Source organism: Natrinema longum, assembly GCF_017352095.1.
Taxonomy (GTDB): domain Archaea; phylum Halobacteriota; class Halobacteria; order Halobacteriales; family Natrialbaceae; genus Natrinema; species Natrinema longum.
In genome coordinates this window covers 1,407,484-1,632,864 of record NZ_CP071463.1, presented here as the reverse complement: position 1 = coordinate 1,632,864, position 225,381 = coordinate 1,407,484, and the positions used below count along the sequence as shown (strand labels likewise).

The 225,381-nt window shown below is 64.8% G+C and carries 214 protein-coding genes, 3 tRNA genes, 4 rRNA genes and 2 pseudogenes (2 of these 223 cut by a window edge); 123 read left to right on the top strand and 100 right to left on the bottom strand.

Translation table 11 applies throughout. From position 1 onward, the window contains the following. On the top strand, positions 1 to 290 hold the 3' portion of the coding sequence (locus J0X27_RS08115) for a hypothetical protein (protein WP_207271853.1). 151 nt of this gene lie to the left of the window's left edge; only the last 290 of its 441 coding nucleotides appear in the window; its start codon lies beyond the left edge, outside the window; the stop codon is at positions 288 to 290. An 87-nt stretch (positions 291 to 377) separates the two neighbouring features. Here J0X27_RS08115 and J0X27_RS08110 read toward each other — a convergent pair. Beyond that, positions 378 to 1,012: pseudogene (locus J0X27_RS08110) on the bottom strand (IS6 family transposase). Positions 1,013 to 1,389: 377 nt separating this feature from the next. Then, positions 1,390 to 2,274 carry an IS1595 family transposase gene (locus J0X27_RS08105; RefSeq protein WP_207271075.1) on the bottom strand — a complete coding sequence of 295 codons (885 nt, stop codon included), beginning with the start codon at positions 2,272 to 2,274 and terminating at the stop codon, positions 1,390 to 1,392. An 83-nt stretch (positions 2,275 to 2,357) separates the two neighbouring features. Here J0X27_RS08105 and J0X27_RS08100 point away from each other — a divergent pair, with 83 nt between their 5' ends. After that, positions 2,358 to 3,146: a hypothetical protein gene (locus J0X27_RS08100; protein WP_207271852.1), complete on the top strand. Its 789-nt coding sequence runs from the start codon at positions 2,358 to 2,360 to the stop codon at positions 3,144 to 3,146. A 47-nt stretch (positions 3,147 to 3,193) separates the two neighbouring features. Here the strand turns inward: J0X27_RS08100 and J0X27_RS08095 are convergent, their stop codons facing one another. Further along, a complete protein-coding gene (locus tag J0X27_RS08095) occupies positions 3,194 to 4,276 on the bottom strand; it encodes an anthranilate phosphoribosyltransferase (protein WP_207271851.1) in 1,083 nt (360 codons plus the stop codon). Positions 4,277 to 4,444: 168 nt separating this feature from the next. On the opposite strand from J0X27_RS08095, the gene ahbB (J0X27_RS08090) reads away from it, so the two are divergent. From ahbB (J0X27_RS08090) to J0X27_RS08080, 3 genes are all read left to right on the top strand, one after another. Next, a complete protein-coding gene (ahbB, locus tag J0X27_RS08090; RefSeq protein ID WP_207271850.1) occupies positions 4,445 to 5,485 on the top strand; it encodes a siroheme decarboxylase subunit beta in 1,041 nt (346 codons plus the stop codon). A 56-nt stretch (positions 5,486 to 5,541) separates the two neighbouring features. Then, positions 5,542 to 6,141 carry a metal-dependent hydrolase gene (locus J0X27_RS08085; protein ID WP_207271849.1) on the top strand — a complete coding sequence of 200 codons (600 nt, stop codon included), beginning with the start codon at positions 5,542 to 5,544 and terminating at the stop codon, positions 6,139 to 6,141. Between the two features lie 125 nt (positions 6,142 to 6,266). Further along, positions 6,267 to 6,830, top strand: a complete 564-nt coding sequence (locus tag J0X27_RS08080; RefSeq protein ID WP_207271848.1) for a DUF2238 domain-containing protein — start codon at positions 6,267 to 6,269, stop codon at positions 6,828 to 6,830. A 45-nt stretch (positions 6,831 to 6,875) separates the two neighbouring features. Here the strand turns inward: J0X27_RS08080 and J0X27_RS08075 are convergent, their stop codons facing one another. Together J0X27_RS08075 and J0X27_RS08070 are read right to left on the bottom strand one after the other, a co-directional pair. Continuing rightward, positions 6,876 to 9,950 (bottom strand): FAD-binding and (Fe-S)-binding domain-containing protein, encoded by a 3,075-nt coding sequence (locus J0X27_RS08075; RefSeq protein ID WP_207271847.1) that lies wholly within the window; start codon positions 9,948 to 9,950, stop codon positions 6,876 to 6,878. Between the two features lie 288 nt (positions 9,951 to 10,238). Continuing rightward, complete coding sequence (locus tag J0X27_RS08070) at positions 10,239 to 11,126, bottom strand: 3-hydroxyacyl-CoA dehydrogenase family protein (RefSeq protein WP_207271846.1); 888 nt, start codon at positions 11,124 to 11,126, stop codon at positions 10,239 to 10,241. 672 nt (positions 11,127 to 11,798) lie between these two features. Here J0X27_RS08070 and J0X27_RS08065 point away from each other — a divergent pair. Beyond that, positions 11,799 to 12,941, top strand: coding sequence for a thiolase family protein (locus J0X27_RS08065; protein ID WP_207271845.1), 1,143 nt, complete (start codon positions 11,799 to 11,801; stop codon positions 12,939 to 12,941). A gap of 219 nt (positions 12,942 to 13,160) precedes the next feature. On the opposite strand, the gene J0X27_RS08060 is transcribed toward J0X27_RS08065, so the two are convergent. The 4 genes from J0X27_RS08060 to J0X27_RS08045 all read right to left on the bottom strand — a co-directional run bounded on the left by J0X27_RS08060 (position 13,161) and on the right by J0X27_RS08045 (position 19,393). Further along, entirely contained in the window at positions 13,161 to 14,300 is a 1,140-nt protein-coding gene (locus J0X27_RS08060) for an acyl-CoA dehydrogenase family protein (protein ID WP_207271844.1), read from the bottom strand. 145 nt (positions 14,301 to 14,445) lie between these two features. Continuing rightward, entirely contained in the window at positions 14,446 to 16,008 is a 1,563-nt protein-coding gene (locus tag J0X27_RS08055; RefSeq protein ID WP_207271843.1) for a long-chain-fatty-acid--CoA ligase, read from the bottom strand. 107 nt (positions 16,009 to 16,115) lie between these two features. Continuing rightward, complete coding sequence (locus J0X27_RS08050) at positions 16,116 to 18,296, bottom strand: TRAP transporter permease (RefSeq protein ID WP_207271842.1); 2,181 nt, start codon at positions 18,294 to 18,296, stop codon at positions 16,116 to 16,118. Positions 18,297 to 18,304: 8 nt separating this feature from the next. After that, complete coding sequence (locus J0X27_RS08045) at positions 18,305 to 19,393, bottom strand: TAXI family TRAP transporter solute-binding subunit (RefSeq protein ID WP_207271841.1); 1,089 nt, start codon at positions 19,391 to 19,393, stop codon at positions 18,305 to 18,307. 264 nt (positions 19,394 to 19,657) lie between these two features. Here J0X27_RS08045 and J0X27_RS08040 point away from each other — a divergent pair, with 264 nt between their 5' ends. The 10 genes from J0X27_RS08040 to J0X27_RS07995 all read left to right on the top strand — a co-directional run bounded on the left by J0X27_RS08040 (position 19,658) and on the right by J0X27_RS07995 (position 29,775). Next, the gene (locus J0X27_RS08040; protein WP_207271840.1) at positions 19,658 to 20,821 is read left to right on the top strand and encodes an acyl-CoA dehydrogenase family protein; all 1,164 of its coding nucleotides are present in this window, start codon (positions 19,658 to 19,660) and stop codon (positions 20,819 to 20,821) included. Between the two features lie 129 nt (positions 20,822 to 20,950). Then, positions 20,951 to 21,721: an IclR family transcriptional regulator gene (locus J0X27_RS08035; protein WP_207271839.1), complete on the top strand. Its 771-nt coding sequence runs from the start codon at positions 20,951 to 20,953 to the stop codon at positions 21,719 to 21,721. A gap of 687 nt (positions 21,722 to 22,408) precedes the next feature. Further along, positions 22,409 to 22,822: a hypothetical protein gene (locus tag J0X27_RS08030; protein ID WP_207271838.1), complete on the top strand. Its 414-nt coding sequence runs from the start codon at positions 22,409 to 22,411 to the stop codon at positions 22,820 to 22,822. 184 nt (positions 22,823 to 23,006) lie between these two features. Beyond that, positions 23,007 to 23,366, top strand: coding sequence for a hypothetical protein (locus J0X27_RS08025; protein ID WP_207271837.1), 360 nt, complete (start codon positions 23,007 to 23,009; stop codon positions 23,364 to 23,366). A gap of 158 nt (positions 23,367 to 23,524) precedes the next feature. Continuing rightward, entirely contained in the window at positions 23,525 to 23,752 is a 228-nt protein-coding gene (locus tag J0X27_RS08020) for a hypothetical protein (protein ID WP_207271836.1), read from the top strand. A 1,217-nt stretch (positions 23,753 to 24,969) separates the two neighbouring features. Then, entirely contained in the window at positions 24,970 to 25,950 is a 981-nt protein-coding gene (locus J0X27_RS08015) for a substrate-binding domain-containing protein (protein WP_224214614.1), read from the top strand. Between the two features lie 27 nt (positions 25,951 to 25,977). Next, complete coding sequence (locus tag J0X27_RS08010; RefSeq protein WP_207271834.1) at positions 25,978 to 26,778, top strand: phosphonate ABC transporter ATP-binding protein; 801 nt, start codon at positions 25,978 to 25,980, stop codon at positions 26,776 to 26,778. Then, the gene (phnE, locus tag J0X27_RS08005) at positions 26,778 to 27,815 is read left to right on the top strand and encodes a phosphonate ABC transporter, permease protein PhnE (RefSeq protein WP_207271833.1); all 1,038 of its coding nucleotides are present in this window, start codon (positions 26,778 to 26,780) and stop codon (positions 27,813 to 27,815) included. Before J0X27_RS08010 ends, phnE begins: the two co-directional genes overlap by 1 nt. Before the next feature lie 104 nt (positions 27,816 to 27,919). Continuing rightward, a complete protein-coding gene (locus tag J0X27_RS08000; RefSeq protein WP_207271832.1) occupies positions 27,920 to 28,420 on the top strand; it encodes a P-loop nucleotide/nucleoside kinase family protein in 501 nt (166 codons plus the stop codon). 179 nt (positions 28,421 to 28,599) lie between these two features. Further along, positions 28,600 to 29,775 carry an HD domain-containing protein gene (locus J0X27_RS07995; protein ID WP_207271831.1) on the top strand — a complete coding sequence of 392 codons (1,176 nt, stop codon included), beginning with the start codon at positions 28,600 to 28,602 and terminating at the stop codon, positions 29,773 to 29,775. A 31-nt stretch (positions 29,776 to 29,806) separates the two neighbouring features. On the opposite strand, the gene J0X27_RS07990 is transcribed toward J0X27_RS07995, so the two are convergent. After that, on the bottom strand, positions 29,807 to 30,112 hold the full coding sequence (locus J0X27_RS07990; protein WP_207271830.1) for a MazG-like family protein: 306 nt from the start codon (positions 30,110 to 30,112) through the stop codon (positions 29,807 to 29,809). Positions 30,113 to 30,271: 159 nt separating this feature from the next. Here J0X27_RS07990 and J0X27_RS07985 point away from each other — a divergent pair, with 159 nt between their 5' ends. Next, positions 30,272 to 31,048, top strand: a complete 777-nt coding sequence (locus J0X27_RS07985; protein ID WP_207271829.1) for an inositol monophosphatase family protein — start codon at positions 30,272 to 30,274, stop codon at positions 31,046 to 31,048. Positions 31,049 to 31,121: 73 nt separating this feature from the next. Here J0X27_RS07985 and J0X27_RS07980 read toward each other — a convergent pair whose 3' ends face one another. The 6 genes from J0X27_RS07980 to J0X27_RS07955 form a co-directional block, all read right to left on the bottom strand. Continuing rightward, the gene (locus J0X27_RS07980) at positions 31,122 to 31,844 is read right to left on the bottom strand and encodes a hypothetical protein (protein WP_207271828.1); all 723 of its coding nucleotides are present in this window, start codon (positions 31,842 to 31,844) and stop codon (positions 31,122 to 31,124) included. A 164-nt stretch (positions 31,845 to 32,008) separates the two neighbouring features. Continuing rightward, a complete protein-coding gene (locus J0X27_RS07975) occupies positions 32,009 to 33,160 on the bottom strand; it encodes a helix-turn-helix transcriptional regulator (protein ID WP_207271827.1) in 1,152 nt (383 codons plus the stop codon). Between the two features lie 111 nt (positions 33,161 to 33,271). Next, positions 33,272 to 33,484: a hypothetical protein gene (locus tag J0X27_RS07970; RefSeq protein WP_224214615.1), complete on the bottom strand. Its 213-nt coding sequence runs from the start codon at positions 33,482 to 33,484 to the stop codon at positions 33,272 to 33,274. A gap of 140 nt (positions 33,485 to 33,624) precedes the next feature. Further along, a complete protein-coding gene (locus tag J0X27_RS07965) occupies positions 33,625 to 33,975 on the bottom strand; it encodes a hypothetical protein (protein ID WP_207271826.1) in 351 nt (116 codons plus the stop codon). A gap of 189 nt (positions 33,976 to 34,164) precedes the next feature. Next, a complete protein-coding gene (locus J0X27_RS07960) occupies positions 34,165 to 34,533 on the bottom strand; it encodes a hypothetical protein (RefSeq protein WP_207271825.1) in 369 nt (122 codons plus the stop codon). A gap of 20 nt (positions 34,534 to 34,553) precedes the next feature. Then, positions 34,554 to 35,111 carry a hypothetical protein gene (locus J0X27_RS07955; RefSeq protein WP_207271824.1) on the bottom strand — a complete coding sequence of 186 codons (558 nt, stop codon included), beginning with the start codon at positions 35,109 to 35,111 and terminating at the stop codon, positions 34,554 to 34,556. A 431-nt stretch (positions 35,112 to 35,542) separates the two neighbouring features. Here J0X27_RS07955 and J0X27_RS07950 point away from each other — a divergent pair, with 431 nt between their 5' ends. Further along, positions 35,543 to 36,139 (top strand): DJ-1/PfpI family protein, encoded by a 597-nt coding sequence (locus tag J0X27_RS07950; protein WP_207271823.1) that lies wholly within the window; start codon positions 35,543 to 35,545, stop codon positions 36,137 to 36,139. A gap of 62 nt (positions 36,140 to 36,201) precedes the next feature. Then, entirely contained in the window at positions 36,202 to 36,855 is a 654-nt protein-coding gene (locus tag J0X27_RS07945) for an HAD family hydrolase (RefSeq protein ID WP_207271822.1), read from the top strand. A 108-nt stretch (positions 36,856 to 36,963) separates the two neighbouring features. Here J0X27_RS07945 and J0X27_RS07940 read toward each other — a convergent pair whose 3' ends face one another. The 3 genes from J0X27_RS07940 to J0X27_RS07930 all read right to left on the bottom strand — a co-directional run bounded on the left by J0X27_RS07940 (position 36,964) and on the right by J0X27_RS07930 (position 40,581). Further along, positions 36,964 to 39,345: a DEAD/DEAH box helicase gene (locus J0X27_RS07940; RefSeq protein ID WP_207271821.1), complete on the bottom strand. Its 2,382-nt coding sequence runs from the start codon at positions 39,343 to 39,345 to the stop codon at positions 36,964 to 36,966. A 51-nt stretch (positions 39,346 to 39,396) separates the two neighbouring features. Continuing rightward, a complete protein-coding gene (locus J0X27_RS07935) occupies positions 39,397 to 39,999 on the bottom strand; it encodes a DUF7978 family protein (RefSeq protein WP_207271820.1) in 603 nt (200 codons plus the stop codon). Between the two features lie 66 nt (positions 40,000 to 40,065). Beyond that, positions 40,066 to 40,581, bottom strand: coding sequence for a PH domain-containing protein (locus J0X27_RS07930; protein WP_207271819.1), 516 nt, complete (start codon positions 40,579 to 40,581; stop codon positions 40,066 to 40,068). Positions 40,582 to 40,741: 160 nt separating this feature from the next. On the opposite strand from J0X27_RS07930, the gene lipA reads away from it, so the two are divergent. From lipA to J0X27_RS07910, 4 genes are all read left to right on the top strand, one after another. Beyond that, a complete protein-coding gene (lipA, locus tag J0X27_RS07925; RefSeq protein WP_207271818.1) occupies positions 40,742 to 41,713 on the top strand; it encodes a lipoyl synthase in 972 nt (323 codons plus the stop codon). A 291-nt stretch (positions 41,714 to 42,004) separates the two neighbouring features. Continuing rightward, entirely contained in the window at positions 42,005 to 43,111 is a 1,107-nt protein-coding gene (pdhA, locus tag J0X27_RS07920) for a pyruvate dehydrogenase (acetyl-transferring) E1 component subunit alpha (RefSeq protein WP_207271817.1), read from the top strand. Between the two features lie 4 nt (positions 43,112 to 43,115). After that, positions 43,116 to 44,105: an alpha-ketoacid dehydrogenase subunit beta gene (locus J0X27_RS07915; protein WP_207271816.1), complete on the top strand. Its 990-nt coding sequence runs from the start codon at positions 43,116 to 43,118 to the stop codon at positions 44,103 to 44,105. A 1-nt stretch (position 44,106) separates the two neighbouring features. Further along, positions 44,107 to 45,798, top strand: a complete 1,692-nt coding sequence (locus J0X27_RS07910) for a 2-oxo acid dehydrogenase subunit E2 (RefSeq protein WP_207271815.1) — start codon at positions 44,107 to 44,109, stop codon at positions 45,796 to 45,798. Between the two features lie 117 nt (positions 45,799 to 45,915). Here J0X27_RS07910 and cis13 read toward each other — a convergent pair whose 3' ends face one another. Beyond that, entirely contained in the window at positions 45,916 to 47,163 is a 1,248-nt protein-coding gene (gene cis13 / locus J0X27_RS07905) for a CIS13 family contractile injection system protein (protein WP_207271814.1), read from the bottom strand. Between the two features lie 322 nt (positions 47,164 to 47,485). Here cis13 and J0X27_RS07900 point away from each other — a divergent pair, with 322 nt between their 5' ends. The 7 genes from J0X27_RS07900 (at position 47,486) to J0X27_RS07870 (ending at position 52,520) form a co-directional block, all read left to right on the top strand. Beyond that, on the top strand, positions 47,486 to 49,225 hold the full coding sequence (locus J0X27_RS07900; protein WP_207271813.1) for a phage tail sheath family protein: 1,740 nt from the start codon (positions 47,486 to 47,488) through the stop codon (positions 49,223 to 49,225). A gap of 46 nt (positions 49,226 to 49,271) precedes the next feature. Next, positions 49,272 to 49,730 carry a phage tail protein gene (locus J0X27_RS07895; protein WP_207271812.1) on the top strand — a complete coding sequence of 153 codons (459 nt, stop codon included), beginning with the start codon at positions 49,272 to 49,274 and terminating at the stop codon, positions 49,728 to 49,730. Next, positions 49,727 to 49,891, top strand: coding sequence for a hypothetical protein (locus J0X27_RS07890; protein WP_207271811.1), 165 nt, complete (start codon positions 49,727 to 49,729; stop codon positions 49,889 to 49,891). Before J0X27_RS07895 ends, J0X27_RS07890 begins: the two co-directional genes overlap by 4 nt. Then, positions 49,888 to 50,439: a hypothetical protein gene (locus J0X27_RS07885; protein ID WP_207271810.1), complete on the top strand. Its 552-nt coding sequence runs from the start codon at positions 49,888 to 49,890 to the stop codon at positions 50,437 to 50,439. The genes J0X27_RS07890 and J0X27_RS07885 overlap by 4 nt, the downstream gene beginning before the upstream one ends. A gap of 44 nt (positions 50,440 to 50,483) precedes the next feature. After that, positions 50,484 to 50,693, top strand: a complete 210-nt coding sequence (locus J0X27_RS07880) for a DUF6760 family protein (protein ID WP_207271809.1) — start codon at positions 50,484 to 50,486, stop codon at positions 50,691 to 50,693. Between the two features lie 48 nt (positions 50,694 to 50,741). Further along, positions 50,742 to 51,197 (top strand): CIS5 family contractile injection system inner tube adaptor, encoded by a 456-nt coding sequence (gene cis5 / locus J0X27_RS07875; protein WP_207272055.1) that lies wholly within the window; start codon positions 50,742 to 50,744, stop codon positions 51,195 to 51,197. 195 nt (positions 51,198 to 51,392) lie between these two features. Beyond that, positions 51,393 to 52,520, top strand: coding sequence for a lamin tail domain-containing protein (locus tag J0X27_RS07870; RefSeq protein WP_224214616.1), 1,128 nt, complete (start codon positions 51,393 to 51,395; stop codon positions 52,518 to 52,520). 1,780 nt (positions 52,521 to 54,300) lie between these two features. Here J0X27_RS07870 and J0X27_RS07865 read toward each other — a convergent pair. Then, complete coding sequence (locus J0X27_RS07865; RefSeq protein WP_207271808.1) at positions 54,301 to 55,314, bottom strand: hypothetical protein; 1,014 nt, start codon at positions 55,312 to 55,314, stop codon at positions 54,301 to 54,303. A gap of 2,971 nt (positions 55,315 to 58,285) precedes the next feature. Between J0X27_RS07865 and J0X27_RS07860 the strand changes: the two genes are divergently transcribed. From J0X27_RS07860 to J0X27_RS07810, 11 genes are all read left to right on the top strand, one after another. Next, the gene (locus tag J0X27_RS07860; RefSeq protein WP_207271807.1) at positions 58,286 to 58,963 is read left to right on the top strand and encodes a CIS tube protein; all 678 of its coding nucleotides are present in this window, start codon (positions 58,286 to 58,288) and stop codon (positions 58,961 to 58,963) included. Continuing rightward, positions 58,960 to 59,988 (top strand): phage late control D family protein, encoded by a 1,029-nt coding sequence (locus tag J0X27_RS07855; RefSeq protein ID WP_207271806.1) that lies wholly within the window; start codon positions 58,960 to 58,962, stop codon positions 59,986 to 59,988. The genes J0X27_RS07860 and J0X27_RS07855 overlap by 4 nt, the downstream gene beginning before the upstream one ends. Continuing rightward, positions 59,985 to 60,719, top strand: coding sequence for a phage baseplate assembly protein V (locus J0X27_RS07850; protein ID WP_207271805.1), 735 nt, complete (start codon positions 59,985 to 59,987; stop codon positions 60,717 to 60,719). Before J0X27_RS07855 ends, J0X27_RS07850 begins: the two co-directional genes overlap by 4 nt. An 11-nt stretch (positions 60,720 to 60,730) precedes the next feature. Then, on the top strand, positions 60,731 to 61,021 hold the full coding sequence (locus J0X27_RS07845; protein WP_097381168.1) for a PAAR domain-containing protein: 291 nt from the start codon (positions 60,731 to 60,733) through the stop codon (positions 61,019 to 61,021). Between the two features lie 3 nt (positions 61,022 to 61,024). Continuing rightward, complete coding sequence (locus J0X27_RS07840) at positions 61,025 to 61,423, top strand: GPW/gp25 family protein (protein ID WP_097381169.1); 399 nt, start codon at positions 61,025 to 61,027, stop codon at positions 61,421 to 61,423. Next, positions 61,420 to 64,608 carry a putative baseplate assembly protein gene (locus tag J0X27_RS07835; RefSeq protein ID WP_207271804.1) on the top strand — a complete coding sequence of 1,063 codons (3,189 nt, stop codon included), beginning with the start codon at positions 61,420 to 61,422 and terminating at the stop codon, positions 64,606 to 64,608. Before J0X27_RS07840 ends, J0X27_RS07835 begins: the two co-directional genes overlap by 4 nt. A gap of 75 nt (positions 64,609 to 64,683) precedes the next feature. Continuing rightward, positions 64,684 to 66,648 carry a putative baseplate assembly protein gene (locus J0X27_RS07830; protein ID WP_345778247.1) on the top strand — a complete coding sequence of 655 codons (1,965 nt, stop codon included), beginning with the start codon at positions 64,684 to 64,686 and terminating at the stop codon, positions 66,646 to 66,648. Between the two features lie 3 nt (positions 66,649 to 66,651). Next, positions 66,652 to 68,856 (top strand): CIS12 family contractile injection system protein, encoded by a 2,205-nt coding sequence (gene cis12, locus J0X27_RS07825; RefSeq protein WP_207271803.1) that lies wholly within the window; start codon positions 66,652 to 66,654, stop codon positions 68,854 to 68,856. Positions 68,857 to 68,989: 133 nt separating this feature from the next. After that, on the top strand, positions 68,990 to 70,456 hold the full coding sequence (lpdA, locus tag J0X27_RS07820; protein WP_207271802.1) for a dihydrolipoyl dehydrogenase: 1,467 nt from the start codon (positions 68,990 to 68,992) through the stop codon (positions 70,454 to 70,456). A gap of 99 nt (positions 70,457 to 70,555) precedes the next feature. Continuing rightward, positions 70,556 to 71,185, top strand: a complete 630-nt coding sequence (locus J0X27_RS07815) for a protein-L-isoaspartate(D-aspartate) O-methyltransferase (protein WP_207271801.1) — start codon at positions 70,556 to 70,558, stop codon at positions 71,183 to 71,185. Between the two features lie 77 nt (positions 71,186 to 71,262). Continuing rightward, a complete protein-coding gene (locus J0X27_RS07810) occupies positions 71,263 to 72,033 on the top strand; it encodes a protein-L-isoaspartate O-methyltransferase family protein (RefSeq protein WP_207271800.1) in 771 nt (256 codons plus the stop codon). A gap of 557 nt (positions 72,034 to 72,590) precedes the next feature. Here J0X27_RS07810 and J0X27_RS07805 read toward each other — a convergent pair. Next, on the bottom strand, positions 72,591 to 74,699 hold the full coding sequence (locus tag J0X27_RS07805) for a bacterio-opsin activator domain-containing protein (RefSeq protein ID WP_207271799.1): 2,109 nt from the start codon (positions 74,697 to 74,699) through the stop codon (positions 72,591 to 72,593). A gap of 119 nt (positions 74,700 to 74,818) precedes the next feature. Here J0X27_RS07805 and J0X27_RS07800 point away from each other — a divergent pair, with 119 nt between their 5' ends. Both J0X27_RS07800 and hjc read left to right on the top strand, forming a co-directional pair. Continuing rightward, positions 74,819 to 75,631 carry a CPBP family intramembrane glutamic endopeptidase gene (locus tag J0X27_RS07800; RefSeq protein WP_207271798.1) on the top strand — a complete coding sequence of 271 codons (813 nt, stop codon included), beginning with the start codon at positions 74,819 to 74,821 and terminating at the stop codon, positions 75,629 to 75,631. Between the two features lie 66 nt (positions 75,632 to 75,697). Continuing rightward, positions 75,698 to 76,219, top strand: a complete 522-nt coding sequence (gene hjc, locus J0X27_RS07795; RefSeq protein ID WP_207271797.1) for a Holliday junction resolvase Hjc — start codon at positions 75,698 to 75,700, stop codon at positions 76,217 to 76,219. Between the two features lie 54 nt (positions 76,220 to 76,273). Here the strand turns inward: hjc and J0X27_RS07790 are convergent, their stop codons facing one another. Together J0X27_RS07790 and J0X27_RS07785 are read right to left on the bottom strand one after the other, a co-directional pair. Then, positions 76,274 to 78,112 carry an acyl-CoA dehydrogenase family protein gene (locus J0X27_RS07790; protein ID WP_207271796.1) on the bottom strand — a complete coding sequence of 613 codons (1,839 nt, stop codon included), beginning with the start codon at positions 78,110 to 78,112 and terminating at the stop codon, positions 76,274 to 76,276. A gap of 108 nt (positions 78,113 to 78,220) precedes the next feature. Beyond that, entirely contained in the window at positions 78,221 to 78,841 is a 621-nt protein-coding gene (locus J0X27_RS07785; RefSeq protein WP_207271795.1) for an SWIM zinc finger family protein, read from the bottom strand. A gap of 183 nt (positions 78,842 to 79,024) precedes the next feature. Here J0X27_RS07785 and J0X27_RS07780 point away from each other — a divergent pair, with 183 nt between their 5' ends. Together J0X27_RS07780 and J0X27_RS07775 are read left to right on the top strand one after the other, a co-directional pair. Then, the gene (locus tag J0X27_RS07780) at positions 79,025 to 79,297 is read left to right on the top strand and encodes a DUF7472 family protein (protein ID WP_207271794.1); all 273 of its coding nucleotides are present in this window, start codon (positions 79,025 to 79,027) and stop codon (positions 79,295 to 79,297) included. A gap of 41 nt (positions 79,298 to 79,338) precedes the next feature. Next, entirely contained in the window at positions 79,339 to 79,728 is a 390-nt protein-coding gene (locus tag J0X27_RS07775; RefSeq protein ID WP_207271793.1) for a hypothetical protein, read from the top strand. Between the two features lie 47 nt (positions 79,729 to 79,775). Here the strand turns inward: J0X27_RS07775 and priL are convergent, their stop codons facing one another. After that, a complete protein-coding gene (priL, locus tag J0X27_RS07770) occupies positions 79,776 to 80,867 on the bottom strand; it encodes a DNA primase regulatory subunit PriL (protein WP_207271792.1) in 1,092 nt (363 codons plus the stop codon). Between the two features lie 249 nt (positions 80,868 to 81,116). Here priL and J0X27_RS07765 point away from each other — a divergent pair, with 249 nt between their 5' ends. Then, positions 81,117 to 81,986: an alpha/beta fold hydrolase gene (locus J0X27_RS07765; protein ID WP_207271791.1), complete on the top strand. Its 870-nt coding sequence runs from the start codon at positions 81,117 to 81,119 to the stop codon at positions 81,984 to 81,986. Positions 81,987 to 82,100: 114 nt separating this feature from the next. Here the strand turns inward: J0X27_RS07765 and J0X27_RS07760 are convergent, their stop codons facing one another. After that, complete coding sequence (locus J0X27_RS07760) at positions 82,101 to 82,418, bottom strand: HalOD1 output domain-containing protein (RefSeq protein WP_207271790.1); 318 nt, start codon at positions 82,416 to 82,418, stop codon at positions 82,101 to 82,103. 226 nt (positions 82,419 to 82,644) lie between these two features. Here J0X27_RS07760 and J0X27_RS07755 point away from each other — a divergent pair, with 226 nt between their 5' ends. Beyond that, positions 82,645 to 84,165: an alpha/beta hydrolase family protein gene (locus tag J0X27_RS07755; protein ID WP_207271789.1), complete on the top strand. Its 1,521-nt coding sequence runs from the start codon at positions 82,645 to 82,647 to the stop codon at positions 84,163 to 84,165. A gap of 118 nt (positions 84,166 to 84,283) precedes the next feature. On the opposite strand, the gene J0X27_RS07750 is transcribed toward J0X27_RS07755, so the two are convergent. The 3 genes from J0X27_RS07750 to J0X27_RS07740 all read right to left on the bottom strand — a co-directional run bounded on the left by J0X27_RS07750 (position 84,284) and on the right by J0X27_RS07740 (position 86,634). Beyond that, complete coding sequence (locus tag J0X27_RS07750; RefSeq protein ID WP_097381707.1) at positions 84,284 to 85,027, bottom strand: DNA polymerase sliding clamp; 744 nt, start codon at positions 85,025 to 85,027, stop codon at positions 84,284 to 84,286. Further along, on the bottom strand, positions 85,009 to 85,302 hold the full coding sequence (locus tag J0X27_RS07745) for a hypothetical protein (RefSeq protein WP_207271788.1): 294 nt from the start codon (positions 85,300 to 85,302) through the stop codon (positions 85,009 to 85,011). The genes J0X27_RS07750 and J0X27_RS07745 overlap by 19 nt, the downstream gene beginning before the upstream one ends. A 201-nt stretch (positions 85,303 to 85,503) precedes the next feature. Beyond that, positions 85,504 to 86,634 (bottom strand): hypothetical protein, encoded by a 1,131-nt coding sequence (locus J0X27_RS07740; protein WP_207271787.1) that lies wholly within the window; start codon positions 86,632 to 86,634, stop codon positions 85,504 to 85,506. A gap of 299 nt (positions 86,635 to 86,933) precedes the next feature. On the opposite strand from J0X27_RS07740, the gene J0X27_RS07735 reads away from it, so the two are divergent. Next, positions 86,934 to 87,710, top strand: coding sequence for a 23S rRNA (uridine(2552)-2'-O)-methyltransferase (locus J0X27_RS07735; protein WP_207271786.1), 777 nt, complete (start codon positions 86,934 to 86,936; stop codon positions 87,708 to 87,710). A 72-nt stretch (positions 87,711 to 87,782) separates the two neighbouring features. On the opposite strand, the gene J0X27_RS07730 is transcribed toward J0X27_RS07735, so the two are convergent. Then, positions 87,783 to 87,971, bottom strand: a complete 189-nt coding sequence (locus J0X27_RS07730) for a CopG family transcriptional regulator (RefSeq protein WP_097381188.1) — start codon at positions 87,969 to 87,971, stop codon at positions 87,783 to 87,785. Between the two features lie 60 nt (positions 87,972 to 88,031). Next, positions 88,032 to 90,380 carry a twin-arginine translocase subunit TatC gene (locus J0X27_RS07725; protein ID WP_207271785.1) on the bottom strand — a complete coding sequence of 783 codons (2,349 nt, stop codon included), beginning with the start codon at positions 90,378 to 90,380 and terminating at the stop codon, positions 88,032 to 88,034. A gap of 141 nt (positions 90,381 to 90,521) precedes the next feature. On the opposite strand from J0X27_RS07725, the gene tatC reads away from it, so the two are divergent. From tatC to J0X27_RS07710, 3 genes are all read left to right on the top strand, one after another. Continuing rightward, positions 90,522 to 91,442, top strand: a complete 921-nt coding sequence (tatC, locus tag J0X27_RS07720; protein ID WP_207271784.1) for a twin-arginine translocase subunit TatC — start codon at positions 90,522 to 90,524, stop codon at positions 91,440 to 91,442. A gap of 340 nt (positions 91,443 to 91,782) precedes the next feature. Beyond that, positions 91,783 to 93,900, top strand: coding sequence for an assimilatory nitrate reductase NasA (gene nasA, locus J0X27_RS07715; protein ID WP_242634241.1), 2,118 nt, complete (start codon positions 91,783 to 91,785; stop codon positions 93,898 to 93,900). Positions 93,901 to 94,509: 609 nt separating this feature from the next. Beyond that, complete coding sequence (locus J0X27_RS07710; RefSeq protein ID WP_207271782.1) at positions 94,510 to 96,321, top strand: nitrite/sulfite reductase; 1,812 nt, start codon at positions 94,510 to 94,512, stop codon at positions 96,319 to 96,321. 3 nt (positions 96,322 to 96,324) lie between these two features. Here J0X27_RS07710 and J0X27_RS07705 read toward each other — a convergent pair whose 3' ends face one another. The 4 genes from J0X27_RS07705 to J0X27_RS07690 all read right to left on the bottom strand — a co-directional run bounded on the left by J0X27_RS07705 (position 96,325) and on the right by J0X27_RS07690 (position 99,078). Next, on the bottom strand, positions 96,325 to 96,978 hold the full coding sequence (locus J0X27_RS07705) for an alpha/beta hydrolase (RefSeq protein ID WP_207271781.1): 654 nt from the start codon (positions 96,976 to 96,978) through the stop codon (positions 96,325 to 96,327). Further along, on the bottom strand, positions 96,975 to 97,598 hold the full coding sequence (locus J0X27_RS07700) for a VOC family protein (RefSeq protein WP_207271780.1): 624 nt from the start codon (positions 97,596 to 97,598) through the stop codon (positions 96,975 to 96,977). The genes J0X27_RS07705 and J0X27_RS07700 overlap by 4 nt, the downstream gene beginning before the upstream one ends. A gap of 68 nt (positions 97,599 to 97,666) precedes the next feature. Next, complete coding sequence (locus tag J0X27_RS07695) at positions 97,667 to 98,275, bottom strand: NAD(P)/FAD-dependent oxidoreductase (RefSeq protein WP_207271779.1); 609 nt, start codon at positions 98,273 to 98,275, stop codon at positions 97,667 to 97,669. 728 nt (positions 98,276 to 99,003) lie between these two features. After that, positions 99,004 to 99,078: transfer RNA gene (locus J0X27_RS07690), tRNA-Arg, on the bottom strand. A gap of 156 nt (positions 99,079 to 99,234) precedes the next feature. On the opposite strand from J0X27_RS07690, the gene J0X27_RS07685 reads away from it, so the two are divergent. The 3 genes from J0X27_RS07685 to J0X27_RS07675 all read left to right on the top strand — a co-directional run bounded on the left by J0X27_RS07685 (position 99,235) and on the right by J0X27_RS07675 (position 101,352). After that, the gene (locus J0X27_RS07685; RefSeq protein WP_207271778.1) at positions 99,235 to 99,816 is read left to right on the top strand and encodes an AAA family ATPase; all 582 of its coding nucleotides are present in this window, start codon (positions 99,235 to 99,237) and stop codon (positions 99,814 to 99,816) included. Continuing rightward, entirely contained in the window at positions 99,813 to 100,226 is a 414-nt protein-coding gene (locus J0X27_RS07680; protein WP_207271777.1) for an RNA-binding domain-containing protein, read from the top strand. Before J0X27_RS07685 ends, J0X27_RS07680 begins: the two co-directional genes overlap by 4 nt. 145 nt (positions 100,227 to 100,371) lie before the next feature. Further along, a complete protein-coding gene (locus tag J0X27_RS07675) occupies positions 100,372 to 101,352 on the top strand; it encodes a CBS domain-containing protein (RefSeq protein ID WP_207271776.1) in 981 nt (326 codons plus the stop codon). Positions 101,353 to 101,362: 10 nt separating this feature from the next. Here J0X27_RS07675 and J0X27_RS07670 read toward each other — a convergent pair whose 3' ends face one another. From J0X27_RS07670 to J0X27_RS07660, 3 genes are all read right to left on the bottom strand, one after another. Then, a complete protein-coding gene (locus J0X27_RS07670; protein ID WP_207271775.1) occupies positions 101,363 to 102,394 on the bottom strand; it encodes a hypothetical protein in 1,032 nt (343 codons plus the stop codon). Between the two features lie 130 nt (positions 102,395 to 102,524). Continuing rightward, positions 102,525 to 103,919: a signal recognition particle protein Srp54 gene (locus J0X27_RS07665; RefSeq protein WP_207271774.1), complete on the bottom strand. Its 1,395-nt coding sequence runs from the start codon at positions 103,917 to 103,919 to the stop codon at positions 102,525 to 102,527. 291 nt (positions 103,920 to 104,210) lie between these two features. Next, positions 104,211 to 105,176, bottom strand: a complete 966-nt coding sequence (locus tag J0X27_RS07660; protein WP_207271773.1) for a DUF8108 domain-containing protein — start codon at positions 105,174 to 105,176, stop codon at positions 104,211 to 104,213. A gap of 108 nt (positions 105,177 to 105,284) precedes the next feature. On the opposite strand from J0X27_RS07660, the gene J0X27_RS07655 reads away from it, so the two are divergent. The 6 genes from J0X27_RS07655 (at position 105,285) to J0X27_RS07630 (ending at position 112,502) form a co-directional block, all read left to right on the top strand. Continuing rightward, positions 105,285 to 106,082 carry a hypothetical protein gene (locus J0X27_RS07655; protein WP_207271772.1) on the top strand — a complete coding sequence of 266 codons (798 nt, stop codon included), beginning with the start codon at positions 105,285 to 105,287 and terminating at the stop codon, positions 106,080 to 106,082. A gap of 63 nt (positions 106,083 to 106,145) precedes the next feature. Beyond that, positions 106,146 to 107,942, top strand: coding sequence for a spermidine synthase (locus J0X27_RS07650; RefSeq protein WP_207271771.1), 1,797 nt, complete (start codon positions 106,146 to 106,148; stop codon positions 107,940 to 107,942). A 2-nt stretch (positions 107,943 to 107,944) separates the two neighbouring features. After that, on the top strand, positions 107,945 to 108,529 hold the full coding sequence (locus tag J0X27_RS07645) for a DUF2617 family protein (RefSeq protein WP_207271770.1): 585 nt from the start codon (positions 107,945 to 107,947) through the stop codon (positions 108,527 to 108,529). Beyond that, positions 108,522 to 110,702: a pentapeptide repeat-containing protein gene (locus J0X27_RS07640; protein ID WP_207271769.1), complete on the top strand. Its 2,181-nt coding sequence runs from the start codon at positions 108,522 to 108,524 to the stop codon at positions 110,700 to 110,702. Before J0X27_RS07645 ends, J0X27_RS07640 begins: the two co-directional genes overlap by 8 nt. A gap of 59 nt (positions 110,703 to 110,761) precedes the next feature. Continuing rightward, positions 110,762 to 110,983 (top strand): type II toxin-antitoxin system HicB family antitoxin, encoded by a 222-nt coding sequence (locus J0X27_RS07635; protein WP_097381206.1) that lies wholly within the window; start codon positions 110,762 to 110,764, stop codon positions 110,981 to 110,983. Positions 110,984 to 111,068: 85 nt separating this feature from the next. Continuing rightward, a complete protein-coding gene (locus tag J0X27_RS07630; RefSeq protein ID WP_207271768.1) occupies positions 111,069 to 112,502 on the top strand; it encodes a dihydrolipoyl dehydrogenase in 1,434 nt (477 codons plus the stop codon). A gap of 93 nt (positions 112,503 to 112,595) precedes the next feature. Here the strand turns inward: J0X27_RS07630 and J0X27_RS07625 are convergent, their stop codons facing one another. Continuing rightward, positions 112,596 to 113,303, bottom strand: a complete 708-nt coding sequence (locus tag J0X27_RS07625) for a ferritin-like domain-containing protein (protein ID WP_207271767.1) — start codon at positions 113,301 to 113,303, stop codon at positions 112,596 to 112,598. Between the two features lie 217 nt (positions 113,304 to 113,520). Next, positions 113,521 to 114,333 (bottom strand): sulfurtransferase, encoded by an 813-nt coding sequence (locus J0X27_RS07620; protein ID WP_207271766.1) that lies wholly within the window; start codon positions 114,331 to 114,333, stop codon positions 113,521 to 113,523. A gap of 278 nt (positions 114,334 to 114,611) precedes the next feature. Between J0X27_RS07620 and J0X27_RS07615 the strand changes: the two genes are divergently transcribed. After that, positions 114,612 to 115,475 carry a sulfurtransferase gene (locus J0X27_RS07615; RefSeq protein ID WP_207271765.1) on the top strand — a complete coding sequence of 288 codons (864 nt, stop codon included), beginning with the start codon at positions 114,612 to 114,614 and terminating at the stop codon, positions 115,473 to 115,475. Between the two features lie 165 nt (positions 115,476 to 115,640). Here J0X27_RS07615 and J0X27_RS07610 read toward each other — a convergent pair whose 3' ends face one another. Beyond that, positions 115,641 to 116,858: a polysaccharide deacetylase family protein gene (locus J0X27_RS07610; protein ID WP_207271764.1), complete on the bottom strand. Its 1,218-nt coding sequence runs from the start codon at positions 116,856 to 116,858 to the stop codon at positions 115,641 to 115,643. Positions 116,859 to 117,020: 162 nt separating this feature from the next. Between J0X27_RS07610 and J0X27_RS07605 the strand changes: the two genes are divergently transcribed. Further along, a complete protein-coding gene (locus tag J0X27_RS07605) occupies positions 117,021 to 117,653 on the top strand; it encodes a rubrerythrin family protein (protein ID WP_207271763.1) in 633 nt (210 codons plus the stop codon). A 259-nt stretch (positions 117,654 to 117,912) separates the two neighbouring features. Here the strand turns inward: J0X27_RS07605 and J0X27_RS07600 are convergent, their stop codons facing one another. The 3 genes from J0X27_RS07600 to thiE form a co-directional block, all read right to left on the bottom strand. Then, entirely contained in the window at positions 117,913 to 118,185 is a 273-nt protein-coding gene (locus tag J0X27_RS07600) for a DUF7553 family protein (protein WP_207271762.1), read from the bottom strand. A 177-nt stretch (positions 118,186 to 118,362) separates the two neighbouring features. Next, positions 118,363 to 119,193: a hydroxyethylthiazole kinase gene (gene thiM / locus J0X27_RS07595; RefSeq protein WP_207271761.1), complete on the bottom strand. Its 831-nt coding sequence runs from the start codon at positions 119,191 to 119,193 to the stop codon at positions 118,363 to 118,365. Next, positions 119,190 to 119,855, bottom strand: a complete 666-nt coding sequence (gene thiE / locus J0X27_RS07590) for a thiamine phosphate synthase (protein ID WP_207271760.1) — start codon at positions 119,853 to 119,855, stop codon at positions 119,190 to 119,192. The genes thiM and thiE overlap by 4 nt, the downstream gene beginning before the upstream one ends. Before the next feature lie 447 nt (positions 119,856 to 120,302). On the opposite strand from thiE, the gene J0X27_RS07585 reads away from it, so the two are divergent. From J0X27_RS07585 to J0X27_RS07570, 4 genes are all read left to right on the top strand, one after another. Continuing rightward, positions 120,303 to 120,536 carry a helix-turn-helix domain-containing protein gene (locus J0X27_RS07585; protein ID WP_207271759.1) on the top strand — a complete coding sequence of 78 codons (234 nt, stop codon included), beginning with the start codon at positions 120,303 to 120,305 and terminating at the stop codon, positions 120,534 to 120,536. An 83-nt stretch (positions 120,537 to 120,619) separates the two neighbouring features. Continuing rightward, entirely contained in the window at positions 120,620 to 121,150 is a 531-nt protein-coding gene (locus J0X27_RS07580; RefSeq protein ID WP_006182876.1) for a 50S ribosomal protein L16, read from the top strand. A gap of 379 nt (positions 121,151 to 121,529) precedes the next feature. Beyond that, positions 121,530 to 122,132: a hypothetical protein gene (locus J0X27_RS07575; protein ID WP_207271758.1), complete on the top strand. Its 603-nt coding sequence runs from the start codon at positions 121,530 to 121,532 to the stop codon at positions 122,130 to 122,132. A 91-nt stretch (positions 122,133 to 122,223) separates the two neighbouring features. Continuing rightward, positions 122,224 to 123,090, top strand: a complete 867-nt coding sequence (locus J0X27_RS07570) for an ATP-grasp domain-containing protein (protein ID WP_207271757.1) — start codon at positions 122,224 to 122,226, stop codon at positions 123,088 to 123,090. 122 nt (positions 123,091 to 123,212) lie between these two features. Here the strand turns inward: J0X27_RS07570 and J0X27_RS07565 are convergent, their stop codons facing one another. After that, positions 123,213 to 123,614, bottom strand: a complete 402-nt coding sequence (locus J0X27_RS07565; protein WP_097381218.1) for an Hsp20/alpha crystallin family protein — start codon at positions 123,612 to 123,614, stop codon at positions 123,213 to 123,215. A 140-nt stretch (positions 123,615 to 123,754) separates the two neighbouring features. Continuing rightward, the gene (locus J0X27_RS07560) at positions 123,755 to 124,768 is read right to left on the bottom strand and encodes a type II glyceraldehyde-3-phosphate dehydrogenase (RefSeq protein WP_207271756.1); all 1,014 of its coding nucleotides are present in this window, start codon (positions 124,766 to 124,768) and stop codon (positions 123,755 to 123,757) included. A gap of 210 nt (positions 124,769 to 124,978) precedes the next feature. On the opposite strand from J0X27_RS07560, the gene J0X27_RS07555 reads away from it, so the two are divergent. The 3 genes from J0X27_RS07555 to J0X27_RS07545 all read left to right on the top strand — a co-directional run bounded on the left by J0X27_RS07555 (position 124,979) and on the right by J0X27_RS07545 (position 127,474). Continuing rightward, positions 124,979 to 125,935, top strand: coding sequence for an aminopeptidase (locus tag J0X27_RS07555; protein ID WP_207271755.1), 957 nt, complete (start codon positions 124,979 to 124,981; stop codon positions 125,933 to 125,935). Between the two features lie 139 nt (positions 125,936 to 126,074). Then, positions 126,075 to 126,656: an LURP-one-related/scramblase family protein gene (locus J0X27_RS07550; RefSeq protein ID WP_097381221.1), complete on the top strand. Its 582-nt coding sequence runs from the start codon at positions 126,075 to 126,077 to the stop codon at positions 126,654 to 126,656. A gap of 164 nt (positions 126,657 to 126,820) precedes the next feature. Continuing rightward, positions 126,821 to 127,474 carry an HVO_0476 family zinc finger protein gene (locus J0X27_RS07545; protein ID WP_207271754.1) on the top strand — a complete coding sequence of 218 codons (654 nt, stop codon included), beginning with the start codon at positions 126,821 to 126,823 and terminating at the stop codon, positions 127,472 to 127,474. A 159-nt stretch (positions 127,475 to 127,633) separates the two neighbouring features. Here the strand turns inward: J0X27_RS07545 and J0X27_RS07540 are convergent, their stop codons facing one another. Next, positions 127,634 to 127,930, bottom strand: coding sequence for a DUF7521 family protein (locus J0X27_RS07540; protein ID WP_207271753.1), 297 nt, complete (start codon positions 127,928 to 127,930; stop codon positions 127,634 to 127,636). Continuing rightward, a complete protein-coding gene (locus tag J0X27_RS07535; protein ID WP_097381224.1) occupies positions 127,927 to 128,304 on the bottom strand; it encodes a winged helix-turn-helix domain-containing protein in 378 nt (125 codons plus the stop codon). The genes J0X27_RS07540 and J0X27_RS07535 overlap by 4 nt, the downstream gene beginning before the upstream one ends. Positions 128,305 to 129,213: 909 nt before the next feature. On the opposite strand from J0X27_RS07535, the gene J0X27_RS07530 reads away from it, so the two are divergent. The 5 genes from J0X27_RS07530 (at position 129,214) to rrf (J0X27_RS07510) (ending at position 134,482) form a co-directional block, all read left to right on the top strand. Then, positions 129,214 to 130,685, top strand: a 16S ribosomal RNA gene (locus J0X27_RS07530). Between the two features lie 134 nt (positions 130,686 to 130,819). Next, positions 130,820 to 130,891: transfer RNA gene (locus J0X27_RS07525), tRNA-Ala, on the top strand. 228 nt (positions 130,892 to 131,119) lie between these two features. After that, positions 131,120 to 134,040: ribosomal RNA gene (locus J0X27_RS07520) — 23S ribosomal RNA — on the top strand. A 129-nt stretch (positions 134,041 to 134,169) separates the two neighbouring features. Continuing rightward, positions 134,170 to 134,291 (top strand): 5S ribosomal RNA (gene rrf / locus J0X27_RS07515). A gap of 69 nt (positions 134,292 to 134,360) precedes the next feature. Next, positions 134,361 to 134,482: ribosomal RNA gene (gene rrf, locus J0X27_RS07510) — 5S ribosomal RNA — on the top strand. The 16S, 23S and 5S rRNA genes sit together here with 1 tRNA gene alongside, the layout of an rRNA operon. Positions 134,483 to 134,602: 120 nt before the next feature. On the opposite strand, the gene J0X27_RS07505 is transcribed toward rrf (J0X27_RS07510), so the two are convergent. From J0X27_RS07505 to J0X27_RS07490, 4 genes are all read right to left on the bottom strand, one after another. Next, a complete protein-coding gene (locus J0X27_RS07505; protein ID WP_207271752.1) occupies positions 134,603 to 135,949 on the bottom strand; it encodes a ribonuclease J in 1,347 nt (448 codons plus the stop codon). A 374-nt stretch (positions 135,950 to 136,323) separates the two neighbouring features. Further along, positions 136,324 to 138,252, bottom strand: coding sequence for an aldehyde ferredoxin oxidoreductase family protein (locus J0X27_RS07500; RefSeq protein ID WP_207271751.1), 1,929 nt, complete (start codon positions 138,250 to 138,252; stop codon positions 136,324 to 136,326). Positions 138,253 to 138,521: 269 nt separating this feature from the next. Beyond that, positions 138,522 to 138,707, bottom strand: a complete 186-nt coding sequence (locus J0X27_RS07495; protein WP_207271750.1) for a DUF1328 family protein — start codon at positions 138,705 to 138,707, stop codon at positions 138,522 to 138,524. Between the two features lie 110 nt (positions 138,708 to 138,817). Next, the gene (locus J0X27_RS07490) at positions 138,818 to 140,704 is read right to left on the bottom strand and encodes a bacterio-opsin activator domain-containing protein (protein WP_207271749.1); all 1,887 of its coding nucleotides are present in this window, start codon (positions 140,702 to 140,704) and stop codon (positions 138,818 to 138,820) included. Positions 140,705 to 140,810: 106 nt separating this feature from the next. Here J0X27_RS07490 and J0X27_RS07485 point away from each other — a divergent pair, with 106 nt between their 5' ends. Together J0X27_RS07485 and J0X27_RS07480 are read left to right on the top strand one after the other, a co-directional pair. Next, the gene (locus J0X27_RS07485) at positions 140,811 to 141,002 is read left to right on the top strand and encodes an HVO_0649 family zinc finger protein (RefSeq protein WP_207271748.1); all 192 of its coding nucleotides are present in this window, start codon (positions 140,811 to 140,813) and stop codon (positions 141,000 to 141,002) included. 193 nt (positions 141,003 to 141,195) lie between these two features. Further along, positions 141,196 to 142,290, top strand: a complete 1,095-nt coding sequence (locus J0X27_RS07480; protein WP_207271747.1) for a hypothetical protein — start codon at positions 141,196 to 141,198, stop codon at positions 142,288 to 142,290. Between the two features lie 116 nt (positions 142,291 to 142,406). Here the strand turns inward: J0X27_RS07480 and J0X27_RS07475 are convergent, their stop codons facing one another. Further along, a complete protein-coding gene (locus J0X27_RS07475) occupies positions 142,407 to 142,985 on the bottom strand; it encodes an NUDIX hydrolase (protein WP_207271746.1) in 579 nt (192 codons plus the stop codon). Between the two features lie 227 nt (positions 142,986 to 143,212). On the opposite strand from J0X27_RS07475, the gene J0X27_RS07470 reads away from it, so the two are divergent. Then, positions 143,213 to 143,488: a PadR family transcriptional regulator gene (locus J0X27_RS07470; protein WP_207271745.1), complete on the top strand. Its 276-nt coding sequence runs from the start codon at positions 143,213 to 143,215 to the stop codon at positions 143,486 to 143,488. 86 nt (positions 143,489 to 143,574) lie between these two features. On the opposite strand, the gene J0X27_RS07465 is transcribed toward J0X27_RS07470, so the two are convergent. The 3 genes from J0X27_RS07465 to J0X27_RS07455 all read right to left on the bottom strand — a co-directional run bounded on the left by J0X27_RS07465 (position 143,575) and on the right by J0X27_RS07455 (position 146,158). Next, the gene (locus J0X27_RS07465; protein WP_207271744.1) at positions 143,575 to 143,805 is read right to left on the bottom strand and encodes a DUF7511 domain-containing protein; all 231 of its coding nucleotides are present in this window, start codon (positions 143,803 to 143,805) and stop codon (positions 143,575 to 143,577) included. 273 nt (positions 143,806 to 144,078) lie between these two features. Beyond that, a complete protein-coding gene (locus J0X27_RS07460; protein ID WP_207271743.1) occupies positions 144,079 to 144,804 on the bottom strand; it encodes a profilin-fold protein in 726 nt (241 codons plus the stop codon). A 70-nt stretch (positions 144,805 to 144,874) separates the two neighbouring features. After that, complete coding sequence (locus J0X27_RS07455; RefSeq protein ID WP_207271742.1) at positions 144,875 to 146,158, bottom strand: sulfatase-like hydrolase/transferase; 1,284 nt, start codon at positions 146,156 to 146,158, stop codon at positions 144,875 to 144,877. A 179-nt stretch (positions 146,159 to 146,337) separates the two neighbouring features. Here J0X27_RS07455 and J0X27_RS07450 point away from each other — a divergent pair, with 179 nt between their 5' ends. Continuing rightward, the gene (locus tag J0X27_RS07450) at positions 146,338 to 146,589 is read left to right on the top strand and encodes a hypothetical protein (RefSeq protein ID WP_207271741.1); all 252 of its coding nucleotides are present in this window, start codon (positions 146,338 to 146,340) and stop codon (positions 146,587 to 146,589) included. Positions 146,590 to 146,953: 364 nt separating this feature from the next. On the opposite strand, the gene J0X27_RS07445 is transcribed toward J0X27_RS07450, so the two are convergent. Continuing rightward, positions 146,954 to 147,211 (bottom strand): hypothetical protein, encoded by a 258-nt coding sequence (locus tag J0X27_RS07445; protein WP_207271740.1) that lies wholly within the window; start codon positions 147,209 to 147,211, stop codon positions 146,954 to 146,956. 185 nt (positions 147,212 to 147,396) lie between these two features. Here J0X27_RS07445 and J0X27_RS07440 point away from each other — a divergent pair, with 185 nt between their 5' ends. The 3 genes from J0X27_RS07440 (at position 147,397) to J0X27_RS07430 (ending at position 151,960) form a co-directional block, all read left to right on the top strand. Beyond that, positions 147,397 to 147,786: a PPOX class F420-dependent oxidoreductase gene (locus tag J0X27_RS07440; protein WP_207271739.1), complete on the top strand. Its 390-nt coding sequence runs from the start codon at positions 147,397 to 147,399 to the stop codon at positions 147,784 to 147,786. 96 nt (positions 147,787 to 147,882) lie between these two features. Beyond that, entirely contained in the window at positions 147,883 to 149,463 is a 1,581-nt protein-coding gene (locus J0X27_RS07435; protein WP_207271738.1) for an acetolactate synthase large subunit, read from the top strand. 337 nt (positions 149,464 to 149,800) lie between these two features. Beyond that, entirely contained in the window at positions 149,801 to 151,960 is a 2,160-nt protein-coding gene (locus tag J0X27_RS07430) for a hypothetical protein (protein ID WP_207271737.1), read from the top strand. Positions 151,961 to 152,048: 88 nt separating this feature from the next. Here the strand turns inward: J0X27_RS07430 and J0X27_RS07425 are convergent, their stop codons facing one another. From J0X27_RS07425 to J0X27_RS07410, 4 genes are all read right to left on the bottom strand, one after another. Next, a complete protein-coding gene (locus J0X27_RS07425) occupies positions 152,049 to 152,324 on the bottom strand; it encodes a hypothetical protein (RefSeq protein WP_224214620.1) in 276 nt (91 codons plus the stop codon). A 416-nt stretch (positions 152,325 to 152,740) separates the two neighbouring features. Next, a tRNA-Pro gene (locus J0X27_RS07420) sits at positions 152,741 to 152,813 on the bottom strand. Positions 152,814 to 152,917: 104 nt separating this feature from the next. Next, positions 152,918 to 153,520, bottom strand: a complete 603-nt coding sequence (gene trmY / locus J0X27_RS07415; RefSeq protein ID WP_207271735.1) for a tRNA (pseudouridine(54)-N(1))-methyltransferase TrmY — start codon at positions 153,518 to 153,520, stop codon at positions 152,918 to 152,920. A gap of 170 nt (positions 153,521 to 153,690) precedes the next feature. Next, entirely contained in the window at positions 153,691 to 154,242 is a 552-nt protein-coding gene (locus J0X27_RS07410; protein WP_207271734.1) for a metal-dependent hydrolase, read from the bottom strand. 108 nt (positions 154,243 to 154,350) lie between these two features. Between J0X27_RS07410 and J0X27_RS07405 the strand changes: the two genes are divergently transcribed. After that, positions 154,351 to 154,536, top strand: a complete 186-nt coding sequence (locus J0X27_RS07405) for an HVO_A0556 family zinc finger protein (RefSeq protein WP_207271733.1) — start codon at positions 154,351 to 154,353, stop codon at positions 154,534 to 154,536. On the opposite strand, the gene J0X27_RS07400 is transcribed toward J0X27_RS07405, so the two are convergent. The 4 genes from J0X27_RS07400 to J0X27_RS07385 form a co-directional block, all read right to left on the bottom strand. Beyond that, on the bottom strand, positions 154,533 to 154,691 hold the full coding sequence (locus J0X27_RS07400) for a hypothetical protein (protein ID WP_207271732.1): 159 nt from the start codon (positions 154,689 to 154,691) through the stop codon (positions 154,533 to 154,535). The two genes, J0X27_RS07405 and J0X27_RS07400, sit on opposite strands and share 4 nt — an antisense overlap. Before the next feature lie 77 nt (positions 154,692 to 154,768). Then, positions 154,769 to 154,957: a DUF8028 family protein gene (locus J0X27_RS07395; RefSeq protein ID WP_207271731.1), complete on the bottom strand. Its 189-nt coding sequence runs from the start codon at positions 154,955 to 154,957 to the stop codon at positions 154,769 to 154,771. 8 nt (positions 154,958 to 154,965) lie between these two features. Further along, entirely contained in the window at positions 154,966 to 155,157 is a 192-nt protein-coding gene (locus tag J0X27_RS07390; RefSeq protein ID WP_207271730.1) for a DUF7511 domain-containing protein, read from the bottom strand. A 233-nt stretch (positions 155,158 to 155,390) separates the two neighbouring features. Then, a complete protein-coding gene (locus J0X27_RS07385; protein ID WP_207271729.1) occupies positions 155,391 to 156,506 on the bottom strand; it encodes a S1C family serine protease in 1,116 nt (371 codons plus the stop codon). Positions 156,507 to 156,735: 229 nt separating this feature from the next. On the opposite strand from J0X27_RS07385, the gene J0X27_RS07380 reads away from it, so the two are divergent. Further along, positions 156,736 to 158,109 carry a tRNA pseudouridine(54/55) synthase Pus10 gene (locus J0X27_RS07380; RefSeq protein WP_207271728.1) on the top strand — a complete coding sequence of 458 codons (1,374 nt, stop codon included), beginning with the start codon at positions 156,736 to 156,738 and terminating at the stop codon, positions 158,107 to 158,109. A 205-nt stretch (positions 158,110 to 158,314) separates the two neighbouring features. Here J0X27_RS07380 and J0X27_RS07375 read toward each other — a convergent pair whose 3' ends face one another. Next, entirely contained in the window at positions 158,315 to 158,614 is a 300-nt protein-coding gene (locus J0X27_RS07375; RefSeq protein ID WP_207271727.1) for a hypothetical protein, read from the bottom strand. 93 nt (positions 158,615 to 158,707) lie between these two features. Here J0X27_RS07375 and rnhB point away from each other — a divergent pair, with 93 nt between their 5' ends. Both rnhB and J0X27_RS07365 read left to right on the top strand, forming a co-directional pair. Beyond that, positions 158,708 to 159,382, top strand: coding sequence for a ribonuclease HII (rnhB, locus tag J0X27_RS07370; RefSeq protein WP_207271726.1), 675 nt, complete (start codon positions 158,708 to 158,710; stop codon positions 159,380 to 159,382). Positions 159,383 to 159,469: 87 nt separating this feature from the next. Further along, entirely contained in the window at positions 159,470 to 160,123 is a 654-nt protein-coding gene (locus tag J0X27_RS07365; protein WP_207271725.1) for a trimeric intracellular cation channel family protein, read from the top strand. Between the two features lie 25 nt (positions 160,124 to 160,148). Here the strand turns inward: J0X27_RS07365 and J0X27_RS07360 are convergent, their stop codons facing one another. Genes J0X27_RS07360 through lonB form a run of 3 tightly spaced genes read right to left on the bottom strand, consistent with a single transcriptional unit; the run spans position 160,149 to position 163,743 of the window. Next, on the bottom strand, positions 160,149 to 160,493 hold the full coding sequence (locus tag J0X27_RS07360; RefSeq protein ID WP_207271724.1) for a hypothetical protein: 345 nt from the start codon (positions 160,491 to 160,493) through the stop codon (positions 160,149 to 160,151). Between the two features lie 25 nt (positions 160,494 to 160,518). Beyond that, complete coding sequence (locus J0X27_RS07355) at positions 160,519 to 161,556, bottom strand: CPBP family intramembrane glutamic endopeptidase (protein ID WP_207271723.1); 1,038 nt, start codon at positions 161,554 to 161,556, stop codon at positions 160,519 to 160,521. Further along, positions 161,557 to 163,743, bottom strand: a complete 2,187-nt coding sequence (lonB, locus tag J0X27_RS07350; RefSeq protein WP_207271722.1) for an ATP-dependent protease LonB — start codon at positions 163,741 to 163,743, stop codon at positions 161,557 to 161,559. Positions 163,744 to 164,043: 300 nt separating this feature from the next. On the opposite strand from lonB, the gene J0X27_RS07345 reads away from it, so the two are divergent. Together J0X27_RS07345 and J0X27_RS07340 are read left to right on the top strand one after the other, a co-directional pair. Further along, positions 164,044 to 164,562: a nicotinamide-nucleotide adenylyltransferase gene (locus J0X27_RS07345; RefSeq protein WP_097381250.1), complete on the top strand. Its 519-nt coding sequence runs from the start codon at positions 164,044 to 164,046 to the stop codon at positions 164,560 to 164,562. 61 nt (positions 164,563 to 164,623) lie between these two features. Continuing rightward, positions 164,624 to 165,463, top strand: coding sequence for an SAM hydrolase/SAM-dependent halogenase family protein (locus J0X27_RS07340; RefSeq protein WP_207271721.1), 840 nt, complete (start codon positions 164,624 to 164,626; stop codon positions 165,461 to 165,463). Positions 165,464 to 165,482: 19 nt separating this feature from the next. On the opposite strand, the gene J0X27_RS07335 is transcribed toward J0X27_RS07340, so the two are convergent. Then, positions 165,483 to 165,854: a HalOD1 output domain-containing protein gene (locus J0X27_RS07335; protein WP_207271720.1), complete on the bottom strand. Its 372-nt coding sequence runs from the start codon at positions 165,852 to 165,854 to the stop codon at positions 165,483 to 165,485. A gap of 126 nt (positions 165,855 to 165,980) precedes the next feature. Continuing rightward, positions 165,981 to 167,525, bottom strand: coding sequence for a thermosome subunit alpha (gene thsA, locus J0X27_RS07330; protein WP_207272052.1), 1,545 nt, complete (start codon positions 167,523 to 167,525; stop codon positions 165,981 to 165,983). A gap of 187 nt (positions 167,526 to 167,712) precedes the next feature. Between thsA and J0X27_RS07325 the strand changes: the two genes are divergently transcribed. Further along, complete coding sequence (locus J0X27_RS07325; RefSeq protein WP_207271719.1) at positions 167,713 to 168,540, top strand: amidohydrolase family protein; 828 nt, start codon at positions 167,713 to 167,715, stop codon at positions 168,538 to 168,540. A 44-nt stretch (positions 168,541 to 168,584) separates the two neighbouring features. Here the strand turns inward: J0X27_RS07325 and J0X27_RS07320 are convergent, their stop codons facing one another. After that, positions 168,585 to 169,910, bottom strand: a complete 1,326-nt coding sequence (locus tag J0X27_RS07320; RefSeq protein WP_207271718.1) for a glycerate kinase type-2 family protein — start codon at positions 169,908 to 169,910, stop codon at positions 168,585 to 168,587. 172 nt (positions 169,911 to 170,082) lie between these two features. Here J0X27_RS07320 and J0X27_RS07315 point away from each other — a divergent pair, with 172 nt between their 5' ends. From J0X27_RS07315 to J0X27_RS07300, 4 genes are all read left to right on the top strand, one after another. Continuing rightward, positions 170,083 to 170,478, top strand: coding sequence for a 30S ribosomal protein S6e (locus J0X27_RS07315; protein ID WP_097381255.1), 396 nt, complete (start codon positions 170,083 to 170,085; stop codon positions 170,476 to 170,478). 31 nt (positions 170,479 to 170,509) lie between these two features. Beyond that, entirely contained in the window at positions 170,510 to 170,947 is a 438-nt protein-coding gene (locus tag J0X27_RS07310) for a DUF7112 family protein (protein WP_207271717.1), read from the top strand. A gap of 142 nt (positions 170,948 to 171,089) precedes the next feature. Next, the gene (locus J0X27_RS07305) at positions 171,090 to 171,527 is read left to right on the top strand and encodes a DUF5807 family protein (protein WP_207271716.1); all 438 of its coding nucleotides are present in this window, start codon (positions 171,090 to 171,092) and stop codon (positions 171,525 to 171,527) included. Between the two features lie 120 nt (positions 171,528 to 171,647). Further along, complete coding sequence (locus J0X27_RS07300; RefSeq protein WP_207271715.1) at positions 171,648 to 172,343, top strand: hypothetical protein; 696 nt, start codon at positions 171,648 to 171,650, stop codon at positions 172,341 to 172,343. A 361-nt stretch (positions 172,344 to 172,704) separates the two neighbouring features. Here J0X27_RS07300 and J0X27_RS07295 read toward each other — a convergent pair whose 3' ends face one another. Then, positions 172,705 to 173,895 carry a DHH family phosphoesterase gene (locus J0X27_RS07295; protein ID WP_207271714.1) on the bottom strand — a complete coding sequence of 397 codons (1,191 nt, stop codon included), beginning with the start codon at positions 173,893 to 173,895 and terminating at the stop codon, positions 172,705 to 172,707. Between the two features lie 157 nt (positions 173,896 to 174,052). Beyond that, the gene (locus tag J0X27_RS07290; RefSeq protein ID WP_207271713.1) at positions 174,053 to 174,514 is read right to left on the bottom strand and encodes a universal stress protein; all 462 of its coding nucleotides are present in this window, start codon (positions 174,512 to 174,514) and stop codon (positions 174,053 to 174,055) included. Between the two features lie 116 nt (positions 174,515 to 174,630). Between J0X27_RS07290 and J0X27_RS07285 the strand changes: the two genes are divergently transcribed. Beyond that, a complete protein-coding gene (locus tag J0X27_RS07285) occupies positions 174,631 to 175,089 on the top strand; it encodes a universal stress protein (RefSeq protein WP_207271712.1) in 459 nt (152 codons plus the stop codon). A 22-nt stretch (positions 175,090 to 175,111) separates the two neighbouring features. On the opposite strand, the gene J0X27_RS07280 is transcribed toward J0X27_RS07285, so the two are convergent. Then, positions 175,112 to 175,684 (bottom strand): GNAT family N-acetyltransferase, encoded by a 573-nt coding sequence (locus J0X27_RS07280; RefSeq protein WP_207271711.1) that lies wholly within the window; start codon positions 175,682 to 175,684, stop codon positions 175,112 to 175,114. 2 nt (positions 175,685 to 175,686) lie between these two features. Further along, positions 175,687 to 176,058 (bottom strand): universal stress protein, encoded by a 372-nt coding sequence (locus J0X27_RS07275; RefSeq protein WP_207271710.1) that lies wholly within the window; start codon positions 176,056 to 176,058, stop codon positions 175,687 to 175,689. A gap of 144 nt (positions 176,059 to 176,202) precedes the next feature. Here J0X27_RS07275 and J0X27_RS07270 point away from each other — a divergent pair, with 144 nt between their 5' ends. The 4 genes from J0X27_RS07270 to J0X27_RS07255 all read left to right on the top strand — a co-directional run bounded on the left by J0X27_RS07270 (position 176,203) and on the right by J0X27_RS07255 (position 179,463). Next, positions 176,203 to 177,621: an ATP-binding protein gene (locus J0X27_RS07270; protein WP_207271709.1), complete on the top strand. Its 1,419-nt coding sequence runs from the start codon at positions 176,203 to 176,205 to the stop codon at positions 177,619 to 177,621. A gap of 154 nt (positions 177,622 to 177,775) precedes the next feature. Beyond that, complete coding sequence (locus J0X27_RS07265) at positions 177,776 to 178,171, top strand: DUF2237 family protein (protein ID WP_207271708.1); 396 nt, start codon at positions 177,776 to 177,778, stop codon at positions 178,169 to 178,171. Between the two features lie 56 nt (positions 178,172 to 178,227). Then, the gene (locus J0X27_RS07260; RefSeq protein WP_097381266.1) at positions 178,228 to 178,557 is read left to right on the top strand and encodes a hypothetical protein; all 330 of its coding nucleotides are present in this window, start codon (positions 178,228 to 178,230) and stop codon (positions 178,555 to 178,557) included. 81 nt (positions 178,558 to 178,638) lie between these two features. Continuing rightward, complete coding sequence (locus J0X27_RS07255; RefSeq protein ID WP_207271707.1) at positions 178,639 to 179,463, top strand: MBL fold metallo-hydrolase; 825 nt, start codon at positions 178,639 to 178,641, stop codon at positions 179,461 to 179,463. 122 nt (positions 179,464 to 179,585) lie between these two features. Here the strand turns inward: J0X27_RS07255 and J0X27_RS07250 are convergent, their stop codons facing one another. Further along, positions 179,586 to 180,590, bottom strand: coding sequence for a DUF5787 family protein (locus tag J0X27_RS07250; RefSeq protein WP_207271706.1), 1,005 nt, complete (start codon positions 180,588 to 180,590; stop codon positions 179,586 to 179,588). Positions 180,591 to 180,749: 159 nt separating this feature from the next. Here J0X27_RS07250 and J0X27_RS07245 point away from each other — a divergent pair, with 159 nt between their 5' ends. The 7 genes from J0X27_RS07245 (at position 180,750) to J0X27_RS07215 (ending at position 185,999) form a co-directional block, all read left to right on the top strand. Further along, positions 180,750 to 181,661 (top strand): winged helix-turn-helix domain-containing protein, encoded by a 912-nt coding sequence (locus tag J0X27_RS07245; RefSeq protein ID WP_207271705.1) that lies wholly within the window; start codon positions 180,750 to 180,752, stop codon positions 181,659 to 181,661. A gap of 114 nt (positions 181,662 to 181,775) precedes the next feature. Continuing rightward, positions 181,776 to 183,008, top strand: a complete 1,233-nt coding sequence (locus J0X27_RS07240; RefSeq protein ID WP_207271704.1) for a translation initiation factor IF-2 subunit gamma — start codon at positions 181,776 to 181,778, stop codon at positions 183,006 to 183,008. A gap of 4 nt (positions 183,009 to 183,012) precedes the next feature. Continuing rightward, positions 183,013 to 183,405: a type II toxin-antitoxin system VapC family toxin gene (locus J0X27_RS07235; protein WP_207271703.1), complete on the top strand. Its 393-nt coding sequence runs from the start codon at positions 183,013 to 183,015 to the stop codon at positions 183,403 to 183,405. After that, positions 183,406 to 183,975, top strand: coding sequence for a DNA-directed RNA polymerase (locus J0X27_RS07230; RefSeq protein ID WP_097381270.1), 570 nt, complete (start codon positions 183,406 to 183,408; stop codon positions 183,973 to 183,975). 2 nt (positions 183,976 to 183,977) lie between these two features. Continuing rightward, positions 183,978 to 184,175, top strand: coding sequence for a transcription elongation factor subunit Spt4 (spt4, locus tag J0X27_RS07225; RefSeq protein WP_076143095.1), 198 nt, complete (start codon positions 183,978 to 183,980; stop codon positions 184,173 to 184,175). Positions 184,176 to 184,180: 5 nt separating this feature from the next. After that, entirely contained in the window at positions 184,181 to 184,756 is a 576-nt protein-coding gene (locus J0X27_RS07220) for a GTP-dependent dephospho-CoA kinase family protein (protein WP_207271702.1), read from the top strand. Positions 184,757 to 185,345: 589 nt separating this feature from the next. Next, a complete protein-coding gene (locus tag J0X27_RS07215) occupies positions 185,346 to 185,999 on the top strand; it encodes a helix-turn-helix domain-containing protein (RefSeq protein ID WP_207271701.1) in 654 nt (217 codons plus the stop codon). Here the strand turns inward: J0X27_RS07215 and J0X27_RS07210 are convergent. From J0X27_RS07210 to J0X27_RS07190, 5 genes are all read right to left on the bottom strand, one after another. Continuing rightward, entirely contained in the window at positions 185,991 to 186,431 is a 441-nt protein-coding gene (locus J0X27_RS07210) for a DUF6114 domain-containing protein (RefSeq protein ID WP_207271700.1), read from the bottom strand. The genes J0X27_RS07215 and J0X27_RS07210 overlap by 9 nt on opposite strands. A 6-nt stretch (positions 186,432 to 186,437) precedes the next feature. Continuing rightward, positions 186,438 to 187,037, bottom strand: coding sequence for a hypothetical protein (locus J0X27_RS07205; protein WP_207271699.1), 600 nt, complete (start codon positions 187,035 to 187,037; stop codon positions 186,438 to 186,440). A gap of 213 nt (positions 187,038 to 187,250) precedes the next feature. Next, entirely contained in the window at positions 187,251 to 188,150 is a 900-nt protein-coding gene (locus tag J0X27_RS07200; RefSeq protein WP_207271698.1) for a hypothetical protein, read from the bottom strand. Between the two features lie 396 nt (positions 188,151 to 188,546). Further along, complete coding sequence (locus J0X27_RS07195) at positions 188,547 to 189,542, bottom strand: fumarylacetoacetate hydrolase family protein (RefSeq protein ID WP_207271697.1); 996 nt, start codon at positions 189,540 to 189,542, stop codon at positions 188,547 to 188,549. Continuing rightward, positions 189,539 to 190,366 (bottom strand): cyclase family protein, encoded by an 828-nt coding sequence (locus tag J0X27_RS07190; protein WP_207271696.1) that lies wholly within the window; start codon positions 190,364 to 190,366, stop codon positions 189,539 to 189,541. Before J0X27_RS07190 ends, J0X27_RS07195 begins: the two co-directional genes overlap by 4 nt. A 123-nt stretch (positions 190,367 to 190,489) precedes the next feature. Here J0X27_RS07190 and J0X27_RS07185 point away from each other — a divergent pair, with 123 nt between their 5' ends. Continuing rightward, a complete protein-coding gene (locus tag J0X27_RS07185) occupies positions 190,490 to 191,575 on the top strand; it encodes a geranylgeranyl reductase family protein (protein ID WP_207271695.1) in 1,086 nt (361 codons plus the stop codon). Positions 191,576 to 191,674: 99 nt separating this feature from the next. Here the strand turns inward: J0X27_RS07185 and J0X27_RS07180 are convergent. After that, positions 191,675 to 191,935 (bottom strand): annotated as a pseudogene (locus J0X27_RS07180) (zinc ribbon domain-containing protein); the annotation flags it as partial. Next, on the bottom strand, positions 191,931 to 192,506 hold the full coding sequence (locus tag J0X27_RS07175; protein WP_224214622.1) for a DUF8173 domain-containing protein: 576 nt from the start codon (positions 192,504 to 192,506) through the stop codon (positions 191,931 to 191,933). The pseudogene J0X27_RS07180 and the gene J0X27_RS07175, both read right to left, overlap by 5 nt. Positions 192,507 to 192,620: 114 nt before the next feature. Here J0X27_RS07175 and J0X27_RS07170 point away from each other — a divergent pair, with 114 nt between their 5' ends. After that, positions 192,621 to 194,057, top strand: coding sequence for an MATE family efflux transporter (locus J0X27_RS07170; protein ID WP_207271694.1), 1,437 nt, complete (start codon positions 192,621 to 192,623; stop codon positions 194,055 to 194,057). 54 nt (positions 194,058 to 194,111) lie between these two features. Here the strand turns inward: J0X27_RS07170 and J0X27_RS07165 are convergent, their stop codons facing one another. After that, on the bottom strand, positions 194,112 to 195,473 hold the full coding sequence (locus J0X27_RS07165) for a TIGR00341 family protein (RefSeq protein ID WP_207271693.1): 1,362 nt from the start codon (positions 195,471 to 195,473) through the stop codon (positions 194,112 to 194,114). Positions 195,474 to 195,552: 79 nt separating this feature from the next. After that, entirely contained in the window at positions 195,553 to 195,960 is a 408-nt protein-coding gene (locus tag J0X27_RS07160) for a hypothetical protein (RefSeq protein WP_207271692.1), read from the bottom strand. A 165-nt stretch (positions 195,961 to 196,125) separates the two neighbouring features. Between J0X27_RS07160 and J0X27_RS07155 the strand changes: the two genes are divergently transcribed. The 7 genes from J0X27_RS07155 to J0X27_RS07125 all read left to right on the top strand — a co-directional run bounded on the left by J0X27_RS07155 (position 196,126) and on the right by J0X27_RS07125 (position 199,832). Then, a complete protein-coding gene (locus J0X27_RS07155) occupies positions 196,126 to 196,803 on the top strand; it encodes a helix-turn-helix domain-containing protein (RefSeq protein ID WP_207271691.1) in 678 nt (225 codons plus the stop codon). A gap of 64 nt (positions 196,804 to 196,867) precedes the next feature. Next, entirely contained in the window at positions 196,868 to 197,149 is a 282-nt protein-coding gene (locus J0X27_RS07150; protein WP_207271690.1) for a 4a-hydroxytetrahydrobiopterin dehydratase, read from the top strand. A 25-nt stretch (positions 197,150 to 197,174) separates the two neighbouring features. Next, positions 197,175 to 197,564 carry an LWR-salt protein gene (gene lwrS, locus J0X27_RS07145; RefSeq protein WP_207271689.1) on the top strand — a complete coding sequence of 130 codons (390 nt, stop codon included), beginning with the start codon at positions 197,175 to 197,177 and terminating at the stop codon, positions 197,562 to 197,564. A gap of 243 nt (positions 197,565 to 197,807) precedes the next feature. Then, positions 197,808 to 198,020 (top strand): MarR family transcriptional regulator, encoded by a 213-nt coding sequence (locus J0X27_RS07140; protein WP_207271688.1) that lies wholly within the window; start codon positions 197,808 to 197,810, stop codon positions 198,018 to 198,020. Continuing rightward, complete coding sequence (locus tag J0X27_RS07135; protein ID WP_207271687.1) at positions 198,007 to 198,570, top strand: HTH domain-containing protein; 564 nt, start codon at positions 198,007 to 198,009, stop codon at positions 198,568 to 198,570. The genes J0X27_RS07140 and J0X27_RS07135 overlap by 14 nt, the downstream gene beginning before the upstream one ends. A 297-nt stretch (positions 198,571 to 198,867) precedes the next feature. Next, positions 198,868 to 199,521, top strand: coding sequence for an HAD family hydrolase (locus J0X27_RS07130; protein WP_207271686.1), 654 nt, complete (start codon positions 198,868 to 198,870; stop codon positions 199,519 to 199,521). Between the two features lie 113 nt (positions 199,522 to 199,634). Continuing rightward, on the top strand, positions 199,635 to 199,832 hold the full coding sequence (locus tag J0X27_RS07125) for a hypothetical protein (protein WP_207271685.1): 198 nt from the start codon (positions 199,635 to 199,637) through the stop codon (positions 199,830 to 199,832). Between the two features lie 41 nt (positions 199,833 to 199,873). Here the strand turns inward: J0X27_RS07125 and J0X27_RS07120 are convergent, their stop codons facing one another. Continuing rightward, positions 199,874 to 200,137, bottom strand: coding sequence for a glutathione S-transferase N-terminal domain-containing protein (locus J0X27_RS07120; protein ID WP_207271684.1), 264 nt, complete (start codon positions 200,135 to 200,137; stop codon positions 199,874 to 199,876). A 146-nt stretch (positions 200,138 to 200,283) separates the two neighbouring features. On the opposite strand from J0X27_RS07120, the gene J0X27_RS07115 reads away from it, so the two are divergent. After that, positions 200,284 to 200,616, top strand: coding sequence for a hypothetical protein (locus tag J0X27_RS07115; protein WP_207271683.1), 333 nt, complete (start codon positions 200,284 to 200,286; stop codon positions 200,614 to 200,616). Between the two features lie 138 nt (positions 200,617 to 200,754). Here J0X27_RS07115 and hemA read toward each other — a convergent pair whose 3' ends face one another. The 4 genes from hemA to carB form a co-directional block, all read right to left on the bottom strand. Further along, complete coding sequence (hemA, locus tag J0X27_RS07110) at positions 200,755 to 202,095, bottom strand: glutamyl-tRNA reductase (RefSeq protein WP_207271682.1); 1,341 nt, start codon at positions 202,093 to 202,095, stop codon at positions 200,755 to 200,757. Then, positions 202,095 to 202,751, bottom strand: a complete 657-nt coding sequence (locus J0X27_RS07105; RefSeq protein WP_207271681.1) for a precorrin-2 dehydrogenase/sirohydrochlorin ferrochelatase family protein — start codon at positions 202,749 to 202,751, stop codon at positions 202,095 to 202,097. The genes hemA and J0X27_RS07105 overlap by 1 nt, the downstream gene beginning before the upstream one ends. A gap of 28 nt (positions 202,752 to 202,779) precedes the next feature. Continuing rightward, complete coding sequence (gene ahbB, locus J0X27_RS07100; RefSeq protein WP_207271680.1) at positions 202,780 to 203,862, bottom strand: siroheme decarboxylase subunit beta; 1,083 nt, start codon at positions 203,860 to 203,862, stop codon at positions 202,780 to 202,782. Positions 203,863 to 204,019: 157 nt separating this feature from the next. Beyond that, positions 204,020 to 207,196, bottom strand: coding sequence for a carbamoyl-phosphate synthase large subunit (carB, locus tag J0X27_RS07095; protein ID WP_207271679.1), 3,177 nt, complete (start codon positions 207,194 to 207,196; stop codon positions 204,020 to 204,022). Between the two features lie 282 nt (positions 207,197 to 207,478). On the opposite strand from carB, the gene J0X27_RS07090 reads away from it, so the two are divergent. Then, entirely contained in the window at positions 207,479 to 207,766 is a 288-nt protein-coding gene (locus J0X27_RS07090; protein WP_207271678.1) for an amphi-Trp domain-containing protein, read from the top strand. Continuing rightward, the gene (locus J0X27_RS07085; RefSeq protein WP_207271677.1) at positions 207,709 to 208,017 is read left to right on the top strand and encodes a sensor histidine kinase; all 309 of its coding nucleotides are present in this window, start codon (positions 207,709 to 207,711) and stop codon (positions 208,015 to 208,017) included. The genes J0X27_RS07090 and J0X27_RS07085 overlap by 58 nt, the downstream gene beginning before the upstream one ends. Before the next feature lie 24 nt (positions 208,018 to 208,041). On the opposite strand, the gene J0X27_RS07080 is transcribed toward J0X27_RS07085, so the two are convergent. Further along, positions 208,042 to 208,209 (bottom strand): hypothetical protein, encoded by a 168-nt coding sequence (locus tag J0X27_RS07080; RefSeq protein WP_207271676.1) that lies wholly within the window; start codon positions 208,207 to 208,209, stop codon positions 208,042 to 208,044. Between the two features lie 518 nt (positions 208,210 to 208,727). Between J0X27_RS07080 and J0X27_RS07075 the strand changes: the two genes are divergently transcribed. Further along, a complete protein-coding gene (locus J0X27_RS07075) occupies positions 208,728 to 209,558 on the top strand; it encodes an IS5 family transposase (RefSeq protein WP_207268959.1) in 831 nt (276 codons plus the stop codon). Then, positions 209,555 to 210,727, top strand: a complete 1,173-nt coding sequence (locus J0X27_RS07070; RefSeq protein ID WP_224214623.1) for a hypothetical protein — start codon at positions 209,555 to 209,557, stop codon at positions 210,725 to 210,727. The genes J0X27_RS07075 and J0X27_RS07070 overlap by 4 nt, the downstream gene beginning before the upstream one ends. A 38-nt stretch (positions 210,728 to 210,765) precedes the next feature. On the opposite strand, the gene J0X27_RS07065 is transcribed toward J0X27_RS07070, so the two are convergent. From J0X27_RS07065 to J0X27_RS07035, 7 genes are all read right to left on the bottom strand, one after another. Next, entirely contained in the window at positions 210,766 to 211,209 is a 444-nt protein-coding gene (locus J0X27_RS07065) for a hypothetical protein (RefSeq protein WP_207271675.1), read from the bottom strand. A 139-nt stretch (positions 211,210 to 211,348) separates the two neighbouring features. Further along, entirely contained in the window at positions 211,349 to 211,882 is a 534-nt protein-coding gene (locus tag J0X27_RS07060) for a DUF5815 family protein (protein WP_207271674.1), read from the bottom strand. A 91-nt stretch (positions 211,883 to 211,973) separates the two neighbouring features. Then, complete coding sequence (locus tag J0X27_RS07055) at positions 211,974 to 212,846, bottom strand: ABC transporter permease (protein ID WP_207271673.1); 873 nt, start codon at positions 212,844 to 212,846, stop codon at positions 211,974 to 211,976. After that, positions 212,843 to 213,760, bottom strand: a complete 918-nt coding sequence (locus J0X27_RS07050) for an ABC transporter ATP-binding protein (RefSeq protein ID WP_207271672.1) — start codon at positions 213,758 to 213,760, stop codon at positions 212,843 to 212,845. Before J0X27_RS07050 ends, J0X27_RS07055 begins: the two co-directional genes overlap by 4 nt. Before the next feature lie 320 nt (positions 213,761 to 214,080). Further along, on the bottom strand, positions 214,081 to 214,491 hold the full coding sequence (locus tag J0X27_RS07045; protein ID WP_097381303.1) for a DUF7124 domain-containing protein: 411 nt from the start codon (positions 214,489 to 214,491) through the stop codon (positions 214,081 to 214,083). Between the two features lie 81 nt (positions 214,492 to 214,572). Next, positions 214,573 to 214,821: a hypothetical protein gene (locus J0X27_RS07040; protein WP_207271671.1), complete on the bottom strand. Its 249-nt coding sequence runs from the start codon at positions 214,819 to 214,821 to the stop codon at positions 214,573 to 214,575. Positions 214,822 to 215,103: 282 nt separating this feature from the next. Further along, positions 215,104 to 216,342 carry an NAD(P)/FAD-dependent oxidoreductase gene (locus tag J0X27_RS07035; protein ID WP_207271670.1) on the bottom strand — a complete coding sequence of 413 codons (1,239 nt, stop codon included), beginning with the start codon at positions 216,340 to 216,342 and terminating at the stop codon, positions 215,104 to 215,106. Positions 216,343 to 216,620: 278 nt separating this feature from the next. Here J0X27_RS07035 and J0X27_RS07030 point away from each other — a divergent pair, with 278 nt between their 5' ends. From J0X27_RS07030 to J0X27_RS07020, 3 genes are all read left to right on the top strand, one after another. Further along, positions 216,621 to 217,208, top strand: a complete 588-nt coding sequence (locus J0X27_RS07030; protein WP_207271669.1) for a DUF6149 family protein — start codon at positions 216,621 to 216,623, stop codon at positions 217,206 to 217,208. Positions 217,209 to 217,384: 176 nt separating this feature from the next. Then, the gene (locus tag J0X27_RS07025) at positions 217,385 to 218,665 is read left to right on the top strand and encodes a polysaccharide deacetylase family protein (protein ID WP_207271668.1); all 1,281 of its coding nucleotides are present in this window, start codon (positions 217,385 to 217,387) and stop codon (positions 218,663 to 218,665) included. A gap of 78 nt (positions 218,666 to 218,743) precedes the next feature. Next, positions 218,744 to 220,015, top strand: coding sequence for an MFS transporter (locus J0X27_RS07020; RefSeq protein WP_207271667.1), 1,272 nt, complete (start codon positions 218,744 to 218,746; stop codon positions 220,013 to 220,015). A gap of 148 nt (positions 220,016 to 220,163) precedes the next feature. Here J0X27_RS07020 and J0X27_RS07015 read toward each other — a convergent pair whose 3' ends face one another. Next, positions 220,164 to 221,516 (bottom strand): ABC transporter substrate-binding protein, encoded by a 1,353-nt coding sequence (locus J0X27_RS07015; protein WP_207271666.1) that lies wholly within the window; start codon positions 221,514 to 221,516, stop codon positions 220,164 to 220,166. Positions 221,517 to 221,959: 443 nt separating this feature from the next. Here J0X27_RS07015 and J0X27_RS07010 point away from each other — a divergent pair, with 443 nt between their 5' ends. Continuing rightward, complete coding sequence (locus J0X27_RS07010) at positions 221,960 to 225,142, top strand: methyl-accepting chemotaxis protein (protein WP_207271665.1); 3,183 nt, start codon at positions 221,960 to 221,962, stop codon at positions 225,140 to 225,142. Positions 225,143 to 225,266: 124 nt separating this feature from the next. After that, positions 225,267 to 225,381: the beginning of a homoserine kinase gene (locus tag J0X27_RS07005; protein ID WP_207271664.1), read on the top strand. Its footprint extends 773 nt past the window's final position; the window shows 115 of its 888 coding nt (coding positions 1-115); the start codon lies at positions 225,267 to 225,269; the stop codon falls past the right edge of the window.

Sequence of the window (225,381 nt, the reverse complement as noted above, 5' to 3'; positions counted from 1 at the left end):
TGCTTCTTGAGGGAGGGGAGCCAGTGTATTGGCATTCAATGGAAGTAGAAGCATTTTCTGAGGCAGAAAATCGCCTTGGCGGCGGTGAAGTAAACGGATATCCTACTGATCCTGGACGTTATACTTTATATGTCTGGAAAAATAACCAATCACGCTCAAAGTGGTCAGAATATAATCTTAGTAAGCATAAATCTTCGTGTGTAAAGATACTTATTCTAGTTGGTAACAGAAGGGAAGGAAAAATTGAGATAAGAGTTTCAACTGACTGTCCGGGTGAAAGTACCGATTGACGTTCGTATTGGCTGATCCTCTATTCCGTCCATTGACCACTTTACATTATTATTTCATAGTGAGCATTATGTCTATGGGGGTAGTGTTCAGATAAGCTGATTCCATGCGAAGCTGAACGATCTGAGCCAGTCGTCGGCAGTTTCTGCTTCGGCATTACTAAAGCAGTTTGAGAAACAGAGAGTTCGTCGTTTTATCTCTCGAAAGACACGTTCAACAGCGTTCCGATTTCCATGTTTCTCGTATCTGAAATCGAAGCCGTGACGCTGACATGCATCTTATAACGAATGTGATCCATCGACGAGAAACACGGCGTCGGAGACATCGTGTTTCTCGGAGAGTTCCGTAAGAAAGAATGAGCGAGAACCTTCGTTGTTGTCGGCTCAAGCTTTGTATGGAGCAATTCGTTTGTCTTGGGATCAACTGCGGCGTACAGCCAATACTGCTCATTATTCAGTTGGATCACAGTCTCGTCAACCGCAACGTGATCCGGACACCGATCAGATTCGGGCTGTAGATCGGCCTTGTGTACCCAATTGTGAACGGTGGATCGAGCACGTTCGACACCGAATATCTCAAGAATAGAAACAGTATTCGAAAGCGAAAATCCCGCGAGATGCAGCTGAATACTGAGCTTCATCAGCAATCGCGGTGTCGCTTCTCGTTCAACAAACTCTAAGTTGATCTCGTCTAAACAACCATTGAGGCGGTCGTTTTCGGGCATAGATCACTCAGAAAACGAACCGTCTCATCCTTCATCCTTATCTGAACACCGCCTCTATGGGGGTGTGAAAAACTATTAATGGAAGCCGATTGTGTTTTATCGATATCCTCTCGTTCTGATATATGGTCTTAATTCTCAGGACACCCCATTATTTTTCTCCAGAGGTAATATATAATAACTAGTGGTTTGAATGCCGAAATGAGGAATCTGATAAGAACATCTATCGGAGAAAAGTACTAGCAACAACCGCTGTTTCAGCAGGTGCTTTAGCAGGAATTACTGGCTCAGTTTCCGCTGACAACTGCAAACCCGAATGGGCAAACGGAGGAGACCCGGACGATTTTGATTATACGCTCTTGCGTAGTTCATTGTTGATTTCAGAGTGTTGCTCGAATAGCGTGTTTGAGTGCGTCTCGTCCCGGTTTTCGATATAGTTCTCGGCGAAGCTGGAACGCTCTGAGATACTGTGTCAGCTTATCTTTCGAGATACCTCGATGCGGCGAGAGCCACCGTCGCGTCAGCGACGCGTGGCTCTCGCAGGTATTGACGTGGACCTCTTCGTCGGCGTATTCACCGTCACCGTGGACGACGTATTCACGGGTGAATGCGTCGTCCGCTTCGAGTGGCTCGTACGCTCGAAAGCCGTCAGTATAGACAGTCAACGACTCCTCTTGGCGGTCTGCCAAGAGGAGTCGAATCGTCGACTCGTTGGCGGCTTTCGCTGGGATTACGTACCGCTGTCCTGTGCCGCGATCAGCGAGAATGAACACGGGTGGCTTGTCGCCGTCGTATGAACCTCGCCCACGCGTGGACAGGCCACGCGAGCGCGACTCCTGGTCGCGCTCGCGGCCTTTCTTCCCGGCAGAAACGTACACTTCATCGATTTCGACCGGGCCGACAAGATCGAGAGAAGGCGCATCGAGCGCTCTGGCGAAGCGCTCGATGCGCCGGTGCATCGTTTTGTGTGTGACCTCGATTTCGCACTGGAGTTGTCGGAGACTCGTGTTAAACCGGAGAAACGCGTAGATCGAGAACAGCCACCGGCGGAGTACAACCTTCGAGTGAGCGAAAATCGTGCCCGTCTTGTCGTTGAACGTGCGGTCGCAATCCTTACAGAGATACCGTTGGAACTCTCTGTAGCTGCCGTTTCTGACCGTTCGGTCAGAACGGCAGCGGGGACAGGTAACACCGTCACGCCAGCGAACCTGCTGCAACAGGTCCGCTGCGACCGATTCCGACCCAAACACATCGAGTGGAATCATTCGTGTCGGGCACCGCTGACGCGGTGCCCTTGTCCTCTTTGACTTCACAGCGACCGCTCAGCAGTATCAACAATCTCCTACGGATGAGCGTTGATTATAAATTTAAAATTGATACGGAAAAAGACACAGATGAAGAAGGTGATAGAAGTATGGTGAGTGGTTTGTTCCTCCTACATCATAAGAAACTAGGAGAAGATAATCTCTTCCACTTAGGAGTTGCGGGATATGGAGAGATAGGTTGCGATTATATCGACGGTACAATCTCCGGACACGGCGTGAATGTTAATTGCAAGACTGGATCGTTATATCCAAGCGCTGATCGGAGAGCAATGTTAGTAGCTCCCGAAACAGAGAGTGCGGACGCTCCTGATATCGATCCAGATTTGAGTTGGACTGTTTTCTCAAGTATTGTTGGCGCTATTAATCCATATACTTCGGCTGCCGTTGCTGCCGCGAACATAGCAAAGGCATTAGCGTTTGATGACACAGCTGAAGATATAAATAACTCCAAAGATTATTTCTGGCAGTATGATCCACCTGAACAGAGTCATGCAGCTGCGCATTATGTTGACTTCTTTGTACTAGCACCTCAGGACGGAAAAGTAGAGATAACCGATATGTTCACTGAATATGGTGCTGCAAATTGCGATTCAGCTATTGACACAGATCCTGTCTGTGATGAAAATTATACTGTGAAAACAAAAAATGAATATGATATATACACGAGTTATCTGTACCCTGTCCCAGCAGAAGAGGGAAGTAGAACAGGAGAAAAGCTCTCTGAAGAAGAGATGGATGAATTGGGTATTCCAGACGAGATAAGAGACAAGGGCCCAATTTACGATACAAACGAGACAGCCACTATCTCCTAGTACCGCTCACAATATTATCCACGAAGAAGGGGAAGAGAGAATATCTATTAGAATGCCCGCAACTCCTCGAGGACGGCCTGTGCGCTGCCGTCGGCGATGACCTCGCGGGCCTGCTCGAGGCCCTCCGCCAGGCTGTCGACGTCCTGTCGGGCGTACATCCGGAACGCGCCGTTGAGGGCGATCGCGTCGGCGAAGTGGTCCTCGCGCTCGCCGCCGAGCACCGCTTCGGTGATCGACGCGGAGTCGGCCGCCATGTCGTCGACGGCGAGGTCGTCTCGCTCCATGTCCATCCCGTATTCGGCGGTCTCGATCTCGTAGTCCTCGAAGGATTCGTCGCCGTCGTCGCCGACCTGATCCCACTCCGCGACCTTGGTGTAGCCGGGGCGGATGTCGTCGTAGCCTTCCATTCCCTGGAAGAAGATGGCTCGCGTGTAGTCGAGGCGATCGCTTTCCTTGATCAAGTCGGTCAGCTTCTTCGCGAACGCGAGGTGGTAGAACGAGCCCAGGTGGACATCGGCGTTCGCCGGGTTGGCCACCGTCTCGATCGTGTTGACGAACGTCCGGACACCCATCTCGTCGCGGCGGTCGAAGAGGTCGTCGATCCCGGGGTTGAACGCGGGCTGGTAGTAGAAGCCAAAACCGGTCTCGTCGACCATGTCGGCGCTTTCGGTCGGCTCGAGTTCGGTGCGAACGCCGAGTTCCTCGAGGACGTGTTTGTACGCCGTCGCGTTCTGGGAGGGAACGTAGTCGCCGGAGTGGACGACGACCGGCGTGCCCGCGGCGGCGGCGACGACGCCGGCACCGACGCCGAGAATCGCGGACGTATCCTTGCCGTCGTAGTTCGCGCCGCAGTCGACCGGATCGGCGTCGGGCTCGGCGGTGACGACCGACTCCTCGCGCATGACGTCGGTGTAGGCCGCTAGCTCCTCGGGGTTGTTCCGCTTCCAGCGGTTGGCCAACCAGAACGCGCCGAGGGTCGTCTCGTCGGGCTCACCGGCGAGAATCCGCTGGAAGGCCTCGCGTGCCTGCTCGCGACTCATGTCGTCGGCGGATTTGGGACCCGACCCGACGACCTCCGTCATCAGGCGTTTCAACGGCCATTCGCCGAATTCCTGTGTTGCCTGCGCCATGTGTGCGCGTTGGGACGCACGGCGCAAAAACCCCCCGTTTTCGGTATTTTTGCCCCGTCGAATGACGGGTCTTCGACCGGTGGTGGGACGGAGTACCAAGATTTTAACCGTTTCCAGTCGCCGGGGAGACCCGAAAACGATACGAGCCTCTTCTCCCTAGGACAACCAATGAGTACCCTGTCGGGGAACTGGCGTGAGGCCATCGACGACGTGGACGCGGCGCTGATCGACGGCTATCAGAGCGGCTTCCCGGTCGCGGAGCGTCCGTTCCGGCGTCTCGCGACCGACCTCGAGATCGACGAATCGGCTGCGGTCGACCGGGTCCGCGCGCTCCGGGAAGCGGGGATCGTCCGCCGGTTCGGTGCCGTTCTCAATCCGCCCGTCATCGGCTCGTCGACGCTCGCCGCGGTTCAGGCACCGGCGGATCGATTCGACGAGGTCGCGGGGATCATCAACGACTACCGGCAGGTCAACCACAACTACGCCCGCGACCACGAGTGGAACATGTGGTTCGTCGTCACCGCCGGCTCGCAGACGGCTCGCGACGAGATCCTCGCCGATATCGAAGACCGCACGGGCTGTGACGTGCTGAACCTGCCGATGCTGACCGATTACTACATCGATCTCGAGTTTCCCGTCGTCAACGGCGATCGGTTCGCACGCGAATCCCTCGAGGAGCGAACGGACTCCTCGGCGACCCGGATCAGCGAGGCGGCGACGGGGGATCTCTCGGCGCTCGAGGCCGAACTGCTCCTCGAGATCCAGGACGGGTTCCCGCTGTCGACCACGCCCTACCGGGATATCGCCGACGAACTCGGCTACGCCGTCGCGGACGTGCTCGCGGCCGTCGAACGCCTGCTCGAGACGGGTTGTATCAAGCGGATCGGCTGCGTGATCAACCACGTCGTGACCGGCTTCGACGCCAACTGCATGGTCGTCTGGGACGTCCCCGACGACGAACTCGACGCGCGGGGTGAGCGGGCCGGTGGGCTGCCCTACGTCACGCTGTGTTACCACCGGCCCCGCCGGCCCGATCAGGACTGGCCGTACAACCTGTTCACGATGATCCACGGGCGCGACCCCGAGGCCGTCGACGCAAAGATCGACGAACTCGCCACCGACTACCTCCCCGTCGACCACGAGCGGCTCTATTCGACGGAAACGCTGAAGCAGACCGGCGCGCGCTACGACGATCTGGTCGGGCCGTAGCGTCGCTCGCAGGCTGGGAAACGTATTTCACCTTCCGTCGCTTACGAAAGGTCACGATGATGGCGACAACCCACGCGCTGTTGGGGCTGGTGCTCGCGCTTCCCATAGTGATGATCGCCCCGGAACTCGCACCGGTCGCGTTCGTCGCGGGGTTCGTCGGTGGACTGGCCCCCGACCTCGACCTCTATACCGGCCACCGGAAGACGCTTCACTACCCCGTGTACGCGTCGGTCGCGACGGCTCCGGCACTGGCCCTCGCAGCGCTCGTACCCTCCCCCATAACGGTCGCGATCGCCGTCGGGCTTGCGGCCGCGGCGCTTCACGCCGTCGCGGACGTCTTCGGGAGCGGTCTCGAGCTCCGGCCCTGGAACGGTGCCTCCGAGCGGGCGGTGTTCAGTCACTACCACGGCCGCTGGATCCGCCCCCGGCGGTGGATCCGGTACGACGGGTCCCCCGAAGACCTCCTCTTGACCGGGCTCGCGGCGGTGCCACTCGTCGCGCTCGGCGGCGACCGCGTGGCCGCGCTCGCGATCGCCTTCGTCGCGGTGTCTGCCGTCTACGTCCTGTTGCGAAAATCGCTGGCGACCGTCGCGGAGCGGCTGGTCGCCCTCCTTCCGGCGTCGGCCCGCCCCTACGTCCCGGCGCGGTATCTGTAGCCCCGACCGGTCACGGCTCGCGGCGGGCCACGGCTCGCGGCGGGCTCGATTTCCACGGATCGAACGCGGCGCGAACACGGCATCTTTATGCGCGACGAACAGTATCGGTATCAAACGATTCCGCAATGATACGAGAGCAGACGGCCGAACGCGGCGTTCGATGCGCGCTCGTCGCCGTGTTCGTCGCCGGCGTACGCCGACGCGATCCGGGTGCGATCGTCAACGCCGTCGTGGCGTTCGCCGCGACGTACGTGCCCCGAATCGTCGAACGCGTCTACGGACTCGAGTTCCGACCGTGGCAACGCGCGTACGCCGCGGTCGCGATGCTCACCCACGCGATCGGAATGCTCGGGCCCTACGACGACGTCTGGTGGTGGGACCACCTGACACACGCTCACTCGGCGACGCTCGTGGGCAGCGCAGCGTTCGTGGCTGCTCGTCGTCGCGGCGACGACCCCCGCCCGCGCGTCGTCGCCGTCGTCGCCGTCGCCGGCCTCTGCTGGGAACTCCTCGAGTACGCGATCCACGCGATAGCGAACCGTCTCGGACTCGAACCGGTACTGGTCACCTACGGCAAGACTGACACGGCGCTCGACCTCCTCTTCAACCTCGTCGGTGCCGTCCTCGTCCTCCTGCTTGGCGATTACGCCCTCGAGAACGTCGTTCGCCCGCCCCGTACCGGCCGATGAGACGCCGCCGCTCGTCTCGGTGACCCGCCCGATGGCGTCCACGTCTCACTCCAGGGCCTCGGCGACGACTTCGATCGGCGTCGGGGGCTCCTCGGATGCACCGGGTTTGTTCTCGAGTTGGGTCCGACAGGAGGCACCGGGAGCGACGACGCGCTCGCCGTCGCTGTCGTCGACCTGTCCGTAGAGGATCTGAGCGATCGCATCGCTCATCGAGGCGTGTTCGGACTCGTAGCCGAAACTGCCCGCCATGCCACAGCAGCCCGAATCGAGGGGGGCGACGGCATAGCCCGCCCGTCGAAGCACGCCGACGGCGTGGTGGTCCTTCGCGACCGATTTCTGGTGACAGTGGCCGTGATAGACCAGCTCCGCCGTCGCCGCGCGCTCGTCGAATGCGATCGCTTCGTCCAGCCGGAAGGTGTCGATGTACTCGCAGACGCCGAAGGTGGCGTTCGCGAGGGTTTCGGCGGCTTCGGTCGAGAGCAGATCGAGGTAATCGGACTGGAACATGACCGCGTCGGAGGGTTCGATGACGACGACGTCCCAGCCCTCCGCGACCCGCGGCGCGAGCGCGGTGACGTTCTCGCGGGCCGCGTCCCTGGCTTTCCCGAGGAATCCCTTCGAGAACGCCGGCCGGCCCGTGTCGCCGAGCCCGTCGGGGACGGAGACGTGGACGCCGGCGGCCTCAAGGGTGCGGACGGCCGCCTTGCCGGCGTCGGGATGGCTGTAGTTGGTGTAGGTGTCGGGATAGAGGACGGCCTTGCGAGTGGCCTCGCCCTCGCCGATGTGAGCGCCGCCTCGCTCGCGGAACCAGTCTCGGAAGGTCTCCGCGTGGAACGTCGGCAGCGCTCGGTCGGCGTCGATCCCGACGGCCACCTCGAGCGCCTTTCGCGCACCCGGTAGCTTCGGCAGGGCGTTGGACAGCGGCGCGAGCCGAGAGCCCCACTTCGAGAGCGTCTCCACGTTGGCGAAGAGGCGATCCCGAAGGCTCGCGCCGTTTCGCTGGTGATACTCGTGGGTGACCTCGGCTTTGAGCTTCGCCATATCGACCTCGCTCGGGCAGTCGATCGCACAGCCCTTGCAGCCGACACAGAGGTCCATCACTTCTTCGACGAACTCGTCGGAGACGGCTTCGTCGGGCTCGAGATCGCCGCTCATGGCCTGGCGGAGCGCGTTCGCCCGGCCCCGGGTGGCCGTGATCTCCTCCCGGCTCGCCCGATAGGTCGGACACATCACGCCGCCCGTGGTCGACTGCTCGCCGCGACAGCCGCCACAGCCGTGACAGAGCTCGACCATCCCCTGCATGCCGTTGTCGTTCTCCCACTCGAGGGTGGGTTCGAAGCCGGCCTCGAACTCGTAGTCGGGGTCGAACCGCAGGTGCTTCCGCAGATCCGTCGGGTTCTCGTCGCGGAAGACGACCTGCCCCGGATTCAGGATCCAGTCGGGGTCGAAGGCGGTCTTGAGGTCCTGGAACGTTTCCCAGAGCTCGTCGCCGTAGCGCTTCCGATTCCACTGCGTGCGGGCCCGGCCGTCGCCGTGTTCGCCCGAGACGGATCCGCCGAGATCGACCACGAGGTCCGTCACGTCGTCCGCGATCCCGTGGAGTTGCTCGAGGCCCACCTCGGTCTTCGTATTTACGAGCGGCCGGACGTGGAGCACGCCGGGGCCGGCGTGGGCGTAGAAACTGGCGTAGGTGTCGTGGCTCTCGAGGATCTCCTCGAACTCCTCGACGAATTCGGGGAGCTTCGCGGGCGGGATCGCGGTGTCCTCGATGAACGAGATGTGCTTCGCGTCGGTCGTCCGCGAGAGCAAGATCGGGAGGCCGGACTTGCGGAGCTTCCACAGCTTCGCGCGTTCAGTGTCGTCGTACGCTTCGAGGGCCTCGATCGCGAGCGTCTCGGACTCGCTGCTCGGGGCGTCGTCGGCCGGCTCGCCCGCCGGCGTCGCCGACGGCACGCGGTCGGCCAGGAGTCCGGCGACCTGCTCTTTCCCGTGGTCTTCGTCCGCGGCGTAGAACTCCACGAGCAACACGGCGTTGGTCCCCTCGGGGAGCATCTCGGTGACGGGACCGAACTCCGCGGTGTCGCGAGCGAGGTCGATCAACACGTCGTCTAACACTTCGACCGCCGCGGGGTCGTGTGCGAGGATCGCCTCGACGTCCCGCATCGCCTCGTGGAGGTCCGGGTAGCACAACAGGGAGACCGCCTTCGTCTCGGGCACCGACTCGAGCGCGACGGTCGCCTCGGTGACGATCGCCAGCGTCCCCTCGCTGCCGGCCAGCAGGCGCGCGAGGTTGACAGTGCCCGCCTCGCCGGTTTCCTCGCCGCCCGGTAGCTCCTCGCCCCGAGCTTCGGCCACCAGCCGATCGAGGTTGTACCCCGAGACGTTGCGTTTGAGGTCGGGATAGGTCTCCTCGATGCGGTCCGCGTCCGCCTCGAGGATCCGCTCGACCTCCGCGTAGATCCGGGCCTCGAGGTCGCCGTCGGGATCGGCCCGTTCGGAGATCTCCTCGAGCGTAACCTCGCCGAATCGGGTGACGGTGCCGTCGGCGAGGACGGCCTCGACCGCCTCGATGTAGGCGTCGGTCTTGCCGTATTTCAGCGAGTGTGCGCCCGTCGAGTTGTTCCCGATCGCGCCGCCGATGGCGCTCTTGTCGCCCCACGCGGGGTCGGGGGCGAATTTGAGATCGTGGGATTCGAGTGCCTCGTTCAGCGTTCCGAGGATCGTCCCGGGCTGGACCGTCGCGGTCCGTTCGTCGGGATCGATCTCGCGGATCTCGCCCATGTGCCGGGTGAAATCCAACACGACGGCCCGGTTGACCGTCTGGCCGGCGAGGCTCGTCCCGCCACCCCGCGGGAGGACCGGAATCTCCCGCTTGGCACAGTACTCGAGGATCCCCGCGACGTCGGCCGTCGATTCGGGGAAGGCGACGGCGATCGGGGTCATCTCGTAGGCGCTCGCGTCCGTAGCGTACAGTTCGCGGGAGTAGGAGTCGGCACGGACCTCGCAGTCGACGAGCGCCTCGATGTCCGCGACCAGCGCCGGACGGTCGAGTTCGTCGCTCCGATAGTCGTAGTTCGCTCGCCCGTCGGCGGCCGGGTCGGCGCTCGGTTCCAGTGACATACTCCACCATTGTACAGGAGCGGCTAAAAGCATCCGCATTAGCGACCGTTCGACCGGAACGGGGCGCGGAATCGACCGCGCGGCGGATCTCGAACCGCCCGGCCGGCACGCGGGGTTCGCTGTCGGGAGTGGCAGCTGAACGGAAAAGTGGCCCCGTCGTTTTCCCACGTGCGCCCCCGGGGCCGCCGTCCGTGGTATCGGACGGTAGCAGTCAGTAGCAGGGGAGGCCAAACAAGCGATATGCCTACCTAGTAAGGTATCCCTACGGGGCGCTCCTCGCGTCCCGCGTCACTCGTCTCCGCCCCACTCGCCGCTCATGCCGACGCGTTCGCCGTCTTCCCAGACGTAGTAGCCCTCGCCGGTCTTCTTGCCGAGGTTGCCCGCGCGGACCTTCCGGCGCAGGGACTGGGGTGGCTTGAACCGCTCGCCCAGTTCCTCGCGGAGGTGTTCGGCGATGTGCAGGCGCACGTCGAGTCCGACGTGGTCGGTCAACTCCAGGGGTCCCATCGGATGCCCGTAGCCGATCTCCATCCCCTCGTCGATGTCGGCCGGGCTGGCGACGCCCTGCTCGACCATCCGGATCGCTTCCAGTCCCAGCGCGAGCCCGAGCCGCGAGGTGGCGAAGCCGGCCGTATCCCGCACGACGACGTCTTCCTTCTCGATGCCCCGGACGTAGTCGACGGCGAACTCCTCGGTCCGATCGTCGGTCTGTTCGGCGACGACGATTTCGACCAGGTCCATGATGTGGGGCGGGTTGAAGAAGTGGAGGCCGACGGCGCGTTCGGGGTGCTCGAGGGCGCTTGCCATCTCGGTCACCGACAGCGAGGACGTGTTCGAGGCGATGATCGTGTCCTCGCCCGTGGCTTCCTCGACGTCCGCGAACACCTCCTGTTTGAGGTCCATGTCCTCGGGCACCGCCTCGACGACGAGATCCGCGTCCGCGACTGCGCCCGTGAGGTCCGTCGTCCCCTCGATTCGCTCGAGGGTCGCTTCCATCTCGTCCGCGCTGATCTTGTCCCGATCGACGCCGCCCCGAAGGTTGGCGCGGATCCCCTCGAGGCCGTCCTCGACGAACTCCTCCTCGATGTCACGGAGGACGACGTCGTGGCCCGCCATCGCGGATACCTGTGCGATCCCGTGTCCCATACTGCCGGCTCCGAGGACTGCGATTTGCATGTGCGAACCCACAGACGACGCGATCAAAAGCGTTCCCTTTCGAACAATCCGGCCCAGTGTTGGTTCGGGGGCCAATACTTCGAAACTCGATTCCATCACACGGCGCGCGCTGTCGATCCGTCCGAACGGCACGAGATGCGAACGGAGTGAAGCACCTCGGAAAGCGAATAGCGCGGGACCGATGGCCCCGCGGACCATGCGAACGGCGCAAAGCGCCGTGAGCAGACGGTGACCGTAGGGAACCGTGAGCACAGTGAGGACGGATCGAGACCCCGTGCGAGGGACGAGGACCGCAGCGACCGAAAGCGCGGCGCGAAGCACCGCGGAAAGGCGAGCGGCAACGCCGCGAGCCGGGGAGCGAGGACCGCAGTTGGTTGGGGAGGACGTGATGCTGTGTCGGGCGGGATTGAAAGAGGCAGGGGCTTTCTGAGTGTGCTCGAACGATATTGTGCTCCGTTCTTACGGCGGCAACTGGGGATTTCCACACCCTCCCCAGCCGATTCGCTCACTCGTTCCATTCGTTCGCTCATCCCTCGCGCATAGTCGTGCCGCGGCTCACACCGTTCGCCGCGGCCCAGCGCGCGCCACCTCAACGTATCCCGACACACTAACACGGTTCCATGGCGAAGAACGGAGCTACTTTACTTCAGGAGCGCGAGTCAATCAGTATCAATGAGCGATCGCCAGCCAGTTATCGTCCAGGCAGTCCGCACTCCGCAGGGAAAACACGGCGGCGTCTTCGCCGAGACCGGCAGCGAGGAGCTGTCGGTCCCGCTCGTGGACGCGATGCTCGAGCGGACGGGCCTTACCGGCGAGGACGTCGACGACATCCGGTGGGGCTGTGCCAAACAGGTCAACGAACAGAGCAACAACATCGCGCGGGTGATCGCCCTCCTCTCGGAGCTGGGCGAGGGCGTCCCCGGCACCACCATCGACCGGCTCTGTGCCTCCTCGGCGGAGGCGATCATGAGCGCCAGCGACGCGATCCGGGCGGGCCAGCGCGAGGTCGTCGTCGCGGGCGGCGTCGAGAACATGTCCCGCAACGAGCGCCGGAAGGGGATCGACTCCTACGACGGCATCGCCGAGCAGTACGACGCGGCCGGCCTCGCGATGGGCCAGACCGCAGAGACGGTCGCCGAGGAGTTCGACATCAGCCGGGACCAGCAAGACGAGTACGGCGCGTGCAGCCAGCAGCGCGCGGTCGAAGCGACCGAGGACGGGACGTTCGACGAGGAGATCGTCCCCATCGAGACCGAGGACGGCCTCGTCGAGGAGGACGAGGGCCTCCGTCCCGGTACCACCAAAGAAAAGATCGCCGGCCTCCCGCCGGCGTTCCGCGAGGAGGGAACCGTCACCGCCGCCAACGCCTCGCAGGTCTCCGACGGCGCTGCGGGCGTCCTCATCACGAGCAAAGCGTTCGCCCAGCGGGAAGGACTCGAGATCATGGCCGCGATCGAGGACCACAACGTTGCGGGCGTCGATCCGACGATCATGGGGATTGGTCCGGTCCCCGCGGTGCGGGGGATCTGGGAGCGCAACAGCCGGTCGGCGGACGACTACGACCTCGTGGAACTCAACGAGGCCTTCGCCAGCCAGACGATCTACTGCCGGGACGAACTCGGCTTCGACGACGACCGGTTCAACGTCAACGGCGGCGCGATCGCCATCGGCCACCCGCTTGGCGCGTCGGGCGCTCGCCTCCCCGTCACCCTGATCCACGAACTACAGCGCCGGGACGGCGGCCTCGGCCTCTCGACGATGTGCGTCGGCTACGGGCAGGGCGCGGCACTCGAGCTTCGGGTGCCCAAGCGGTAGGCGCTCGGGCGACTCCCGAGTGACTCGCGGCTCGTCGACGCGTTCCGGCGTTCTCGCGTCGGTCCGTCCATCCCCGCACACGAATGTGGGGGTAAAAACGAATCCGAACTCGAGTAACTCCTCGTTCGGTGAGAAACCGCTCGAACAGTCCGAGACGGCAGACAAGCTATCGAGGGCGCAACTGCAAAAATACCGAGTTGTTTCGCGGTCGACGCCGGGTTAGAGGATCTGGTCGGCGATGATGTTCTTCTGGATCTCGCTGGTGCCCTCGTAGATCTTCGTGATGCGGGCGTCGCGGTAGTAGCGCTCGGCGGGGTAGTCCGTGACGTAGCCCGAGCCACCGTGGACCTGGATACCCTCGTCGGCGACTTCGACCGAGATTTCGGACGCGAAGTACTTCGCCATGCTCGAGTACTGCGCGGCGATGTCCTGGTTCTCCTGCTCGACCTGGGTCGCCGCACGATAGGTCAGCGAGCGGGCGGCCTCGACCTTGGTCGCCATCTCGGCGATCTTGTGTTGGATGGCCTGGAACTCGGAGATCTGCTGGTCGAACTGCTCGCGCTGGGTGGCGTACTCGATGGCGGCGTCGAGTGCACCCTGGGCGGCACCGACGGCCTGGGCGGCGACGCTGGTGCGGCCGGAGGCGAAGAACTCCATCAGCTGGTAGAAGCCCTTGTCGACCTCGCCGATGACGTTGTCCTCGGGGACGCGAACGTCGTCGATGACGACCTCCGCGAGGTCGGAGGCGCGGATGCCCAGTTTGTTGGTGATCTTGTCCGTCGAGACGCCGTCGCGGTCCATCTCGACGAGGAAGGCGGTGATGCCCTTGTGGCCCTCGCCGGGGCTGGTCTTGGCCATGCAGACGCCGACGTCGGCGACGGTCCCGTTGGTGATCCACATCTTGTTGCCGTTGAGGACGTACTCGTCGCCGTCCTTCTCGGCGACCGTCTCGATGCCGGCGACGTTCGAGCCGTGTGCGGGCTCGGAGATCATCGAACAGGACGCGGTCTCGCCGTTGGCGATCTTGGGCAGCCACTCCTCTTTCATCCACTCGTCACCGAATTCGATGATCATGTCCGAGCCGAATCCGGCGGAGCCGACGGCGGAGCCGATCCCGGGGTCGGCACGCCAGAGTTCCTCGGTGACGATCGTCGAGGAGATCTTGTCCATCCCGGCACCGTCGTACTCGGTCGGGATGTTCGGCGCGACGAAGTCGTACTCGGCGGCCTTCTTGCGGAGCGCTTCCGGATACTTGTGCTCTCGGTCGTGTTCCTCGGCGACCGGAACCATCTCGTTTTCGCCGAATTCGCGGACGGCGTCACGGATCGCCTCGTGCTCGGCGGATAACTGGAATGCCATGATTGTTTGCTAGGAGTCGTCTTACAAAGTAGCTTCGGATATGCTCGAAATCTGTTTTTGTTAATGCATCACCGGCCGAATCTCGAGCGTGGAAACGGTGCGCCGATCGCCGCCGATTACCGGCCGACCGGATCGACGACGGCGATCACTCCGCGTCTTCGTCGCGAAGTTCGAACTTCTGGACCTTGCCGGTCGTCGTCCGGGGCAGTTCCTGGACGAACTCGACTTCGCGGGGGTGTTTGTACTCCGCGAGGTTGGTCAGACAGTACTGCTTGATGTCTTCGGGCGTCGCTTCGGCGTCGGGCGTGGGAACGACGAACGCCCTCACGGTCTCGCCGCGGCGCTCGTCCGGAACCCCAACCACCGCGGCGTCGGCGACGTCCTCGTGCTCGAAGAGCAACTCCTCGACTTCGCGCGGGTAGACGTTGTAGCCGCCGGTGACGATCATGTGTTTCTCGCGGTCGACGACGTAGAAGAAGTCGTCCTCGTCCCAGTAGCCGATGTCGCCGGTGTGGAACCAGCGCTTACCGTCCTCGTCGGTGAAGGCCTCCTCGTTGGCCTCGGGGAGCCCGTAGTACTCCTTCATCACGTTCGGCCCGTGGATGACCAGTTCGCCCGTGATGTCGTGGAGGTCGGCCTCCTCCTCGTCGATCGGGCCTTCCTCGACGCGCGGGATCGCCTCGAAATCGTCGTCGACGATCTTCGCCTCGACGCCCTCGAGTGGCTGGCCGATACTTCCCTTCCGCCGGTTTTCGTTCGTGTTGGCGTGGGTGACCGGACTGGTCTCGGTCAGGCCGTAGCCCTCGTTGAGCTGGACGCCCCAGAGCTCCTCGAATCGCTCGAGGACCTCCAGGGGCAGACTCGAGCCCCCGGAGTTGGCAAAGCGCAGGGACTCGAACTCGTAGCTCTCGGCGTCGGGCTGGTTGATCATGTCGTTGAACATCGCGGGAACCGCGAACATGATCGTGATCCCGTCGTCCTCGAGTTGCTGCATCACCGCGGGCGCGTCCCACTCGGGGACGGGGTAGTAGGTGCCCCCGCTGTACATCGCGCCGTTCATGACGACGGACATACCGTAGATATGGAACAGCGGGAGTGTCCCGATGAGTCGGTCGGAGGCCTGGAAGCCCCCCGGCGGAACGTCGGCGTTGGCCCGCGTCGTAAAGGCCAGATTGTGGTGGGTCAGCAGGACGCCCTTGGGCGTGCCGGTCGTCCCCGACGTGTAGGGCTGGACTGCGATGTCGTCGTCCGCGCGGTCGACGACGTCCTTGGTCTCCCCCGCGAGGAAGTCGCCGAACGCCGTCGCGCCGTCGACGTCCGCTCCGACGCTGACGACCTGTTCGACGTCCGTGTCGTCCTGTACCTCGAGGACGTTGGGAACGAGGTCGGCCAGCGCGACGACGGCCTTGGCCCCGCTGTCGGCCAGCATGTGGCTGATCTCGCGGGCCTTGTACTGGGGGTTCATCGGGACGATGATGCCCCCGGCGCGCAGCGTGCCGTAGAAGGCCGTGACGAACTGGGGCAGGTTCGGCAGGTAGATGCCGACGCGGTCGCCCTCGCCGATGCCGCGGTTCTCGAGGGCCTGTGCGAACTGGCCGGCCTGTTCCCAGAACTCCGCGTAGCTCAGTTTGGTCCCTTCGTACGCGATCGCGGGCGATTCTGGGTTCGCATCGACGGTCTCTTCGACCTCCGTCACGAGGTTTGTCATACCTTGTGTATGGCTGCCTGGGTGGTCAAAAGGGTTGTTACTCGTCGATCCCATTTATTTCGGTTGTTCCGGAGAAGGAGGACTCGAGCGACCCATCGGGGTCGCAGTCAGTCGAGCGGCGCGTCGATGTCGGAACCGGCGGCACTTCCGCTCGGCAACTCGTACCCGACGACGAACCGGGCGTGCAGCAACGCGGCGACGATGGCCGCCGCGGCGACGAGCTGGATGGCGACGTGGACGATCGAGCCGAACATCGCGCCGAGGGCGGCGACGATGAAGGCCGCGCGGACCGGCGCGGAGAGGTCCCGCGCCCCGTCGAACCCGATCGTCGCGACGATCAGGGCGACGGTGCCGGCCAGCACGACCGGGAACGCGACGAGCGTCTCGGTCGACCAGTAGATGAGGCTCTCGTTCGCGATGAACGCGTAGGGGATGACGAACCCGGGCGCGCCGAGTCGGAGCGCCTGCTTGGCCGACTGGAGGAAACTCGCGCCCGCGATCCGCGCCCCGATCGCGACGGAGATCGCGACCGGCGGCGTGATCGCCGACAGCATCGCGAAGTAGAACACGAACATGTGTGTCGCGATGTCGGGGGTCCCCAGTTCGGTGATCGGTTTGGCGACCAGGATGGCCACGAGGATGTACGCCGCGGGCGTGGGCATTCCCAGTCCGAACAGGATGCTTGCGATCATCGCGAGGAACAGGACGACGAACAGTCCGCCACCGAGTCCGAGCAGGCTCACGTCGCCGAGACTGACGATCGACGTCGCGACGCGGGCCGTCAGCCCCGTTCCCTCGAGCAGTTCGACGATCACGCCCATGGCCGCGAGGACGCCGACCAGCGGTGCCATGTCGATCCCGCCTTGTTTGAACCCGTCGGCGGTCTGCTTGGCCGTCGCGCCGAGGTTCCCGAGTAGATTGTCGCCCCGTACTTCCCGTCCGAGGACCTCGGCCGTCACCTCGTCGGAGCCGATGCCGACGACGCCGACGACGAGGTTCCGGACGAACATCACGCCGATGATCGCGACGATCGTGTTCATCCCCGCCGAGAGTGGGGTGTACCGCAGGTAGACGAGGGTGTACAGGAGGACGCCCATCGGAACCGCGAAGTGGAGTCCCTTGAGCAGGAGCCGCCACCTGAACGGCGAGAGGTCGTTCGAGATCCAGCCGAACTTGAGGATCGTGAAGTGGACGGCCAGACAGACGCTGAAGTAGAACAGCGCCGCCGGAATGACTCCCGCTTGCACGATGTCCAGGTACGGGACCTGGATGATGTCGGCCATCAGGAACGCCGCGACGCCCATCACGGGGGGCAGCATCTGGCCGCCCGCGGAGGCGACCGCCTCGATCGAGGCGGCGACGTCGTCGCGGACGCCCTGATCCTTGATCATCGGAATGGTGAAGCTGCCGGTCGTCGCGGTGTTGGCCGCCGCGCTCCCGGTGATCGAGCCCATGATCATACTCGAGATGACGGCGATCTGGACGACGCCGGTTCGGAGGCTCGTCCCGAGTTCCGTCCCTACCTCGCGGACGAACTCCATCAATCCGAAGGCCTTCGCGATCCCGGCGAACATGATGAAGATCGCGACCCACGTCGAGCCGATCCCCATCAGAGTGCCGTCGTAGACGCCGCTGATTCCGATCGCGCCGTTCTCGGCGATCTGCTCCCAGCCCTGGCCCGAGTGCTCGAAGACGCCGAACAGCCGCGGGCCGACCGCAGAGTGAGCGTAGGCGATCGCCGCGACGGCGACGGCTGCGATCACCGTCCCGAACGCCCGGCGAGTGGTGTCGATCGCCAGCGTAATCAGAACGATGCCGACGAGGTGATCGGTGGTGGTGTAGCCGAGGATGTAGGCGTCACCCTCGAGCCGGGTGAAGTTCGTGTAGACGTAGGCCATCGCGAGTAGCGACACGAGCGCGAGTGCGAGGGCGACGTACGGGTCGATCCGTCCCCAGACGCTCCGCGCTCGCTCGAGCGCACCCTCGGTGCTCTCGTCGGCCGTCGAGGACGCCGCCGCATCGATACTTACGTCGGCGCTCTCGCCGACGAACTCCTGGCGGGCGTAGTCGAGGTAGTACAGCGCGATGCCGCCGCCGAAAAAGATGATCATGTACAGTTCGTCTCGCTTCACCCACCCGGGTTCCGGGACGAGTCCGCTAAGTGGCCATCCGCCGACGAGGGAGACGGCGTACCCGACGGTATACAGCGTCAGGGAGAACCCAAACACGTAGACGATGAGCCCGAGAGCGCTCTCGGAAACTCCGCGCTCGGAATATGTTTCGGACATCGGTTCCGTTAGTTACCGCCGTCGGCGATGAAGAACCACGGCAGATCGTAGAAGTGGACGATCTGTGCCATGTCGAAGTTGAGTTCGCTGTAGTTCCCGGCACCTTCCCGGACCTGCTGTGCCGACCAGTTCTGGATGTAGACCATTTCGGCGTCCTCGCTGTTGAGCGCGCCGAGGTTAGCCTCGGTTCCCTGGCTGGTCTGGGCCTCGGCGAACAGGGCGTCGGTCCCGTCGTTGACGGCGCTGGCCATCCCCTGATTGGCGGTGTAGGCCGTCGTCGTCGACGTCGACGTCCGCATCCGGACGTTGGTGTCTCCGGTGGACCCGCCGCTTGTACTGCCGCCGGCGCGTTCGAACTCGTCGCTCCAGACGCCGATCTCCTCGTAGAAGTCCGCCGCGGCGTCGTGGAAGGGGACGCCGTCGTACATGTTCTTCACCCAGAACTCGTCTTCTTCGTGGGTCGCCAGGAGACCGTTGTACTCCGCCAGTTCGTCTTTCTGCTCGTATAGCGTCTCGAGGAACGTGTAGACCGTGTCGTACTCGAGGTCGGCCCGCGAGACGAAGTTGTACGCGAACGTCGGCGCGGGGACCTCGTCGGGGGCGTCGACGTTGTCGATCTGGCCCGTCTCGGTCGGCTGGATCAGCAGTCGATCGTCGTCGTTCCAGGCCTGCTCGGTCTCGTCGGTCACGTCGAGGACGCGGAGGTTGCCGACGGTACTCGCGGTCTGCTGGAGCCAGCTGGGCGTGATCGAGAAGTTCATCAGCGTCCCGACGCCGACGTCGAGTTGGTTCTCGTTGATCGCGTTGCCCTGTTCGCCGTAGCTCGTACTCACGCGGTCGTAGCCGTCGGTCGCGTGATCGAGCGCACGCTCGAGCGCCGGCGCGGTCCCGGAGCCACTCGGCGTCGGTGACACCGACGTCTCCTCGTTGATGTCCGAGAGGGTCTCGAGGGTCTGGTCGCCGCCACCGTTGCCGCCGTTGCCGCTCGTCTCACCGCCGATACAGCCGGCGAGTGCCGTCGCGGCTCCGACGCCGGTCGCTGCGAGGAGTGTTCGTCGAGTTGTACCGCTATCCGTACGGGTACGCTTTCCTGCCATGCCAATGTCCTTCATAGTTATGTATTATAATGCTTCCGCTATCTTTCGATATCGCGCTCGAGGACGCGACCGTTCCATCCACGACCACCGTAACTAATACCCGCAGTGCCGCCCGATTTCCGTCCGAATCGAGTCGGCCGGCACCGGTGGTACTAGACCATTTGTACCAACTAAACGAGAGTTCTATAATTCACTTTATGTGTTTTCCATAGCTCTGGTAACACGTATCGCAACGCCTATTGCACCCTTAGCAAACTATGATGCATGCTGGATTTCGTTCAGCTCGAGGAAGACCTCGACCAGGAAGAGCGGATGATCCGGGACACGGCCCGGGAGTTCGTCGACGAACACGTCAAACCCGACATCGGCGACCACTTCGAAGCGGGGACCTTCCCCAAGGAGCTCATCCCGAAGATGGGCGAACTGGGCTTTTACGCCCCGAATCTCGAGGGCTATGGCTCGCCGAACGTCTCGGAGACGGCCTACGGACTCCTGATGCAGGAACTCGAGGCCGGCGATTCGGGGCTGCGCTCGATGGCGTCGGTCCAGGGTGCGCTCGTGATGTACCCGATCCACGCCTACGGGAGCGAGGAGCAGAAAGAAGAGTGGCTGCCGGACATGGGGCGAGGCGAGGCGATCGGTTGCTTCGGTCTCACCGAACCCGAACACGGCTCGAACCCGTCGGCGATGGAGACCCGCGCCGAAGCGGACGGCGACGGCTACGTCATAAACGGCGCGAAGACGTGGATCACGAACTCGCCGATCGCTGACGTCGCCATCGTCTGGGCCCGCGATACGTCGGCCGAGGACGACCCGGTCCGCGGGTTCCTCGTCGAGACCGACCGCGACGGGATTACGACCAACAAGATCGACGACAAACTCTCGCTGCGCGCCTCGATCACCGGCGAGATCGGGCTCAACGACGTCTACGTTCCCCAGGAGAACGTCCTGCCCGGCGTCGAGGGCATGAAGGGCCCGCTCTCCTGTCTCACGCAGGCACGCTACGGCATCGCCTGGGGTGCCGTCGGTGCCGCTCGTGACTGCTTCGAGGAGGCTCGCCAGTACGCGAAAGACCGCGACCAGTTCGGCGGTCCGATCGGCCGGTTCCAGCTCCAACAGCGCAAACTCGCGGAGATGGGAACCCAGATCACACTGGCCCAGCTGCTGGCCTACCGGCTCGCCGAACTCAAAGAACGCGGTGAGATGCGACCACAGCACGTCTCGATGTCGAAGCGGAACAACGTCCGGATGGCCCGCGACCAGTCCCGCATCGCCCGCGAGATGCTCGGCGGTAACGGCATCACCACCGACTACTCGCCGATGCGCCACATGTCCAACCTCGAGACGGTCTACACCTACGAGGGGACCCACGACATCCACACGCTCGTCCTCGGCGAGGAGTTCACCGGGATTCCCGCCTACCAGTAACCCGCGACTCGACTCTTCGCGGCCTTTTTTCGCCGACTCGCGTTCGCGACCGGAGCTGGACGTTTCGCTCACCAACACTCTCGTTTCAGTGTCCGGAACATTGATTGCGTTCGATGAGTAGTAACGGACATGAGAACGGATCGGGACGAGACCGAGACGGACGAGGTGGGTGTTGCGACGACTCGGAAGACGTTCGCACTCCTCGAGGCGCTCAAAGACGAGGAGGGACTCACGATCGCGGAGCTCACCCAGCGGACGGGGCTCCCGAAGAGCACCGTCTACCGCCATCTGCAGACGCTGACCGATCTGGGGTACGTCATCGAGCGCGATGGTAACTACTACGTCGGGTTTCGCTTCGTCGAACTCGGTGAGCAGGCCCGTTCCCGGAGAGTAGGATACACGGCTGCCAAGCGAGCGGTGTTCGAACTCGGTCAGGAGACCGACGAACGCGCGGTGTTCATCGTCGAAGAGGACGACGAGGCCGTCTACGTCCACCGCTATGGCAGCCTCACGAACACGATGATCGGGCACCGGCGGCCGCTCCACTCGATGGCCTCGGGCAAAGTCATTCTCGCAGAGTGGGACGACGCTTCGGTTACTCGCTACGTCGACGACGTGGGTCTCGAGGCGATCACGTCGAACACGATCACCGACCCCGACGAACTGTTCGACGAACTCGAGCGAATCCGCGAGCGGGGGTATGCGGTAAACAACCAGGAACACATGGACGGGCTTCGTGGGGTCGCCGTCCCCGTCTACACGCCCGACGACGAGTTCCTCGGGTCGCTGGCCGTGTTCGGACCGACCAGCCGATTCACCGACGAGTACGTTCACGACGACCTTCCGACCCGGCTTCGGGACAAGGCTGGCGAAATCAGGGTCACGCTCGCGTACGGCTGACGAACGGTAACAGTGAGCGTTTCACCAGACGAAACGCTCGTTTCGAGAGTCGACAGGGAAAACGACTCGTCCGCGATCGAGCGTTCGGTCGATCGCCGGCAAGGGGGATCCGACCTCCGTTCCGGGACACTTCGTTCGACGGGTGGACGGCCGTGTCCGGATACTAACTCGACCGGGGACCGTCGACGAAACGACGGCGCTCCTTTTTGGCGTGTTCCCAGTCGGTGACCCGACGGTAGCCCCTGCCGGAAGACCACGGCGAGTGATCGATCAATGAACGTGACGGTCGTATGGCTGTAATGCTGGTCTCCGCCTTGGTTCTCATCCGGTTACATATTCATATCCCTACTGTATAGGAAATCCATCCTATTATGGGATTCTTCGTGGACGAAATCGTGCACGGGACCGGCGTAAGAGTTCGCTGCTCCCTCTAACGAGATCGTCGGTTGTGGGCCCAAAAGCCGCTCTGGCCGGCAGCGTCTCGAGATCTCTCGTCCGCTCACCGTCGCCGGTTCTTGCCTTCGATTCGACCTCGAAATTATTGTCGAATAACTTGTGTGTAGCTCCATCTATCGGTGTTTGGGTCGTTCTACGTGTGGAACAGCCGTCGGAACGGAATCGAACGAGACCCAGTCGACCCGACGCGCCGTCCGAGGATTTATCCGACAATCCGCGGCCAACGGCGGTATGTCGGACTCGGATCCACTGTCGCGGCGAACGGTCTTGCAAGCTGTCGTGATCGGTATCTCGGGAACGATCGGTGCTGCCGCGAGCGGTAGTGCACGTCCCGGCGAGTCGGCTGCGCGAGTCGACCGGGACGACGTTTCGTCCGGGTCGTCCTCGAGCCGAGTAGCCATCGGCGAGCGGCCCGACGGAGCGACCCGGTACGTCGGCGTCGTCGATCGGATCGTCGACGGCCGGCACGTCGTCGTCCTGCTCGAGGATGGCGATGCGGTCGTCGATCAGATCGTCGTTCCGACCGCGCGCTTCGACGAGATCGCGGAAGGGGATACCCTGCTTGCCGTCGTCCGCGGCGACGAACTACTCGCGTATCGACGTCTCCGGTCGGCATCCGTCGACGGGCCGGCGTTCGGAGACTGACCACGTCCGCCCTGTCCACTCCGTTAGGACTGCGCGGTCGACCGCTGTCCGGGGTGGCCCCGTCGTCACCGATTCCGAACCGCGGGCCGACGCGACGAGTCGGTCCCTCGAACATCGGTACCGATCCACACTGCCATAATCCGCAAGTAGCACTCCTACCCCTTCGGATCCCGTCCGGTATCGTATGGTGACTGCAATCGCGCCCGACCGAGGATTGAATCGACCGGGGTCTCCCGGACTGCGGACCGCGTTCTTCGGCGTCTGGTTCGTCGATCTCGTCGCGACGATCCTGTTTTTCTCCGTCCCGTATGCCACCGAGATCAATCCCGTGACGGTCTTCCTTCACGATGTCTTCGGAGTCGTCGGCGTGGTTCTCGCCGCGCTCATCTACGCTGGACTCGTCATCGTGATCGGTTTGCTTCTGCCGACCCCGTTCGACGTCGGCTTCGTGATGTCCGTCGTCGTCATGTATGTCCTCTTCGCGAGCAACAACGTCGTTCTCCTGGTGGCTCGGGAGCCGTTGCTCGCGCCGTTCGTCCCGTAACCCAGCGACGGAACCGAACCGGATCGTCCTCGAATCGGGCCGAAAACGGCTGTCGGTCGTGGTCCGTTCAGTTCCGTCGCGGACGCGTGCGGCATGTTTTAACGGTGAACACGGCTAACTGTGTCTTCACGGACGATTTAGCGATCGGTGGTGAAGCGATGAACACGTACGATGGGGTCTGGGACGTCATCTCCGCGTATGCCCCGTACTTCTATCTCGTGCTCGTGGTCGTCACACTGATGGCCGCCCTGAACGCGGTCGCGATGGTACTCGAGGACCGATTCGAGGGGACGTTCGCGGTATCGATGGTCGTCTTCGGGATCCTCGGACTCACTGGACTCGGCCTCGCAATCGTCCTGTGGCAGTGCAAGCGCCGGTCACAATAGCCCTCCCGTTTCCCTACCCGACCCGTCCGTTCGCGCTGAACCCGTCGTGGCGGATCGGCCTTCAGCGACCGACCGGTGGGAGCGTCCGGTACCGCGGACAGGACATCTGGGACGCGAAGGATGGCCGCGACGACGTCGACATTCCCCACGACGAGATCCGACGGTCGCTCCAGATCATCCATCAGGATCCCGGCAGCGCGCTCAACCCGAACCGCCGGGTGATGAAGATACTCGAGGTTCCCCTCAAGCGCTTGCAGTCCGGGATGAGTGCCGGCGATCGCCGCCGGGATTTCGATCGGCGCGTGGGGCGCGCTGTTCGAGGACATCGAGGCCGAGATCATTCGCGTCGAGGGAGTCGAGTTCCCCGAGCCGTGAGCAACCACCCGGTGGCCTTCCCCGCCGGCGGACGTGGAATGGCTCGCAGCTATCGCGACCCTTCGAGGGGTCGGCCAGCACTCCTTTACTATCATACGTGTGTAATCCACGCTGCTTCGGCACGGTCGTCACGACGCGCTCGAGACCGGCAGCGATCGGGTGCTACTCGATGCTTCGAACGGTGATCGCGTTAGGTAATCCCGATGGCAGCGTGAACGGCGGACGACGCCGGGATAGCCGCCTCGTTAAAAGTATAATACACATTATTGTTATTGACTACTATATGATCAGTTATCATTCGACTACAGGATTCGACCTGGATCTGCTATAGTCCCCTAGCCACTCTTCTCAGGCGGAGTTTCACGGCGTTATCGGGTATCTCGGTGGTTTTCCGTCATCGAAACGGCTCGGAATCGAGTCCCGATGCACAGCATCGAGTCGACTGCGAACCGTAGACTGGTGATGCGACGGCTCCGCAGTCGCTGCAGTGAAATTGCTCGTCGACGGATCCGATCGATGAGAGGAGCTTCGACTGGTCGATCCCGAGGCATCGCCACAGCCGATCCCGGATACTCGCTTCGTAACCTATTCTATTTAGAAACTATATCTAAATATGATGTTTGTCGACAACTCGTGACCGTTTCCGGTCGTTGGATCGACGGTGACGGCTCGGTACTGGACAGGGGCTGGGCGACCGACGCCGTCGCTCCCGACTCACCACGCTGGCGGTCCGAGACGCTGATCGATGGGAGTACAGAGAATTCATGTGACGAATATAGCGAACAGTACTTCGTTTACAAAGTTATTTGTGGCTGAAGTTTAACTCCGGAGATATGGCTCGCATGACGGATGACCGAAGCAAAACGCGTCGAACTTTCCTGCGCTCGAGTGGGGCCGTCGGCCTCGCGGGGTTGGCCGCGGGGTGTCTGGGGGATACGGGGAGTACCAGTTCCAGTACCGAGATCACGATGATTCTCAACCCCGCGGAGTCGGACGTCGACATTCGATCGCAGTACCAGCCGTTGGTCGACCACATCGAATCCGAGGTCGACGTCACGGTCAGTCTCGATCGGGCGAGCAGTTACGCGGCGACGCTGCAGGCCATTCGGAGCGACCGGGCCCATCTCGCCGATACGTCACCGTCGGCCGCCGTCGCAGGTAGTAACGTCGCCGACGTCGTGGGGGTTCGCGTCGCATACGGGGCCGCACAGTACTTCTCGCTGATCACGACCATGCCGGACAGCGGCATCGAGGAACTGTCCGACCTCGAAGGGGAGACGGTTTCGATGGGGGCACAGCTCTCCGTCTCGGGGACGCTCGTGCCGATGACGATGCTCAAGAACGCCGGACTGGACACCGGGTCCGCGCCGGACGGCGATCCGGTCGACTTCGAGGCCCAGCACTCGGATCACACCACGGCAGCCGAACAGCTGATCAACAACCCCGACGTCGCGGCGGCGACGACCGGTGCGTTCTCGACGGCAGCCAACGTTCCGAAAGAACAGTTCGACGAGATGTCCGAGGACTTCGTCGAACTCTCCGCGGAGTACGAGAACGCGGGCACTGCGGACCAGGAACTGCAGTTGCTGGCGGTCTCCGATCCGCTTCCGCGGGCTCCGATCATGGCCCGCTCGAACTGGGACGATCCGATCCGCGAGGACGTCGAGGAGGCGATCCTCAACGCCGAGGACCTCAGCCACGACGACGACTACGAGGGCGAGGAGCTCTGGTTCTCCAACGTCGTCGAAGGCAGTCACGAGGACTACGAGCCCATCCAGAAGGTCCTCGACGAACTCGGACTCGAATTCGAAGACATTTCGTAACGCGCCCGAATCACGCTCCCACTATCAATGAGTGAGATATCAGTCGAAAGCCTAACAAAAGAGTACGGCGACACCGTCGCCCTCGACGACGTCTCCTTCGAGATTCCCGACGGTGAATTCGTCGTCGTGCTCGGCGTCTCCGGATCGGGGAAATCGACGCTGCTGCGGTGTCTCAACGGGCTCACGGCCCCGACCAGCGGCACCGTATCGGTCGACGGCGTCCCGATCACGAGCCCGCGAGACGATATCGCGATGATCTTCCAGAGCCACAACATCATCGGACAGATGAGCGCGTACTCGAACGCGCTCACGGGGTCGATGAGCCGAAACGGGTTCTTCGATAGCCTCTTCCGGCTGCAAGACCGCGACGAGAAGCTCCGCGCGCTCGAGGCCCTCGAGACCGTCGGTCTCCTCGACGAGGCCCAGCAGAAGGCACGCCAGATGAGCGGCGGCCAGCAACAACGCGTCGGGATCGCTCGTGCGCTCGTCCAGCAGCCAAACGTCTTGCTCGCCGACGAGCCGGTCGCGAGCCTGGATCCGGGCAGTGCACAGCAAGTGATGAACTATCTCCGAACTGCCGCCGCCGATCGCGGGCTGACCGCCATGGTGAGTCTCCACCAGGTCAATCTCGCCCGGAAGTTCGGCCAGCGATTCATCGGCCTCCGGGACGGGACGAAGGTGTTCGACGGCTACCGCGACGAACTGACGATCGACGCGATCGACGACATCTACGGCGATATCGATACCGAGGGAATGGTCGTACTGGCGGACGACGACGACGCACACGACGACGGTCCGTCCACTCTCGAACAGGAGGAGGCCCTCTGATGAGCGGCGAAACGTCACCCGAACGAACGGACGCCCCGTCGGGCGTCGTCGACCGGCTCGAGCGAATCCGGCAGGCGCGCCGTGCGCGAGCGGCCGGGGCCGCGGCGGTCGTTCTCGTCGTCGGCTTTCTCTTCGTCCAGGCGCTCAGCGCGGTCGATTTCTTCACCGAGAGCTACCAGTGGGACTTCTTCGCCAAATCGCTCCGGGATTTCTTCCCGATCACGCTGTACGCTGGCTGGATCCCGTTCCTCGACGTCCAGCAGTACTGGGCGTTCATCTCCGACCGGAACCTCATCTTCGATCCGGCGAGCTTTCAGGCCCTCCTGACCGATCCGATCGGGTTCCTCTTCGGGAGCAGTCTCGGGATCTTCTCGATCTTCGGCGAGGCAGGGGTCACGCTGGCGATCGGCTTCGCCGGAACGGTCCTTGGCTTTCCGCTGGCACTGGTGTTTGGCGTGCTCGGCTCCGAGCGCGTGATCCCGTTCCCGTTTAATTTCCTGTTCCGCAGCACGATGTCTGGCATCCGGTCGATTCCGGCACTCGTGTGGGCACTGATCTACATCCCGCTGGTCGGGCTGACGCCGCTGGCAGCGCTGCTCGCCGTCGGGACGGACACGATCGGCAACCTCGGACGACTGTTCACCGACGAACTCGAGGAGATCGAGGACGGCCCGATCGAGGCGATGCAGACGACGGGTGCGAGCCGGCCACAGGTCATCGTGTTCGGGATGTTGAGCCAGGTCCGAACGTCGTTCGTCGCCTGGACGCTGTACATCCTCGAGATCAACGTTCGGGTCGCCGTCTCCCTGGGGATCATCGGAGCCGGCGGGCTCGGGGAGATCCTCGACGTTCAGCAGGGGCTGTTCCAGTTCACCAACGCGATGGCGACGCTGCTGTGTATCTTCCTGTTGATCATCTCCGTCGAACTGTTCAGTCAGCGGGTCCGTTCCCGCCTTCGCTCCGACGACGAGCCCATGGGGGTACGCGAGCTGCTCCTCGGACTCCCACAGCGGCTGATCGAGTCGCTCGCTCGGTGACCTGAGCCGGCTCCGAACTCGTGTTTCGCCGGAAGCAACGGACAGCACGTCCCGTCGGTTCCGTACTGACCGGATTTTAGTACCACCACGACCGACGCGTAGCCATGGACCGTCCGAGGCTGATCGTCTACTGTGGACTCCCTGGGGTCGGAAAGTCGCTCGCCTCCGGCTACACCGCGGAGCAACTCCCCGCCCACCGCTATCGGAGCGACCGGATCCGCAAGCAACTGTTTCCCGAGCCCAACTACACCGACGCGGAGACGGCGGAGACCTACGAGACGCTGCTCGAGCGTGCGCGGGCCGATCTCGAGGCGGGGACGAACGTCGTTCTCGACGCGACGTTTCGCTCGCGCCCCCGGCGCGACGATGCGGCCGCCATCGCGGAGACGACGGCCGCCGAGTCGCTGTTCGTCCACGTGACGTGCGAGGAGGCGGTCGTCGAGGAGCGACTCGAGAGCCGATCGGGGACCGTCAGCGACGCCGATTACGAACAGTACCTGCACCTTCGGGAGGCGTTCGACCCGCTCGAGCGCGAGCACGTCGTCCTCGACAACTCGGGATCGATCGAGGAGACCTACCGCCAACTCGAGCGCGACGTGTTGTGAGCCGGCGATCGACCGCTCTTTGCGATCCCGCCGCGACCCAGTCGTGCTTCGCGAACCGGGTGTCGTCCGCATCAATCGGTCTCCGTGAATCGGATGCCGTCCGCATCGATCGCTCTCAGTGAGCCGGTTGCCTCCGCGAACCATCGTTCCTAAGGGACCGCTCACACGAGTGTTCGGTCATGACGACGATCAAGGACAGTATCCACGGCTACATCGAGGTCGATCCGACCGCGGCGGCGATCATGGACACGGCCCCGATCCAGCGGCTCCGCTACGTTCGACAGCTGGGGACGGTTCAGCTGGTCTACCCTTCGGCGAACCACACCCGGTTCGAACACAGCCTCGGCGTCTACCATCTCGCCTCGCGAGCGGTCGAGCAACTCGGACTCGGGGCCGACCTCTCCGAGCGCCTTCGCGCCGCGGCGCTCGTCCACGACGTGGGTCACGGCCCCTTCGGTCACCAGACCGAGCCGGCGATCGAACGCCATCTCGGCCGCCACCACGACGAAATCGGGTGGCTCCTCTCGGAGACCGAACTCGGGACCGTCCTCGTGGACCAGGGGCTCGATCCCGACGCCGTCGCGGCGACCGTCGACGGTCGCGGCCCGCTGGGCGAACTCGTCTCCGGTGCCCTCGACGTCGATCGCATGGACTACCTCGTCCGGGACGCCCACCACACCGGCGTTCCCTACGGGACGATCGACCACGACCGGCTGGTCTACGCGCTCCGGATCGTCGACGGAACGCTCGCCCTCGAGTCCGGGAACGTCGCCAGCGCCGAGAGCGCGCTGATCGCCCGCACGTTGATGAACGCGACCGTCTACCGCCACCACGTCTCCCGAATCGCGGGCGCGATGCTCGATCGCGCGAGCGAGCGAGTCCTCTCCGACGGCGTCGTCGCTCCCGAGCGATTCGCCCGGCTGACCGACGAGGAACTGCTCGCGACGCTCGCCGACCACGAGCCGACGGCCGACGTCGCGACGCGGCTCCGCGAGCGTCGCCTCTACAAGCGGGCGATCTGGGCCCGCCGTGAGGACGTTCCCGACCGGTTCCGCGGGCTCGAGTACGACCGAACGCGGGCCCTCGAGCGCGAGATCGCCGAGACCGCCGGCGTCGATCCGACCGCCGTCGTCGTCGACAGCCCCGCCGAACCGACCTCGCCCGAGTCCAGGGCGCGGATCGTCGTGGATGGCGAGTTGCGACGGCTCGAGGACCGCTCGTCGTTGGTCGCGGGGCTCGACGCCTGCGCGCGAGAGATCTGGCGGCTCGGGGTCTATGCCCCGCCGGACGCGCTCGAGGCCGTCCGCGACGCGGCAGCGGCCGTGTTCGACGTGACGCCGGAGATCGCACCGTAAGCGTCGGCCGGGAGCCGAGCCGTACCTCCAGTTACTCCCCGGATCCGGGCGTTTCGGCGTCGTTCATGCGCGTTTCGTACTTCTCGAGTGACTCCGCGAGCGCCGCGGTGGCGTCGGTCTCGAGGGAATCGGCCAGCGCTAGGAGTGCGAACAGCGCGTCCCCGAGTTCGTCCGATGCGATCTCGAGGTCGGCCGGCGCGTCGCCGTAGCCGGTCGAGGTGTTCGCGTCCTTCGCGAGTTCGCCGACCTCCGAGACGAGATCGAGCAGCCGGTAGGCGGGGGGCGTCTCGAGGTCGTGCGTGTCGACGAATTCGGCGACGGTCTGCTGGTCGGTCATACCCCCCTCGTGGCCCAGCCGGGACAAAAATCACACGGAGAGCCGGCGAGAACTGGCCACGCTCGAGACGGCCGTCGACCGATGGCTTCACGCGACCGTCGCGATGGCGATGCCACGAAAACACAACGCACATTACGGTCGCTACCCGCTGACGGTGGTATGGACGGCTCTCTTGGCGAGATCGAACGGACTGCGATCGACGCGTGCCGGGCGGGCGGGGCGTTCCTGCGCGAGGCATACCGCTCGGAGAACACGACGGCCCGGCGCTTCGAACACGACGTGAAATCGAGCGCCGATACGGACGCGGAGCGACGGATACTCGACGTGATCCGCTCCCGGTTTCCGGAGCATCGGATCGAGGCCGAGGAGTCGGGCGTCCACGAAGGAACCGGCACGTACGAGTGGCTCGTCGATCCGCTCGACGGGACGAACAACTTCGAGTCGGGACTTCCGTCGTTCGCGACGGCGATCACCGTCCTCGCCGCGGACGACCCCGTTCTCGGGGTCGTGTACGTCCCGTTGCTCGACGACCTGTACGTGGCACGGGACGGTGACGGCGTTCGATACAACGGCCGCCCCGTCCGGGCGACGAGCGACGCCGAGCCGTCGACGGCGACCGCCGTCTCGGTGATCGGCCACGACGTGAAACGACACGCCGACCACCGCTCGGTCTCCGCGTCGATCAACCGGGCACTCGAGGACCGCTGCAAGCGCCGCCTCGAGAGCTGGAGTCCGACGGTCCACTGGGGTCTGCTCGCTCGGGGCCGACTGGACGGGATCGTCTGCTATCGGCCGGACCGCGAGGAGCAACTCCTCGGCGAACGCTTCGCGGCGGAAAGCGGACTCCGGACGGAGACGGGGCCGACCTGGTTCGTCGGCGCTGCCAACGAGGCGGTGTTCGACTGCCTCGTGGATATCGCGTCAGAACGCTGTTAGCTCGAGCCCAGCTCGAACGTGGGCGGACGACGGTGGCGTTTCTCGACCACGGCCTCGAGAAACGCCACCCGAATCAGATTCCGTTTCGGGGCGGTCCGGAGCTGCTCGCGTTATCCGGTCTCCCCGCATCGTCCGGTCGCGATCCGGTATCGGGAGCCCCGTTCGGCGTCTGGTCGGCTCCGACGGGCGGCCGATCGGCCCCGACGGCACGGCCGACGTCGTCGCCGGCGATCGACCGCGCGACCGCCGCGGTCTCCGGCCCGCCGAGTTCGCCCGCTCGCTCTCGCAGCGTTCGGATCGACTCGCGGTCGACCCTACGGTCGGCGAGCGCGCCGTCAGGCAACTCCGCCGCAGTCCGCTCTGCGAGTGCCGCCTGCCGCTCGATCGTCCGCATCTCGGCGACGGTTTTGGCGACCTCCGCGCGATAGCGACCCTCGCTGAGCTCGCCCGCCGTCCGGGACTCGTTCAGCTCCGCGAGTCTGGCCTCGAGCGTCCCCAGACGCCGTTCGCTCTCCGCGAACTGCTCGGCGACGACGGCCGCCTTCGTCTCGTTGTTCTCGGCGTTTGCGATCCTCACGCCGAAGGCCCGCTCCGAGACGTCGCCCTCGAGTTCGGCGTTCTGAACGCCGACGGCGGCGCTGAGCTGCTCGCCGGGTTCGATCGATTCGGCCCCCTCATCCGGTTCGGGATCGTCCTGTACGGCTCCACTCGAGACGACGCTCGCCGCGGCGATGGGAACTGCGACCATCGCGGCGACGAGAAGCGCCGTCAGTGTGATCGAGGTGGTTCGGTTCATTGGTCGGGTGTTGTATTTGCGTCCTGATATACGCTCGAGACGATGGTCCGGGTTCAACGACGATTAACGCCATTCAACGCGATTTTCGATCCGGTCCCGTCCGTCGATTTCGATGATTTTGAGGTCCGTCGTCCCGTCGCCACTCCCGTCTCGACGAACCGGCCTCATTCCGTCTCGTCACCGCCGGTGTTCGTCGCGGCCCCGTCGTCCGCCTCGGGCAGCGAGAGCACGTTTTCGCGACCGAGCCGGAACGACTCGAGGTCCCCGTCCTCGCGCAGTCCGCTGACGACTTTGCTGGTCTTCGCGTCGGTCCAGCCCAGTTCCTCGACGACTGCCTGTTGTTTCAGTCGGCCGCCGTTGTCCCTGACGAGGCGGAGGACCTGCTCTTCGTTGCTGAGCAGGTCCATGTCGGGTGGTCCGGTTGCGCCGGCTGCCGCCGACTCTCCCGTCGCCCCGCCGCTCGTCCCCGTCCCCGACGCCGTGGAACTGGAACCGGACGTGGGTTCGGGGCCGGAGCCGCGATCGGCCGTCCCGTCTCCGCTGGCCGTTTGGCTCCCCGTCGACGGACGGTTGCGGTACCACCACACGCCGAAGGCACCGAGGCCGACCGCGACGATCGCCGCCACCGCGATCGCCGCCGTGTTCGGTCCGCTTCCCGCCGCGGTGACGACGACCCGCGGCTCCGACGAGACGAAGTCGGTCTCGCCGCCCCGCCAGATCACTGCGTGATCGCGTTCGTCGTCCGGATCGGGCGTGACCGACGCTCGCTCGTATTCTTCCGGCCACTCGATCAGCAATCGCGTCCCGTCGTCGAGGTAAATCCCCTCGATGGCATCGCCCGCTCTGAGTTCCTCGCCCTCGAGGGCAGCGAACCCGTGCCAGCGAAACGTGTATCTGACGACGCCGTACTCGCGGGCGAACGACTGTCGTTCGGTATCCACGCTGTACTCCGTCGCGGACATCTCTCGGCCCGTCGCGTCGCTCGCCGTCGCGACCGTCTCGTTCATGCGGTCGGCGAACGTCCCGGTGTAGTTCCCCGGGTCGTCCCGAATGTCCGCTCGCAGCGATTCGAACGACGTCTCGCTCTCGTCGTCGTCGAGTTGGACCCAGAACTCGAGGGTCCACTCGGCGCTTCCGTTTGGCTGGACTGCGACGTCCATCCGGACTTCGTCCGCGTCGAGCTGGTCCTGCTGGAGTGCAAACGGATTCGGTTGTGGCTGTCCGGTGGCCGTCGCTCCAGTGGCGGTTCCCACTGGTCCCGTTCCGAGGAGGAGTACCGCGACGACGACGGCCGTCAAGCCGGCGCGACCGTTCATACGAATTCGTACTTGCCACCTCGCTTAAAACATGCGAAAGTCGTAGATGGGGCTATAAAGCCACTATGGCGTCATATTCGACGACTCTTTCCAGAAATGATCAACCAGTTATCATAGGACGAAATCGCTCGATCCGACTGCGTTACCGGCGGGGGTGAGTCCCCGAACGATGTCACCGAGGAAGTCGACAGCGCCGTCGATGAAGTCGGTTATCGCTCCGAGTCCGTCGGAGACGAACGCCGGAACTGGCTCCGGGAGGTCGTCCGGGGGACCCTGGGCTGGCTGTGCCGTCGCAGCACCCGTTGGGCCGACGAGGAGTGTCACCGCGACCGCGACGTCAGTATCGTTTGTCTCTACATCACGATCGATCGGTGACGGCCTCGCCTCGGTAACTGGATAGTCGGTCGACTGGGTTTGCCTCGATTTGCGTCGAATACCGGTCGGATGCTATCGACTGGAGACCGCTACGCGCCGGGGACGCCGAACGCGCCGACGCCGAGCCCGAGGACGCTGTTGAGGACGAAGAGGATGCCGAGCGCGGCGAGCCAGGCGACGATTCCGATGACTGCGGCTGTCCCCCAGTCGCCGGGGTAGCGCCACTTGATGACCCAGACCCAGGCGATCAGTGCGATGATCGGGCCAAGTAGCGGTATCCACGAGGTCAGCGCCCATGCGACTGCACCGAGAAGACCTGTGACAACCGCGTGCGAATAGTCGTCGACACCGACGACGAGCTTCGCGCTGATGAAAATAGCCAATCCGCCGACAAGTAGTGCGACGAGGAAGGCAACGAGAGATCCGGTGAAAGGAGCCATCTCCTACGTATCTCTTTCGCGGATAGATATAGATTGTGTCATACTCGACCGGTCCGTTTTCGACTGCTCGGATCGAGCGAAGGTGGTAGTTACATGTCGTCTTCGGACTCGCTCTCGGAGCTGTTATCGGTGGAGGGATGCGTCAGCGGGAGTGGTGTCGGTGGAGGGATGCGTCAGCGAGGAGTCGACTCAGGCACCCGGCACGCCGAGTGCCGAGACCGAGCCGATGCCGAGCAACTCGAGGGCGGCGAGGACGACCACGGCGGCCGCCCAGGCGGCGACGCCGACTCCGACGGAGCGGAGCCAGCCCAGCCGATATCGCCACTTGACGACCCCGATCCACGCGACGATCGCCAACAGCCCGCCCAGCAGCGGGATCGGCTCGAGGAGCGCCCAGACCACCGCGCCAAGTAGCGCGGTCAACACCGCGTGGCCGTAGGTTCGGGCGTCCGAGACGATGTGGGTCCCTGCGTGGAGGGCACCGCCCCCAACCAGCAGGCTCACGGCGAACGTCAGGAGCCGATCCTCGAGCCCGATCGGCCCAGCGAGTGGGAGCATGGATTGGTGGGGTTGTCGGGTTACTCGTCGGTGTCGTCCGATTCGTTGCCGTCGTCGGTCTGCTCGTCATCGGTCTGCTCGTCATCGGTCTGCTCGTCGTCAGTCTGCTCGTCGTCAGTCTGCTCGTCATCGGTCTGCTCGTCGCTTTCGTTGGTGTCGTCGGTACTATCCTCAGCCGTTTCGTCGTCGGCTTCGTCGTCGCTCTCGGCTTCGTCCTCGTCACCCGGGGTGACGTCGCTGACTGCGTCACCGAGCGAGCCGTCGAGGGTCCCGCTCACGAACGAGGAAATCCGGTCGTGGACAGCGGAGACGTGATCGGGGACCTGGTCAGGGAGATCGACGTTCGGTCCCTGTCCGTTTCGTTCGTCGGCAGCTGCGCCGTTCTCGCTTCGATCGTCGCGTTCGTCGGCGTTCCCGTTTGCCCGCTTGTCGTCGGCGTGTCCGTTCGCCTGCTGTTCGTCGGTACTATCCGCGCCCGTGTCGACGGAGACGGGTGCGTTTCCGGGCGCTGCGGCAGCGAAGCCGGTCGCCGCGATCAGTGCCGCCAGTGCGACTGCGATGAGCGTTGTTCGTTTCATAGCTCGCATCCGACTCTCGGTGGCTGCCTCCCCTTGAAGGGGGGATGCCGTGACCTCGAGTTTCGGGTATTTGAAGCCATTTGACGGACGTTTTCGCGGGTTTGTCCCCCGTTTAACGCGGATCGAACGCGGTTGCGTCGTCGCGGCCCGACACGTCCAACTCGGCTCGAGGGCGGGCGGATCGACGCGCCGCGCGCTCGTCACGAGACTCCGTCGCGGTGTCTGCCCGTCGTTCCACCACATGGCGTCACCGGTCGCGGTTCGAATCCGTTCAGGGTTGGCTCCAACGAGTTCACATTCACGGCACAGCCGTGCAATTTGGGCCCGCTTTCCGTCGACAACGTCACGCCGAGGGTCGGACTCGTGACCCGTCCGCGAGGGAACTCCCGTCTCGACACAACGGCTTTCAGGGTCCCCTGCGAGTATCGGCTATGAGCGAGACGACCGCGGAAATCGTGCTGTTCGATGGCTTCGACGAACTCGATGCGATCGGCCCCTACGAAGTCCTCCAGAACGGGGCCCAGGCCGGCGCGCCCCTCGAGACGCGGCTGGTCACGCTCGCGGAGACCGATCGCGTGACCGCGAGTCACGGGCTCCGCGTCGAACCCGACGGGATCCTCGGCGAGCCCGATCTGTTGATCGTCCCCGGCGGCGGGTGGACGACCGACGACGAGGGAGTCCGGGCCGCCGTCGACGACGGCCGCCTGCCGGCGGCCGTCGGCGAGCGGTCGGAGACCGGCACGACGATCGCGTCCGTCTGTACCGGGGCGATGGTGCTGGCGGCGGCGGGCGTTCTCGAGGGGCGACCCGCGATCACGCATCAGGTCGGCATCGACGACCTCGAGGTGGCGGCCGGGTCCGTGGTCGACGCGCGCGTGGTGGACGACGGCGACGTCCTCACCGCAGGCGGCGTCACCGCGGGGATCGATCTGGCGCTGTGGATGCTCGAGCGCGAATTCGGCGCGGAAATCGCCGCGGCGGTCGAAACGGAGATGGAACACGAGCGACGCGGCGAGGTCGTCCGCTGATCGATCGCCCATCCGTTCAGCCTGCCAAACGGCTATATACGGCGATCGAATACCGGGGAGACATGACCGCTGTGTTGTTCGATATGGACGGCGTGCTGGTCGACAGCGAGGACTACTGGGTCGAGTTCCAGCGCGAGGAGATCTTCCCGGCGGCCGTCCCCGATCAGGACGTCGAGATCGCCGAGACGAGCGGGATGAACTTCCGCGAGATCTACGACTATCTCGACGCGGAGTACGGGGCTGCCATCTCCCGCGAGGAGTTCCTCCGGCGCTTCAATACGGCTGCCGAGGAGATCTACACCGACCGCGCCGAGTCGCTCGATGGCCTCCACGACCTCCTCGTGGAACTCGACGACCGTGGCGTCTCCACCGCGCTCGTTTCGTCCTCGCCCCACGAGTGGATCGACATGGTCCTCGAGCGCTTCGACCTCGAGGGCGCGTTCGATCACGTCATCAGCGCCGACGATATCGACGCGGCGAGCAAGCCCGCGCCGGACGTCTTCGAGTACGCGGCCGCCGAGGTCGGAGTCCCGGCCGAGGAGTGTCTCGTCGTCGAGGACTCCGAAAACGGGATCGAGGCGGCCGCCCGAGCGGGCGCGTTCGTCGTCGCCTATCGAGTCGCCGCCCACGGCGACATCGACCGCTCGTCTGCGGCCGAGGTCGTCGCTTCGCCCGCGGAACTCCGAGACCGCGTCCTCGCGTTGACGGCGCAGTAGCGCGCACAGCGGCGTCGAAATCGAAGCCGACGGCTCCGTTTCCACGTTTTCTGTGAGGGCCATTCGACGAACGGAGCGACCGACCTGGCGACGGTCGACGGGAACTCGCTATCGAACTCGAACCGTCCGACTCGCGTCGATCGGGAGCAGTGGCTCCTCGGGGAAGGCCACGCTGACGGTAAACTCGAGTTCCTCGGCGTCCGCGCCGAAGACGCCGACCGGGACGGTCTCCGCGTCGCGCAGGTAGGTGTTCGTGCTCGTCATCTCCACGCCGTTGACCGTCACTCGGATGCCGGCGCGAGCCGGTTCGCCGACGTTTCGGACCGTGACCTCACGGACCTCGTTCTCGCCCGTCGCGACGGTCTCGGGGAACTGGCCCCACTCGAGTTCGATCGCGGGGAGCGACCGGGCGCTCTTGGAGACGCGCTCGGCGACGCCTTCGGTCAGCCCCGCGTCGACGAGCCCCTCGACGCCCGCGTCGACGACGTCACCGGGGGTCGACAGCCCCTCCGTCGCGAGCTTGCTCGCTCGGCCGGCCCCGACGCCGTCGATGGCCGTCAGCCCGACCGCGTCCTCGGCGACGCCGTTCTCGATGCGGGCCTCGATTCGGCGCGCGAGGTTCGCGGCGTGTGGGCCGACGAAGCGATCGAGGAAGGCACCGAGCGCCGAGAGGAGTCGCGTCGCGTTCTGCCGAATGACCCAGGCGTCGCTGCGGAGTTCCGAGGGCGTCGTCCCGCTGGCCCCGCTCCGGAGAATCGCGAGCACCTTCCGTTGGCCCGCCTCGAGGTCGTCGGTCTCCTCGCCGACCAGCACGGCGTCGATCGCGTCGCGTTCGTCCTGGCGTGCCGAGACGGAGTCGAACTCCGCGGCGGTCGCGACCGCCCGGAGGACGGCACCGGTCGTCAACTCCTCGGTCCCGGTTCCGCCGGCGTCTCCGCCGCTCCCGACCCGATCGCACAGCTCCGCAAAGCGGGCCGCGGTGTCGAGCCGGAGGTAGTACTTCGAGGTCAACACGCCCCGGGGCGTCGCCTCGATCGAGAGGTCCTCACCCGTCTCGACGAACCCGCGGTCGACTAACCCCTCGAGACAGTCCCGGACCCGCTGTCGCAGGTTCGGGAAGTCGTAGTCGTCGGGTCTGGACTGGCCGCGGACGTAGTAGAAGGTCGTCTCGAGCCAGTCCATCACGTCCTCGAGGTCGGTGATCGTCCCCATCGCGATCTCGGCGTTGAGGTGCGTCTCGAGGCTCTCCGCGAGGCGGGACTCGATTTCTTTCCCATCGCGGAGCAGCCGTCGATACTTGTCCGCCTCGGCGTTGTCGCAGACGACCCAGCCGTAGCCGACGTCGTCGTAGCCCGGTCGACCGGCCCGGCCGAGCATCTGGAGCACGTCGAGGGGACTCATGTCGACTTCGCCCTCGAGGGGGTCGTGGTGTTTCGTGTCCCGGATCACCACACAGCGAGCGGGCAGGTTGACGCCCCAGGCCAGCGTCGAGGTCGAGAAGAGCAGTTCGATGTGGCCCTCTTTGAACCACTCCTCGACGAGGTCGCGGTCGTTCTTCGAGAGCCCCGCGTGGTGGAAGGCGACGCCGTCGAGCACCGACTTGCGGAGGGTGGCGTCGTCGATCTCGTCTTTCGATTCGGTGTGGAAATCGTAGTCGCCGCGAGCCCCCATCGGAATATCCCGTTCGGCGATCTCGTCGCGAGCCTTCTTGGCGGCCTGGACGGTGTCCTGCCGGGAGGAGACGAAGACGAGCGACTGGCCGTCCTCCCGGAGGTGTGGCTCCGCGAGGTCCAGCGCCCGGTAGAGGCGGCGGTACTTGTCCGCGAAGGAGTTGTCGCCGTGGGTGTAGGTCTTGACGCCGGCGTTGAGTTCGACGGGCCGGTACTCCTCGCCGAACTCGAAGGTCGTCTCCTCGGGGGCGTCCAGCCACGCCGCCACGTCGTCGATGTTGGGCATCGTCGCCGAGAGCGCGACGATGCGGGGATCGCAAAGTCGGCGCAGGCGGGAGATCGTCACCTCGAGTACCGACCCTCGTCGATCCGCATCCAGCAGGTGGACCTCGTCGATGACGCAGACGTCGATGTCCGTGACGAAATCGTACCGTCGCGAGTCGTGTTTCCGGGTCGCCGAGTCGAGCTTTTCGGGGGTCATCACGAGGATGTCCGCCCGGCGCGCGCGACGAGGATTCAGGTCGCGCTCGCCGGTGACGACGTAGACCGAGTACTCCAGTTCCTCGAAGCGGTCCCAGTCGTCTTCCTTCTCGTTCGTGAGCGCACGCATCGGGGCGATAAAGAGCGCAGTACCCCCCTCGGCGAGGGACTTACAGATCGCCAGTTCTGCAAGCGCCGTCTTCCCCGAGGCCGTCGGCGCGCTCGCGACCACGTTGTCCTCGGACTCGAGCAGTGCCGGCAGTGCCTCGCGTTGCATGCGGTTGAACTCCTCGAAGGCGAAGGCGTCGGCGAATTCGGGGAGAACCTCGGCGACCTCCATCACACGGAAACGGGGAGCGGCAGGGCAAAGGCGTTTCCTTCGAGTCGCGGTCTATCGATCGGTGACCGCAGCGACGATCGCGGCACCGGCAGTGGCGAACACCAGCGGATAGAGGACGCCGCCGAGCACGATCGCGGGCAGGAGCGCCGGGCCGATCGACCCGGTCGCCTCGATCCCCAACGCGGACGCTTCGGTGTTCGCTTCGGCGACGACCGCGCCGAGGCCGAGGACCACGGCGTAGCCGATCGCCACCGGCGCGCCGGCGACGACGGCGTCCCCGAGATCGGTAACGGACCAGCGCACGGCGAGAAACGCGCCGGCCCCGACCAACACGAGCGGTGGCAGCACGTACAACAGGTCTACACCTGCGGCGCTCGAGTCGGCGATGAGCGAGAGGATACGCCGCCCGCCGAAGGAACCGACCTGACTGGTGGCCTCGATATCGACCATGTGTGCTTCGTAGAAGTACCAGGCGACAGCCTTCCACCCGGCGATGTCGTCACCGCTGACGGTTCCGCGAACCTCGCTCCCGACCACCAGGTACGTCACGAGATAGCCGATCACGGCGGCGAAGACGCCGAGTCCCGCACTCGCCGCGATGCTCGAGCCGCGCGATACCGTGGTCCGATCGGTCGCTGCCGACTGCGGGGACATTGTATCGATTACGGCCCGCCCTCGAATAATGGGTCTTGTGGTCCGCTCCGGCCGGCGATCGACCGGTCAGACGGCCGCTCCGTCGTTCGCGACGGTCTCGAGTTGGTCGCTGAGCCGACTGCTTGCCCGCTCCGGTTTGGGGACTCGCTCGAAGGTCAGCTCCGGGTCGCCGGAGCCGGCGGTGTAGACCGTCAGATCGCCATATCCCAGCAGCCGTCCGATCCCGGTCTGACGCAGGCTGGTGTTCTGGACGCGCTCGAGTCGGAACTGGGTGACGTCCCGCGAGACGATCCCGCGTTTCTTGTACAGTTCCGTGGAGGTGATGACGTAGCGGGTGTTCGTCCAGGCGAGGTAGCGGGCGAAGGCGAGACTCGTGCCGGCGACCGTCGTGAGGACGCCGAGGATCGTCAGGAGCCCGACGCCGCCGGTCCCGCTCCAGCCGGCGACGAGAAGGCCCGCGAGCGCGATTCCGATCCCGACCGGGAGCCTGGTGCCCATCGTGATCGGATGGGGACGGCTCTCCCAGACGATGCTCTCGTCGTCGCCGATGTGGAACCAGTCGGGCGTCGAGCCGAAAGCCATCGGCTCCGCCTATTCCATAGCTGTCCGTAAAGCTATCGGCGAATGCGCTGATTACTGGCGGTATGGCGGGGTTGCCACCGACACGAGGTGTCGATCGACCCAGCCGGTCCGGGCCGCTCGGAGCAGTACGGTTTTTCACCGTGCGGCCCGATAATGGCGTATGAGCCGCGCGCGTAAACCCGACTGGCTGAAGAGTCGGCCACCCTCGGGTCGGGAGTTCACCGGCATCCGGGAGACGCTGCGGGAATACGACCTGCACACCGTCTGCGAGGAGGCCAACTGTCCGAATCTGGGCGAGTGCTGGTCGGGTCGGTCCGGCCCCGACTCGGGCACCGACGGTGGTGGAACGGCCACGTTCATGCTGATGGGCGACCGGTGCTCTCGAGCCTGTAACTTCTGTGACGTCCAAACCGGCGGGATGGAACCGCTCGATCCCGACGAGCCCGAACACGTCGCGAGTGCTATCGCCGAGATCGGCCTCGATTACGTCGTCCTCACGAGCGTCGACCGCGACGACCTCCCCGATCAGGGTGCAGGTCACTTCGCGGAGACGATCCGCGAGATCAAGGCCCGCCATCCCGGCATCCTCGTCGAAGTACTGATTCCGGACTTCCAGGGCGAACAGCGACTCATCCGGAAGATCATCGACGCCGACCCGGACGTGATCGCCCACAACGTCGAGACCGTCGAGCGACTGCAATACCCCGTGCGGGACCGGCGTGCGGGCTACGAACAGTCCCTGTCGGTGCTCGAACAGGTCGCCCGCGAGTCCGACATCTACACGAAGACGTCGATCATGCTCGGCCACGGCGAGTACGACCACGAGGTCTATCAGACGCTGGCGGACTGCCGCGAACGCGGCGTCGACATCGTCACCCTGGGACAGTATCTCCGGCCCTCGAGGGACCATCTCGAGGTGCAACGCTACGACCCGCCGGACAAGTACGAGACGTGGCGACGCGTCGCCGAAGAGGAGTTGGGGTTCCTGTACTGTGCCAGCGGGCCGATGGTGCGCTCGTCGTACAAAGCCGGCGAGCTGTTCGTCGATGCCGTTCTTCGGGAGGGCAAAAGCGTCGCAGCGGCGAGACGGGAGGCGCGTACTGACCCGGACGAGGCGAGCGTCACGGACTAGCGACGGATGGCCGTCGTGGAAGCACACGTCGGCCGACGCCCTCGGCTCCCCGTTCCCACCGGGACCAGCCGCGGTCGAACTCGACTTTTGTCCAGTCGACGCTTCTATTTGGCACCCGAATTAGACAAACAAAAAGAAATAGACACTTCCGAACACTCCTGTCCAGAAGCGTCTGCCGTCGCACAGTAGTTCTACGGCTGATTAGCAAGAATCTCACTGATAGTAAACTATTTGGGAAACTCCTTTACCCTGAGCGATAGTTACCCCGAGTATGTACAGGTGGGTCTCCCCGTGAGTACGCTACAGCGCGATCCCCGCGAACGAGTACAGGTACTCGACGAGGCAGGTCGGGTCCGCGAGGGTGCCGACGTGCCGGATCTCTCCGAAGACCAACTCGTCGAGATGTACGAACAGATGCGGCTCGTGCGCCGCTTCGACGAGCGAGCCGTCAGCCTCCAGCGACAGGGCCGGATGGGAACCTATCCGCCGTTGTCGGGTCAAGAGGGCGCACAGGTCGGCAGCGCTCACGCGCTGGCCGAGGACGACTGGGTGTTCCCCAGCTACCGCGAACACGGCGTCGGGCTCGTTCGGGGGCTCTCCCTCGAGCGTACCCTGCTCTACTGGATGGGCCACGAGCGGGGCAATTACATCCCCGAGGACGTCAACATGTTCTCGGTCGCCGTCCCCATCGCCACCCAGATCCCCCACGCGACCGGCGCGGCCTGGGCCTCGAAACTGCGCGGCGAGGAGAAGGCCTTCGTCTGTTACTTCGGCGACGGCGCGACCTCCGAAGGGGACTTCCACGAGGGGCTGAACTTCGCGGGCGTGTTCGACACCCCGAACGTGTTCTTCTGTAACAACAACCAGTGGGCGATCTCCGTGCCCCGCGAGCGCCAGACGGCCAGCGAGACCCTCGCCCAGAAGGCGACCGCCTACGGCTTCGAGGGGGTCCAGGTCGACGGGATGGACCCGCTTGCGGTGTACAAAGTCACCAGGGAGGCCGTCGAAAAGGCGAAAAACCCCGGTCAGGGCGAACTGCGCCCGACGCTCATCGAGGCGGTTCAGTACCGGTTTGGAGCCCACACCACCGCCGACGACCCCTCCGTCTATCGGAGCGACGAGGAAGTCGAACGCTGGAAACAGAAAGACCCGATTCCGCGTCTCGAGACGTATCTGCGCTCGAACGGGATCCTCGACGACGAGCGTGTCGACGCGATCGAGGAGCGAATCGAGGAGGCGGTCGCCGACGCCATCGACGGCGCGGAGTCGTTCGAACGGCCCGAGCCGGAGGAGATCTTCGCCCACGTTTACGAGGGGATGCCCAAACGATTACGACGACAGCTCGAGTACTTCGAATCGATTCGCGAGGATCACGGCGACGACGCGCTGCTGGAGTGATACCATGGCTGCAGAATCAGAAAACCTCACGCTGGTACAGGCGGTACGGGACGGATTGCACACCGAGATGGAACGCGACGACGACGTCGTCGTCATGGGCGAGGACGTCGGCAAGAACGGCGGCGTCTTCCGCGCGACCGAAGGGCTCTACGACGAGTTCGGCGAGAACCGCGTCGTCGACACCCCGCTCGCGGAGTCGGGGATCATCGGGACGGCGATCGGGATGGCCGCCTATGGGATGCGGCCGGTTCCCGAAATCCAGTTCCTGGGGTTCATCTATCCCGGGTTCGATCAGATCGTCTCCCACGCGGCGCGCCTGCGGACGCGCTCGCGCGGCCGATTCACGTGCCCGATGGTCATCCGGGCTCCCTACGGCGGGGGGATCCGCGCGCCGGAACACCACTCCGAGTCGACGGAGGCGATGTTCGTCCACCAGCCCGGACTCAAGGTCGTCATCCCGTCGACGCCCTCCGACACCAAGGGACTCCTGATCAGCGCGATTCGCAGTCCCGACCCGGTGATCTTCCTCGAGCCAAAGCTCATCTATCGGGCCTTCCGCGAGGAGGTCCCCGAGGAATCCTACGAAGTACCGATCGGCGAGGCGGCCGTCCGCCGCGAGGGGTCCGACATCTCGGTCTACACCTGGGGTGCGATGACTCGACCGACGCTCGAGGCCGCGGAGAACCTCGAAGCAGAAGGGATCGACGCCGAGGTCGTCGACCTGCGGACTCTCTCGCCGTTAGACGAGGAAACCATCGTCGAGTCCTTCGAGAAGACCGGTCGCGCTGCGGTCGTCCACGAGGCACCCAAGACCGGCGGGCTGGGCGCGGAGATCACCGCGACCTTACAGGAGGAAGCGCTCCTTTATCAGGAAGCGCCGGTGAAGCGTATCACGGGGTTCGACACGCCGTTCCCGCTGTACGCGCTCGAGGACTACTACTTGCCCGAGGCGGCACGCATCGAGGACGGGATTCGAGACGCCGTGGAGTTCTAACATGGTCAGAGAGTTCGAACTACCGGACGTCGGCGAGGGAGTCGCGGAGGGCGAACTGGTCTCGTGGCTGGTCGAGACGGGCGAGGCGGTCACGGAGGACCAGCCGGTCGCGGAGGTCGAGACGGACAAGGCCCTCGTGGAGGTCCCCGCGCCGGTCGACGGTACCGTCCGCGAGTTACACGTCGAGGAAGGCGAGGTCGTCCCGGTCGGGACCGTGATCATCTCGTTCGACGTGGAGGGCGAGGAGAGCGAGGGGTCGCGAGCCTCGGAAAACGCGAACGGCGAGGCCGTGAGCGAGGCGGCCGAAGCGCCGACCGAATCGGCCGGAGAGCGGGCGAGCGAACCCGCCGGCGTCGACGAACCGAGCGAGCAACGGGGCGGCGACCCCGGCGCGACGGGGGCCGACACCGAGGCGGTCGCGCCGCCGGACGATCGCGTCTTCGCTCCGCCGCGCGTACGCCGCATGGCCCGCGAGGAGGGACTCGACCTCTCGAGGATCGAAGGGAGCGGCCCCGGCGGCCGGATCACTGCGGCCGACGTGCAGGCAGCGACTGGCGGCGACTCCAGCGCCGAACCGGCAGGATCGCAGTCACAGAGCGCCGGTGCGGCGGCAGGCGAGGCCGCATCCGGGACGGCCGATTCGACCGGTCGCCACGCCGGTGGCAGTGCCGCCGAGGGGACGACCCCCGAGGACGCGACTGCGGCCTCGAGCACCGGGCGACCCGAAACGTCGACGCAGGTCGAGTCCGCTGACCGCGAGCGGACGCTGGCCGCGCCGGCGACCCGACGAATCGCCCAGGAGGAAGGCGTCGACATCGACGCCGTCCCGGCGACCGAGGAGCGCGACGGCGAGGCGTTCGTCACGCCGGCGGCGGTCCAGGAGTACGCCGAGGCCCAGCGGCAGGCCCAGGAGGCCGACAGGGAGGCACTCGAAGCCGGCGAATCGGTCGGTACGAAGGGAACGGACTTCGCCGAGGGCGAGCGCGAACGCCGCGAGCCGTTCACGGGTGTGCGCAAGACGATCGCCGACGCGATGGTCGAGTCCAAGTACAGCGCCCCCCACGTCACCCACCACGACGAGGTCGACGTGACCGAACTCGTCGCGGCCCGCGAGGACCTCAAACCGCGCGCCGAGGAGCGGGGCATCGGGCTGACCTACATGCCGTTCATCATGAAGGCCGTCGTCGCGGCGCTGAAAGAGTATCCCGAGATGAACGCGGTCATCGACGAGGAAAACGAGGAGATCGTCTACCGCGATTACTACAACATTGGGGTCGCCACCGCGACCGACGTCGGGCTGATGGTGCCGGTCGTCGAAGACGCGGATCGGAAGGGGCTGTTACAACTCTCCTCGGAAATGAACGAGGTCGTCCAGAAGGCTCGCGACCGGACGATTAGCCCCGGCGAACTCCGAGGGTCGACGTTCACGATCACCAACGTCGGCGGCATCGGCGGCGAGTACGCGACGCCGATCATCAACTACCCCGAGGCGGGGATCCTCGCGATCGGCGAAATCAAGCGCAAACCGCGCGTGATACCCGACGAAAACGGCTCCGAGTCGATCGAACCGCGATCCGTGCTGACCCTCTCGCTGTCGTTCGACCACCGACTGATCGACGGGGCCGTCGGTGCAGCGTTTACCAACACGGTCATGGAGTACCTCGAGAACCCCAGCCTCCTCTTGCTCGAGTGATCGCTTCGAGGGCCGTGTTCGAGCCGACCGGCGTCTCGGACGAACCCCTGTAGACCAGTGCCGGCGCGCCCGTGACCTGCTGTGGGGTGGGTCGGACCCCGGCGACAGCAGCCCGGCTTACTCGTTTGGAACGACGTCGACGAGCACGTCCAGCGAGTCGGCAGCCTCACAGACCCGATCTTGGATCTCGGCCAACTCGAGGACGGGGTCATCGTTCTCGAGTGCCGACTGGAGGTCGGAGACGGACTTGAGGTACCGCTCGAGGCTGGCTTCCGTCGTCGCTCCCTCGAGATGGTCACCGAGGTCTATCAGGTGCTCGAGGATCTCCCGTAGGTGTCGGCGGTACGCGCCCTCGCTGTCACAGATTTCCTCGCCGTTCGTACGGGAGACGGTGGCGATTTCACGGGCGAGCCGGCTCCCCTCGCGTGTCTGCTGTGCTACCCGATCGGCCAACTCGTCGAAGAACCGGGCTCTGTCCTTGAGCGTCTTCCGCATGACGTACTGGGTGAGCGCGGTCTGGTCCCGTTTGACCCGTCCCAGCTCGGTCTCCAGGGCGTCGAGTCGATCGGTGATCTCCCCGATACCGTCCGGGATGTCGGGGGGCTCCCGTTCGACCGGCGTCCGATGTGGATTGTCGGTGTCGGTGACGTGGTCGATGATCGTCGCGAAGAGCAGGTCGTGATCGTAGGCGAACTCCCGAGGAGCCGGCTCCGTGGATTCCGTCCAGGCACCGTCGGGCGTCCGTTCGAACGAGCCCAGGAAGACTGCCGTCTCCGTTTCGGAGGGCATCGCGGACCGGTGCTGGTCGTGATACCGCTCGAGGAGCTGGCGGGATATGGTTTCGGCGTCGAGACCGTCGCTCCCGACGGACGGAATCTCGACGTCTGGCAGCTGTGGTCGCTCGTCTTCGGTCGTCTCTCGATACGTCAGCTCGAAGACCTCCACGGTCCGGTTCGACGTCGACTCCGCGTCGATGGCATCGTCCGTGTTTGGGACGGGAACGGTTTCCAGCGAGACCTCCTCGTACTCGATATAGAGCGATAGTTCGTTCGCCGAGGGACGTGGGAGCGACTTCGTCGTCACCTGCTCGACGACGATGGGGCGACCACGCCCGTCCAGCGCCAACCCCGGTTCGATCGTCACCTCGAGCCCGTCGTCGGTCTCGCCGATCGATCGAATCTCGAGGCCGTGGACGATTCCGCTCCCGACCACGAACCGGGAAAGGGCGTGCAATCGCTCGGCGTGATACTCCTGTTCCGCTTCCATATCGCGGGGGGTCATCAGTTTCCCGCTGAAGAACCGATTCTTCCGAAACTGCGATAGATCGCCCCGCTCCCCCGTACTGTGGTCCGAGTCCTGGGCCATGGCGTAGTGGTGTTGTTTATTGCGCCGCTATTCCATTTAATTATGTCTATTTCCAGGACTGGGTATCACCCGTGATCGCGAGCGAACGCCTCCGGTAACCGGGTCGGTCTCCGATCGGTGTCGCTCGCGTGCGACATCATCGCTTTAATCCAGTCTCGATCGTACTCGATCGCAATTTAGATCCGTTCTAAACAGAACCAACCTACTACGACGAATAATATATCCATTTCTAGTTGATTTCGGATCTGGCTGAGGAATAAGTTTTATATCATTTGTGTATAAATACAGTACTGCTATACCAGCGATTGGAGGAACGACATCAATGCCAGAGTACCTATCACCAGGCGTGTACGTCGAAGAGGTCGACAGCGGCACCAAATCCGTCGAAGGAGTCAGCACCAGTACCGCTGGCTTCCTCGGTGAAACGGAGCGGGGTCCCGTCGAGCCGAAACTCATCACGAGCTTCGCCGAGTTCAAACGAACGTTCGGCTCGAGTCCACAGTCGTCGGACCTCGACGTGGCCGTGGACGGCTTCTTCAAGAACGGGGGGAGTCGCTGTTACGTCGGGCGCGTTGCAGCCGCCGATGCGACCGACGTCGCGACGACGACGCTCGTCGACGAGGATCGAAACGACGTTCTCAAAGTCGAAGCGACCGGTCCGGGCCAGTGGGGCTGTTCGGTCGCCGCGATCGTCGAGGACGGACCGCTCTACGAGGAGGGCGAAAACGAGTACTTCAAACTGACGCTGCGATACTGGTCCTGTGACATCGAGGAGGTCAGCAAACCCACCTCCGACCAGCCCGACCCGGCTCCCGACGTGGAAGAAGTCTACGAGGACATGTCGGCCGATCCGGAGTCCAGCAAGTTCTACGAGAAACAGATCCCGGGCTCTGCGCTCGTGGACCTCGAACAGCTCGGAGCCGGACGACCCGCCGAAGGGCTCTCCTGGCTGTCGCGAGACGTCCCCGAGGAGTACTCCGACGGCGGACTGCTCCAGCTCGACGGCGACTCGGAGACTGCAGCCTACATCCCGGAGGATCTCGAGGATCGAGCGTACAACGAGCTCCAGGGAATCGCCGAGCCGTTCGAGATCGACGCCTCTCAGTCCCAGGACGATCTCCAGGCGGATCTCGAGGCAGTTCGCGACGGCGAGCTGGAGGTCGACGTCGATGTCGTCTCCGATCTCTCGCAGAAACCCGAAAACGAGGAGGTAACGCTCAGCGACTACGAGGGCGTCAACAAGCCCGGTATGCGGACTGGTCTCTCGGCGTTCCGGGAACTCGATGGCGTCTCGCTCATGTGTATTCCCGACGAGAACGATATCGAGGGGCTCACCGAGGCGCTCGTCGCCCACTGTGAGAACATGGGCGAGCGGTTCGCGGTCCTGCAGGCACCGCAGAACGCGGGAGCGATCTCGGATATGGAGACGCCGGTCGACTCCTCCTATGCTGCCTACTACTATCCGTGGATCGAGACGAAGGATCCGTTCACCAACCGGAAGAAGCTCGTTCCGCCGGGCGGTCACATTACCGGGATCTTCGCCCGCAGCGACGCCGAACACGGCGTCCACAAGGCACCCGCGAACGAAGTCGTACGCGGTATTCTCGGCGTGCAACACAACATCACGAAAGGCGAACAGGACATCCTCAATCCGCGGGGCGTCAACTGCATTCGGAGCTTCCAGGGCCGCGGGATCCGTCTCTGGGGCGCTCGAACGGCATCCAGCGATCCGTCCTGGAAGTACGTGAACGTCCGACGGCTGTTCCTCTACATCGAGCAGTCGATCGACGAAGGCACCCAGTGGGCGGTCTTCGAACCCAACGACGAGGACCTGTGGGCCCGCGTGCGCCAGTCGGCGGAGAACTTCCTGACGACGGTTTGGCGAGACGGCGGCCTCCAGGGCAGCACCGCCGACGAAGCGTTCTACGTCAAGTGCGGCGAGGAAACGATGACACAGGACGACATCGACAACGGTCGTCTCATCGTCGAGATCGGTATCGCGCCGGTCAAGCCAGCCGAGTTCGTCGTCTTCCGGATCAGCCAGGACGCCGGCGACGCGTAACACCGCCCACGCACCGTTTCCGACTATCACCTAACCCGATACGATAATGCCAGACTCACACGGACCACTCCGACAAACCGAATTCAAGGTCGAACTCGACGGCGTCGGCATTCCCGGCTTCGTCGAGATCGAACTGCCAGCGATGCGAACCGAACAGGTCGAATACCGCGAAGGCAACGATCCGTCGCACAACCGAAAGCTCTGGGGCGACACCCAGTACGACGATCTCATCCTCGTTCGTGGGGCCAACGAGAAAAACAAGGAACTCTACGACTGGCGGAAATCCGTCAACGAAGGGAAGATGGACGACGGTGGCCGGAAGAACATCGCCGTCATCGTCATGAACGAGGTCGGTGACTCGGTCCTCCGATTCGAGTTCACGAAGGCGTGGATCAAGGAATACCGACCACCCACGCTCAACTCCCACGGCGGCGGCGGCCAGGGTAACCTCGCCACCGAGGAGTACGTCATCACGTTCGACGAGATGGAACGGAAGAACGTATGACACGACCGTCGAACTCGTCTCCGGAGGCGTTCACCGTCCCGCGCCATCGGTTCGATGCCGAGTGGCGCGTCGACGACGAGGGTGTCCTCCATACCGGCGACTCGGCACCCTTCGCCAACCGCGTCGTCGTCGCCTGTGACGGTGGGGGGACTCGACCATGACCGGGGAGACGCTCCAGACCGAGTTCGAGTTCACCCTTCCACAGGGATACGTCGACGACGACGGCACCCTCCACAAGGAGGGTCGAATGCGCCTCGCGACCGCGGCCGACGAAATCGAGCCCCTGCAGAATCCTCGCGTCCAGACGAACTCCTCGTACCTGACGATCGTCTTGCTCTCGCGGGTCGTGACCGAACTCGGCGACCTCGAGACGATCGACGCGACCGTCATCGAGGAGCTGTTCGTCACGGACCTCGAGTACCTGCAGGCGCTATACGAGCGGGTCAACAACCAGGGGATGAACGCCGTCGAGACGGCCTGTCCGGACTGTGGCGAGGTCTTCGAGATCGACGCCGAGAGCGGCACGCACGTGACGACCGACGGACCGAACGGTGCGATGAATGCCGCCGCCATGGACGCCGGTGTCGGCGGCGACATCGGCGAACTCGGTGGGACGGAATCGTCGGGATTCGAATCCGCCGACATGCGTGCAGCCGGTACCGAACCGAACGACGGTGAGGGATCGGAGTCGGGAAATCCAGCGGAGTAGTCCGGCTGTACGAACCGGACCGCCTCTACGAGGAGGTCGCGTTCGTGGCCTACCACTTCGGGTGGAGCCACGATACGGTATTGAACATGCCCCACTGGGAACGCCAGCGCTGGTGTGAGGAGATCAGCACGATCAACGATCGCATGTCCGACTCGCCGTCCGACCAGTCCCGTGGCCGCCGTGGCCGACGCGGACGCGACCGCGACGGCGCGGGTGGAGGTATCGTGCTCCGGCAACCGCCGGATTCCGAGTAACCACGGCATCCGGCGTTCGGAGACAGTCGAGAACGCAGTAGTGAGATGATGACGACATATACGCACGAAAACGATCCGTACGCACAGTACAATTTCGAGGTCGAGGTAGACGGCGAGACCGTCGCCGGGTTCGCCGAAGTCGCCGGAATCACGATGGAACTCGACACCGTCCAGTACCGCGAGGGGGGCGTCAACGATCACGTCCATCAGTTACCCGGCCAGTTCGCTCACGCGAATCTCGTCCTCCAGCGGGGCCTGACCAAAAACACGACCTTCTGGGAGTGGATCCAGACGGTCATGAGCGGCACCATCTCTCGGAAGAACATCGTCGTCAAAGTAAAAGACAGTTTCAAAGGCGAGAGTCAGTGGGGGTGGGAATTCGTGAACGCGTATCCGACGAAATGGTCCGGTCCGGACCTGGTCAGCAACGAACGAGGCATGGCGATCGAGTCGATCGAGTTGGCATACGAGCGGTTCTCCAAGATGTCCGGGATGCCGGAGTAACGGTCACGAATACCCGTCCGACCTCGAGCCTCTTTCGGACAGTCGGATACCTTATCTTTAAGAGTATTCGACAAACATCATACGAAAAACTATGAGCAATCGATCCGAACCGGAAACGAAACAACCGATCCGAGCGGGTACCATCGTCGCTGGTCGACCGGCGTTCGGCGAGCGGGTCGACGGGGTGGGGCCGCGATGAGGCGCGTCGCGTCGAAGGCGACGAAGACCGTCAAAAAGAAACTCTCGCCGGTCTTGCGGCCGCTGGCCGCGGCACTGATTTTCGCGGTAGTCGTGACTGCCGTAGCCGTCGTGACGGGGCTCGTCGACTACGTCCCGGAGTCGACCGTTCCCGTCACGGACTGGGTACTTTCCCCACGAGTCGTCCTGTTGATCGCGGTGTTCGTCCTCGCAGTCGTCGTGATCGGCGTCCGTCTGCTGTATCTCCAGTACAAGGATGCGATCGCCGATCAGTGGGATCAGCTGTCGATCTGGGCACAGGCGACGATCGCGGGCGCGGTCTGTGGCCTACTCGTCGCGACCGGACTCGGTATCGCGACCCTCGTGGGGGTCGTTTCCCCGGTGTCCGTTCTCGCCGGGTCGCTGATCGCGTGGCCGGTCGCGACCGTCCTCACGCTCCGCCAGCGTCGGGAACCGGATCCGGACGACTCTCCGTCCGCGTTGCGGTCGGTACTCATCAGAACCGGTTACGCGCAGGTCAAACATCTCCAGACCCGCACGCTTGCTGGAATCGTCGGCTTCGTCGGCGCGGTCCTCGCGAGCGTCGGGATCCGTGCACTCGTTTCGTGGCTGCCGTGGTTCGATGGAACGCTCACCCAACTCCAGACGGTCGTCCTCGCGGCAGTCCTGTGGCTGATCGCGACGGTGCTCGTCTACAACCGCTACGAGTCCACGATCAGCGACCGGACGGACCTCCGAATCGTGGCGGTCTCGAGGTTGGAGTCACGGGACGGCCGCGAACTGATGATCAAAAACACCGGCATTACCCCCGTTGAACTGACGCAGGCGAAGATCCGTGATACGAAACACGACCTCTATCAGTTCGACGTCGGCGTCACGCTCGAGCCCGGCGAGCGCTGTAGCTTCGAACTCCCAGCCACGTTCCTACTCGAGTCCAACGAGGCGGCGATGGAGCTCCCGCTTGGGTACACGCTCAAACAGGGTGGTGAGCACCCGATCGTCTACACGCGGACCGGCGACCAGTTCGTCCTGCAGGGGAGCAGCGACGCCCTCGATCGCGACTCGGTCCGTGCCGGGACCCGATCGACGATCGGGATCGGTGCCGAGCCGACGCCACAGGAGTAGTCGATCGTGGCCCTCGGAAACGGGTGTCTCGTGACAAAGCACCCGTTTAGAGCGCCCCTGGCGCACAAACATTAAGTACCGTCTTTGTAATATCAAAACGAGATCGTGTACCGATACGTCGATCCGTCTTTCGAACTTCGAAAGCCCGTCGAATCGCCCCTCGAGTATCGACAGCGATTCAACGGGCCGTGATCGGGGAGTCTACCGACCTCGATCGCGAGCCGTCGGTACGGGAGATCGGCGTGACCCACCGGGCGGCAGCCGAGTCGTCGATGGGGATCGACTCGAGTGGCCCGTCGACGGTTGCTCGCCTCCAGCCCAGCGTCACGGCGATCGCGACGCTGACTCCCGACCGACTGGTCGGTGGACTCGGCGTCCGGATCGCGCGGAGACGGAGCCCGGTCCAGCTCTCGTTTCTCTCGTCCTTCGACGCTCCTCTCGACGACGAGGCGACCGACGAGCCTGGGGTTTCTCCGCCGACGTTCGATCGGTCGACGGATCACGACGATGCGTTTACCTACCGCACGAAACCCGGTCGTTCGGATCGGACCGGACCGGTCGCTCGATCGTTCGCGACGGCGAACGGATCGGCCACCCGGCCGTCGACGGAACGGGGGTCGATGACGGCCCGTGGGGTTCGATCGGTCGTGCCGAGTCGTCCCGACCGGTCGCAGTCGTCGGCGCTCGAGGAACCGACCACCCACGGCCAAGCGGCGTCTTCACGAGGAGGCGAGACGCCCCACGGCTCCGATGAAACTCGGCGACGGAGGGAGCTCGATCCGACGGCTGTCGATCGAGCAGCCGTCGGGACGGGGCGGGCCTGGCGGACGCCCGCACGGCGATCACCCGAGCGATCCGGATCGAGCAGTACGGGCCGGCTGGGCCGTCTCCAGCGACGCGCCAGCGCGGCCCCGATTGGTGCGGTGACGACCGGTGCCGTCACGGATCGCGCGTCGGCGCTCGAGTCGGGGGCTTCGAGTGTGTCGCCCTCCGGCGTCGACGATCCGCTCGAACGCGAGACGCCGTCGCTGCTCGTCTCGGAACGGTCGGTCGATCGGACCACGTCGGCCGGCTCGGTGGCGTCCCGACCGAATCGGCCCCGCACTCGAGGGCGACCCCTGCCGACGCTCGTCACCCGGAGTGGGTCACCCACCGCGGGGACTTGGGGGCCGGAATCCGAATCATCGGAGACCGTGGCACAACCGTCGGGGCAGCCGGTCGAGCACCCCGGTTCGGACGGTCGGTTCGCATCGCCGAGCGATCCTCGAACCCGGCAGATGGCACGCGTCTCGTCCACTCGCGGTGTGCAGGCGAATCGCAACGGGGGTCCCACGGAGACCGGTGTCGGGACCGGTCACGACGACGGCTCCTCCGCCATCTCGTCGTCCCGGCGAACCGGGGACACAACCACGAACGCGGGGGCACACTCGAGCGTGGCGACTTCGGGCGGCGACGTCGACCGACGAGCGACTCCGAGCGATCCCGCCGTCCGGCCGATCGGGGTCAGGGGCCGAGAACCGGACCCGATCGATCGGCACACGCGGACATCGACTTCACGGGGAATGGCCCACACCCACGAGGGCGGACGGACGCGACACGCGGCCGTCGACTCACACGACGGCACGACGATGCAGTATGCAAACGCTCGGCGAGTCGACGGGATGAACGGGCAGACGGCCGCTCCCACGCGGGACGTGGTCGCCGCTCGCGCCGGGCGCGAGCGGACGGATCGGTCGCGCCGAACCGGCTACGGCGGTCGAGAGACCGACCCGTCCGCCGCTCACATCGACGACCGCCCGCACGTGCCGACACCGCGGCACCGCTCAGTCGAACTCGGAGACGGCGACGAAATCGACGACCACACCGACGGGAGCACCGGCTTCGATCGTGCGTCCGGTCGATCCAGCCCGATCCGATCGCCCCTGGTCGAGTCGATCGGCCGCCGCCGACGACTGCCGCTCACCACGGTCACCGATCGGGTTCCGCGACGATCGGTGCTGGCACCGACCGCCTCGCCCGCAATCGAGGGGCCGCCAGCGGCCTCGCGGAGCGACTCCTCGTCGATCGCACCTCGAGTGTCCCACGCGTCGGACCGGGACGGAGCGGTGGCCGGCGACCAGCCGCCGTCCCACTCGTTGCTGTCGATCCCCCCCGTGACGGTGTCACCGTCGCCCCTCTCACAGCGGAGGGGTCCCCAGACGACCCCCTCGCAGCCGACAGCGTCGCTGCGACTGCCGACGCCTGCTGGTGACGCAGACGAGCCCGGCGATCGGCCGCCGACGATCGGCCGTCGGGACGGCTCCGATTCGGGCCCCATCGCTGGCACTCGAGGCCCTCGTTCACAGCGCGGTGCGACGGTCGAACGGCCCCCATCCGGAACGCCGTCGCCGTTCGAGTCACCTCCCCGCGCGGTCGGCGACGAGTCGGCTGCAGTCGGGACCGGCGTGACGCCGTCCGGGTCGGTCGAGCCGGCGGGGTCGGCTATCCGTTCGTTCTCGAGCAGCCGGTCGACTGACCACGGACGCTCTCGCGGCCATCGTGGCGGTGAGGGCGGTTCCAGCACCGTCCCGTTCGGCGACGGACAGTCGAGACAGTCCGGCAGCCACGGGCGCTCGGACGGTCGTGAGCCGGCGTTCGTCGTTCGGCGTCGGTCGTCTGCGGCGACGGTCGCGCCGTCGAACGGAGGAGACCCGACGCCGTCCGGCCGGTCGGTTCGCTCGCGTGGGCTATCGCCGACGCGGTCCGATGGCCCACCGTTCCGGCCGCGCTCTCGACCCGAGAGCGGCGGTCCCACTGGACGGTCCGTGGGCCGACCGGAACCGAACAGCACGCCGGAGCGACACACGGTCGAATCGGCTCGCTCGACCCGAATTCGGTCGCTGGCCGCCGCCGTCGACTCCCAGTCGGCGGGCGAGCCGCCGGCCGCCGACGCGAATCGACGGCTATCGGGAACTGTCGGCGCGGAGAGGAACCCCGTCGGAACGAACGTCTCCTCCGCCCGACCGGAAACCCGGCCGCAGCCGGCGCTGTGGCCGTCGCGACCGACGGACCGACGCTTGGGACGGAGCCGGCGCTCGCGACGAGGTCTCGAGACCGGAGCGCGTTCCGGAGGGGACGTGAGATCGACCCGATCGTCGCGGCGCGACAGCGTGACCCCGGATGGACTCGACGCACGTGCGGACGCGCCCGACGTCGCGTCTCGACTAGGATCGGCCGACGGTCCGACCGGCGTCCGCGCTTTTGATCGTCGCCGGACGACCGCGGCGGGCGGATCGCCGGCTCCCACCGTTACCACACCCCCGTCGGTGGGGAGTCGTCGCGGATCCACGACCGCTCACCCGGTCTCGGCGCTCGGTCGCGGCTCCCCGTCGGCGATCGAGGCCGACGCCCCGTCACGTTCTCGTCGACTCGGGGACCTCGAGCCCGCAACGCGACGCGGCGTCGGCCAGGGGGCACCACGCCGCGATCGATCCGGACCGAACGCGCTCGAGTCGGCCACCCGACTGTCGGTGCGCAGGACGGTGACCGAACGTTCGTCGCCCGACCGGTCGACCCTGGCGACCACGGCGACCGGATCGAAACCGATCCGACGGTCCTCGGAATTTCCAGCCTCGAGTCGCGGGCGCGAAGCGAGCGGGGAGCGGCGGCGTCGGGAGCGACGTTCCGAGCCCCGCCGATCGCGCTCCCGTCCGACCGACGCGACGACCCGGAGAGACCGTCCGTCGTGGATGGAACGGGAGCGACCGGGGACGACCCGCCCGCCGACACACGACGACCGGTCACTGCGATCCGAACCGGGGGCTCCCTCGACGGGCGATTCGAATTCGGCCTCGATGGTATCACGACCGATAGCTGATCGGCCTTCGGGGTCGAGTTCGGTCGCGTCGCCTCCCTCGAGACCGCGAGCCGACCGCGGTGGCCTTCCGACCGGTCGCGACGAGGCCGGCCGGGCGACGCCGAACGCGATGGCACCGCCGGTGGTGTCGTCGACTGCCGCCGAATCGCTGGCCCGAGCCACGGCCGCTCGCCGCCGGACGGCTCGCTCGGGATCGGCCGCCTCCGGAGCCGGAGCGGACGGGTCCCGCCGGACGGCTCGCCAGTATCGGTCGTCGGCGGTGACTGACTCGATCGGGTCGGAGTCGATTCCGGCGCGAGACGAGACGCCGCCGATCGGCCCCGCTCGCCGAGGATCACGGCGGAACGGTCTCAGTGGCTCCGTGGGGGCTGCGAGTACGACGGACCGGCAGCGACCGGGCCGGTCCGCCGGGGATCGCCGGCGGAATCGAGCCGCTCGATCGATGGCCGCCAATTCGCGTCCCACGTCGGAGTCGATCACGATCCACCGTCTCTCGACGAGTCAGGGAAGCGCTAGTGGCAGTCCACGCCTGCACTATCGGGCCGACTCGGATTACGCCGCCGGATCCGACCCTTCGGTCGACGGCTGGAACGGTACTAGTACCCCGTTCGGGTCGTCGAGGGTCGAATCCGCTCGAGGTCCGGCCCCACCTACACCCGTCGGATCGGAGGCGACGATGGCCGGATCCGACACGACCGCGACGGGGAACCCGGACGCGACCGGGACGGTCGGATCGCTGGGGGCGACGACGAATCGGCCGCGATGGACGGACCGCTCGAGCGTGGCTCGCTCCGCGGGCCCTGCTGCGACCGAGCCCCGATCGGCGGCGGGGATCGATCGGCGGGCCGATACCGCCCCGTCCTTCGAACGGACCGGCGTTCGTTCGGATCAGCGCCCAATCCAACCGCCGACGATCGCCGTTCGGTCGGGATCGTCGACGGAGCGGGTCGACGGGCGGTCGGCGACTGGTGGGCAGCCGTCGATCGATCCCGTCGGCTCGCGTCGAGGCCGTATCGCGGCGACCGTGGATGCGCTCGACGACGGTGACGGCCCCGTCGGCTCCGATGGGGCGGATTCGATCGTAACGCCTTCGCTCCGGTCCTCGAGCGCAAACGCGGCCGTTAGCGGCGGGCAACGGCTCCAGTCCCGTCTCCGTTCGCGAGGGCAGTCACCGGCGGATCCCCCAGTGACTCGATCGGCGGCCCCAACCGAGCGCGGTCGGGATCGGACGGCTGGGCCCTCGCTCGCGGTCCCGACGCGAGCGGACCAGCCGGAACCGACACCGGAGACGCCGGGGGAGTCGTCCCGGCAGCAGTCGCCGATATCGACCGTGAGTCAGCAGCATAAACCAACAACTAATACTATTGAATCAACAGAATCCAACACGGGTGTGAACGGGATGCAAACGAGTACCGCGTCGGGGCGTCCATCGTTGACGTACCGGACGACGTCGACGGTCGCTCCGACCGTCGATCAGGGCGGACCGAATCGATCGAACGCAACGTCGCCGGGCCCGACGACCGACTCGGCGGGCACGTCTCGAGAGCAACGCCGCCCACCAGCCGACCGGGTGGCCGAGAGCGACGACCGTCTGCAGGCCGGCTCGGGGTCGGGCATCGGGCCGGAGACGAGACCGCCACAGCACGGGCCGTCGGCCGGTCGCGATGCGGGGCGTCCGCAGCCGAGAAATCCACAGCCGTCGTCGGGCGGACCGTCCGGTCGACCGTCGGGCCGCTCCACCCGACACGCCCCAGAGTCGGACTCTCACCGGGGGAACCGCTTCGATGGCGTCGACGTTTCCTCGCGGACGGACCCGCGCTTCGACGCCGACGTCGACCGGGCCGTCCAGGAACTCTATCGCAAACTCGAGCGGAAGATCCGGATCGAACGCGAACGGAGGGGACTGTAGATGAGCGGCGGCAAACTCGAGAAAGCCCAGATCATGATTTTGAACGGGAAACAGAAGGGCGACACCATCGAGTGCAAGTTCAACCCGAACGCCTACACGCTCGAGAAAAGCGTCAACTACGGCGAACTGAAAGCCACCGGCTCGGGGGCGTCGATCATGCAGTTCGTCGACGGGAACGCGGAGACGCTGTCGATGGAGCTGTTTTTCGACACCTCCGACCAACTCGACTCGAAGGGGTCGCCCGATCCGTCGAAAGTCGACGTCCGCGAACGATACACCAAACACATCGATACGCTCCTCTCCGTCGACGGAGAGCTACACGCGCCGCCGGTGTGTCGGTTCGTCTGGGGCGACGGGATCGACTTTACCGCGTTGCTCCAGCGGGCGAACAAGCAGTTCACGAAGTTCCTGCCGAGTGGCATTCCCGTCCGTGCCCGGGTGAACGTCGTGTTCAAGGAGTACAAGACGGCCGACTACCACAAGTCGGAGGTCTCCCCCGAGTCGACGGACAAGACGAAAGTCTGGACGGTCACCGACGGCGATACCCTCTGGCTGATCGCCGCCGAGGAGTACGGCGATTCCGCACACTGGCGGACCATCGCGGACCACAACGACGTCGAAGACCCCCGCGCGATCGACGCGGGCGACAAACTCGAGTTGCCGCCACTGCAGTCATGAGCACCGGAACGAACATCCAGCCGCGGTACTCGCCGCGGTTCAAGGTCGACGTCGGCGACGCGAAGTTCCAGGAGCCCGGCGGCCGGATCGCGGATCTCGTCGTCGAGACCACCCTCGACGGTGCGGACCGGTTCTCGTTCACGCTGAACTTCCCCTTCGACGAGGAACTCGGCGAGTTCAGCGGGTTGACCTGGGACGATTTCGCGGTCGGGACGGACGTCGAGATCGCGATGGGGTACGGCGGCGACGGGACGCTGACGCCGCTTTTGACGGGGTCGATCCGATCGATCAACGCCGAGTTCACGACCGATCGGGGGCCGTCGGTCACCGTCTCCGGCTACGGACTGCTCTGGGAGCTCATGCAGGGGACCCGGTCGGACTCGTGGTCGGAGACGACGGTCGGGACCGCGGTCGAAGACGTGCTGTCGTCGTACCCGTTTTCGACCGTCGACGTCTCCGATGCGTCGATCAAACGCGAGAAACTGATCCAGGACAACCAAAGCGACTACCGGTTCGTTCAGGGGGTGGCCGAGACCTACGGGTTCGAGTTCTACGCCGAACGGGACATCGTCCGGTTTCGACCGCGCTCCGCGAAAGGTGACGGTGAGGGGCCGGTCGCCGAACTATGGTACGGCGAGGCGCTTCACGACTTCTACGCGGAGATCACGCGCCGAGAGCAGGTCGACCAGATGGAAGTCCGAAGCTGGGACGAACAGAACAAATCCGAGATCGTCGCCACTGCCGGCAGCACGACCGCGAAACACAAGGAGGTTTTCAGAGTACAAGCCATGTCACGGGACGAAGCGGAACGGGTCGCCGAAACGAAGCTGAACCGATTCTCCGACGGCGTCGTCACCGGTCACGGTGAAGCCGACGGAACGCCGGCCATCAGGGCCGGGAGCGTCGTTACACTCGAGGAACTCGGCGGTCGTTTCTCGGGGGACTACTACGTGACCGAAGCGACCCACCGGATGGGGAGTGCCGGCTACCGAACCTCCTTCGAGGTAACGGAGGTGTCGACGTGAACCCCGCCGGCTTCATCGACGACGGTGCGGACGACGGCGGTATCGATGGCGTCGCCGTCGGTATCGTCACCGATAACGAGGATCCGAAGGATCTCGGGCGTGTAAAACTCCGGTTCCCGTGGCGGGATGCCGACGACGAGAGCCACTGGGCTCGGATCGCGACCGAGATGGCGGGGGCGGAGTATGGTACGTACTTCCTGCCGGAGATCGACGACGAAGTGCTGGTCGCGTTCGAGAACGGCGACATTCACAAGCCGTTCGTCATCGGCTCGCTGTGGAACGGGAAACAGAAACCGCCGCGGCAGAACGGCAACGGGAACAACGACGTTCGAGAGGTTCGATCCCGGAGCGATCACGTGATCGCGTTCGACGACGCCGACGACGGCAGCATTACGATTCGGACGACCGGTGGCAACGAGATCGTGATCGACGACTCGGGGAGTTCGGAGACGATCAGGATCCGCGACGACGCGAACGACAACAGCATCACGCTCGATTCCGCCGGCGGGACGGTCGCGATCGACGCGAAGTCCGAGATCGAACTCTCGGCGTCGACGATCTCCCTCGATGGTAACTCGGTGAAGATCGCCGGCAAGAAGGGAGTCACGCTCGAGGGCAAGGGGCCGGTCACCGTCGACAGCAAGGCGAAACTCTCGCTGTCCGGATCGATGGTCACCGTCGACGGGACGGGAATGGTAAAAGTTAAAGGCAGTTTAATCACCTTGAATTAAGGTACAGAGAGATGCAACCTGCAGCGAGACTCGGCGACCAGACGGCACACGGGACGCCGCTGACCGGGACCTCGAGTCCGAACGTCCTGATCGGGAAGCGACCCGCGTGGCGAGCGCTCGCGGACGTGCATACGTGTCCGCTCACCACCGGCCCGGTCCCTCACGTCGGCGGCGTCGTCACCAAGGGGAGTACGAGCGTGTTGATCAACAAGATGCCCGCTGCGAGGCTGGGCGATACGATCGTCGAGAGCGGCCCGCCGAACACGATCGTCAGCGGGTGTCCGACGGTGATGATCGGCTAACCCATGTCCGACGAGTTCCTCGGAACGGGATGGGCGTTCCCCGTCGAGACGGATGCTCGAGGATCGGTTCGAACGGCCGACGCCGAGGACGACATTCGGGAGTCGATCCGGCTCATTCTCGGGACTGCAAAGGGCGAACGAGTCATGCGCCCGGAGTTCGGCTGCGAGATCCACGACCACGTGTTTTCGGCGGCGACGCCGGCGACGCTGAACTTACTCGAGAGTAGCGTTCGTGAGGCGCTCGTCCAGTGGGAGCCCAGAATCGACGTCGAGGACGTCACCGCCAGAACGGACGACGAGAACCCGAACAAGGTCCTCATCGAAATCGAGTACCAGGTTCGGACGACCAACAGCCTCTCGAACATGGTGTACCCGTTCTACATTACGGAGGGTGATGGATGAGCGGGCAGCCGATCGTCGACGACAGGGATCAGGAGGCGCTTTACGCGGAGTTACAGCGACTCGCGGATCAGTATACCGACTCGTGGGATCCGGGGACTGACGACAACGCCACCGTTCTCCTGCGGATCTTTTCACAACTCGGTGCGGACGTCATCCGACGGCTAAACGACGTGCCCGCGAAACACCGGATCGCGTTCCTCGACGCCCTCGGGTTCGACAGGCGACCGCCACAGGCCGCACGGCTCCCGCTGACGTTCGAGGTGTCGACCGATATCGATCGCAACGTCGCGATCCCCGGCGGGACGCAGGCGGTGGCGGAACCGGGCGACGGAGCCACACGGATCTTCGAGATTCCACAGGACGAGGGCTTCGAGGCGACCGGCGCGTCGCTGACGGACGCGATCGCGGTCGATCCCGCCGACGATCGAATCGTCGATCACGGTCCCGTCCGAACCGCGGCCGAACCGGTCGAACTGTTGACCGGCGAGAACGTCCAGGAGCACGTCCTCTATCTGGCCCACGACGATCTCCTCAATCTCGAGGCCGGATCGCCGATCACGATCACGGCCGAGACGACGCCCGATAGCCCGCTCCCGGAGACCGACCTCGTCTGGGAGTACTACGGCGAGGACGACGACACGGAGGGATGGTATCCACTCGAGGAGCGGACCGACGACGAGTCGGCCGACGACGACCCAGGGCTCGATGCGCTTCAGGAGCGGCTTCAGTCGGGTTCGTCCGGGCGCTCGACCGACGACGGCCGGATCGAGCGGGAGTTTCGACTCCCCGGAAAGACCGTCCAACACGCCGTCGACGGCGTCGAAAGCCGCTGGCTGCGATGTCGGATCGCCGACGACGATCCCGATCCCGCGGCGTTCTCCCTGCGGCTGCGATCGATCTCGGCCAGCGTCGGTCGGGACACGCGTGATGGCGGACTCACGCCCGATTCCCTGCTGTCGAACGACGTGCCGCTCTCGACGGACGAGGGAGATATCCGGCCGCTGGGAAGGCTGCCACAGCCGCCGTCGACGTTCTACGTCGCCTCCGAGGAGGCCTTTACGAAGCGAGGTGGCGTCGTCGAGGTACGGTTCGATCCGCCTGCCGGGCCCGATGCGGATCCGGACGGTGACGATCTCGAGGACGTGACCGACGCCGACGCCATCGACGGGGTCGATATCGGCGCAGGGGACGACGAGACGGACGCGTCACCGGCCGCTGGCGTCGGGGTGCTCGACGGTCCGCCGACGCTTTCCTGGGAGTACTGGACCGGCAGCGGCTGGAGCCGGCTGACCGTCCTCGAGGACGAGACGAACGCGTTGCGAAGCGCCGGCCACGTTCGCTTTACCGTCCCCGAGGACATCGAACCGACGTCGGTGTCCGGTCACGAAAACGTCTGGATCCGCGTCCGGCTGGTCAGCGGGAACTACGGCCAGCCGTCGTTCGGCGTCACCGACGCCGGAACGCGGGGATCGCTCGTCGACTCGCCGGACCCGCCGCGGTTCGGCGACGTCTCGATCCAGTACGACCGCGGGCGGCAACCGTTCGAGCGGATCCGGACGAAGAACAACGGCTCCATCAGCGACGACCTCGCCAAACGGGAGGGGGCGTTGACCCCCTTCGAGGAGCTTTCGGACGAGACCCAGACGCTGTATCTCGGCTTCGACGAGCCGCTTCGCGATGGTCCGCTCACGTTCTTCGTTCCGATCGAGGACGTCACCTACCCCCGCTCGTTCGATCCCGGCATGCGCTGGGAGTACTGCGAGGATCCGGCGGCCGACGAGTGGTCGAAACTCACCGTTCAGGATCGGACCGGCGGATTGACCGAACGGGGGATCGTCAGGCTCACCCTCCCCGAGCCGACGACCGCGTTCGACCGCTTCGGGCGGCAGTGTCACTGGATCCGGGCCCGCGTCACCCAAGACGAGTTCGACCGCCGCTCGGGGTCGGGACGGTCGAGTGCGGACGTCGACCGGCAACGCGAACGGACGACGGCCCCGCCGACGCTCGAGGGGCTGTATCCCAACACGCAGTGGGCCTACAACACCCGGACGATCGAAGACGAAGTCCTGGGCTCGAGCGACGGCTCGCACGACCAATCCTTCGACTGTGCGCACGCGCCGGTCATCGATCTCGACCTGTGGGTCGAGGAGTCCGCGACGCTGTCGACCGGCCAACGGCGCGAGCTTCTGACCGAACGCCCCGACGACGTTCGGCGCGTCACCGACGCGGGTGGCGACGTGACGGAGTGTTGGGTCCGCTGGCAGCAGGTCGCTGACTTTCTGGAGTCGGAGCCGTCGGATCGCCACTACGTCGTCGACAGGCTCGACGGCACCGTCAGCTTCGGCGACGGAAACCGCGGGCGGATCCCGCCGTCCGGGCAGGGAAATATCATGGTGACGTACACGACCGGGGGCGGCCGCGACGGCAACGTTGCAGCCGACACGATCACGGACCTGAAGAGTTCGATTTCACTCGTCGAGGACGTCTCGAATCCGAAACCGGCCGACGGCGGTGCCGACGCCGAGTCCATGGACGCCCTCGTGGCACGCACCACGGGGCAGCTCAAACACCGGGGCCGTGCGGTCACTCCGTCGGACTACGAGCGGGTCGCCACCGCGGAGTTCCGAGAACTGTCGAAAGTCAACTGTACCCCCGACGGGGGTGGTGACGGGGACGCTGGCGGCGTCACGCTCCTGATCGTTCCCCACGCCCGGCGGGAGAAACCCGTCCCGTCGATGGAACTCAAACACCGCGTCCGCGACGCGTTGCGCGAACGCGCGCCCGTCTCGCTGGTCGAATCCGAGGGGTCCCGGATCGTCGTTCGCGGCCCGCAGTACGCGGCGGTATCGGTTTCCGTCACCGTGTACACGGCCGACAGTACGAGCGTCTCGCTGCTCAAGGGGGCCATCGAGGAACGCATCGACGATTACCTCCACCCGCTCGACGGGAACGGGGGCGAGGGGTGGTCGTTCGGCCAGACGCCGTCGACGGACGCGCTCTACGATATCGTCGACGGAACCGACGCCGTCGCCGACGTGGTCGAACTCGGTGCGACGATCGACGTCGCCGGCGAACAGACCTCGCTGGCCGGCCGCGACGCGCCGACGACGCTTCCGCCGGACGTGCTCGTCTGCAGCGGTGTCCACGAAGTGACCGTTACGATGGGGGGTGACGACTCGTCGTGATCGACGCCGCCCGACGAGAACCGGCCCGGAAACCGAACCGCGGTCGCGATCGGCGACTCGAGGGGGGCGATCGCCGTGGGTATTGACGTTCCGGAACTCGACGACAGATCCTACGAGGAGATCCTGAGCGAGGCCACCAAACTGATCCCGGCCTACGCCGAGGAGTGGACCGACCTCAACCCGCACGATCCCGGTGTGACGATCCTCGAGATGCTGGCCTGGCTGACGGAGACGTACGTCTACCAGCTCGATCGGGTGACCGACGACCACCGCGAAAAGTATCTCGCGTTGATGGGTGAGCGCCGACGACCGCCGACGCCGGCGTCGACGCGGTTGCGATTGGGGCTGCCCGACGACGCGGGCTGGGCACGCATTCCGGCCGGGACGCGCGTCTCGGTCGCCGACGCCGACGATGCCGACACGAGCTATCGGTTCGAGACCGACCACGCGCTCACCCTGACGGCGGCGACGCTCGAGCGCGTCCTCACGGTCACCGGCTCGGGCCGGACCGACAACACCCACGCGAACCGGACCGGCGGGATGTTCTACCGTGCGTTTGGCGACGACGCTGCCGACGGCGACGCGTTCTATCTCGGCTTCGACGCCGACCCGTTCGCCCGCGCTCGCACGCTCACCCTGACCGTCAGCTACCACGACGACGACCTCCCGGAGCCGGCGACGCACGGCTCGATCGAGTCGTCGTTCGAACCCTCCGTCGAGCCGGTCTGGGAGTACCGCGACGAAGACGACGGTTCGTGGCGACGACTCGCCGTCGCGGCCGACGGCACGAACGCGTTCTATCGGGGCGGGCCGATCACGCTGGCCCGTCCTGACGCCGGGCCAGCGACCGCGAGCAACGCAGCGGGTCCCGAACCGCCGACCGATGTCGGTTCGTCAGGGCGAACGTGGCTTCGCTGTCGTCTCGAGACGGCCGGACACGAGATTCCGCCGCAGTTCGACGCGATCGAATCGAACGTCGTCTCGGTTAGCCACCGGGAGTCGGTGACCGACGAGGAACTGACGCAGGTCGGCCACCTCGAGGAGGCACCGGCGCTCGACGGGCAGACCTACGCCTTCGAGCGGTCGCCGGTGCTCTCGGCGACGGTGTTCGTCGACGGGCAGCGGTGGCAGGAGGTGCCCGATTTCGACGCGTCCGGCCCCGACGATCCCCACTTCGTCCTCGATCGGGAGGCGGGGACCGTGACGTTCGGCGACGGCGCGGCGGGACGCGTTCCGCCCGCCGCTGGCACTGTCCGTGCCGACTACGTCGCCGGCGGCGGTGCGGACGGGAACGTTCCGGCCACGACGGTCTGGCATCTCTCCGATCCCGACCGCTCGCTCGAGGGGCCGGTCGACGCCGCCGATATCGAAGTGGACCCGGTCGATGGAGCGACCGGCGGTGCCGACGGGGAGACGATCGCGGACGCGCTCGACCGCGTCCGGCGCGACCGGCGGCTCCCCTATCGGGCCATCACCGCCGACGACTACCGCTATGTCGCCGCGCACACGCCGGGACTCAGGATCGGTCGGACGAACGTGCTCGTCGAGGACGGCGAGATCACCGTCGTCGTCGTTCCCTTCGCACCGCCGGACGTGGGGACGCCGGAACCGAGCGAGGGATTCCTGCGTGCCGTCCGTCGGCACGTCGGGGAGCGAAAGCTCCTGAGCGATCGGGTGGACGTGATCGGGCCACGGTACGTCGGCCTCGAGATTTCGGTCGCCGGGCGCGCGAGAGCCCGATACGCCGGTGGCGGCCACGACGTCGCCGTTCGGACGGCGATCGAGGAGTTCGTCCATCCCCTGATGGGCGATGGGGGGGACGGATGGCCGTTCGGCCACACGTTACACCGCTCGGAACTGGTCGATCGGATCGCGGACCTCGACGCGATCGATCGGGTGAGCGAGGTGACGATCACCGCACACGGCGGTGCGACGGTCGACGACGGGAGCGTCCGTATCGACGACACCTCGTTGTTCGCCGTCGAAGACGTCACGACGAACCTCTCGATCCGAACCGGCTCGAGCGATGGAGGTGGATAACGAATGGACTTTTCGTACGCGACGACGACGAGTACCGCGGATTGGAAAGAGTGGGTCGGCCGGAACGTCGACGTTCGCGATGAGGGTCTCGGACTGGCGACGACGGCCGCGATCGAACGGACGACGATCGAGGACGGCGTGGTCGACGTGGCGATGGACCCGAGTGGCGACCTGTATACGCTTCGTTCGTCGGGCGCACTGTATCGACACGACCCGACGGCGGATCTCACCCAGCGCCTGTGGACTCGCTCCGACGGCGACGTCGCCGACCCCAGCGCGCTCTGTGTCGACGACGATCGCGTCTTCGTCGTCGACCGTGACGACGGCTCCATCACCGTCGTCTCACCCCGGCTCCAGCGGACGATCGGGACCATCGAGACCGACGCGACCGATCCGATCCGCGTCGCCCACGCGGGAGGACTGCTCTATCTGCTCGACGATGTCGGTCGGGTACGGACCGTCGGGCGGGACGCCGAAATCGACCTGGCGATCGACTGGTGGCTCGTCGAGCCGACCGACCTCGCCGTCGACGCCGACGGCCGCGGGTACGTCCTCGATCGCAACGATGGCGACCCGGTTATTCGGTCGTTCGGCGACGGGGACGATCACACCGACGGCGGGTTTCCGATCGCGAGCGGCGAGTTCGTCGCCGGGGCCGGCGCGTTCTCCCCGACCGCGCTCTCGGTGGTCGGTGGAACGCTCTTCGTCGCCGGCCGACTCGAGAACGGGGGGCCGGCCCTGTTCGAACGAGACCCCTCGTCGGACGCGTTTCGCGAGCGGTATCGGTTCAACCGGCCGTGCCGGACGCTCGTCGCACGACCCACCGCACCCGACGATCGACGGGAGTTCTACGCGGCCTGTGGTTCGAACGGTCGGGGGACGCTCCTTCGGGAACGACGACGCCACGCGCGACATCCCAGACGGGAGCGCCACGTCGGCGAGGCGTTCCATCGATACGACTCCGGGACGGACGATACCGAGTGGCACCGCCTGGCGATCCAGCTCTCCCAGCTGACCGCGAGTACGCAGGTCCGCGTTCGCTACCTCGCGACGAACCGACCGATGCCTCGCGAGGTCGGAATCGAGGACCTCGAGGCGATGCCGGCCGACGCCGTCGACAGCGTCCGCGAGCTGGGTGTGACGTCGGCGTGGGAGCTCGCCAGTGCCGACGTCGACCGCCTCGTCTCGGGGTGTCCAGACCGTTCCCGTGGGGACGTTCGGGCGTGGCGGGCCGGGGCGATCGACGCGCTCGCGGCCCACGCCGAGGCCGACTGGACGACCGTCGACTCGCTGAACCCGGACGACGTCTTGCTGTCCGAGGCCGTCGGTCGGTACCTGTTCGTTGCGCTCGAACTCGACGGGAGTCCGCGGTCGTCACCACGGGTCGATTCGATCACCGCCTTCTGTCCCCGTCAGACGTACCTCCGATATCTCCCGGAACTCTACCAGGAGGACGACCGTTCGGCCGCGTTCCTGGAGCAGTACCTGTCGGTGTTCGAGTCCACCTTCGTCGATATCGAGACGGCGATCGAGGACATGGGGCGGTATTTCGACCCGGAGGCGGTTCCCAGCGACGCCCTGTCGTGGCTCGAGCAGTGGCTGGCCGTCGAGCCCGACGGCGACTGGCCGGAGGACGCACGGCGGGAACTGCTCGCTCGGGCACCGGAGCTGTACAGACAACGCGGCACGAAGGCGGGGCTCCGGGCGATGCTCGTGCTCTATCTCCGCTATGCGGGTTCGGAGCCGACTGCCCGTTCGTCGGCGTCGGCCGACGACGGCGACGACGGTGTTTCGCCCGGCGGGGCCGGTCCGGCAGCGCCGACGGCGGCCTCCGATGGGGGCGACGGGACCGTCGGCGATACGCCCTCCGGCCACCGACTGTTCTTCTTCGACGACGGCGATCTCGAGTGTATCGATCGGCAGCCGATTCACAGCGAGTACCCACTCCCCGCGTCGAGCCCGCAGTCGTTCGTCGTGTTCTGTGGTCCGTTCGAAACGGACGACGAACGCCGGACGGTCGAGCGGATCGTTCTGTCGGGGAAACCGGCACACGTGACCGCGGACGTCGTCGAAATCGACGACGAGTTGACTCTCGACAGCGACACGTTTCTGGGGGTCAACAGCCGGCTGACCGCCCGCGAGTTCTCGCTCGGCGAGACGACCCTCGGCGAGGACACGGTGTTGACCGCTCGAGAGGGGTCCGAGTAGCCGAGCGACGCAGGGGGAGCGTTTTCGAGGCGGGTTCGACTGCCGTCGTGTCCGGGGGGCTCCGGCTGAGATCGGTTCCCGCCGCGCTCGGCAAGGGGTATTTACAGGAGCCTCCAGCCCATTGGGACACGTAATGGTCGTCGGAGATGTCACCACTGGAACGGACGTACTGGTCATCGGCGCGGGCCCTGCAGGCTACGTGGCCGCGATTCGCGCCGGACAGCTCGATCTGGACGTCACGCTCGTCGAGAAAGACGCCTACGGGGGAACCTGCCTGAACCACGGCTGTATCCCCTCGAAGGCGCTGATAACCGCAACCGACGTGGCTCACGACGCCGCCAGCGCGGAAGCGATGGGGATCCACGCCGACCCCGCGATCGATCTCGCCGGGATGATGGACTGGAAAGACGGCGTCGTCGAGCAGCTCACGAGCGGCGTCGAGAAACTCTGCAAAGCCAACGGCGTCAATCTACTTGAGGGGACCGCCCGCTTCGCGGACGAGACCACCGTCCGCGTCTCCCACAGCGGCGAGGGCCAGGGTTCGGAGACCCTCGAGTTCGAACACGCCGTTATCGCGACCGGCTCGCGCCCCATCGAGATTCCGAACTTCGAATACGGGGACGACCCGGTCCTGAACTCGAAACAGGCGCTCGCTCTCGAGTCGGTCCCCGACTCGCTGGTCGTCGTCGGGGCCGGCTACATCGGGATGGAACTCGCTGGCGTCTTCGCCAAACTCGGGACCGACGTGACCGTCATCGAGATGCTCGACTCGATCCTTCCGGGGTACGACGACGACCTCAAACGTCCCGTCAAAAAGCGGGCGGAAGATCTCGGGATCGACTTCGAGTTCGGCTACACCGCGTCGGACTGGAACGACCGCGACGGCGAAGACGGGATCCGAGTCGTCGCGGAGCCGGCCGACCGGGCCGAAGCCGATGGCGGCACGGAGCAACTCGCGGACGAACGCCTCGAACTCGACGCCGAGAACGTGCTCGTGGCCGTCGGCCGCCAGCCGGTCTCGGACACGCTCGACCTCGAGGAGGCCGGCGTCGAGACCGACGAGCGCGGGTTCATCGACACGGATTCCCACGCTCGGACGAACGTCGACCACATCTTCGCCGTGGGCGACGTCGCCGGCGAACCGATGCTCGCCCACAAGGGCAGCGCGGAGGGGAACGTCGCCGCCGAGGTGATCGCCGGCGAACCCGCGGCCCTCGATCACCAGGCCATTCCTGCGGCCGTCTTCACCGATCCCGAAATCGCTACCGTCGGGATGACCGAATCCGAGGCCGAGGAAGCCGGCTTCGAAACCGTCACCGGCCAGTTCCCGTTCCGTGCCAGCGGTCGCGCGCTGACGACCGGCGACTCCGAGGGCTTCGTCAAGATCGTCGCCGACGACGCGGACGGCTACGTCCTCGGTGCCTCGATCGTCGGCCCCGAGGCCTCGGAACTGGTCGCCGAACTCGGCCTCGCGATCGAACTCGGCGCGACCCTCGAGGACGTCGCCGCGACGGTCCACACGCATCCGACGCTCTCGGAGGCCGTCATGGAGGCCGCGGAACACGCGCTCGGACACGCGATCCACACGCTGAACCGGTAACACGCCGGTTCGCGAGGCTCGCCCTCGCCGTCTGTCCGCCCGGTCTGCGGGGTCCGCCCGACAGTATACCGTCCTCGAGGTCGTATTCGACCCCGAGCGATGTCCGACAGCTACGAGATCCCACGGCAGCGCATGGTCGAGACCGTCGCGTCCCGCGTCGACGACGACCGCGTGCTCGAGGCCCTGGAAGCGGTTCCCCGCCACGAGTTCGTCCCGCCGACCCGCCGGGAGAGCGCCTACGCCGACCGGCCCCTGCCGATCGGCGACGGACAGACGATCAGCGCACCACACATGGTGGCGATCATGGCCGATCTGCTCGCGGCCGATCCCGGCGACGACGTCCTCGAGATCGGTACCGGCTGTGGCTATCACGCGGCCGTCACGGCCGAGGTAGTCGGCGGCGAGAACGTCTACACGGTCGAATACAGCGCGGAGCTGGCCGAACAGGCACGAGAGACCCTCGCAGCGCTGGGGTACGACGACATCTCGATTCGCGTCGGCGACGGCCGCGAGGGGTGGCCCGAGAACGCGCCCTACGACGCCGCCTATGCCACCTGTGCGATGGCCTCGATGCCCGGTCACGTCGTCGACCAACTCCGCGCTGGCGGCCAGCTACTCGCGCCGATCGGGACGGCTCGCCAGACGCTCGTCAGCGCCACGAAACGGCCGGACGGCTCGCTCGAGCGGACCGAACACGGCGGCGTTCGGTTCGTCCGAATGCGCGGGTGATCGTCCCCCGCGTGGGACGCCACGGGAGCCGACCGCGCAAGCGCGCCATTGATAACGGCCGCCGCGATAGCTGGCGTATGGACCTCGCGGTACTGCGAGCGGATATGGTCGACGGCCTCGAGTCCCCGCCCAGAGACATCCTCGCGGACGAGGCTGTCGCGATCGCGATGCGTGACGTGCCACGCCACGCGTTCGTCGATGACGAGCGGACCGCCTACGCGGACCGTGCACACGAAGCTCTCGGGACTCGCGTGCTGGCACCGCGGACGGTCGCCCGCCTCCTCCAGGCGCTGGCCCTCGAGGACGACGATACGGTGTTGATCGTCGGCGCTGGCGTCGGCTACACGGCTGCCGTCGCGGCCGAAATCGTCGGCGAGACGAACGTCCACGCCGTCGACATCTCCCGCCCGCTGGTCGCCGAAGCCCGTGGAAATCTCTCCGAGTCGGGCTACGACGGCGTCCTCGTCGACTGCCGCGACGGCGCGAACGGACTCCCGGAATACGCGCCCTTCGACCGAATTCTGCTCGAGGCGGCCGCCGTCGAGCCGCCGCGTGCGCTGCTCGAGCAACTCGCCGAGGACGGGCGACTGGTCTTTCCCCGTGGCACCCACCAACAGCGACTCGAGGCGGTTTCGGCCGACGGCGAGACCGAGCAGTTCGACGCCGTGTCCCTCGACCCGCTGCTGGTCGAGGGGGAACAGTCGGGGGCCGTCGAGCGGAATCGAACCGCACGCGAGGATCACGAGCGGGCCCAGCGGCGCGCGGAGTCTCGCCGCGGCTGGGAACAAGACTGGATCGAGTGGGAGGAGGCGATCGGGGGCCAGTCCCGGCGAGGCCGATCACGCTAGTAGCGTCTCTGCGTTGCTCTTTCCGGGAATCGAGGATGCGTCTGCGTGTGTCGAGCAACGGCCGTCTCCGTTGGCGTACGGAAAGGGGTGGGGGAAAGGGGGTGGCGACAGTCTGCTTGAGATCGCCACCTCAGTGTAGGAACCGGCAGGGGTTAAAAATGACTTCTAACTGTTTACCGTCTTCCGAATCTCACCCCTAATTGATTAGCACCCGGTCGAATAATGTCGCCAGCGAATAGTCGGCGGAAACAGTCATCGCTTCGTGCCGTGTGCAGTGGCGATCGAAAGCGGGGTATCCGTGTCCCGACCGCGGTCGGAGCCCACAGCCGTCGCGATCGACTCCGTCGTCCCGGCAGTCTCGTCGCTCGGGCCGGAGCCTCCGCCCGGTATCGACTCCTCGTTCGAACGGACAGCAGTCGATCGCCGTCGGCATGGAACCGCCGAAGAACCTCGCTCCGATATTTCAGCGACCGGTTCATACGGCTTGCTGTCCCGATCTTCCGGTGGGACCGCAGGGCGGTCCCGGTCCCACCGGCAACGACTTACAGGAGACCGTCTCACTCGAAGACCATCGTGACGAATTTCCGCTCGGCCGCGCGCAAGTGGTAGTGGTACGTCGGCGGTGAGACGCCGAGTGCGTCCGCCAACTCCTCACCGGTGCTCTCTCGTGGCCACTCGAAGAAGCCGCTGTAGTGGGCCGCTTGCAACGCTTCGAACTGTTTGTCGGTAAGCTCCTCCGCGAGCGCGCTATCGAGTCTGCGTCCCGTCCGCGTCTTCGTCGTCTCTCGTTTGGCGACGAGTTCCGTTTCGGGATACGCCGCCCTGAGCGCCTCGATCAGTGACCGCGTTTCGACGCCCTGTGGCAGTTCGAGGGTAAGCGTCGATGCACCGTCGGTGGCCGTCGCGTCCCGTATCTGTACGTCGTAGGTCCGTAACACGTCGAGAAACGGCGTCGACGGGACCGTCAGTTCGAACAGGGTTTCGTCGTCACCCTCGGAAACCACCGACAGGGTCTCGATCGAGGCCCACTCCGTTTCGAGGCCGGCGAGCGGGGCCGTCGCCGGCGCGCTGACGAACAGGAGGGCGTCCGTCCCGCGATCGATGACGCCCTCGAGCGTTATCGGGGCCGCTTCCGGGACCTGTTCGGAGAGTCGGTTGAACAGTAGTCGCGAGTCCGCCACGGCGAGCTCGAGTTCGAGTCGGCTGTCGGACAGCATCGCCCGCGTTCGCTCGACCGACTGGATCGCGTGCCCGATCATGTCCCCGAGTTCGTCGAGGACCGCACGCTCGCTCTCGCCGACCGAATCGGCACCGCCGACGTGAACCAGCAACACGCCGTATCGTCGTTCGTCGGCGATCAGCGGCACCCCGAGTACCGTCTGATAGCCGTAGGTCAACGCCTCCTTGCGTCGGGTCGTCCAGCCGTCGGCCTCGAGGACGTCGGGGACCGTCCGTAGCTGCCCCGTCTCGAGGATCTCACGGACCAGCGAGAGTTCGGGTGCACGGTCGCCGTCCGCACGAATCGTGTCGATGTAGGCCGTATCGATACCGGACCAGGCCGACGGCGCGGGCGGTTCGTCGTCGTTCGTGGCGATCCAGGCGAATCGATATCGATCCGTCTCGGCGAGACGGTCACATACCGTTTCTTCGATCGCCGCCCGTGTCGAGGCTTGCGCGATGCCGTGGGTAATCTCGCGAACGATCTCGTTCGTGTGATTGAGCCGCGTCAGTTCCTCATTTTGCTGGGTGAGCGTCCGGTCGTGGTCACGGAGCAACTGCTCGCGTTCGGCTCGATCCAGCGCGGCTTCGGTGTTGGCTGCCAGAATGTGCAACAGCTCGATCATCGTCTCGTCGAAGCCGTCGACATCCTCACGGCCGGCGACCAGTACCCCGTGAGTCCCGAGCGGAACGATCAGCTCGCTTTGGCTCACCGTCCCCGAACTGTCGAGGCCGTCCTCGCGCGCGAGGTCCTCGTAGTAGGCGCTCTCGCCGTCCGAGAACACCTCCCAGACCAGCCCCTCTCCACGCCCGAAGACGTCGTCCGGGGCCCCTAACTCGGGCGATCGTCGTACCGACGCGACGCGTTCGAGAGTCCCGGCCGTCGGCTCGAACGCGTAGGCCGCGGCGACCGCGACGTCGACGATCTCACCCGCCGTCTCGACCGCTGACCGGTAGATTCCGTCTTTCGTCTCCGCCCGCATGAGGTCGCGCGTCGTCTCGTGTAACGTCGTCAGCGTCCGCTCGTAGCGTCGCTCGCTCTCTCGAAGCTCCGTTTCCGTCCGGTACTGCTCGACGGCGTTCGTGATCTGGTTTGCCAGCAACGCGTACTGCTCGTTTCCGGTCTCCTTCTGGAGATACTGCGTCACGCCCGCCGCGATCGCCTCGCTGGCGACCTCCTCCGACCCCCGCCCGGTAAAGAGCACGAAGGGGAGATCCGGATCGTCCGCACGAACGCGTTCCAACAACTCGAGTCCCGTCAGCTCCGGCATCTCGTAATCGCTGACGATACAGTCGACCTCCCGGTGCTCGAGGACCTCGAGTGCCTCCGTGCCACCCGTCGCCGAAAGGGAACCGATCGCCTCGCGCTCGCGCTCGAGCATCGTCCCGACGAGGTCCGCAAAGCCGGGTTCGTTGTCGACGACGAGTACGGTGATGGGGTCCATCATGCTGAATCCTGCTGGTCGCTTGTCGACGCATTGGCGAGGGGTCCCTAAGTAATTAGCACTCGAGGTCGACCCGTTCGGAGAGAGGAACGCCCAAGGGCCCGGTCGCCATAGCGATCGCTATGGCAACAGCTTCACGCCGCCGGACGGACGGTCCACTCCGCTCGACGCTCGTCGCCGCCGGGCTGGCGATTTTCGGTCTGATCGCGACGCAGTTTACGACGCTGCCAGCGCTCCTGCTCGATCCGAAGTTGCTCACGGCACCGACGGAGGCGTCGATCACCAGTCGGACGGTGTTTTTCGTCCTCAACTTCCTGGCGTTCGTCCTCGTCGGCGCGATCTACATCGCCGTCACCGATCGCGGGTGGTCGTACGTCGACGTCCGATTCCCGACGCGGCAGGGCTGGGCGTACGTCCTCGTCGGTATCGTCGCGAGTATCGCGTTCTACGTGCTCATCAGCGTGGCCATCCAACTCCTCTCGCTCCCGGCCGCGGAGAATCAGGTCGCGAGTTACATCGGCTCCGACCAGACGATGATCCTCGTCATGATCGGTATCGTCTTCTTCTTCAACGCGCCCGCCGAGGAGTTCCTCTACCGAAACGTCGTCCAGAAACGACTCTACGACGCCTTTTCGCGGCTACAGGCGGTCGGTATCGCCAGTCTCATCTTCGGGTTGATCCACTGGCCCGTCTACGCCCTCCTCTCCGAGTCGCTGCTCGCGACCGCCGTCCCGGTCGCGGTCGTCGTCGGCGGTGCGGTGATCTTCGGGTTCCTCTACGCGAAGACCGACAACCTGTTCGTCCCCATCATAGCCCACGCCGTCTTCAACGGGGTCCAGTTCGGCCTGCTCTATCTGGCTCTGGAGTACGAGATCGAGACGGCCGAACCGACGACGTCGCTGCTGGTCGACCTCGTGGCGGCCGTACCGCTGTAGACCGTTCCCGGTGGCTCCCGTCGCCGCGTCCGTTCCTTTATTATTGGCCGGCGGTGAGACGGTGGTATGTCCCACGCGAAGGGCGACCGCCGCGAGCGCGAACTCGTCAACGAACTCGACGCGGCCGGGTTCGCGGTGATGCGTGCGCCCGCAAGCGGCTCCGCCACCGAGCGCGAACTCCCGGACGTGCTCGCCGGCGACGGCGAACGCTTCTACGCGATCGAAGCGAAATCGAGCGCCGGCGATCCGATCTATCTCACCGGCGAGGAGGTCGAGGCGCTGATCTTCTTCGCCCAGAACTTCGGCGCGAAACCCCGAATCGGCGTTCGATTCGACCGCGAGGACTGGTACTTCTTCCACCCCGGCGACCTCCACGTCACCGACGGCGGAAACTACCGCGTCAAGAAGGAGACGGCGCTGGCCGAGGGCACCGACTTCCCCGAGTTCACCGGCCGCTCCGAGAAGGTCACCCTCGAGGAAATCGGCGACGGCGGTGACGACGGCCCCGACGAGGACGTGCTTCGCGTCCTGAACGCAGTCGAGCAGGGCATCATGGACGTCGAGGAAGCCGCGGAGTTGCTCGAGTAACCCCTTCTCCGGCACCGAAGGCGACTCCCTCGTACCATCGGATCGCAGCCTATCTCAGTCGTCGGCCGTCACCGTCTCCGAGACCGTTTCCGGGTCGACCGGCGCGTGGTGGACGATCGGCTCGAACGCCTCGAGGACGAACCGGTCGCCGCCGGTGATCCCTCGACCGTCTCGTTCCGCGAGTTCCGTCGTGACGAACCGCCGGGCGACCATCGCCGTCCGCCCGTTCCCGTCCTCGAGATCGGACTGGGCCTCCGCGAGCAACAACGCGGCGGTAAACACCTCGAAGACGTAGTGGGAGAGTCGCTTGGCCGAGAGCTGGGCGTACTCGCCGTCGGCCTCGGCGAGTTCGGCCAGTGCTCCGAGCAGTTCCTCGTAGGCCGTCTCGACGGTCTCGGCCGCATCGGCGAGCGCGGGATGGTCGACGGCCTCGAGCCGATCTTCGACCGCGCGCATGAACGGCTCGTGGGCGTCTTCGCGCTCGAGGGCGCGGACGACGTCCAGCGAGAGGATGTTCTCGGTCCCTTCCCAGATCGGCAGCACCTGGGCGTCCCGGAGCAGGCGGTTGGTGACGAAGTCGTCGACGTAGCCGTTCCCGCCCTGGATCTCCATGGCGTAGGAGGCAGTGTCGACCGCCATCCGGCCCGTGCGGAGCTTGGCGATCGGGATCAGCAGCCGGAGCAGCCGGTAGGTGTCCTCGAGTTCGTCACTCGACTCGTCGGTGCGCCTCGCGCGCTCGCGCTCGGAGAAGAGCCGGCCGACTTCGTGGACGTAGGCCGTCGCGGCCTCGTAGTCGACGGTCATGTCGACGAGGTCCTCGCGCATCAGGGGGAACTCCTCGATGGGCTTCCCGAAGGCCTCGCGATTGGCCGCCTTCACCCGGCTCTCGAGCAGGGCCCGCCCCATGATCCCACAGGAGGCGGCGGCGTTCGACAGCCGCTCTAGGTTCAACATTTCGGTCATCTGTTTGAACCCGGCCTCCTGCTCGCCGACGAGGTAGGCCTTCGTGTCCTCGAACTCGACTTCGCCGGTCGGCACGGCGGTGGTGCCGAGCTTGTCCTTCAGCCGCCGGTACAACTGGTCGTTGAGCGCGTCTCCCGGCGGTGCTCCTTCGAACGCCCGCCGGTCGCCCTTCGTCATGACTCCCTCGTCGGGGTCGCCGTGGGGAACCAGGAACATCGAGAGGCCGTCGGTTCCCGCCGGCGCGTCCTCGGTCCGTGCGAGCGCGAGCGTTCCCTCGGCGTCGACGTTCGAGCAGAACCACTTCTCCCCGGTGAGTCGCCAGCAGTCGGCCGCCTCGTCGTACCTCGCCGTCGTTTCGTTTGCCCCCACGTCGCTGCCGCCTTGCTCTTCGGTGAGGAACATCGCTCCCTCGATCAGCCCGTCGTAGTCGCGACTGACGAGGCCTCGGTAGTAGGGCTCGAGCTCCCCGTCGTCGAAGCGCTCGAGGACGAGCGCCGAACCGGCGGTCATCGCGACCGGGCAGCCGAAGCCGGCGTCGGCGTAACACAGCAGCTGCAGGGTTGCGAGGTACTGGCTGAACGGCACCGGTTCGTCGCGTCCCGGCGGAGCCTCGAACGCGTCGGCCACGATGCCGGCCTCGTAGACGGCCGCTTCGTTCGCGAGCTGTTCGGCAGGGTACCGAACGAAGTTCTGTACGTCCCCGTATTCGTCGTACGTCTCGAGTTCCGGCCCGTGATCGTCGACGTAATCGGCGTTGTCCGCGACGGTGTGGCCGATCAGTTCGCCGAACTCCGCGAGGCGAGGCTCCGCCCACTCGAAGGTCTCGGTATCGGTGACGCGACGCAGTTCACGCTGGAGCGTCCGGTCGAGTTCCCAGTAGTTGACGTGTCGTCCCGACTCGAACTCGCCGTAATCGATTCCCGTTTCCATAACTCGCTAGTCGGTACCAGTCTACAAGAAAACGGGAGTTGTCAACCCGAAATACGTTGCGAGGTGTTTACCCGTCCCGCCGGAGACGACGGTGGGCGAATCGGCGGTCTACGCTGCCTCGAGGCGGGTTCGCGGAAAGACGTAGACTTTCAGCGACGAGGGGACGACGCCGTTTCGGGCCACGGTCGCGTGTGGGTAGACTGCTCCGACGACGGGGACCTCGGGGTCGTAGTCCCCGTTCGTCGCGTACTCGGCGACGGTGCAGTCCGCCGCCCCGATTTCGACGGCGTCGGCCCGAAGCGTCGAGACGTCGACGACGGTGAGGCGGTCGCCGGTCTCCCGGTCGACGACGGTGTCGCCCGGCCGGATCGTGTGCTCGTCGCAGTACAGCGGTTCGGTCGCGTCCTCGTCGACGAAGACCGTCTCCTCGCAGTCGTGACACGAAACCGCAACCTGGCCCGGCGGCGGTGTGTGTCCCTCCGTGATCTCGATCGCGACCCGGCGAACGTGCTTGCAGCGGACCTCGCGGAAGACGTAATCCGGACAGGTACATCTGCCCGCCTCGAGATCGACGAGGTAGGTGTGGTCGCTCGCGGACTCGACCTCGTAGAGGCCATCGCCCAGCGGCAACACCGACATCGGTTCGGCGCGTGCCCGGCGCGATCGCTCGGGGAGGTGTCCTGCTGTCGGTACTGGAAGCGGTGCTTTCGGTGACGCTGTTGTTTTCATGGATGCGTCGAAACGGAAATCGCTGGTCGGCTGGCTATTCGACGTAGGTAGGGTACCGAGGGCAATAACTGCCACCCCTGCGATCGCAAGCCCGGCGCTCCGACTGGTGGTCGCCCTCGGCCGACTCTCCCTCGAGCCCCCCTTCGAAGCGCTTTTCACCGGGCCGGCGAAAGCGATGGGACAATGATCGAGCGCGAACAGCTCATCGAAATCGTCGTCTCCGTCGGTGGCGTCTTCCTGATGCTAGCGGCCATGGTCGCCGTCGGCTCCTCTTACAGTGCCGGAAACGGGACGCTCTCACCCCAGGGTGGCCAGATGCTCATCGGAGTTATCGTCGGCTTCATTCTCCTGTTGACCGTGATCGGGATCGGCCTGGCCTACACCCTGAACGATCCGGAGGACGGCCTCGAGACCACGGATGACGACGACGATGCGGACACCCAGGGAACGTTTTAACTCGACGACACTTTTTTCACGGTCGGGAGTCGACGGAGCGTATGGAGAGTCCCGACGATACCGCCGAGCGCACGTCCCGATCACGGCTCCGACGGCTGGCCGTCCCGCTCGTGTTCGGCCTGCTCTGCTCGCCACTGATCGTGGGACTGTCGGTCGTCGTCGGCCCGGTGACTGCCGCCGGTGCGCTCGTGGCGCTGATCGGACTGGTGGCGTTCCTCTCGTGGCGACGCTCCACGCTGGCCGAGACGACGAGTCGAACCGAGAGCGAGACCGAGGACGAGCCCTCGACCGTCTGGAACGCGATCCCCTCCTGGCAGTACGAGGGCCGTCACGTCGAAGCCGGCGGTATCGCTCGCGGCGAACAGGAGCGGGCACTACAGGACATCCAGCAACAGGCCCAGGAGCTGTCGAACGAGCCGTCCCGAGAGTGACGAAGGCGTCGCCTCGGTTCGAACGGATCGGCTGACGGCACGCTTTCTCAATCGCTACTCGCCGACTGGCCGTCCTCGCCGTCCGCACCGCGCCAGTCCTCGAGTTCCTCGTCGTCGGCGTCGTCGATCCGTTGCTCGTAGTAGGCCATCGGATGCGGGATCCGCTCACACAGATCGTCTTTGTTCACGCAATCGCCGTAGGACTGCATGGTCGCACAGGAGGGCGGCGAGTACTCCGTCGGCGAGGTTTCCCCGCTGATGTGGTCGGTCTGATAGCGGGTCATCTCCTCGCTGAACGACGAGTTGACGCGATAGAGGTCGACGATCTCGTCGGTGTCCATCCCGATACTCGTCAGGAACGCGGTGATCGCGAAGCGGGAGTGATGGGGGAGGTGCTCGCCTTTCTGAATCTGATCGAGGAGCGCCTTCATACACGGCGGGAAGAGGTCGGGTACGACGGTGTCGATATCCTGTGTCAACTCGAGGTCCGCCAGTATCGCCCGAATCTCGGCGGCGTCGTCCTCGAGCGCGGTCGCGATCGCCGCGGGGACCTCGAAGGGGAGGCCGTCCTCGATCCGCCCGCGGATCGCCTCGCGCAGGAGCGTGAGGAGTTCGGTCTCGTCGACGGGGATCTCGCCCGCCGCCAGCGGTCGATTGACGAGTCGCCACTCGTCGTCCCAGAGGTCCTCGGCGAGGGGCAGGTAGGTCCCGACGTCGATCCGGTAGCCCTCCCCGTCGCCTGTCTCGCGGACGTCGCCCTCGAGGTCGAACTCGGCGAGCAGGTCCGCGAGCTTCAACCCGGTCGACTCGACGCTCTTCAGGTCGGTCTCGTCGGTCATGTCCGCGGTGAACCGCTCGTAGGCCGTCGCGGACTCGGCGCGGGCGTACTTGCGGACGAGAATCCGTTCGTCGACCATCGAGACGAGCACCCGCGCGACCGGATAGGAGAGTAACTCGATGCGGGCATCGCGGTGTGGCTCCCCCGTCTCTCCGTCTTCGAGTGCGGTAATAACGCGTTGACGCGCGCGATCGACGACCGCCCGGTCCTGTTCGACCACGGTCGCTAAATCGACCGCCTCCGTCGCGACGGACTCGCGGGCCGCCTCGAGAAACGGATACCGGGCGTGGAGTCGCTGCATCGGTACAACGATATTACTCCGACGGGATAAACGCGCTGATTGTCCCAATCACTTGTTACCGATCCGCTCGGACCGATGGCTCGGTCGCCGACAGCAGCCGTCGCCGACGCCGCCGTCGTCGGCGATCTCGGCGGCGATAATTCCGTCTTACCACGCCTCGATGGCTGTCTTCCGAGTACACGCGTCCGGTCTCCGGTCGGCTCGGGCTCGAGGATCGATTTCAAGGGCGTCCGACTCGTCGTCTCGGCTATGCCACAGGCGACGAGAGACGGCGTGTCGATCTATTACGAGTACGAGCGAAGCGAGGGAGACGGACGCGCGCCGGTCGTGTTCGTACAGGGGCTCGGGTTCGGGCGGTGGATGTGGCGCTGGCAACGCGAGGCCGTTGCCGACGAGTACGATGTCGTCGCGCCGGACAACCGCGGCACGGGTCGCTCGGACGTCGGTCTCCCGCCGCTCGTTCCGCGGCTTCCGGGGCCGCTCCGTGGCCTCGTCCTCCTCAAACTGGCCGGCTACTCGATCGGCGGACTGGCTGCCGATCTCGAGGCCGTCCTCGACGACGCTGGGATCTACGACGCCCACATCGTCGGCGCGAGCATGGGCGGGATGATCGCCCAGCGCTACGCACTCGAGTACTCCCGAACGAAGTCGCTGACGCTGTGTTGTACTACTCACGGCGGGCCCGACGCGGTCCCGGTGCCCGACGAGACCCAGGAACACATGTTCGACACGCCCGACGGGGCCAGCCAGCGGGAGACGCTCCGCCACCGGATGCGACCCGCGTTCAACGACCGGTTCACCAACCGGAACCCGCATCTGATGGATCGAATCCTCGAGTGGCGACTCGAACAGGACGCCGACGACCCGGCTCGGGAGGCCCAGGCCGCGGCCGTCCAGCACTTCGACGTCAGCGACCGCCTCGACGGGATTCGCGTGCCGACGCTGATCCTCCACGGGACGGCCGATCGGGTCGTTCCCGTCGAGAACGCGGAGTTCATCGCGGAGAAGATCACGGACAGCCGCGTCGAACTCGTCGAGGGTGGCTCCCACCTCTTTTTCATCGAGAACGACGACGCGGTCAACGAGGAACTGGTGTCTTTTCTCGACGAACAGGACTGAGACGGGCTCCTGTACCGCTGTCCCGGCGCAACCGCGACCCGCCGTGTGGTTGTGCCGTCACTGGCTGATAGGAGTCCGCATGAAACGCCGCTCGAGCGACGTTCGGGTCGCTACTCAACTCGCCGTCGTGGCGTCCCGGATTCGGATCTCGCCGTCAGTCCGGACGCCGACGTCGAACGACTCGTAGGTGAACCACACCTGATGGGTGCCCGCATCTTCCATCCGCTGGGCGTGTTCGACCAGCGAGTCGAGCGCCTCCGGATCGACGGCGTCGTACAGCGGCGGGAGATCGACCGAGTCCGTTCCCACGATTGCCGCCACCGCGGTGACGATAGCGTCGCTCGCCCGTTCACCGGCTTCCGGATCGAACGTCGTGACGTACCTCGATGCGTTCGCTTCTGGGCCGTCGTCGGGACCGTTCGGGGAGGGCATACTGCTGACTACTATGGGAGTGCTGGTAGGTCGTCTCCTTCGTATATACTTCTTTTAATTAGGGGACGATGACGAGACCGCCGGCCGAAGCCGTGTCGGTCCTCGAGGTGACCTGGAAACCGCGTTCGCAACGAGCGGCGGCGGGAGCGGTGGGCCGATATATCAGGACCCTGCCATCCATCGGATAACGACTATCCATATCGGTAATTACGTCAATCAGTGCCGTATGAACGTGAACCGACGAACCCTCCTCCGAGCGACCGCGGCTGGTGGGATCACGGCCACTGGAATGGGGATCGGGACGAACCCGGCAGCGGCGATCGAACTCGACTGCGCGCTCTCGAGGGAGTTCTTCCACGGCGATGGCGCATTCACGACGCGAGACGTGACGGTCGAGTCGTTCGACGGAACGGCGCTCGCCGCCACACTGTACGTCCCGGACGCCGACGGGCCTCACCCCGCCGTGCTCACGACTCACGGCTGGGGAATGAGCAGGGAGTTCCTCCGCTGTACCGCCGGAATGTACGCCGACAACGGGTACGTGGTGCTCGCGTACGATTCGCGCGGGTACGGAGGCTCCGGTGGCGAGGTCGGGGTCGACGGGCCAAACGAGGTCGGCGACGTGTCGGCGCTGATCGACTGGCTCGCCGACCACGACGATGTGATCGCCGACGGCGACGATCCGTCGCTTGGGATGGACGGGGGCTCGTACGGCGGCGGCATCCAACTCCTCGCTGCCACACGAGACGACCGCATCGACGCTATCGTCCCTCGAATCGCGTGGAACGATTTCGTCACCGCCGTCACGCCCAACGGTGCGATCAAATCCGGATGGCTCACGCTGCTGGTGGGGTTTGGCTCCGCTTCCTCGCGGTTCACCGGCGATATCGGCGAGAGCATCGACCCGAATCTACAGGACTGGTACACCGAGGCGATGGCCGAGAACGCGATCCCCGAGGCCGCACTCGAGTACTTCGAGGAGCGATCGCCGACGCGGTTCCTCGAACCCCTCGAGACGCCGGCGCTCGTCATCTCGGGCTGGAGAGACACCCTGTTCCCACCGAGCGAGGCGGTCGCCAACTACCGCGAGATCGACGACGTGGGCGTCGAGTCGCGACTCGTCATGTACGGCGGCGGTCACAACATCGACGAACTCGCCGTCACGGACGAGCAACACGAGTACATGAATCGGGCGGCACTCGACTGGATGGACCGGCACGTCCGTGGCGCGGAGACCGATGTCGTTCCGCCGGTCTCCCTCTGGGACGATCAGGCGAGTCGGTGGCGGACGTCCGACGACTTTCCGGGAGCGGTCGAGCGGACGGTGGTCGGCCTCGAGGTCCTCGGTGGGACGACCTCGACGATCCGCCACCGACCGTTCTGGAACGAGACGGCGAGCTACGAGATCGAGTCCGACGGCTTCCGACTCCGGGGGACGCCCGCGCTTTCCGTGTCGATCGAGGCTCACGATGCGCCGTTGCTCTGTTTCGCCAGCCTCCACCACGCCGAGGATCCGTTCTCGACCGAACAGATCGACGATCAGGTGACCGGGTTCCGCCTCGAGGAGCCGGGCACACACCGGCTCGATCTCGACCTCGAACCGCTCCTGCGGGAGATTCCCCGCGGCGACGCGCTCGAGCTACGGATCGAGGCCAGCGATCCCTTCTCCCTCGACGAACACGGTGCAGCGACCGTCCACAACGACGAATCGACGCTGACGCTGCCGATCGCCGAGGGCTCGCTCTGAGCCGGGACGCTGCGAGCCGCCTTCGGACCCGGCGGACGCTTGCAGTCAGACGTAAGACGGCACCGAACTCGAGGACGGAGATCGATCGTTCGAACGTGGGCCGGCGGCCGAGCCAGCGTTACTCGCTTTGGATTCGCGGCGCGAGCATGTAGGTGACCTGACCCTGCCCCTCTCCGAAGCCGAAGTAGATCTTGACGGGGAACTCCTCGCCGAGATCGAGCGTGACCTCGGTGTCTTTCGGGATCGCCTTGTTCATGTCCTTGAGATAGTCCAGCGAGAACAGCGAGTGAGCGGGACCGACCTGCAGGTCGATCAGCTCCTCCTGGGTGAGCTCGAGGTGGACGTCGTCGGTGTCGCCCTCCGCGTCGACGTAGAAGTACTCCTCCGTTTCGTCGACGCCCAGTGCGATGTGATCGGAGACCATGTCGGCGGCGGTCACCGAGCGGTTGACGTCGTTCCCCTCGAGGACGACCTCCGCGGGCAGATCGAGGTCCGGAATGTCGGGCTCCTGGCGGATCGAATCGGGATCGATGAGCGCGAGCGTGTACTCGAGCCCGTCGATCTGAATGTGGAGCTTTCGGGTCTCCTCGTCGAGTTCGAGCTGGATGAGCTGGCCGGATTCGGCCATGCCGGCGATGTCTTCCAGTCGCGAGAGGTCGACGCCGATGAGCCCGCCGTCGGCTTCGTAGGATTCGAACGCAGACGCATCGAGCGAGAGGTCGACCATCCCGACGTTCGCGGGGTCGACGGCCCGGATCTCCAGTCCGTCTTCCTCGAGGTGGATCTTGCACTCGTCGACCAGCACGCTCACCGAATCGAGCGCGCTGGTGAGCGTTTCGGCGCTCACGATGGCCTTGAACATATAGGTCGCCGTACGAACGGTCGACATAAAAAGCCACCCTTTACGCGCGGGCAGATCTCCTCGTCGGCACTCTCGCCGATCGCGTCGTTCCGGAGCGGGTCCCTGCTCCGTTCGTCCGGGCCCCAACCGAGCCTGGGCTTGAGCTCGCCGCCGAGCTCCCGATTCGGCTCGACGGAGGCCGCCCCGCCCTCCACGTCGAGGACGACCCCGATTTCGTTGCCATCGCTGTCGGTCACGCGCTTTCCGCCGTCCTCTACGGTGATCTCTTCGCCCATGGTCCCCGGTCCGCGCTTCGACGGAGTAACCGCTGGCCCGGCTTTCGAAACCGATCCGCGAATGGCCCCTTCGAGCGCTGTGGTGGCCGCCCTCGCGGGCCGCTCTTCGGCTTTCGGGCTGTCCTTGGCGTCTATCCCGAGAACGACTCGTGGCTCGAGACCGCTACTATCCTATTCCTCTCGGTCCGTCGTGACTACTACCTACCCGTTGTAGTCGAACTCGACGGCGAGCGCCTCGCCGCTGCCGATACCGTGGTAGACGAAGCGGTATCGCCCGGGTTGCAGGTCGGGGCAGACCTCGAGCCTGTCCTCGTGTTCGTGGCCCGCTACGATACCTTCCTCGGTCATCTCGATCGCCCACTCGAATCCCTCGCCCGGGCGATGTTCGATCCCGATGTCGTCGTATCCGATGCGGTCGCCGTCCGTCGTTCCGCGGACATCTTTCCAGCCGTCCATCGTCAGTACCTGCAGGTTCCACTTGTGGCGGCTCCCGGTGAGCTGCACGTCCGTCGAGACGTTCCACATCGTGATCCGTACCTCGTCGCCACGCCCGACCCGCGGCGAATCACCCTGGCCACCGGCGAGCGCCTGCGTAGCGTGGACGCGCATCGCGAAGGTCACCTCCTCGTCGTTGTACGCCTCGCCCAACGCGACCTCGTCGTCTCGGGGCCCACGGAGCCGCCGGATGCTCTCGTCGTCGCAGCGCAACTCCTTGAGCTTCGCGGGGTCGCCGTCCGGACGGACGTGACCGGGCAGGTTCGCCGGGTCGGCGTAGCGTCCGTCGGCGACGGCCTCGCTGGACTCGCCCCTGCCGTCGACGACGGTGAACGTGGCGTCGCTGGGCAGGTCGTCGGCAGTCACCCGGACGAACGCCGATGGGTACGTCTCGGCGGAACCACAGCCCTCGTTCCCATCGCTGGTGTCGACCGCTTTCGCAGCGCCGACGATTTCGCCGTTCTCGACGCCTACGTCGCTGACGTCGAGCGCGTTGTAGCAGGTATTCGGCCCGGCGGTCTCCACGTAGACGATTGCGGACGTCTCGAAGTCCGTTTCGTCGAGCCACGACTGGAGCCCGTCGATTTCGCCTGGATTCTCGACCATCCAGGTGTCGTCGTACTCGTCCTCGAGGAGAGCGACGAATCCGGTCGCGTTCTCGACCGTCGCCCACAGCGGGTGGTCGAGCGACGGGTCGAGCTGGAAGACCGTATACTCCACGTCGTTGCCGCCGTTCCCAGTACCGGCATCGTCGTCATCGGGCGCGTCGCCGAGGCAGCCAGCGAGACCGAGGGCACCACTCGTTGCCAGCAGGGTCTTGCGACGAGTTATGTCCATGAGTGTAATTTCAAGAACCGTAAGGAGGGATAAACGCCTTCTCCAAGGTTAATCACGTCTTTGACCTATCGATGCGCTCGTCGTGGAAACGCAGGTAGCCAGCCGTCCCTCCCGGCCGATTCGCTGCAGGGGACGCCAGCACACCGCCCACGGACAGGGTGGGGACAGCTCGCGGGCGGCCCGGCGTTACCGATCCCATCCGATGTACCTTTCCGGATCGACGGCGTCCTCTCTCGTATGAACGCAGACTCGTCGGCAGTTTCCACGCGGAACATGGCAAATAATTCGGTGAGGGCCGTATGACAGGTCGAGACCACTACTACAACAAAGCGAAGCAGGAAGGGTACCGCTCTCGAGCGGCCTACAAGCTCAAACAGCTCGACCAGCTCGAGAACGTCATCGACAGCGGCGACACCGTCGTCGACCTGGGTGCGGCTCCCGGCGGCTGGCTCGAGGTCGCCGCCGAGGAGGTCGGCCCCAACGGAAACGTCATCGGCGTCGACTTCCAGCGGATCAAGGACTTCGAGGACCACGACAACGTCGAGACGCTCCGCGGGGACATGACCGAAGACAAGACCCGCGACCGCGTCGTCGACGCCGCCGGCGGCCCCGTCGACGTGGTCGTGTCGGACATGGCACCCAACATGTCCGGCGAGTACTCGCTGGATCAGGCCCGCTCGCTGCACCTCGCGCGGCAGGCCTTCGAGACCGCCCTCGAACTCCTCGACAGCGGCGGCGACTTCGTCGTGAAGGTCTTCGAGGGGCCGGACGTCGACGACTTCCGGGCCGACGTCGAGGAGGAGTTCCAGTACGTCCGCGCGACGTCGCCGAAGGCCAGCCGCGACGAGTCCTCGGAAGTCTACTTCATCGGAAAGGGCCGGCTCACCGCGACGGTGCGGCCGGGCGACGAACTCGAGGTCGAGATCGAAAGCGTCGGGAACGAGGGCGATGGCATCGCGTCGATCGACGGCTATCGGCTGTTCGTGCCGGGGACGGAAGAAGGCGAGACCGTCGCGGTTCGCGTCGAAGACGTAAAGCCGAACTTCGGGTTCGCTCAGCGGATCGACGAGGAGTAACACTATCGTAGCAACTGAAACGATTTACACACTGATCGCAACGCTGTCGTGCGATCAGGTGTGCACTGACTTTCAGTTGCTACTATACTCCTGATCCCCGAGGCGGTCGTGGCGTTTGTCGATCTCGTCTAAGATATCCAGGTTTTTGCGGATCGAGGATCGGATGGCGTCGCTGCGATTGACGAACTTGCCGTCGTCACCGACGTGGTCGTCCAGGTCGTCGAGGAGTTCCTGTGGGATTTCGACGCTGATCTTGGGCATCAGTCTGGATAGTCGTTCGCAAGCCCCCGACTTAAGCCGTCGGCTCGCGGCACCGGACTCCTAGTCGACGACAGTGGCTCCGGTGTCGTCGTCCGCGTCGAGGTCCGTTGCCGTTCCATCACCGCCACCGCCGAACAGCCGTCCGCCGGCGGTCAGGACGTAGAGGACGGCGAGGCCGATCAGGTACGTCAGCGCGATCGGGATCGAGAAGATCAGCATCATGAGGATCCCCTTCGGGCTGAAGAAGGCCGCGAGGACGAAGATCCCGACGACGACCGGCCGCCAGCGCTCGAGCATCGTGCGGTAGCTGACGATGCCGCCGACGTGGAACAGCGCCATCGTGACGATGATGTTCAGCAGGAAGCCGATTCCGACGGTGGTGAAGATCACGAGCCAGAAGAAGCTCTTGATCCGGTAGGAGATGACCATCCCGTTGCGGAGCCCATCCGAGATCAGATACGAGATGATCGACGGCGCGACCCAGAAGAACCCGAGGTAGGTCCCGACGGCGAAACCGGCGAGTAGACCGCCGCCCCAGACGAGGAACGTCCGGCGGTCGCCGTAGACCAGTCCGCGCTCCTTGGCGGCCGGCCAGGCGTAGAACAGCGCCACCGGTACCACGGCGATGAGGCCGGCGAGCGCGCTCACCTTCGCCTCGAAGATGAGCACTTCGACGGGGTGCAAGGCGACGACGATGTCCAGTTCGTTGATGACCTCGGTGAGATACTCGGTATCGTTCAATTCGCTCAGATTGATGTCTTCCTCGACGACCTCGACGAGCAACTCCCGTGGAACTCGATCGAGGAAGAGCCTGAGGACGTCCCCGAGACCGCCCGAGTAGAGCCAGAAGAAGGTCCCGCCCATGACGACCATGAACAGCCCGACGATGCGGAACACCTTCGAGGTGAGGCTGTTGAGGATAAAGGCGATATCGTAGGCGTAGCCGCCGATGTCGTCTTCGGTGGTCTCGTCTTCGGTGAACGGATCGAGCATCCCAGCGGCGGTGCTCGCGAAGAGACCCCCTTCGTCGTCCGCGGCGGCCCCGCCAGTACTCGCCCCGCCCGCCGTGTCGCCGTCTCCCGCTCCGTCCTCGCCGGCCATGGACTCCTGTATCGTATCGAAGCGATCGAGGATCGCCTCGGCTTTCGCCCGGTCGTCGTCGTACATGGCCTGCCGGGAGTACTCGAGGGCCTGCTCTTCGCTCATCGTCCGGAAGACCTGCGTCGAAACGTCCTCGATGTCCTCGGCCTCGAGCGTCTCGAAATCGATGTCGTCGTGGCTGTCGGCCCGTCGAACGTCGTCCTCGCGGGGGTAGACCGGCTGCTGGAGCACGTAGATCGTGTAGCCAAGCAGGACGAGAAAGCCCACGACGGCGGCGACGACCAGGCCGACCGCGAGCTCGCCGAGGTGGCCGTGTTCGAGCGCGAACGTCTCGAGTCCGGTCGTCCCGGGTCGAAGCCGCGAGGGGAACAGCGGGTAGACCGATTCGTGGAGGTAGCCAAAGCCGCCCTGGTTGACGGCCAGCGCGATCGTCAAGGTGGCCGCAGCGAGGACGCCACCGAACTGGAGGAGGCGGCGCTTGACGTGTTCGGTCCCCGTCCCGGCGGATTTCGCTGCGCCGCGTCGCCGGACGTTGGTGACCACCTTGGCCAGTCCGAGACTGAAGACGTAGAGGATGACCATCGGGGTCGCCCACATGACCTGTGTGAACGGGTCCGGCGGCGAGAACAGGGCCCCGAAGATGACGATCCCGACGACGGCGTATCGCCACTTGTCACGGAACGTTTCGAAGGGAATGACTTCGGTATAGGACAGTGCCCCCATCACCAGCGGGAGCTGGGCGGCGAGGCCAAAGGAGAGCGTCAACAGCGCCATGAACTCGGTGAACTCGGTGATGCCGAAGCTCGGTTTGACGCCGGCACTGACTGCGTTCCCCGCGAGGAACGCGAACGCGTACGGGAAGAAGATGCTGTAGGCGTAGACGACACCCGCCATGAACAGGGCCAGCGCCATCACCACGAAGCCTGCGATGTAGCCTTTCGAAATCGGGACGACGCTGGTATACCCCCGCCGACGGAGTGCCTTCCGTGAGAAAAAGAGCAAGGCGGGGAGCGCGACGATGATCCCCACGATCATCCCGATCTTGGCCTGGAGCAGGATCACCTCGAAGGGCGTCCGTGTGATGACGTCGGTCGCCTCCGCGATATCCTGCCCCATCTGGGACTCCGTCGTCGCCTTGAGGAAGTCCCAGACGACGATCCGAAGCGCGTAGAAGGAGCCGACGAAGCCCAGGAGGAAGACGATGAACACTTTCTGGAGGTGTTGCTGAGCACCAGAGAGGAGTGCGCCGATCGTCTCTCGGCCGCTGTTGAGGGCCCGGGCTGTATCCTCGTCGACGGCAGAACTCATTGGGTAGGGGTAACTGACATCCAGTTATCAACCTTTCGAGTAGGGTATGCAGTTCGTGGGCCGATCGAACCCCCTTCTCACTCTCGAGGGGGTGTTCGTAAGAAAAAGGCCTATAACCGGCGGCCTATCAGTATCCGATAGATGTCGGACGAGCCGGTGGACGACCGCGAGGTCGAGGGACCCACGGAGCCACGCGAGGGTCCCGACGGGCGACCGCCAGCCGCTGCTGACGGAGAGACTCCCAGCCTCGAGACCGACGGCGAGGGCGTCGTCGGCGACCGGCACAGTCCCGAGCCGACCTATCCCGACTCCGACGACGATATCGGCGGCATTTCGACGCCGCCCGACGACGAGGAGATGCCCCTGGCCGACCACATCGAGGAGATGGTCCTCCGGCTGGCGGTCGTCCTCCTGTTCGGTGCCGGCGGGACGGCGATCGGTCTGTTGGGCGCGTCCCAGGCCATCGAATACGTCTGGTTTAGCGTCTTCCCGGCCGGCGGTAATGCCCCGCCACCTCACCTCTACAATCCGCTCGAGCTGTGGCTCACCCGGATCAAGATCTCGTCGCTGCTGGGGATCATGGTCGCGTTGCCGGCGTTCGTCTACGAGTGTTACCTGTTCATGCGGCCGGGGCTGTACCCCAACGAGCGCAAGTACTACCTCGCGGCCGTGCCCACGAGCGTCGTGCTGGCGGCGGGCGGGATGTTGTTCTCCTACGTGCTCGTGTTGCCGATCCTCTTCGAGTACTTCACGTACTACGCCGAGGGAAGTGCGGAAATCGCGTACGCGCTGGGCGAAACGTTCAACCTGATCATCACGCTGACCGGCTTTCTCGCGATCGTCTTCCAGATTCCGCTCTTTATCATGCTGGCGATCATGATGGGCGTGACGACCCGCCGCTGGCTCGCTCAGAAGCGGCTGTACTTCTGGGCGGCCTTCGCCGGGCTCTCGTTTATGTTCACGATCGACCCGACGATGATGGCTCCCATCCTCGTCGCCGTCACGATGATCCTGTTGTTCGAGGGGACGTTGCTGGTCCTCAAGTGGGTCGGCCGAGAGTAGACCACTCGAGTTCGCTCCCGTCACGACCGACTGTCCCACACTCACGCCGCGTTCGGATTCGTGGACGCTCGTTTGCTTTCCGCCCTCGGAATCCATCATCTAATGGCCTTATACTGTATTCATCCGTCTGGATAGTCGGTGCTTCCGCCCGATATCGAGAGAGAATCCATGGTTCGTAAAAGATAATCGTTTAGTAGTTGTGTATGTTCTGCTAACACGTGAAACTCTGAATGGTATTTCGCAAATACCTCTTCGAGGGGCGCGATTGTAAATCCCATTGCGCCATCCGTTCCGAGACGGCGAGGTGGGGGCCGTGACCGAGTTCGTCCCGACGACGTGTATGCGGTGTGCAGTCGGGTGTGGGCACGTCCAGCGGACCCCCGAGCGGGGATACGGGCTCGAGACCGTCCGCGGCGATCCCAGCCATCCGGTCACCCAGGGGCTGGCGTGTCAGCGCGGCGTCAGCGAGACCGCCGAGCCGGCCGGCGAGTGGCTGACCCGGCCGCTCGTGCGCGAGGACGGCGAACTCGTGCCGACGACCTGGGAGTCGGCGCTCCAGCGCGCAGCGGAAGGGCTCGGCACCGCACTCGAGGCGGGTCGCGATAGCGTCGCCGTACTGGGGAGCGGGCAACAGACCAACGAGGCCGCCTACGCGCTGGGAAAACTCGCCCGTGGCGGCTTCGGAACCCGGTACTACGACGCCAACACGACGCTGTGTATGGCCTCGGCCGTCACGGCCTACTACGACGCGTTCGGCAGCGACGCGCCGCCGCCGACCTACGACGACATCCCCGAGGCCGAAACACACGTGGTCTGGGGAGCGAACCCGGCCGCCGCCCATCCGGTCATGTTCCGCTGGATTCGGCAGTCCGCGGACGAGGACGACTCCGAGCTCGTCGTGGTCGACCCCGTCCACAGCGAGACCGCCGAGGTCGCCGACCACCACGTGCCACTCGAGCCCGGCGGCGACCTCACGCTCGCTCGAGCCGTCCTCGCCCGCGTCGTCGAGACCGACCGCGTCGACGAGGCGTTCGTCGACGAGGCGACGACCGGGTTCGAGGAACTCCGCGCGGAACTCCCCGACGCGGCGGCTGCCGCCGAGATGGCGGGCGTTTCGATGGCCGACGTCGACCGCCTCGCGGCGGCGCTCGAGGATCCGTCCGTGCTCTACTGGGGAATGGGAATCAATCAGAGCGTCAACGGGACTGCAGCCGCGGGCGCGCTGATCGATCTGTGTCTCGCGACCGGCAACCTCCGGCCGGGCTCGGGACCGTTCTCGCTGACCGGCCAGGCCAATTCGATGGGGACCCGGGTTTGCTCCTCGAAAGGGAGCTGGCCCGGTCACCGTCCCTTCGCGGATCCGGACCACCGGCGGGAGATCGCCGAGGCGTGGGACGTTCCAGTCTCGCGGTTCCCCGACGATCCCGGGCCGGGACCGGTCGGTATCGTCGACGCGATCGGCGACGATGTCGATGCCGTCTACGCGGTCGCAACCAATCCCGTCGCCGGGATGCCCGACGCCACGCACGTCCGCGACAAACTCGAGGACTCGTTTCTCGTCGTCCAGGACGCCTTCCGAAGCGAGACGGTCGAGTACGCCGACGTCGTCCTGCCCGCCACGACGTGGGGCGAGTCCGAGGGGACGACGACCAACATGGAACGGACCGTCTCCCGGGTCCGGGCGGCGACGAAGACGCCGTCGGGCGTTCGAACGGACCTCGAGTTGATCGACCAGTTGGCCGATCGCCTCCGTCCGGAGCTGTTCGACGACCGACTCGAGCCCGAGGCAGTCTTCGACGAGTTCGTCGCGCTGACGGCCGGCACCCCTGCCGATCTCTCGGGAATCAGCTACGACCGCCTCGAGGCCGAGACCGCGGTTCGCTGGCCGGCACCGGAACCCGACGTGTCGGGTGGCTACCGGTACTACGAGGCCGACGGTAACGACCCGGCGGACGACGGGGACGAATCCGCCCCCGAGCCGATCGACGAATCGTGGTCGTTCCACACCCCCTCGGGCCGGGCGCGGTTCTCGTCCGGCGAGGCCCGGCCGCTTCCGGAGCCGACGGACGAATCGTACCCGTTTACGCTGACGACCGCGCGCCGCCCGGACGCGTACAACACCGGCGTTCGGACCCGTAAGGACGAGCCGCCGACGGCTCGGGTCAGCCCGGCGACGGCGGCTGCCTTCGCGGACGAACTCGAGACGATGGCGGACGGAGACGAGGGACAGTACGCTCGCGTCGTCTCCCGTCGGGCATCGGTCGCGGCCCGCATCGAGGTCGACGAGGCGATCCCCGACGGGGTCGTCTGGCTGCCGATCCACCACCCCGACGTCAACGATCTCACGCTCCCCGACGCCGATCCCCGCTCGAACGAACCCAACTTCAAACAGTGTGCGGTGCGCCTCGAACCACCCCACGACCGGGACGTCAGGGCGGTCGCGGAAGCGAGTGCCTGAGTATCCACGACCGCGACATCGACTTCCGAACTGGCGAGCGTCCGCACACTCGAGAGACGTAGTGCCCGAAGCGAGGCGTCGTGGCCGCGAGTTCCGTCGTCGGCACCACTACGACGATTCTGGCTCGACGCATCCCGCTCGCGATCGGTCTCGCCGGCGGGTCGTCCCGGACTCGAGTGGCTCCGACGCCGAATGCGCCGGCTCCGACTGACGATCGAATCCGCCCGCTGTTGTATCCATTCGTCGAGTTCCGGTTGGGCAGCGGTCGTCGTCGCGATGGGACGTCCGTTTTTCGAACGTCTCGCACAGCATCGTCCGTCACCGAATCGGAGATCGCTCTGGAGTACACACGACGCGGCATGGAACCGCGTCGATCGCGTTTGGAATCGCCGATTTTCCACCGCGTTCGCTCGTGATTTACGTCCTAATACAGACAATATGCCATTGGAGATTCTACGCTCGCTCCCGCATACGATGTAAAATACACCATCCGTAAACGATTACCATTATATAATTTAGGAGTATGGGGATTAAACGTGAATTACGGCATGTTTGGGATAGAAATTTGCGAAATCGAGCCCGATAGTTCGGTTCGAGGGGTGGTCTCCGATGGCGCATAAGAAAGAGGCACTCAAGGAGGGCTGTTACGGCGACGAGGTCCGCGACCACATCCTCGAGTTCGCGGAAAACGGTGGCTACGAGGCGATTCCCGAGGACGAACGCGAAACGTGGTTCACCCGGTTCAAGTTCTGGGGACTGTTCCACCAGCGCGACGGACAGGAATCGTATTTCATGATGCGGCTGACCAATGCCAGCGGTATCTTGGAGCCCGACCAGTTGCGGACGATCGGCGAGGTCGCCCGCGACTACGCGACGGGTCCCGTCGAAAACCCCGAGTTCGGCAACGGCTGGATCGACCTGACGACCCGCCAGTCCGTCCAACTACACTGGCTCGAACTCGAGGACGTCCCGGAAATCTGGGAGAAACTCGAGTCGGTCGGCGTCCATTCTCGCTCTGCGGGCGGTGACACGATGCGCAACATCTCGGGCTGTCCGCTCCACGGGAAGGCCGAGGAGTTCGTCGAAGCCGGCCCCCTGCTCGAGCGCTTCGAGGAGGAGCTCCGCACGGACGACGCGCTCGCGAACATGCCCCGGAAGTTCAACATCAGCGCGTCGGGCTGTACGGTCGGCTGCGCGCAGGATTCGATCAACGACATCGGGTTCGAACCGGCGACGAAGGAGATCGATGGGGAGTCCGTGCGGGGCTTCAACGTCCGCATCGGCGGTGGGCTCGGCGGTCGCCAACCCCGCGCCGCGACGCCGCTTGACGTCTTCGTCCGCCCGGAACACGCCTACGAGGTCGGTCGTGGCTTCGTCGAACTCTACCACGATTACGGCGACCGACAGAACCGCTCGAAGAATCGGGCGCGATTCTTCGCCGAGGACTGGGGCATGGAGAAGATCCGGGAGACGCTCCAGGACGAGTACGTCGAGTTCGAAATGCACACGGCGGGCGAGGACTTCCGGGAGGAGTACACCTACAACGCTGGGCAACCCGTCGAGGCCGGCCAGCACGACCACGTCGGGGTCGGCGATCAGAAAGACGGGCAACACTACGTCGGCCTGAGCGTTCCCGTCGGTCGGCTGCCCGCCGAGGACGCGATCGAACTGGCCGACCTCGCCGACGAGTACGGCTCCGGCGAGATCCGGCTTACCCGCCGCCAGAACCCCGTCGTCGTCGACGTCGCCGCCGACGACCTCGAGGGCCTGCTCGCGGAACCACTGCTCTCCGAGTACCCCGCCGAACCCAGTCCGTTCGAGCGCGGCGCGATGGCCTGTACCGGCACCGAGTTCTGTTCGATCGCGCTGACGGAAACGAAAGGGCGGATGGCTCGCATGCTGCGCTGGTTCAACGAGAACGTCGAACTGCCCGACGACGTCGGCAAGATCAAGATGCACTACTCCGGGTGCACCGCGGACTGCGGACAGGCGATGACCGCCGACATCGGCCTGCAAGGAATGCGCGCCCGCAAGGACGGCGAGATGGTCGAAGCGTTCGACATCGGCGTCGGCGGCGGCGTCGGCGAGGACCCCTCGTTCATCGACTGGGTCCAACAGCGCGTGCCAGCCGACGAGGCACCCGGTGCGATCCGGAACCTCCTCCAGGCCTACGCCGCCCACCGGGCGTGCGAGACTCCGGCGGAGTCTCGAGCGGACGGCGGAGCCGTCCGGGGGCAGACGTTCCGCCAGTGGGTCGATGCGACCGGTACCGAACAGCTCGTCGAGTTCTGCGAGCCCCAGGAGACCGACTTCGAGGCACCGTACATGGCCGACGCCAAACAGTCGTGGTACCCCTTCGCGGAGGGCGAGTCCGCACCGACTCCGGCGGCCGAGGAGTCGGCGGCACCGTCGGACGACTAGACGTTACTCGAGCAGCGCCGCGACCATCTCGGAGACGACCGCCATCTCGTCGTCGTTGATCCCGTGGCCCATCCCCTCGTAGAGGCGCTTCGTTACGTCGGCGTTCATCGACTCGAGGACGTCGGCGGTGTCGTGAACCCGCTCTTCTGGAATGTGGGGATCGACGTCGCTACACCCGAGGAAGACCGGCGTCCCCTCGAGATCGCCGGGATACTCGTCGTCGAGTTCCTCGCCGATGAGGCCGCCGCTCAACGCGGCCAGCCCGCCGTAGCGTCGCGGGTTGCGGACGAGGTATTCGCTGGCCAGACAGGCACCCTGTGAGAAGCCGATCAGCATGATCCGCTCGGTCGGGATCCCGGCCCGGTTGGCCCGGCTGATCGCGTCGGCGATGGCCCGTAGCCCCGACGACCGGCCGGGCTCGTTTCGCTCGACGGGTGCGAGAAACGAGTTGGGATACCAGGTCTGGCGGGCCGCCTGCGGGGCGAGGACCGCGACGCCGTCCCGATGGAACTCCTCGGCCATCTGGACCATTCCGCGGGCGGTCGCACCGCGACCGTGGGTGCACACGAGCGCCGCCTCGGCGTCCGCGAGATCGGTCCCGCCCGTGACGAGTTGCTGGCCCTGATGTGGGCCCTCGACGCGGTCGGCCGCGCTCATTCGACACCACCGACGCCGGCGCTGGCGTCGGGGAGCTCGTGTTCGACGAGTTCGAGGCCCAGCGCTTCGATGGCACCCCGGAGGTGCTCGTCTTTGGCGTACTCTGCGCCGTCTTCCTCGCGGAGCTCTTGAGCCTTGGCGAGGACCTCGCCCCGGCGGTCGTCGGGCACCTCGTACTTGTCCGTCGAGAGTTCGATCACGAGGCCGTTGTTGTCCGTGGTGTAGATCGAGTGGAAGATACCCCGGTCGAAGACGTTGTACTGGTGGCCCGCGTCCTCGAGTGCCTGCATGGTGTTCTCGTAGTCGTCGGGATCGACGCTGAAACAGAGGTGGTGGACGGCACCGGTCCCGCCGCGCTGGCCCCGCTGGTTCGACGGGCGGTCGTCGCTGACGAAGAACGTCAGGATGCGACCGTCGCCCGTGTCGAAGAAGAGGTGCGTCTGCGAGGGGTCGTCGAGGTTCGGCTGGCGAAGGACCAGCGGCATCCCGAGGAGGTCCTGATAGAACTCGATCGTGTCCGCTTCGTTGCTCCCCCAGATGGTGATGTGGTCGGTCCCCGTCGTCTGGACTGGGCTGTCGGGTCGCTCTGCTGTAACTGGGTTCTGTGATTCGTTAGGCATCGTACTGGATTCGGTGGGTTCGGTTGGATCGGTCGATTCGGCGGGGTCGGGTGCCGCTGTGGGGTCGGTTACTCCGCGACCAGGTCACCGAAGACGCGCTCGGCGTCGGCGGGCACGTCGAAGTCGTGGTAGTGTTCACCACGGACGGTCGTCAGGATGTTGAGTCCCGCGGCGGCTCCGTCGCCGACGGAAATCGCGGCCTGCCACTCCTCGGGGCGGACCATCGCGCCGGTCGCGTAGACGCCCTCGACGCTCGTCTCCGTGTCGACGCCGACGTCGACGACGCCCTCCTCGGTGAACGCGACACCGAGGTCCTCGGCGAGTTCGCGGTTCGCACCCGTCGCGAGCACGACGAAGTCCGCCTCGTACTCGCCGTCCTCGGTCTCGACTGCGAAGCCATCGCCGGCCTCGCTGACCGCGGTCACTTCCTCGCCCTGTCGCCGATCGACGCCGAAGTCGTCGACCTGCTGGCGGGCCGTCGCCATGAACTCGCTGCCGCCAACCGAGCCGATTCCGAGGTAGTTGAACAGGTGGGCCTTGTGCATCCACGTTTCGTCCGTATCGAAGACGGTCGTCTCGAGGCCGTTCTTCGCGGTGAAGAGGGCCGCACTCAGTCCGGCGGGGCCGCCGCCAACAACGATCACTGTCGCATCGTCCGCAGTCGGTTCGTCGCTCATGTAATTACATACTGTCACCACAGGAATATCAACCCACTAGCAACCCCGGAGCCACCACGTGACATCAGTGTTAGCCGTCCGGATACCACAGCGATCGGCTGCCGGCGGTCGTTCTCGACGGCTTTCGTGACGCGACTCGTGGTTCCGTCGGCACCGTTAAGCCAGGTAGCATCGCTGGCGGACCACGGGTTGGCGGGCGATCGGCAGGGTGTTGTGTTGGCAACGCCGCGTGCCGATTCTCTCGAGATAGCAGCACCCGAATGGATGTGGGTCGTCGCGGTGCGCAATCGATTTCCGGGTGCCACCTCCCGGCACACCTCGGCGGCAGTTCTCAGATCGCGCTCCTTCGAAAAGTCACGTGCGTCGGCAGCGGGACGACGATCAGTGTTCCCGTCTCCCCTGTGGTGGTCTCGATTGGATCTGCCGACAGTATATTTTACTGTCTCTGTGGAGTTGATCTATCGAGCGGGTCCGGACCCTATCGGTCTCGAGGAGCGGTGGTGCTACGCTGTCGCTCACCGGTTGTTCACGGATCACGAGCGCGATGGGATTTGAACCACGGTCGCAGCAAGCTGCTTCCTGATTCAAATTCTACGTGCCGGTTCACTCGTCACTGCGTGACTCGTTACACGGGCGCGATGGGATTTGAACCACGCGAACGGCTCGCTATCGCTCGCCGTTCTCTCGTTCAAATCCCACGTGCCGGTTCGCTCACTTCGTTCGCTGCACGGGCGCGATGGGATTTGAACCCACGACCGTCGGATTAGAAGTCCGACGCTCTTTCCGGACTGAGCTACGCGCCCTCGAGTCCGAATCCACGACGGAACGGTATAAGCGGTTGGGATTTCCGATCGTAGTCGATCGCTCTTCGGTCCCGCGGTCCCACGTCGAACGGCGGGCCAGTGTAGTCCGTGTGGCGAACACAGCGTTTATACACGCCTCGCCGGTACGTTGAGTCAATGCACGTCATCGGAACGGTTGGGCTCCCCGGAAGCGGCAAGGGCGAGGCCGCGACCGTCGCACGCGAGGACGGGATCCCGGTGGTGACGATGGGCGACGTCGTCCGCCAGGAGACGGCCGACCGCGGGCTCGACCCCGCGACGGATCACGGCACGGTCGCGCAGGCGCTACGCGAGGAGAACGGTCCGACGGCGATCGCCGAACGATCGTTGCCGATGATCGAGGACCGCCTCGAGCAACACGACACGGTGCTGGTCGACGGCATCCGGTCGGGAACCGAGGTCGACGTCTTCGAGGCGGCGTTCGACGACGCGTTCACGCTCGTCAGTATCGAGGCTCCCTTCGAGGTCCGTGCCGAGCGGATCGACGAGCGCGGCCGGGACGCGAGCGAGGCCGAGGGCGGCGAAGGGCTCAAAGAGCGCGACGAGCGCGAACGCGGGTTCGGAATGGACGACGCCATGGCGCGATCGGACGTCGTCGTCGAGAACACGGACTCGCTCGAGGCGTTTCACGAACGGATCCGATCGATCATCGGGGAAACCGACGACGTGAACCGTGCCCAGGCGGAATCGAAATCATGAGCGAGATCTACCGCGTCGACGTCGAAATCACGGCACCGGTCTACGACACTGAGGTCACGGATCGCGTGATCGACGCCGTGGCCAACGTCTTTCCGACCGCCGACCTCGAGGAATCGTTCGGCGAAGTCAGGGGCGAGGCCCACGCGCTCGATCACTTCTCGGAGCTGTTGCACCGACAGGAGATCCTCGATACCGCCCGCGGCGAGTTCTTCGCCAACCGCGAGGGCGACATCTTCACCTTCGCGCTGAAGAAGCAGGCGGCCTTCGAGGACTACGTGAATTTCTCGGTCGGCAAGCCGGACGAACTCGGCGAGATCGCCGTTCGGGTCCGCGTCGAAGAGCCCAGCCTCGAGGAGTATATCGATCACATCGCACCGCCGACGGAGGACGGGCGACCGGTCGACGCCTGACTCTTCCCTCGGTTCGTCCGTCCCCGTGTCTTCGTTTCGCGGCCCGGGGCTCCGTGATCGTGGAGTCGATCGACGGCTTCCAGCTCGATCGACCGTCTGAGTGGTCCCCAACGACTGATGGGTATCGACAACGTAGGGCTGTCGAATGCACGACACGATACCCGTCACCGAAATCATGATCGAAGACGTCGTCACCGCTTCGCCGGACACGACCGTGACCGAGGCGGCGACGGTGCTCCGCGACGAGAGCGTCAGTTCCGTCCTCGTCGTTCGAGACGGCGACCCGGTCGGCATCGTCACTGAAGGCGACTTCGCGACACACCTCTGTGACCGACGGGACCTCGGCCACCACGAGCTGTCGGCGGTCATGTCGACGCCCCTGACGACGATCGAACCGACGGCGTCGATCGTCGACGCCGTGGAGCTGTGCCGGTCGGCGGACATCGAACACCTGCCGGTCGTCTCGAGTGACGACCGGACGACTGAGGCCGACGAGAGCGCGACTACGTCGGACCAGCGCGAGGGTGCGACGGATCTGCTTGGCATCGTCACGACGATCGAACTTTCCTACTACGTTCCACAACTCGTCCACCGTCCCACGGAGCCGCGCGAGCAACCACCCCGGAGGCAGGTACGGTCCGATACCCTCTACGAGCGCGACGACTGGGAGTTCGAGTACCGTGGCGAGGACGAGTCGACCGTCTCGGTCGGCGATAGCGCTCGGTTCTCGAAACTCGTCTCCGAAGACGACGTCGAGGCCTTCGCGGCGGCGACCGGCGACACCAACCGGGTCCACCTCGATGGGGCCTACGCCGCCGAAACCCGCTTTGGCGAACGAATCGTCCACGGCGTCCTCGCGAACGGGTTGATCAGCGCGGCGCTCGCGCGACTCCCGGGACTGACGATCTACCTCTCACAGGAGAGTAGCTTCCGTGCACCGCTCGCGATCGGCGAGCAGGTTACCGCCGTCTGTGAGGTTGTCGAGGCTCTCGGCGGGGAGAAATATCGAATCGAGACGACCGTGTCGGACGGCGACGGCACCGTGGTCCTCGAGGGGGATGCGGTCGTCCTCGTCGACCCCCTGCCGCCGATGGTCGCCCGGGAGGAAGTGACGACGACCCCGTAGTCGGGCCAGTTTACTCGGTACAATCCCCGACCGCATCGAGGGCGGCTTCGCCGTCGTCCCGATGGCGTTTGGCAGCGAGCGGATCGTCGGCTGCCACAGCGGCCCCCTCGCCGAACTCCCCGGCAGCCTGCCGCAGGTGACGCGTCTGGCAGTCCGCCGTCTCGACGTAGCCGGTCACTCCCTCGGGTGCGGTCTCCCTCCCGCTCTCGAGGTCCTCGCGGGCGCTCGAAAACGTCGATTCGGCGGTCTCGAACGCCGTCCGTGCCTCCTCGTACGCCCGGTCTTCCATGTGCGCTCGCCCCCGATCGAGCGCGCCGTACCCCTCCTCGCCGAGCGTCGCGTCGTACGCCCCGGCGAGAGCCTCGAAGGACGTCACCACGTCGCCGAGCGTCGCGTCGTACGCCCCGGCGAGAGCCTCGAAGGACGTCACCACGTCGCCGAGCGTCGCCGCCCCCTCCTCGAGGTCGGCGAGATCGACGTTGGCCAACTCGTCGAGTCGGTCGCCATCGAGGCCCCGAATGGTCGTGTCCGCATCGTCCCACCGCCCGTGAGCCTCGGCGAGTTCGGCGTGGCGGTCACCGACGGTCTCGCTCGCTCCCTCGATGTCGTCTTCCGTTTCGAGTGCCGCCGTCACGGTGTCGATATCGTCGGTGAGCCCCTCGTCGGTGACGGCGACCGTAACCGCGACCAGTCCCTCGAGGGCGTTCGCGTACGACCGCAGCGTCTCGACGTCACCTTGCCGATCCTCGCTCAGTTCGGACTCGGCTGTCTCGAGGTGATCACGTGCCGCCGAGAGATCGGTCTGGGGCTCCTCGGGATCGAACTCGACCTCGCCGGGGTTTTCGAGCCCCTCCACCTCGTCCAGCGACTGGGCGGTCGCGTTCAGTCTGCCGGCGGCGCGGTCAAGCGCGCGTTCGCCGGTTCGACTGCCGGCGTCGCCCTCGTCGGTCTCGGGGGACTCGCCGTCGTCGAGACAGCCGGCAGCAGTCGCGAGTCCGCCGGCGGTCGACCCGGCTCGAACGAGATACTGTCGACGGTTCATTCCTACTCGAGGGTACGTCTAGAAGTGTATTAACGTAGTGTTGCCGTGACTGTCCCCGATAGCGAACGACGGAGCGAAAACGAGCGTCGGTCGCCGTTCGTACCGATCGGAAGCGACTACGGGTGCGGCGTTAGCCGAACGGCCCCATACCGCCCATGCCGCCGCCACCGCCACCGCCGCCCTGTTGCATCTGTTGCATCATGCGTTGCATCTCCTGTTCGGAGCCCATTCCCTGGAACTGCTTGATCGTGCGTTCCATCATCTTGTACTGCTGGAGTAGCTGCCGGACCTGTTCTTCCTCGGTTCCCGAGCCACGGGCGATCCGTTCGATCTGGCTCGCGCCGATGGCCTTCGGATACTCCTTTTCGGCCTCGGTCATCGAATCCATGATTACCGAGAACGTACGCATCCGCTCCTGTGTGACGTCCATCGCGTCGTCGGGGAGCTGATCCTTGATCCCGCCCCCGAGGCCGGGGATCATGTCCATCACCTGATCGAGGGGGCCCATGTTGTTCATCGCCTCCATCTGCTTTTGCATGTCGTTGAGGGTGAACTGCCCCTGGAGCATGTCCTCGGGGTCCCAGTCGTCTTCCTCGATCTCCGTCTGCTCCATCGCGCGCTCGACGCGTTCGGCGAGCTGACTGAGATCGCCCATGCCGAGCAGCCGCGAGATGAAGCCGTCGGGCTCGAACCGTTCGACGTCCTGGACCTCCTCGCCGGTCCCGAGGAAGGCGATCGAGGAGTCGGTCTGGTCGACGGCGGTCAGCGCACCGCCACCCTTCGCCGTCCCGTCGAGTTTCGTGATGACGACGCCGTCGATCCCGATCGACTCGTCGAACTGCTGGGCCTGGTCTTTCGCCCCCTGGCCGATCGCGGCGTCTAAGACGAGCAGGGACGTGTCGGGGTCGACGACGCCCTCTATCTGCTCGATCTCGTCGATCAGGTCGTCCTCCAGCGCGTGGCGACCGGCCGTGTCCACGATGTGAACGTCGGCCTCGCTCGTCTCCTCGAGTCCCTTCCGGGCGATTTCGACGGGGTCCTCGCTGTCGGGATTCCCGTAGAAGTCGACCTCCGCGCGCTCGGCCATCTCCTTGGCCTGATCGTACGCGCCGGGTCGGAAGGTGTCCGTCTGGACGACCGCCGGGCGCAGGCCTTTCGTCGAGAACCACCAGGCCATCTTCGCGGCGGACGTCGTCTTCCCGGATCCCTGCAGCCCCGCCAGCAGGATCGTCTGTTCCTCGAGGGGCAACTCGGTCGAGTCGCCGATGAGATCGACCAGTTCCTCGTAGACGATACGGAGGACGAAGTCCCGCGCGGGGGTGCCAGCGGGAGGTTCCTCCTCGAGGGCCCGCTCTTTGATGCTGTCCGACAGCTCCATCACGAGCGAGACGTCGACGTCGGCGGAGAGCAACGATCGCTGGATCTCCTTGACGATCTCCTCGATGTCTTCTTCGCTGAGTCGCGACTTCCCGCGGAGCTTGTCGAGGGTGCCCCGCAGAGAACTCCCGAGATCGTCGAGTACCATTTGCTCGGTCTACGGGGCGACGGCGTTAAAGGTTTTATCTATAGGTACCTCCGGCAGTCACTGCACACCCGATCGCACGACAGCGGCGCGATCAGTGTGTCAAATCGTGTCAGTGGCTCCTCTCGTCGCCAGTCCGTCGAGCTGCCCCAAGGGTCCTGACGGTGTGCGAACGAGAACGAATTCCGACTCGAGTCGCGCCGGAACCGGGGCGCGACCGGGCGACGGTCGAGACGGAGCCACCCCGAACTGTGGCCGTCGCACGGTAAAACTCCCCTTCAGCGGCGATAAACGTCACCCGAGAATTCGTTTGCGTTCCGCCGGCGTGAGCTCGACGGGGCCGACGGCGACGGCGGTACAGTGTTCGCACTCGAAGGCCCCGTCGCCGCTGTCGTAGGTGTGGATCGGTTTCCCGAGCAGGAAGAAGGCGTCGCGCTGCTTGCGCGTGATGACGGCGTCGGCGCTCTCGCCGCAGTTGGGGCACCACTCTTTCCCCGACGCCGGTTCCTGGTAGGTCACCTTGTGACGGCCGAACAGGTTCCCCTCGTATGCCTCCGCCTCGGTCTGCTCGACGAGCGCCTCCGGCGGGAGCGGATCCGACTCGAGGTCGTTGTCGTAGCCGCTCTCGGCACCCGTGGTTGCCGTGACGTACGGGCCGACGCTGACGCGGTTGTCGCGGCCGACGAAGTAGACCGTCACGTCGACGGCCCGGCCCTCGATGCGGACCTCGTTCCCCCAGCCCGCGACGTAGAGGGTGAGATCGTGTCGTGCGTCGGTCACGGTCAGTTCGTTCTTCGCGCCCCTGATGGAGACGCCGTCCCGGGGATCGCGGACGTCTCGAGTCTGTCGCCACCCCGAGACCGAGACCTCGTAGTCCTCCGGCGACCGAGTGGGCGCGGCCGCGTCGTCGTAAAAGACTTGCTCGGCACCGATCGTCGAGAGCGTCTCGGCCGCCCCGTGTTCGACGAAGACGTCTTCGGCCCCGGTGACGTGAACGTCGCCGTCGACGCCGTCGACGTAGCCGTCGTCGAGAGCGCCGGTCAACACCGTCCGCGCGTCCTCGGAATCGGCGGGTTCGTCGCCGGCCGGGACGTCCGTGAAGACGTACTCCGGATCGTGAATCGTGAGCCGCCCCGAGACGCTCTCGGCGCTCACGTAGACGTCTTCGGCACCGCGGAGTTCGACGGGTGCGGTCTCGCCCCCACCGACGCGTACGTCACCCGAGAGCTCCCGCCGCACCGCGTTCTCGTTTCCGGTCATCCTACGCTCGAGCTACTCAGTCAGTTCACTTCAACGGTTCGGAGGGTGGATGAAGGCGAGACACGTAAAATCATAAAACGTTTTGTGGGAGAACACTCACGGGAGCGTATGAACCGACGGCGTCTCCTCCGCACGTCCGGACGCGGACTGGCGATCGCGGTCGGCGGACTCGCCGGCTGTCTGGGGAGTGACGACGAAACCCCGCCGCCACGCGAATCCGTGGTGTTCGACGACGTTTCGATCACGGACGGAACGATGGAAATCGACCTCGTCTCGGAGCCGAAAGTCGAATCCCGAGACGAGAACGTCGACGCCGCGGCCGTCGGCTCGCTCGTTCCGGTCGGCACTGCTCGCGCAGGCTCGCGGTCGTCGAGTTCGCGCCCGAGCGGCGCGACCGGTCGTGGCAGCGGCGGTCACTCGTCGGCTCCCAAAGGCCGCCACGGCTGGGCTATCTACGGTGGAACCTCCGGACACCACTGGCGCGATGACCACGAGGACGACATCCGGATGTATCGCGCAAGCATCGCCGCCCTCGGTGTCGCCTACATGGGCTCGAACACGAAGTACCAGGCGATGTCCCCGGGTCCGGATCCGGCCGACTGGGAGCGGGAGTGGTCCGAGCCGGAGCCGGGAACGACGGTGGAAGCCGATCTGGCCGCCATCGCGTCGGAGCCCCGCTCCGAATCGACGTCGAGTGTGGCGAACGAATCCGTGTCGCCCACGGCGAACGAATCGGCGTCGGACCCGGCGTCGAGCGCGAGGGAAGGGTGGTACCGCGTCGGCACGCGCCTCGAGTCCCCCGACGGCGATACCGACTTCGAGTGGCAAGCGGCGGACTTCAGACTCGAGCGGGCGAGCGATGGGCTGGCCGTCGACGAAGCCTGGCACGTTCGTCCCCGAGTGTGATCCGCGCTCGCGACTCGAGTTCGATGAGAGTGCTGTGACGTTCGATCGAGGGGTGTTCAGTGTATGGCCGAGGACGGAACGACTGACGGGACCGAGACGAGTGGGTCCGAGCCAACCGACGGTTCGGGGAGCGGTCGGTCCGAGGGGGAAGTGTCGTCCCGGCACCTCGTTACCGATCGGCGGGTGGCGCTGTCGGTGACGTTCGTCGTCGCCTTCTGTTCGATCGCCTACGAACTCGTCTACTCGGAGTTGCTCACGGTGTTTTTCGGCGGGACCGTCCTGCGGTACTCGATCACGATCGGGCTCTACATGTTTTCGCTGGGGGTCGGATCGGTCCTCTCGGCACAACTCGGCGAGCCCGAATCGAACTTCCTCCGGACCGAGGTCTACCTCGCGATCGCGGGCCCGGCGGGAGCGATGGCGATCGTCGCGATCAACTCGCTGCCCCCGATCGACGTTCCCGGCGCGGGGCCGACGATCCTCGCGCTCTCACACGTTCCGATCCTCGTCGTGGGCGTGCTTTCGGGGTTCGAGGTGCCGCTGTTGACCGATCTCGTCGAGAACCGCGAGGAGACGGTCTTCGCGTCGCTCGGGCGGCTCTACCCGCGACGGATCGTCCGCGCGATCCTCGGCGCGTTCTTTACGATCGACGACCCCGACAACCGGTCCTTCTCCGAGGTCCTCGGCGTCGACTACCTCGGGAGCCTCGCCGGGACGGTCGTCTACGCACTGGTCTTGTATCCGCGATACGGGCTCGTCGTGAGCGTCTTCGCTCTGGGGCTGTTGAACGCACTCGCCGCACTGGGCTTTGCCGCCTGGACGTTCTCGAATGCGGCCCGCACGCTCTCGCGACCGACCGTCGGACAGTGGCGCGCCGTCGTCCTCGTCGGCGTCCTCCTGACCGGCACCTATGGGGGGCTCGTCGCGCATCCGAACGCGGTCGATCGGGCGGTGACGACGACCTACCTCGAGCGGACCATCGAACGGGAGTACCCTCCGGGCGTGGCCGATGTCGAGACGCGCAGCTACGACACAACGTCCTACCAGACGGTACTCACCTACGAACGCGACGTTCAGGGGCATACCGACACGGAAACGTGTCTCCACCTCGATCGGGCGATCCAGTTCTGTGATCGCTGGGTCGACTCCTACCACAGCGGACTCGTCGACATCCCGATGACGACGTTCGACGACCAGTCTTCGGTCGACGTGTTGCTCGTCGGCGGCGGCGACTACATCGCCGTCGATCACCTCCGCCAGTACGACGCGTCGGTCGATCAGGTCGACATCGACGGCGAGTTCCTCGAGATGGCTCGGGAGCGGGAGTTCTTCCGGCAGTACAACGACGACGCCTACGAGTACGACCGCTTGAACACGACGACCCAGGACGCCTTCACGTACCTCCAGGAGAGCGACGAGACGTACGACCTCGTCCTTCTCGACGTGCCGGGTGTCCGAAGCGACGAGACGATGTCGCTGTACTCGACGGAGTTTTACACGCTGCTCCGCGAGCACCTCAGCGACGACGGGCTCGTCGTCTCCTGGGTCTACACGAGCGGCGACCACCCGACCCACAGCAAGGTCTACGCCAACACGGTTCGCGCGGCGGGCTTCGACCAGTATCTCCCCTACTACGCCTACGACGACCTCGACGGCGACGGGGGGCTCGAGCCCGGCGAGCGCTTCTACGTGCTCTCGGACGGCCCGACGCCGACGCCCGACCTCGAGCGCGCCGAGAGCGACTACGTCCACGCAAACGCCGAGACGTTCGGGGAGTGGCGGTGGCGATCGCTTCCCGAGTACCGGGGCGTCGAACCGAACAGCGTCTTGCACCCGAACTACGACATCATCGTCGACTGATCATGCCCAAGGAAACGCTCCAGTTCGTGCACGCCGACCGCCCGCCGGCGACCGACGGCGTTCGCGTCTTCGACTCGCTGACGCGACGGTTCATGGGAACCGAGTTCACCTTCCGAATCATCGGGAGTTCACACTACGTTAGCGCCCCGGAGTTCGGCTTCTACGAGCTCTCGACCTGTGAGCCGGTCTCGACGGCGGATCGCGGGGCGGCCACGGTTCCGCTCGAGCCCGACCGGCCGTCCCGCCGGCTCACCTTCGAGAACGACGCGATACAGTGCGTGACGGAGATCGAACATCGGCCGCTGTCGGCGTTTCCCCGCACCCGGTATCGCTCCCGTCCCCGATCGTTCGATCTCGCGTACGCCTTCGACGGACCCCCGGAGGCCGTCACGACGATCGAGATCGACGCGAACGGCTACGAGACCTATCACACCTATCCGGAATACGAACTCGCGTTGTACACCCGAACGGTCTTGACGACGGACCGCGACTCGTCGCCACTCGATTCCGCCGCTCCCCGCCCGACGTCGACGGGAGACCTGACCGACACCGAACCACCGATGAGAGACATTCAGACGGATGACTAACGACTCAGACTCGAACGACGGAACGGGGACCGACGGCGAACGTACCGTCGCCAGCGCTGGCGGCGACCCACAAACGGAGTCGGATGCGCGTCTCGCGGCGGAGACGTCCGTGGACGTCGACCCCTCGATCTTGCACCTCTCGCCCGCTCAGCGGGAGGCTCGAGGGATCTCCGACGACGAGGTTCGCGAGACGTTTCGCTCGGTCCTCGTCCACGGGACCGACGCCCAGAAAGACCTCGGTGGCGTCACGCTGCCCGAGATCTCGTTGGACCGGACGACCCTGACGAGTGTCGATCGGCACCCGATCGATCTCAGCGGCGCGACCATCGAGGGGCTCTCCCTCGAGCACACGCGGGTGACGCTGCCGATCGTCCTCGATGGTGCGACGATCGGATCGCTCCGCCTGCAGGAGGCCCACGTCGAGGCACCGCTGTCGTGTTCCGACGCGACGATTACCGGTCCCGCGAGCTGCTTCGAGGCGAAATTCGACGACGACGTCGCCTTCGACGGGACGACCTTCGAGGGCCCCCTCGACTGCGACGAGGCGACCTTCCGCGACGGCGTCCGCTTCGACGGCGCGACGTTCGACGAGGAGGTGACCTTCCGCGCGGCCGAGTGTCACGGCGACTCGAATCACCTCGAGGACAACACGACGTTTTCGGGGACGACGTTCCGCGCGAACGCTACCTTCCGGGAGACCGAGTTCGGCTTCACGCGGTTCGATGCCGTCGACTTCCGGGCGGAGGCGGTCTTCCAGGAGGCGACGTTCACCGGCGACGCCGAGTTTCGGGAGACCGCCTTCGATGCGCTCGCGGACTTCGACGAGGTCCGGTTCGGGGGCGACACCGCCTTCGACGACGTCGCGTTCCACGGCCGAGCGGACTTCCGCGGGGCGACGTTTTCCGGTGGCGCTCGCACGCTGGTCGACGACGCCAGTTTCGAGACCGCGACCTTCGGCGACGACGTCACGTTCCGCCACGCGTCGTTTCGGTTCGTCACGTTCGCGGGGGCCGACTTCGAGGGGATCGCGCACTTCGAGTCGGCGACGTTCGACGGCGACGCTGACTTCCCCGACGCGTCGTTCGACGGCGAGGTCGACTTCGACGAAGCCCGGTTCCGCGAGGACGCCGACTTCTCGAACGCCCGGTTCGACGGCCCCTGCGTGTTTCGCGGCTGCGAGTTCACCGGCGGCGCGAACCACCTCAAGGACGACGTCTCCTTCGAGGGGGCCCGATTCGCCGACGATGTCGACTTCCACGACGCCGAGATCACGTCCGCGAACTTCGTCGGGACCGCCTTCGGCGGGACGATCGACTTCAGCCGCTGTGTCGTCTCCGAGCGAATCGACTTCGAGGCACGCGGAACCGACGCCGACGCGTTCGTCGACTTCACTCGTGGCAAGATCCGCAGCGGCCGAATCGTCCAGCCCGCCGAGGGCTGGGTGCGATACGACCTGACGCTCGCGAGCGTCGGGGACGTCGATCTCGAGGCCGAGCGAACGCGAGACCGCCGCCAACTCCTCGATTACTTCCGGTTCTGCCGGACGGAGTTCGACGAGTTCGACGGACACACGTTCGACTTCAGCGGCCACCGCGAGTACCTCGATCGAAACGGCTGGTCCATCCACGACTTCGACGAGCCGCCAGCGGACGTGGTCGACCGGGAGTACGCCCTCGAGATGACGCCGGAAGTGATCGAAACGACGTATCTCAAAGCCAAACAGAGCGCGAGCGCGAACGGCGACATGAAAACCGCCGGCGAGTTCCGCGTCAAACGGCAGCGCTACAGCCGCCGGAAGAACCTCGAGACCGTCCGCGATCCCGAGGAGGGGATCTGGACCCGGACCAAGAACCTCGGGCGGGCTGCGGAGAACTTCTTCCTCGGGATCACCTGCGGGCACGGCATGCGACCGATGCGGATCGGCATCATGTTCGCCATCGCGCCGATGGCGTTCGCGATCCCCTACCTGTTCGACGGGCCGCTGTTCGAGACGGGAGCGGAGGGCGTCTACGAAACCATCTACTTCAGCTACATCAGCTACACGACGATCGGCTACGGCGACATCGGGCCGATCGGTCCGATCGCCCGGTTTCTCGCCGGCTCTGAAGCCTACCTCAGTACGATCCTCGCGGCCTTGCTCGTCTACGCGCTGGTCAAACGATCCGAACTCTGATCGGGCGCGGCCGAGACCGCGTCGACGCGTATTTTACTCGACCGGGAGAAGACTCACGTATGAGTTCCGACGCAGACGTCGATCCCTCCGACTACGAGGGACTCGAGGACGCGGACGTGACCATGCGAGTCAACGATCACGGCCTCCACATCGCCGACGACGAGGAAACCGGCGTCTCGAGCCAGGGACAGACGCCCGAAGATGCCCTCGAAAACCTCGCGGCGGCCGTCCGGTCGTATCGGGAAGCGACGGCCGACGATACCGGAGACGACTGGCTTTAGGCGGCCGGCATGACGGCGGGTGGCGGGCACGTCCATTCGAACTGCAGGCGCTCGTTTTAGGCATCCGTCCCTCGTCGGAATCGGTATGGAACGCTACGATATCGTCGTGCTCGGGGGCGGCTCGGGTAGTCAGGTCGCGACCGCGGTCGCCGAACAGGGTCTCGAGGCGGCCGTCGTCGAGCCCGGCCCGCTCGGCGGGGCCTGCATTACCCGCGGCTGTGTGCCCTCGAAGGCGCTCATCCATCGGGCCGACGTGGTCACGGACGTTCGGAGCGCCGACGAATTCGGCGTCGACGCACGATTGAACGGCGTCGACTACGGCGAGATCACGGCCTCGATTCACGAGACTGTCTTCGAGAAGGCGGACGCACAGGAATCCACCCTCCGGAACAGCGAGACCGTGACGCTCTATCGCGGCGAGGGTCGGTTCGTCGACGATCGAACGATCGCAATCGAGCCGAACGCTGCCGAAGACGGACCGCAGGAACTCAGCGGCCACACCGTCGTCATCGCCGTCGGCGGTCGACCGATGGTCCCGTCGATCGAGGGACTCGAGGACGTCGACTTCCACACGAGCGACGACGTGCTCTTTCTCGCGGAGCGGCCCGACGAACTGGTGATCGTCGGCGGTGGGTATATCGGAGTCGAGCTGGGCTATTTCTTCGGCGCACTCGGGACCGAGGTGTCGATCGTCGGTCGCAGCGACCGGCTGGTTCCCGGCGAGGACGGCGACGTCAGTGCGGTCGTCACGGATTCGATGCGGGCCTACTGCGACGTCTACACCGACCACGAGGCCACGGCGGTGCGTCAGGACGACGGGTCGGTCGTCGTCACTGCGGAACCGAGCGACGACGGTGACGCGGTCGAACTCACCGCCGACGAACTCCTGGTGGCGACTGGCCGACGGCCGAATACGGACACGCTCGACCTCGAAACCGCGGGTGTCGAGACCGACCAGAAGGGGTACATCGAGACCGACGGGCACCTCGAGACGACCGTCGACGGCGTCTGGGCGCTGGGCGACGTCCTCGGCGACCAGCCGTTCAAGCACACGGCCGACTACGAGGCCCGTATCGTGACGGAAAACGTCCTCGACGACGCCGGCCGGACGGTCGACTACGGGGCGATGCCTCACGCGATCTTCACCGAACCGCGGGTTGCCAGCGTCGGCCGAACGGAGGCCGCGCTCGCGGCCGACGGTCGCGAGTACGAGGCCGTCACCGTCCCCTACGACGCCGCGCCGATGGGGATGATCCTCGAAGCCGACGACGGATTCGTGAAGGCGCTCGCCGCGCCAGACGGCGACATTCTGGGCTGTCACGTCGTCGGCCCGCAGGCGTCGACGCTGATTCACGAGGTCGTCGTCGCGATGGACGGCGGCGGCACCGTCGCGGACGTCGCCGATCCGGTCCACGTCCATCCTGCGCTGAACGAGGTCGTCTACGCGGCGTTCGACGAGCTTTCGGACGCGAAGTACTCGACGGCACCCGACTGGCGAGACGTGAGCGGGCGGAACTGAGGGTATTCGCTGGCGCTCAGCACGGCCGGCGGATCGAGCGATTTCGGACCCGCGGAAAAAATACCGCACAGGGGAGTGAACGCGTGTCGCTCCCTAGTCTACGATGAACCCACTCGCCAGCTCCAAGACCTCCGATTTGGAGCGCGGATCGTCGAACGCCGCCGGGAACCCGATCTCGCCGTTGAGCTCCCGGAGGAACGAGGCGTGTCGTGCCTCGACGCTGTGGATACTCAGTGCCGGCGCGACGAGTTCGAACGTATCGATATACGGCGCGGCACCGGCGTACGCCGAGACGCCGATATCCTCGAGCGTGGCGGCGGTGGCGATGAACTCCGCCGGATCCTGGACGGCCGTCCCGAAGTCGAACTCCGGACTCTGGACCGGTTCGCCGCCCACCGCTTCGACCGTTCGTCCGAGGACTTCCACGTGCGTGATCTCGTGATCTCGAACGACGCGGAGCCGGTTGAGGACCCGGTCCTGAATCGGCCCCCACTCTTCGAACTGCCGTTCGAGGGCCGCCTCGTCGATGTTCCGGATCCCGCGGGTGTAGAACTCCGCCTCGAGGTACTCGAGGGTGAGCGCGTAATTGAGGATCTCGACGTCGCTCCCGAATTCGTCGGGGACTGCGTCGGGCGGTGTCTCCGCCGGCTGGTCCTGTGGCGCTTCGTCGGTCGTTCCGTCGTGGTCTCCGTCTCCGGACGCCGCTGCAGTGCCGACAGCGCCTGTCGCCAACGCTCCGGCGAGGCCGCCGAGGACGGGTCGTCGACCGAGATCGAATCGATCTGAATTGTCGTTGGTCATGCGTGGGGGGTACCCGGATCGAACAACCAGGAACCGATGGTAAATATCGCGCAATCGTTTCCGCGTCCAACGTACGCTTCCGGCAGACTCCCTTGATATCACGACAGAGGACATCGCCGACACGGTCGTGATTAGTTGAAAACTATCGATTCGGTATCGACGAAACCCATACGTTCTCAGGTATTTCGCGAGCGGACGTACTGCGGCTACAGGGGGGTCAGGCGTCCTCGGTCGCCGAGATCGGCCCCGTTTCGATCTCGCCGTCGTTGGCGAGCCACTCCGTGAGACTGCCCTCGTAGAAGCGGACGTTCTCGTAGCCGAGCGCTTTCAACACGACGTAGGTGTGGCTGATCCGTCGCGCGGTGTTACAGTAGAGGACGATCTCTCGATCCGGCGTGATGCCGTGGTCGGCCAGCAGCGCCTCGAGTTCCGCTTTCGGCTTCAACCGACGGGTCTCGTCGTCGACGACCTCGCGCCAGTCGAACAACACGGCACCCGGCAGGCGGGCCTCCTCGAACTCGTCACGCTCGCGCGTGTCGACGAAGACGGCGTCGCGCTCGAGGGCGTCCACGACGGCGTCGTAGTTCACGAGCGGGCTTTCCTCGGGCGCGAGCGGGTCGGGTTCGTAGTCCGTCGGTTCGACCTCTGGTGACTCGCTGGTCGTCTCGTACTCCCGGTTCCAGGCGCTGTAGTCGCCGTCTAACAGGCGCACATCGTCGTGACCGTACTCGAGGGCGGTGAGCACGAAGCGGGCGGCGAAGACACCGTGGGTGTCGTCGTAGGCGACGATCGTGTCCTCGGGACTGATCCCCGCGTTACCCAGCAGTTCGGCGACGGCCTCGGCACCTGGCAGGGTGCCCCGGTCGACGTCGCTCTCGTCGCGGTAGCTGTCGAAGGGAACGTTCACTGCACCGGGGAGGTGACCGATCCCGTCGAACTCCCAGGCATCCCTGACGTCGACGATGCGTACGGTGGGATCGTCCAGACGCGATGCGAGCCAGTCGGGGGAAACGACGACGGAGTCGTCCATTACGCCGACGTTCGGAACGGAGACTCGAGTACGCACCGGTTTCGGGTCGATTTCGGCTTCCGGGACAGTGGCAACTCTTGCTTGTTTTTAGTGGGGGTGCTGATCCGTTCCGATTCGCAGATATCGATACTCCCTCGAAAGCGGCGAAAGCAGCACCTGCTCGGACGGGAACGAGAATCGGCGCTGTGAGAGTCGGCAAATATCCCCGAAAGAGTCGACTGGTGTCCGAATTGACCGGTTAAGAAGTCCCTTTGTGTGTCGCCATCGTGGGAACGGGTATGGCAACCGACTACGCCAACGACGTACTCGTCACGGCCGACTGGGTCGCTGACCGACTCGACGACTTCCAGGACGACGACTCCGACCACCGACTGGTCGAGGTCGACGTCGACACGGAAGCGTACGAAGACGCCCACGCGCCCGGCGCGATCGGGTTCAACTGGGAGACCCAGCTTCAGGACCAGACCCAGCGAGACATCCTCGAGAAGGAGGACTTCGAGGAACTCCTCGGGAGCCACGGCATCAGCGAGGACGACACGGTCGTCCTCTACGGTGACAACTCCAACTGGTTCGCTGCCTACACCTACTGGCAGTTCAAGTACTACGGTCACGACGAGGTCTATCTGCTCGACGGCGGCCGCGAATACTGGCTCGAGAACGACTACCCGACCACGGACGAGGAGCCCGACTTCTCGGAGAAAGAGTACGACGCCGCCGGTCCGCGCGAGAGCATCCGCGCCTACCGAGAGGACGTCGAGAACGCGATCGACCGCGGCGTCCCGCTGGTCGACGTTCGCTCGCCCGAGGAGTTCTCCGGCGAGATCCTCGCCCCCTCCGGCCTGCAGGAAACCGCACAGCGCGGGGGCCACATCCCCGGCGCGAAGAACATCTCGTGGGCCGCCGTGACCAACGACGACGGCACCTTCAAGGACTACGACGAACTCGAGGAACTCTACGCCGAGGAAGACATCGACGGCGACGAGACGACCGTCGCCTACTGCCGCATCGGCGAGCGCTCCTCCGTCGCCTGGTTCGCGCTTCACGAACTGCTCGGCTACGAGGACACCGTCAACTACGACGGCTCCTGGACCGAGTGGGGCAATCTCGTCAACGCGCCGATCGAAACCGGTAGCGGCGAGTAAGCGTAGTCGCGCGAACGGGCCGCGCTCGTTCGTGACGAACACTACACAGTCTCCGAAGCCGACGATTTTCGAGTCGACCACCGAGCCAGCGAGTGGCGTCGCTCCTCTCCCGCCGTCGACACTCCCGTCGAACCAGTCGCGGGACTGGTCGCCCGCCCGACCGGATTACTCCTCGTGGATGTGGTTCGACGCGATGTCGTCCGGGGTCACGACTTCGAGGTCGCCGGCCGATTCGCGGTCGGCGAGAGCGGCGACCGTCTCCTCGAACGCCGATCGCGATTCGCCGGTGAGGTCCCCGTACGTAAGCGTCGTGATGGTCCGGAACCGGGCCGTCCGGTCGAGCAACTGCGTCGCCTCGTCGGCCGACGGGCTGACCGCCCGCGGCGCGAGTGCGGGGTTCGATAGGTTTCCGTGGCCGGCGTAGCCGCCGACGAAGCCGATGTCGTGGTGCTCCTCGACGGCCGCCATCGTCGTCCCGTCGTACCGGTTGAGCGGATACGCGAAGTAGTTCGCACCGTCCTCGAAGCCGTTGTCCTCGAGCCATTCGATGGCACCCTGGATCTGGTCTCGCTGGGACGACTCGCTCTCGCCGGCGAGATCGCTCGCGGACATGCCCTGGCTGCCGATCGTCCAGCCGTCGCCCTGGAGGGTCTCGAGTTGGCTGCGACTGAGGTAGCCGCTCCCGCCGACGTAGTCGGTGGGAACGAACACCGTCGCGGGGAGGTCGTGTTCGGACAGCGTCGAGCGGGCTCGGGTGTAAACGGACTCGGCACCGCCGTCGAACTGGAGGAGGACCTTGCCCGTCTCCGGCCGGGAGACGAAGTGGAGGTCGTCGACCCAGACCGTCACGGACCGCCCCTCGCCCGCCCACGCGGAGATCTTGACGTGCTCGATCGCGCTCAGATCGGGATCGCCGTCGGTGTCGATAACACTGAAATCGTGGTGTGCAAACGGGAGTCCCGGGACGGTGGTACTCTGGAGGAGCAGCCGGTTGCCGTCGGTATCGGTGAGCTGAACGACCGGATCGACGTCGTCCTCGGTCATGAACGCCACCGCGGGGAACTCGTCGGAGAGGTCCCGAACCGAGTCGAACCGTCGTTTGATCATGACCCGATCCTCGCGCATCCCGGCTTCCATCCGACCGGACTGCTCGCCGACGTACGTTCGGTCTTCGTCCAGTTCGAGCGAGCCGTCCATCACCTCCCACATCGAAAGGTCGTCGAACTGATCGAACGACCCGGGTTCTTCGTCGATCGTATCCGAGTCATCGGACTCGTTCCCGTCCGTTTCGTTTGGATCGTCCGAGGTGTCAGAACCACTCAGCGCGGAACAGCCACCGAGCGTCGCCGCAGCAGCCGTCACCAGATACGCTCGTCGTTTCATTTCGCTCGTGGACAGTCCCGGCGTGGTAATTGTTATGCTATCGTTGGAGTTCGCTTTTCGAACAGTAACAGGTGACTACCGGCCGACGTCGCGACCCCGAGGCGACATCGAGGCGAGCGTCGTCACGATAAACATAACCCGGCCCCGCTCGAATGCGTCCCCATGACCGATCCGGAGACGTTCGTCGAAACCGTCAGCGAGGAAAACCAGACCGCCCTTTCACGACTCGGCTCCTCGAAGTCGCTGTACGCCGACACCGGCGGCGAGATCGACACCGAACCCGTCCTCGAGGCCACCGCCGACGCCGAGTACGCCGCCTGGCAGACCTTCCTCGGGTGGGCCGACGACGAACCCAACGAGGAGGCCCGCGCGGCTTTCGAGACGACCGCCGAGGAGGAACGGGGCCATTACGAGACCGTCGACGGCAAACTCGACGACGAGTACGAGCCGACCGAGACGCCCCAGCTCCACGCGTACCTGCGCGACCGCGAGGACACCGTCTCCCGCGTCGGCGCGCTCGTGGGTCGCATCCTCGCGAGCCAGCGCTCGAAAGACCAGGTCGTCGGCTACTTCGTCGGCGACGCCGACCCCCAGACCGCCAGCCTGTTTCGCGGCTTCGGCGAGGACTTAGACGACCAACTCGAGCGCGCGACAGCACTCCTCGAGACGGTCTGTGAGGGCGAGGAAGACTGGGACCGCGCCGAGGAGGCCGCGACGGGTGCGATCCAGGCCGCCTACGATGAGTACGTCGAGACGCTCGAAGGGATGGGCGCGAACCCCAAACCGGTCTGCTAACGAGCCAGCGGTGGCGCGTGCTGAGCGACGGGTCGCCGATGGCGACCCGTTGCTCGAACGCACGCGAGGGATGAGCGAGTACCACGAGCGAATCGGCTGGGGAGGACGTGGCGGTTCCCTGTCGGCACGCGAGCAGGACTCGTCGGCCTTCACCGCCGGAGCTGCCCGTCTCCGTTCAGGCTCGGCGTCGCGGCTCGAGGACTCTCGAGTTCTCCCTCATCATCCTCTCACACCGCGAAAAACGTCGGTTCCCAGACCCCTAGACGCCCTCGAGCGTCGACCGGAACTCCGTGATCGCCCCGAGGGCGTCCTCGAGGTGATCGGCGACGTCGCCGCCCTCGTCGTCCGCGATGTCGTTCAGAATGTGTTCGTGGCGCGCGAGTTGTCCGTGGTCGGGCCCGTGGTCGGCCGTGGCGTAGTCCTCGAACTTCGCCGCCTGGTTCTGGAGTCGTTCCTGTGCCTCGTCGTCGGACGCGGCCGCTGCCGCGTCTTCGATCGACTCGGCCGCGTTCTCGAGTTCCTCTCGAGCCATGGCCGACGCTTCTCCCGGAGGTATTAAAACGGTTTCAGTCCGTTCCGAGTCACTGGAAGGACGGGACGTCGACTGGGCCGCCGGCACGTCCCGTCTCATACGGTTTGCTGTCCCGATCTCCCGGTGGGACCGCAGGACGGTCTCGGTCACACCGGCACCGACGGACAGGAGACCGTCTCAGAGGGCCCGTTCGATCCGATCCTCGAGCGAGCGCTCCGCGACGGCGTCGCCGGTGACTCCGTAGACGGCATCGCGGAAGTTCGTCCGGTAGCTCCCCGGGCCCGCGTACTCGAGCTCGGCCGCCCGTTCGCCGGCGAGGCCGAAGGCGAGCGCGCCGTGGACGGCAGCTTCGTGGGCCTCCTCGAGTGCACCACAGAACGTCCCGACGGTCGCGCCGAGCATGCAGCCGGTCCCGACGACTTCGCCGAGCATCTCGTGGCCCGCGGCCACTCGGACCGCGCCGTCGGCGTCCGCGACGACGTCTTCGACGCCCGAGGCGACGACGATCGCGCCGGTCGACTCGGCGACCGAACGGGCCGTCCGCTCGATTCCCTCGTAGTCACCGATCGACTCGACGCCTTTGACCTCCGCCTCGACGCCAGCGAGCGCACTGATCTCGCCGTAGTTGCCCTTGATCGCGGCGAATTCGACCTCCGAGAGGAGGCTTTCCGCGACCGCGTCGCGCGAGGGCGTCGAGCCGACGCCGACGGGGTCGAGGACGACCGGTATCCCACGCTCGTTGGCCGTCCGGCCGGCCTCGTGCATGGCCTCGACGCGGCCGTCGGGCACCTGCCCGATGTTGATCACGACCGCACGCGCGGCTGTGGCCATCTCGCCGGCGTCCCCGAAGGAGTCGGCCATCACCGGCAACCCGCCCCAGTGGAGGGTCAGGTTCGCCACGTCGTTGATCGTTACCGTGTTCGTCAGGTGCTGGACGAGCGGCTCCGTCTCCCGGACCGTCCGAACCGAGTCCGCGAGGTCCGCGGCGGCGATGTCAGTAACGCTCATTCTCTTCGTCCTCCGCGACCGACTTCCTTTGGCGTTTCGACGGCGGCAGCAAGCGATTCCGTCGCGGTTCGTGGATCCGGCGCTGCCGTGATCGCGCTGATTACGGCCACCCCGGCTGCGCCCGCTGTAACGACGGGTGCGGCGGTGTCGGCCGTGATCCCGCCGATCCCATGGACCGGAACCGAGACCGCGTCGGCGATCTCGGCGACCCGAGCCGGACCGATCCCGTCTTTGGGTTCGTCGACGTCCTTCGAGGACGTTCCGTAAACGGCCCCGACCCCGAGGTAGTCCGCGCCGTGGGCTTCCGCCTCCCGAGCGTCCGCGACCGTCGACGCCGAACAACCGACGATCGCGTCCGGCCCGAGCAGGTCACGAACGACCGACACCGGAAGATCCGACTGTCCGACGTGGACTCCGTCGGCATCGATCGCCCGGGCGAGATCGATCCGATCGTTGACGATCAGGTCGACGCCCGCCGCCGCCGTGCGTTCGCGTAACTCGAGGCCGAGTTCGTACCGCGATCGGGCGCTCGTCTCCTTCTCGCGGAGTTGGACGGCGTCGATACCGCCGTCGATAGCCGCGTCGACGATCTCGAGTGTCGATCGGTCGCCCGACAGCGACGCCTGCGTGACCAGGTAGACCCGCCAGTTCGAGGGATTCACGGCTGACACCAGTCGGTAATATCACTAAGTGGCTTCGATCGAGACGCCACACGACCGGACGGGGAGCCGAGAAGCGGCGCAAAAACGGATCGTCCGTTCGAGCGTGATTACAGTTGTCGAGTTCGCTCGGCCCCGGATGCGATCGGACCCACTCGTTGACGACTGCTGTACTACTGCCGTAGCCACTGAAACGATCGACACACTGACCGCGACACTGTCATGTGGTCAAGTCTGCATCGACTTTCAGTGGCTACTATAGCGGGAACGAGTTCCGGAGCGACCCCGAACGAGACGCGAGGCGATCACTGCGACAGCGTCGGGAGTCCCGTCTCACCGTCCTGCGCCCGATCCTCCATCCTTATAGGTATATAACCACATCATTACCTACTAGCCAATCTATATTCTCTACACCATAGAGTTATATGTGGGATCGTGGTGGATCTGTATATGATGAAACACGATGCACGAACGACCGATCGACTCGGCCACGTCCCCGCGGAGCTCGGCTCCGCACAGAGCAAGCTCGTCTACCTCACGCTCGAGGCGACCGGCGGAGCGACCGCGACGGACCTCAGTGAACTGCTGGCCATGCGGAAACTGTCCGTTCTGAGCGTGCTGTCCTCGCTCGAGAGCGAAGAGCTGATCGAACGAACCGAGTCCGAGTACGTCGTCGCCAACTGAGAGCCCGCTCAACCCCGCCCGACGCGGTGCTTCGAAGCCTTTATCCGCGCGGTGGGCCTCCGTTCTCGTAAGTAATCACAACCATGTCAGACAAGCCTGCCTCCATGTACCGGGAGATCAGTAAGCCGGCCTACACGCGCCGCGAGTACATTACTGGCATCCCGGGTTCGAAGATCGCACAGCACAAGATGGGCGACGCCCAGGCCAACGCCGAGGACTACCCCGTCCAGATCAGCCTCATCACGGAAGAAGAGGTCCAGATCCGTCACGGTTCGCTCGAGGCTTCCCGCCTCTCGGCCAATCGGCACATGCTGAAAAACGCCGGCGAGAACAACTACAAGATGGTCCTGCGCAAGTTCCCCCACCACGTCATCCGGGAGAACAAGCAGGCGACGGGCGCGGGTGCAGACCGTGTTTCCGACGGGATGCGCCAGGCGTTCGGGAAGATCGTCGGCACCGCCGCTCGCATCGACGCCGGCGAGCGCATTTTCACCATCTGGTGTGACGTCGACGACGCCGAGTTCGCCAAGGACGCGCTCCGGCGCTCCTACAACAAGATCTCGCCGCCGTGTCGCGTCGTCGTCGAGCGTGGCGAAGAACAGCTGATCGCCTAGAAACCACCTTTTACTTTGCGCTCGTTTCGCGCCGGGAGCGGCGATGCCGCTCCACGGCGCGTTGTCGCTCGGTAAAAGCTGGACCAAAAGCACTCCTCCTTCCGTTCCCTCGTTCCTGATCGTCACTCGGTCACCTCAGTCGTCGGCCCGCTCGTTCGTGCCTTCGGCACTCACTCGCGGTCGGTTCGGTCAACCGCCTGCCTTTCCCCGGATCGTGCGTCTCTCGCATCTGCTCGAGACGCACTCCCGGCCACGGAACATTCGGATACGTAAGCGGTCCGCACGTCTCCGTGCTGCATGCCGGATCACGCCGGCATCAGTTTGTTTGGTGGCCAATCAGACGAAAAGAATAACGTGGGTTCGCTATGGCATATTACGTATGGATCGCCGAGGAGTCCTCGCCGCCGGGGGAAGTCTGTTCACGATCTCGGCCGCAGGATGTGCTGCGTTCGAGTCCGAATCCGAGGACCCGCCGGAACCGGTCGTCGGAGACGTTCGAGTTCCGGCGGTCGAGCACGTCGACGGCGACGTCGTTCCGCCCGTCGAGTCGATCGACGCGGACTCGGACCACGAGTTCGCCGCGACGTTCGAAAACGCCGGCGACGACGGCGAGGCCGCGATTTCGCTGTATCTCCTCGAGGCGGACGAGACCGACGGTGACGTCCTCACGGCCGGCGCTCCCGCTCGCGTGACTCTCGTCCACTTCGCGGCGGGCGAACGGCGCGATGTCGTCGTCGACGACGTTTCGGCCGAGGGGTACGACGCCTACTTCCTCGAGGCGCAGGTCGGGAGCGTCGAGGCGGACGTCCGAAACGACGGCGAGGAGGGGCTCGTCGAGATCGCACTCACCTCACCGGACGGCGAAACGACGGACGAACGGCGGACGCTCGAACTGGACGCTGACGCGACCGAGACCGTCTCGTTCGACGGGCCGTTCGTGCGGGAAGCGTACGACGTGCGAGTGAAGGCGGCCGACGAGTAGCGCCGGTGGTCGAGCACTCCTCGTTTCGGTCCCGCGTTCCCTATCGTAGCCACGAGACACCTTTTTCCCCATCTCCTCCCGAGTACCGCGTATGATCGATCTCGCGGTCGCGAACGATCAGGAGACGTTCGAGCGGATGGGGGAGCCGCTGGCCGAGCGGGGGATAGCAGTTCACCACGTGCCCGTGCGCGAGCGCACAGTCCCGCTCGGTGATCCACCGTGGGGTCCCGACGAGTACGACGTCGGCTTCGTCTATCCGGGGCGGCTCATGGAAGGCGGGGTCGCGGATGCCCTCCTCGAGATTCCGTGGCTCAACGACCACGAAGCGGTGTTGACCTCGCGCAACAAGGCCGAGGTACTGGCGCGCCTCGGGCGGGCCGATCTGCCGGTCCCGAAGTCGGTCTACGTCTCGAACGACGTCGGGGAGGCCGAACTGGTCGACGTCTTCGAGCGGTTCGAGCCGCCCGTCGTGGTCAAACCCAACTCGACGACGCGAGGGGTGGGGGTCGCGAAGGCTCACGATCTGGATTCCTTTCTGGGGATCTGTGACTACCTCTCGCTGGTCCACGACTACCGGGCGACCGGCGACCAGTCCTTTCTCGTCCAGGAGTACCTCCCGAACGCGACCGATTACCGGGTGATGATACTCGAGGGCGAGTACGTCGGCGCGGTCGAGCGCAGATTGCCCGACGAGGCGGTGAGCGAGGGCCAGTGGAAGCACAACGTCCACCGCGGCGCGGACGCGACCGGCGTCGACCTCCCCGACGCGTGGCGCGAGCTCGCCGAATCGGTCGCTGCCGAACTCGAGATCCCGTTTCTGGGCGTGGACGTACTCGAGACGGACGACCGGCTGGTGATCAACGAGACGAACGCGCGACCGACGATCGACGAGGAAACGAAGTACGAACCGGACTTTTACGACCGGCTCGCGACCGCGATCCGCACCGTTGGCGACTGAGACGATCCGTTGTACCCATCCACCGGCGTAACCACAGGGGAGTTCGGGGTCCTATCGGTACTGACGTACAGGAGTCCGTCTGAGAAGACCGAAACCGAGTCGGTTCGACCGCGACTGCCCGATTACTCGAGACTGATATCGGAGGACTGTTCGGCACGATCGAAGACGACTTCGAGGACGCCGTTGTTGTAAGTCGCCGATGCGCTGTGTTCGTTGACGCGGGTCGGCAGCGAGACGCGCTCGTCGTACTGGCGGTGGTCGCTCTCCGCGGAGATCGTCAGGGTATCGCCGTCGCACTCGAGTTCGATGTTGTCCTTTTCGACGCCAGGGAGGTCGGCGACCACGCGGACCTCGTCGTCGGTCTCGTGGATGTCGACGTGGGTGTCCATGCCGAACCCGTTGTCGACCGCACTCGAGGAGTTGAAATCGACGTTGGCATCGGCTCCGTTCATCATCTCGTTCATCATTCGTTCGATCTCGCGAAACAGGTCGTCGAAGGGTTCGTCGCGGTCGTCTCGGCGCATGGACGGGTGTAGGGTGGCGGGTGGGAAAAACTTTCTGTCGCTGCTATACGACCGGGAGCCGATCGTCGGCCGGCGTGGGGATGGTCGTCCGGGACAGTCGCTCGCTCGAGTCGACTCGAGCGAGGGAGACGGAGGCGTGTCTAGAACCCGATCCCGAGCGTCTCGTTGGTCGTTTCGATGCTTTCCTCGGCGTCGGCAGCGCCGGTCACGGCACGAATGGCATCGACGTTCTCCGGGACGACGTCGCTCTCCTGGTGAATGCCCTGGAACAGGTAGCAATCCCGGCCGACGGTCGAGACGGATTCCTCCCAGATGCAGTTCTCCCAGATGTCGCCGCGCGGTCGGCCCGCGTCCAGCGCGTACTCCTTGAGTTTGCCGCTGCCGTCGATGTCCATCCGCTCGGGAATCAGGAACAGGCGCGACTCGTCGGCGAACAGTTCGCGGACGTCGGCCGCGTCGACTTCCTCCTCCAACGTGACGTTGAGGCTGTGCATGTGCATCAGCGTCGCGGGCACCTTCATGCCGAGCGTATCGATATCGAGATCGGGGAAGATGGTCTCGACGTCGGGACCGTGGTGGGAGGGAATCGTCACCGGATTCGGGAGGATGTCGTTGATCGGCCCACGCGATGTCTGGCCGGGGTCGCCACCGCGACGGACGAGCGTCGCGCGGACCTTCTCGACGCCGTACGCCTCCCGGAGCGGCGCGATGACGCGAGAGAGCCCGGTCGTGTTACAGGAGACGACGCGCACGTGGTCCGCGTCGACGGCGTCCTCGAAGTTCGAGCGTGCGTTGAAGCTCACGTCGGTGAGGTCGGCGTCCTCGCCGCCCTGATAGAGCGCGGGCGTGTCGTACTCCTCGTAGAGTTCCTTGTTCTGCGCGCCGATCCCCGACGGCGTGGCGTCGACGACGACGTCGGCGTCTGCCACCAGGTCCTCGACCGGCCCCGCGATCTCGAGGCCGGCCTCGGCGAACAGTTCCTCGCGTTCTTCGACCGCCGCATAGAGTGCAAAGCCCTTCTCGATCGCTGTTTCGGCCTCGAAGTTCGGCCGCGTCTTCGCAACTCCCAGTACCTCCATGTCGGGCTGTTGCCGGACGGCGTCCGCGACGCGCTTGCCGATCGTGCCGTAGCCGTTGATGGCGACCTGTAGCATATACTCGGGAGTGAACCACCGAGCGGGATAATCGTTTCGAGCCCTCGCAGCCGATTGTTACTCGGATCGGAGTTCAGGATCGATCTCGAGGACGATCGGAGTTTTCGTTCGTCCCCTCACTCGATCGGATCCCCTTCTTCGAAGCCGGTCGAGAACCCATCCGCGAGACCGAAGGCAAGACATATCGGCTCGCTCACCACACACGCACGTATGGTAGCACTTCGAGACGCGGCGGAGACAGCGGTCCGCCAGTGTCTGGGTCTGGAGACGGGAGAGTCGTGTGCGGTCGTTACCGACGACGAGCGCGAACCCATCGGAGAGGCGATCTACGAGGTGGCGACCGAGATCACCGACGACGCCGTGCTCGTCCGCTATCCGCCGGGGGAAACCCACGGTAGCGAGCCGCCGGCACCGGTTGCAGCTGCGATGGCCGGGGCCGACGTGGTGCTCGCGCCGACGACCAAGAGCCTGAGTCACACTCGGGCCCGGACCGAAGCCAACGAGGCCGGCGCGAGGGTCGCGACGCTGCCCGGCATCACCGAGGACGTCTTCACGACCGGCCTCGACGCCGACTACGAGTCCATCGCGGCCCACTGCGAAGCGGTCCGCGAGCAGGTCGCTGACGCCGACGAAATTCGCGTCACTACCGACGCTGGAACTGATATCACCTTCGACGTTGGCGGACGGGACTGGTTCTCGGACACCGGTATCGTCCACGAACCCGGTCAAATGTCGAACCTCCCGGCCGGCGAGGTATTTATCAGTCCCACGACCGCGGACGGAACGTTCGTCGTCGACGGGACGATGCGTCCCCACGGTCTGCTCGAGGAGGATCACCGGCTCACGTTCGAGGTCGAGGACGGCCTCGTCACGCACATCTCCGACGACGAGATCCGAGAGACGGTCGAGACCGCTTCCGAGGCGGTCGAGGACGCCGCGTACAACCTCGCGGAACTCGGTATCGGGACGAACGTGGCAGTCACCGAACTCGTCGGCTCGGTCCTCCTCGACGAAAAGGCCGGTGGTACCGTCCACATCGCGATCGGCGACAACGCGGGCATCGGCGGCGAGACGGAAGCGCCGATCCACCTCGACGGGATCGTTCGGGAGCCGACCGTCTTCGCCGACGGCGAGCGCGTCGAACTTCCCCAGCCGGGCGATTCCTGATCGGTTGGGTGCGTCCGAGCGTTCGGCTCCGTTTCGTGTCTGTCTCGAGGGGAAATTCCGTCCGTGTCGATCGATTAAATCTTCACAGTACGTGTGGGAACCTAGTGGTTTCAAGTGATGATAGTGTGATTTCGGACCGATGAGCGGAACGAAGGGATACGACATTCGGGGGATAGAGCTCACGGACGACCGATACACTGTCGAGCAGGGACTCGTTCGGAACAAGTACAAAGCGCTCGACGTCGACGGGAACGTCGTTCTCAGGGGTAAACAGAAGATGCTCAAGATGAAAGAGGAGTTTCCGTTCGTCGACGCCGACGGCAACGAGGTGTTCACGGTGAAAGCCGGCGGCATCATCGACGTCGCAGGGAACTACGTGCTTTCAGACGCCGAGACCGGCGAGAATCTCGTTATCCTGGATAACGACTACTCGCTGCTTCAGGACACCTGGAAGATCCGCGATGCGACCACGGAGGCGAAACTGGCCGAAATCAACTCCCGTGGTGCGATGGTGACGCTGGCCCGGAACATCGTTCCGTTCGGCGGTTGGATCCCCCACAAGTACGAGATCACCGATCAAGAGGGTGCTCACGTCGGCTCCATCGATGGACAGTTCTCGCTGCGGGACCGCTACGAGATCACCATCGACGACGCCAGCACCGTCCCGAAAGAGCCCATCGTTGCAGCGGCGATGGTCATCGACGCGATTCAGGGGAACTAGTGCGGTCCACGCCTGCAGTCGACGGTTGGAACGGGACTAGTGTCCTCTTCCGTGTCGGCTGCAGGGACGAACCGACTCCCATGGCGTTCGACCCAGAAGTCGACATCTGTCCGGGAGTAAGACGGGTTCAATCGTCTTTTAGGTGCGTAGCGTGTACAGGGGGTATGAGCGAACTACCGGATCGGGTTCCGACGCCCTGTCCTTCGTGCTCGCCGGACCTCGAGACGGTCCACGAGGTACTCACGGACGGCGGCGGTACCCTCACCGTTCGGTGCAGCGAGTGTAGTCACGTCCACAAGATCCAACCCGACCGCGAGAGCGAAGTCACGCTCGACGTCGTCGTCTCCCAGGGCGGAGAATCGTTCACGGCGAACGTCACCACGCCCGAGGACGAGACCATCGAGGTCGGCGACGAGTTCATCCTCGAGACCGAGGAAGTCCTCTCGACGGTTCGCGTGACGAGTCTCGAACTCGGCGGGCAAAAACGAGTCGAGGAAGCGCCTGCCGACGAGGTCGAGACCGTCTGGACCCGCGAGGTCGACAACGTCGGGGTCAACGTGACCGTCCATCCACAGGACGGGTCACGGGAGGACAGTCGGAGCATCACGGTCCACGTTCCCGGCGACTACGAGTTCGAGGTCGGTGCGGTCGAATCCTTCGGCGACGACGAGTTCGAGATCGACGCCTTCGTCGTCCGCGGCGACGCCGACGGCTACCGGCGGGATCGGTTCGATATGGAGGGCGATACTGCCTTCGCGAAGGACGTCAAGCGCGTCTACGCCTACGACGAACAGAGCAGCGCCTGGTCCGCCTGGTAATTTTCCCGGTACACGCGGCGGAGTCCTCATACAGGCCGTGTCCACCTTCGAACCTAATGGGGCCTGGAGTCCCCACTCCTTCCCGCGTACACGCGTCCGCGCCGTTCGTGTCGGTTCTTCCTCGAGGTCAGCCGTTCGAAAATCGGTGACACCGACCGCCTACTGAACGTACAGCGAATATGCGATCACGAGAAAGCCAGCCAAAACGAGCAGACTTTCGAGTAAAATTCCCGTTATGAGGAGGACGCCGAGCAGCTCGTACAACATACCGGCGAGTACTAACCCGAGCGTGACCAGACCGAAGCCGGCAGCGAGATAGCCCAATGCCCGCTGTCGGGTCCGACGATACGCCTTGAACGCGAAATACGTGATGAACCCACCCACCACGAGCACGAGCGTCTTGACGACCGTCAGCGCGAGTGTCATCTCCGTCGGACCGGCTGGAAGCGCGTTCATGTTTCCTTTCGTACCTCCGACCACAGTTCTGCGAGCCGTTCGTCGGCGGTCCGGGCCGGCCGCTCGATCTGGACTGACAGCGATCGATCCTCGTCTAACCCGAGCGTAATCTCGTCGAACGCGACCGAGTACTTGCTCGCGTGATGCCCGTCCTGTCGAATCTCCGTCGACTCCTCGAGGAGCGTCGCCTCGGTCAACAACTCGAGCTTGCGGTACAGCGTCGACTGGGGGATCTCACACTGCTTCGATAGCTCGGCAGCAGTCATGGGTTCCTCGAGATTGCGAATAATCTCACGGCAGTCGGGATCGTCCAACGCAGCGCAGATTTCCTCCGCGGACGTCGTCGACTCCGAAGCGAACGGGTCCCGGACCATTCGTGTTCCCCTTATGACGCACATGGTTTATCGGCATCGATGCGTCTCCCATCGCTCTCACTCGGCAACTTCTGACACGAAGCCTTCTTGCGCGTGCGCGCTCGAGTGTGACACCACGCGGGTATCATCCGGCCCGACCGCACCTTCGAGGGTGGGATGACCGGCCGACCTCCGCCCGCGTAACATTCACTCGCCGTCGAGTCGAATCGCTCGAGCGACGGCTGCGTTTATTACTGTTATCGCGACGATCATCTCGTGGAAAATCATGCCATGGTATCGGGTTCCGATACGAGTCTCGTTCGACGGCCTTATATGTGAACCGGGCATTCGATTGTAATGCGAACGACGTGGCACACCCGCCACGTTCCCTCCGGCCGCAACCCGGCACGGAGGTAGGCATCACATCCGCTCTCGGACGACCCGTCGGTTCGATCCGACGGCCTTATCCGTACTCGAGGGCTCCACTATGGATGTGTTCGTGGTCGGTTTCTCCGTCCACGACGATCCGGGGCCCTTATACGCGTCTGGGCGTTCAGTTGTGATCGTACATCCCGCTGCCGGATGCGGTTTCCGGTGCAGGATCGATCCGACGCCCTTATATGTACGAGGGCATTCGGATGTGAACACGAAGAACGTGTGATCGACGGAACGTTCAACTCGTTCCGTCATCCCGGATGGATCGAACCCAAAGGGGTTATGTACCCCGGACGGTGTACGATTACATCCGCAAGAGATGAGGATTCCACCCCTGCGGTCCGCCGTACAGATGGGATCTGATGTTAGCCTTGGTAGTTCGGTGACGCTCGATCGGTCGGCGATCAGTGTGTCATCGAACGTGGACCCATTATGTGTGAGTGTGTACTAACATTCACCGCCAACAGACCCTCCCCACACGGGGAGTAATATAGCATTCCGGTTGATCCTGCCGGAGGTCATTGCTATTGGAGTCCGATTTAGCCATGCTAGTTGCACGAGTTCAGACTCGTAGCAGATAGCTCAGTAACACGTGGCCAAACTACCCTATAGACGGCGATAACCTCGGGAAACTGAGGCTAATAGCCAATACGGTTCGACACCTGGAGTGGTGTGAACCGGAAACGTTCAGGCGCTATAGGATGTGGCTGCGGCCGATTAGGTAGACGGTGGGGTAACGGCCCACCGTGCCCATAATCGGTACGGGTTGTGAGAGCAAGAGCCCGGAGACGGTATCTGAGACAAGATACCGGGCCCTACGGGGCGCAGCAGGCGCGAAACCTTTACACTGCACGCGAGTGCGATAAGGGGACTCCGAGTGCGAGGGCATATAGTCCTCGCTTTTTGCGACCGTAAGGTGGTCGCAGAATAAGTGCTGGGCAAGACCGGTGCCAGCCGCCGCGGTAATACCGGCAGCACGAGTGATGACCGCTATTATTGGGCCTAAAGCGTCCGTAGCTGGCCACGCAAGTTCGTCGGGAAATCTGCGCGCTTAACGCGCAGGCGTCCGGTGAAAACTGTGTGGCTTGGGACCGGAAGATCCAGAGGGTACGTCCGGGGTAGGAGTGAAATCCCGTAATCCTGGACGGACCACCGGTGGCGAAAGCGCTCTGGAAAGACGGATCCGACGGTGAGGGACGAAAGCTCGGGTCACGAACCGGATTAGATACCCGGGTAGTCCGAGCTGTAAACGATGTCTGCTAGGTGTGGCACAGGCTACGAGCCTGTGCTGTGCCGTAGGGAAGCCGTGAAGCAGACCGCCTGGGAAGTACGTCCGCAAGGATGAAACTTAAAGGAATTGGCGGGGGAGCACTACAACCGGAGGAGCCTGCGGTTTAATTGGACTCAACGCCGGACATCTCACCAGCATCGACAATGTGCAGTGAAGGTCAGATTGATGATCTTACTGGAGCCATTGAGAGGAGGTGCATGGCCGCCGTCAGCTCGTACCGTGAGGCGTCCTGTTAAGTCAGGCAACGAGCGAGACCCACGTCCCTAATTGCCAGCAACACCCTCGTGGTGGTTGGGTACATTAGGGAGACTGCCAGTGCCAAACTGAGAAGGAATGGGCAACGGTAGGTCAGTATGCCCCGAATGTGCTGGGCGACACGCGGGCTACAATGGCCACGACAGTGGGATGCAACCCCGAGAGGGGACGCTAATCTCCGAAACGTGGTCGTAGTTCGGATTGAGGGCTGAAACTCGCCCTCATGAAGCTGGATTCGGTAGTAATCGCGCCTCAGAAGGGCGCGGTGAATACGTCCCTGCTCCTTGCACACACCGCCCGTCAAAGCACCCGAGTGGGGTCCGGATGAGGCCGACGGAACGTCGGTCGAATCTGGGCTCCGCAAGGGGGCTTAAGTCGTAACAAGGTAGCCGTAGGGGAATCTGCGGCTGGATCACCTCCACAGACCGGGACTGGGGCGTCGCCCCAGCCCACCTTAGCGGTTTCACGTTCGATCGACCAGCGTCTGGCCGATCGGGCACCTTTGAACTACCGAGGCTAACATGATACGCTCTGTCCGCCCGAGAGGGTGGACGTGGGCCCATAGCTCAGTGGTAGAGTGCCTCCTTTGCAAGGAGGATGCCCAGGGTTCGAATCCCTGTGGGTCCATGTCTCGGAGGACGATCGAATCGTGCCCCTTAAGTGGGTTAGCCGATTTCGATCTAATCCGAACAACGAACCGATGCACCACCCCGTGTAAACGCGGGTGGGAAGGGTTAATGCATGCCGCGTCTACGGCGTGCAGATGAGACCGTGTGTACGTGTAGTCCAGGCGTCCACTGGACCCGTTCCCGGGTCACTACGTGGTTGTAACATCCGTTACGACTGCCGATCCGATGAACGTGGCTACTGTGCCAGCTGGTGGATCGCTCGGCTTGAGAGCTGATGAAGGACGTGCCAAGCTGCGATAAGCCTGAGGGAGCCGCACGGAGGCGAAGAACTCAGGATTTCCGAATGGGAATCCCCACCGCAATTGCTTCGCGCAATGGGGAACGTCGAGAATTGAAACATCTTAGTATCGACAGGAAAAGAAAGCAAACGCGATGTCGTTAGTAATGGCGAATAAACGCGACAGAGTCCAAACCGAAGCCTTCACGGGCAATGTGGTGTTCGGGCTGACTCTCATCAGCGGAAACGCGACGCGAAGTCTCTTGGAATAGAGCACGAAACAGGGTGACAGTCCCGTACCGTCGACGAGTATGCTGTGCGTCAGTCCCAGAGTATCGGGGGTTGGATATCCCTCGTGAATATCGCGGGCATCGACCGCGAAGACTAAACACTCCTCAAGACCGATAGCGAACAAGTAGCGTGAGCGAACGCTGAAAAGCACCCCACGAAGGGAGGTGCAATAGGGCGTGAAATCAGTTGGCGATGGAGCGACAGGGCACACAAGGTCCCGGACATAATGAATCAGGTGCGAACCTGTAGTAAGCAGTTTGGGAAGCCGGTGTTCTGTCGTACGTTTTGAAAAACGAACCAGGGAGTGTGCCTGTTTGACGAGTCTAACTCGATTATCGAGGAAGGCGTAGGGAAACCGATATGGCCGCAGTGCTTTGCACCAGGGCCACCGTGTTCAAGCGCGGGGAGTCAAACGGGCACGACCCGAAACCGGACGATCTACGCAAGGGCAAGATGAAGCGTGCCGAAAGGCACGTGGAAGTCTGTTAGAGTTGGTGTCCTACAATACCCTCTCGTGACCTTTGTGTAGGGGTGAAAGGCCCATCGAGTCCGGAAACAGCTGGTTCCAACCGAAACATGTCGAAGCATGACCTCTGCCGAGGTAGTTCGTGGGGTAGAGCGACGGATTGGGGGACCGCACTCCGAGAGGAGTGCGCCCCCCTGTCCAACTCCGAACCTACGAACGCCGTTTGACGCAGGGAGTCCGGTGCACGGGGTAAGCCTGTGTACCGTGAGGGAGACAACCCAGAGCTGGGTTAAGGTCCCCAAGTGTAGACTAAGTGCGATCGAAGGTGGTCTCAAGCCCTAGACAGCCGGGAGGTGAGCTTAGAAGCAGCTACCCTCTAAGAAAAGCGTAACAGCTTACCGGCCGAGGTTTGAGGCGCCCAAAATGATCGGGGCTCAAGTCTACCACCGAGACCTAGCAGTGCGGCTCACACCGCAATCTTGTAGGTTGGCGTTCTGTTCGGGTGGAAGCACGGAAGAGATTTCGTGTGGACCGTTCAGTAACGAAAATCCTGGTCATAGTAGCAGCGTTAGTCGGGTTAGAACCCCGACGGCCGAACGAGTAAGGGTTCCTCAGCAATGCTGATCAGCTGAGGGTTAGCCGGTCCTAAGTCTGCCCGTAAGTCGAAGCAGACAACAGGGAAATAGGTTAATATTCCTATGCCAGTGTGCACTCAAAGCTGACGCTTTGGGGCCGCCTGAGCCGGGCTTTCGCCCGGTCGAACTGTCGAAGAGCGTGGAAGCCGTAATGGCACGAAGCGTTCGAATGGCAGGATCGCGTAAGTCAGGTCTACCCAGAGCCCGTGAAAAGGCGAGCACACTGTCCGTACCGAGATCCGACACAGGTACTCATGGCGGCGAAAGCCAAGGTCTGTCGGGATCAACCGACGTTAGGGAATTCGGCAAGTTAGTCCCGTACGTTCGCAATAAGGGATGCCTGCCTCGCGAAGAGGCAGGTCGCAGTGACTCGGGCGCTCCGACTGTCTAGTAACAACATAGGTGACCGCAAATCCGCAAGGACTCGTACGGTCACTGAATCCTGCCCAGTGCAGGTATCTGAACACCCCGTACAAGGGGACGAAGGACCTGTTAACGGCGGGGGTAACTATGACCCTCTTAAGGTAGCGTAGTACCTTGCCGCTTCAGTAGCGGCTTGCATGAATGGATCAACGAGAGCGCCACTGTCCCAACGTTGGGCCCGGTGAACTGTACGTTCCAGTGCGGAGTCTGGAGACCCCCAAGGGGAAGCGAAGACCCTATAGAGCTTTACTGCAGGCTGTCACTGAGACGTGGTCGCCATTGTGCAGCATAGGTAGGAGGCGGTACACAGGTACCCGCGCTAGCGGGCCACCGAGCCAGCATTGAAATACTACCCGATGGTGACTGCGACTCTCACTCCTGGCGGAGGACACTGGTAGCCGGGCAGTTTGACTGGGGCGGTACGCGCCTGAAAAGATATCGGGCGCGCCCCAAGATTTCCTCATCCGCGTCGGAGACGCGGAAAAGAGCGCAAGAGCATATGGAAGTCTGACAGTGTCCGGCACAACGACGGACGCTGACGCGAAAGCGTGGTCTAGCGAACCAATTAGGCTGCTTGATGCGGCCAATTGCTGACAGAAAAGCTACCTTAGGGATAACAGAGTCGTCACCCGCAAGAGCACATATCGACCGGGTGGCTTGCTACCTCGATGTCGGTTCCCTCCATCCTGCCCGTGCAGAAGCGGGCAAGGGTGAGGTTGTTCGCCTATTAAAGGAGGTCGTGAGCTGGGTTTAGACCGTCGTGAGACAGGTCGGCTGCTATCTATTGGGGGTGTTACGGTATCTGACGGGAACGATCGTATAGTACGAGAGGAACTACGATTGGGTGCCACTCGTGTACCAGCTGTCCGGAAGGGCACGTGCTGGGCAGCGACGCACCACGGGGTAAGAGCTGAACGCATCTAAGCTCGAAACCCACCTGAAAAAGAGATACCACAGAGATCACTCGTAGAAGACGAGTTCGATAGACTCGGGGTGTACGCACCAAGGCAACGAGGTGTTGAGCCCGCGAGCACTAATCGATCGAGCCACACATTCATACTACATCGCATTGGATCCGTGACGCGAGAACGGGTCCGGACGCAAACTGGACTACACGTATACTACGGTCTTGGACACACCGACCGATATTGGAATGACGACGGTTCGATTCCGTTGATCGGCATTACGGCGGCCACAGCGGCGAGGAACCTCCCGTACCCATCCCGAACACGGAAGATAAGCTCGCCTGCGTTACGGTGAGTACTGGAGTGGGCGACCCTCTGGGAAATCCGTTTCGCCGCCACCACTCATATCGACCAATACGGTCGACCGACCGATCGTGGTCTGACGGCGGTTCGATTCCGCCGATCGGCATTACAGCGGCCACAGTGGCGAGGGACCTCCCGTACCCATCTCGAACACGGAAGATAAGCTCGCCTACGTTTCGGTGAGTACTGGAGTGGGCGACCCTCTGGGAAATCCGATTCGCCGCTCCCATTCATTTCAACCCACACAGCAACTGCTGTGTGGGTTTTCGTATTTGTTTCGAGACAGCGACAGCACCGGCCGCTACTACAAGTTATCCGGGACGTAAAATAACTGCACCCGCTTCGCGGTCTATACTAACTGGATGACGTTTCCGTTCGAGGTCACGTGGAGATCGCGTCCGAGTTTGTACCCTTGATTGGAGGCCAGATCGACGTATCCCGAAAAGCCGCTCATGTTCTGGTGAGCCGGGATGACGTGCTCGGGTTGCAGTGCATCGAGCATCTCGTAGTGGCCCTCCTGACAGAGGTGACCAGAGACGTGGACGTCGTCGTAGATCCGCGCGCCCTGCATGCGGAGTAGCTTTTCGGCCTGGTAGCGCTGCCCCTCGTTCGTCGGCTCCGGAATGACGCGAGCGGAGAAGACGACCTTGTCACCGTCCTCGAGTTCGTAGGGGGTTTCGCCACGACCCATCCGTGTGAGCGTTGCTCGAGGCTCACCTTGATGGCCGGTGACGACGGGGAGGAAGTTCTCCTTGCCTTCGTTCATGATTCGCTCGAAGGTCTGTTCGATGGATTGACGGTAGCCGACCATCTCGACGTCGGAGGGGAAGTCGACCCCGATCTGTTTTGCGGTACCGGAGTAGGTCTCCATCGAGCGGCCGAGCAGGATCGGCGTGCGATCGATGTCGCGAGCGAATTCGATCAGCGATTTCACGCGGGCGATGTGACTCGAGAAGGTGGTGGCGACGATGCCGCCGTCGTAGTCCTCCATGCTGTAGAGGACGTCCCGGAGGTGTTCGCGGGCGACGTTTTCCGAGGGCGTTCGGCCCTTCTTGTTCGCGTTGGTACAGTCCTCGATGTAACAGAGGACGCCGTTGCCCTCGCGGCCGATCTCGCGGAACCGCTCCATATCGATCGGATCGCCGATGACTGGCGTGTGGTCCATCCGTTTGTCGAGCCCGTAGACGACCGCGCCTTCGGGCGTGTGGAGGACCGGGTTGATTGCCTGAATGATCGAGTGGGTGACGTTGACGAACTCGAGTTCGACTGCGCCGGAGTCGCCGATCGACATTGTTTCGCCGGCGTCCATCTTGACGAGGTCGTTTTCGGTATTGAATTTCCCTTCCTCCTCGAGTTCTCCCTTGACCAGTTCGAGGGTGAACGGCGTCGCGACGATGGGTGCGTCGTATCGGTGTGCGAGTTTGCTGATCGCACCGATGTGGTCGAGGTGGCCGTGAGTGGGGACGATCGCTTTGACGTCACCTTCGAGGTCGCTCATGACCCGGTCGTCGGGAATGGCTCCCATATCGATCAGGTCGAGGCTGTGCATGCCTTCGGTTCGGATGTTGTCGTGGATCAGGACCTTCGACAGGTTCAGTCCCATGTCGAAGATCACGATGTCGTCACCGGCGCGGACAGCCGTCATCTGTCGGCCGACTTCCTCGTAACCGCCAATCGTTGCAATTTCAATTTCCATAGCTGGGGCCGATCATAGCAGTCCTGTGGACAGTACGTAGCCAGAACGGCTACTGGGGGGCATCTCGAAACGTGAGTACGTATCGATCACGTTGTGGGGGTGCCCTTCCACGCGTTGACTGCAGGAATGTGCCGGAAACTGTGCCGGAGTCGATTCTGCAGCAGGCGTGGGGCTCCACTCGTTCGAAGCGAACGGGGAGTCCCAACTGCGCCACGGACGGCGCCTATTTCGGTTAGTAGAATAACGACTCTCGTGACGTAAGTAGTTCTGGGTTTCACGGAGAGCGATGGCCACACAGCGAGCGAATCGGTCGACAGTGGTACCGATCGCCCGGCGGAACCCGGTATTCCGCGATCGGCGTTCAGTGCCGTCGATCAGTCGTCGCTGGGTGCTGCTGCAGCACCATCGTCGGCACTGACGCCCGTGCCCGGCCCGATGTCGATTCCGAGGTCGTCGAGTTTCTCGTCCGGGACGACGCCGTCGACCCAGCCGCGGTGCTCGTAGTACTCCGCCTTCATCTCGTCGAGTTCGCAGTACTCACCCTCGCTGGCACCCTGGCCGCGGATGCCGTCCTCGAGGAAGCGCGCTGGCAGCGAGTCGTCAGCCCCGTCGAAGCCGTTGAGGTTGTTGTAGTATCGCTCGAGGTTGTAGACGCGTTCGCCGGCCTCGAGGAGTTCTTCCTCGGTGACGTCGCGGCCGGTCATGCCGTTGTACTGCAGGACGTACTCCTCGATGCCTTCGGCGAAGGCGTTGAACTTGCAGATGTCGAACGAGTCGCTGATGGCGTGGAGGTCCTGGAATTGGGCGGTGAGTTCGCCTTTGCCCTCGTACTCGTAGGGGTCGACCTTCTCGGGAACGCCGAGGATCTCCGCGGCGGGCGTGTACCCACGCAGGTGACAGGCACCGCGGTTCGAAGTGGCGTAGCCGATGCCCATGCCTTTCATACAGCGCGGGTCGTAGGCGGCGATCGTCTGGCCTTTGACCGCAAGCGAGTTTTCGTGGGCGTCTTTCCGGTCGGCGACCCGGCGTGGCCCCTCGGCCAGCAGATCCGCGAACTCGTCCTCGCGGCGGGCGATCCGCTCGATCATGTCGATCATCGTCTCGGTGTCGCCCCACTCGAGTTCGCCGACGCCCTCGAGTTTGCCCTCCTCGGTCATCTCCATGGCCATCGCCATCATGTTGCCGGCGTCGATGGTGTCGAGGCCCATGTCGTTACAGCGCTCGAGCATGAGGGCGATCTTGTCGCGGTCGGTGTGGCCGGAGTTGGGGCCGAGGGCGTAGGCCGATTCGTACTCGTAGGATTCGGTCCGGACGTTCATCTCCTCGCCTTTGTGCATCGCCGTCACTTCGACTTCCTTCTTGCAGGCGACCGGACAGGAGTGACAGGTCGGCTCGTCGACGAGGATGTTCTCGCGGACGTTCTCACCGGAGACCCGCTCGGCGTCGATGTCGACGCCTTCGGCCTCGCGCATGCTCTTCGTCGACGTGTATTTCCCGTTCTTCGTCGGGAGGCCGTCCATCTCCTCGCCGATGTTCATCAGGACGTTCGTGCCGTACATCGAGAGCCCGCCCTCGTTGGGTGCGGTGACCTCCGACTCCGTGATAGCCTGCATCGCCTGCTGGTGACCTTCCTTGAAGGTCTCCGAATCGGCCGGTTTCGGCATCTTGGTCGTGGATTTGACGACGACCGCTTTGAGGTTCTTCGACCCCATCACACAGCCGGTCCCGCCCCGGCCGGAGGCGCGATCGTCCTCGTTCATGATGCAGGCGTATTTGACCCCGTTCTCGCCGCCGGGGCCGATCCCCATGATACTGAGATTCTTCCCGTAGGAGCCCTCGACTTCGTCTTCGATCGCGTCCCGCGTCTCGTGAAAGCCGTTCCCCCAGAGGTGGGATGCGTCCCGAAGTTCGACCTCGCCGTCCTCGACGACGGCGTAGACCGGGTCGTCGGCCTGCCCTTCGAAGCAGAGGCCGTCGAAGCCGGCCCACTTGAGTCGGGCTCCCGACCAGCCGCCGTGGTGGCTGTCGGTGACGGTGCCGGTCAACGGCGACTTCGTACAGACGGCGATCCGGCCGCTCATGGTGACCTGTGTGCCCGACAGCGGCCCGTTCATGAACGCGAGCAGGTTGTCGGGTCCGAGCGGATCGACGTCCGGTCCTTGATCGAAAACGTACTTTACCCCCAGCCCCCGCGCACCGATATACTTCTTCGCGTCCTCGTCGTCGATCGACTCGTAGGCGACCTCCCCGTCCGAGAGATCGATGCGGGCGACCCTGTCTTGAAATCCGCCGAGTTCAGTCATGGTAAACGCTCGTTCTTATCTACGACCTCCAGGCTGTTAGTCGTTCCCAACCCTACGTAACCGAAACCAGTTGTACGATCGGCGCTCCGGTCACTCGAAATATCGCGGGATGAGACGGCCGTTAATTCTGTGGTACCTTCCGCTGAGTCCGGAAAGAACTGCAAAAGCGTAACCGTCATCACTCACGCCGACTCGTCGGTCACGTCTCGTCGTCACCGGTCACTGTCGTCCCAGCATGCTCTTCCACGAACGGACTCCGGACGGTGCGGCTACAGGAGGAGTGCGACCACCGCGAGGATGATAAAGATCAACACGAAGATCCGCGCGATCTCCATCGAGATCCCGGCGACGCCGCGGGCACCCACGGCAGCGGCAACGATTGCGAGGACGAAAAAGATGATCGCCCAGTACAGAAACCCGCCGCCGGCCTGAAGCGGAGTTGCAAGCGTAAGCATACGAGTCTCTCCCACGACGAGATAGATAAACACCGGCGACCGTCCGAAACCGTTCCCGTGGCTAAGCCGTGACTACAGGTCTCGAGCCGTGACCGTCGTCGAGCGATGCATCAGGTGTCCCCCAGGAATGCCTGACACAGTTTCGCCTCGGCCGTCCGCAGGTGCTCGTGGAAGGTTGGCCGCGAGACGCCCATCGACTGGGCGAGCTCCTCACCGGTCGTCGGTCGGGGCCACTCGAAGTAGCCGCCGAGATAGGCTCGCTGTAACGCGCCGAACTGGCGGTCGGTCAGCGCCTCCTCGAGGCGAGCGGCGAACTCCTGGCGGGTTTCGGGGTCGCGCTCGCGCTGTCGGAACGAGAGGACGTCGGTTCCCGCATACCGGTCTTCGATCGCCTCGACGACCGAGCGAACGTTCGCCGAGCGGGGGATCTCCAGGGTGACGCGCGCTCGGCCGCTCTCGCTCTCGATGGCTTCCGTGCGGACGCCGCGCTCGGAGAGCCAGCCGACGAAGTCGTCGGCACCGGTCAGTTCGATCAGACACTCCTCGTCACGCTCGACGATGATGCTGCAGTCGACGTCGGACAGTCCGTCGACGGCAGCGACGATCTCGTCGGCGCTCGCGCCGGTGGCGGTAAACAGCGACGCCGTCTCGTCGCCGGTTCGGTGGACCGAACGGCGGTACTCCAGCCGACAGTCGGCGTCGGCCGAAAGCGCGACCGGTGGTAGGGTGCGATCCGTCAGGTCGAGTTCGACGGCGACGACCGCGTCCGTTGCGAGCATTCGGCTCGTTTCACGGGCGTTGACTCCGCTGGCGACCGCGCGGGCGAGCGCGGAGAGGATGACGGTCTCCCGGTCGTCGACTGGACGGCTGCGATCCATACAGACCGTCAACACGCCGTACTCGATTCCGTTGTACGACAGCGGAAACGCGGCGTGAGTCGTCCCACCGACCGTCTCGACGGTGCGGTCGTTCGTCGACAGCGTTCGTGCGACCGGGTGGTCCCCGTCGGCCGGCAGCCCCTCGGGTGAGACGCCCGCACTCGAGCGGACGTCTATCGTGCCGGTCGCAGGATTGTGTTCGCCGATCCAGGCCCCCTCGTAGGCCTCTTCGGCGGCGATCCGGGCACAGACTTCGGCCTCGAGTTCCGAGCGGTCGGTGGAGCCGGCGACGACGGAGGTGACGTCCTGGATCAGCCCTTCGACGCGATCGAGGATGTACTCGAGCTCTTCGGTCCGTTTCTCGAGGGCGATTTCGGCCTCCTTGCGCGCGCTCACATCGTTCTGGAACCCGACGTAGTTGGTCACGCGACCGTCTTCGTCTCGAACGGGGGCGATCGTCACTTCGTTCCAGAATTCGGTGCCGTCCTTGCGGTAGTTCTTGAGTTCGACGGTAACCGGCCGATCCTCGTCGATCGCTGCCGCCATCTCGGCGATGGCCCCCTCGTCGGAGTCCGGTCCCTGCAGGAACCGACAGTTCCGGCCCACGACCTCGTCGAACTCGTAGCCGGTCATCTCCTCGTAGGCGGCGTTGACGTACACGAGCGGGTTGTCCTCGAGGTCCGGGTCCGAAATAGTGATCCCGACGGGTGCCTCCTCGAGCGCGCGATCCTTGACCAGCCGATCGCTTACGCCCGTCGTCGGGGGCGACTCGTCGGTATCGCTCTCGGCTTCGGCCACGCCGCCATCGAACGTGATCGTTGCGCCGTTTGCCCCTCGATGAATACGGACGCGTCCGGCGTCGTCGAAGTCGACCTTCCGGGCGGTACCGACCGTCGTTTCGTCGATCATCGTGTGGAGCCGGTCCCAGTGCGTGCCGAGTGCGGTTGCCGCATCCCGATCAGCGTCGCCGAGGTCGAACGCGTCCCGGGCGGCTTCGTTCGCGTACGTGATCGTTCCCCCGGCAACCGCCACGACCGGATCGACGACGTGCTCGAGGGCCCGGACCGCCCCCGAAGCGTCCCCGATGGTGCCACCACGTTTCGTGTCGACATCGTCCATGGCTGTTCCTACGGTCGGCTGCCTAAGAACGGTTATGATTGGACAACAGGCCACCCGTCGGCGCGCAGGCTAGAGTGTTATATAGTGCCATGGTGTACAATATCACATGTCAGTACATAGATCGCCGTTCGAGCAACTTCGAGAGAAGTTCGACGATTCGGAGCTTCGCTGCCCGGCGTGTGGGTACGTCGACACTGACGGCGGCTGGCGCGTCACTGCATCGGGCAGTCGGGTCCGATACCAGTTCGTCTGCCCGACCTGCGACGCCGTCGAGACGAGGGAACTTCGCCTCGAGTGATCGTCCGAGGTAACCGATTTCTCCGCCCGCCATGGGCCAGGCGTTCGAGGAGCGGACGCGACGTCGACTTCCCCGTCAACGCTCGATTCAACGCTCGTAAACTCTTTTTTCCCGAGAAAACACGTTCTTGGGAACGCACAATCTCGTAACAGTCGTCCCGTTTTAGCCCGACAACGGCTGTACGTCGGCCCGTATGGTTTCACAACCGCGAACACTCGGTGTCGCGTTCGTCGCGCTGGTGGTCCTGCTCGCGGGGGGTCCCGCCCTCGTCGGTGGCGCGACCACGGCTGCGGACGACGATGCCGGAGACATGAGCGACACGAGCGCAACGCTCGAGAACGTACAGGTCGGCACGCTCGAACTCGAGAACGTGACGATCGAGAACGCGACGATCGACGAACTCAGCGTTCAGCAACTGGAGGGACAGGGCGGTGAGGAGCTCCGACAGCAACTCAACGAGAGCGAATCCAACGGGGACAATCAGTCCGCAGGGAACGACTCCGCGGACGACCAAGCCTCCGGAATACTGCTGTCGGATGTTTCCCTCGAGACGCTAGCACTGGAGAACGTTTCCATCGAGGAACTCGGGGGCGGTAACGGCACGGCCGGTGACAACGAAACGGCCGCCGAAGGCGAGGACGACGGCGAAAACGAGTCGTCGACCGCTGTCGATCAGCTGGTCGATGCCGAGTCCGACAACCTCTCCGTCCAGAACGTGACGATCGAGTCGATGACGACCGATCGGCTGACGATCGACGAGCTGACCGTCGAAGACGACGGCGGGGGAATCCTCTCGGGTATCTCCGACTTCGTCGGCGGGTTGTTCGGCGGCGACGGTGACGACGGCGAAACGAACGAAACCGCCGGTCAGAACGCCAGCACGCAGGCGGTCGAGGAGCTAACCGTCGAACAGTTCGACGTCGACGAGATCACGGTCGAGTCGATGACGATCGGCAGCCTCGAGAGTCAGGGGGACGGGGCCCAGACGGCCGAGAACGAGACCGAGAACGAAACCCTGGCGACCGAAAACGAGACGACCACGGGCGAGACGATTCCGTTGCTCTCGGCTGGGTCGATGACGATCGACAACGTTTCGGCCGACACGGTTACCGTCGGTGAAACCGAGCAAATCCAGGAACTTCCCGGGCCCGCACAAGGAAACGAGACGATGGACGAGGGTGATAACGAGACAATGAACGAAACGATGGGCGAGGGTGATAACGAGACGATAAATGAGAGTGAAAACGAAACAATGAACGAAACGGCGTCGCTCGGCGGACTCGGCTGACCGACACGAGTGAGCCGTTTCCACTCACGGCGAGTCGGCGCGGCGGTATCGGTCTGTTTCCGCGGAGCGCTATCGTCTCGTTGAGTCAGTGAACGCCCGCTGGCACGTAACTCGGTTCAACGATTCCTCTCGCCGTCCGGGCCGCTCTCCTCGTCGAACAACCGATAGTACGAGAGGGCAAGAACCGTCCGGCCGTCGCGGATCTCGCCGTCGGCCACCGCGTCGGTCAGGTCCGCGAGCGATCGCTCGGTCACGCGAATGCTCTCGTTGTGATCGAGTTGCTGTTCGGCGGTCGGCCGGCAGCCACGAGCGACGAAGCAATGCAAGACGGCGTCGGCGATCCCGTTTGCCGGCTCGACGGTCACCAGTGGCTCGAGTTCGTTGGCTTCGTAGCCGGTCTCCTCGGCGAGCTCCCGGCGTGCCGAGGCCTCGAGATCCTCGTCGTCCGGTTCGACCCCGCCGACGGGGAGCCCGCGGCTGATCCGCGCGACGGCTTGTCGCCATTCTTCGATACAGACGACGGTTCCGTCGGGCGTAAACGGCAGGATACAGACGCTCGCGGGTTCCGAGAGATAGTCGAACTCCGATTCGGTTCCATCGGGAAGTCGAACGGACTCGTTAACGACATCGAATCCCGGACAGGAGTAGGCTACTCGGCGCTCGCCCGTCTCCCAGGCGAGTGGGTCGGTTGGCATAGCGGACGGTACGGCGGTGAGCGTCAAAAACGCCGCGTCATATACGGACTCGAGCGTGGACGCTACCGGCCCTCTCGGCGGCACGGCCGCTCGTCCGTTCGCACACGTCGAGTGCCGTGGGACGCCACCGGCCGTCTCCTATGCGGTGCGTTCCGGTTGTGAGGTGCCCGTACCAGCCCTATAACAAAGCCACGGCGTGGTGAAGGTCGTCATTCAGAGGGTGATCCATGGATCAGCTAACTGGATTCCAGCGTGACTTGTTGTACGTGATCGCAGGGAAAGACCGGCCGTCAGGGCAGGAGATTCTCGACGACATCAATAGCTATATCGACCAGCCGGTCACCCACGGTCGGCTGTATCCGAACCTCGACACGCTCGTCGAGAAGGAATTCGTCGAGAAAGGAGCGCTCGATCGGCGGACGAACTATTACGCGCTGACGCCGAAAGGCCGACGCGCGCTCCAGCGCCGCCAGAAGTGGGTCGACCAGTACGTCGACGTCTGACTTCTGGCTCTGTTCTCTCGCGTGTCGTTCACCGGACTTCCATCGTCGCCGGCCGGGATCGTACCGAGAACGTCCCGCAGCTGTCATCAGCGGACATCGTCGAGATCGACGACGGCCTCGAGATCCACGGTCAGCCAGGCGTTCAGTTTCTCCTCGGTCGTTCCGTTGTGGGGGACGAACGTACAGCGATCGTTGCCGGACTCGTAGCGAACGACGATGGCATCGAACGCCGCCGGGCCCGCCGGGTCGTTCCCGTCGGTGCCAGCGATACGGTCGTGGACGGTTCCATCGTCAGTTCGGGTCGGAGGGCCGTTCATAGGTGGTCCAGGCGAGCGCCGTCGCCACCCTCCCGTAGGCACAGACGGTACAAAACGGCTACTAGTTCCGATATAGAACGCTCCCCTCCGGTGGGTACCGGTCCGGATCTCCCTCGAGCCATCGACTCGGGGCCGTAACGGAATCGTACGAGGTATCGAACGGTCGAAACGACACCATACACGTTCCTCTCGATTCGTGCCAGCGATCCGGAGCCACTGCCTCTGGGAACCGGTGGACCGAGTTACACACCGCTGGCAGCCCGCGGCTATGGACTAGTCGTCGAACTCGATCGTCTCGAGGTCGGCCTCGAGGTCCTCGACGTACTCGTTGAACGCAGCGACGAACGCGGGGACATCCTCGGCGAGCCGTCGCACCTCGGGGGCCGGTGGCGGGCCGTACTGCGAAAGGAGGTAGATCCCGTCGGAGCCGCCGACTCGCAGGTAGGAGACGACGTCACCGTCCCACTTCAGCTCCCAGCGGGTCCCCGAAACCGTCGTCGCGTAGGTGCCGTACTCGCCGTCGTACCGGTGAAGCTGGCTCGCGATCGCGTTGCCCACGTCGCGGATGCGGTCGACGATTCGATCCCGTTCGGCGACCAGTTCGGCCGTCGACTCGACCGCGGGGAACTCGTCGGGGACGTCCTCGAGGATCCCGTCGAACGACCGGACGTACTCGTTGTAGGCCGCGACGAACGCCCCGTAGTCGTCCAGTGCCCGTTCGAGCGCGGCGGGTTCGGGTGGCTGTTTGCTCGAGACGACGTACGTCTCCGACCCGGATTTCGGGTCGAACTTGAGATACTGCACGTCGCCGGCCTCGTACTTGAGCGTCCAGCTCCCGCCGTCGGTGTTGAACGTCTCCTGTCCGTAATCCCCACCCTGTAAGACGGCGAGCTCCCGCGCGATCTCGCCGGCGTGTGTCCGGACGCGAGTGGCCAGTTCGTCCCGTCGCTCGGCGATGTCGTCCATCCCCTCGATTTCCGTCTCGAGTCCGTCGGTCATTACTCGAGGGACGGGGCTCGTGGAGGGTAATCGTTGCGTCTCGAGCAGCCGATCGCTTCGGCCGAGACGACTACAGGGCCGCCTCCGCCGCGAGCGAGTCGACCGCGTCGAGGACGCGTCCACGCTCACGCTCGGCCTCGATGTGGCTCTCGAGCAGTTCTCGTCCGAGTAACTCGAGTTCCGGTACCCGTCGGCGTTCCCACTCGCCGTTCTCGAGGACCTCGACGTGTTGCTCGTCCGGTCGCCACTCGAATCGCCAGTCCCGACCACGGATCGCGACCGCCGGATCGTAGTTGCGAGCCCACACGGTGGTATCGAGGAGGTCCTCGAACGTCGCTCCGGTCGCGAGCCTGGGAAGCAGTCGGGGCAGGTCGCGCAGAGAGAACGGCCGCTCGACCGTCTCGTCGGGTCCGTTCGCGACGACGAACGGGACGTGCAACATCTCCTCGGAAACCTCCGGACCGTGACCGTAAACGCCGTTCTCGCCGAAGGCCTCGCCGTGGTCGCCGGTGATCGCGATCAGCGGGTCGCCGCCGACGTCCGCGGTGAGCTGCCCGAAGAACTCGTCGGTGTATCGAATCGAATCCTCGTAGCTGTCGACGAGCACGTCGCGAAAGACCGACTCGAACGGGAGCTCGTGCTGACCGGCGAACAGCGAGGCGTTCGCGGGGTAAGTCAGCAGCCGTGACCGCGAGCGGTAGCCACTCGGGGGGAAATACGGCATATGCACGTCGACGAGGAAGAGCCACAGGAAGTACGGTGATTCCGCTCCATCGAGCCACGCTCGAACGTCTCCGTAGAACGCCTCCCAATTCATGAACATGTCCTGACCCTGGTACCAGTTGGCGAGTTGGGCGGCGACGTCACCGATCAATCCGCGCTGGTCGGCGCCGCCGTCGACGAACCCCGCCGAAAGACTCTGTTCCATGAAATCCTCGAAGTGGTCGAAGTCGTGATCGAAGTCGAAGTAGCGCGACGTCCAGGGGTTGGCCGTGAAAGCGGCCGTCTCGTACCCGAGTTCACCGAACCGCTGGGGCAGCGACCGACGGGTTCGCATGTGGTTTCGCGTACATTCCGTGTAATCAGTTCCATCAGACTCGAGCGACGGGTTCTGGTACTGCCCCGTTAACATCGTCGCGACGGAACTGTTCGTCTCCGGGGCGGGTGCGATCGCGTTCTCGAACACGAGTCCGTCCTCGGCGAGCGAGTCCAGCGTCGGTGTGAGATCGTCGGGACCACCCATGAACCCGCAGTAGTCGGCCCGCCAGCTGTCGACGGTGATCAGGATAACGTCATCGAGATCCTGCTCCGGCTCGAGGCACCGTCGGTCGGTTCGAGTATCGGGATCGGTCATTGTCGCGGCTCGCGATTGGTATCTACTTAGTAATGTCACGGCTATGGGCAGGTACCCTCCCGGCGGAGCGAGCCGGGTGTCGATCCCGGACTCGTCCCGAAACAGAGCGAGTTCCGATTGGTCACGACGATAGTCGCAGAATAACAATATTCGTTTCGCAGTATAGATCGGACGAACCGATGGCACAGCACGACGAGAACCAAACCGGTGAGAGACAGCCACGAGCCACGGTCGAACTCCCCGCGGCGGTTCACGCCCGCATCGAGAAGCGACTCGCACACAGCGAATTCGACACGACCGACGAATACGTGACGTTCGTCCTCGAGGGAATCCTCGGCCGCGTCGAGGATGCCACCGACACTGAGGCGGTTACTGTAGTCGATCAAGAAGAGGTCGAAACCCGACTCCAGGCGCTTGGCTACCGCAGTTAGCGCGACTCCTCTACCAACCGACGGCGGTCGATCCCACAGCGCCACACCGTTTGCAACTCGCAGGTGCGAACTCTCGAACGGAACGCGGTTCTACTGTCGGACAGAACGGTTCGATGAGCGATCGTTCACGGGAACACCGTTCGCCTCTCGCGGTTCTCGCTTCGCGGTGCGGAAGGCGCGAGCGTCTCTCGTCGTGGTGCAACACAGCGGTCGTGCCGAGAGCGCAAGCGCGAATCGGTTGCTCGCTCGTGAAACGCCGCCAGCGGTTCGGCCAACGCCGAACCCGCACCGATCGAGAGCGGCCGTTTCCACAGGTGATCGCTATCGATCCGTGACCGCTGACTCCCCTGCTGTCCGATACCAGTTACTCGCTTTCGTTGGTCTCGTTCATTCCGGTTTCGTTGGTCTCGTTGGTCTCGTTCATTCCGGTTTCGTTGGTCTCGTTTTCCATATCCTGACCGTTTCCGGTCCCCTCTTCGGCTTCGGTTTCGTTGTCTTCCTCGGTCTCGTTTCCGTCGCCATCCCCGCCCGGGCCGCCACAGCCGGCAACGAGGGTGGTCGAGACAGCTGTCCCTGTTAGCGTCAGTATTCGCCTGCGAGTCGACGGCTTCTGTGTAGTCATACTGGTGGAATCGCTGCCGATGTCCATAAGCTGTCAGCCGACATACGCGTGGTCTGCGAGGCTTTCGGCACTATCCGTGGTCGCTGTCACTCGATCGGCCGAGACCGCGGCGTCTCCATTTCCGTCCGATCGTAGTCAGCAGTATTTGGCAGCAGATACATGACTGGTGCCAGTGAACGAAGCCCATGGTATCGATACCCGGGAAGTTCCACGAGCTGTTCGAAAAGAAGACGTTCGCCCACGTCGCGACGTTGACCGAGGAGGGGCTCCCCCACGTTACGCCGGTATGGGTCGACTACGACGCCGACGAGAACCGGCTCCTGGTCAACACCGAACGCGGCCGCCAGAAGGAGCGAAACGCTCAGCACAACCCCGGCGTCGGCGTCAGTATGACCGACCCGGACGACCCCTATCGGCATCTCTCGGTGATCGGGGAAGTCGACGAGATCACGACCGAGGGTGCTCGAGCACATATCGACGAACTCGCCCTGCGATATATGGACACCGAGGAGTATCCGAACCCGATCGAGACGGAACGCGTCCTGCTGCGAATTCGGCCGGACCGCGTCTTGTGACGCGGATCGTTCGTCCAGCGAAACGGCTCGAGCACCGTTCCTGTCGGATTTCTTTGAGGGGGACGATTAATGGACAGCGGTGTGGTCGGGACGCCCATGCAGACGGCATCCGACCTGCTCGTTAGCTGTCTCGAGGCCGAAGGCGTCGACCGCGTCTTCGGGGTTCCGGGCGAGGAGATCGAGGACCTGCTGTTCTCGTTGCGCGACTCCTCGATTCGGTTCGTTCCGACGCGCCACGAACAGGGAGCCGCGTTCATGGCCGACGTTCACGGCCGCCTGACTGGCGAGGCGGGCGTCTGCTGCTCGACGCTCGGTCCCGGCGCGACGAACCTCATCACTGGGGTCGCCGACGCCCAACTCGACAAGAGCCCGGTCGTCGCGGTCACCGGCCAGGGGAGTCGGGAGCGACTGCACAAGGAGAGCCACCAGGCCCTGGATATCGTCGACGTCTTCGAGCCGCTCGTCGCGTGGAACACCCAGATCGCCGAGCCCGAGATCACGCCCGAATCGGTGCGAAAAGCGTTCAAGATCGCTGAATACGAGAAACCGGGTGCGACCCACCTCGAGTTCCCCGAAGACGTCGCGAGCGAGGCCGTCGACGCCGACCCGATCCCGACTCGTGATCCGGTTCGGCGACCGGATCCGGACGCGGCGTCGGCCCACCGAGCGGCGCGGTTGATCGAGGCCGCCGAGCGTCCGATCGTCCTCGCGGGCAACGGCGCAGTACGGACCCGCACGTCGGAGCACATCCGTGCCATCGTCGATCGCGTCGGGATTCCGGTCGTCGAGACGTACATGGGCAAGGGCTCGATCTCCGACCGCGAGCCGGCCTCGTTGATGACGCTCGATTCGGGGCCCGAGGGCGAGGCCGGACTGGCAATCGAACGAGCCGACTGCGTCGTCGCCGTCGGCTACGATATCGCCGAGCACGATCCTGCCGGTTGGAACCCCGACCTCGAGAAGACGATCGTCCACGTCGATTACGAACCCGCAGAGGTGTATCGACACTACAACCCCGACGTGGAGATCGTCGCCGACGTGGGCGCGGCGCTTTCCGCCATCGACGATCGCCTGCCCGACGAGGCGTGTTCGCTGTGGTGTGACGACCTCCACGACCGACTGCTCGAGGCGGTGACCGAGGCCCCGGCCGCGGACGATCCGGTGACGGTGAGAAACGCGTTGCCGCTGTTGCGCGAGGCGATGGCTGACTCGGACGTCCTCGTCTCGGACGTGGGCAGCCACAAGATGGCGATCGCCCAGTCGTTTCCGACCTACGAGCCGAATACGTGCGTGATCTCGAACGGCCTGGCGAGCATGGGGATCGCCGTCCCAGGCGCGCTCGCGGCCGATCTGGCGGTCGATTCGAACGTGGTCGCGGGGACCGGCGACGGCGGCTTCATGATGAACGCGGCGGAACTCGAGACCGCGACGCGGCTGGCGTGTGGATTCACGACCGTCGTCTTCGACGACGAGGATTACGGACTGATCTCCGAGAAGCAACGCGAGCATCGCGGCGAGCACGTCGGCACGGCGTTGACGACGCCCGATCTGGTGACGTTCGCCGAGAGCTTCGGCATCGAGGCCTATCGCCCCGACACGTGGGCCGAGATCCAGGCGGCGTTCGCCGAGGCCGTGCCCTCCGACGAGTTGGCGGTGATCCATATCCGACTCAAGTGAGCGACCGCTCGACCGTTCCGGATCCCGAAGGCGAGGCCGGCCCCATCGGCGCTCGAGGGCAGGGAGTTCCACGCCGGATGATCGGACGAACGGATCGCGGAACTCGATCGCCGGATCGCCGATCGGGTGTTCGATCTCTACGGGATCGCCCTCGAGAGCCGGGAACGGATTCGTCGCGAATTCGGGGATCGTTGACTCCGGAACGGGCTGGGTCACGTTCGTCGACCGGCACGGACGGAAGGATTCTTCACCGGGTACGCTTATACAGGGGTATGCCCGGCACAGGAGCGGTCGTGGCCACAGCACCGGCGAGTTCGCGAACGGATCGTGATACCCCGTGACCGACGATGCGGTGGCGGAGCTGGATCGACGAACGGTTCTCAGTGGGGTCGCCGGCCTCAGTGGGGTCGCCGTTGCTGGCTGTTCGGCGTTCGAGCGGGAGACCGACGGGCAGACGACCCAGGTCGACGAGGACAGGGCTCGAGCGTTAGCGACGCGGTTCGCCCCGTCGTTCTATTTCGATACCCACGAGCCGTGGTTTCCGACGGACCCGCGACCGTACAGTAGCGAGCGCGACGGCGAGACGGTGGTCACCGGATTCGACGCCTTCGACGGCTACCACGAACGGTACAGTGATAGCGAGCCGCCGAACCCGACGGTGTTCTATCACGCCGTCGAGTACGAGGACTCGCCGCTGGCAGTCGTCCAGTTCTGGTGTTACTCGGCGTTCGATCAGTTCACGACCAACTTCCACTGGCACGACTGGGAAGTGCTCCACGTCTTCGTCGACACGGAGACCGAGGAGCCCCAACTGTACGTCGCCAGCTCTCACTCCCGGACCGTTCCCAACAACGAATTTCTGGACCCCGAGCCCGACATGACGCCCCGAATCCTCTCGGAACTGGGCTCGCACTCGAGTGCGCTTTCGGTCAACGACGTGGCCGACCGCTTCCAGCGGGTCGCCGTCGAGGACCTGCTTGCCGACATCACGAACACGGCCCTCGAGGGGATCGAGGACCTCGCCGATATCCCGCTGGCCTACGGGCTGCCACGCGACGAGGGCTCGACGCTCCCCTATCTCGTCCCGGAGTACGAGGGACAACCGATATACGACCACGAGAAGCTACCGTCCGTCACCCGCGAGTCGCTGATCACCGACGAGCTAACCGTCCGTTCGTTCGACGCGCTGACGTCACCGCCGACGGATCTCCCGGCGCGGGAAACGGGGCTCGTCTTCCAGCACCGTGACCGGCCGGGCGAGGCAGACATCGAGTACGAGCTGGTTCCGAGCACCGATCTCGAGCACATCACGGCGTTTACCGGGCCACAGTTGAGCTTCGAGTTCTCGGTTCCGGATCAGGTCGAAGACGCCCTCGCTGGCCATCTCACGACGACGGGGACGCCGTGGAGCCAGCCTCGCTACGAGAACCCGGCAGCGGACATCTCCGTCCCGACCCATCGGACGGCCCTGGCCGATCGGTACGATGCTATCGGCGAGGCCGCACCGATCAACACCGTCGTCAGCCGCGTTACGGAAACGATCACGGCCGAGGACGCACCAGTCGACGAAGGGCTGACCACGACCGATACGAGCCTCGAGGCGGTCGCCCTGCTCGAAAGCGACCCCGAGGCGGTCCCGACGTTCGGCGGCGTCGCCGTCGCACAGGGCGTTCCGGCCGGTGACCATCGACTGACGGTCAACAGTGCCGGTCGCGCGCCACACAGCGAGCGCGTCTCCGTTTCGGCGGACGGAGACGGAACCACGACGGTTGCCGGCGTCGACGGCGAGATCCCGCTGGTCGCTCGCGACCGGGCGACGAAACTCGAGGTCGGCGACGAAACGGTGGCGACCGATCTCGCGGCGGTGGCCGTCGAAGACGACTTCGCCGGGCGACTGTACGAATCGTCGGTCGACGGGAGCGACGCCGTTTACGTTCACGACGGCGGGGCTTACACGACCGAGGTTCGTGACGGCGACGACGCCGTCGGGGCCTATCGAGTTAACCCGGAGCCCGGGGCCAAAGCGGCGGTTCGCATCGAGCGGCCGGAGACCGGGAAAGCCTCGCTCGCCGAGTTCGTGGTGGACGTCGCCGAGGAGACCAGGGTGGAGATCGCGTCCCTCGACGACGAAGCGGGTGATACTGATGCGACCGACGACGACAGAGCCGAGTGGTCCGACGATGACGACACAGCGGACGATGCCACCGACGAAAGCCGCGGCTCTTCGACCGCCGTCACCGGACTCGAGCGCGCTCTCGCGGCCGTGGTCGACGCTGCACGGCGAGCCGCCGAACGCGCACGCGATGGGGACCGAGGCAACGCCGACAGACAACTCGAGACCGTACTCGAGCGACTCGAGCGCGTATCGGAGCGACTCGCCGAGGCTCGTGACGAGGTGCCCGAGTCGCTCTCGAACGCATCGGAGAAACGACTCGAGCAGGCGACGCGCCGTTCCGAACAGGCCCGAAACGCCGAGAAACTCTCCCATACCCCCTGAAAGTCGATGCACGCTCGACCGCATGGCGGCTTTCGGGCGGCGTAAAACTCGTTTCAGCGACCGTTATCGGGTCGCTCGCCCGGCGAGTTCACAGGACGAGCTGTTCGACGATCGGTTCCCGGAACAACAACAGCACGACGTTGTTAGTCGCACAGACGCCATACACCGCAGCCACGCCGATGAGGAACACCCCATCGACTGGTTTTGACAGTACGTAGCCGATCAGGACGACGAGCACTGCGTAGATGGTGCCAGCAAGCAAAACGCCGGGTAGTCCGATGGTATCGTAGAACAGCGTGGTAAGCGGATTCAGTTCGGTGGCGTAGGGCACGAGGAACAGAAAGACCGTGGCCACGAGGTCCACCAGCCACAGTGTCCCGAACGTGACCCGTAGGGGTCGGTTCGTCGGTCTCTCCAGCTCGGGTCGTACCGAAATCGTCGTTTTCATCCCTCTGCTTCGGAGTTGGTGGCCGACGTATTTAGGCTGACCAAATTCTGGCCTATTGGGTCGTATAGACGTTGATTTGGGTCTATTACACACGGGAGACACCGGCGGACAGCACCGTATCCGCGAGGTCGGCTTTCCGAGACGCACGCTGGCGCTCTGTCGGGCCGAGAGCCGCTTCTCGAGCGAGGCCGCTATTGGCACCACGACCGCTCGCGTACACCGCGTACGTCTTCGGTCAAATCGACCAGGACATCGAATCAACAGTCAGTAACGCGACAGGATTTACAAGAGACGTACTCACGTCTGTGAACCCAGATTGATTGCGGGAGAAGTGGGCCGGCGCAGATTCGAACTGCGGTTACGGCCACCCGAAGGCCGAAGGATACCAAGCTACCCCACCGGCCCGCATGTCGAGTGTACGCGTCCGGTCGTTTAACGCTTCCGAAACCCACCGTCGGACCGCCCGAGGGGACGCCGGTTCCTCGAGCCGAACCCGCCGGAAAGCACCATCAAAACCGCTCGTAGCCGTCCGTATCCAGATAGTGGTGTGCGACCGTGATCGCTTGATCCGCGTGCAGTAATTCGGGTCCGAGTCGAAGCCGCCGATCGGCGAACGCCTCGAGGACCGCCGTTTCGTCGGCGCTGAAGTCACGATGATCCGACAACACGAAGATCGGATCCGCGAGCGCGTCCGTCCCCACGTCGACGACCGCCTCGCCGTCCTCGTGGAGCTGGACGATCGGCCCGTCGTCGGCGATTGCCTCGAGGGTGGCCTCGAACCCGCGACGGTAGAGTTCGATACCGGGACTGGGTTCGGCGGGCAGTGCGCCGATCGCGTCGTCGCGGTGCTCGAGGGCCGTACGGACGAGCGCGGCGGTGCTTCGCTCGTCGGGATTGAGTCGCCGGAGGTCGCTCCCGTCGAAGGTGATCGTGAACTCGTCCTGGACGATCAGGTGAACGCGAACGGCCTCGCGGATCCCATGGGAGGTGACGAACGAGGCGGTGATCGACCGGCAGAGTGCGTCGAGACGGCCGGCACCGCCTGCGAGGTCGTCGAGCGAGAAGTTGCCGTCGGTGGGCACGTCGTGACCGATGAGCACGAACTGGCGCATAGGGACGCAACGGCGACGGTCGGAATAGCTCCCACGATTCGTCCCGAGGGGGGATCGATGTGAACGTCGTACGCTATCTCGGATAGAAACACAGTGATCTGTGTGCTTAAGAGATAATTAGGTACATTCTATGATCCTCCCGAACGGCGAGACGGACGCGATGAGCGACGTCAAACGCTGGGTCGGCGCTCGAGGACGGTCCGGGCCAGCCCGAGTCCGGGCGCACCGTCGCGGTACCAGATCACGACGGCAACGGCAAAGAGCCCGATCTGGACCCACTCGTAGGACCCCATCGCGTAGTAGTGGAGGATCGCATCGAGAATGCCGGCCACGGGGTCTTCGGGTGGCTGTTCGAGGATCGGCCACAGGAGATACGACGCGCTCGCGAACTCCCCCGAGAGCACGCCGGGTGGCACGTCCGAGCAGAGATGCGAGCAGTAACCGACGAGAAACGCCATGCCGACCGCACGGCGCTCGAGTCGATCCGCGATGGCGCGGACGAACGGAACGAGGACGGCGACGACGAGAAGCGAGTGTGAGAGGGTTCGACCGCCGGGCAGGAGCCCGAAATTCCACGCGAGGGGTTTGTCGATCAGGTCGGGCATCTGTGACCCGATCGCGAGCGCGATCGTGGGGATGGCACGCGGGGGGCTATCGAATCGGCGACGGGTCACGGCCGTGTACAGGAGATAGGCGACGGCGAGGTGTCCCCAGGGCCACATCCTGCGGGCGTACAGCGGAGACGGACATAGGCGCTTCGACTCGAACGGCGGTGGCCACTGCATAGGCATGGCCAACCGTTTCCCCCGTCTCCCGTATGCAGTGACTACATGGCAAAATCAGAGCCCTCGCAGTCGGGCGGCGACCGACAGTTGCTCGCGATGCTCGAGGGACGGTCCTGTCACCACTGTTCGGAGGGCGAACTCGAGCGGGCAAGCTACAAGGACAACAGGGCGGTCATCTGTGACAGCTGTGGGACGCCACGGGTACAGCTCTGGTCGGTCCCGCTCGATTAGCGCTCGAACACATCGATCCAGCCCTCACGACTGCGAACGGCACACCAGTCGCTGTGGGCGTCGTAACAGCGCGAATCCATTGATTTGCCACAGCGACACCAGTGCTGTGCGTCGCCGGGAACGGATCGGTGACAGAGCGGACAGCGGGTTTTCATGTGAGATGGTACCACAGGCCTGTACGTAGTGCTTTTCTGCGCACAACTGACCAGTTCCGGAGTGGACCGGAACCGACTCACCGCGCTCGTGATCCCGAGTAGTCGTGGCCGACGACGAGAGCGAGCGCGTGAAGCGCCAGCAGACCGACGAACAGCGACAGGCGACTGATCGAGTCGATTCCGGCGAGAATCACGGGGAGATAGACGACCGGCAACAGGGTTCCGATCCAGAATCCGGCGGCGGTGACGGAGTGGTGCAGACGCATCGTCGAACCTATCGCATCGACTGGAGGTCGACGAACGAGTCGTCGTGGGCCGTGATCCAGTTGGTCATCAGTTCGTCCTCGCTGGCCCCATGCGGAAAGATCGCACACTCGTCGGGAGCGTTGTCGTTTTCGATCGTCACGTGATCGAACTGGACAGTCGGTTCCTCGCTATCTGGCAGGTGAACGTCGGCATCGGTCATGGGGTATCAGGCGACGGATACTCGCGCCGGGCACTGCTACCGGAGCCGATACCATTGTTATCGAGATGCTAATCCAACGATCCGGGGCGATAGGTCCCGGTTCCGTGCCGATTGCAGTCGGTCAATCGCACGAGCGAGACCGTGACGAAAACTGACGTGTACGGGCGTGCTACGTAACCGAACCGGGCGGAAACCGCTCCGAACGAGACGGCGTAACGACACGTTTCGACCGATTATCTCGATATTGTCGGCCTGGAATCAAGCGTCAGCTCGCGTGTGATCGTCTCCCCGTCCCGCCGAAGGCGAATCGTGACCGTGTCTCCGGGACTGGTCTCGAGTGCGAGATACGTCGCGAGTGCGTGATGGTCGGGGATCGGGTGCCCGTCCATCGCGAGGACGACGTCGCCGCCGACGGGGAGCGATTCGCCCCGTCGCTGGACGGTCCCCGTGGACGGCTGCAAGACACCGTCCGCACCGGAGCCGTCGACGACATCCGTGACGATGACCCCTGTCGCCGCCTCGAGGTCGTTCGCTTCGGCGACGAGGCGGTCGACGGGTCTGCGTTCGATCCCCATCTCGGAGTGATCGTACGAGCCGGTCTCGACGAGCGCCGGGATCACGCGTTCGGCGAGCGCCGCCGAGATCGCGAACCCGATGTTGTCGCCGCCGCCGGAGTTGATCACCCCGACGACGTCGCCCTCGAGGTCGACGAGCGGACCGCCGCTGTTACCGGGATTGACGGCGGCGTCGGTCTGAACGACGTTCGGGTAGGCGAACTGCCGATCGGGGAAGTCGAGCGTCCGGTCGACGCCGCTGACGATTCCGGTCGACATCGTCCCCTCGAGCCCGTAGGGGTTGCCGACGGCGGCGACCTGTTGCCCGACGACGGGTCGTCGGTCGGTCAGGGAGAGCGGCGTCACCCCGTCGGGAACGTGGTCGACCTCGAGGACGGCCAGATCGCTGTGGTAGTCGCGACCGGCGAGCGTGGTGCTCGTCCAGTCGCCAGTGATGTACTGGAGGTCGGCCACCTCGCCGTCGGCGATGACGTGATCGTTGGTGACGACGTGACGCTCGTCGTAGAGAAACCCCGACCCCTGCCCACGCCCCTCCGCGCCGGTTGCGGGGTCCTCGATACCGAACACGCGGACCTGGGTGACCGCTTCGATGATCGCGTTGTAGAGGTCGGTAAAGGCGGATCCCGCCGCGAGGTTCCCCCGGTCGATCGTATAGGACGAGTCTCCCTCGATCGAACTGTCGACTCGGGGCTCGGCACAGCCGGCGACGGCACCGGCGAGCCCGGCGCTCGCAGCCGCGAGAAACGAGCGCCGACCCAGTCGGGAATCGTGCATGGTCGGGGGATAGGATCGAATCCATTTGAACCTCCGGACTCTCTTCGGAGACGAGTCCGGGGCCGTGCAGACGACTGCTCGGCGGGAGGACGCTCTCCCCTCGAACCCACAGCGGCCGCGGTGGCTACGCTCGCCGGCGTCTGAGGTATCCCGGTCGATGGGTCCGGGCAGCGACGGTCGTCCCAGCGAAGGGAAAACGTGTTACCCGCGGCTCCCCCACTCTCGAGACATGATCACGGAAGACGCCCGCGCGTTGCTGGCGACCGGAGCCGTCTGTGACTCCTGTCTCGGGCGGCCCTTCGCCGAGCGGAGTTTCGGGCTGACCAACGCCGAACGCGGTCGGGCGCTACGGACGACGGTCGCGCTGGCCGACGACGAGGACTTCGATCCCACCGATCCCGCGGACTGCTGGGTCTGTGAGGGGTACTGTGGCACGTTCGACGCCATCGCCGAGACGATCGTCGAGGTCCTCGAGGGCGTCGACTTCGCCACCTATCAGGTCGGCACACGGGTGCCGCCGCTGGTCGAGGAGAACGAGCGACTCCTCCGTGAGGACGCCGACCTCGAGCCCGAGGTCGGGGAGTCGATGAAACGCGAGATGAACCGCGAAGTGGGACGACGCGTCGGTGCGAAGACGGACACCGAGGTCGACTTCGATCGGCCCGATGTCCTCGCCGTCGTCGATCTCGAGGGGTTCGATCCGCGCGAAACCCTCGAGTCGGGAACCGTCACGAGCCACGCGGTCGACGTCCAGATCAACCCCGCGTTCGTCTACGGCCGGTATCGCAAACTCGAGCGGGACATCCCACAGACGGAGTGGCCCTGTCGGGAGTGTGGCGGCAGCGGGAGTCAGCTGGGCGACGGCGGCGAGGAACCCTGCGAGTACTGCGGCGGCTCCGGGTATATGTACGACACGAGCGTCGAACAGGTCGTTCGCCCCCACGTCGTCGCGGCCATGGACGGCGACGAGGGCACCTTCCACGGCGCGGGACGGGAGGACGTCGACGCCCGCATGCTCGAGGGCGGTCGGCCGTTCGTCCTCGAGGTGAAACGACCGCAGACGCGCGATCCCGATCCCGAAACGCTCGAGCGCGAGATCAACGAGGCCGCCGACGGGGCAGTCGAGGTCGCGGGACTCCGGCTGGCGACCTACGAGATGGTCGAGCGGGTCAAGGAACACGACGCGAGCAAACAGTACCGGGCAGACGTCGAGTTCGCGGAGCCGGTCGACGAAGACGCCCTCGAGACGGCGCTCGCCGAACTCGAGGGGACGACCGTCGATCAGTACACCCCCGAACGGGTCGACCACCGGCGAGCCGGACTGACCCGCGAGCGGACGGTGTACGGGATCGGTGCCGATCTCCGCTCGCCGACCGAGGCCGAAGTCCGGATCCACGGCGAAGGCGGCCTCTACGTGAAGGAACTCGTCAGCAGCGACGGCGGCCGGACCGAGCCGAGCCTGGCGGGCGTCCTCGAGACCGACGCCGAGGTGACGGCACTGGACGTGACCGCCGTCGAAGGCGAAGACGAGCCGTTCGAACTCGAGGAGTACTTCCTGGACGAACCACGCGACGACGCCGAACCGGCATCGGGAGACGCCTGAAACGGTCTCCCGTCCGTCAGTACCGGTGGGACCGGGACCGCCCTGCGGTCCCACCGGTCGATCGGGACAGGAAACCGTATGCGACGGTTTGGCTGTCACTGACACCCGGCCACCACAGGTCGCGGCTGGGCCGGCACTGGCCGAGGGGTGTCCGCCTGAACCCCCCCCGGTTCGGCCACGCGGCCTGTGCCCTCTCGCACCAGGGCTACGGTTCGGCGAGTTCGTCGACGACCGAGTCCTCGAGGTGGCGTTTGAGAACGCGGAAATCCGCCGCTCGCTTCCGACCGACCACCGCAGCCAGTTCCTCGAACGTGATTTCGTCGTCGTAGTATGCGGCAGCGATCTCCTGCTCGAGCGCGCCGTCGCGGACGTGTTCGAGGTAGTCTTCGAGCGCAGCGACGAGGAGCCCGGACCGGCTCGTTCCGAGCGCAGTCGAGAGAACGCCCGCCGACTCGAGGAGTCGAGTCGGGACATCGAGTTCGATTGTTTCCGTCTCCGAATTCACGACACGCCGTTTCGCGCCCACGGATAAATATCGTGTGACACGTCCGGGACCGACAACGCAACGGTTTAGCACCCGGCGACGGATCCACGGAGTATGCCATTCGGCGTCGACGAGGCCGGCAAGGGCCCCGCCCTGGGATCGATGTTCGCCGCGGCCGTCTCCCTCGAGGACCCGGCCGACCTCCCCGACGGAATCAGGGATTCGAAGCGGCTCACGCCCGCTCGACGCGAGGAACTGGCGGCGACCCTGCGGGACGACGATGGGATCGCGGTCGGCGTCACCGAAGTCACGCCGGCACGGATCGACGACCCCGAGACGGACATGAACTCGCTCGCGGTTGCGGCCCACGCCGAGGCGATCGAGGACGCCGTTGCGAACCGCGACCGCGACGCCGGTGCCGCGAGCGACCCGATTTCCGGGCTCTGTGACGCTTGCGACACCGACGCCGACCGGTTCGCACGCCGGGTCGCGGCGGCCTGCTCTCTCGAGTCGATCGCCGTCGACGCACGTCACGGAGCCGACGACGAGTCGCCGCTGGTCGGCGCGGCGAGCATCGTCGCCAAGGTCGAACGCGACGCACACGTCGCCGCCCTCGCCGACGAGTACGGGGAGATCGGCAGCGGCTATCCGGGCGATGCGACCACCCGCGAGTTCCTCGCGGCGTACGTCGACGAACACCGCGAACTCCCGCCGTTCGCACGCGAATCGTGGTCGACCTGCGAAGACGCGCTCGCCGCGGCCGAACAGACCGGCCTCGAGCAGTTTTAGCGTCTGTCGTTCCCGTCGACGAGCCCACCGATGGAACGCACCGACGATGCGTAGCGCTCAAGACGCTCGTTGACCTTTAGGCAACCAGTGGTACGAGAGGTGGCTGCAACGGTGTTCGTCGATCCGTTCGCCGCGATGAACGCGATCGGACTCGTCGCGTTCGCGCTGGTCGGGGCGACCAAGGCGATCCGCGAGGAGTTCGACCTGTTCGGCGTCACCGTCGTCGGACTCGTCACGGCGTTCGCCGGCGGTGCGACGCGAGACATCCTCGTCGATCGGGTTCCGCTAGCGCTGCAGTCGCCGGTCGAGATCGCCCTCGGGTTGGTCGGCGTGGCGCTGGCGATCGGCGTGAGCGTCGCCGTCGATTCGGCGGACGATCATCCGATTACGCTGCTCTCCGACGCCGTCGGACTCGCCGCGTTCGCCACGGCCGGCGCTATCGTCGCGACCGACGTCGGCGTCTCGGGGTTTGGCGTCGTCACGATCGCGACGATCAACGCCGTCGGCGGCGGTGCGTTCGCGGATATCCTGCTGGACCGATCGCCGTTCATTCTGCTCGAGGACTTCTATGCGAGTTGTGCAGTACTCGGCGGTGGGACCTACTGGGTGGTCGTCCTCCTTGGGGCCTCCGGGAGCGTCGCCGCGGCGATCTGTGCAGCGGTGACGGTCGGAACGCGCATCGCCGCCGTCACCTACGGCTGGCGGCTTCCGACGGCACAGGTGCTTCGGACGAGCGCGTGATCGACGACCGAGAACGGGTCCCGTTTCAGTTCGCACGCCAGAGTGCGTAGACGTAGCAGCCGACCCCGAGAAAGACCAGCAGCGACGAGAGCGCGTTGAGGGCCGCCGACCGCGTGACGACGGCACCGAAGGTGAACACGCCGCCAGCGACGAGACAGCCCGCAGCCACGGCCAGCACCGATCGCGGTCCGCGACGCTGGCCGTACAGCATCGCTCCCACGGCGATCGCGATGACGCCGAAGCCCAGTTCCGCAACGGTCGCCGCCAGCGGATCGTTCGTGATCGTCGCGTAGGCTATCACGACGAAGTAGCCGACGATCAGGGCAGTGATCGCTCGAGAGCGTGCCGTCGATCCGGCAGTCACGTCCATGACTCGATCAATCGGCTCCCACGCCTTAGCCTTCGAGGGTTTCGGCCCACTCGAGGTCCAGTCCCTCGTGGACGACGAACTCGAGGGCGTTGACGAGGTAGTGAGCGACGACGACGACCAGGAGACTCTCGGTGGCGATGAAGACGGCCGCGAGAACGAACCCGAGGAGGCCGGTGACGACGATCCCGATCGAGCCCTGCATGCCGTGACCGAGCGCGAACGCGATCGACGAGCCGACCGCGAGCAGCCACGGCGAGATGCCGAAGCCGGCGGCGGGGACGCCGATCAGCGCCGCCCGAAAGAGGAACTCCTCGAAGACGGCGATGATCGGGAGGACGCCGCCCAACAGGAGCAGCCAGTCGCCGGTCGAATCGGGCGCTAAGAGCTCCCGCAGGTCCTCGTCGTGATCGAAGCCGAGGTGGGTCGCTGCCGCCGCGGCGAGTTCGTTCCCGACGTAGACGACGACGCCGACCGCGATCCCCCAGCGCAGCCCCGTCTCGAGGGCCGAGACGGAGGCGTCGATCCCCAGCGCCGACGGCGGAATCGCCGTGTAGACCGCCGCGCCGAGTAACACGAGCGCGAACAGGCCCTGCGAGAAGGCCACGTTCGCCAGGACCATCCCGGTCGACAGCGAGTCCGGATCGACGTCCTGATCGAGCCGTCCCCGTCGATCGTCACCGAGAGCGGCGGCCGAGTGCTCGCTCGAGCCGTCGGAGGCAGTCGCGGGGGTGCTCTCGTCACCGGTCGTGCCGGTGCTGTTCGTGCGTTGTGCTGGGTCGAGGTTCGACGGCTGTTCCTCCGGTCGGACGGCTCCGTCGGCAGCCCGATTCGCAGGGACGGCTCCGTCCCCGTCGGTATCGGCCGGCGACTCGTGGGGTCGGGGGCTCGAGTCGGTGGCTGTGCCGTCGGAATCGGCCTCGACCGACGCGTCGGCCAGGGCTTCGGGCTCGTCGCTTGGGTCCGCGGGACCGTCGCTAAACGCCGATTGGGTCAGATGCGATAAAACGAGCAGCAATACGAGGACGACGCCCGTAATCCCGACGAACGTCGCCCACTGGGGCATTTACTGTGGGCTGGGGTTCGAGCCGCCGGCGGAGCCGACGGTGCCCTGGTCGAACGCCGTCCCGGTGATCGACTTGAGCCGATCGACCAGCGAGTCCTTCTTGGGTTCGCCCATCAGGGCGACGTCGAGGACTTCGCTGATGTTCGCACAGGGGATGATCTCGATCATCTCCTCGTACTCCTCCTCGATCATCACGTCCTGCTTGTTCGCTTCAGGGATGATGACCTTGGTACAGCCGGCCTTGGCGGCGGCTTCGATCTTGTGGGTAACCCCGCCGACCGGCAACACGTCGCCCCGAACCGACAGCGAGCCGGTCATGGCGACCGACTGGTCGACCGGGATGTTCTCGAGGGCACTGATGACGGCGGTCGCCACCGTGATGGAGGCGGAGTCACCGTCGACGCCCTGTTGCCCGGCCTGGACGAACTGGATGTGGATATCCTTCTCCGAGAGATCGACGTCGGAGAACTTCTTGATGATCGCGGAGACGTTCTGGACCGATTCCTCGGCCATCTCCTGGAGTTTGCCGGTCGCGATCACCTGACCGCCACCCTGTGCGGGGGCGATTTCGGCCATGACCGGGAGCATGATACCCGAGTCCTCGCCCATGACCGCGAGGCCGTTGACGCGGCCCTCGACGCCGCCTTCGTTGACCTGCAGTTCGTAGTCCTTGCGACGCTCGATGTAGTCGTCGGCGAGTTGCTGTTCGATCGAGCGCGAGCGTCGCTTGGCCTGCAAGACGTCGTCCCGGGTGGTGTACTCCTTGTCCTCGGCGCGGGCGATGTCGCCGGCGACGCGGACCAGGCCACCGAGGCTGCGGAACAACAGCGTGAGGTGGTTCTTCCGGCCCGACCGGCGCTTGGCCTCGAGGATGACTTCCTCGACGGCGTCGTCGGTGAAGTGTGGCAGGCGGCCGTCGCGTTCGACCTCCTGGGCGATGAAGCGGGCGTACTTGCGCCGCATCTCGGGGGTGTCCTCGATGGTGTCGTCCATGTAGACCTCGTAGCCGTACCCTTTGATCCGGTTGCGGAGCGCGGGGTGCATGTTCTCCATGGCGTCGAGGTTCCCGGCAGCGACCATGATGAAGTCACAGGGGACGGGTTCGGTCTGGACCATCGCGCCCGAGGAGCGCTCGGACTGGCCCGTGATGGCGAACTCGCCTTCCTGGATGGCCGTCATCAGCTTCTGCTGGGTGCGGATGTCGAGCGTGTTGATCTCGTCGACGAACAGCACGCCCTTGTTGGACTTGTGGATCGACCCCGGCTCGACGCGGTCGTGGCTCGGGGTCTCCATGCCGCCGGACTGGAAGGGGTCGTGACGGACGTCGCCCAGCAGTGCACCGGCGTGGGCACCGGTCGCGTCCTCGAAGGGTGCGACGCGCTGATCGCCGTTGTTGACGATCATGTTGGGCACCATCGCGTCCGAGCCACGACTGGTGTAGCGGAAGATCAGCCAGATGATCCCTGCCGCGAGGACGCCGAGCAGAATGCTGGCGGGGCTGAGGATCGCGTAGCCGATGACGACCGCGATGATGATCCACATCAGGATCGAGCGCATCTGGTTGCGCTTGCGGGCCTCCTCCTTGTGGGCGTCGATGATCTGTTCGCCTTTCCCGGCGGGAACGGTTCGGACCTTCGGCTCGTTGCCGTCGTCGGGATTGTGGTAGACTAAAACGTCCTGAAGATCCTCCTTCGGAAGCAGTTGGCTCATCGCCTTCGCCAGCATCGACTTGCCGGTCCCCGGCGAACCGATCATCATGACGTGCCGGCGCTGCTTCGCCGCCTTGATAATGATATCTCGCGCTTCGTCCTGGCCGATGACCTGATCGACGAGTCGATCGGGGACCTCGATGTCCTCGGTCGAATCGATCTTCAGACCGCCCAGGAGGTCGTCCTCGGCGATCTCCTCGTCGACCTCGACGCCGGGATCGACCTCGACCGTGCTCCCGAGGTCCTCGACGGTCTCGATGTCGTCGTCCTCGTCGTCGGACGGCGTCTCGAATTCGTCGATCGGATCGTCCTCGTTGGAGGCCGGATCGAAGTCCTCGATCGGGTCGTCGACGTCGTTGTGGCGGTCACCGTCCTCCTCGAGCGGCGACCGATCTCCCTGACGCTCGGGCTCGTCCTCGTCGGGGCGAGCGTCCGAAGCGTCTTCGGGAGGGTCGTCAACGTTCGTATCGTTACTCATAGAACTCTGTTCAGTACCTGATTCGAAGGGATTGGGACTGATATACTTTCTCCATGCGGAGGATGGTGTCAGTTGCGGATACCGGGGGGAACAGCGCCCGTGGATGGGAATCAGCGCACAACACCGACTTCTTTAATACGCTGTTACTATATTTGGAATATATTGTTGGTTGATCTGTCCCGATCGAATACTATCGGTGGTGGGTGGTAACTGATCATGTCCGGACACGAACGATGCGTCGACATCGCGGTTCCTCGGAAACTCGCCACGCTTAAGCGCTGTGCCCGTACAGTGTCCGGCATGACTCGGGGGTTCTACATCGGTCGGTTTCAGCCCTTTCACAATGGCCACCGGAGCATGGTCGAACAGATCGCCGCGGACGTCGACGAACTCGTCCTCGGGATCGGCAGCGCCGACGACTCGCATACCGTTCGGAACCCGTTTACTGCGGGCGAACGGATCATGATGATCACGAAATCGCTCGTCGATTACGATCTCGTCACGTACGCGGTCCCGATCGAGGACCTCGAGCGAAACTCGGTGTGGGTGAGCCACGTCCAGAGCATGAGTCCCGACTTCGATGTCGCCTACTCGAACAATCCACTGGTGATCCAACTCTTTCGTGAGGCCGATATCGACATCCGCCAGTCGCCGATGTTCAACCGAGAGGTCCTCGAGGGGTCGGAGGTCCGCGAGCGGATGATCAACGATGGCGACTGGGAGTCGCTCGTCCCCGATGCCGTCGTCGAAGTCGTCGACGAGATCGACGGCCTCGAGCGCATCCAGATGGTCAGCGACTCGGACTCGAACGGGGAGTAGCGGTCCATCCTCGGCGATGCCGAGGCGTATCGATTTTCACCGATCGTCCCGTACGGCGACCATGATCACCCTCGCGTCCGATTTCGGCACGCCGTATCCGGCGGCGATGAAGGGCGTCTTGTTGCAGCGAACGGACGCCAGATTGGTCGATGTCGCACACGATTTCCCCCGGCAAGACGTCCGGACGGCCGCGTTCTGGCTTCGAGAGGTCTTGCCGTACTTCCCGCCTGCGACCCATCTCGTCGTCGTCGATCCCGGCGTCGGAACCGACCGGAAGGGAATCGTTCTCCGTGCCGGTGGGCACCTGCTCGTGGGCCCGGACAACGGCGTTTTGCTCCCTGCAGCGCGGCGGCTCGCAGGCGGGGCGGATCGACTCGACACGTTCGTGATCGACGAGCGGACGCTCGGCCCCGTCGAACCGACGATGGCCGTAGAATCCGTCCGCGAGTCGGCGACGGATCGGCCACTGGCGAGCAACACGTTCCACGGACGGGACGTCTTCGCACCCGCCGCCGCCGGCGTTCACGAGGCCGATATCGACGCACTCGATTCCCTCGAGTGGCTCGAGTCGGGATCAGTGGGCGTCGATCTCGAGTTTCCCCGGGCCACCATCGAGAACGAGCGAGCGACGGGCGAGGTGGTGGTGGTCGACGGCTTCGGTAACGTCATCACGAACGTTCCGGGCTCGTATCTCGACGGACGGGAACGGGTCGTCGCGAACGGGGCCACCGTTCCGGTGGGCGAGACGTTCGCAGCCGTCCCCGTCGGAGACCGACTCGCGACCGTCGGGAGCCACGGCTCCGTCGAACTCGACGTCAATCGGGGGCGTGGCGACGAGGCCTTCGGCCTCGTGCCCGGCGATCGGGTCGTCCTCGAGCCCGCCAGCCCGACCCTCGACTGACTCGGGCCGGTCGGGGCCGTCACCTATCGGCCGGGACGATGGATCGCTGTGGCGGATCGATCTCGATTTCGCCGTCCGCACGCACCGTCACGGCACACTGTGAGAACCGAAAGGAGATCGACCCGTCACCGACGCGGGGTTCGTCACCGCGCCAGTGACCGAAGAGGGCGTTCAGCGCGTCCGGTTCGACGCACTCCGAGAGCGCCTCGAGGTCGTCGGGTTCGACCCCCAGTACCGACGAGACGGTCATGAGGAGTGCCGTACTCACCGGTTCGTAGGCACCGTCGTCGCACCACGTGTGGTAGGTGCCACGGTCGTCGTCGTAGTAGACCGTGCGACCGTTGGTGTCGGCGATCGGCGTCAGTGTCTCTCGCGGAGCGGTTCCGGACATAATGGATCTGACTACCGTGTGTTAACACTTAACAGTGATGGCTAGTCGATATAGCCGCTGCTGGGGGATTCGGGTTCCCGTCGACAAAAAAGGCGGTATTCGGGGTCGATGCCGCGAACAGCGACGTTATTCGGCGGCGATGACGTCGTCGATGCGGGCGATCATCGTGGCGGCTTCGGTCGCGCTCTCGATGGCTTCGCGTTTGACGTCGGCAGGATCGACGACGCCGTACTCGAAGGGATCGTCGATCGTGACCTCGTCGCCCTTGGTGATCAGACCGGCTCGACCCTCGGAGTCGTGGGCGGCACGAAGGTCCACGAGTACGTCGATGGGATCGCGGCCGGTGTTGGCCGCGAGCGTCCGTGGGACGATGTCGACCGCGTCGGCGAAGGCCGTCACGGCGAGCTGTTTGCGACCCTCGATACCGGCGGCCTCCTCGCGGATCTTGTCGGCGATCGCGATCTCGGTCGCGCCGGCACCGGGAACGACCTCGCCGGACTCGAGTGCGGTCGCGACGACGTCGAGTGCGTCACCGATAGCGCGCTCGAGTTCGTCGACGACGTGCTCGGTGCCCCCGCGGACGAAGACGGTGACCGTCTCGGCGGCCGCACCGCCTTCGACGAACGCGAGATCGTCGCCGCCGAAGGATTCGGTGTGGATCCGGTCGGCCGAGCCGAAGTCGGATTCCTCGAGATCGTCGAGGTCACCGACGCGGCGTGCGCCGGTCGCGGCGGCGACCTGTCGGGCGTCGCTGTCGCCCAGTCCCTCGAAGACGAGGATGCCCTCGTTGGCGAGGGCGTTGGCGACGCGGTCGGCGACGTCTTCGGTGGTGAAGACGACGTCGGCCCCGCTGTCGGCGACGGTCTCGGCGTAGCCCTGCAGTTCGCCTTCCTCGGCGTCGATCGCGGCGTTGAGCTGGTCGATCGAGTCGATGGCGTACTCGGCGTCGACGTCGCCCGTCTGGATGTCGAGTTCGACGTCCAGAATGGCGATCGACGCGTCTTCGACCTCGCTTGGCATGCCGTCGTGGGCGGGCTCTTCGTCGACGATGATGCCGGGGACGAGTTCGGTCGCGTTCGAGGAGGCACCGACCTCCGTGTGGACGGTGACGTTGTCGCGTGCGACGCCCTCGTCAGTGTCGACGTGCTGGATCGCGTCGACCACCGTCTCGGCCAGCGTCTCGGCCGTGAGTCCGCCGGTTCCCTTGCCGGTCATGCTCGACTCGGCGACCTGGCGGAGAATCTCGTCGTCGACGTCGGCCTCGTCGACCTGCTCGGCGATCGCCTCGAGGGCGATCTCGCTGGCTTCGTGGTAGCCCTCGACGATCGTCGTCGCGTGGACGTCCTGCTCGATGAGGTCCTCGGCCTCGCCGAGCAGGTTGCCGGCGAGCACCGCTGCGGTCGTCGTTCCGTCGCCGACCTCCTCCTCTTGGGTGTCGGCGACCTCGACGATCATCTGGGCGGCGGGATGCTCGATGTCCATCTCGTTGAGGATGGTCGCCCCGTCGTTCGTGATGACGACGTCCCCGCCGGAGTCGACGAGCATCTTGTCCATGCCGCGGGGGCCGAGTGTCGTCCGTACCGACTCGGCGACTGCCTTGCCGGCCATGATGTTGGACGACTGCGCGTCCCGACCCTGCGTTCGTTGACTGTCCTCGCTCATAATGAACATGGGCTGCCCACCCATGCGTCGCTGTTGTGCCATCGTTGATCCTCACTAACCATGTCGTCAGCACTTCTATATAATTCTTTCCCTCCTACCGCCGCTCCGTCTTGCGATTGTCCGTGTGAACTATCACCAGGCCGGTGGTCGGCGGGGCCAGTAGGGAAATATGGGTCGACGCGAAACAGCCCAGTGGATGCTGGAACTGGAACACCGATTTCGCGTCGTCGACGTCTCGGTGCGGTTGTCGCCGATCGACGACAGCGACACCTCCCGCGGACTGACGATCACGCCGGATCGCCTCGAGCGGGAGATGCATCAGGCGGGCATTACCAGATCCATCGTCTTTCCGCCCTCACGAGCGGGGACGAGTTACGTCGCGCCGAACAACGGCGTCGCCAGACGCAGCGTCGACCGTCCGTTCGTCGCCTTCGCACGGATCAACGGCACCCAGACCCCGGGCCGGAACGCGACCGGACGCCTCCGGAACGCCGTTCGCCAGCGAACGGACCACCACACCTCTCCTAGCGACATCGAAAAGTACGCCTACGACGATCGGTTTCACGGATTCGTTCTCGACCCCACCGTCGACGGCTATCCCGACGACGACGTCCTCGCCGCCCTCGAGGACGTCGACCTGCCGGTGATCGTCCGCGGCGGCGTCGACGCGCCACCCGAAACGCTCGCGTCGCTGTTGCTCGGTCGCTCGTTCCCCGTCGTCGTCGGTCGCTTTGGCGGCCATCCGCTGAACCAGCCGCTGATGAACGAGATGATCGACCTCCTCGGGGTGTACGACGACTGCTACCTCGAGACGAGTTTCGTCCGCTACCGCGAACAACTCGAGCGGGCGCTCTTCGAACACCCCGATCGCGTCTTTTTCGGGAGCGGCGCGCCCGCCTGCCACCCGAACGTCGCAGTCATGGAGATCCTCACGCTCGACGTCTCGGAGGATCTGCTCCGCCGCGCCTTCTCCAAGAACGCCTGTCGCGTGATCGACGTGCTCACCCCTGATTCGGGGCCGTAGGGCCGCGTCACCCGGATGGGATCTCGAGGCGTTCGATTCGGACACTACCGGACGACCAGCACCCGGAGATCGTTCAGGTTCGTCCCGGTCGGCCCCGTGAGTAGGAGGGCGTCGCGGGACGCGAGATACGGATAGACGTCGTTTTCGGCGAGGGCCACGCGAGCGTCGTCGGGGTCCGCGACGGTCGCCCCGTCGACGAGCGCGCCGGCCGCGTCGGTCGCCCCGTCGATCCCGTCGGTGTCGACCGCGGCGACAGTGATCCTGCCCCCGTTCTCGAGTGCGAGCGCCGCGCTCGTCGCGAACTCCTGGTTGGGACCGCCCGCCCCGTCGCCCCGGACCGTCACCGTCGTCTCGCCCCCCGAGAGGATCACGGCCGGCGGCGAGATCGGCGTGCCCGTCGCCAGCGCCTCCTCGGCGACGGCGACGTGTGTCGTGGCCGCCTCGCGGGCCTCTCCCCGAACGCGCGAGGAGAGCACGAGCGTCTCGTAGCCCCGGTCGGCTGCCGTCTCGCGTGCCGCCTCGAGGACGGTCATGCCATCGGCGACGACGTGGTTCGAGACGGTGTCGAACGCGGGATCGTCGGGACTTGGTGTCTCGGCGATCTCGCCGGCCGTGCCGCGCTCGAGGCGGTCGACGACGGCGTCGGGCGCGTCGATCCGGTACCGCTCGAGAACCGCGAGGGCGTCCTCGAACGTCGATTCGTCGGGCGCGACGGGGCCGCTGGCGATCACGCTCGGATCGTTTCCGACGACGTCGCTCAGGACCAACGAGGCGACCGTCCCGGGGGCGAGACGACGCGCCAGTTGGCCCCCCTTCAGCGCGGAGAGGTGCTTGCGGACCGCGTTGATCTCGTGGATGTCGGCCCCGCTGGCGAGCAAGCCGTCCGTGGTCGACTGGAGGTCCGCGAGCGACACTCCACCCGCGGGCGCGGGCATGAGCGCGCTGCCGCCGCCGGTGATCGCCGCGAGGACGAGCGTGTCCTCGTCGACCGCATCGGCCGTCTCGAGCAGTTCGCGCGTGGCGTCGACACCCCGTTCGCTCGGCACCGGGTGGTCGCCCTCGCGAACGGTCACGCGATCGGTCTCGACGGGATCGTCCGTGACGACGACGCCTCGGTCGATCCGGTCGCCCAGGATTTCCTCGAGCGCGACGGCGACGTGTGCCCCCGCGTTGCCGCCGCCGAGGACGACGATCTCCTCGTACTCGCGGCGGTCGTACGCCGCGTCGCCGACGCGGAGGGCGTCGCCCTCGAGCGCCACGGCCTCGCGAACGACCGTTCGCGGATGGCCCGCCTCGATTCCGGTTTCGAGACAGTCGAGTGCGAGTTCGCGGGCTTCGCTCGATGCGAGGCGATCCCGGTCCTCGATCATACTCGAGTGGACTGCCGGGACCGAGTAAAACTCGCGGGTTCGAGACGTGATTCGTTGCGAACGGGTTCCTCGAGCAACCGGCTCTCTGCACGGGTTTGGCGGTCGATCCGCTCGTCGACGCCCGTTCGCTGGGATCGATGATCTTTTGAGCGACGGCCGTCTTCCGTCGGGCATGGCAAGTTTCACTGTCGTTGTCGGCGACCCCGATTCGGGGTTGGCCCATCAGCTCGAGGCGGAAGAACAGGACGCGAACCGCTTTATCGGCAAGTCGATCGGCGAGGAGGTCGACGGCGGTGCCGTCGGACTCGACGGCTACACGCTCGAGATCACCGGCGGCTCCGACGAGGCGGGTCGCCCGCTTACCGACGAGGTCGCGGGGCCGAACCTGAAGGAAGTGCTGATGAAAGAAGAGCAAACGGGCTACAAGCCGTCCCGAGACGGTGAACGCCGTCGGATCACCGTCCGCGGCCGCGAAGTGTCGGCTGCCGTCGCACAGATCAACGCCTCGATCGTCGACCGCGGCAGCACCGACGTCGACGAACTGCTCAGCGACGACGGCGACGAGTAAGTCGCGTCGACATCCCTCCGATTCGTTTTCAATGACTGACAGAATTGCGAGTGACCATCCCTCGGTGGAAACGGTCCGATCGACGTGTACGGAGACGGCCACGGGCGTCAAACTCGAGGTCCCGGCCGACGACCGCTCGGCGTTTCCGACCGACGAGGTCGTCCGGATCGTCCTCGAGGGGACGGAACGGTTCGCGCGGGTCGAACGAGCGCTGACGGGCGAGGATCTGGCGATTCCGGGGATCTACGACACCCCGGATCTGGCCCGCGATCCCAGCGGCGGCACCGATCGACTCGCCGAGTGGACCGCGACACAGGAGGTCCCGGCGGGCGGGTCGGTGCTGATCGACGTCGTCGAACCGGAGTTCCTCTACGGCGTTCGCGCGCCCGGCGAGACGACCTACTACGACGCCCACGAACCCCCAAGCGGGAGCCTGAGCGAGATCGCGAAGAACCTCGAGGACCAGTAGGTTCGTCGCCCCCTGGTTCCGACAGCGACGGTGGTGATAGCCGGGCGCGCTCGTGTACGGGATCGGCGACACGATCGCGTTCGTCTCGCGGAAGGGGACGCGAATACTGTCCTTTTTCCACCTCGAGCGCGAATCCGACTCCATGAGTGACCCACGTGCGGCGTTTCTGGCGGGCGAGCGGCTCGACGATGTCGCGTTGTTTCTGGCCGATTCCTACGTCTCGGACGAGCGACTCGAGCAGTTCGGCGACCGCGTCGACGACGGCACGCTGATCGTGGTCGACGGCGAGCGCGGGCGCAACGCCTTCCAGGCGGCGACCGGAACCGGTGCGATGGAGTTCGCCAAGTCCGCGATGAGCAACGAGGGGGCGATCGCCGAGGATCTCACGGGCGGGCAGTGTCCGGATGCCGGCGACGGGGAACCCCACACGACCCAGTTCGTCTTCGCCTTCGCCGAGGGACAGAACGAGGAGGTCGGCGGGATCTACGCCGACGGTGCCGTCGTTCACGCGTATGCACAGTGCACCTGCGGGACGGCGTTCTCGGACCGGTGGAACGTCTCCGAAGCGGCGACACAGTAAGCAGCCGTTCGAACACTGCTCCGAGAACGCCGTCGTTTCGCGATCGATGACTCTCACCCCGGCTGATACCGTCACCTGTCGGCCGTCCGCTTTTGGACGAGACTCGCGTACCCACACGGAATGAGTTCGACCGAAACCCCGTCCGAGACCGGTCGCGGGTTCGGTCTCTCGAGTCGCGAAGCGCGTGTGATCGGCGGCGCGAGCCTCCTAATGGCGATCAACGTCGCGGTGATGTACGCCCTCGCGACGACGCCGCTGGCGGCGGTCAACGACTACCTCTTCGCGTTCCCTATCGTCGGCGCGCTGGCCTACGGCGCGGCGATCATGGCCGGCCAACTGGTCGCCGAGCGGGGCGTCTCCGGCGGCGATACCGGGGTTGCGTTCGTCGGAATGGTGATCCTCCAACTGGCCTTCGGGGTCTTCGGAGCCGGCGCGCTTCGGTTCGTGCCGCGGGAGTCCCAACTGACTGTCCTCGCCGTGACGGCGGTCGTCGTCGCGGTGCTGACGGCGCTCATCGCCGCCTACGTCTACGCCCGCTCGACGACGTTCGAACACTGGGGGTCGTACGCCAACTACGCCTTCATCGGCGGGGTCGTCGCCGTCGCCGTCGGGACGTTCTACGCGCCAGTCCTGATCGCCGGCTTCGTCCTGATCTTCCTGGGCTTTCTGCTGCGACTGGGCTGGGAGATCTGGAAGGTCCGGGACGAGCGGACCGCGTCGATCGCGCTCCAGACCATCGGCGTCTACATCGCCGTCGCCGGCGTCTTCGTCCACGTGTTACAGCTCGTGATGCGGTACTTCGCGTCTCGAGGGTAAGCGACGTTTCGGGCCCACAGTAGCGGAATCGCGGTGGTCGCCCTCTTTACGTTGTGTTCCCACGGAGGTTTGTCACGAGTGTTCTGCGAGCGTGGCAGCACGGAGGAGCCACGCCCTCCCCAGCCGATTCGCTCACTGCCGTTCGCTCATCCCTCGCGCAGTATTTTCGACCGTCCTCACTGTCGTTCGGCCGGTCCGCTTACGGCTCGCTTCGCTCACCGTTCGCGCTCGAGGCGCTCCCGTCGGTCGCGCCTCGCCGACAGCGCGCGCCACCGCATATCGGTCGACCAGCAGGAGTGATGCATCGAGGGTTCTCCCTCTCGTAGCTAGAGAGATTCAATAGGGGTACTCCGCGAGCCGATCAGTTTTCGCTTTCGTCGCCCTCGACGTCCTCGTCCGCGACGACCTCGCGGAACCCGTCGAGGATGACCTGCTTCGTCACCGCGCCGCGGGTCGTCCAGTGGTTCGCGTAGTCGAGCATGTCGTCGTAGATGTCGGGCTTACAGCCCGCGGCTTTCGGGTGGCCGCCGCCGTTTACCTTCCCCGCGACCTCGTGGCACCGTTCGAACGCGTCGGTGCCCCGAATCGAGGCCGAGCCGGCAGGTTTGACGATCACCGACGCGTCGGCCCCCTGCTCGCGCATCGCTTCGGCGACCTCGTTTTGCGAACAGCGACCGTAGGTAATGCCGACCGTGTAGCCGCCGATCTCGCGCAGTTCCGCCCGGCCGACCGCCTGCTCGATGAGCGCTTCCTTCTCGACGCGGCGCTCGGCGATGTAGTCGGTGACCCACTCGGGGAGGTCGACGCCGTACTCGCGGACGACCTCGACGTACTCCGCGGGGTCGGTCCAGTAGGCGTAGTCCGCCAGATCGTCGCTGCGGGGATCCTCCCGCAGCCAGAGGTCGTGATCCCGCGTCACCGCCGCGAGTTCCTCGTACATGGGCCCGAACTCGTACTCGAGCGAGCGGGAGACGACGTCGGCACTGCACTCCTCCTCGGAGTCGCCGACGACGAGGTCGACGCCCGCGTCGCGAACCGCCGCCGCGACGTCGTCGCCCCACTGGTGGTGATCGTACCACGAGACCCGGTCGGCAGTCGCGAGCGCCGCGTCGAGTTCGTCCTCGACGTACTCGTAGCGGTCCGGCGCGAGGTCGCAGACGAAGACGTCGATTCCCTCCTCGCCGTACTCGGCGACGCGGGCCAGCGCGTCCTCGACGTCGTGGGGACTCGCGGGAACGAGCGCGACGTCGTGTGGCGTCGGCTCGGGCTCTTCGAGGGGTTCGTCGCCCTCGTCCGGGCCGGCGGGCTCCTCGTCGTCTGGCTCCGGGACGTTCTGGACGTCGTCGTAGGCCGCTCGAATCAGCGCGACGCAGGCCAGGCCGTCGGCGTCGGGATCCGCGATGACCGCGGCCTCGGCACCCTCGAGTGCGGCTTCAGTCTGCTGGTCCTCGAGGTCCTCCTCGAGCGTATCGGGCAGGAAGAAGCCGGTCCCCGGCAGCACCGACTTCCGAGCGAGCGACAGTTCGTCGCTCCGGATGAGTTCGTCGTACATGGTACGTGCTGAGTGACCGGCGGGGAAGTAATCGCCGGTCTCGAGAGCCCATCGGCTCCGACCGCGCCCGGCGGTCGGACGGACTCCTGTCCGTCATCGTCGGCGCGACCGCACGGCGGTTCGCGGTTTCGCCGACGAATCGTTTCGCCAGACCGTCTCAGGCGTCGGTAGCGACCGCGTCCTCGCCATCGCCAGCAGTCTCGAGTTGCCGGACCGTCAGGACGGGGACGGGCGACGTGCGGACGATCCGTTCGGCGACGCTGCCGAGCAGGAGCCGGTTCTCCCCGTGGCGACCTCGGGTTCCGGTCGCGACGACGTCGGCGTCGACCTCGCGGGCGTACTCACAGATTTCGACGGCGGGTCGGCCTTCGCGGGTCGCAGTCGTCACGTCCCCGTCCGCCCGTTCCGCGACGGTAGCCAGCGCGGCGTCGGCGGTCGTCTCGAGGGCGGTGCGGAGTTCGTCCCGGAGCTGCTGGGGTGAGGCGTCGACCTCGCTGGCATCGATCACCGAGAGCGCGTGGACCTCGGCGTCGAACCGGTCGGCGAGATCGAGTGCGACGTCGACGGCCCGTTTCACGCTGTCGGACCCGTCGGTGGCAACGACGACCGTATCGAACATGGCCGTGGATTGCGCGTGCGGTCGCTTATACTGTTCGCTGTTCGGAAGCGCGATGAGTGGGGCTCCACTCGCGCCGGGAAGGGGGCTTTTTTGTCACGGGCCACCCACTGCCGCGTATGGACGCCAGCGAGCCGTTTACCGTCGACACCGTCCTCGCACCGGTCGACGGAAGCGACGAGTCCGCCACCGCCGTCGAGTACGCCGTCGCCGTCGCCGACCGCTACGACGCCTCCGTGCACGCGCTTTTCGTTCTCGGGCGCGGCGTCGTACGAGGGTTAGACGCCGGCATGGTCGACGAAACCGACATCGCAGAGAACACACAGGACTTTTTCGACGACATCGGCAAGATCGCCGCCGATGCGGGCGTCTCGCTCACTACTTCCGTCGACGACGGCTTCTCGCAGACGCGGAAGACGCGCCACCCCGGCAACGTCGTCCTCGACACTGCCGACGAGATCGACGCCGACTTCATCGTCCTCCCCAGGGAACCCGTCACTCGAGCCGAAGCGGAGGTCCTCGAGAAGGCCGCCGAGTACGTCCTCTCGTACGCGAGTCAGCCCGTGCTGTCGGTCTGATCGCTGGGCGAGTCTCGCCGTCTCAGCCCGTCCCGAGTCGAATCGCCATCTCCTGTTCGAAGCTTTCGGTCCCGGTCGATTCGAAGCCGACCCGTTCGTAGAGGGCGATCGCGGGATTGTTCCAGCGTTCGACGGTCAGCCACACGCGCCGGATTCCGATCTCGGCAGCGTGGCCCAGCAGGTTCTCGAGCAGCGTCGTCCCGATACCGGCCTGCTGGTAGGCCTGGAGGACGAAGATCGCGAGCTCCCACTCGATGTCCGCGTCGTGGCCGATCGCGGACGGATCGTCGGTGTCGGGAACGAGCATCGCGTGGGCGACCACGTCGCCGTCGTGGCGGGCCACGACGTTGATGCTGTCGTCGCCGATCGTCTCGAGCCAGTTGCGGATACGCTCCTCGCCGGTCGGCGGAATCCCCTGTGCGCGGTCGGTCGGATCGAACTCGGTGTACATCTCGACGACGTCTCCGAGCGTCTCGTCGGTGAACGCCGACGGCGCTCGAATCTCGATCGATCGCCCCTCCCGATCCTCGATCGTCGTTGGCGGTGCGGGGAACGGACCGGACGGTTCGTCGGGATACTGACGCGATCCAGCCATCGTTATCGCACCAGTTTGACCGTCGTCGGTGCGTTCAACAGGACGAACTCGGTGATCGGGCCGAGCTGAATCTTCCCCATCGGGCTCAGGGTACCGCCGCCGATCACCAGCTGGTCGAAATCGCCTTGCTCGGCGTAATTGACCAGTGCGCTTCCGGGATCTCCCTCGAGTTTCTCGACCTCGACGTCGGTAATGTCTGCCTCCTCGAGCGAATCGAGGGCCTGTTGATACATTTCGTCCTGTGAGCGTTTCGACTCGGGCTTGTCGACGACGACGATGGTGAGCTCGTCACCGACCTCGCGCGTCCGCTCGATGGTCCGTCGGAGCGTCTTCACCGACTCGTCGCTGCCGCCCAGACCCAGCAACACGTTCATACCCCTGACTGTGAGCCGATACACGAAAACGGTTGTGCCGATTTCCGGGTTCGAACCCCCGTTTCCGTCCCCGCGGGTGGAACGCAATTGCATACGTTGCGCGTGACGACGCTGTTAAGAACGTGTAGTGAATAGGTCCACGGAATGAGTGATGCGGCGCTCGATGTCGTGGAGTTTCTGCTCACGACGAGCGTGTATTCGGACGACCGGACGCTAGACGAGAACGATCTCCCGCCGGCGTTCCGCCGGGTCTACTGGACCGGTGGCGTCGACGACGAAAGCGGAGGTGGTGACGAGAGCGACGGGAGTTCCCGCAAACCCGCCGGGATCAGTCGCCCGCTGTCGGTCACGACCACGACCGCACGGGAGGCAACCGGCGTCGACCGGCCGTGGGAGGCCGTCGCCGACCTGATGTTCACCGAGCGTGACGAGTTCTCGGGCACGATCACCCTCGCCCAGCAAGACATGGCCGAGGAGTGGTTCGCCGAGCGCGTCGACGAGAATCGACTGCTCGAGAACCCGACGTTGGCGAAACACTTCGCGACCCACGAGGCCTACGAGTTCGACGTCTCCCACGAGGAGGCCCGCGAGCGCAACCGGCCGATTCAGGCCGACCGCGTCTGGATCGACGGCCTGCTCAACGAGTACTTCGACGAGGAAGACGACGAGGAGATGCTCGACCTCGTGGAGGTCCGCGCGCCCGAGGAGGTCGATATGTCTCTCGACGACCTCGTGCTCACGGAGGACCAGCAAAACGAACTCGACAAGATCTCGAAGGCGATCGAACACCGGGATTATCTCGCCGATATCGGCCTGCGGGAGATCGGGAAACTGCTGTTCGTCGGCCCGCCGGGAACCGGGAAGACGTCCACGGCACAGGCGCTGGCACAGGACATGGACCTCCCCTTCGTCGAGGTCAAACTCTCGATGATCACGAGCCAGTACCTGGGCGAAACGGCGAAAAACGTCGACAAGACCTTCGAGGTCGCGAAGCGACTGTCGCCCTGTATCCTCTTTATCGACGAGTTCGACTTCGTCGCCAAGACCCGTCGCAGCGACGAACACGCCGCGCTCAAGCGTGCGGTCAACACCCTCCTCAAGAGCATCGACAACATCTCGCTCATCGAGGACGACGTCTTGCTCATCGGGGCGACCAACCACCCCGACCAGTTAGACGACGCTGCCTGGCGGCGCTTCGACGAGATCATCAACTTCCCCAAACCCGACCACGGCATGCGGGCGGACATCCTCGGGCTCATCACGCGGACGATGGACATCGACGAGTTCGACCCACAACTCATCGCCGAGGTCACCGAGGGGCTGACCGGCAGCGACCTCCGGATGGTGCTTCGGGAAGCAGTGCTCGAGGCCTTGACCGAGGATCGGACGACGCTCACCCAGGAGGACCTCCTCGACGCCGTCGAGGAGTTCGAGGAGCGGGATACGCTGAAGAACATGGACATGATGGGGGGCGACCACGACGCGCTCGTCGCCGGCGGGGACCTCGACAAGGCGAGTGACGGCGGTCACTCCCACGATCACGACCACGATCACGATCACTGATACGGTCTCCTGTCCGTCAGTGCCGGTGGGACCGGGACCGACCTGCGGTCCCACCGGGACATCGGGACAGCAAACCGTCTGAACCGTTCGACGGGGGACCACGTCTCGTCCGTCCGACAGCATCCTTTTCCACCCGCCGCCCGTTGCGGAACGTATGCCAGACGACCGGAACGTGTACGGCACCGAACTCGAGCCCTGCAGCACCGACCCACCCACGGGCTACCTCCGGGACGGCTGCTGTCGCCGGGTCGAGTCCGATCGGGGCCGACACGAACTCTGTGCCGTGATGACCGAGGAGTTTTTGCGGTTCAGCCGAGCGCAGGGCAACGATCTCACTACGCCAAGACCGGAGTTCGAGTTCCCGGGTCTCGAGCCCGGCGACCGGTGGTGTCTCTGTCTCCCGCGGTGGGTGGAAGCGCAGGAGGCGGACTGCGCGCCGCCGGTCGTCCTCGAGGCGACTCACGAGGCGGTCTTACGCGACGTCGATCCGGACCTCCTTCGGGAGCACGAGTACGACGGGCGCGTCGCCGAGGAGTCCGAGACGGAGTAGGGGCCGACTGAGCCCGCGGGGAATACCCTTTATGCGACGGCTGTCAATCACCCCGTATGAGCGAAAGCACACCAGGGGGGAACGCCGCGGATGCGTTCGCCAGCCGGGCGCGGACCGAACACGGCGAGTCGATCCGCGAACTCGTCGTCTTCGGCGATGCCGTTCGGGGTGACGACCGCGGCGTGCACGCGTCGATGGAGGTATTGCTCGTCCTCGAGGAGGACGACGAGGAGATCGAGCGACGGCTCGAGGCACTCGCCGAGACCGTCGGGCTCGAGCACGGCGTCGTCTTCTCGGTCCACGTCCTCCCGGCCGATCGGTTCGAATCGCAGTCGGACCACCCGTTCATCCGAACGGCACTCGAGGAAGGGCACTCGTATGTGTAGGCGGCGACGAGCCGTCGGTTCGGGGTTCCGGCGATCGCTCACTCTTCGCTCCCCGGCCGCTTTCGGAGGGGCGACGTAAGGATGCGGGTGAGCCTACTCGGAACCGGTGACACGACGGGGACGCCGACCGTCGGCTGCGACTGTGACACCTGCGCCGCCGCACGCGAGCGCGGCGTCGAGCGCACGCGGTTCTCGGTCCACGTCGAGAACGAGCGGCTCGAGGAGTCGCTGCTGATCGACTTCAGTCCCGATTTCCGATACCAGTTCCTCCGCGACGAGGTCCCGCTGCCCGACGCCGCCGTCGTCAGCCACATCCACTTCGATCACCTCGACGGTCTGGGCAACGTCTTTCGCGTGCTCGATTCCCTCGAGGTCTACGCGGCCGACGAGACCGATCCCCAGACGGGAAAGAGCGTCGCGGGGACGGTCCGTGACGATTATCACTATCTCGACCCCCTCACCGTCGTTCCGACGACGCCACTGGAGACGGTCCGGATCTGCGGGCTCGACGTGACGCTGGTGCCGGTCGACCACCCGCCGCTGGTCTGTTACGGACTCGCCGTCGAGGATCCGGTGACGGGCGCGAAACTGTCGCTCACGGGCGATACGAGCTACGACGTTCCCGAGGAGTCCCGCGCGGTGTTGGCCGACGCGGATCTCCTGCTCGCGGACGGAATCGTCCCGGCGAGTCTCTGTGAGTATCACCCCCTCGGCGGCCGCCACGAGGACGCCGACGGCGTCCCTCGGACGTTCGGCACGAAACACATGACTCGAGAGGGCGCGCTCGGGCTGGCAGCGGAACTGAACGCCGAGCAGACGCGGCTGGTACACCTCGCACACTTTTACCCTGCCGACGAGGCGTTCGAGGAGCCACTGGCGATCGACGGCGAGCAGTACGTGCTCTAGATTCACGGGTTCCGTTCGAGCGGTCGAGACTGGGCGGCTCTCAGACGGTCTCCTGTCCGTCAGCGCCGGTGGGACCGGGACCGCCTTGCGGTCTCACCGGGACATCGGGACAGCAAACCGTCTCAGCCGAACCGATCGAGTCCCGACTGTCGTCGCCGTTTTCCGGTCGGTTCGGCCTCCCACGCGGTTCGGCGATCGCGCTCGGCCTCGAGGTCGACCCGAGACTCGGACGCCGACGCCGGTTCGTATCCCGGACACGAGGAGCCACACTCCGAGCCGGCGTCGACCACTCGGGCCTTCCACTCGCAGTAGGGAAGCGTCGCGCCGCTGGCGTCGTCCGGGCGGCAGGCCACGCAGGCGGGGAGGTCGTACGTTCGCCACCCCTTGCCGTAGGCCCGTTCGGCGATCCGTCGGCGGGTGCGAGCCTTCGCCTCGGGGGAGACGACCTCGATCTCGGTGCGGCCGGGGTGGGACTCGAGTGGCTCGATGCCGGGCTCGTCGACGGCCAACGGCGTCGGCTCGCGGAGCACCTCGATCTCGAGCGAGCGGCCCGCGTTCGCCCCGTCGCGGTGAACTCGCCAGACGCCGACGGCGTCGGGGATCCGGTTCAGGTGGGCGCGTGTCACGTAGCTCTCGGTCGCGAGGACGACCTCGTCGACCAGTCCGAGACTGACGTCCGTTCGCAACTGGGCCTCGAGGTCCCCCGGGCGGCCGAGGTCGGGTTTGTTCTCGATCCCGAGGAGTCGGTCGTACCAGTCGGGGTAGCGGGCGACCTGCCGGACGTACTCGCGGCTCCTTGTCGTGGTCGCGCCGTGATCGCGTTCGAAGAAGCCGATCTCGACGGCCCGCTCCATGGCGCTGCGTGCTCGCTCGGGGTGGCAGTCGAAGGCGTCCTTCCAGTAGCGGGCCCGCCCGGGGCCGACGGCCGACTCGATGGCCGCGCCGGGGATCGACTCGCTCGTGATCGCGACCCGGTCGGCGAATTCGGGGCCGGGTTCGACGCGGATGACGTCGAGGATCCGCCCCCCTGGGTCGGCGACGCTCCCGCCGAGTTGGCGCGCGACGATCCCCTCCTCGCGCTCCTCCAGGCGGGCACACAGTTCGAGTTCGAACGCGAACTCCGACACGGTCGTGGTGAGGGCCGGCGGCGAAATAAGTCGTCGGATCCACCCGTCCTCGAGACGACCGGCGGACGCGCGATATCGCGGGTGAACGCCGATCGTGAGCGACCGCTCGGACTCGGGGCGAGGGAAAAGCACTATTCGCTGGCAGGAGTGGGAGAGACCATGAGCGGAGAACGGTCGGCGGCCGCGGTCTTCGGGCTCCTCTCCGACGAGACGCGGATCGACGTGCTTCGGGAGATCGCCATCGCCCAGGCCGAGCGCGCACACAGCGCCGGCCCGGCGGAGCTCTCCTTCTCGACGATCTACGAGCGGGTCGACATCGACAACACGTCGAAACTCTCCTACCACCTCGGCGAACTCGAGGGACTGTTTCTGCGAAAGGGCGACGACGGCTACTCGCTGACACACGCCGGCGAACGGATCGTCCGGCTGCTCCTGTCGGCAAACTACGGCGAGCCGAGGGGATTCGGCGGGACGGCTGTCCGGGGATCGTGTCTGCTCTGTGGGTCGGCGTCCCTCGAGGCGTCCCTCGACAACCAGTTCCTGAAGATCGGCTGTCGCGACTGTGGGCGGGACATCGCGGGCTACGAGGTCACGCCGGCACAGGTCCGCGAGCGGTCCGCCTCGGCCGCCGTCGACGCGTTGACCCATCGAATGGGGGCCCACTACCGGCAGGTTCGGGGCGGCGTCTGTCCGTCGTGTGCCGGGCGCGTGTCCCTCGAGGTGGTCGAGGTCGGCGAACCCGACGCCGATCCGTTCCACGCGATCGATCGGTGTGAGGAGTGTCTCCGATCGTACTCCGCCCCGTTGACGCTCCGGACGTCCTACCACCCCGAATCGGTCGCGTTCTGCTGGGAGCGAGGCGTCGACGTGCTCTCGAGCGCGCCCTGGGAACTGCTTGGCTACGTCTCCGAGGGCCAGTGGTCGGGCACGCGTACCGCGACGGAGCCCGACGAATACGAGGTCGTCTACCGTCTCGAGGGGGACGAGCTCCGACTCGAGCTCGCGTCGGACCTGTCGGTCACGCGGACCGAGCGCGTGTGCCGCGAATCGGTCCGCGATCGCCGGTCCTGACGATTGTACTGTCACGTGCCGACTGTTCCCATACGGTTTCGCCGAGCGAAGGGATAGCTCGCAACCTTTATCAGTCGCACAGGGGAATCACTACCCAAGATTACTCATCGTCTTATGGTAGGAAATCGACAACCGGAGGTGAACATCGGGCTCGTCGGTCACGTCGACCACGGCAAGACGACGCTGGTGCAAGCCCTCAGCGGCTCGTGGACGGACCAGCACAGCGAGGAGATGAAACGCGGTATCTCGATCAGGCTCGGCTACGCCGACGCCACGTTCCGCCACTGCGAGGGACTCGAGGAACCCGAGTGTTACACCGTCGAGGAGGAGTGTCCGGACGGGTCGGAAAGCGAGCCGTTGCGGACCGTCTCGTTCGTCGACGCCCCGGGGCACGAGACCCTGATGGCGACGATGCTTTCGGGCGCGTCCCTGATGGACGGTGCCGTGTTGGTGGTCAGCGCCAACGAACCCGTTCCACAGCCCCAGACCGAGGAGCATCTGATGGCGCTGGATATCATCGGCATCGAGAACATCGTCATCGCACAGAACAAGGTCGACCTCGTCGATCCCGAGACGGCTCGGAACAACTACGAGCAGATCAAGGAGTTCGTCGAGGGAACGGTCGCGGAGGACGCGCCGATCGTCCCCGTCTCCGCCGGTCAGGAAGTCAATCTCGACTTGCTTATCCAGGCCATCGAAGAGGAAATCCCCACGCCGGACCGGGATCCCGACGCCGATCCCCGGATGCACGTCGCCCGCAGCTTCGACATCAACAAACCCGGGACGACCGCGAAGGACCTCGCCGGCGGCGTCCTCGGCGGCAGTCTCGTGCAGGGCGAGCTCGAGGTCGGCGACGAGATCGAGATCCGGCCCGGCCGGGAAGTCGAGGAAGGCGGGAAGAGCGAGTACGTCCCGATCGAGACGAGCATTCGCTCGCTGCAGGCCGGCGGCGAAACGGTCGACACCGTCACGCCGGGCGGCCTCCTCGGCGTCGGGACCGGACTCGACCCCTCGCTCACGAAGGGCGACGCGCTGGCAGGCCGGATGGCCGGCCCGCCGGGGACGCTCCCGCCGACGTGGAACGAGTTCACCATGGACGTCGACTTACTCGAGCGGGTCGTCGGCGCGGAAAGCGGCGAGACGGTCGACGAGATCAGCACCGGCGAACCGCTGATGATGACCGTCGGGACGGCGACGACCGTCGGCTCGGTTACCAGCGCCCGAAGCGGCGAGTGCGAGGTCCGACTCAAACGACCCGTCGCCGCCGATCCGGGGACGAAAATCGCGATCAACCGCCGTATCGGTGCGCGCTGGCGGCTGATCGGGCTGGGAACGCTCACGGACTAAGGCGATGAGCACGCGGACGCAGGTCGCACTCGACACGAGCGCGCTCATGATGCCGGTCGAACTCGACGTTCGGCTGTTCGAGGAACTCGAGCGGCTCCTCGATTCGTTCGAGCCGACGATCCCACAGGCGGTCCTCGAGGAACTCCGGCGGCTCTCGGAGAAGGGCGGCCAGGAAGGGACGGCCGCGACCGTCGGCCACGATCTGGCGACCGAACGCTGTCTCGTCGTCGACACGGAGGCGTCGTACGCCGACGACGCGCTGGTCGAACTCGCCCGCGAGGGGAACGTCGAGTACGTCGTCACGAACGATCGTCCGCTGCGCGACCGGGTGCTCGAAGCGAACAGACCGGTAATTGCATTACGCGGGAGAAACAAGTTAGCGATCACTCAACCATAGATGTACAAACGGGTTAGACTGAAGGACACGGTAGAAGTACCGCCGGAAGAGCTCGGCGACGTATCGCCGGATCGAGTCAAGCGACTGCTCCAGGACAAACTCGAGGGACGGATGGACGAAGAGGTCGGCAGCGTCGTCTCCGTCACCGAGGTGCACGATATCGGCCAGGGGACGGTGTTACCGAACCGGCCTGGCGTCTACTACGAGGCCGAATTCGACGCCGTCACGTTCGATCCCCAGATGCAGGAAGTCGTCGACGGCACCGTCGTCGAGGTCGTCGAGTTCGGTGCCTTCGTCGGGATCGGCCCCGTCGACGGCCTCTTGCACGTCTCGCAGATCAGCGACGAATACCTCGCCTTCGACGGCGAGAACCAGCGCCTCGCCTCGAACGAGTCCGCACGTTCACTCGGCGTCGACGACGCCGTCCGGGCTCGCATCGTCACCAAGAGCATCGACGAACGCAACCCCCGTGACTCGAAGATCGGGCTCACCGCCAAACAGCCCGGCCTCGGGAAACACGGCTGGCTCGAGGAAGAGCGAGAGAAACGCGAAGCGACCGCAGGTGAATAACCATGGCATCCGACCGTCTCGTCTGTCGTGAGTGTCACCGGGTCAACGAACCCGATAACGAGACCTGTGACGCCTGCAACTCCTCCTCGCTGACCGAAGACTGGGCGGGCTACGTCATCATCGCCCATCCCGAGGAAAGCGAGATCGCGACGGAGATGCAGATCACCGAACCGGGCGCGTACGCCCTGAAAGTTCGCTGATTCACGTGACCCGCGACGACGACCAGCGTCCGGCGTCCGCCGACGGCGACGATCAGCTACTGGTTTTGCCCGACGAACTCCGCGACGAACTCAAAGAGCCGATGGGGCCGATCGAGACGGACGCGGATCGCCTCCTCGAGGCCGTCGATGGACCCCTGATCGCCGTCGGCGACATCGTTACGTATCATCTCCTGCAGGCGGGCCGTCGACCCGATGTCGCACTCGTCGACGGCCGGACCAAACGCAGCGCCGTCGACGAGGAGATCCGCGAGGCGGTCACGTCCGGCGCGAGCATCGAAGTTCGGAATCCGCCTGCGGAACTCTCCGCGCCCGTCGTTCGGGCACTCCGTCGGGCGCTCTCGACTGCGGAACCGACCACCGTTCTGGTCGACGGGGAGGAAGACCTCGTCGCCCTGCCGGCGATCGCCGCCGCACCCGAGGGTGCAAGCGTCGTCTACGGCCAGCCCGACGAGGGGATGGTTCACGTCGTCGTCACCGACGACGACCGAACGGCGATGCGCGAACTCCTCGAGCGGTTCGAGGGCGACACCGACCGATTCTGGGCGTTACTGGACGGCTAACCCGATTTACGAGTCACTGTCGTTTCGATGCGGTCGTCGGGATCGTCCTCGGGTGATCACGGCCCGATACCGACGAGGGAGCCACTCGAGTGGCACGCCGGCATTATTTAAACACCGTTGCATGGTTAGAATAATATTTATATAGTACGTTGGATAGACAGTACCTGTGACAAATGAAACACGACGGGTGAGAACGCGCCGGGACGATCGAATCGCGTCGGAGTGATACTGCCGGACAGAACGACGTGAAGCCGGTCGCGAATTCGCGGTCGTCCCCACAGGCGACGACCGCACGTCTGCGACCGGGTTCGCATCGACTTCTGTCCAGTCGTATGGCCCGGCTCGGATCGATCGGTCACGAGGTTCACAACGGAGTGTCGAACTCGAAGCGCGAAACACCCTCTCGGCAGACGGAACAGAGGACTATGGTCATCACAAACACACCTGCTCCTGACAGTCAGCAACGGAACTCAAACACGGCTCGAGACGGTCGAGCGAGGACGAACAACGTTCTGACGATACTGGATCGAACGGCAACCGTCGCTCTCCCGCCGAGGACGGGCGACCGAGACCGTCCCCGATTCGAACCATGAGATACGTTCGACTCGAACTATCGACACCGGCCGGTGCCGTCCACCCGGTTGGTCGGGGGTTGGCGACCGACTCGGATCTCGAGCGGGCCGAACTGGTTTACCTCGATTCGTTTCCGGATGGGACAGGGATTCTTCTGTACCGACTCCGCGCTGACGCCGAGAAGCTCCGATCACACATCGGGGAGCACCCGCTCGTCCTCGAGTGGGATCTCTTCGAGGGAACGGGGGCGGACGTCTACTGTTACCTGTCCGTCGATTCCGGCGAACCGGCCTCGACGCTCATGTCCCTCGTCGGGCAGGATGGGCTGATCGTCGAGACGCCGATCGAGTTCACCGGCTCCGATTCGCTTCGCCTCACCGTCGCAGGAAAAGAGGAGATGATCCAGCACGCATATCAGTCGATCCCCGAGCGGTTCGATTGCGTCATCATCAAGACCGGCGAGTACGACCCGACGTGCAAGTGGTCGATCCTCGATTTGACGACACGCCAGCAGGAAGTGCTTCGAACGGCAGTCGACATCGGGTACTACGACGTTCCAAAACAGGCGACACATCAAGACATCGCGAACGAACTCGGCTGTGCGACGAGCACCGTCGATGAACACCTCCGGAAAGCGGAATCCGGGGTCTTTTCGTCGTTGTTAGGATAGGGCATCGACGACGCCACGACACCACGAGCGGATCCTGGTCGGAACGGCGTCGGGGAACCCCGACGGACCGTCGGTCGTGGCGTCGGCGGGAACCCACGCGATACAGAGCGAGCCGCCGACCATCCCGAGGAACGTCCCGATTCCGAGCCCACCGAGCGCGCCGAAGATCGAGACGATCGCAAACGCGATCCCGACCGCGCCGAAATACGTCGCGTACTGCGGGTAGGCAAGCGAGAGGAGACCGGAGACCAGAACGGGCGCAGCAAGAACCAGCCCGACGAAGACGAAGTCGTTCCGAACCATCGCGAATCGGAGCACGAGATCGAGCGGCACGGCGGCGATGACGAGGCCGGCCAGCGTGAGTACGATCCCGCCCCAGAACGGTCGCTCGCGCCGCCAGTCGGCAAACCGACTGCGTCGGTCGTCGATCATCCGTCGTTACTCCGTTGCGTTGTGTTCCGCCTGACAGTCGATCACTGGTGGGGTGGTGTCCGTCTCCTCGGGATTGGCCACCATCGCGACGTCGAGTTCCTCCAGCGAGAGTTGCGTAATATACTGGTTTTCCGTCTGGATCGTCCCGTCTTCGATCGTGATATCCGGCGACGAGATCCGCATCCGCTCTTCTCCCTCCTCGTATTCGACGACCTGGTCTTCCTCGAACCTGATATCGCCCTCGAGATGCGTAAACCGCTGATTGAGCCCCTCGAACTCCACGTGTTCGGCCTCTATCGACACTCTGAACGTATCGTCCGTGACGGGCATCTCGAGGTCTTTGAACAGGTGGAGCCCCTCGATCGTTCCGCTCTGGATGCGCGTCTCGCTGACGGGATAGCGCTCACAGCCCTCGTGGCTCTCCATCGTCGAGTACTGTTCGAACCCGTCGCCCCGGAGTTCGTCGAACGCGACGGTGAATCCGCCGACACCCGTCGCCGGAACGGCGACGCCGGCACCGACGGAGGCGACCCCAGCGAGGAAACCGATCAGGACCACGTTTGCGACGAGGAATACGACGACGAATCGTTTGCGATCGATTGGCACGGTTGCGGTGACATTCCCCATATGTATAAGTATAAATTTGCTCGTGTATAGACGGCCATATAAACGGGTCCTGCCGGCCGGATGAGGGGTGGCAACACGTCGATCCGACCAGGCGGTGACGTTCCCGCCGATCGGTACCGCCAGTGTCACCGCTGTGGGGTCGAACGCGTCTCGTTGAATCGGCTCGGCGGGGTCCCGTCTCGACGGTCTCCGTCAGGGCTCGAGTCGTCGCCCGGTGATCGCCATCCCAGTGGCGACGGCGGCCGTTACCGGGGGTCCGACGCGAGGCTCCGTCTCGGACGGTTCGGCAGCCGACGTGTTCGTCTCGGTTTCCCCCGTCCCGTCCGAATGCCGGACGCCATCGGTGGTCTCGGTGGTCGAATTCGCTCGTGGCTCGTCGATCGCATCCGTCGTATTTTCGTCGTCGGGTTCGGTACCGTTCGTGGTGGCCTCATCGGTTGCCGTGGTCGTCCCGTTCGAATCGGTCGCGTTCGCAGTCGAACCGGTCGATTCGTTCGCCGAGCCGTCGGTTCCGTTCTCCGCCCCAGCGGTTTCGGTGTCGTCGGGTGCGGAGAGACCGAAGTGTTCCTCGAGTTCGGGGATGATACTCTCTCCGACGGGCGACTGCCGTAACAGGTACACGAGCTGGTCCCACGGCAGGGTGATGATCATCCGGTCGGCCGTCCCGTGTCCGAACTCGATATCGGTCCACGGCCCCCGAAGCGTCGTCTCTTCGAACTCGACGTCGTCGAGGGTGATGGTCATCGTTTCGTTCTCCATCGACACTCTGTCGAAACACGTTCTCGCCGAGTGGATCTTCCCGGACCCGATCTCTATCATGTCCGCCTCGGCGGTGGTGCCGTTGCCGGTCGACGACACGACCGCCGACTCCGTGGTGAGGTTCGTCGCGTCCTGTTCGTAGGCGTTCATCGAGATGTTCTCGAGCTCCGTCGAGAAATCGAGGCAGAACGGTTCAGGGGGCCCCTGCTCCTGTGTGACGGACTCGTTCGCCGTCGATCCCGACTGCGAGGGACTGGCGTACACCCCCGCGGGAAGGCTCGCAGCGACGACGATACCGAGACAGAGGGTCAGGAGAGCGGATCGACTGATCATGTTCGAGTATGGTGTTTGCTAACAGAATGTCAGCCGCGCCGATATTTATTGCCGAGGGTATGTCCGGGATTTTATCCCAGACGGGCGTTCAACACCGGACTCGAGTCGGAACCCAGGATGATCCCCCGGTCGATGCCGCCTCAAAAGCGGCGGAGCAACGATACCGAGACGGCAGTCGTCTCCGGACACGAGTTCGAAACCGGCTCGGTGCAGTAGCCACTAACGGAGTAGCCGTCCGATGCGGGATCGGGAATCGCTCCCTGACACCGTCGGCCGTCGCCGCGGCGGATGGTCCCACGCGAGACGCCGCGTCCTCAGACGGTCTCCTGTCCGTCAGTGTCGGTGGGACCGGGACCCGCCCTACGGTCCCACGGTAAATCGGGACAGCAAACCGTATCAGTTGACGACCGTGTGCTCGAGCGTCCCGATTCCCTCGATTTCGAGTGCGACGGTGTCGCCGTCCTCGAGCCACTGCTCCAGTTCCAATCCACAGCCCTCGCCGACGGTGCCGCTGCCGATGACGTCGCCGGGGTGGAGGGTCTCGGACTGTGAAATATGCTCGATGATCTCGGCGAAGGAGTGGTACATCTCGTCGACGGTACCCTCCGACCAGACCTCGCCGTCGATCCGGGCGGTCATCGGCGCGGAGAGGACGTCGATATCCTCGCGGGGGACGACGTAGGGGCCCAGCCCGTTCGCGAAGTCCTTGCCCTTCGCGGGACCGAGCCGCCCCTCCATCTCCTCGCCCTGGATGTCGCGGGCGCTGAAGTCGTTGAAGACGGTGTAGCCGGCGATGTGGTCTTCGGCCTCCTCGGCGGGAATGTCCCGGCCGCGCATCCCGATGACGGCCGCGATCTCGAGTTCGTAGTCCATGATCTCCGAGTAGTCGGGCCACTGAATCGTCTCGCCGGGCGCGACCACGCTGTCGGCGTTGCCCTTGTAGTAGACCGGCAGGTCGTACCAGACGTCCGCGATCTCGCCGTCCATACTGTTCTGAACGTGTTCCTCGATGGCCATGCAGTCCCGCATGGAGTTTGGCCGTGGCAACGGCGCGCACAGCCGGTACTCGCCGGGTTCGTACCGAAGCTTCGCGCCGCCGGGCCCGCGTTCGGCGTCCGTCTCGGCCGCGTACTCGAGGGCCTCGCGTGCATCCGCGATCGCCCGGTCGCCCCGCTCGAGGAAGGCGATCATCTCCGGCGGGACGTGGGTCCGGGCGAGGTCGGCCGGCGCGGGTTCGCCCTCGGCCTCGAGAGCCGCGCCGGAGGCGGCGGTGAGGTCCACGAGGGTCGCTTCGCCGGCCGGCGCGCCGTTCGACTCGGTCGACTCGTCGACGGCACCGATGCGTTCGACGGGACCGACCGGGGTGTCGACTTCGAAGGTGGCGAGTTTCATGTGCTACTCCCACCTGTTTCGTCGCCAGCAATAAAGGCAACCGGCCGCACCCATCCCGCGCTCCCGTCTTCGATCGAGATCGGGAACGCGACCAGCGGGATATCGGTCTCGCGGGGCAACGCGTCGAGGTTGGCCATCTTCTCGATCTGGCAGTACTCGACCTCCCGGCCCGCGACGTGGGCCGGCCACAACTCGTCTTCCTCGCCCGACTCGAGGTAGCGCTCGCCCATCGTGGCGAAGGGCTTGTCGAAGCCGTAGGCGTCCGTGCCGATCACCTTCACGCCCTGCTCGACGAGGAACTTCGTCCCTTCGGCGCTCATGCCGGGGAACTGCGTGAGATAGTCGGGCTGGCCCCACAACTCGTCGGCCCCAGTTTGAATCAGGACGATCTCACCCGGCGAGAGCTCGTGAGCCAGTTCGTCGAGGGCGTCCTCGAGGTCGGCAGCCGAGATCTCCTCGCCGGGATCCATCCACCGGAAATCGAGCACGACCGCGTTCCCGCGACACCACTCGAGAGGGATCTCGTCGATCGTCTTCGCCGGCTCGCCGTCGACCTCGGGTCCGTAGTGCCAGGGCGCGTCCATGTGGGTGCCCGCGTGGGGGATCACTTCGAGATCCTCCCAGGCCAGTCCCATGCCGTCGGGGAAGTCCTCGGGAGCCACGTCGTAGCCCTGCGCCTGTAGGTTCTCCGCGAGCCGGTCAGCGCCCGCCTCGTGGTCGAAGGCGTCTATCTTCGGCGGGGTGGGTTCGCTCGCGACGCCGTCCTCGAGTCCGATGCTCAGGTCGACGAGCGTGGTCTCGTCGGCTGTCACCAAATCTCGCATAGTGGCCACGACTCGGGGAATCACCGTAAGGATACCTGTCAGGATCGAATCGGTTCAGCGAACGGTAGCGGGTTCGCCGGAGACTCGAGAACCTATTTACCGTCCGGCGTGAACGTCCCGTGCATGTACGATTTCGTCGTCGTCGGCGTCGGCCCGCCGGGGGCGCGCTTCGCCCGCCGGGCCGCCCAGCAGGGCTACGACGTGCTCGCCCTCGAAAAAGGGCGGATCGGGGACCCGCTGGCCTGTTCGGGCCACGTGAGTACGGACGTCTGGAACTTCACCGGCGAGGGTGCCCGGGAGGAACTCTTTCAGAACGAGATCTACGGCGCGCGATTCCACGTCGGCGGCCCGTACAGCGACGCCTATCCCTTCTACAAGCGCGAGGTCGCCTCGAACGTCATCGATCGCGTGGGACTGGATCGCCACCTCGCGGCGCTGGCTCGCGAGGCCGGCGCGGATGTCCGCGAGGGCCACACGGTTACTGCAGTGACCGAACACCGCGACCGCGTCGACGTCGTCGCCAGCGGTCCCGACGGCACCGTCGAGTTCGAGGCGAAGATGCTCGCCGGCTGTGACGGGCCGCGCTCGAGAGTTCGGGACGAACTCGAACTGCCCCAGCCCGAGGAGCTGCTCCACGGCGTACTCGCCTTTTCCGAGGAGGACGACCACGAGGATTTCGTCGACGTTCACCTCACGCCGCCGACGTTCTTCGCGTGGCGGATCCCCCGCGGCGAGGCCGGCGTCGAGTACGGGCTCGCGGCTCCCCCCGGCGTACAGGTGACCAAACACTTCGAGGACCTGATCGACGGCTACGAGATCGACGTCTCCCACCGCTGCTCGGGGGCGATCCCGATCGGCCCTCCGGACCGGGTGACGACCCGTCGGGCCTTCCTCGTCGGGGACGCGGCCGCCCAGACCAAGCCCTTCACCGGTGGGGGCATCCTCTATGGGATGACCAGCGCCGACCACGCCGCCCGCGAGATCGATCCGGACCGCCCGACCACGCTCGCGGCCTACGAACGCGCCTGGCGGGACGACCTGACGCGCGAGCAGGAACTCGGTCACTGGATTCGACGCGCCTACTCGCTGCCCGAACCGATCCAGCGGATCGGGCTGGGTGCGCTGTCGGGCGAGATCGGCGTCCACATGGACCGGCCCACCTCGCTGATCTCGACCGACCACCTCAAAGCGGTGTTCTCACGGTCGTAAATCGCCTCGGGGTCAAGTGGTTCGAGAGACTTCGTCTCTCGTCATCACGGAAATCGAAGATTTCCGTACGACCCCGAGGCTTTCGCGTGGACTCCCGTTCTATGCCGTAACCGAGGCAGGGGGTACGTACTCCCCACTCACGTTCAGCGTCCCGCGATTCAAGCGCACATCTACGGGTGCGCCTCCATCGTCTGCGTTTTGCCGACGATGGAGATACTGCAAACCGATATTCTTGGAAGCGTTGTAGTCGGCGTGGTTCTCATACCCACACTGACTGCACTTGAACGACTCTTGGTGGCGATTGTCGTTGTGGGTAAACCCACATGTCGAGCAACGCTTCGACGTGTTGCGCGGGTCAACCCCGCCCCTCCAGAAACGCCATGACGACCGTCCCCAGTCCGACGCTACTGATGACGAACCCGACGACGGAACCGAGGACCGGAACCGCACCGACCGCCACGGAAACGACGATCGCGCACCCCAGCGCGAGGAGCCGGTTGTCGCTGACGAGTCGACCGACGGCGAGATAACCGTACTCGCCGGCCACCAGCGCCACGAGGGCAAACACCAGGAGCAGCGGAATCGCGAGGACGAGTCCGATCACCGTGATCGCCAACAGAACCGAAGCGCCGATCACGGCCACCAGGCTGGCGATGCCGTAGGCGAACGCGATCCCGGGCGACTCGAGCGCGCGATCGGTTTGCCGCCGCGTGCTGTCGGGCGCGACCGCGACCAGCAGGCCGCCGACGACGAGCGTGACGAGTCCGGCGCCGATCGCCTGGACGTACCACGGCGTGGCGGCCGCGGTCTCGGTACCGGTTTCGACCCCGTTCGGCGCTCGCCGGGCGAGCGCCGCGGCGGGAACGCCCGTCAGGCCCAGCACGGTCGCGAAGGCACCGCTCCGAAACGAACGGCGGGAGGGAAGGCACATGCGTGGACCTGTCAAAGAGATCCGATAATCCTTCCGATCCGTCACGTTTCGCGACCCCCGCCTCGAGTGCCGGAGCCGACAGACCGAAGGCGTCGGTCACGCAACGGGGGAGCGATGACGGGCCAGCAGTGGCGGGCGACCGCGCTCGCGTTCGTCGCCGGGGCGCTCGAGCGGGCTGGCATCATCGACGGGGAGCGGTTTCGCCCGACGATGGAATTGGCCTGGCCCCGGATCGTCACCGGCTTCGCGATCATGTCCAAGCAGACGGCCGACCTCGCGATGGTCGGGGCCGCCGTCGGGACGGCCGGCACGGCGGGGCTGGCATTCGCGCTGGGCTACTGGCAGATCGTGACGCTGCTCGGCCTCGGGGTGGCTGGCGGGACGGTCACGCTCGTCTCGCAGAACTACGGCGGCGAGGCGACCGATCGCGCGTCGGTGGCGGTCAACCAGAGCGTCGTCCTCGCGACCGCGCTGGCGGTGCCGATCGCGCTCCTGTTCGTCGCCATCCCCGGGCCCCTAATCGCCCTGCTCGGCGCCGGACCGGACGCGCTCGTCCACGGGCGGATCTATCTCGTCTACGTCGCGCCCGCGGTGGTCTTCGAACTGCTCAACCTGATCGCCAGCCGCACCTACACCGGCGTCGGCGACACGTTCACCGAGATGGTCGCCCGCGCCGGCGGCGCGGTCTTCAACGTCGTTCTCAGTGGCCTCCTGATCTTCGGCTTTGGCCTCGGAGCCGCGGGCGCGGCCGTCGGAACCACCCTCGCCAGCGGGTTCGTGACGGTCGTCCTCGCGTGGGGGATGCTCGGGCGCTCCTACGGCCGGCTCGGTATGGAACCCAGCCCCGTCCCGATCACCCGGTCGGGACCGTGGCTCGAGCCGACGCTGTTGCGCCAGCTGATCGAAATTTCCCTGCCGGAGATCGGCCGCCGACTCGCGCAGGGGGCGGTCGTCTTCCCGCTGCTGTGGATCGCCGCCTCCTTCGGCCCGGTCGTCGTGACGGCGCTCGAGGTCGGTCGTCGGGTGCGGGCCCTGATCAACAGCGTCAACTGGGGGCTGTCCCTGGCCGTGAGTTCGCTGGTCGGTCAACACCTCGGCGCGGGCGAGGAGGCGGAGGCGGGGGCCTACGGCGCGGCGATCATCCGACTCTCGACGGTGATCTACGCCGTCGCGGGGGCGCTGGTCGTGGTCTTCGCCCGACCGATCGCGGGGCTGTTCGTGAGCGACCCCGCGGCGGTCACGCAGGCCGCGGTCTTCGTCGCCGTCGGCGCGGTCAGTTCGGTCGGCTACGGGATCGACGGGGCCGCCGCTGGAGCCCTCTTGGGTGCCGGCGACACCCGCTGGCCGTTCGTCGCCTCACTGCTGGGCCGGTACGCCTTCGCGCTCCCCGCGGCCGCGCTCGGCCTCGTCACGCCGCTCGCCGTCGGCGGGCTCTACCTCGCGCTCTTCCTCGAGACGAGCGTCCCCGGCGGGATCAACTACTGGCTGTTCCGCAGCGGCCGCTGGAAGGCCGTGAGCCGGCGGTATCGACCGTCGTCGGACCCCGGCTGAACGGTCGGCGACGACTCGCCGATCGACCGCCCCGACACCTCCCCGGCCGCGGACTCACGGACGGCTCTCGGCGGCCGCCGTTCGCCGGCCGCGTTCGACCGCCGCTTCCGCCGTGGCGTTTTTGCCCCGTTCCTCGGCGATTACGTACTGGACTTCGACGACCAGCGAGCCGTCGCTGTGGGGCCTGATCGCCTTGTAGATCCGATCGGCGAGCCCCGGTTCCGGGCCGGGTTCGCGTCCGGAGACCGTCACGACCACCCGGTCGACCGACTGGGTCGGGTAGTCGCCGTCGAGTTCGACCGCGACCTCGTCGCTCTCGAGTTCGTCGTACTGTGGCTCCGCGAGCACCGCATTGACCTCGCTTTCGGCGGCCGACTGGAGTTCGGTCGTGTGGAAATCGAGCAGGGTAACGCCGGCGAGCGGCGCGGCGAGTACCAGGAGCCCGATCCCGAATATCGCCGCGTACGTGTACGTCGGCGTCCGGGTCGGCGACACCTCGAACAGCCCCTGCGGGCGGTAGCCGGCGATCCACAGCGTCGTCAGCGCGGCGAGGTTGATCGACAGGAGGTTGACGACCACGAGGCCGGCGGCACCGATCGCCGCGCCGGACATCCCCCAGGCGACCGTGATGCCGACCGCGGCTGAGGGCGGAATCAGCGCCGCGGCGATCATCACGCCGACGATGGCCTCCGAAAAGCCCCGCGTGAGACTCAGGATCCCGGCGATCCCCGCCCCCAGCGCGACCGCGAGCGAGAACAGGTTCGGCGCGACCCGTTCCTCGAGTTCGGTGGCGACGACGATGTCGACCCCGGCGGGCTCGAGGCCGGCCAGCCGCGCGAGCATCGCGAGGGCGATCGAGGAGACGACGACCATCGCTACACCGGCGATCTGGTAGGTGAAGCCGGTCCGTTTGAGTCGGCTGTCGCCGGTCACGATGCCGATGTTGGCGGCGAGTGCGGGTCCCAAAAGCGGCGCGATGACCATCGCCCCGATCACGACCGCGGGGGAATCGGCCAGCAGCCCGGCGGTGGCGACGACGGCGCTGATCAGCAACATGACGGTATAGATCGCGAATGGGGGCGTGAGTTCGTCGGCCTTCGTACGCAACACCTGCCTCGAGGTGCGCGATCCCGTCTGCCCGCCACGACTGTATCGTTCCCGGAGCGTCGCGAACCCCTCGGAAATGACCGTCTCGGCGTTGATGACGACGACGCTGGCCTCGTCCCCGATTCCGGCCCGCTTTAGCCGATCGAGGAGCGGTTCGACCGCCTGTGTCGGGACCGGAAACCGGACGACCGCGGCGTACCCCCTCCCGCTGGTTTCGTCGCTGACGACGTACTCGATCCCTTCCGACTCGAGGATGTCGAGAACGGCTCGTCGCTTCCCCTCCTGTACCGCGATCTCCAGGTAGCGCATACTGTGGCCACATTCGAGTCGAGGTTAGTAGTCGGGGCAGCAGTGGACGGGTGGCGGGGCAGCAGTGGACGAGCGTCCGTCAGCCGTCGGTGCCGAGTATTCCGCAGGCGATCGCCTCGGGCTCGACCGGTTCCGCCCCGTCGACCGCGTCGGGATGTAACAGGAGGATCGCGTCGTCGGGCATCTCGGCTTCGACCCGGACCCGCCGGCCGAGGACGTCCTCGAGTTCGTCGACGTCGTCGATGTCGTACTCCCGTTCGCAGAGCCGTTCGGCGTTGGCCCGCGAGAGGACGAAGACGAGCGCGCCCGGCTCGAGGTGTTCGCTTTCGGCGGTCTCGAGCAGGGTCGCGAGGGCAGTCGAGGAGACGCGCTCGAGCGAGCGGATCGTCACCCGTTCGGTGTCCGAACCCGGCGCTTGCTGTGACTGCGTGCGGACGCGAGCGGTCAGCTCCGCGAAGTCGGTTTCGGGGTCGAGACGCGGTGGCATACGCCGTTTCGGCCGCCGTTCGTCTTGACGCTGTGGCCGGCCAGTTCCGGCGTTCACGTGGCCCCGAGTACGGATCCTCGAGCAGCCCGCAGGCTGTATCAGCGAATCCGACAGTCCGTCCCGATGTAACAGCGGTTTTTACGCACTGCTGGTGTACGAAGCCCGATGTCGACGATAGCGGACCTCCGGCTACCGGCGGCTGAGACCGCCCTGGCGACGGCGTTCGAACGCGCACCCGCGGCCACGTTCGAACTCGAGTCCTCGGTGTCGAAGACGCGCCCCTCGCTGTGGGTTTCCGGTGTCGATCCCGAGACGGCCGGGACGGCGTTCGAGGCCGATCCCTCGGTCGAGGAAGCCGAGCTCCTCGTCGAAACGGGATCGCGGCTGCTCTACGACGTGACCTTCTCGGCGGGTGCCGGGACGAACCGACTCTGGGACGACCTGCTCGCGGACGGCGGCTCGTTGCTCGAGGCACGGGCGAGCGACGGCTGGTGGCAGGTGACGGTTCGGTACCGTGACCGCGACCGGCTCTGTGACGCCTACGATCGGCTGGTCGATCGCGGGATCAACGCCGACCTCCGGCGCGTGACGGACGTGACCGACGTCGAGGGCCACGAGACGCGACTGACGCCCGAACAGCAGGAGGCCCTCGAGGCGGCCCTGGAGTACGGCTACTTCGAGATCCCACGCGGGATTTCGATGGAGGAACTGGCCGAGGAGCTGGGGATCTCCCACCAGGCGCTCTCCGAGCGGTTCCGAAGGGCCTACGAGACGCTGGTCGACGCCGAGCTACAGCCCACGGGAGCGGACACGGAGCGGACTGACGGACGCATCGACCAGTAATTACCCACACAACGGGTGGCAACGTGGCACAATCGTTATTTGATTGGGTTGCGTTCGACCGAACATGGCTGCGCTACTTTCCGACGAGGAAATCGAGGACCGGCTCCCCGACGAGTGGGAACGGGAGGACGACGAGATCGTCCGGGTCTACGAGTTCGACGACTACCTTCGTGGCGTCAACTTCGCCCAGATGGTCGGCGAGATCGCCGAAGCCCAGTTCCACCATCCCGAGATCATCATCCGGTATGCCGGCGTCGAGATCCGGCTGACATCCCACGAGGAAGGCGGGATTACCGAGAGCGATATCGAGATGGCAGAGCTGATCGAGTCCGAGCGCGACGACTGAGCCCGCCCGGCCAGACGAGCATTCGATGGACGCCCGTTACGTCTTCCGCGTTCGGCTCCGCCTCGAGCCCGCCCGGGAGGAGGTCTCCCTCGAGCCGGGCAGTGCCGAGACGACGGTCACGCTCTTTCGCGAGGCACCGGAGCCGGGCACGGAGGGGTGGCTCTTCTTCGGAAATACGCTCTGGCGTGGCGAGGTGGCCGACCAACCGCACGCCCGCCGACTCGCCGCGGAGTGGCTCGGCGTTCCAGCGCGGCGTATCGAGGATGTCGACTTCCGAGAACTCCAGGCCGACGAGGAGTACGTCGACGCGCTGAAACGGGAAATCGCCGCCGACCTCGAGCCGTTCAATGCCGACACCGTCTCGGCAGTACTCTCGAAGTATCTGGGCTCGAGCGTCCACGTCCGCTCACCCTGATGGCCGACCCGTCCGGTCGTGGCTCGCCGTCCTCCGCTCGAGGTCGCTCCGCCGGATCACGTCTCCTCGCCGAGTCACGGATCGGGGCCGTTCCCCTGTTTGGGACCCGACCAGGGACTTCCGTCTCGAACGGACCGTCCCGTTACAGTAGTATAAGGGGATTATATTCCCCAGGTATATAATAATGGCAGTTGTTATCATGTAACGACCCTACCTTTATATATTCGCTTGTGGCCGCCTTCTATGATGTCTTCGAACGAATTTGCGATTCCGGACGAGCTCGCATCACCACAGGCGAAACTCGTTTACGCGTCCCTCTTCGTTACCGACGAGCCGACTGCGACTGATCTTCAGGGACTGTTGGGACTCTCGAAGCTCACGCTCTTTGCCGTTCTCGAATCGCTCACTGCGAACGACCTCGTCCGGCGAACGGAGGCTGGCTATGTCGTCCGGTGATCCGAAAGCGCTCTCGGTCGTCGAGACGGCCCTGCAGCGGGAAATTCGGGTCGACTGCTACGTCCGGTCGTCCCTCTCGACGGCCGTTGCCTCCCGAGTCACGACCCTCGTCGAACGGCTTCGGACGCTCAGCGAACGGGGGGTCGTCGCCGACGTACGGGTCGATCAGTGGCCACTGAACGGCTCGATTGCGGACGAATCCCGGCGCACGCGGGACGAACTCGTCGACGCCTTCGAACAGTGGGCCGCCCAGCACGGCTACTCGCTCGAGCCGGCGTTCCGTCGTCGGATAACGCCGCCCTCACCGCTTGGTCTCGAGGGCGAACCGCGCGAGCGGACGCGGGTTCCGCTGGTGGCACTGGCGTTCTACGAGGCCGATACCGACGCGGAGAGGCTCCGAGGGGTCGTGCCGTGTACGGACGACTCCCGTCCCGACACCGGACGGACGTATACCGTCGACCAGTGGCTCACCGCGGTCGAACGAACGCTCCTCGACACGGCACCGAACGAGCCCGGAACCGGGCAGACCACGCCGCTGGAAGGGCAGTGAGACGGTCCCCTGTCCGTCAGTGCCGGTGGGACCGGGCCCGCCCTGCGGTCCCACCGGGACAGCAAACCGTACGAGTCACGGCAGTCGAGTGGCACCGGTTCGGCGAACGGCACCCGGTTGGACTGTCGCTGTGCCGTGTGGACGGACGCGTCCCGGCCGGACGACGACCCGAGCGTCGCGGAGTACGCCAACCGGGCGCAGTTGCGGGTGGACTGAACCTGACGACCGTGGCCTCCCGCCGTCCCGGCCGAACCGGTCGATAAGCATTTACTCGAGAAACACATATATCGGCGTCCGATGGCTCTCGAGCGCGACTACGACTTCTGGCTCCTCGATCTCGACGGCACCCTCGTCGACGTCGAGTGGTCCTACACTCGCGAGGTGTTCGATCGGGTCGGCGACCGACTCGGCCGGGAGTTCACCGATCGGGAGGCCGACGTCATCTGGAACGGCCTGACCGGCTCTCGCGATCACCAGCTTCGAGAATGGGGCGTCGATCCGACCGCCTTCTGGGAGGCGTTCCACGAGGAGGAGGATCCACTGGTGCGAGCCGAGCAGACGTACCTCCACGAGGACGCCGCGTTCGTCGCCGACCTCGAGGTACCGGTCGGACTGGTCACCCACTGTCAGGAGTTCCTCGCCGAGCCAGTCCTCGACAACGTGGGAATCCGCGACTGGTTCGACGCGCAACTCTGCTGTACCGAAGAGACCGGGTGGAAACCCGATCCGACGCCAGTCCAGTCGGTCATGTCCGAGTTGGGCGTCGCCCACAACGGCCACCAGGGTGTGCTCGCGGGCGACGGTGCAAACGACGTCGGTGCGGCCTGGAACGCCGGCCTCGACGCGATTCACGTCGAACGGGTCGGCCACGATCGACGGGGGCAGTGCGTACTCGGCGACTATCGCGTCCGCTCGTTCGACGAACTCTCCTGCTCTCCGGCGTCGCTGTGAATGGGCGCGGGTCCCTGCAGTGGACTCTCTCGAACTTCGGTCTGCGACGACGGCACCGACGGACTGCCTCGAGACCGAAAGGCCCTCAAGGAGACGGCGACGACCGACGCTCGATGAAATACTGTCTCGACTGCGACTGGTCTCTGAACGCGGTCGACGAACCCTCGCGTGGCGACCGCTCGCGGGCGGCGATCGAACACCACGTCGAAACGGGGCACACGATCGACTCGAGCGAGTCGACCGTCCGACCGACGACGCCGGGCGTCGCGGGTCCCGTTTTCGTTCGCGAGTTGCTCCCCTCGAGGGACTGATCGACGGCGTCGCGCCCGCGTCACTCGAGGACGGACCGTCGCTACTCGTAGTGTTCCTCGAGGTAGTCGATGATGTCGCCGCTCTCGTAAAGCGACGTTTCGCGGTCGGTATCGACGAGGAACGGGATCGCATCGTCGCCCCCCAGATCGATCATCGCTTCGTGGACCCAGTCGTTACACACGTCACCACCTTCGTGGCCGGGTCGGCGAGGGTTGTGAATCACGTACGAGACGCCCAGATCCGTCAGTTTCTGTCGGACATCAGCACTGTGGGGGCAGCTCTCGGCCTGATAGAGTTCGAGCATTCGATACCCTCGACCAGACGGTCCAGAATAAACGTTGGGCCGGTACCCACTGCTGTCGGCGATTGGTAACCGATTCACCGTATTCACGCCTTCTTACCATTTCCCCGACAGGAAAGCTTATGCCCGGATGCTGGGCTTATCGAAGCATGACACGCGATACATCGGTACAGAACCGAACTGACGCGGCTGCGAACGAACGTCAACTCCCGAACCTCGTGACGATCGTCGGACGAGGGGTCCCCTCGAACTACGAGGTCGCCGTCGACGGCGACCTCGAGTCCCTCGCGGACGACCCCACGGCCGAGGGCCCGGTCGTCGCCGGGAGCGTCGCCGAGGGTGCGATCGACGTCGGCGTCCGACGATTCCGGTTTTCCGGGGAGATGGCGAACGTCCGCCTCGTCGACTGGAACGGCACCGAAGCGGCCGACTCCGCGAGCGTCCCGACGGTCCACGTGGAGTACGGCGCACCGACCCGATAAGGCGGCCTCGAGACGGCCGAGTGAGAGGGGAGTCTGGGGGTGGCCGTCGGATCGAGTTCGGAACACAGCACACCGACAGCGCCGCTGGACGCCCGAGTGGAACCGAACCGAAACTCGATCCGGGGGCGTGGCCCCTCGTTAGTCGTCGTCCGTCGCGCCGATTCCCGTGTCGGCACTCGCGGTGACGACCGACGGCGGTGCGAGCGGGCCGTCGTCCGAATCGAACTCCGGATTGAACAGTTGCAGTGCGGTATGGATCGTACTCCAGTCGTCTTCGGCCGCCGCCTCGCGGAGGCTCTTGGTCGGCGGGGCGAGCAACTGGTTGACCAGCGCGTCGGCCATCGCCTCGACGACCTCGCGCTGGTCGTCGGTCACTTCGCCCTCGAGGTGTGAGAGCGCCGTCTCGACCTCGCGGTCCTTGATCCGCTCGGCGGATTCGTACATCGCCGCGATCGCTTCGTCGGCGCGAGCGCGTTTGTACTGGTCACAGAGCAGGTCGAACTCGGCGTCGATCATCGACTCGACCTCACGGGCGGCGTCGGCCCGCTGTTCGCGGGTCTCCGCGGTGATCGACTCGAGATCGTCCAGATCGAACACCCGTACCGCGGGGAGGGCGTCGGCCGCCGGTTCGACGTCTCGTGGCTGGCCGAGATCGACGATGACCTGTTCGGAGTCGGTTTCGTCGGTCCCGGTATCGCCGTCGAGGTGGTGTGTCTCGAGCACTGGCTCCTCGCTGCCGGTCGCCGCGACGATGATATCGGCACGGCTCGTGACGGTCTCGAGCGCCTCGAGCGGGACGGCCGCGGCGTCGGTCTCGTCCTCGACGTCGTCGACGAGGTGTTCGGCGTGGGCGACGGTTCGATTGGCGACGACGAGTTCGTCGACGCCGGCGTCCCCGAGGCTCCGGGCCGCGAGTTGCCCCATCTCGCCGGCCCCGACGACCAGCGCGGTCGCCCCCTCGAGGTCGAGTTCCTCGGCGGCGCGTCGCGTCGCGGCCGAACCGAGCGAGACGACACCCTCGTTGATCCCGGTTTCGGTGCGGGCACGCTCGCCGACGTGGATCGCCTTCGTGACGGCGGCCTCGAGCATCGAGCCGATGCCTCCGGCGTCGCGAGCGTCCTCGTAGGCGGTTCGCACCTGGCCGATGATCTGGTCTTCGCCGAGGATCACCGACTCGAGGCCGGCAGCGACTCGGAGCAGGTGCCGGAGACTCTCGTCGTGGGCGGTCGTCACGACGGCGTCGTCGTCGACCGCGGCGAAAAACTCCGCGAGCGCGGCCCGGCCGACGGCGTGGTCGGCACCGACGACGTATGCCTCTACCCGGTTGCACGTCGAGAGGACGTACGCTTCGTCGATATCGGGAACGGTCAGGAGTTCCCGGACGGCGGCTCCCTGACTCTCCGGGCTCGCGGCGGCCAGGTCGTCGACGCCGCCGCTCTCGTGGGTCACCCGTCCGGCGGTCACGACCCCTGTCGACATCACGGCCGATCACCACCAGTTGCCAGTTCTTCGCCGAGCACGTCCTCGATCACTTGCGGACAGTTGGAAGTACCCGTACGTAAAGCTGTCCAAACATCCGGAGAATTGACGACATTCGTCACGATCTCTCGTCGCCGGTCCGCTGACACGTCCCGTGTCTTGAGTTGCTCGCGAACCCCGCTACAGACCCGCGCCATCTCGCCGGCCCCCTCGAGCGTCTCCTCGAGTTCCTGGCGGAGGTACTTGCTCAGTGCGGGGGCCCGGCCGCCGGTCGCGATCGCGACGGTCACCGGCTCCTCCCGGACGGTCGCGGGAACGACGACGCTGCCGGGTTCGCGTTCTCCGGAGCGATCCGCCCGGTTGACGAGGATCCCTCGATCGTGGGCCGCGTCGACGACGGCCTCGTTGATCGCCGCGTCGTCGGTCGCGGCGACGACCAACGCAGGTGCGGTTCGCTCGAGCCACGCCGGGACGTCGTCGGCGTCGGGGGCCGCCCGGATCAGTTCGGCATCGCCGAAGTCGCGATCGGCGAACGCCGGACTGACGACGAGCACCCGCGCTTCGCGGGCGAACCGTCGCGCTTTCCGGGCACCGACCGGTCCGCCGCCGACGACGAGCACGGTCGCGTTCGTGAAATCGTGCAAGAGTGGAATCATGTGGGGAGTCTGCGTCGTTCGGCCGGCCTTATCGCTCTCTGGTGTTCGCGTCGGCACGCTCTTCCATCCGAATCCCGGTTTTCTTCAATATTTGCGTCGAAAACAGGGTGTCCCAGTCGTCGTCGGTCACGTCCCAGTACTCGTCCATGGTTTCACGGACCTGCTCGATGCGCCGTCGACTTTCCGCCTCGCTGCGGCCGTGGGTCATCGCGAAGAAGTTGTACGGCCAGACGCCCTCGTGGCGGGGCCGCCGGTAACAGTGAGTCACGAACGGCAGCGAGGCGACTTCGGGACCGACCTCGGGAACGACGTCGTCGGGCACGTTCCAGACCGTCATCCCGTTTTCCGTGTAGCCCAGCGCGTAGTGGTTCGGGACGACACCGATCCGTCGGATCTTCCCCTCGCGTTCGAACCGTTTGACGGTCTCGAGGACCCACTCCACGTCCGCTCCGATCGCATCGGCCACGTCCGCGTAGGGCGTCTCGGTGAGTGGAACTCCGTCCTGTACCTCGAGGACGAGATCGCGTTCGGCCGGCGACAGCGTGGGTTCGTCGGTCGGTGTCACGTCGGGGCCGAGATCGGTGCAGTCGATCCCGGCGGCCGCGACGTCACCGTCGCCGTCGAGGGGACCGTCGACGTAGAACTTGGCCTCGACGCGGAACTCCCGTCGTTTCGGGAGGTTGTACGTTTCCTGGCCCGTTTCGGCCTCGATCTCGGCGAGGACGTCCCCGACGCGATCCTCGTCGGCGACGCTCACGACGAACCAGACGTTCAGGTGGGGATGGGCTCGCTCGTAGTTGTGCGCGACCTCGTGGTGGTCGTTGACCAGCTCGACGATCTCGTCGAAGCGCTCCTCGGGGGCGTGCATGGCGACGAGCGTCGCCGCGCCGCCGATCTCCTGGGCGTTGACGAGCGGCCCGAACCGTGATAGCGTGCCCCGTTCGTCGAGGTCTCGAATCGTCTCGAGTAGTTCCGTCGCGTCGATGTCGACCCCGCGTTCGCGCATTGCGGCGGCGGCGTCTTCGAACGGTCGCGGTACGACGGGGAAGCCACCCTGAAAGGCGTTGATGACCGCCCGCTCGCGCTCGGTGAGGTCGACGTCCGTGGTCATAGACGGCTATCGGGACTACCGAAGTATAAGGAAATCGGACCCGGGGACGACGTTCGGGCTGCATTGGCGTCGTCTCGGCGACACGAGAACGGCGAGAGCCGAGGTGGCCCTGCGCGAAACACCAGCTACGCACTCAACCGGAGTAACGGCCGGCGGATTACTCGGACGTGCCCCACTTGGCGGCGTGTTTCGGGCGGCTGGATACCGATTCGACCTCGAGGTCACCATCGAAGCTATCGAGCGCTTCGACGTAGGCCTCGGCGCTGGCGACCGTCGACAGGTAGGGGATCTCCTCCTCGACGGCCATCTCGAGGGTGTCGCGGTCGCGGCTGACGACGAAGTCGACCTCGTTCTCGCGGATCGCCTGTGGCACGTCGTCGAACTCGGCCACGTCGAAGTGGTTCTCGAAGCCGTCGACGTCGAGGTCGACGACGGCAGTCCCCTCGCTGACGGCGTTGCCGGCGGCCTGCTGGGCCTTCCAGTAGGCCGTGCCGAAGTCGCTTGCCGTGCCCATGACCTCGCCCGTGGACTTCATCTCCGGACCGAGACGCGGGTCCGAGCCCGGCAGGCGGTCGAAGGGGAGGACGACCTCCTTGATCGAGGTGTGGTCGGGGATCTGCTCGTCGGCCTCGAGACTCGCGAGCGTCTCGCCGGCCATGACCTGCGCTGCAAGCTTGGCGATCGGGACGCCCGTCGCCTTGGAGACGAACGGGACGGTACGCGAGGAGCGCGGGTTGGCCTCGAGCACGTAGACCTCGCCGTCCCTGACTGCGAGCTGAACGTTCAGTAGTCCTTTGGTCTTCAGCGCCTCGGCGATGTCCTCGGTGACCTCGCGGACGCGCTCTAAGGTATCTTCGTCCAGCGAGCGTGGCGGGATCATACACGCGGAATCGCCCGAGTGGACGCCCGCGCTCTCGACGTGTTCCATGATGCCGCCGATGATGACGTTGCGGCCGTCGGAGACCGCATCCACGTCGAGTTCGATCGCGTCCTCGAGGAAGTCGTCGACGAGGATCGGCTTGTCGGGGGCGACGCGGACGGCCTCCTCGATGTAGGTCTCGAGTTCCGCGTCGTCGTAGACGACCTGCATCGCGCGACCGCCCAGCACGTAGGAGGGGCGGACGAGGACGGGGTAGCCGATGTCGTGGGCGAGTTCGAGGGCCTCCTCCTCGGAGAAGGCCGTCCCGCCGTCGGGCTGGGAGATCTCGAGTTCGTCCATCAGGGCGTTAAAGCGATCGCGGTCCTCCGCTAAGTCCATCGCCTCGACGGAGGTGCCCATGACTTCACAGTCCAGGCCGCGGCGCTCGAGTTCGTCCTCGAGGGGTTCGCCGATGTTGACGGAGGTCTGACCGCCGAACTGGACCATCACGCCGTCGGCACCGGTCGCCTCGGCGACGTCGGCGACTTCCTCCGCCGTGATCGGCTCGAAGAAGAGCCCGTCGGAGGTGTCGTAGTCGGTCGACACCGTCTCGGGGTTGTTGTTGACGACGTAGGCGTCGATGCCGAGGTCGCGCAGCGCGCGGACCGCGTGGACCGAACAGTAGTCGAACTCGACGCCCTGTCCGATGCGGATCGGGCCGCCGCCGACGACGATCACGCTCTCGATGTCGCGGTCGACCTCGAGTTCGCCCGCGGCGGCGTCGCCGAGCAGCGGACCGGACTCGAACTCCGACTTTCGCGCGGAGTAGTAGTACGGCGTCTCGGCCTTGAACTCGCCCGCGCAGGTGTCGACCTGCTTGTAGGTGCGACCGGGGACCTCGGTTTCGACGGTGTCGACGTCAGCGCCGGCGCTCGCGGCGATCGTCGCGTTGGTGTGGCCGGCGATCGCGGCCTCGGTGAAGTCACCCTCCTGGGCGGCGAGCGTCGAGTCGGCGATGCGCTTGAAGCGCTCGGTGTACCACTCGAAGATGCCCGTCAGCTCCTGGACTTCGTCGACGGTGTAGCCGCGTTCGAAGGCCTCGAACATCGCGTAGGGGCGATCCGGCGACGGACGTGCGAGGTAGTGTTCCTCGAGTTCCTCGTCGCTAACCTCGGCCCAGTCGATGTCGGGTTCGTACTCGCTCGAGCGAAGGGCTTTGAGCAGCGACTCCTCGAAGGTGCGGCCGATGGCCATCGCCTCGCCGGTCGACTTCATCGCCGTCGTCAGCTCGAAGTCGACGTCGTCGAACTTGTCCTTGGGCCACCGGGGCACCTTGGTGACGACGTAGTCGATCGCGGGCTCGAACGCCGCCGTCGTTTCGCCGGTGATCTCGTTGTCGATCTCGTGGAGGCGCTTGCCCAGCGCGACCTTCGCGGTCACGCGGGCGATCGGATACCCGGTCGCCTTGGAGGCCAGCGCGGAGGAGCGGGAGACGCGCGGGTTGACCTCGACGACGCGGTACTCGCCGCCGGGGGTTCCGTCGTCGCGCCACGCGAACTGGATGTTACAGCCCCCCTGAATGCCGAGTTCGCGGATGACGTCGAGCGCGGCGGTGCGCATCTCCTGGTGGCCCTCGTCGGGGACGATCTGGGAGGGTGTGACGACCGTCGACTCGCCAGTGTGGATCCCCATCGGGTCGATGTTCTCCATGTTGCAGATGATGATACACGAGTCGTCGGCGTCGCGCATCACTTCGTACTCGTACTCGACCCAGCCGGCGATGGACTCGGTGATGAGGACCTCGCTGTTGCGAGAGAGGCGCAGTCCCTTGCGGACGCGGCGGAGGAGTTCGTCCATCTCGTGGACGACGCCGGAGCCGCTCCCGCCGAGGGTGTAGGTCGTACGGGCGATGACCGGCAGTCCGCCGACCTCGTCGACGGCGGCCTGCACGCGTTCCTTCAGGTCCTCCTCGGTCATGTCGGCGACCGACTCGCCGTCCTCGAGCGAGATGGTGGTCGACGCGGGGACCGGCTGGCCGATCTTCTCCATGCGCTGGCGGAAGAGGTCGCGGTCCTCGGTCGCGTAGATCGTATCCAGGGGCGTTCCCATGATATCGACGTCGTACTCCTCGAGGACGCCTTCCTCGGCGAGTTCGGCGGTGACGTTCAGCCCGGTCTGGCCGCCCAGCCCGGCGATGACGCCGTCGGGATTCTCCTTGCGGATGATCTCGGCGATGGCGTCGGTCGTGATCGGCTCGATGTAGACCTCGTCGGCCATCTCCGGATCCGTCATGATCGTCGCGGGGTTCGAGTTGACGAGCACGACGCGAGCGCCTTCCTCCTGGAGGGCTCGGCAGGCCTGTGCACCCGAGTAGTCGAATTCGGCGGCCTGTCCGATCTGGATCGGACCGCTCCCGATCAACAGGATCGTACGTCCGTCCCCCGTCTCGCCGTCTGTGGCGGTATCCGTACTCATTTGTCTTGTCCAATCGGAGTTCGCACATCGTAATAAGCCCCACGATACAGTACGAATCTCGAAACGGCTTTTCGAAATTCGAACTCGAGGCGGGGCGGTCGCCCGATACGTCCCGATATCACACAGCAACGACCGATCTCTCCCGGCTGGGTGTGAAGCTCACTCACTCTCTCGAGTCCCCCAGCAGGTCATCGAGAGCCGCGCCGTCACGAGACGGGGGCCGTCACACGACGCTCGAGGCAGAGACGCACTTATCGGTTCGGACGACGTATCGACTATCGTATGCCAGAAGAAGTCCTGTTCGAATCCGAAAGCAGCCAGCCCAGAGCCGACATCGCGTCGTATCTCCGCACGGTCGCCGACAGACTCGAGAGTGGAGACGCGATCACGCTGAAAACGGGTACCGACTCGGTAACGCTGAACCCACCGGCGAGCCCGACGTTCGAGGTCAAAGCCGAACGCGAGGGGCCGACGGACGGTCCCGGCGAACTGAGCGTCGAGTTCGAACTCGAGTGGGACGAAAACGCCGAGACCGAAGACGGCGGGAGTGGTCCCCTAGAAATCGAGTAGGGCCGACGAGGATCGCCTGCTCGTCCTCTTCGGGCACGTGTTCCGACACCGTCGGGGGCGTCGGAAGCGATGTCACGATCACGATCGAGGCGACCGACGGCGGGTTCGCGATCGTCTTCGAAGTCGTCGAAGCCCACGGCTGGCGGATCACCGTCAGCGAGAGCGACGCGGGTGGACTCCGATTCGAAATCTCGACGGCGGACGAGGACGGTTCGGTCGTCACGGCGACTCCAGTACAAGACCGACAGTAACGCAGGACGCCGGTACGACGACGCTTACTGACGCGCTTCCGTCTCGGGTTCGAAGAGAGCGGTGAGCGTTCGACCGAGTTCGGTATGGGAGAGACGGTAGTAGATGAACGGGCCACAGAGGGCCAGCAGGGTGCCGAGCTGGGCCCATCCGAGCCGAGTCTTCGGGAGTTCCTTGCCCGTCGTCCGGGCCATCGACTGCGGGAAGACCGCGGGAGACAGCGACTGCAGTTGCGGTGCGAGCAGCCACTTGAAACACGCAACAACCTAGTAACCATCAAATCAGTTTCACTCATTTAGGAGCGTGGAAACTAGTTAGATTTCCTTAATGAAAGGATTTGTTATAGTTGCTATTGGAGATATCCATATGGCAGGAAATAATAGCCAGAAAAGAAGAAAAGTACTACAGAACCTTGGGATTGGATCGGTGACTACCCTATCTAGTATCCCGGTTGTAGGGGCTGCCACAAATGATCAAGGACGAGATTTGGTAGGGTTGTCATATGATACCCTAACCCATGAGACTGGTGAAGTAGTAACCGGACAGATTCCCGCTCGAAAGAATTCTGGCGGTTCGGTTGAAGTTGCTGGATTTAATATCCCACTTAGGAAATTAGAACAAGAGTCTACAAATACGGCTGCGTTGAATCACTAGACGGCGTCGGGGAAGGTCAGTAAATCGAAGGAGTTGAAGCGGGAAAATTTGGTTGTCCATGACACAAATCTCCCGCTTCACCGAGCGTTGCGTCTCGATTGCACAAAGAGTTACGGGTGAACGAGGCGAATCCGCTGCCCCAACTGGTGGCGGCGGATTCGCCGACTATGCCCTCATTTCGCTGCATTGCCTCCGGATTTACCTCGATACGTCCTACCGGATGACGATCGATCTGTTGAAGGAAATGCCGCAAATAACAGGGGAGATCGGCCTTGACGTGGCCGATCTCCCCGCTCCATCTACGCTGTGTAAGGCGTTTGATCGGATCGAAATGGGTGTCTGTCGAGTGCTACTGCGCCAGTCGGCGCAGTTGCACGACACCTCTGAACACGCTGCTATCGACGCAACATTCTACGAACGTGATCGTGCGAGCCGCCACTACTGCCACCGAACAAATTACCGCGTTCAAACGCTCAAAGTCACAAAACTCGTCGATACAGCAACGCAAGCTGTTCTCGATCTTCACTGCTCGACGACGTTAGAAGGAAGCGACGCAGACCTCGCCGAGCAGATCGCCCGCCGGAACGCGGGCGATCTGCGATCCCTTGCCGCTGACAAGGGCTACGATAAGCAAGCGCTCCGCGACCAGCTCCGCAAACTCGACATTCGCCCGCTGATCAAACACCGGATCTTCGCTCCCTACGATCACGCTCACAACGCCCGTATTGACGACGATCGGTACGCTCAGCGGTCAATGACTGAAACAGTGAACTCCGCAATCAAGCGCTCGCTCGGCTACGCCGTGCGAGCGCGTACTTGGTATCGAGAGTTCCGTGAAATTACCCTGATGTGTGTCGTCTATAACATCAAGCGGGCCGTCAAACAGTGAAATCCACCGCTGTATGGCGATTCAACACAGCCACAAATACAGACCAAGAAGGATCTCGTTATACCGGTATTCTATCTGATGAAGAGTTCATTTCGAGGGATTCCCGCTCGGGCCAAAAGACCCCACTAAAAGTACGCATAGATCAAAAGACAAACTACGTCTCTGGAATGCTAAGCCGTCCCTCGGGAGAGTATGGAAGACTAGGGTTTTATCTTATCAATCCAGATAAGATAAATGATAGTAAAGATTTAATTAATCCAACTACTGCTCCCGAATGGAAGGACCATCCACTAAACTTTGAACTACCGAGTGAAGGCCTCCCAACAGACTCTTCCCCATCTCGTATATCAGAATATAGAAAGAACCAGAGAAAATTAGATCAGAGAGAGAAGAAGATTGAACATGAGAAAACGGATCCTACATCTACCTCTGGAGATAGTGGTGTTATCACTGAATATTCTCATGAAAGTACACTCGAAGGGAGATGTGAGAATACAAATTATCAGGTGAATTTTGGTATTTTAGCTGATACCAGAAAGGACCATAAATATAATGAAATTGGAGAGAACCAATCTAATGTATGGAGATTTTATGTATACTTTGGTAATCGTCCTAATGACATATTCGACTGTGATTCTGTAAATCACATTCAGCCAAGCAACTACTCGTTACATGTTGAACCGTTCTATGATGAGCAGGAAGGTTACATCAATTTCTCTCATCCCGAACCAGCCGACGGTGATGGAGAAAACGATAACGACGAACTTGGATTGGCTTTAGACATTGTTCGTAGTACTGGAAAACTTGCCTCAATTGGAGCATCCATTGCTGACTATGTTATGGACGGATCCGGAAGTTCAACTACAGTAGAATATCACGATGGTGGGACTATATATGACTTTGACGTTGACCTTAGTGGATCGTATAATGACTTGCCGAGAGAATTATCTGATAAGGGTAAAACTACTCAATTCTCATTAAGAGTTCATAATGAATGGCCTGCCGATGACATGATGTGCTCGATCGAATTCCAACCAGAATATACGTTCCACTATGCGGATAGCACTCCTTGTACGTGCTTTGATGCCACTCCTGTTGGCATGTATAAAACAGTCACACCAGACTGGGCACAATCCCCAGAAGCCTGGTATGATTCAGTAGATACATAATATATATATATATATATATATATATATATATATATATTTTATTTAGCATTTAAGATATTTCTGGCAGCTGCACAGCCCCCTTTAGCATCAATATACTCATCATACACTCTAAAACCAATATTGTCACCTGCAGCATCTGAATCACAATCTATTACAATATTCGTTGTCTCTTTTCGATTGCCATCAACAATTATTGAGGCTTTCAATTTTGACCCTTCAGAGAGGTTTTCTATCTTCATCCGTGATTTTGAAGAGAAGTTAGATGTATCCCGGCTTTGTGGAGGAAGACCGAATCTTTGCTCGATAATATTCTCTCCATCGCGAATGACCACCAATTGTACTTCGATGTCTTCATCAGTGTGATTCACGACCATCGTCTGCAAAATCCGAGATTCGTTCTGTAACACTGAACAGCCAGCTAAAGTGCTCAAAAAAATGGGCGTAGAAGCGAGGAAATCCCGTCGACGTAAATTACCTCCCATATTTAGTCAAACGAATCACCGGTCAAATAACTTTCTTCTCTGGATACTATAAAACTGAGGCTGAAAGCACCGTTTCCGCGGCTTCGCCTGCTTCGACGGGGAACTACTCGTCTCATTTGCAGACGATGGGTAATCGCAGCTATACGGGTTGATCATGCTCGCTCTCGAAGTCCCGCTCTCGCCGGTATTGCTCGACGAACTCCGCGACGTCGAACTCGAGCATCTGGGACTCGAACTCCGAGACGGCAGCGTCGTCGTCGGCGTGACTGATCGCGTGTTCCATCAGTTCGACGACGAGTTCGACGACGACCTCGTGGAGTCGGCGGGCGTCGAACGCGGTCATCCACAGCAGGGTGTAGCCGACGGCACCGTCGTCGCTCGCGTCGTGGACGACAACGTCGTCGGGGAACTCCTCGAGAACGACACCCAGCAGGTGGGGCGTGCCGAACTCCTCGAACTCGTCGTCCGTCTCGATCGTCTCCTGGAGGACGGCGACGAGCGATTCGGGGAAAAAGCGCGAGGGCGGGTGGACGTCCGTCACGACGGCGTGGACGTCACCGCAGGGACAACTGTACTCGCGCATCCCGAGATCGATCTCGTGGGGGTCGACGGTCTCCCCGCAGGGTAACTCGAGGCCGTCGACAGCCGAACCCGGACCGCGGGGGTCTGCCATTGGCCTTCCTTCGTAAGCGGCGGGCATAAGCGCGACGACTCGGCGTATCGGTCGGCAGCGAGGGAGGGGGACGACGGCGATCGTGAGCGCGTCAGAGATCGGCCGCGCTGAACCGATAGTAGCCGACGGCGAACGGAACGACGAGCCACAGGAGCAAGACGACGACGCCGACCTCGGGGCTCGCGTAGAACGGTTCGGCCGCGTCGGCCGGTACCTCGACGCCGGCCCCCGCCTGGGTCGGGTCGGCACCGGCCACGTCGGCGAGATCGGGCAACAGCGCGACGATCGTCGAGAGGTACGCCGAGGACGGCGACAGCTGCATGACGGGAAATACCCAGTCGGGAATCGTCGACGGGAGCGAGAACCCCTCGACGACGTAAAGGATCCCCATCGGGATTACGTCCCACAGCAGTTCGAAGACGACGAAGAACCCGAGCGCCAGCGTCGTCGCACGCGAGGTCGACCCCGTCGTCGCCGAGATGCCGACGACGATCGCCGCGTAGATGGCTGTAAACGCCAGCGTGACGAGCACGAACACCAGGAGCGCGGCGGCGTCGAGGGAACCGAGCAACGCGGAGCCAAAGCCGAGTCCGACGACGAGCCCGACGCCGAGCCCGAACGCGAGGACGGCCGCTCGCCCGACGACCTTCCCGGCGAAGACCTGCCCTCGGGTAGTCGGCAAGGAGAGCAACAGCTTGATGCTCCCGAGTTCGCGCTCGCCGGCGAGGGACTTGTAACAGACGACGATCGCCGCCAGCGGTACGAAGAGCCCGGTGAACCCGATCGTGAAGAAAACCAGGCCGCCGAACGTCGCTTCCGTCGCCGACCCTAACAGCGCGGGCGCTTCGACGTACGCGTAGGTGGAGACGAGCGAGAGCACGACGAAGACGGCGACGAGCGCCCACAGGGCACGCGACTGGATGGCGTCGCGGAAGTCCTTCTTCGCGACGGCGAGCCAGGTCATCCCGCTCCCTCCTGTCCCTCGTTGGTGTAGCGAACGAACAGATCCTCGAGGGACGATTCGACGACCGAGAAGTCCTGGACGGGGGCCACCTCGTCGATGGCGTGCAGGACGGCGAACTTCGAGACGCCGTCGACCGTCACCCGCAGGCGGCCGTCGTCGATCGCCACGCTCCCGACGCCTGCGAGTGGTTCGACGCGCTCGACGACGTCCGCGTCGAGTTCCGTGACGTAGACGTACAGCGTCTCGCCCGTCTCCGACGAATCCCGGAGCCCGTCGATCGTATCGACGGCGACGAGTCGGCCGCGATCGATGATCGCCACGCGATCACAGACCGCCTCGACCTGCTCCATGATGTGACTCGAGAAGAAGACGGTCGTCCCGCGGTCGTTCTCCTCGCGGATGATCTCGCGCATCTCGCGGGCACCGTTGGGGTCGAGCCCGGTCGAGGGTTCGTCGAGGACGAGCAGGTCGGGGTCGCCGACCAGCGCCATGGCCAACACCAGCCGCTGGCGCATCCCCTTCGAATACCCGCCGGCCTTCCGGTCGGCGGCATCGGCGATACGGACCCGCTCGAGCAGCGCGTCGGGATCGTCGTCGACGCCTTTCATTTCGATGGCGAACTCGACGTGCTGGCGGCCGGTGAGCCGATCGTAGACGTGGTAGGCGTCCGGGAGGACGCCGGTCCGAGCGCGGACGGCTAACCCCTCCGACTGGGCGTCGTGTCCAAGCACGGTCGCGGTCCCGCCGGTCGGGCGGATGAAATCCAGGAGAATGTCGATCGTGGTCGACTTCCCCGCGCCGTTGGGGCCCAGAAAGCCGAAGATCTCCCCTTCTTCGACGGTCAGATCCAGCCCATCGACGGCGACGACGTCGCCGAACCGTTTCGTCAGCCCCTCGAGTTCAATCGCCGCCATGGTCGCCCCTCTGAGCCGGCGTCGCGTCGGCCACTGTCGATGAGACGGTCTGCATACTCGCTCGTACTCCGCAGGCAGTATAATTCTTGTCGTCTTTATTACATACTGACAACGGCCCGACTCGAATACGTTTGAGACGGCTAATAAGCAGGTCCGACCCGCGGTCGCTTCGACCGACGGTGACTGCAAACGAATTATCCATTCGAATGGATATCGTCTCGTCATCGAACGTGAGTTCGAACGACGCCGCGACGGACACCTCGAGAAGACGCGACGCGGCAACCGGAGGCGAACTATCGCGGGCGCTCGTCAGGACGGTCTCAGGGCCAGTCGTCGCGGACCTGCTCTGCGTCGTCGTCCTCGTCGTCGGCCGTCGTCGCCAGGATCCAGTCGGCCGCGTCGGCCGCGTCCTCGACGGCGAGATACTCCCAGTCGACCGAGTCTGCGAGCTCTTCGTCCTCGTCGCTGGCACCGATGTAGACGTAGCGATCGGTGTCGAACTGGTCTTTGACGCCCTCGAGGCTCTCGGCTTTCCCGCGTGGGCCGGAGAAGAAGTCCTGTCGGATGCGGTTCTTCCGGGTGAAGTTCGTCACCACGTAGGTCGGTTTCTCGGAGACGACGCCGATGTACTCGGTCCAGCCTCTGGCGTCTTCGAACACGCGTTCGGGCGAGGCGAGCTCTTTGAGCGCCTCGAGTTCGAACGCCAGTGTCATGTCGCTGTCGCCGTTCATGCGCTATCGAAGGCGCGCACGCGGGAAAACGACTTCGATACGAGCGCTCAGCGAGGCCGACAGGGCCGGTGGCGTGGAAACTCAGACCGGTTCGACGCGGTAGTAGTCCGTCGCGACGATCACTTCTCCCGGCTCGAGTTCGGTTTCGGCGACCGATACGGTCCGGTCCGTCGCAGCGGCACGATAGACGGCGGCCAGTGTCCCCGAACCGAGTTGATCGATGTGGCGAACCGTCGCATCCGCCCCGACCGATTCGACGGGCTCGAGTCGGACCTCGACGGTCTCGAGTTGTACTGATCGACTGCGGTGTTCACTGGCTGCCATGTACATCGTTACCAAATATCTTGATAGGACTTAATAGTTCCGCCCGGTGCACCGCCAACGGTCGCGTTCGGGTCACATTCCTGTCGGTTGTTCGTTCGATGCGGTGGCCCGAACCGCTGGGACCTCGGGAGTTCGGGTGCCGGCGGACTCATCGCCGGTGAGACAGCGGTATCCTGGAGAACGGAAACGGCTGTCCGTGTGGCTTGCCGGTCGCTTTCGGCGACCCAACGCACCGATCGAGATCTCTCGACGGAAAAACTGATTTCGAACCGCGGTACCGGACGCCGGCTACTGTTCCTGTGGCGCAGCGAGGTCGTCGAGGTCGACGGTCTGCTCGAGGAGGACGTCGGCTTGATCGGCGACGATGCGCTGTTCGCGCATCAGCTGCTTGAACTTGCTCTGTGGCGAGAGGTCGCCGATGAGGACGCCGCCGACGATCCGGCCGTCTTTGAACGCGATGCGTCGCCACTCGGTGTCGCTGTACTTGCGCTCGGCGTGTTCGTCGCCGAGCGTCGGGTGGCCAAAGGAGAGGAACGGGAAGTCGAAGTGCGTAATCGAGTACGAAGAGACCCACTGGAACGCTTCGGCTTCCTCGTCGGCGGCCATGTTGACCGCGGCGACGCGACCCTGTTCCTTGGCCGAGCCCCACGAACCGTTCTGGCCCTGTTCGCCCAGCAGGACGTCGTAGAAGCGGGTGAGATCGCCCGCGGCGTAGACGTCGTCGACGTTGGTCTGCATGTACTCGTCGACGACGATCCCGTTGTCCTGTTCGATGCCGGCTCCACGGAGGAACTCGGTGTTGAAGTTCAGTCCGATAGCGACCCCCGCGAAGTCACACTCGAAGCGATCGCCGTTGGGGTCGACCGCGGCCGTGACGTGTCCCTCGTCGTCGACCTCGAAGTGATCGACCCCGCTATCGAAGACGGGTTCGACGCCGACCTCTCGCATCCCCTCGTGCATGATCTCCGCGCCGTCGCTCGAGAGCGCGTATCGCCACCATCGGTCGCCACGCATCAGGTAGTTGGCGTCGATCCCCTGTGCGCCACAGACCGCCGCGAAGTCGATGCCCAGCAGGCCGGCACCGACGATGACGCCGGTGTCGGATCGCTCCGCGTGCTCGCGAATCCCACGAGCGTCCTGAAACGTCCAGAAGTGGTGGATGCCGTCGGCGTCGCTGTTCTCGACGGGCAGTTGTGTCGGCGTTCCACCGGTTGCGACGAGCAGTTTGTCGTACGGAATCTCGCCGCTTTCGTGGGTATTGACCACCTTCGCGTCGGTATCGACGCTCGTAACGTAGGTGTTCAACGAAAGCTCGATGTTGCGGTCCTCGTACCACTCCTCCTCGTGGATCGAGATAGGGGCTTCGGGGAGCTTTCCTTTGGCGTGTTCCTTGATGAGGATCCGATTGTACAGTGGCTCCCCCTCATCGGTGATGACGGTAATCTTCGCGTCCGGGTCTTCCTCCCGGAGGGTCTCGGCAGCCGAGCTACCCGAGATCCCGTCACCGATGATGACGTACTGAGTCATATCCCGAACGTTCGTAATGCGGGTTAAAGTGGGTTGCTATCTCGTCTATTTTGCTGGACTGACTGATAGCACACAACGAACGTACACTGAACGCCGAATATGTTCACTCGAGTGTATCGATCGCCGGTCTTTCGACATCGTTTCTCGAGAGAGGGAGGTTTGCCGCTATCTCGGACGACTGCCCACCCCCTCGTGGACCGCCCCGAGACGACGACGGGGCTTACGGCACAACATTGTTGTCCGAATCGTTCTTCCCTCCTTGCGCCCAAGTCCCGGTCATGAAGCTCCGCCAAAACGCGAAACACTTCGCCTATCGGACGGCCCTCGAGACGCCGGGCGTTCGATCGCTCGCCAACGCAGGACTGGTCAGACTCCACACCAAGATTTTCGCCGACAAGGCCGATCCCGCCCACGCCGAGGAGCGCACGGCCCACCTCGACGGGCTCTTCGACGCGACGATGGACGCCTACCTGCGGGCGCTCCAGGAGGGCTACTCCGAGGCCGAGGCCCGCGAGATAACCCACATCCAGGCCAACTTCGATTTCTACAACCACGGCTGGACCGAGATGATGGAGTTCCCTGCCGACGAACTCGAGGCCCACTACGACCGCTACGGGGACTTCTTCGACCGGTGGGACGTTACGATCGACGACCCCCTCGGTCAGTTTGCGCCGCCGGCGGGCCTCCCCGAAGCACCGTCGACGCCCGAGCGCCTCGAGGATCCCGAACACCCCCACGCTGAGGGCGGATTTGCCGACGATGTCTACGTCGAAACCGAGGACGGCGAACTCGTCGTCGGCGGCAGGGACGAACCCGACGATATCGACGTCTCGACGGTCGTCAGCGCGGACGGCGACGACAGCTAACTGCTTCTCGACCGTTACCGCCGCCTCGGCGTCGCTGAAGTCGTCGAGAGAAGTCACGAGAACCGCAGACGAACGCCGTCCGAGTCGGCTGCGTTCGTTCAGCGTCGGCGTCCGTCGGAAACCGGGACGGTAACGTGACTGTAACAATATCTCTCGCCGACGTGTTCTCGCGGTGAATGCAACGGCGACGCTACCTCGCGCTGACCTCGTCATTCTGTCTGGCCGGCTGTGCCACGTTGAACGCGTCCGATTCGTCGTCGCCAGGGTCGGCTTCGAATTCGACCGGGGATCCGACCCCGCCACAGAGTACCGACCCCGATGACGGACCATCGACGGACGACCCTGCGCTGGCCGGCAGGATCGACGACTTCGAGTCGCTCGATCCGTGGGACCCTCTCAACGCGACGCTCTCGGCGGACGCGAGCCGATCGGTTGTCGGCACCCAGAGCGCCAGACTCGAGATTCCAGCGGCCGAACGGAGCGGCGGAATATCGACGTCGTTCGCGGAGCCGCGGGACCTTTCCGATACCGTCCCCGGTCTCGCCGTCGCGGCGGACGGCCTCGTCGTGCCCTGGCTCCGACTGATCGACGACGACGGCAACGAACTCGATTATCGCCGCGGGATCAAGGGGACCCTCCCGCTCGTCCGCTACAACTTCGGCGTCGAGACGGTCGCGGACGGGTTCGATCCAACGGCCGTTCGCGAGGTGTTCGTCCTCGTCAGAACGAACGAGGGGGAGCGCCGGACGGTCTGGATCGACGATTTCCATCTCGTGGCACGGCCCGACACCGGGTGCGTGATGATCCAGTTCGACGACGCCCACGTCACCGACTACACGACGGCGCTTCCGATCCTCGAGGAGTACGGCTATCCCGCAGTCTCGTTCGTCAACCCCGGCCGGATCGAAGCGGAGACTCGCGGTGCCGACGATCCTGGCGGGTTCCCCCGTCTGACGGTCGATCAGGTCCACGAACTCCACGACGCCGGGTGGGTCATCGGCAACCACTGTTACTCCCATCCCCACCTTTCGGAACTCGACACGGAGCGACAGGACGCGGAGATCAGTCGAGGCAAAGCCTGGCTCGAGGCGGAAGGGTTCACCGAAGGTGCTCGATATTTCGCCTACCCACACGGGGACTACGACGAGCGAACGCTCGCCCTCGTCGAGGAGTACCACGACATCGGGTTCGCGGGCGGCCGACCGGTCCAGGGCTATGCGGTAAACCCCCGTCAAACGTCTCGGATCGGCGAACCCTCAGTCGAGCGAGCGCGAACTGCCGTCGAGCGCACGGCATCGATGCGGGCCATCACCTCGCTGTTCTTCCACCGTCTCGAGGGCGATTCCCTCGCCGCCTTCGAGGCGGCTCTGGAGGCGATCGACACACACGAGACCGCCGGCGAACTCGAGGTGATCCTGCCGCCGGTGCTCGAGCGCGAGTATCTGTATCACGTCTGAGGAGGCGATGAACCGTCGGACTCCGGTTTCCAAGCGGCTAAGTGTGCAGAGCGTTCGAGTACAGGCACCGATTCACACATGGCGCTGAACGCCAACGACCGTTCGATCGCCGGGTTTACCATGGCCGGACACGCGCTCGTCCACTGGTTCGAGACGTCGATTCCGATCTTTCTGGTCGTCTGGCTCGCCGAGTTCGACGTCGGCGTTGCACTGTTTGGCATCGTCGTCGCACTCGGCTACGCACCCTTCGGGCTGGGTGCACTCCCCGGCGGGATCCTCGCGGACCGGTATGGCACCAAGCGGCTCGTCCTGGTCTGTCTCGCCGGGATGTCGCTGTCCTTTCTGGTCCTCTCGCTTGCGACGTCGATCTACACCATCGCCGTCGGGCTGATCCTGTGGGGGGTCGCGGCCAGCGTCTACCACCCCGCCGGTCTCGCACTCATCAGCACCGGCGTCGAGGATCGCGGAACCGTCTTCGCCTGGCACGGTATCGCCGGCAACGCCGGCATCGCGCTCGGCCCGTTCGTCGCCGCGACCCTCCTGATCTTCCTCGAGTGGTCACTCGTCGCAGCGGTACTCGCGGTTCCGGGCGTCGTCGCAGTCCTCTATGGACTGAGCGCGACGTTCGATCCGACGGCAGCGGTCGCGGACGACGCCGAGGCGGGACCCGACGAGGCGCTGTCGCTGTCGGACCTCCTCGGAAACACGCGAACGCTGTTCGCGAGCGCGTTCGCCGTCGTCTTCGTCCTCGTCACCTTCGAAGGACTCTACTACCGGGGAATGCTGACCTATCTGCCGGAGATCCTCCACGCGCTCCCGGCGATCTCGGGGCTGGCGTTGCCGGCGGGGCTCGAGGGGATCGAGCCGGCGGACTACATCTACGTCGGCCTGCTGGTCGTCGGGATGGCAGGTCAGTACGCCGGGGGAAAACTGACGGGCCGCGTCCGGCCGGCGCGCGGGCTCGCAGGACTCTTCGTCGTCCTCGCAGCGCTCGCGCTCCTGTTTATTCCGGTGACTGCAACGGGGGGCGGGCTCGGCCCGATCGTCGTGCTCTGTGGCGTGCTCGGCTTCTTCCTCTTTGCCATCCAGCCGTTCTACCAGAACGCGGTCGCGGTTTACACGCCGCCGGACGCCCGCGGCCTCTCCTATGGCTACACCTATCTCGCCGAGTTCGGCTTCGGCTCGGCGAGCATCGCTCTCGGCGGCTTCATGCTCGGCGAACTCTCCCGAACGGCGTTTTTCGTCCTGATCGCCGGCTTCGCGGTCGGTGGGGGGCTCCTCGCGGGCGTCCTGCTGGCCGGGAGCGGACGGTTCGCACCGGCGGATGGGGCTCTCGAGGCCGACGACTGATCCCCGGACGGATCCCCGTCGAACGGAATCGCGGGCGAACCGATTCGGAGTCCGAAGCAAAACGCCTCATACGGGTTGCTGTCCCGATGTCCCGGTGGGACCGCAGGGCGGTCCCGGTCCCAGCGGCACTGACGGACAGTCGACCGTCTCAGAGCCAGGGCGGTGCGATGTAGTCCGCGGTCGCCTGCGCTTCGGGCCAGATGATCTCTTGTACACCGTTGCCGTCGTCGTCTTCCTGCCACTGGAGGTAGACCGGGTCGGGGTCCGAAGCGTTGTATCTGAGATCGTGCGGGAAGTCGTGATCGGAGCCGTAGAACTCGATGGTACCGGCAGCGCCGGTGAAACTGAACTCCTCGAGAACCGGGACGAGTTCCGTCGAATCGACCGTGCCGCTCTCCTCGACGGCGTTGGCGAACAGGGTGACTGCGTCGTACGCGTGATACCCCGTATAGACCGGGCTCTCCCCATCGTACTGGTTTTCGTACAGTTCGATGAACGCCTGTGTCTCGGACCGTGTACTCTGTTTTGAGGCACTGTTTTGCATGACGCCATACTCGCAGGCACCGTCGACTAACTCGTAGTACGACGGGAGCTGCATCGGAACGTGGATACCGCCGAACGCGAACGGCTGTGGTTCGGATCGGTCCCGCGGATTGGACCAGTCCGAGAGCGCGCTGTTCCCGGTGTGTGCCGTCGTGATGAAGGCCGCGTCGGCCTCCGCATCCGCGACCTCGCTGTAGATCTCCGAGAAGTCGTCGGTCGCTGCCGGATATCGCCGTTCCATGGCGACATCGATATCCATCTCCGGGAGTCGTTCCTGATAGACCTCCCACGGCTTTTCGGTCCAGTCGTAGTCCTCCGCCAGGACGGCAATGGAGTTCCAGCCGATATCGCTGGCCATGTCGTTCAGGAAGTCCATCTGCATCCGGCCGAGGTCGTAGTCGTTGTTCGGTCCCACGCGGAAGTGGTACTTGTAGTCCTCGTACTGGTTTTTCACCAGTTCACTCGCCGCCGTGGTCGCGGCACCGGACGTCAGGTGGAGGGTCTCTTGTTTGGCGATGTCGTCTATGATGTTCATCAGCACTTCGCTGGCGAAGACGCCGACCGTCACGTCCACGTCCTCCTCGAGGGTGAGTCGCTGGTACTCGCGACGCCCCTCGAGCGGACTCTCGTTCGTGTCGCCGACGACCAGTTCGACATCCCTCCCGTCGATCCCACCGTTGTCCTGGAGTTCCGTGACTGCGACTTCCGCCCCGCGTACGATCGATTGACCGATCGTGTCCCTCTTCGGATTCGGTGCCAAAACGCCGATCTTGACCGGCTCCGGACCGTCGCTATTCCCGCCGCTCATGCCGGCCATCTCCAGACAGCCCGCAAATGAAACCCCCGCGACGCCACCGGCCCCCGTTTTGAGGAGCGTCCGTCGGTCGAGCCCGCTCGGTCGCCCGTCGACGCTCGAGGGGAGTTTCGGTTCACCACTGCGCCGGTTACGTTCAGTCATTCCTTACTGTCTCTGTTTCTGGCATTCTTAATCGTTTCGGCCAGATGATACTGGATGGAAGGAAAGAGGCCAGATTCCGGACGGGCTGTTAACCCTCTGCACGATTTAAACTCCAATTCAATTTATAATCGTTTTATCGCAATCGGTCGCGCCGGTTTAATTCTATCAACGTGTCTCAATATAAATCGCTACCACTCTGTTAATCTGTCCTCACACCGGATGATATCTCGACATTGATACTGGGCCGTCGGACGAACGTCCGTCGGATGATCGCTGCGTGATATGGAGAGAAATTATTAATTTTATATCGTACAACTTGATATGTGCCGTGGTGGTTGACTAACGCTGTTATATGTGGAATATATGGTGCCACGATCCGATTATCAGCTTCGATAACCGTGGCTGACAATTTATGTAGTGACGAGAGTACCCGTTTCCTATCCATGGATTTCGCGCGACGATTGGTGCCAAAAGCTATCCGACGTAGATACGCGGTCAAGTTCGCGATCGCGTTGCTCGTTCTCGGGCTCTCGGTCGGGCTGATCGGATACGGTGCAACGGCGGCAATCTCGAATCAGGCGGAAGATCGAGTACAAAGCGATCAGACGGCTGCGGCCCAACAGGAGGCACAGAGTCTGCAGATGTGGAACGAACAGAACGAACACACCGTTGGGATGCTCGCCCGGTCGGACGTCGTCGCGAGTGACGATCCCGAGGCGATCCAGGCCCGCTTCCTCGACTGGGAGGAACATCTAGATGCCGATACGTTCGATATCTCTTACGTTAACCGGGATACCCAGACGGTAACCGCAAGTACCAACGACGCGTTCCGCAACCAGCCGACCAGCAGCATTGACAACGTTCCCGAGGACGCCTACTCGACGGCTGAACAGGGCGTCATCTGGGTTTCGGACGCCTACCTCGCTGAGGATCAGTTCGGGCAGAATACCACCGTCGTCACCTACGTCCAGCTCTCGTCGGAAAACGAGGACCGAGCGATCGTCTACACCGCCAACCTCGAGGCCTACGCCAATCAGCTACAGAACGAGGAGGGTGTGGAGACGATGGTCCTCGGCGGTGACGACGAGGTCATGCTCGACAACACCGAGGACTACGCCGAGGGTCACGATTCGGTCGGACTCGCATACGGTGGCGATAGCGATTCCCTCACGACGGCCCGGACCTCGGGTGCGAATACCCGGGAAGTATCGGGCTCCTCGTTTGCGTTCGACAACGACTACTACGGTTTCCAAAGCGATAGCAACTACGTCACGAGTGCCGCTCCGGTGTTCGGTACCGACTGGGTCATCGTCAGACACGAGCCCGCCGACCAGGCGCTCGGGTACGTCAACAACGTCACCCAGTATGGGATCTACGCGACGATCCTCGGCATCGTCATGATCGGCGCGGTCGGTGCCATCCTCGGTCGGAACACCGCCGTGTCGATCGACCGCCTCACGGACAAAGCAAGCGAGATGGAGAAAGGGAACCTCGAGGTCGACCTCGAGACCAAACGGATCGACAACATCGGTCGACTGTACGACGGCTTCGACTCGATGCGCGTCGCCTTGCGCGAGCAGATCGAGGAAGCGGAAGCCGCTCGCGAGGAGGCCGAACGCGAACGCGAACGCGTCCAGGAGATCAACGACCATCTCCAGGAGAAGGCCGCCGAGTACTGTGCGGTCATGGGCGATGCCGCCGACGGCGACCTCACCGCCCGCGCGAACGCCGAAAGCGACAACGAGCAGATGCAACAGATCGGGGAGGACTTCAACGAGATGCTCGACGAGATCGAGCAGACCATCGCCGAGCTCAACCGGTTCGCGACCGACGTCGCGACCGCCTCCGAGCAGGTGACTGCCTCGAGCGAAGAAGTCCGGTCGGCCTCCCAGCAGGTCACGGAGTCCATTCAGGAGATTTCCGACGGTGCGGACCGACAGAACGAGTCGCTCCAGTCGGTCAACCAGGAGATGAGCGGTCTCTCGACGACGACCGAAGAGATCGCCGCCTCCTCGAACGAGGTGGCCGATATCGCCGAACGGACCGTCGATACCGGACAGGAAGGGCAGGAGGCCGCCCAGGCGGCGATCACGGCCATGGACGAGATCGAGAACGAAGCCGGCGACGCCGTCTCCGAGATCCGCCGGCTCGAAGAGGAAGTCCAGCAGATCGACGAACTCATCAACACGATTTCCGAGATCGCTCGCCAGACCAACATGCTGGCGCTCAACGCCAACATCGAGGCCTCCCGCTCCGCCGGCGGCAGCGACGACGAAGGGTTCTCCGTCGTCGCCAAGGAGGTCAAGGCACTCTCCGAGGACGTCGCCGAGGCGGCCAACGAAGCCGAAGACCGACTCGAGGCGATTCGGGAGCGGACCGAGACCTCCGCCACCGAGGTCGAGGGAACGAGTACTAACATCGAAAACGCCAGCGAGAAGGTCGAGGAAGCGGTCAACGCGCTCGAAGAGATCGCCGAACTCGCCCAGGAGACCAACGTGGGCGTCCAGGAGATCTCCGCGGCGACCGAAGAGCAGGCAGCCTCGACGCAGGAGGTCGTCGCGATGGTCGACGACGCGGCGACGATCTCCGAGGAGACGACGTCGGAAGCCGAGAACGTCGCGGCCGCGGCCGAAGAGCAGACCACCGCGCTAACCGAAGTCACGAAATCGGCCTCGGGCCTCTCCGAGCAGGCCTCCCAGCTCTCGGAAGCGCTCGACCGGTTCGACACTGACGTCGACAGCACGGCAGTCGACTTCGAGTCGAGTTTCGACGTGGACGCGGAGTTGGACGGCCCCGAGTTGGGCGGCGTCGATGACACGACCGACGACGAACCGAGTGACGGGGATCGTGGCATCACCTTCGACGCCGACGCGGAAAGCGGGCAGGACGACGCCGAGGGGACGCTGACGTTCGACGACGGTGCAGCCGAGGAGACACTCGATCTCGACGTGGATTCGGACGCGGACACCACCGATCGATCGACGGCCGCGACGCCCGAGGAGGGCTCGTCACTCGACGGACTCGAGGACGAGACGCCGGCTGAGACTCCCGAAGATCGCGAACCCGGTGACGAGCCAGCGGTCGACGGGGACACCGACGAGATCGGTGCCGAAGAGATCCTCGGGATCGAGGACCCGGATGAAGACGGTGACGACAGCGACGACGGCGGATTCGGTGCAGCGACCGAATCGCCGGATCCGCTTGCGGCCGAACCGCCGGCGTCGGATTCGGAAGACGCGGACGATCCGCTTGCAGTCGAACCGTCGGAATCGGATTCGGAAGACGCGGACGATCCGCTTGCAGTCGAACCGTCGGAATCGGATTCGGAAGACGCGGACGATCCGCTTGCAGTCGAACCGTCGGAATCGGATTCGGAAGACGCGGACGATCCGCTTGCAGTCGAACCGTCGGAATCGGATTCAGAAGACGCGGACGATCCGTTTGCAGTCGAACCGCCGGAGTCGGAGGAATCGGCGGAGCCGCTTGCGGCCGACGAGACGACGGACGAATCCGAATCCGTCGACGACTCGGCGGACGGCGACCTCGAGACGGATGACGAGGACGACGACAGTGAGGCCGAGAGCGACGACGTGTTCACCTTCGGGGCGACCGACGACGAGACGTAGGCCACTGCGTCTACTTCGACCGTCCGAGCGGTGCCACGATCGGATCGATTCGACGTTCTGACCGCTCCGTCGGTGGTCGGTCTCGTTCGCTACCTTTTTGACCGCCGTCTCGGAAGGAATCGGCATGCTCACCGTGCGGGCACCTGCGACGAGTGCGAACCTCGGGAGTGGCTTCGACGTCTTCGGCGTTGCTCTCGGGACGCCCGCCGACGTGATCAGGGTCGAACGCGCCCCGGAAA

What these genes read in the sequence shown, in the direction of transcription:
- J0X27_RS08105 (WP_207271075.1), bottom strand. Translation starts at nt 2,274, where the DNA reads ATGATTCCACTCGATGTGTTTGGGTCGGAATCGGTCGCAGCGGACCTG.
- J0X27_RS08100 (WP_207271852.1), top strand. Translation starts at nt 2,358, where the DNA reads ATGAGCGTTGATTATAAATTTAAAATTGATACGGAAAAAGACACAGAT.
- J0X27_RS08095 (WP_207271851.1), bottom strand. Translation starts at nt 4,276, where the DNA reads ATGGCGCAGGCAACACAGGAATTCGGCGAATGGCCGTTGAAACGCCTG.
- ahbB (WP_207271850.1), top strand. Translation starts at nt 4,445, where the DNA reads ATGAGTACCCTGTCGGGGAACTGGCGTGAGGCCATCGACGACGTGGAC.
- J0X27_RS08085 (WP_207271849.1), top strand. Translation starts at nt 5,542, where the DNA reads ATGATGGCGACAACCCACGCGCTGTTGGGGCTGGTGCTCGCGCTTCCC.
- J0X27_RS08080 (WP_207271848.1), top strand. Translation starts at nt 6,267, where the DNA reads ATGATACGAGAGCAGACGGCCGAACGCGGCGTTCGATGCGCGCTCGTC.
- J0X27_RS08075 (WP_207271847.1), bottom strand. Translation starts at nt 9,950, where the DNA reads ATGTCACTGGAACCGAGCGCCGACCCGGCCGCCGACGGGCGAGCGAAC.
- J0X27_RS08070 (WP_207271846.1), bottom strand. Translation starts at nt 11,126, where the DNA reads ATGCAAATCGCAGTCCTCGGAGCCGGCAGTATGGGACACGGGATCGCA.
- J0X27_RS08065 (WP_207271845.1), top strand. Translation starts at nt 11,799, where the DNA reads ATGAGCGATCGCCAGCCAGTTATCGTCCAGGCAGTCCGCACTCCGCAG.
- J0X27_RS08060 (WP_207271844.1), bottom strand. Translation starts at nt 14,300, where the DNA reads ATGGCATTCCAGTTATCCGCCGAGCACGAGGCGATCCGTGACGCCGTC.
- J0X27_RS08055 (WP_207271843.1), bottom strand. Translation starts at nt 16,008, where the DNA reads ATGACAAACCTCGTGACGGAGGTCGAAGAGACCGTCGATGCGAACCCA.
- J0X27_RS08050 (WP_207271842.1), bottom strand. Translation starts at nt 18,296, where the DNA reads ATGTCCGAAACATATTCCGAGCGCGGAGTTTCCGAGAGCGCTCTCGGG.
- J0X27_RS08045 (WP_207271841.1), bottom strand. Translation starts at nt 19,393, where the DNA reads ATGGCAGGAAAGCGTACCCGTACGGATAGCGGTACAACTCGACGAACA.
- J0X27_RS08040 (WP_207271840.1), top strand. Translation starts at nt 19,658, where the DNA reads ATGCTGGATTTCGTTCAGCTCGAGGAAGACCTCGACCAGGAAGAGCGG.
- J0X27_RS08035 (WP_207271839.1), top strand. Translation starts at nt 20,951, where the DNA reads ATGAGAACGGATCGGGACGAGACCGAGACGGACGAGGTGGGTGTTGCG.
- J0X27_RS08030 (WP_207271838.1), top strand. Translation starts at nt 22,409, where the DNA reads ATGTCGGACTCGGATCCACTGTCGCGGCGAACGGTCTTGCAAGCTGTC.
- J0X27_RS08025 (WP_207271837.1), top strand. Translation starts at nt 23,007, where the DNA reads ATGGTGACTGCAATCGCGCCCGACCGAGGATTGAATCGACCGGGGTCT.
- J0X27_RS08020 (WP_207271836.1), top strand. Translation starts at nt 23,525, where the DNA reads ATGAACACGTACGATGGGGTCTGGGACGTCATCTCCGCGTATGCCCCG.
- J0X27_RS08015 (WP_224214614.1), top strand. Translation starts at nt 24,970, where the DNA reads ATGACGGATGACCGAAGCAAAACGCGTCGAACTTTCCTGCGCTCGAGT.
- J0X27_RS08010 (WP_207271834.1), top strand. Translation starts at nt 25,978, where the DNA reads ATGAGTGAGATATCAGTCGAAAGCCTAACAAAAGAGTACGGCGACACC.
- phnE (WP_207271833.1), top strand. Translation starts at nt 26,778, where the DNA reads ATGAGCGGCGAAACGTCACCCGAACGAACGGACGCCCCGTCGGGCGTC.
- J0X27_RS08000 (WP_207271832.1), top strand. Translation starts at nt 27,920, where the DNA reads ATGGACCGTCCGAGGCTGATCGTCTACTGTGGACTCCCTGGGGTCGGA.
- J0X27_RS07995 (WP_207271831.1), top strand. Translation starts at nt 28,600, where the DNA reads ATGACGACGATCAAGGACAGTATCCACGGCTACATCGAGGTCGATCCG.
- J0X27_RS07990 (WP_207271830.1), bottom strand. Translation starts at nt 30,112, where the DNA reads ATGACCGACCAGCAGACCGTCGCCGAATTCGTCGACACGCACGACCTC.
- J0X27_RS07985 (WP_207271829.1), top strand. Translation starts at nt 30,272, where the DNA reads ATGGACGGCTCTCTTGGCGAGATCGAACGGACTGCGATCGACGCGTGC.
- J0X27_RS07980 (WP_207271828.1), bottom strand. Translation starts at nt 31,844, where the DNA reads ATGAACCGAACCACCTCGATCACACTGACGGCGCTTCTCGTCGCCGCG.
- J0X27_RS07975 (WP_207271827.1), bottom strand. Translation starts at nt 33,160, where the DNA reads ATGAACGGTCGCGCCGGCTTGACGGCCGTCGTCGTCGCGGTACTCCTC.
- J0X27_RS07965 (WP_207271826.1), bottom strand. Translation starts at nt 33,975, where the DNA reads ATGGCTCCTTTCACCGGATCTCTCGTTGCCTTCCTCGTCGCACTACTT.
- J0X27_RS07960 (WP_207271825.1), bottom strand. Translation starts at nt 34,533, where the DNA reads ATGCTCCCACTCGCTGGGCCGATCGGGCTCGAGGATCGGCTCCTGACG.
- J0X27_RS07955 (WP_207271824.1), bottom strand. Translation starts at nt 35,111, where the DNA reads ATGAAACGAACAACGCTCATCGCAGTCGCACTGGCGGCACTGATCGCG.
- J0X27_RS07950 (WP_207271823.1), top strand. Translation starts at nt 35,543, where the DNA reads ATGAGCGAGACGACCGCGGAAATCGTGCTGTTCGATGGCTTCGACGAA.
- J0X27_RS07945 (WP_207271822.1), top strand. Translation starts at nt 36,202, where the DNA reads ATGACCGCTGTGTTGTTCGATATGGACGGCGTGCTGGTCGACAGCGAG.
- J0X27_RS07940 (WP_207271821.1), bottom strand. Translation starts at nt 39,345, where the DNA reads ATGGAGGTCGCCGAGGTTCTCCCCGAATTCGCCGACGCCTTCGCCTTC.
- J0X27_RS07935 (WP_207271820.1), bottom strand. Translation starts at nt 39,999, where the DNA reads ATGTCCCCGCAGTCGGCAGCGACCGATCGGACCACGGTATCGCGCGGC.
- J0X27_RS07930 (WP_207271819.1), bottom strand. Translation starts at nt 40,581, where the DNA reads ATGGCTTTCGGCTCGACGCCCGACTGGTTCCACATCGGCGACGACGAG.
- lipA (WP_207271818.1), top strand. Translation starts at nt 40,742, where the DNA reads ATGAGCCGCGCGCGTAAACCCGACTGGCTGAAGAGTCGGCCACCCTCG.
- J0X27_RS07915 (WP_207271816.1), top strand. Translation starts at nt 43,116, where the DNA reads ATGGCTGCAGAATCAGAAAACCTCACGCTGGTACAGGCGGTACGGGAC.
- J0X27_RS07910 (WP_207271815.1), top strand. Translation starts at nt 44,107, where the DNA reads ATGGTCAGAGAGTTCGAACTACCGGACGTCGGCGAGGGAGTCGCGGAG.
- cis13 (WP_207271814.1), bottom strand. Translation starts at nt 47,163, where the DNA reads ATGGCCCAGGACTCGGACCACAGTACGGGGGAGCGGGGCGATCTATCG.
- J0X27_RS07900 (WP_207271813.1), top strand. Translation starts at nt 47,486, where the DNA reads ATGCCAGAGTACCTATCACCAGGCGTGTACGTCGAAGAGGTCGACAGC.
- J0X27_RS07895 (WP_207271812.1), top strand. Translation starts at nt 49,272, where the DNA reads ATGCCAGACTCACACGGACCACTCCGACAAACCGAATTCAAGGTCGAA.
- J0X27_RS07890 (WP_207271811.1), top strand. Translation starts at nt 49,727, where the DNA reads ATGACACGACCGTCGAACTCGTCTCCGGAGGCGTTCACCGTCCCGCGC.
- J0X27_RS07885 (WP_207271810.1), top strand. Translation starts at nt 49,888, where the DNA reads ATGACCGGGGAGACGCTCCAGACCGAGTTCGAGTTCACCCTTCCACAG.
- cis5 (WP_207272055.1), top strand. Translation starts at nt 50,742, where the DNA reads ATGACGACATATACGCACGAAAACGATCCGTACGCACAGTACAATTTC.
- J0X27_RS07870 (WP_224214616.1), top strand. Translation starts at nt 51,393, where the DNA reads ATGAGGCGCGTCGCGTCGAAGGCGACGAAGACCGTCAAAAAGAAACTC.
- J0X27_RS07860 (WP_207271807.1), top strand. Translation starts at nt 58,286, where the DNA reads ATGAGCGGCGGCAAACTCGAGAAAGCCCAGATCATGATTTTGAACGGG.
- J0X27_RS07855 (WP_207271806.1), top strand. Translation starts at nt 58,960, where the DNA reads ATGAGCACCGGAACGAACATCCAGCCGCGGTACTCGCCGCGGTTCAAG.
- J0X27_RS07845 (WP_097381168.1), top strand. Translation starts at nt 60,731, where the DNA reads ATGCAACCTGCAGCGAGACTCGGCGACCAGACGGCACACGGGACGCCG.
- J0X27_RS07840 (WP_097381169.1), top strand. Translation starts at nt 61,025, where the DNA reads ATGTCCGACGAGTTCCTCGGAACGGGATGGGCGTTCCCCGTCGAGACG.
- J0X27_RS07835 (WP_207271804.1), top strand. Translation starts at nt 61,420, where the DNA reads ATGAGCGGGCAGCCGATCGTCGACGACAGGGATCAGGAGGCGCTTTAC.
- cis12 (WP_207271803.1), top strand. Translation starts at nt 66,652, where the DNA reads ATGGACTTTTCGTACGCGACGACGACGAGTACCGCGGATTGGAAAGAG.
- lpdA (WP_207271802.1), top strand. Translation starts at nt 68,990, where the DNA reads ATGGTCGTCGGAGATGTCACCACTGGAACGGACGTACTGGTCATCGGC.
- J0X27_RS07815 (WP_207271801.1), top strand. Translation starts at nt 70,556, where the DNA reads ATGTCCGACAGCTACGAGATCCCACGGCAGCGCATGGTCGAGACCGTC.
- J0X27_RS07810 (WP_207271800.1), top strand. Translation starts at nt 71,263, where the DNA reads ATGGACCTCGCGGTACTGCGAGCGGATATGGTCGACGGCCTCGAGTCC.
- J0X27_RS07805 (WP_207271799.1), bottom strand. Translation starts at nt 74,699, where the DNA reads ATGATGGACCCCATCACCGTACTCGTCGTCGACAACGAACCCGGCTTT.
- J0X27_RS07800 (WP_207271798.1), top strand. Translation starts at nt 74,819, where the DNA reads ATGGCAACAGCTTCACGCCGCCGGACGGACGGTCCACTCCGCTCGACG.
- hjc (WP_207271797.1), top strand. Translation starts at nt 75,698, where the DNA reads ATGTCCCACGCGAAGGGCGACCGCCGCGAGCGCGAACTCGTCAACGAA.
- J0X27_RS07790 (WP_207271796.1), bottom strand. Translation starts at nt 78,112, where the DNA reads ATGGAAACGGGAATCGATTACGGCGAGTTCGAGTCGGGACGACACGTC.
- J0X27_RS07785 (WP_207271795.1), bottom strand. Translation starts at nt 78,841, where the DNA reads ATGAAAACAACAGCGTCACCGAAAGCACCGCTTCCAGTACCGACAGCA.
- J0X27_RS07780 (WP_207271794.1), top strand. Translation starts at nt 79,025, where the DNA reads ATGATCGAGCGCGAACAGCTCATCGAAATCGTCGTCTCCGTCGGTGGC.
- J0X27_RS07775 (WP_207271793.1), top strand. Translation starts at nt 79,339, where the DNA reads ATGGAGAGTCCCGACGATACCGCCGAGCGCACGTCCCGATCACGGCTC.
- priL (WP_207271792.1), bottom strand. Translation starts at nt 80,867, where the DNA reads ATGCAGCGACTCCACGCCCGGTATCCGTTTCTCGAGGCGGCCCGCGAG.
- J0X27_RS07765 (WP_207271791.1), top strand. Translation starts at nt 81,117, where the DNA reads ATGCCACAGGCGACGAGAGACGGCGTGTCGATCTATTACGAGTACGAG.
- J0X27_RS07760 (WP_207271790.1), bottom strand. Translation starts at nt 82,418, where the DNA reads ATGCCCTCCCCGAACGGTCCCGACGACGGCCCAGAAGCGAACGCATCG.
- J0X27_RS07755 (WP_207271789.1), top strand. Translation starts at nt 82,645, where the DNA reads ATGAACGTGAACCGACGAACCCTCCTCCGAGCGACCGCGGCTGGTGGG.
- J0X27_RS07750 (WP_097381707.1), bottom strand. Translation starts at nt 85,027, where the DNA reads ATGTTCAAGGCCATCGTGAGCGCCGAAACGCTCACCAGCGCGCTCGAT.
- J0X27_RS07745 (WP_207271788.1), bottom strand. Translation starts at nt 85,302, where the DNA reads ATGGGCGAAGAGATCACCGTAGAGGACGGCGGAAAGCGCGTGACCGAC.
- J0X27_RS07740 (WP_207271787.1), bottom strand. Translation starts at nt 86,634, where the DNA reads ATGGACATAACTCGTCGCAAGACCCTGCTGGCAACGAGTGGTGCCCTC.
- J0X27_RS07735 (WP_207271786.1), top strand. Translation starts at nt 86,934, where the DNA reads ATGACAGGTCGAGACCACTACTACAACAAAGCGAAGCAGGAAGGGTAC.
- J0X27_RS07730 (WP_097381188.1), bottom strand. Translation starts at nt 87,971, where the DNA reads ATGCCCAAGATCAGCGTCGAAATCCCACAGGAACTCCTCGACGACCTG.
- J0X27_RS07725 (WP_207271785.1), bottom strand. Translation starts at nt 90,380, where the DNA reads ATGAGTTCTGCCGTCGACGAGGATACAGCCCGGGCCCTCAACAGCGGC.
- tatC (WP_207271784.1), top strand. Translation starts at nt 90,522, where the DNA reads ATGTCGGACGAGCCGGTGGACGACCGCGAGGTCGAGGGACCCACGGAG.
- nasA (WP_242634241.1), top strand. Translation starts at nt 91,783, where the DNA reads ATGCGGTGTGCAGTCGGGTGTGGGCACGTCCAGCGGACCCCCGAGCGG.
- J0X27_RS07710 (WP_207271782.1), top strand. Translation starts at nt 94,510, where the DNA reads ATGGCGCATAAGAAAGAGGCACTCAAGGAGGGCTGTTACGGCGACGAG.
- J0X27_RS07705 (WP_207271781.1), bottom strand. Translation starts at nt 96,978, where the DNA reads ATGAGCGCGGCCGACCGCGTCGAGGGCCCACATCAGGGCCAGCAACTC.
- J0X27_RS07700 (WP_207271780.1), bottom strand. Translation starts at nt 97,598, where the DNA reads ATGCCTAACGAATCACAGAACCCAGTTACAGCAGAGCGACCCGACAGC.
- J0X27_RS07695 (WP_207271779.1), bottom strand. Translation starts at nt 98,275, where the DNA reads ATGAGCGACGAACCGACTGCGGACGATGCGACAGTGATCGTTGTTGGC.
- J0X27_RS07685 (WP_207271778.1), top strand. Translation starts at nt 99,235, where the DNA reads ATGCACGTCATCGGAACGGTTGGGCTCCCCGGAAGCGGCAAGGGCGAG.
- J0X27_RS07680 (WP_207271777.1), top strand. Translation starts at nt 99,813, where the DNA reads ATGAGCGAGATCTACCGCGTCGACGTCGAAATCACGGCACCGGTCTAC.
- J0X27_RS07675 (WP_207271776.1), top strand. Translation starts at nt 100,372, where the DNA reads ATGCACGACACGATACCCGTCACCGAAATCATGATCGAAGACGTCGTC.
- J0X27_RS07670 (WP_207271775.1), bottom strand. Translation starts at nt 102,394, where the DNA reads ATGAACCGTCGACAGTATCTCGTTCGAGCCGGGTCGACCGCCGGCGGA.
- J0X27_RS07665 (WP_207271774.1), bottom strand. Translation starts at nt 103,919, where the DNA reads ATGGTACTCGACGATCTCGGGAGTTCTCTGCGGGGCACCCTCGACAAG.
- J0X27_RS07660 (WP_207271773.1), bottom strand. Translation starts at nt 105,176, where the DNA reads ATGACCGGAAACGAGAACGCGGTGCGGCGGGAGCTCTCGGGTGACGTA.
- J0X27_RS07655 (WP_207271772.1), top strand. Translation starts at nt 105,285, where the DNA reads ATGAACCGACGGCGTCTCCTCCGCACGTCCGGACGCGGACTGGCGATC.
- J0X27_RS07650 (WP_207271771.1), top strand. Translation starts at nt 106,146, where the DNA reads ATGGCCGAGGACGGAACGACTGACGGGACCGAGACGAGTGGGTCCGAG.
- J0X27_RS07645 (WP_207271770.1), top strand. Translation starts at nt 107,945, where the DNA reads ATGCCCAAGGAAACGCTCCAGTTCGTGCACGCCGACCGCCCGCCGGCG.
- J0X27_RS07640 (WP_207271769.1), top strand. Translation starts at nt 108,522, where the DNA reads ATGACTAACGACTCAGACTCGAACGACGGAACGGGGACCGACGGCGAA.
- J0X27_RS07635 (WP_097381206.1), top strand. Translation starts at nt 110,762, where the DNA reads ATGAGTTCCGACGCAGACGTCGATCCCTCCGACTACGAGGGACTCGAG.
- J0X27_RS07630 (WP_207271768.1), top strand. Translation starts at nt 111,069, where the DNA reads ATGGAACGCTACGATATCGTCGTGCTCGGGGGCGGCTCGGGTAGTCAG.
- J0X27_RS07625 (WP_207271767.1), bottom strand. Translation starts at nt 113,303, where the DNA reads ATGACCAACGACAATTCAGATCGATTCGATCTCGGTCGACGACCCGTC.
- J0X27_RS07620 (WP_207271766.1), bottom strand. Translation starts at nt 114,333, where the DNA reads ATGGACGACTCCGTCGTCGTTTCCCCCGACTGGCTCGCATCGCGTCTG.
- J0X27_RS07615 (WP_207271765.1), top strand. Translation starts at nt 114,612, where the DNA reads ATGGCAACCGACTACGCCAACGACGTACTCGTCACGGCCGACTGGGTC.
- J0X27_RS07610 (WP_207271764.1), bottom strand. Translation starts at nt 116,858, where the DNA reads ATGAAACGACGAGCGTATCTGGTGACGGCTGCTGCGGCGACGCTCGGT.
- J0X27_RS07605 (WP_207271763.1), top strand. Translation starts at nt 117,021, where the DNA reads ATGACCGATCCGGAGACGTTCGTCGAAACCGTCAGCGAGGAAAACCAG.
- J0X27_RS07600 (WP_207271762.1), bottom strand. Translation starts at nt 118,185, where the DNA reads ATGGCTCGAGAGGAACTCGAGAACGCGGCCGAGTCGATCGAAGACGCG.
- thiM (WP_207271761.1), bottom strand. Translation starts at nt 119,193, where the DNA reads ATGAGCGTTACTGACATCGCCGCCGCGGACCTCGCGGACTCGGTTCGG.
- J0X27_RS07585 (WP_207271759.1), top strand. Translation starts at nt 120,303, where the DNA reads ATGATGAAACACGATGCACGAACGACCGATCGACTCGGCCACGTCCCC.
- J0X27_RS07580 (WP_006182876.1), top strand. Translation starts at nt 120,620, where the DNA reads ATGTCAGACAAGCCTGCCTCCATGTACCGGGAGATCAGTAAGCCGGCC.
- J0X27_RS07575 (WP_207271758.1), top strand. Translation starts at nt 121,530, where the DNA reads ATGGATCGCCGAGGAGTCCTCGCCGCCGGGGGAAGTCTGTTCACGATC.
- J0X27_RS07570 (WP_207271757.1), top strand. Translation starts at nt 122,224, where the DNA reads ATGATCGATCTCGCGGTCGCGAACGATCAGGAGACGTTCGAGCGGATG.
- J0X27_RS07565 (WP_097381218.1), bottom strand. Translation starts at nt 123,614, where the DNA reads ATGCGCCGAGACGACCGCGACGAACCCTTCGACGACCTGTTTCGCGAG.
- J0X27_RS07560 (WP_207271756.1), bottom strand. Translation starts at nt 124,768, where the DNA reads ATGCTACAGGTCGCCATCAACGGCTACGGCACGATCGGCAAGCGCGTC.
- J0X27_RS07555 (WP_207271755.1), top strand. Translation starts at nt 124,979, where the DNA reads ATGGTAGCACTTCGAGACGCGGCGGAGACAGCGGTCCGCCAGTGTCTG.
- J0X27_RS07550 (WP_097381221.1), top strand. Translation starts at nt 126,075, where the DNA reads ATGAGCGGAACGAAGGGATACGACATTCGGGGGATAGAGCTCACGGAC.
- J0X27_RS07545 (WP_207271754.1), top strand. Translation starts at nt 126,821, where the DNA reads ATGAGCGAACTACCGGATCGGGTTCCGACGCCCTGTCCTTCGTGCTCG.
- J0X27_RS07540 (WP_207271753.1), bottom strand. Translation starts at nt 127,930, where the DNA reads ATGAACGCGCTTCCAGCCGGTCCGACGGAGATGACACTCGCGCTGACG.
- J0X27_RS07535 (WP_097381224.1), bottom strand. Translation starts at nt 128,304, where the DNA reads ATGGTCCGGGACCCGTTCGCTTCGGAGTCGACGACGTCCGCGGAGGAA.
- J0X27_RS07505 (WP_207271752.1), bottom strand. Translation starts at nt 135,949, where the DNA reads ATGGAAATTGAAATTGCAACGATTGGCGGTTACGAGGAAGTCGGCCGA.
- J0X27_RS07500 (WP_207271751.1), bottom strand. Translation starts at nt 138,252, where the DNA reads ATGACTGAACTCGGCGGATTTCAAGACAGGGTCGCCCGCATCGATCTC.
- J0X27_RS07495 (WP_207271750.1), bottom strand. Translation starts at nt 138,707, where the DNA reads ATGCTTACGCTTGCAACTCCGCTTCAGGCCGGCGGCGGGTTTCTGTAC.
- J0X27_RS07490 (WP_207271749.1), bottom strand. Translation starts at nt 140,704, where the DNA reads ATGGACGATGTCGACACGAAACGTGGTGGCACCATCGGGGACGCTTCG.
- J0X27_RS07485 (WP_207271748.1), top strand. Translation starts at nt 140,811, where the DNA reads ATGTCAGTACATAGATCGCCGTTCGAGCAACTTCGAGAGAAGTTCGAC.
- J0X27_RS07480 (WP_207271747.1), top strand. Translation starts at nt 141,196, where the DNA reads ATGGTTTCACAACCGCGAACACTCGGTGTCGCGTTCGTCGCGCTGGTG.
- J0X27_RS07475 (WP_207271746.1), bottom strand. Translation starts at nt 142,985, where the DNA reads ATGCCAACCGACCCACTCGCCTGGGAGACGGGCGAGCGCCGAGTAGCC.
- J0X27_RS07470 (WP_207271745.1), top strand. Translation starts at nt 143,213, where the DNA reads ATGGATCAGCTAACTGGATTCCAGCGTGACTTGTTGTACGTGATCGCA.
- J0X27_RS07465 (WP_207271744.1), bottom strand. Translation starts at nt 143,805, where the DNA reads ATGAACGGCCCTCCGACCCGAACTGACGATGGAACCGTCCACGACCGT.
- J0X27_RS07460 (WP_207271743.1), bottom strand. Translation starts at nt 144,804, where the DNA reads ATGACCGACGGACTCGAGACGGAAATCGAGGGGATGGACGACATCGCC.
- J0X27_RS07455 (WP_207271742.1), bottom strand. Translation starts at nt 146,158, where the DNA reads ATGACCGATCCCGATACTCGAACCGACCGACGGTGCCTCGAGCCGGAG.
- J0X27_RS07450 (WP_207271741.1), top strand. Translation starts at nt 146,338, where the DNA reads ATGGCACAGCACGACGAGAACCAAACCGGTGAGAGACAGCCACGAGCC.
- J0X27_RS07445 (WP_207271740.1), bottom strand. Translation starts at nt 147,211, where the DNA reads ATGACTACACAGAAGCCGTCGACTCGCAGGCGAATACTGACGCTAACA.
- J0X27_RS07440 (WP_207271739.1), top strand. Translation starts at nt 147,397, where the DNA reads ATGGTATCGATACCCGGGAAGTTCCACGAGCTGTTCGAAAAGAAGACG.
- J0X27_RS07435 (WP_207271738.1), top strand. Translation starts at nt 147,883, where the DNA reads ATGCAGACGGCATCCGACCTGCTCGTTAGCTGTCTCGAGGCCGAAGGC.
- trmY (WP_207271735.1), bottom strand. Translation starts at nt 153,520, where the DNA reads ATGCGCCAGTTCGTGCTCATCGGTCACGACGTGCCCACCGACGGCAAC.
- J0X27_RS07410 (WP_207271734.1), bottom strand. Translation starts at nt 154,242, where the DNA reads ATGTGGCCCTGGGGACACCTCGCCGTCGCCTATCTCCTGTACACGGCC.
- J0X27_RS07405 (WP_207271733.1), top strand. Translation starts at nt 154,351, where the DNA reads ATGGCAAAATCAGAGCCCTCGCAGTCGGGCGGCGACCGACAGTTGCTC.
- J0X27_RS07400 (WP_207271732.1), bottom strand. Translation starts at nt 154,691, where the DNA reads ATGAAAACCCGCTGTCCGCTCTGTCACCGATCCGTTCCCGGCGACGCA.
- J0X27_RS07395 (WP_207271731.1), bottom strand. Translation starts at nt 154,957, where the DNA reads ATGCGTCTGCACCACTCCGTCACCGCCGCCGGATTCTGGATCGGAACC.
- J0X27_RS07390 (WP_207271730.1), bottom strand. Translation starts at nt 155,157, where the DNA reads ATGACCGATGCCGACGTTCACCTGCCAGATAGCGAGGAACCGACTGTC.
- J0X27_RS07385 (WP_207271729.1), bottom strand. Translation starts at nt 156,506, where the DNA reads ATGCACGATTCCCGACTGGGTCGGCGCTCGTTTCTCGCGGCTGCGAGC.
- J0X27_RS07380 (WP_207271728.1), top strand. Translation starts at nt 156,736, where the DNA reads ATGATCACGGAAGACGCCCGCGCGTTGCTGGCGACCGGAGCCGTCTGT.
- rnhB (WP_207271726.1), top strand. Translation starts at nt 158,708, where the DNA reads ATGCCATTCGGCGTCGACGAGGCCGGCAAGGGCCCCGCCCTGGGATCG.
- J0X27_RS07360 (WP_207271724.1), bottom strand. Translation starts at nt 160,493, where the DNA reads ATGGACGTGACTGCCGGATCGACGGCACGCTCTCGAGCGATCACTGCC.
- J0X27_RS07355 (WP_207271723.1), bottom strand. Translation starts at nt 161,556, where the DNA reads ATGCCCCAGTGGGCGACGTTCGTCGGGATTACGGGCGTCGTCCTCGTA.
- lonB (WP_207271722.1), bottom strand. Translation starts at nt 163,743, where the DNA reads ATGAGTAACGATACGAACGTTGACGACCCTCCCGAAGACGCTTCGGAC.
- J0X27_RS07345 (WP_097381250.1), top strand. Translation starts at nt 164,044, where the DNA reads ATGACTCGGGGGTTCTACATCGGTCGGTTTCAGCCCTTTCACAATGGC.
- J0X27_RS07340 (WP_207271721.1), top strand. Translation starts at nt 164,624, where the DNA reads ATGATCACCCTCGCGTCCGATTTCGGCACGCCGTATCCGGCGGCGATG.
- J0X27_RS07335 (WP_207271720.1), bottom strand. Translation starts at nt 165,854, where the DNA reads ATGTCCGGAACCGCTCCGCGAGAGACACTGACGCCGATCGCCGACACC.
- thsA (WP_207272052.1), bottom strand. Translation starts at nt 167,525, where the DNA reads ATGTTCATTATGAGCGAGGACAGTCAACGAACGCAGGGTCGGGACGCG.
- J0X27_RS07325 (WP_207271719.1), top strand. Translation starts at nt 167,713, where the DNA reads ATGCTGGAACTGGAACACCGATTTCGCGTCGTCGACGTCTCGGTGCGG.
- J0X27_RS07320 (WP_207271718.1), bottom strand. Translation starts at nt 169,910, where the DNA reads ATGATCGAGGACCGGGATCGCCTCGCATCGAGCGAAGCCCGCGAACTC.
- J0X27_RS07315 (WP_097381255.1), top strand. Translation starts at nt 170,083, where the DNA reads ATGGCAAGTTTCACTGTCGTTGTCGGCGACCCCGATTCGGGGTTGGCC.
- J0X27_RS07310 (WP_207271717.1), top strand. Translation starts at nt 170,510, where the DNA reads ATGACTGACAGAATTGCGAGTGACCATCCCTCGGTGGAAACGGTCCGA.
- J0X27_RS07305 (WP_207271716.1), top strand. Translation starts at nt 171,090, where the DNA reads ATGAGTGACCCACGTGCGGCGTTTCTGGCGGGCGAGCGGCTCGACGAT.
- J0X27_RS07300 (WP_207271715.1), top strand. Translation starts at nt 171,648, where the DNA reads ATGAGTTCGACCGAAACCCCGTCCGAGACCGGTCGCGGGTTCGGTCTC.
- J0X27_RS07295 (WP_207271714.1), bottom strand. Translation starts at nt 173,895, where the DNA reads ATGTACGACGAACTCATCCGGAGCGACGAACTGTCGCTCGCTCGGAAG.
- J0X27_RS07290 (WP_207271713.1), bottom strand. Translation starts at nt 174,514, where the DNA reads ATGTTCGATACGGTCGTCGTTGCCACCGACGGGTCCGACAGCGTGAAA.
- J0X27_RS07285 (WP_207271712.1), top strand. Translation starts at nt 174,631, where the DNA reads ATGGACGCCAGCGAGCCGTTTACCGTCGACACCGTCCTCGCACCGGTC.
- J0X27_RS07280 (WP_207271711.1), bottom strand. Translation starts at nt 175,684, where the DNA reads ATGGCTGGATCGCGTCAGTATCCCGACGAACCGTCCGGTCCGTTCCCC.
- J0X27_RS07275 (WP_207271710.1), bottom strand. Translation starts at nt 176,058, where the DNA reads ATGAACGTGTTGCTGGGTCTGGGCGGCAGCGACGAGTCGGTGAAGACG.
- J0X27_RS07270 (WP_207271709.1), top strand. Translation starts at nt 176,203, where the DNA reads ATGAGTGATGCGGCGCTCGATGTCGTGGAGTTTCTGCTCACGACGAGC.
- J0X27_RS07265 (WP_207271708.1), top strand. Translation starts at nt 177,776, where the DNA reads ATGCCAGACGACCGGAACGTGTACGGCACCGAACTCGAGCCCTGCAGC.
- J0X27_RS07260 (WP_097381266.1), top strand. Translation starts at nt 178,228, where the DNA reads ATGAGCGAAAGCACACCAGGGGGGAACGCCGCGGATGCGTTCGCCAGC.
- J0X27_RS07255 (WP_207271707.1), top strand. Translation starts at nt 178,639, where the DNA reads ATGCGGGTGAGCCTACTCGGAACCGGTGACACGACGGGGACGCCGACC.
- J0X27_RS07245 (WP_207271705.1), top strand. Translation starts at nt 180,750, where the DNA reads ATGAGCGGAGAACGGTCGGCGGCCGCGGTCTTCGGGCTCCTCTCCGAC.
- J0X27_RS07240 (WP_207271704.1), top strand. Translation starts at nt 181,776, where the DNA reads ATGGTAGGAAATCGACAACCGGAGGTGAACATCGGGCTCGTCGGTCAC.
- J0X27_RS07235 (WP_207271703.1), top strand. Translation starts at nt 183,013, where the DNA reads ATGAGCACGCGGACGCAGGTCGCACTCGACACGAGCGCGCTCATGATG.
- J0X27_RS07230 (WP_097381270.1), top strand. Translation starts at nt 183,406, where the DNA reads ATGTACAAACGGGTTAGACTGAAGGACACGGTAGAAGTACCGCCGGAA.
- spt4 (WP_076143095.1), top strand. Translation starts at nt 183,978, where the DNA reads ATGGCATCCGACCGTCTCGTCTGTCGTGAGTGTCACCGGGTCAACGAA.
- J0X27_RS07215 (WP_207271701.1), top strand. Translation starts at nt 185,346, where the DNA reads ATGAGATACGTTCGACTCGAACTATCGACACCGGCCGGTGCCGTCCAC.
- J0X27_RS07210 (WP_207271700.1), bottom strand. Translation starts at nt 186,431, where the DNA reads ATGATCGACGACCGACGCAGTCGGTTTGCCGACTGGCGGCGCGAGCGA.
- J0X27_RS07200 (WP_207271698.1), bottom strand. Translation starts at nt 188,150, where the DNA reads ATGATCAGTCGATCCGCTCTCCTGACCCTCTGTCTCGGTATCGTCGTC.
- J0X27_RS07195 (WP_207271697.1), bottom strand. Translation starts at nt 189,542, where the DNA reads ATGAAACTCGCCACCTTCGAAGTCGACACCCCGGTCGGTCCCGTCGAA.
- J0X27_RS07190 (WP_207271696.1), bottom strand. Translation starts at nt 190,366, where the DNA reads ATGCGAGATTTGGTGACAGCCGACGAGACCACGCTCGTCGACCTGAGC.
- J0X27_RS07185 (WP_207271695.1), top strand. Translation starts at nt 190,490, where the DNA reads ATGTACGATTTCGTCGTCGTCGGCGTCGGCCCGCCGGGGGCGCGCTTC.
- J0X27_RS07175 (WP_224214622.1), bottom strand. Translation starts at nt 192,506, where the DNA reads ATGTGCCTTCCCTCCCGCCGTTCGTTTCGGAGCGGTGCCTTCGCGACC.
- J0X27_RS07170 (WP_207271694.1), top strand. Translation starts at nt 192,621, where the DNA reads ATGACGGGCCAGCAGTGGCGGGCGACCGCGCTCGCGTTCGTCGCCGGG.
- J0X27_RS07165 (WP_207271693.1), bottom strand. Translation starts at nt 195,473, where the DNA reads ATGCGCTACCTGGAGATCGCGGTACAGGAGGGGAAGCGACGAGCCGTT.
- J0X27_RS07160 (WP_207271692.1), bottom strand. Translation starts at nt 195,960, where the DNA reads ATGCCACCGCGTCTCGACCCCGAAACCGACTTCGCGGAGCTGACCGCT.
- J0X27_RS07155 (WP_207271691.1), top strand. Translation starts at nt 196,126, where the DNA reads ATGTCGACGATAGCGGACCTCCGGCTACCGGCGGCTGAGACCGCCCTG.
- J0X27_RS07150 (WP_207271690.1), top strand. Translation starts at nt 196,868, where the DNA reads ATGGCTGCGCTACTTTCCGACGAGGAAATCGAGGACCGGCTCCCCGAC.
- lwrS (WP_207271689.1), top strand. Translation starts at nt 197,175, where the DNA reads ATGGACGCCCGTTACGTCTTCCGCGTTCGGCTCCGCCTCGAGCCCGCC.
- J0X27_RS07140 (WP_207271688.1), top strand. Translation starts at nt 197,808, where the DNA reads ATGATGTCTTCGAACGAATTTGCGATTCCGGACGAGCTCGCATCACCA.
- J0X27_RS07135 (WP_207271687.1), top strand. Translation starts at nt 198,007, where the DNA reads ATGTCGTCCGGTGATCCGAAAGCGCTCTCGGTCGTCGAGACGGCCCTG.
- J0X27_RS07130 (WP_207271686.1), top strand. Translation starts at nt 198,868, where the DNA reads ATGGCTCTCGAGCGCGACTACGACTTCTGGCTCCTCGATCTCGACGGC.
- J0X27_RS07125 (WP_207271685.1), top strand. Translation starts at nt 199,635, where the DNA reads ATGAAATACTGTCTCGACTGCGACTGGTCTCTGAACGCGGTCGACGAA.
- J0X27_RS07120 (WP_207271684.1), bottom strand. Translation starts at nt 200,137, where the DNA reads ATGCTCGAACTCTATCAGGCCGAGAGCTGCCCCCACAGTGCTGATGTC.
- J0X27_RS07115 (WP_207271683.1), top strand. Translation starts at nt 200,284, where the DNA reads ATGACACGCGATACATCGGTACAGAACCGAACTGACGCGGCTGCGAAC.
- hemA (WP_207271682.1), bottom strand. Translation starts at nt 202,095, where the DNA reads ATGTCGACAGGGGTCGTGACCGCCGGACGGGTGACCCACGAGAGCGGC.
- J0X27_RS07105 (WP_207271681.1), bottom strand. Translation starts at nt 202,751, where the DNA reads ATGATTCCACTCTTGCACGATTTCACGAACGCGACCGTGCTCGTCGTC.
- ahbB (WP_207271680.1), bottom strand. Translation starts at nt 203,862, where the DNA reads ATGACCACGGACGTCGACCTCACCGAGCGCGAGCGGGCGGTCATCAAC.
- carB (WP_207271679.1), bottom strand. Translation starts at nt 207,196, where the DNA reads ATGAGTACGGATACCGCCACAGACGGCGAGACGGGGGACGGACGTACG.
- J0X27_RS07090 (WP_207271678.1), top strand. Translation starts at nt 207,479, where the DNA reads ATGCCAGAAGAAGTCCTGTTCGAATCCGAAAGCAGCCAGCCCAGAGCC.
- J0X27_RS07080 (WP_207271676.1), bottom strand. Translation starts at nt 208,209, where the DNA reads ATGGCCCGGACGACGGGCAAGGAACTCCCGAAGACTCGGCTCGGATGG.
- J0X27_RS07075 (WP_207268959.1), top strand. Translation starts at nt 208,728, where the DNA reads ATGACACAAATCTCCCGCTTCACCGAGCGTTGCGTCTCGATTGCACAA.
- J0X27_RS07065 (WP_207271675.1), bottom strand. Translation starts at nt 211,209, where the DNA reads ATGGGAGGTAATTTACGTCGACGGGATTTCCTCGCTTCTACGCCCATT.
- J0X27_RS07060 (WP_207271674.1), bottom strand. Translation starts at nt 211,882, where the DNA reads ATGGCAGACCCCCGCGGTCCGGGTTCGGCTGTCGACGGCCTCGAGTTA.
- J0X27_RS07055 (WP_207271673.1), bottom strand. Translation starts at nt 212,846, where the DNA reads ATGACCTGGCTCGCCGTCGCGAAGAAGGACTTCCGCGACGCCATCCAG.
- J0X27_RS07050 (WP_207271672.1), bottom strand. Translation starts at nt 213,760, where the DNA reads ATGGCGGCGATTGAACTCGAGGGGCTGACGAAACGGTTCGGCGACGTC.
- J0X27_RS07045 (WP_097381303.1), bottom strand. Translation starts at nt 214,491, where the DNA reads ATGAACGGCGACAGCGACATGACACTGGCGTTCGAACTCGAGGCGCTC.
- J0X27_RS07040 (WP_207271671.1), bottom strand. Translation starts at nt 214,821, where the DNA reads ATGTACATGGCAGCCAGTGAACACCGCAGTCGATCAGTACAACTCGAG.
- J0X27_RS07035 (WP_207271670.1), bottom strand. Translation starts at nt 216,342, where the DNA reads ATGACTCAGTACGTCATCATCGGTGACGGGATCTCGGGTAGCTCGGCT.
- J0X27_RS07030 (WP_207271669.1), top strand. Translation starts at nt 216,621, where the DNA reads ATGAAGCTCCGCCAAAACGCGAAACACTTCGCCTATCGGACGGCCCTC.
- J0X27_RS07025 (WP_207271668.1), top strand. Translation starts at nt 217,385, where the DNA reads ATGCAACGGCGACGCTACCTCGCGCTGACCTCGTCATTCTGTCTGGCC.
- J0X27_RS07020 (WP_207271667.1), top strand. Translation starts at nt 218,744, where the DNA reads ATGGCGCTGAACGCCAACGACCGTTCGATCGCCGGGTTTACCATGGCC.
- J0X27_RS07015 (WP_207271666.1), bottom strand. Translation starts at nt 221,516, where the DNA reads ATGACTGAACGTAACCGGCGCAGTGGTGAACCGAAACTCCCCTCGAGC.
- J0X27_RS07010 (WP_207271665.1), top strand. Translation starts at nt 221,960, where the DNA reads ATGGATTTCGCGCGACGATTGGTGCCAAAAGCTATCCGACGTAGATAC.